Source organism: Streptomyces sp. MJM8645 (genome assembly GCF_001625365.1).
Taxonomy (GTDB): domain Bacteria; phylum Actinomycetota; class Actinomycetes; order Streptomycetales; family Streptomycetaceae; genus Kitasatospora.
The window spans coordinates 2,161,300-2,387,905 of record NZ_LJJF01000001.1; the positions used below are offsets into that span (position 1 = coordinate 2,161,300).

General features: G+C 72.7%; 203 protein-coding genes, 4 tRNA genes, 1 other RNA gene, 5 pseudogenes and 1 riboswitch (2 of these 214 running past the window's edge). Of the genes and pseudogenes, 103 read left to right on the forward strand and 110 right to left on the reverse strand.

The window, feature by feature from the left end:
- Positions 1–115: the final stretch of an acyltransferase gene (locus A6F73_RS09200; protein WP_063347343.1), read on the forward strand. It extends 1,085 nt beyond the left edge of the window; only the last 115 of its 1,200 coding nucleotides appear in the window; the start codon falls outside the window, past its left edge; its stop codon occupies positions 113–115.
- Here the strand turns inward: A6F73_RS09200 and A6F73_RS09205 are convergent.
- Both A6F73_RS09205 and glnA read right to left on the reverse strand, forming a co-directional pair.
- Positions 82–1,299, reverse strand: coding sequence for a hypothetical protein (locus A6F73_RS09205; RefSeq protein ID WP_063347344.1), 1,218 nt, complete (start codon positions 1,297–1,299; stop codon positions 82–84). The two genes, A6F73_RS09200 and A6F73_RS09205, sit on opposite strands and share 34 nt — an antisense overlap.
- A 165-nt stretch (positions 1,300–1,464) precedes the next feature.
- A complete protein-coding gene (glnA, locus tag A6F73_RS09210; RefSeq protein WP_063347345.1) occupies positions 1,465–2,826 on the reverse strand; it encodes a type I glutamate--ammonia ligase in 1,362 nt (453 codons plus the stop codon).
- Between the two features lie 163 nt (positions 2,827–2,989).
- Here glnA and A6F73_RS09215 point away from each other — a divergent pair, with 163 nt between their 5' ends.
- A complete protein-coding gene (locus tag A6F73_RS09215) occupies positions 2,990–4,744 on the forward strand; it encodes an NAD+ synthase (RefSeq protein ID WP_063347346.1) in 1,755 nt (584 codons plus the stop codon).
- Here the strand turns inward: A6F73_RS09215 and A6F73_RS09220 are convergent.
- The 5 genes and pseudogenes from A6F73_RS09220 to A6F73_RS09240 all read right to left on the reverse strand — a co-directional run bounded on the left by A6F73_RS09220 (position 4,719) and on the right by A6F73_RS09240 (position 8,743).
- Positions 4,719–5,473: pseudogene (locus tag A6F73_RS09220) on the reverse strand (IS982 family transposase). The gene A6F73_RS09215 and the pseudogene A6F73_RS09220 overlap by 26 nt on opposite strands.
- A gap of 157 nt (positions 5,474–5,630) precedes the next feature.
- Complete coding sequence (locus tag A6F73_RS09225) at positions 5,631–6,281, reverse strand: hypothetical protein (protein ID WP_063347347.1); 651 nt, start codon at positions 6,279–6,281, stop codon at positions 5,631–5,633.
- A complete protein-coding gene (locus A6F73_RS09230) occupies positions 6,274–7,530 on the reverse strand; it encodes an ABC transporter permease (RefSeq protein WP_063347348.1) in 1,257 nt (418 codons plus the stop codon). The genes A6F73_RS09225 and A6F73_RS09230 overlap by 8 nt, the downstream gene beginning before the upstream one ends.
- The gene (locus A6F73_RS09235) at positions 7,530–8,216 is read right to left on the reverse strand and encodes an ATP-binding cassette domain-containing protein (protein ID WP_063351064.1); all 687 of its coding nucleotides are present in this window, start codon (positions 8,214–8,216) and stop codon (positions 7,530–7,532) included. The genes A6F73_RS09230 and A6F73_RS09235 overlap by 1 nt, the downstream gene beginning before the upstream one ends.
- Before the next feature lie 176 nt (positions 8,217–8,392).
- A complete protein-coding gene (locus tag A6F73_RS09240) occupies positions 8,393–8,743 on the reverse strand; it encodes a hypothetical protein (protein WP_063347349.1) in 351 nt (116 codons plus the stop codon).
- Positions 8,744–9,738: 995 nt separating this feature from the next.
- On the opposite strand from A6F73_RS09240, the pseudogene A6F73_RS09245 reads away from it, so the two are divergent.
- A pseudogene (locus A6F73_RS09245) lies at positions 9,739–10,552 on the forward strand (IS982 family transposase); the annotation flags it as partial.
- 22 nt (positions 10,553–10,574) lie between these two features.
- On the opposite strand, the gene A6F73_RS09250 reads toward A6F73_RS09245, so the two are convergent.
- From A6F73_RS09250 to A6F73_RS09260, 3 genes are all read right to left on the reverse strand, one after another.
- Entirely contained in the window at positions 10,575–11,444 is an 870-nt protein-coding gene (locus A6F73_RS09250; protein ID WP_244293605.1) for an endonuclease/exonuclease/phosphatase family protein, read from the reverse strand.
- Between the two features lie 439 nt (positions 11,445–11,883).
- Entirely contained in the window at positions 11,884–12,534 is a 651-nt protein-coding gene (locus tag A6F73_RS09255; RefSeq protein ID WP_063347350.1) for a TetR/AcrR family transcriptional regulator, read from the reverse strand.
- A gap of 214 nt (positions 12,535–12,748) precedes the next feature.
- Positions 12,749–14,359 (reverse strand): MFS transporter, encoded by a 1,611-nt coding sequence (locus A6F73_RS09260; RefSeq protein ID WP_063347351.1) that lies wholly within the window; start codon positions 14,357–14,359, stop codon positions 12,749–12,751.
- A gap of 275 nt (positions 14,360–14,634) precedes the next feature.
- Between A6F73_RS09260 and panB the strand changes: the two genes are divergently transcribed.
- From panB to A6F73_RS09275, 3 genes are all read left to right on the forward strand, one after another.
- Positions 14,635–15,504: a 3-methyl-2-oxobutanoate hydroxymethyltransferase gene (gene panB / locus A6F73_RS09265; RefSeq protein WP_063347352.1), complete on the forward strand. Its 870-nt coding sequence runs from the start codon at positions 14,635–14,637 to the stop codon at positions 15,502–15,504.
- Positions 15,505–15,649: 145 nt separating this feature from the next.
- Positions 15,650–16,672: an ATP-binding cassette domain-containing protein gene (locus tag A6F73_RS09270; protein ID WP_063347353.1), complete on the forward strand. Its 1,023-nt coding sequence runs from the start codon at positions 15,650–15,652 to the stop codon at positions 16,670–16,672.
- Positions 16,669–17,481: an ABC transporter permease gene (locus A6F73_RS09275; protein ID WP_063347354.1), complete on the forward strand. Its 813-nt coding sequence runs from the start codon at positions 16,669–16,671 to the stop codon at positions 17,479–17,481. Before A6F73_RS09270 ends, A6F73_RS09275 begins: the two co-directional genes overlap by 4 nt.
- Positions 17,482–17,589: 108 nt before the next feature.
- Here the strand turns inward: A6F73_RS09275 and A6F73_RS09280 are convergent, their stop codons facing one another.
- Positions 17,590–20,988: a BTAD domain-containing putative transcriptional regulator gene (locus tag A6F73_RS09280; protein WP_063347355.1), complete on the reverse strand. Its 3,399-nt coding sequence runs from the start codon at positions 20,986–20,988 to the stop codon at positions 17,590–17,592.
- Between the two features lie 181 nt (positions 20,989–21,169).
- Between A6F73_RS09280 and A6F73_RS09285 the strand changes: the two genes are divergently transcribed.
- Positions 21,170–21,985: a site-2 protease family protein gene (locus A6F73_RS09285; RefSeq protein WP_063347356.1), complete on the forward strand. Its 816-nt coding sequence runs from the start codon at positions 21,170–21,172 to the stop codon at positions 21,983–21,985.
- A 166-nt stretch (positions 21,986–22,151) separates the two neighbouring features.
- Here the strand turns inward: A6F73_RS09285 and A6F73_RS09290 are convergent, their stop codons facing one another.
- Positions 22,152–22,349: a hypothetical protein gene (locus A6F73_RS09290; RefSeq protein WP_063347357.1), complete on the reverse strand. Its 198-nt coding sequence runs from the start codon at positions 22,347–22,349 to the stop codon at positions 22,152–22,154.
- 188 nt (positions 22,350–22,537) lie between these two features.
- Positions 22,538–23,230 (reverse strand): NADPH-dependent F420 reductase, encoded by a 693-nt coding sequence (gene npdG, locus A6F73_RS09295; protein ID WP_063347358.1) that lies wholly within the window; start codon positions 23,228–23,230, stop codon positions 22,538–22,540.
- Between the two features lie 47 nt (positions 23,231–23,277).
- Here npdG and A6F73_RS09300 point away from each other — a divergent pair, with 47 nt between their 5' ends.
- Positions 23,278–23,883: a hypothetical protein gene (locus tag A6F73_RS09300; protein WP_063347359.1), complete on the forward strand. Its 606-nt coding sequence runs from the start codon at positions 23,278–23,280 to the stop codon at positions 23,881–23,883.
- Positions 23,884–24,009: 126 nt separating this feature from the next.
- A complete protein-coding gene (locus tag A6F73_RS09305; RefSeq protein WP_244293340.1) occupies positions 24,010–25,395 on the forward strand; it encodes an MFS transporter in 1,386 nt (461 codons plus the stop codon).
- 57 nt (positions 25,396–25,452) lie between these two features.
- On the opposite strand, the gene A6F73_RS09310 is transcribed toward A6F73_RS09305, so the two are convergent.
- On the reverse strand, positions 25,453–25,686 hold the full coding sequence (locus tag A6F73_RS09310) for a hypothetical protein (protein ID WP_063347360.1): 234 nt from the start codon (positions 25,684–25,686) through the stop codon (positions 25,453–25,455).
- A gap of 104 nt (positions 25,687–25,790) precedes the next feature.
- Here A6F73_RS09310 and map point away from each other — a divergent pair, with 104 nt between their 5' ends.
- Entirely contained in the window at positions 25,791–26,636 is an 846-nt protein-coding gene (gene map / locus A6F73_RS09315; RefSeq protein ID WP_063347361.1) for a type I methionyl aminopeptidase, read from the forward strand.
- A gap of 63 nt (positions 26,637–26,699) precedes the next feature.
- Here the strand turns inward: map and A6F73_RS09320 are convergent, their stop codons facing one another.
- Positions 26,700–27,401: a bifunctional DNA primase/polymerase gene (locus A6F73_RS09320; protein WP_063347362.1), complete on the reverse strand. Its 702-nt coding sequence runs from the start codon at positions 27,399–27,401 to the stop codon at positions 26,700–26,702.
- A 424-nt stretch (positions 27,402–27,825) separates the two neighbouring features.
- Here A6F73_RS09320 and A6F73_RS09325 point away from each other — a divergent pair, with 424 nt between their 5' ends.
- Together A6F73_RS09325 and A6F73_RS09330 are read left to right on the forward strand one after the other, a co-directional pair.
- A complete protein-coding gene (locus A6F73_RS09325) occupies positions 27,826–28,056 on the forward strand; it encodes a hypothetical protein (protein WP_063347363.1) in 231 nt (76 codons plus the stop codon).
- A 52-nt stretch (positions 28,057–28,108) separates the two neighbouring features.
- Positions 28,109–28,306: a hypothetical protein gene (locus A6F73_RS09330; RefSeq protein ID WP_063347364.1), complete on the forward strand. Its 198-nt coding sequence runs from the start codon at positions 28,109–28,111 to the stop codon at positions 28,304–28,306.
- Positions 28,307–28,342: 36 nt separating this feature from the next.
- On the opposite strand, the gene A6F73_RS09335 is transcribed toward A6F73_RS09330, so the two are convergent.
- The gene (locus A6F73_RS09335; RefSeq protein ID WP_107452848.1) at positions 28,343–28,999 is read right to left on the reverse strand and encodes a PadR family transcriptional regulator; all 657 of its coding nucleotides are present in this window, start codon (positions 28,997–28,999) and stop codon (positions 28,343–28,345) included.
- A gap of 187 nt (positions 29,000–29,186) precedes the next feature.
- On the opposite strand from A6F73_RS09335, the gene A6F73_RS09340 reads away from it, so the two are divergent.
- Positions 29,187–29,585 carry an ACT domain-containing protein gene (locus tag A6F73_RS09340; protein ID WP_063347366.1) on the forward strand — a complete coding sequence of 133 codons (399 nt, stop codon included), beginning with the start codon at positions 29,187–29,189 and terminating at the stop codon, positions 29,583–29,585.
- A 100-nt stretch (positions 29,586–29,685) separates the two neighbouring features.
- Positions 29,686–29,943: a hypothetical protein gene (locus A6F73_RS09345; RefSeq protein WP_063347367.1), complete on the forward strand. Its 258-nt coding sequence runs from the start codon at positions 29,686–29,688 to the stop codon at positions 29,941–29,943.
- Between the two features lie 137 nt (positions 29,944–30,080).
- Here the strand turns inward: A6F73_RS09345 and rnpB are convergent.
- From rnpB to A6F73_RS09370, 5 genes are all read right to left on the reverse strand, one after another.
- Positions 30,081–30,477, reverse strand: an RNA gene (gene rnpB, locus A6F73_RS09350) — RNase P RNA component class A.
- A 13-nt stretch (positions 30,478–30,490) separates the two neighbouring features.
- Positions 30,491–31,978, reverse strand: coding sequence for an MFS transporter (locus A6F73_RS09355; RefSeq protein ID WP_063347368.1), 1,488 nt, complete (start codon positions 31,976–31,978; stop codon positions 30,491–30,493).
- A 90-nt stretch (positions 31,979–32,068) separates the two neighbouring features.
- On the reverse strand, positions 32,069–33,526 hold the full coding sequence (locus A6F73_RS09360; RefSeq protein WP_063347369.1) for an RNB domain-containing ribonuclease: 1,458 nt from the start codon (positions 33,524–33,526) through the stop codon (positions 32,069–32,071).
- Positions 33,527–33,622: 96 nt separating this feature from the next.
- Positions 33,623–33,994: a Fic family protein gene (locus A6F73_RS09365; RefSeq protein WP_063347370.1), complete on the reverse strand. Its 372-nt coding sequence runs from the start codon at positions 33,992–33,994 to the stop codon at positions 33,623–33,625.
- On the reverse strand, positions 33,991–34,341 hold the full coding sequence (locus tag A6F73_RS09370; protein ID WP_063347371.1) for a hypothetical protein: 351 nt from the start codon (positions 34,339–34,341) through the stop codon (positions 33,991–33,993). The genes A6F73_RS09365 and A6F73_RS09370 overlap by 4 nt, the downstream gene beginning before the upstream one ends.
- A 142-nt stretch (positions 34,342–34,483) precedes the next feature.
- Here A6F73_RS09370 and A6F73_RS09375 point away from each other — a divergent pair, with 142 nt between their 5' ends.
- The gene (locus A6F73_RS09375; RefSeq protein ID WP_079135552.1) at positions 34,484–34,924 is read left to right on the forward strand and encodes a DUF3995 domain-containing protein; all 441 of its coding nucleotides are present in this window, start codon (positions 34,484–34,486) and stop codon (positions 34,922–34,924) included.
- A gap of 123 nt (positions 34,925–35,047) precedes the next feature.
- Positions 35,048–35,833, forward strand: a complete 786-nt coding sequence (yaaA, locus tag A6F73_RS09380) for a peroxide stress protein YaaA (RefSeq protein ID WP_063347372.1) — start codon at positions 35,048–35,050, stop codon at positions 35,831–35,833.
- A gap of 49 nt (positions 35,834–35,882) precedes the next feature.
- Here the strand turns inward: yaaA and A6F73_RS09385 are convergent, their stop codons facing one another.
- The 3 genes from A6F73_RS09385 to A6F73_RS09395 are packed head-to-tail and all read right to left on the reverse strand — an operon-like array spanning position 35,883 to position 38,627.
- The gene (locus A6F73_RS09385) at positions 35,883–37,019 is read right to left on the reverse strand and encodes a bifunctional RNase H/acid phosphatase (protein ID WP_063347373.1); all 1,137 of its coding nucleotides are present in this window, start codon (positions 37,017–37,019) and stop codon (positions 35,883–35,885) included.
- Positions 37,020–37,023: 4 nt separating this feature from the next.
- On the reverse strand, positions 37,024–37,767 hold the full coding sequence (locus A6F73_RS09390; protein ID WP_063347374.1) for a C4-type zinc ribbon domain-containing protein: 744 nt from the start codon (positions 37,765–37,767) through the stop codon (positions 37,024–37,026).
- A gap of 23 nt (positions 37,768–37,790) precedes the next feature.
- A complete protein-coding gene (locus A6F73_RS09395) occupies positions 37,791–38,627 on the reverse strand; it encodes a Nif3-like dinuclear metal center hexameric protein (protein ID WP_063347375.1) in 837 nt (278 codons plus the stop codon).
- Between the two features lie 633 nt (positions 38,628–39,260).
- On the opposite strand from A6F73_RS09395, the gene A6F73_RS09400 reads away from it, so the two are divergent.
- From A6F73_RS09400 to A6F73_RS09410, 4 genes are all read left to right on the forward strand, one after another.
- Positions 39,261–42,488, forward strand: a complete 3,228-nt coding sequence (locus A6F73_RS09400) for a lanthionine synthetase LanC family protein (RefSeq protein ID WP_063347376.1) — start codon at positions 39,261–39,263, stop codon at positions 42,486–42,488.
- Positions 42,485–44,482, forward strand: a complete 1,998-nt coding sequence (locus tag A6F73_RS09405; RefSeq protein WP_063347377.1) for an alpha/beta fold hydrolase — start codon at positions 42,485–42,487, stop codon at positions 44,480–44,482. Before A6F73_RS09400 ends, A6F73_RS09405 begins: the two co-directional genes overlap by 4 nt.
- A gap of 261 nt (positions 44,483–44,743) precedes the next feature.
- Positions 44,744–44,887: a VenA family class IV lanthipeptide gene (locus A6F73_RS41365; protein ID WP_159398410.1), complete on the forward strand. Its 144-nt coding sequence runs from the start codon at positions 44,744–44,746 to the stop codon at positions 44,885–44,887.
- 123 nt (positions 44,888–45,010) lie between these two features.
- On the forward strand, positions 45,011–46,666 hold the full coding sequence (locus A6F73_RS09410) for an ABC transporter ATP-binding protein (RefSeq protein ID WP_244293341.1): 1,656 nt from the start codon (positions 45,011–45,013) through the stop codon (positions 46,664–46,666).
- On the opposite strand, the gene A6F73_RS42965 is transcribed toward A6F73_RS09410, so the two are convergent.
- A complete protein-coding gene (locus tag A6F73_RS42965) occupies positions 46,618–47,700 on the reverse strand; it encodes a hypothetical protein (RefSeq protein WP_244293342.1) in 1,083 nt (360 codons plus the stop codon). The two genes, A6F73_RS09410 and A6F73_RS42965, sit on opposite strands and share 49 nt — an antisense overlap.
- Positions 47,685–48,140 (reverse strand): hypothetical protein, encoded by a 456-nt coding sequence (locus A6F73_RS42970; protein ID WP_244293343.1) that lies wholly within the window; start codon positions 48,138–48,140, stop codon positions 47,685–47,687. Before A6F73_RS42970 ends, A6F73_RS42965 begins: the two co-directional genes overlap by 16 nt.
- 257 nt (positions 48,141–48,397) lie before the next feature.
- On the opposite strand from A6F73_RS42970, the gene A6F73_RS41370 reads away from it, so the two are divergent.
- Positions 48,398–48,571: a hypothetical protein gene (locus A6F73_RS41370; protein ID WP_159398411.1), complete on the forward strand. Its 174-nt coding sequence runs from the start codon at positions 48,398–48,400 to the stop codon at positions 48,569–48,571.
- Positions 48,572–48,810: 239 nt separating this feature from the next.
- On the opposite strand, the gene A6F73_RS09420 is transcribed toward A6F73_RS41370, so the two are convergent.
- Positions 48,811–49,902, reverse strand: a complete 1,092-nt coding sequence (locus A6F73_RS09420) for an alcohol dehydrogenase catalytic domain-containing protein (RefSeq protein ID WP_063347379.1) — start codon at positions 49,900–49,902, stop codon at positions 48,811–48,813.
- 176 nt (positions 49,903–50,078) lie between these two features.
- On the opposite strand from A6F73_RS09420, the gene A6F73_RS09425 reads away from it, so the two are divergent.
- From A6F73_RS09425 to A6F73_RS09440, 4 genes are all read left to right on the forward strand, one after another.
- Positions 50,079–50,735: a class I SAM-dependent methyltransferase gene (locus tag A6F73_RS09425; RefSeq protein ID WP_063347380.1), complete on the forward strand. Its 657-nt coding sequence runs from the start codon at positions 50,079–50,081 to the stop codon at positions 50,733–50,735.
- A 198-nt stretch (positions 50,736–50,933) separates the two neighbouring features.
- Entirely contained in the window at positions 50,934–52,097 is a 1,164-nt protein-coding gene (locus tag A6F73_RS09430) for a hypothetical protein (protein WP_063347381.1), read from the forward strand.
- Positions 52,098–52,104: 7 nt separating this feature from the next.
- A complete protein-coding gene (locus A6F73_RS09435) occupies positions 52,105–53,130 on the forward strand; it encodes an N-acetylmuramoyl-L-alanine amidase (protein ID WP_063347382.1) in 1,026 nt (341 codons plus the stop codon).
- A 195-nt stretch (positions 53,131–53,325) separates the two neighbouring features.
- Positions 53,326–54,246: a hypothetical protein gene (locus A6F73_RS09440; protein ID WP_063347383.1), complete on the forward strand. Its 921-nt coding sequence runs from the start codon at positions 53,326–53,328 to the stop codon at positions 54,244–54,246.
- Positions 54,247–54,376: 130 nt separating this feature from the next.
- Here the strand turns inward: A6F73_RS09440 and A6F73_RS09445 are convergent, their stop codons facing one another.
- The 3 genes from A6F73_RS09445 to A6F73_RS09455 all read right to left on the reverse strand — a co-directional run bounded on the left by A6F73_RS09445 (position 54,377) and on the right by A6F73_RS09455 (position 57,601).
- Entirely contained in the window at positions 54,377–55,438 is a 1,062-nt protein-coding gene (locus tag A6F73_RS09445; RefSeq protein WP_063347384.1) for a hypothetical protein, read from the reverse strand.
- Complete coding sequence (locus A6F73_RS09450; RefSeq protein ID WP_063347385.1) at positions 55,435–56,184, reverse strand: class I SAM-dependent methyltransferase; 750 nt, start codon at positions 56,182–56,184, stop codon at positions 55,435–55,437. The genes A6F73_RS09445 and A6F73_RS09450 overlap by 4 nt, the downstream gene beginning before the upstream one ends.
- A 106-nt stretch (positions 56,185–56,290) precedes the next feature.
- Positions 56,291–57,601: a glycosyltransferase family 4 protein gene (locus tag A6F73_RS09455; RefSeq protein ID WP_079135554.1), complete on the reverse strand. Its 1,311-nt coding sequence runs from the start codon at positions 57,599–57,601 to the stop codon at positions 56,291–56,293.
- Positions 57,602–57,921: 320 nt separating this feature from the next.
- Here A6F73_RS09455 and A6F73_RS09460 point away from each other — a divergent pair, with 320 nt between their 5' ends.
- The 6 genes from A6F73_RS09460 to A6F73_RS09485 all read left to right on the forward strand — a co-directional run bounded on the left by A6F73_RS09460 (position 57,922) and on the right by A6F73_RS09485 (position 64,450).
- Complete coding sequence (locus A6F73_RS09460; RefSeq protein WP_244293606.1) at positions 57,922–58,485, forward strand: TetR family transcriptional regulator; 564 nt, start codon at positions 57,922–57,924, stop codon at positions 58,483–58,485.
- A 103-nt stretch (positions 58,486–58,588) separates the two neighbouring features.
- A riboswitch (cobalamin riboswitch) is annotated at positions 58,589–58,664 on the forward strand.
- 117 nt (positions 58,665–58,781) lie between these two features.
- Positions 58,782–60,029 carry a prenyltransferase/squalene oxidase repeat-containing protein gene (locus tag A6F73_RS09465; RefSeq protein WP_063347387.1) on the forward strand — a complete coding sequence of 416 codons (1,248 nt, stop codon included), beginning with the start codon at positions 58,782–58,784 and terminating at the stop codon, positions 60,027–60,029.
- On the forward strand, positions 60,026–60,781 hold the full coding sequence (locus A6F73_RS41375) for an SCO2322 family protein (protein WP_159398412.1): 756 nt from the start codon (positions 60,026–60,028) through the stop codon (positions 60,779–60,781). The genes A6F73_RS09465 and A6F73_RS41375 overlap by 4 nt, the downstream gene beginning before the upstream one ends.
- A gap of 53 nt (positions 60,782–60,834) precedes the next feature.
- Complete coding sequence (locus tag A6F73_RS09475) at positions 60,835–61,938, forward strand: CbiQ family ECF transporter T component (RefSeq protein WP_063347388.1); 1,104 nt, start codon at positions 60,835–60,837, stop codon at positions 61,936–61,938.
- Positions 61,935–63,575 carry an ABC transporter ATP-binding protein gene (locus A6F73_RS09480; RefSeq protein WP_063347389.1) on the forward strand — a complete coding sequence of 547 codons (1,641 nt, stop codon included), beginning with the start codon at positions 61,935–61,937 and terminating at the stop codon, positions 63,573–63,575. The genes A6F73_RS09475 and A6F73_RS09480 overlap by 4 nt, the downstream gene beginning before the upstream one ends.
- Positions 63,572–64,450 (forward strand): ECF transporter S component, encoded by an 879-nt coding sequence (locus A6F73_RS09485; RefSeq protein ID WP_063347390.1) that lies wholly within the window; start codon positions 63,572–63,574, stop codon positions 64,448–64,450. The genes A6F73_RS09480 and A6F73_RS09485 overlap by 4 nt, the downstream gene beginning before the upstream one ends.
- A 27-nt stretch (positions 64,451–64,477) precedes the next feature.
- Here A6F73_RS09485 and A6F73_RS09490 read toward each other — a convergent pair whose 3' ends face one another.
- Positions 64,478–65,317: a helix-turn-helix domain-containing protein gene (locus A6F73_RS09490; protein WP_063347391.1), complete on the reverse strand. Its 840-nt coding sequence runs from the start codon at positions 65,315–65,317 to the stop codon at positions 64,478–64,480.
- A gap of 520 nt (positions 65,318–65,837) precedes the next feature.
- On the opposite strand from A6F73_RS09490, the pseudogene A6F73_RS42980 reads away from it, so the two are divergent.
- Positions 65,838–66,122: pseudogene (locus A6F73_RS42980) on the forward strand (transcriptional regulator); the annotation flags it as partial.
- Positions 66,119–66,718, forward strand: a complete 600-nt coding sequence (locus A6F73_RS09500; protein WP_063347393.1) for a flavoprotein — start codon at positions 66,119–66,121, stop codon at positions 66,716–66,718. The pseudogene A6F73_RS42980 and the gene A6F73_RS09500, both read left to right, overlap by 4 nt.
- A gap of 214 nt (positions 66,719–66,932) precedes the next feature.
- On the opposite strand, the gene A6F73_RS09505 is transcribed toward A6F73_RS09500, so the two are convergent.
- On the reverse strand, positions 66,933–68,147 hold the full coding sequence (locus tag A6F73_RS09505) for a helix-turn-helix domain-containing protein (protein WP_063347394.1): 1,215 nt from the start codon (positions 68,145–68,147) through the stop codon (positions 66,933–66,935).
- 109 nt (positions 68,148–68,256) lie between these two features.
- Between A6F73_RS09505 and A6F73_RS09510 the strand changes: the two genes are divergently transcribed.
- On the forward strand, positions 68,257–68,727 hold the full coding sequence (locus A6F73_RS09510) for an NUDIX hydrolase (RefSeq protein WP_063351070.1): 471 nt from the start codon (positions 68,257–68,259) through the stop codon (positions 68,725–68,727).
- A gap of 130 nt (positions 68,728–68,857) precedes the next feature.
- Here A6F73_RS09510 and A6F73_RS09515 read toward each other — a convergent pair whose 3' ends face one another.
- The gene (locus A6F73_RS09515) at positions 68,858–69,187 is read right to left on the reverse strand and encodes a hypothetical protein (RefSeq protein ID WP_063347395.1); all 330 of its coding nucleotides are present in this window, start codon (positions 69,185–69,187) and stop codon (positions 68,858–68,860) included.
- Positions 69,188–69,521: 334 nt separating this feature from the next.
- On the opposite strand from A6F73_RS09515, the gene A6F73_RS09520 reads away from it, so the two are divergent.
- Both A6F73_RS09520 and A6F73_RS09525 read left to right on the forward strand, forming a co-directional pair.
- Positions 69,522–70,697, forward strand: a complete 1,176-nt coding sequence (locus tag A6F73_RS09520; RefSeq protein WP_063347396.1) for a macrolide family glycosyltransferase — start codon at positions 69,522–69,524, stop codon at positions 70,695–70,697.
- Positions 70,698–70,800: 103 nt separating this feature from the next.
- Positions 70,801–71,448 (forward strand): M15 family metallopeptidase, encoded by a 648-nt coding sequence (locus A6F73_RS09525; protein WP_063347397.1) that lies wholly within the window; start codon positions 70,801–70,803, stop codon positions 71,446–71,448.
- 124 nt (positions 71,449–71,572) lie between these two features.
- Here A6F73_RS09525 and A6F73_RS42985 read toward each other — a convergent pair.
- Together A6F73_RS42985 and A6F73_RS39190 are read right to left on the reverse strand one after the other, a co-directional pair.
- Positions 71,573–71,725, reverse strand: a pseudogene (locus tag A6F73_RS42985) (antibiotic biosynthesis monooxygenase); the annotation flags it as partial.
- 222 nt (positions 71,726–71,947) lie between these two features.
- On the reverse strand, positions 71,948–74,356 hold the full coding sequence (locus A6F73_RS39190; protein WP_079135555.1) for a restriction endonuclease: 2,409 nt from the start codon (positions 74,354–74,356) through the stop codon (positions 71,948–71,950).
- Between the two features lie 57 nt (positions 74,357–74,413).
- Here A6F73_RS39190 and A6F73_RS09535 point away from each other — a divergent pair, with 57 nt between their 5' ends.
- A complete protein-coding gene (locus tag A6F73_RS09535) occupies positions 74,414–74,803 on the forward strand; it encodes a creatininase family protein (protein WP_063347399.1) in 390 nt (129 codons plus the stop codon).
- 71 nt (positions 74,804–74,874) lie between these two features.
- On the opposite strand, the gene A6F73_RS09540 is transcribed toward A6F73_RS09535, so the two are convergent.
- Positions 74,875–75,204, reverse strand: coding sequence for an antibiotic biosynthesis monooxygenase (locus A6F73_RS09540; protein WP_063347400.1), 330 nt, complete (start codon positions 75,202–75,204; stop codon positions 74,875–74,877).
- Between the two features lie 142 nt (positions 75,205–75,346).
- On the opposite strand from A6F73_RS09540, the gene A6F73_RS09545 reads away from it, so the two are divergent.
- The 3 genes from A6F73_RS09545 to A6F73_RS43945 are packed head-to-tail and all read left to right on the forward strand — an operon-like array spanning position 75,347 to position 76,400.
- The gene (locus tag A6F73_RS09545; protein WP_063347401.1) at positions 75,347–75,583 is read left to right on the forward strand and encodes a hypothetical protein; all 237 of its coding nucleotides are present in this window, start codon (positions 75,347–75,349) and stop codon (positions 75,581–75,583) included.
- 27 nt (positions 75,584–75,610) lie between these two features.
- Positions 75,611–76,279 carry a recombinase family protein gene (locus A6F73_RS43940; protein ID WP_279634889.1) on the forward strand — a complete coding sequence of 223 codons (669 nt, stop codon included), beginning with the start codon at positions 75,611–75,613 and terminating at the stop codon, positions 76,277–76,279.
- Positions 76,176–76,400, forward strand: a complete 225-nt coding sequence (locus tag A6F73_RS43945; protein WP_279634890.1) for a recombinase family protein — start codon at positions 76,176–76,178, stop codon at positions 76,398–76,400. The genes A6F73_RS43940 and A6F73_RS43945 overlap by 104 nt, the downstream gene beginning before the upstream one ends.
- A 135-nt stretch (positions 76,401–76,535) precedes the next feature.
- On the opposite strand, the gene A6F73_RS09555 is transcribed toward A6F73_RS43945, so the two are convergent.
- Positions 76,536–76,829 carry a hypothetical protein gene (locus tag A6F73_RS09555; protein ID WP_063347403.1) on the reverse strand — a complete coding sequence of 98 codons (294 nt, stop codon included), beginning with the start codon at positions 76,827–76,829 and terminating at the stop codon, positions 76,536–76,538.
- Between the two features lie 519 nt (positions 76,830–77,348).
- Here A6F73_RS09555 and A6F73_RS09560 point away from each other — a divergent pair.
- Complete coding sequence (locus A6F73_RS09560) at positions 77,349–77,537, forward strand: hypothetical protein (RefSeq protein ID WP_063347404.1); 189 nt, start codon at positions 77,349–77,351, stop codon at positions 77,535–77,537.
- Positions 77,538–77,613: 76 nt separating this feature from the next.
- Here the strand turns inward: A6F73_RS09560 and A6F73_RS09565 are convergent, their stop codons facing one another.
- Positions 77,614–78,024 carry a cupin domain-containing protein gene (locus tag A6F73_RS09565; protein ID WP_063347405.1) on the reverse strand — a complete coding sequence of 137 codons (411 nt, stop codon included), beginning with the start codon at positions 78,022–78,024 and terminating at the stop codon, positions 77,614–77,616.
- Between the two features lie 63 nt (positions 78,025–78,087).
- On the opposite strand from A6F73_RS09565, the gene A6F73_RS09570 reads away from it, so the two are divergent.
- Both A6F73_RS09570 and A6F73_RS09575 read left to right on the forward strand, forming a co-directional pair.
- Positions 78,088–78,600, forward strand: coding sequence for a MarR family winged helix-turn-helix transcriptional regulator (locus tag A6F73_RS09570; RefSeq protein WP_063347406.1), 513 nt, complete (start codon positions 78,088–78,090; stop codon positions 78,598–78,600).
- A gap of 159 nt (positions 78,601–78,759) precedes the next feature.
- Positions 78,760–79,689 carry a S41 family peptidase gene (locus A6F73_RS09575; protein WP_107452852.1) on the forward strand — a complete coding sequence of 310 codons (930 nt, stop codon included), beginning with the start codon at positions 78,760–78,762 and terminating at the stop codon, positions 79,687–79,689.
- Here A6F73_RS09575 and A6F73_RS09580 read toward each other — a convergent pair.
- Positions 79,686–81,758, reverse strand: coding sequence for an MFS transporter (locus tag A6F73_RS09580; protein WP_079135556.1), 2,073 nt, complete (start codon positions 81,756–81,758; stop codon positions 79,686–79,688). The two genes, A6F73_RS09575 and A6F73_RS09580, sit on opposite strands and share 4 nt — an antisense overlap.
- Before the next feature lie 357 nt (positions 81,759–82,115).
- Between A6F73_RS09580 and A6F73_RS43950 the strand changes: the two genes are divergently transcribed.
- The gene (locus A6F73_RS43950; RefSeq protein WP_063347408.1) at positions 82,116–83,234 is read left to right on the forward strand and encodes a peptidoglycan-binding domain-containing protein; all 1,119 of its coding nucleotides are present in this window, start codon (positions 82,116–82,118) and stop codon (positions 83,232–83,234) included.
- A 17-nt stretch (positions 83,235–83,251) separates the two neighbouring features.
- On the opposite strand, the gene A6F73_RS09590 is transcribed toward A6F73_RS43950, so the two are convergent.
- From A6F73_RS09590 to A6F73_RS09605, 4 genes are all read right to left on the reverse strand, one after another.
- Positions 83,252–83,842: a TMEM165/GDT1 family protein gene (locus tag A6F73_RS09590; protein ID WP_063351072.1), complete on the reverse strand. Its 591-nt coding sequence runs from the start codon at positions 83,840–83,842 to the stop codon at positions 83,252–83,254.
- 286 nt (positions 83,843–84,128) lie between these two features.
- The gene (locus A6F73_RS09595; RefSeq protein ID WP_063351073.1) at positions 84,129–84,845 is read right to left on the reverse strand and encodes an ABC transporter permease; all 717 of its coding nucleotides are present in this window, start codon (positions 84,843–84,845) and stop codon (positions 84,129–84,131) included.
- A 50-nt stretch (positions 84,846–84,895) separates the two neighbouring features.
- Positions 84,896–86,512, reverse strand: a complete 1,617-nt coding sequence (locus A6F73_RS09600) for a phospholipid carrier-dependent glycosyltransferase (protein WP_079135558.1) — start codon at positions 86,510–86,512, stop codon at positions 84,896–84,898.
- Between the two features lie 232 nt (positions 86,513–86,744).
- Entirely contained in the window at positions 86,745–88,049 is a 1,305-nt protein-coding gene (locus tag A6F73_RS09605) for an MFS transporter (RefSeq protein ID WP_244293344.1), read from the reverse strand.
- Between the two features lie 147 nt (positions 88,050–88,196).
- Between A6F73_RS09605 and A6F73_RS09610 the strand changes: the two genes are divergently transcribed.
- A complete protein-coding gene (locus A6F73_RS09610; protein WP_063347409.1) occupies positions 88,197–88,757 on the forward strand; it encodes a MarR family transcriptional regulator in 561 nt (186 codons plus the stop codon).
- Between the two features lie 145 nt (positions 88,758–88,902).
- Here the strand turns inward: A6F73_RS09610 and A6F73_RS09615 are convergent, their stop codons facing one another.
- The 3 genes from A6F73_RS09615 to A6F73_RS09625 form a co-directional block, all read right to left on the reverse strand.
- Entirely contained in the window at positions 88,903–90,732 is a 1,830-nt protein-coding gene (locus tag A6F73_RS09615) for a glycosyl hydrolase family 18 protein (RefSeq protein ID WP_079135560.1), read from the reverse strand.
- Between the two features lie 333 nt (positions 90,733–91,065).
- Positions 91,066–91,701 carry a hypothetical protein gene (locus tag A6F73_RS09620; RefSeq protein ID WP_159398413.1) on the reverse strand — a complete coding sequence of 212 codons (636 nt, stop codon included), beginning with the start codon at positions 91,699–91,701 and terminating at the stop codon, positions 91,066–91,068.
- 163 nt (positions 91,702–91,864) lie between these two features.
- On the reverse strand, positions 91,865–92,425 hold the full coding sequence (locus A6F73_RS09625; protein WP_063347410.1) for a DoxX family membrane protein: 561 nt from the start codon (positions 92,423–92,425) through the stop codon (positions 91,865–91,867).
- A gap of 200 nt (positions 92,426–92,625) precedes the next feature.
- Between A6F73_RS09625 and A6F73_RS09630 the strand changes: the two genes are divergently transcribed.
- A complete protein-coding gene (locus tag A6F73_RS09630; protein ID WP_063347411.1) occupies positions 92,626–93,258 on the forward strand; it encodes a MarC family protein in 633 nt (210 codons plus the stop codon).
- Between the two features lie 31 nt (positions 93,259–93,289).
- On the opposite strand, the gene A6F73_RS09635 is transcribed toward A6F73_RS09630, so the two are convergent.
- A complete protein-coding gene (locus tag A6F73_RS09635; RefSeq protein ID WP_063347412.1) occupies positions 93,290–93,835 on the reverse strand; it encodes an NADPH-dependent FMN reductase in 546 nt (181 codons plus the stop codon).
- Positions 93,836–93,947: 112 nt separating this feature from the next.
- Positions 93,948–94,391, reverse strand: coding sequence for an Lrp/AsnC family transcriptional regulator (locus A6F73_RS09640; RefSeq protein WP_063347413.1), 444 nt, complete (start codon positions 94,389–94,391; stop codon positions 93,948–93,950).
- A gap of 215 nt (positions 94,392–94,606) precedes the next feature.
- Between A6F73_RS09640 and A6F73_RS09645 the strand changes: the two genes are divergently transcribed.
- The 3 genes from A6F73_RS09645 (at position 94,607) to A6F73_RS09655 (ending at position 97,109) form a co-directional block, all read left to right on the forward strand.
- A complete protein-coding gene (locus tag A6F73_RS09645) occupies positions 94,607–95,437 on the forward strand; it encodes a tryptophan 2,3-dioxygenase family protein (RefSeq protein ID WP_079135561.1) in 831 nt (276 codons plus the stop codon).
- Between the two features lie 14 nt (positions 95,438–95,451).
- Positions 95,452–96,678, forward strand: a complete 1,227-nt coding sequence (gene kynU / locus A6F73_RS09650) for a kynureninase (protein WP_208869067.1) — start codon at positions 95,452–95,454, stop codon at positions 96,676–96,678.
- A 161-nt stretch (positions 96,679–96,839) separates the two neighbouring features.
- Positions 96,840–97,109 (forward strand): hypothetical protein, encoded by a 270-nt coding sequence (locus A6F73_RS09655; protein WP_063347415.1) that lies wholly within the window; start codon positions 96,840–96,842, stop codon positions 97,107–97,109.
- Positions 97,110–97,268: 159 nt separating this feature from the next.
- On the opposite strand, the gene A6F73_RS09660 is transcribed toward A6F73_RS09655, so the two are convergent.
- Positions 97,269–98,702 (reverse strand): choice-of-anchor A family protein, encoded by a 1,434-nt coding sequence (locus A6F73_RS09660; RefSeq protein ID WP_159398414.1) that lies wholly within the window; start codon positions 98,700–98,702, stop codon positions 97,269–97,271.
- 284 nt (positions 98,703–98,986) lie between these two features.
- On the opposite strand from A6F73_RS09660, the gene A6F73_RS09665 reads away from it, so the two are divergent.
- From A6F73_RS09665 to A6F73_RS09675, 3 genes are all read left to right on the forward strand, one after another.
- Positions 98,987–99,694: a 4'-phosphopantetheinyl transferase superfamily protein gene (locus A6F73_RS09665; protein WP_063347417.1), complete on the forward strand. Its 708-nt coding sequence runs from the start codon at positions 98,987–98,989 to the stop codon at positions 99,692–99,694.
- A 76-nt stretch (positions 99,695–99,770) separates the two neighbouring features.
- On the forward strand, positions 99,771–100,331 hold the full coding sequence (locus A6F73_RS09670) for a DUF2269 family protein (RefSeq protein WP_347878526.1): 561 nt from the start codon (positions 99,771–99,773) through the stop codon (positions 100,329–100,331).
- 124 nt (positions 100,332–100,455) lie between these two features.
- The gene (locus A6F73_RS09675; protein WP_063347419.1) at positions 100,456–101,292 is read left to right on the forward strand and encodes a helix-turn-helix transcriptional regulator; all 837 of its coding nucleotides are present in this window, start codon (positions 100,456–100,458) and stop codon (positions 101,290–101,292) included.
- A 7-nt stretch (positions 101,293–101,299) separates the two neighbouring features.
- Here the strand turns inward: A6F73_RS09675 and A6F73_RS09680 are convergent, their stop codons facing one another.
- From A6F73_RS09680 to A6F73_RS09705, 6 genes are all read right to left on the reverse strand, one after another.
- A complete protein-coding gene (locus tag A6F73_RS09680; RefSeq protein WP_063347420.1) occupies positions 101,300–101,743 on the reverse strand; it encodes a hypothetical protein in 444 nt (147 codons plus the stop codon).
- Between the two features lie 154 nt (positions 101,744–101,897).
- Positions 101,898–102,782: an amidohydrolase family protein gene (locus tag A6F73_RS09685; protein ID WP_063347421.1), complete on the reverse strand. Its 885-nt coding sequence runs from the start codon at positions 102,780–102,782 to the stop codon at positions 101,898–101,900.
- Entirely contained in the window at positions 102,779–104,413 is a 1,635-nt protein-coding gene (locus A6F73_RS09690; protein WP_063347422.1) for an acyl-CoA dehydrogenase family protein, read from the reverse strand. Before A6F73_RS09690 ends, A6F73_RS09685 begins: the two co-directional genes overlap by 4 nt.
- Complete coding sequence (locus tag A6F73_RS09695; protein WP_079135563.1) at positions 104,397–105,068, reverse strand: TetR/AcrR family transcriptional regulator; 672 nt, start codon at positions 105,066–105,068, stop codon at positions 104,397–104,399. The genes A6F73_RS09690 and A6F73_RS09695 overlap by 17 nt, the downstream gene beginning before the upstream one ends.
- Positions 105,069–105,228: 160 nt before the next feature.
- Complete coding sequence (locus A6F73_RS09700; protein WP_063347423.1) at positions 105,229–106,719, reverse strand: S28 family serine protease; 1,491 nt, start codon at positions 106,717–106,719, stop codon at positions 105,229–105,231.
- Positions 106,720–106,962: 243 nt separating this feature from the next.
- The gene (locus A6F73_RS09705; protein WP_063347424.1) at positions 106,963–107,877 is read right to left on the reverse strand and encodes a serine protease; all 915 of its coding nucleotides are present in this window, start codon (positions 107,875–107,877) and stop codon (positions 106,963–106,965) included.
- A 225-nt stretch (positions 107,878–108,102) separates the two neighbouring features.
- On the opposite strand from A6F73_RS09705, the gene A6F73_RS09710 reads away from it, so the two are divergent.
- Positions 108,103–108,978 carry a metallophosphoesterase gene (locus A6F73_RS09710; RefSeq protein WP_063347425.1) on the forward strand — a complete coding sequence of 292 codons (876 nt, stop codon included), beginning with the start codon at positions 108,103–108,105 and terminating at the stop codon, positions 108,976–108,978.
- Between the two features lie 54 nt (positions 108,979–109,032).
- Here A6F73_RS09710 and A6F73_RS09715 read toward each other — a convergent pair whose 3' ends face one another.
- From A6F73_RS09715 to A6F73_RS09730, 4 genes are all read right to left on the reverse strand, one after another.
- A complete protein-coding gene (locus A6F73_RS09715; RefSeq protein ID WP_063347426.1) occupies positions 109,033–111,573 on the reverse strand; it encodes an ATP-dependent Clp protease ATP-binding subunit in 2,541 nt (846 codons plus the stop codon).
- A 115-nt stretch (positions 111,574–111,688) separates the two neighbouring features.
- Positions 111,689–112,246, reverse strand: a complete 558-nt coding sequence (locus A6F73_RS09720; RefSeq protein ID WP_063347427.1) for a hypothetical protein — start codon at positions 112,244–112,246, stop codon at positions 111,689–111,691.
- Between the two features lie 225 nt (positions 112,247–112,471).
- Complete coding sequence (locus A6F73_RS09725; RefSeq protein ID WP_063347428.1) at positions 112,472–113,857, reverse strand: Dyp-type peroxidase; 1,386 nt, start codon at positions 113,855–113,857, stop codon at positions 112,472–112,474.
- 299 nt (positions 113,858–114,156) lie between these two features.
- Positions 114,157–114,387 carry a hypothetical protein gene (locus A6F73_RS09730; RefSeq protein ID WP_063347429.1) on the reverse strand — a complete coding sequence of 77 codons (231 nt, stop codon included), beginning with the start codon at positions 114,385–114,387 and terminating at the stop codon, positions 114,157–114,159.
- Between the two features lie 349 nt (positions 114,388–114,736).
- Between A6F73_RS09730 and A6F73_RS09735 the strand changes: the two genes are divergently transcribed.
- Together A6F73_RS09735 and A6F73_RS39205 are read left to right on the forward strand one after the other, a co-directional pair.
- The gene (locus A6F73_RS09735; protein ID WP_159398415.1) at positions 114,737–115,114 is read left to right on the forward strand and encodes a hypothetical protein; all 378 of its coding nucleotides are present in this window, start codon (positions 114,737–114,739) and stop codon (positions 115,112–115,114) included.
- A 255-nt stretch (positions 115,115–115,369) separates the two neighbouring features.
- On the forward strand, positions 115,370–116,626 hold the full coding sequence (locus A6F73_RS39205) for an HNH endonuclease signature motif containing protein (RefSeq protein ID WP_159398416.1): 1,257 nt from the start codon (positions 115,370–115,372) through the stop codon (positions 116,624–116,626).
- Positions 116,627–116,830: 204 nt separating this feature from the next.
- On the opposite strand, the gene A6F73_RS43005 is transcribed toward A6F73_RS39205, so the two are convergent.
- A complete protein-coding gene (locus A6F73_RS43005) occupies positions 116,831–116,983 on the reverse strand; it encodes a hypothetical protein (RefSeq protein WP_244293752.1) in 153 nt (50 codons plus the stop codon).
- Between A6F73_RS43005 and A6F73_RS39210 the strand changes: the two are divergent.
- Positions 116,983–117,619, forward strand: a pseudogene (locus A6F73_RS39210) (site-specific integrase); the annotation flags it as partial. The gene A6F73_RS43005 and the pseudogene A6F73_RS39210 sit on opposite strands and share 1 nt — an antisense overlap.
- Positions 117,620–117,707: 88 nt before the next feature.
- On the opposite strand, the gene A6F73_RS09740 reads toward A6F73_RS39210, so the two are convergent.
- Positions 117,708–117,782 (reverse strand) — tRNA-Val (locus A6F73_RS09740).
- A gap of 162 nt (positions 117,783–117,944) precedes the next feature.
- On the opposite strand from A6F73_RS09740, the gene A6F73_RS09745 reads away from it, so the two are divergent.
- Positions 117,945–119,312: a hypothetical protein gene (locus A6F73_RS09745; RefSeq protein ID WP_107452856.1), complete on the forward strand. Its 1,368-nt coding sequence runs from the start codon at positions 117,945–117,947 to the stop codon at positions 119,310–119,312.
- A gap of 122 nt (positions 119,313–119,434) precedes the next feature.
- Complete coding sequence (locus tag A6F73_RS09750) at positions 119,435–119,665, forward strand: zinc ribbon domain-containing protein (protein ID WP_063347431.1); 231 nt, start codon at positions 119,435–119,437, stop codon at positions 119,663–119,665.
- A gap of 16 nt (positions 119,666–119,681) precedes the next feature.
- Here A6F73_RS09750 and A6F73_RS09755 read toward each other — a convergent pair whose 3' ends face one another.
- The 3 genes from A6F73_RS09755 to A6F73_RS09765 all read right to left on the reverse strand — a co-directional run bounded on the left by A6F73_RS09755 (position 119,682) and on the right by A6F73_RS09765 (position 124,341).
- On the reverse strand, positions 119,682–120,539 hold the full coding sequence (locus A6F73_RS09755; protein ID WP_063347432.1) for a hypothetical protein: 858 nt from the start codon (positions 120,537–120,539) through the stop codon (positions 119,682–119,684).
- On the reverse strand, positions 120,539–123,013 hold the full coding sequence (locus A6F73_RS09760; protein WP_063347433.1) for a phosphoribosyltransferase: 2,475 nt from the start codon (positions 123,011–123,013) through the stop codon (positions 120,539–120,541). Before A6F73_RS09760 ends, A6F73_RS09755 begins: the two co-directional genes overlap by 1 nt.
- Positions 123,014–123,144: 131 nt before the next feature.
- Entirely contained in the window at positions 123,145–124,341 is a 1,197-nt protein-coding gene (locus tag A6F73_RS09765; protein ID WP_063347434.1) for an HpcH/HpaI aldolase/citrate lyase family protein, read from the reverse strand.
- 373 nt (positions 124,342–124,714) lie between these two features.
- On the opposite strand from A6F73_RS09765, the gene A6F73_RS09770 reads away from it, so the two are divergent.
- The gene (locus A6F73_RS09770) at positions 124,715–125,902 is read left to right on the forward strand and encodes a TerD family protein (RefSeq protein ID WP_063347435.1); all 1,188 of its coding nucleotides are present in this window, start codon (positions 124,715–124,717) and stop codon (positions 125,900–125,902) included.
- Positions 125,903–126,011: 109 nt separating this feature from the next.
- On the opposite strand, the gene A6F73_RS09775 is transcribed toward A6F73_RS09770, so the two are convergent.
- Positions 126,012–126,758, reverse strand: a complete 747-nt coding sequence (locus tag A6F73_RS09775; protein WP_063347436.1) for a hypothetical protein — start codon at positions 126,756–126,758, stop codon at positions 126,012–126,014.
- Positions 126,759–127,131: 373 nt separating this feature from the next.
- Here A6F73_RS09775 and A6F73_RS09780 point away from each other — a divergent pair, with 373 nt between their 5' ends.
- Positions 127,132–128,301, forward strand: coding sequence for a DUF2637 domain-containing protein (locus A6F73_RS09780; RefSeq protein ID WP_063347437.1), 1,170 nt, complete (start codon positions 127,132–127,134; stop codon positions 128,299–128,301).
- A 70-nt stretch (positions 128,302–128,371) separates the two neighbouring features.
- On the opposite strand, the gene A6F73_RS09785 is transcribed toward A6F73_RS09780, so the two are convergent.
- From A6F73_RS09785 to A6F73_RS09805, 5 genes are all read right to left on the reverse strand, one after another.
- Entirely contained in the window at positions 128,372–129,475 is a 1,104-nt protein-coding gene (locus tag A6F73_RS09785; RefSeq protein WP_063347438.1) for a DUF475 domain-containing protein, read from the reverse strand.
- 157 nt (positions 129,476–129,632) lie between these two features.
- Entirely contained in the window at positions 129,633–130,211 is a 579-nt protein-coding gene (locus tag A6F73_RS09790) for a TerD family protein (RefSeq protein ID WP_063347439.1), read from the reverse strand.
- A gap of 272 nt (positions 130,212–130,483) precedes the next feature.
- A complete protein-coding gene (locus A6F73_RS09795) occupies positions 130,484–131,059 on the reverse strand; it encodes a TerD family protein (protein ID WP_063347440.1) in 576 nt (191 codons plus the stop codon).
- 208 nt (positions 131,060–131,267) lie between these two features.
- Positions 131,268–131,726 (reverse strand): peroxiredoxin, encoded by a 459-nt coding sequence (locus A6F73_RS09800; RefSeq protein ID WP_063351080.1) that lies wholly within the window; start codon positions 131,724–131,726, stop codon positions 131,268–131,270.
- Positions 131,727–132,017: 291 nt separating this feature from the next.
- On the reverse strand, positions 132,018–132,458 hold the full coding sequence (locus A6F73_RS09805) for a DUF3052 domain-containing protein (protein ID WP_063347441.1): 441 nt from the start codon (positions 132,456–132,458) through the stop codon (positions 132,018–132,020).
- Positions 132,459–132,975: 517 nt separating this feature from the next.
- Here A6F73_RS09805 and aceE point away from each other — a divergent pair.
- Positions 132,976–135,726 (forward strand): pyruvate dehydrogenase (acetyl-transferring), homodimeric type, encoded by a 2,751-nt coding sequence (aceE, locus tag A6F73_RS09810; protein WP_063347442.1) that lies wholly within the window; start codon positions 132,976–132,978, stop codon positions 135,724–135,726.
- 211 nt (positions 135,727–135,937) lie between these two features.
- Here the strand turns inward: aceE and A6F73_RS09815 are convergent, their stop codons facing one another.
- Positions 135,938–137,542, reverse strand: a complete 1,605-nt coding sequence (locus tag A6F73_RS09815) for an MFS transporter (RefSeq protein WP_063347443.1) — start codon at positions 137,540–137,542, stop codon at positions 135,938–135,940.
- A 215-nt stretch (positions 137,543–137,757) separates the two neighbouring features.
- Between A6F73_RS09815 and A6F73_RS09820 the strand changes: the two genes are divergently transcribed.
- The 9 genes from A6F73_RS09820 to A6F73_RS09860 all read left to right on the forward strand — a co-directional run bounded on the left by A6F73_RS09820 (position 137,758) and on the right by A6F73_RS09860 (position 149,565).
- Positions 137,758–138,447, forward strand: a complete 690-nt coding sequence (locus tag A6F73_RS09820) for a TetR family transcriptional regulator (protein WP_063347444.1) — start codon at positions 137,758–137,760, stop codon at positions 138,445–138,447.
- A gap of 203 nt (positions 138,448–138,650) precedes the next feature.
- Positions 138,651–139,955 carry a sensor histidine kinase gene (locus A6F73_RS09825; protein ID WP_063347445.1) on the forward strand — a complete coding sequence of 435 codons (1,305 nt, stop codon included), beginning with the start codon at positions 138,651–138,653 and terminating at the stop codon, positions 139,953–139,955.
- A complete protein-coding gene (locus tag A6F73_RS09830; protein WP_063347446.1) occupies positions 139,952–140,626 on the forward strand; it encodes a response regulator transcription factor in 675 nt (224 codons plus the stop codon). The genes A6F73_RS09825 and A6F73_RS09830 overlap by 4 nt, the downstream gene beginning before the upstream one ends.
- 240 nt (positions 140,627–140,866) lie before the next feature.
- On the forward strand, positions 140,867–141,949 hold the full coding sequence (locus A6F73_RS09835; protein ID WP_107453018.1) for an alpha/beta hydrolase: 1,083 nt from the start codon (positions 140,867–140,869) through the stop codon (positions 141,947–141,949).
- Positions 141,950–141,981: 32 nt separating this feature from the next.
- Positions 141,982–143,211, forward strand: a complete 1,230-nt coding sequence (locus A6F73_RS09840) for an acyltransferase (RefSeq protein ID WP_063347448.1) — start codon at positions 141,982–141,984, stop codon at positions 143,209–143,211.
- Between the two features lie 253 nt (positions 143,212–143,464).
- Positions 143,465–145,396 (forward strand): glyoxal oxidase, encoded by a 1,932-nt coding sequence (locus tag A6F73_RS09845; RefSeq protein ID WP_063347449.1) that lies wholly within the window; start codon positions 143,465–143,467, stop codon positions 145,394–145,396.
- A 37-nt stretch (positions 145,397–145,433) separates the two neighbouring features.
- Complete coding sequence (locus A6F73_RS09850; protein WP_063347450.1) at positions 145,434–147,755, forward strand: Dyp-type peroxidase; 2,322 nt, start codon at positions 145,434–145,436, stop codon at positions 147,753–147,755.
- 88 nt (positions 147,756–147,843) lie between these two features.
- Positions 147,844–148,191, forward strand: a complete 348-nt coding sequence (locus tag A6F73_RS09855) for an MmcQ/YjbR family DNA-binding protein (RefSeq protein WP_063347451.1) — start codon at positions 147,844–147,846, stop codon at positions 148,189–148,191.
- Positions 148,192–148,350: 159 nt separating this feature from the next.
- Positions 148,351–149,565, forward strand: coding sequence for an alpha/beta hydrolase (locus A6F73_RS09860; protein WP_244293345.1), 1,215 nt, complete (start codon positions 148,351–148,353; stop codon positions 149,563–149,565).
- Between the two features lie 3 nt (positions 149,566–149,568).
- On the opposite strand, the gene A6F73_RS09865 is transcribed toward A6F73_RS09860, so the two are convergent.
- Complete coding sequence (locus A6F73_RS09865) at positions 149,569–150,552, reverse strand: WYL domain-containing protein (RefSeq protein WP_063347452.1); 984 nt, start codon at positions 150,550–150,552, stop codon at positions 149,569–149,571.
- Between the two features lie 101 nt (positions 150,553–150,653).
- Here A6F73_RS09865 and A6F73_RS09870 point away from each other — a divergent pair, with 101 nt between their 5' ends.
- Positions 150,654–151,232 carry a TIGR03086 family metal-binding protein gene (locus A6F73_RS09870; RefSeq protein ID WP_063347453.1) on the forward strand — a complete coding sequence of 193 codons (579 nt, stop codon included), beginning with the start codon at positions 150,654–150,656 and terminating at the stop codon, positions 151,230–151,232.
- Positions 151,233–151,284: 52 nt separating this feature from the next.
- Here the strand turns inward: A6F73_RS09870 and A6F73_RS09875 are convergent, their stop codons facing one another.
- Positions 151,285–152,298: an aldo/keto reductase gene (locus tag A6F73_RS09875; protein ID WP_063347454.1), complete on the reverse strand. Its 1,014-nt coding sequence runs from the start codon at positions 152,296–152,298 to the stop codon at positions 151,285–151,287.
- A gap of 100 nt (positions 152,299–152,398) precedes the next feature.
- A complete protein-coding gene (locus A6F73_RS09880; protein ID WP_063347455.1) occupies positions 152,399–152,875 on the reverse strand; it encodes a MerR family transcriptional regulator in 477 nt (158 codons plus the stop codon).
- A 122-nt stretch (positions 152,876–152,997) separates the two neighbouring features.
- Between A6F73_RS09880 and A6F73_RS09885 the strand changes: the two genes are divergently transcribed.
- Positions 152,998–153,831: a serine hydrolase domain-containing protein gene (locus A6F73_RS09885; protein ID WP_063347456.1), complete on the forward strand. Its 834-nt coding sequence runs from the start codon at positions 152,998–153,000 to the stop codon at positions 153,829–153,831.
- A 27-nt stretch (positions 153,832–153,858) separates the two neighbouring features.
- On the opposite strand, the gene A6F73_RS09890 is transcribed toward A6F73_RS09885, so the two are convergent.
- The gene (locus A6F73_RS09890) at positions 153,859–154,635 is read right to left on the reverse strand and encodes a pirin family protein (protein ID WP_159398417.1); all 777 of its coding nucleotides are present in this window, start codon (positions 154,633–154,635) and stop codon (positions 153,859–153,861) included.
- Positions 154,636–154,863: 228 nt separating this feature from the next.
- On the opposite strand from A6F73_RS09890, the gene A6F73_RS09895 reads away from it, so the two are divergent.
- The 5 genes from A6F73_RS09895 (at position 154,864) to fabF (ending at position 159,885) form a co-directional block, all read left to right on the forward strand.
- A complete protein-coding gene (locus tag A6F73_RS09895) occupies positions 154,864–156,039 on the forward strand; it encodes a PucR family transcriptional regulator (RefSeq protein ID WP_063347457.1) in 1,176 nt (391 codons plus the stop codon).
- Positions 156,040–156,129: 90 nt separating this feature from the next.
- Positions 156,130–157,080, forward strand: a complete 951-nt coding sequence (locus A6F73_RS09900) for an ACP S-malonyltransferase (protein WP_063347458.1) — start codon at positions 156,130–156,132, stop codon at positions 157,078–157,080.
- Positions 157,077–158,108 carry a beta-ketoacyl-ACP synthase III gene (locus A6F73_RS09905; protein ID WP_063347459.1) on the forward strand — a complete coding sequence of 344 codons (1,032 nt, stop codon included), beginning with the start codon at positions 157,077–157,079 and terminating at the stop codon, positions 158,106–158,108. The genes A6F73_RS09900 and A6F73_RS09905 overlap by 4 nt, the downstream gene beginning before the upstream one ends.
- A gap of 82 nt (positions 158,109–158,190) precedes the next feature.
- Positions 158,191–158,439: an acyl carrier protein gene (locus A6F73_RS09910; RefSeq protein WP_063347460.1), complete on the forward strand. Its 249-nt coding sequence runs from the start codon at positions 158,191–158,193 to the stop codon at positions 158,437–158,439.
- Between the two features lie 180 nt (positions 158,440–158,619).
- The gene (fabF, locus tag A6F73_RS09915; RefSeq protein WP_063347461.1) at positions 158,620–159,885 is read left to right on the forward strand and encodes a beta-ketoacyl-ACP synthase II; all 1,266 of its coding nucleotides are present in this window, start codon (positions 158,620–158,622) and stop codon (positions 159,883–159,885) included.
- A 77-nt stretch (positions 159,886–159,962) separates the two neighbouring features.
- Here the strand turns inward: fabF and A6F73_RS09920 are convergent, their stop codons facing one another.
- Positions 159,963–160,457 carry a DUF3145 domain-containing protein gene (locus A6F73_RS09920; protein ID WP_063347462.1) on the reverse strand — a complete coding sequence of 165 codons (495 nt, stop codon included), beginning with the start codon at positions 160,455–160,457 and terminating at the stop codon, positions 159,963–159,965.
- 351 nt (positions 160,458–160,808) lie between these two features.
- Complete coding sequence (locus tag A6F73_RS09925) at positions 160,809–161,834, reverse strand: NADP-dependent oxidoreductase (RefSeq protein WP_063347463.1); 1,026 nt, start codon at positions 161,832–161,834, stop codon at positions 160,809–160,811.
- A gap of 105 nt (positions 161,835–161,939) precedes the next feature.
- Between A6F73_RS09925 and A6F73_RS09930 the strand changes: the two genes are divergently transcribed.
- Positions 161,940–162,404: a MarR family transcriptional regulator gene (locus A6F73_RS09930; RefSeq protein ID WP_063347464.1), complete on the forward strand. Its 465-nt coding sequence runs from the start codon at positions 161,940–161,942 to the stop codon at positions 162,402–162,404.
- Between the two features lie 138 nt (positions 162,405–162,542).
- Positions 162,543–164,084: an LCP family protein gene (locus A6F73_RS09935; RefSeq protein WP_079135566.1), complete on the forward strand. Its 1,542-nt coding sequence runs from the start codon at positions 162,543–162,545 to the stop codon at positions 164,082–164,084.
- A gap of 42 nt (positions 164,085–164,126) precedes the next feature.
- On the opposite strand, the gene A6F73_RS09940 is transcribed toward A6F73_RS09935, so the two are convergent.
- From A6F73_RS09940 to A6F73_RS09975, 8 genes are all read right to left on the reverse strand, one after another.
- Positions 164,127–165,035, reverse strand: a complete 909-nt coding sequence (locus tag A6F73_RS09940) for a pyridoxal-phosphate dependent enzyme (protein ID WP_063347466.1) — start codon at positions 165,033–165,035, stop codon at positions 164,127–164,129.
- Positions 165,036–165,059: 24 nt separating this feature from the next.
- Positions 165,060–165,710, reverse strand: a complete 651-nt coding sequence (locus A6F73_RS09945; protein WP_208869068.1) for a response regulator transcription factor — start codon at positions 165,708–165,710, stop codon at positions 165,060–165,062.
- A gap of 4 nt (positions 165,711–165,714) precedes the next feature.
- Complete coding sequence (locus tag A6F73_RS43010) at positions 165,715–166,998, reverse strand: sensor histidine kinase (RefSeq protein WP_107452858.1); 1,284 nt, start codon at positions 166,996–166,998, stop codon at positions 165,715–165,717.
- Positions 166,995–167,744: an ABC transporter permease gene (locus tag A6F73_RS09955; protein WP_063347468.1), complete on the reverse strand. Its 750-nt coding sequence runs from the start codon at positions 167,742–167,744 to the stop codon at positions 166,995–166,997. The genes A6F73_RS43010 and A6F73_RS09955 overlap by 4 nt, the downstream gene beginning before the upstream one ends.
- Before the next feature lie 45 nt (positions 167,745–167,789).
- Positions 167,790–168,692: an ABC transporter ATP-binding protein gene (locus A6F73_RS09960; protein ID WP_063347469.1), complete on the reverse strand. Its 903-nt coding sequence runs from the start codon at positions 168,690–168,692 to the stop codon at positions 167,790–167,792.
- 227 nt (positions 168,693–168,919) lie between these two features.
- Complete coding sequence (locus tag A6F73_RS09965; protein WP_159398418.1) at positions 168,920–169,564, reverse strand: GPP34 family phosphoprotein; 645 nt, start codon at positions 169,562–169,564, stop codon at positions 168,920–168,922.
- Between the two features lie 37 nt (positions 169,565–169,601).
- On the reverse strand, positions 169,602–169,829 hold the full coding sequence (locus tag A6F73_RS09970) for a hypothetical protein (RefSeq protein ID WP_063347470.1): 228 nt from the start codon (positions 169,827–169,829) through the stop codon (positions 169,602–169,604).
- Positions 169,830–169,838: 9 nt separating this feature from the next.
- Positions 169,839–170,792 (reverse strand): SPFH domain-containing protein, encoded by a 954-nt coding sequence (locus tag A6F73_RS09975; protein ID WP_063347471.1) that lies wholly within the window; start codon positions 170,790–170,792, stop codon positions 169,839–169,841.
- A gap of 189 nt (positions 170,793–170,981) precedes the next feature.
- Between A6F73_RS09975 and A6F73_RS09980 the strand changes: the two genes are divergently transcribed.
- Complete coding sequence (locus A6F73_RS09980; RefSeq protein WP_159398419.1) at positions 170,982–171,608, forward strand: TetR/AcrR family transcriptional regulator; 627 nt, start codon at positions 170,982–170,984, stop codon at positions 171,606–171,608.
- A gap of 43 nt (positions 171,609–171,651) precedes the next feature.
- Positions 171,652–173,157 carry an MFS transporter gene (locus A6F73_RS09985; RefSeq protein WP_063347473.1) on the forward strand — a complete coding sequence of 502 codons (1,506 nt, stop codon included), beginning with the start codon at positions 171,652–171,654 and terminating at the stop codon, positions 173,155–173,157.
- Positions 173,158–173,237: 80 nt separating this feature from the next.
- Here A6F73_RS09985 and A6F73_RS09990 read toward each other — a convergent pair whose 3' ends face one another.
- The 4 genes from A6F73_RS09990 to A6F73_RS10005 form a co-directional block, all read right to left on the reverse strand.
- Complete coding sequence (locus A6F73_RS09990) at positions 173,238–174,341, reverse strand: zinc-binding dehydrogenase (protein WP_063347474.1); 1,104 nt, start codon at positions 174,339–174,341, stop codon at positions 173,238–173,240.
- The gene (locus tag A6F73_RS09995) at positions 174,341–175,153 is read right to left on the reverse strand and encodes a phytanoyl-CoA dioxygenase family protein (RefSeq protein WP_063347475.1); all 813 of its coding nucleotides are present in this window, start codon (positions 175,151–175,153) and stop codon (positions 174,341–174,343) included. The genes A6F73_RS09990 and A6F73_RS09995 overlap by 1 nt, the downstream gene beginning before the upstream one ends.
- 60 nt (positions 175,154–175,213) lie before the next feature.
- Positions 175,214–176,191, reverse strand: a complete 978-nt coding sequence (locus A6F73_RS10000; protein ID WP_079135569.1) for a TauD/TfdA family dioxygenase — start codon at positions 176,189–176,191, stop codon at positions 175,214–175,216.
- 72 nt (positions 176,192–176,263) lie between these two features.
- Positions 176,264–180,145: a non-ribosomal peptide synthetase gene (locus tag A6F73_RS10005; protein WP_159398420.1), complete on the reverse strand. Its 3,882-nt coding sequence runs from the start codon at positions 180,143–180,145 to the stop codon at positions 176,264–176,266.
- A 334-nt stretch (positions 180,146–180,479) separates the two neighbouring features.
- Between A6F73_RS10005 and A6F73_RS10010 the strand changes: the two genes are divergently transcribed.
- Complete coding sequence (locus A6F73_RS10010) at positions 180,480–182,366, forward strand: phosphatidylglycerol lysyltransferase domain-containing protein (RefSeq protein ID WP_079135571.1); 1,887 nt, start codon at positions 180,480–180,482, stop codon at positions 182,364–182,366.
- Positions 182,367–182,383: 17 nt separating this feature from the next.
- On the opposite strand, the gene A6F73_RS10015 is transcribed toward A6F73_RS10010, so the two are convergent.
- Together A6F73_RS10015 and A6F73_RS10020 are read right to left on the reverse strand one after the other, a co-directional pair.
- Positions 182,384–183,139 (reverse strand): AfsR/SARP family transcriptional regulator, encoded by a 756-nt coding sequence (locus A6F73_RS10015; RefSeq protein WP_063347476.1) that lies wholly within the window; start codon positions 183,137–183,139, stop codon positions 182,384–182,386.
- Positions 183,140–183,992: 853 nt separating this feature from the next.
- A tRNA-Ile gene (locus A6F73_RS10020) sits at positions 183,993–184,066 on the reverse strand.
- 189 nt (positions 184,067–184,255) lie between these two features.
- On the opposite strand from A6F73_RS10020, the gene A6F73_RS10025 reads away from it, so the two are divergent.
- Together A6F73_RS10025 and A6F73_RS10030 are read left to right on the forward strand one after the other, a co-directional pair.
- The gene (locus A6F73_RS10025) at positions 184,256–185,146 is read left to right on the forward strand and encodes a hypothetical protein (protein ID WP_063347477.1); all 891 of its coding nucleotides are present in this window, start codon (positions 184,256–184,258) and stop codon (positions 185,144–185,146) included.
- Positions 185,147–185,253: 107 nt separating this feature from the next.
- Complete coding sequence (locus tag A6F73_RS10030; RefSeq protein WP_063347478.1) at positions 185,254–186,006, forward strand: trypsin-like peptidase domain-containing protein; 753 nt, start codon at positions 185,254–185,256, stop codon at positions 186,004–186,006.
- Between the two features lie 120 nt (positions 186,007–186,126).
- On the opposite strand, the gene A6F73_RS10035 is transcribed toward A6F73_RS10030, so the two are convergent.
- Positions 186,127–186,199: transfer RNA gene (locus A6F73_RS10035), tRNA-Asn, on the reverse strand.
- Positions 186,200–186,260: 61 nt separating this feature from the next.
- A tRNA-Asn gene (locus A6F73_RS10040) sits at positions 186,261–186,333 on the reverse strand.
- A gap of 256 nt (positions 186,334–186,589) precedes the next feature.
- Here A6F73_RS10040 and A6F73_RS10045 point away from each other — a divergent pair.
- From A6F73_RS10045 to A6F73_RS10060, 4 genes are all read left to right on the forward strand, one after another.
- The gene (locus A6F73_RS10045; RefSeq protein ID WP_347878532.1) at positions 186,590–186,883 is read left to right on the forward strand and encodes a hypothetical protein; all 294 of its coding nucleotides are present in this window, start codon (positions 186,590–186,592) and stop codon (positions 186,881–186,883) included.
- Positions 186,884–186,990: 107 nt separating this feature from the next.
- Positions 186,991–188,424 (forward strand): FGGY family carbohydrate kinase, encoded by a 1,434-nt coding sequence (locus A6F73_RS10050; RefSeq protein WP_063347479.1) that lies wholly within the window; start codon positions 186,991–186,993, stop codon positions 188,422–188,424.
- A 163-nt stretch (positions 188,425–188,587) separates the two neighbouring features.
- On the forward strand, positions 188,588–189,991 hold the full coding sequence (locus A6F73_RS10055; protein ID WP_063347480.1) for a glutamate decarboxylase: 1,404 nt from the start codon (positions 188,588–188,590) through the stop codon (positions 189,989–189,991).
- Positions 189,992–190,412: 421 nt separating this feature from the next.
- Positions 190,413–191,531 carry an XRE family transcriptional regulator gene (locus A6F73_RS10060; protein WP_063347481.1) on the forward strand — a complete coding sequence of 373 codons (1,119 nt, stop codon included), beginning with the start codon at positions 190,413–190,415 and terminating at the stop codon, positions 191,529–191,531.
- A gap of 38 nt (positions 191,532–191,569) precedes the next feature.
- Here the strand turns inward: A6F73_RS10060 and A6F73_RS10065 are convergent, their stop codons facing one another.
- The 5 genes from A6F73_RS10065 to A6F73_RS10085 form a co-directional block, all read right to left on the reverse strand.
- A complete protein-coding gene (locus A6F73_RS10065; protein ID WP_244293346.1) occupies positions 191,570–192,769 on the reverse strand; it encodes an RNA polymerase sigma factor in 1,200 nt (399 codons plus the stop codon).
- A 142-nt stretch (positions 192,770–192,911) separates the two neighbouring features.
- Positions 192,912–194,816, reverse strand: coding sequence for a DNA primase (dnaG, locus tag A6F73_RS10070; RefSeq protein WP_063347483.1), 1,905 nt, complete (start codon positions 194,814–194,816; stop codon positions 192,912–192,914).
- A gap of 161 nt (positions 194,817–194,977) precedes the next feature.
- Positions 194,978–196,291 (reverse strand): deoxyguanosinetriphosphate triphosphohydrolase, encoded by a 1,314-nt coding sequence (locus A6F73_RS10075; RefSeq protein WP_063347484.1) that lies wholly within the window; start codon positions 196,289–196,291, stop codon positions 194,978–194,980.
- 144 nt (positions 196,292–196,435) lie between these two features.
- Positions 196,436–197,401 carry an SGNH/GDSL hydrolase family protein gene (locus A6F73_RS10080; protein WP_159398421.1) on the reverse strand — a complete coding sequence of 322 codons (966 nt, stop codon included), beginning with the start codon at positions 197,399–197,401 and terminating at the stop codon, positions 196,436–196,438.
- Positions 197,402–197,608: 207 nt separating this feature from the next.
- Positions 197,609–198,553, reverse strand: coding sequence for a PAC2 family protein (locus A6F73_RS10085; protein ID WP_063347486.1), 945 nt, complete (start codon positions 198,551–198,553; stop codon positions 197,609–197,611).
- A gap of 645 nt (positions 198,554–199,198) precedes the next feature.
- Here A6F73_RS10085 and A6F73_RS10090 point away from each other — a divergent pair.
- Positions 199,199–199,927, forward strand: coding sequence for a GNAT family protein (locus A6F73_RS10090; protein WP_063347487.1), 729 nt, complete (start codon positions 199,199–199,201; stop codon positions 199,925–199,927).
- 30 nt (positions 199,928–199,957) lie between these two features.
- Here the strand turns inward: A6F73_RS10090 and A6F73_RS10095 are convergent, their stop codons facing one another.
- Positions 199,958–201,220: an ADP-ribosylglycohydrolase family protein gene (locus A6F73_RS10095; protein WP_063347488.1), complete on the reverse strand. Its 1,263-nt coding sequence runs from the start codon at positions 201,218–201,220 to the stop codon at positions 199,958–199,960.
- A 111-nt stretch (positions 201,221–201,331) separates the two neighbouring features.
- Between A6F73_RS10095 and A6F73_RS10100 the strand changes: the two genes are divergently transcribed.
- Positions 201,332–202,327 (forward strand): hypothetical protein, encoded by a 996-nt coding sequence (locus A6F73_RS10100; RefSeq protein ID WP_063347489.1) that lies wholly within the window; start codon positions 201,332–201,334, stop codon positions 202,325–202,327.
- Between the two features lie 42 nt (positions 202,328–202,369).
- Here the strand turns inward: A6F73_RS10100 and A6F73_RS10105 are convergent, their stop codons facing one another.
- The 6 genes from A6F73_RS10105 to A6F73_RS10130 form a co-directional block, all read right to left on the reverse strand.
- Complete coding sequence (locus A6F73_RS10105) at positions 202,370–202,885, reverse strand: ribonuclease (RefSeq protein WP_063347490.1); 516 nt, start codon at positions 202,883–202,885, stop codon at positions 202,370–202,372.
- A gap of 266 nt (positions 202,886–203,151) precedes the next feature.
- Positions 203,152–205,860 (reverse strand): pyruvate, phosphate dikinase, encoded by a 2,709-nt coding sequence (ppdK, locus tag A6F73_RS10110; protein ID WP_063347491.1) that lies wholly within the window; start codon positions 205,858–205,860, stop codon positions 203,152–203,154.
- Between the two features lie 564 nt (positions 205,861–206,424).
- Positions 206,425–207,594 carry a tRNA dihydrouridine synthase DusB gene (gene dusB, locus A6F73_RS10115; protein ID WP_063347492.1) on the reverse strand — a complete coding sequence of 390 codons (1,170 nt, stop codon included), beginning with the start codon at positions 207,592–207,594 and terminating at the stop codon, positions 206,425–206,427.
- Between the two features lie 128 nt (positions 207,595–207,722).
- Entirely contained in the window at positions 207,723–208,511 is a 789-nt protein-coding gene (locus A6F73_RS10120; protein ID WP_063347493.1) for a DUF4097 family beta strand repeat-containing protein, read from the reverse strand.
- A 2-nt stretch (positions 208,512–208,513) separates the two neighbouring features.
- The gene (locus A6F73_RS10125; protein ID WP_063347494.1) at positions 208,514–209,158 is read right to left on the reverse strand and encodes a response regulator transcription factor; all 645 of its coding nucleotides are present in this window, start codon (positions 209,156–209,158) and stop codon (positions 208,514–208,516) included.
- Complete coding sequence (locus tag A6F73_RS10130; RefSeq protein ID WP_063347495.1) at positions 209,146–210,372, reverse strand: sensor histidine kinase; 1,227 nt, start codon at positions 210,370–210,372, stop codon at positions 209,146–209,148. The genes A6F73_RS10125 and A6F73_RS10130 overlap by 13 nt, the downstream gene beginning before the upstream one ends.
- A 135-nt stretch (positions 210,373–210,507) precedes the next feature.
- Between A6F73_RS10130 and A6F73_RS10135 the strand changes: the two genes are divergently transcribed.
- Together A6F73_RS10135 and A6F73_RS10140 are read left to right on the forward strand one after the other, a co-directional pair.
- Positions 210,508–211,206: a hypothetical protein gene (locus tag A6F73_RS10135; RefSeq protein WP_159398422.1), complete on the forward strand. Its 699-nt coding sequence runs from the start codon at positions 210,508–210,510 to the stop codon at positions 211,204–211,206.
- Positions 211,203–211,589, forward strand: coding sequence for a hypothetical protein (locus tag A6F73_RS10140; protein ID WP_063347497.1), 387 nt, complete (start codon positions 211,203–211,205; stop codon positions 211,587–211,589). Before A6F73_RS10135 ends, A6F73_RS10140 begins: the two co-directional genes overlap by 4 nt.
- Before the next feature lie 15 nt (positions 211,590–211,604).
- Here the strand turns inward: A6F73_RS10140 and A6F73_RS10145 are convergent, their stop codons facing one another.
- Positions 211,605–212,516, reverse strand: a complete 912-nt coding sequence (locus A6F73_RS10145) for a helix-turn-helix transcriptional regulator (protein WP_063347498.1) — start codon at positions 212,514–212,516, stop codon at positions 211,605–211,607.
- A gap of 213 nt (positions 212,517–212,729) precedes the next feature.
- Here A6F73_RS10145 and A6F73_RS10150 point away from each other — a divergent pair, with 213 nt between their 5' ends.
- On the forward strand, positions 212,730–214,088 hold the full coding sequence (locus A6F73_RS10150; RefSeq protein WP_244293610.1) for an MFS transporter: 1,359 nt from the start codon (positions 212,730–212,732) through the stop codon (positions 214,086–214,088).
- 128 nt (positions 214,089–214,216) lie between these two features.
- On the opposite strand, the gene A6F73_RS10155 is transcribed toward A6F73_RS10150, so the two are convergent.
- A complete protein-coding gene (locus A6F73_RS10155) occupies positions 214,217–215,155 on the reverse strand; it encodes a phosphatidylinositol-specific phospholipase C (RefSeq protein WP_063347500.1) in 939 nt (312 codons plus the stop codon).
- 206 nt (positions 215,156–215,361) lie between these two features.
- Here A6F73_RS10155 and A6F73_RS10160 point away from each other — a divergent pair, with 206 nt between their 5' ends.
- From A6F73_RS10160 to A6F73_RS10185, 6 genes are all read left to right on the forward strand, one after another.
- On the forward strand, positions 215,362–215,595 hold the full coding sequence (locus A6F73_RS10160) for a hypothetical protein (RefSeq protein WP_063347501.1): 234 nt from the start codon (positions 215,362–215,364) through the stop codon (positions 215,593–215,595).
- 121 nt (positions 215,596–215,716) lie between these two features.
- Entirely contained in the window at positions 215,717–216,790 is a 1,074-nt protein-coding gene (locus A6F73_RS10165) for a hypothetical protein (protein ID WP_063347502.1), read from the forward strand.
- 107 nt (positions 216,791–216,897) lie between these two features.
- Positions 216,898–217,599: a hypothetical protein gene (locus A6F73_RS10170; RefSeq protein ID WP_063347503.1), complete on the forward strand. Its 702-nt coding sequence runs from the start codon at positions 216,898–216,900 to the stop codon at positions 217,597–217,599.
- 68 nt (positions 217,600–217,667) lie between these two features.
- On the forward strand, positions 217,668–218,237 hold the full coding sequence (locus tag A6F73_RS10175) for an NADAR family protein (protein ID WP_063351088.1): 570 nt from the start codon (positions 217,668–217,670) through the stop codon (positions 218,235–218,237).
- Entirely contained in the window at positions 218,234–219,343 is a 1,110-nt protein-coding gene (locus A6F73_RS10180) for a hypothetical protein (RefSeq protein ID WP_063347504.1), read from the forward strand. The genes A6F73_RS10175 and A6F73_RS10180 overlap by 4 nt, the downstream gene beginning before the upstream one ends.
- Positions 219,344–219,411: 68 nt before the next feature.
- On the forward strand, positions 219,412–220,491 hold the full coding sequence (locus A6F73_RS10185; protein ID WP_159398423.1) for a hypothetical protein: 1,080 nt from the start codon (positions 219,412–219,414) through the stop codon (positions 220,489–220,491).
- Between the two features lie 82 nt (positions 220,492–220,573).
- Here the strand turns inward: A6F73_RS10185 and A6F73_RS10190 are convergent, their stop codons facing one another.
- Positions 220,574–221,956: a glycine--tRNA ligase gene (locus tag A6F73_RS10190; protein ID WP_063347506.1), complete on the reverse strand. Its 1,383-nt coding sequence runs from the start codon at positions 221,954–221,956 to the stop codon at positions 220,574–220,576.
- Positions 221,957–222,147: 191 nt separating this feature from the next.
- Here A6F73_RS10190 and A6F73_RS10195 point away from each other — a divergent pair, with 191 nt between their 5' ends.
- The 4 genes from A6F73_RS10195 to A6F73_RS10210 are packed head-to-tail and all read left to right on the forward strand — an operon-like array spanning position 222,148 to position 225,358.
- Positions 222,148–223,140: a metal ABC transporter substrate-binding protein gene (locus A6F73_RS10195; protein WP_244293347.1), complete on the forward strand. Its 993-nt coding sequence runs from the start codon at positions 222,148–222,150 to the stop codon at positions 223,138–223,140.
- A gap of 15 nt (positions 223,141–223,155) precedes the next feature.
- Positions 223,156–223,920, forward strand: a complete 765-nt coding sequence (locus tag A6F73_RS10200; RefSeq protein ID WP_063347507.1) for a metal ABC transporter ATP-binding protein — start codon at positions 223,156–223,158, stop codon at positions 223,918–223,920.
- The gene (locus A6F73_RS10205; protein WP_208869069.1) at positions 223,917–224,912 is read left to right on the forward strand and encodes a metal ABC transporter permease; all 996 of its coding nucleotides are present in this window, start codon (positions 223,917–223,919) and stop codon (positions 224,910–224,912) included. The genes A6F73_RS10200 and A6F73_RS10205 overlap by 4 nt, the downstream gene beginning before the upstream one ends.
- A 35-nt stretch (positions 224,913–224,947) precedes the next feature.
- Positions 224,948–225,358, forward strand: a complete 411-nt coding sequence (locus tag A6F73_RS10210; protein WP_063347508.1) for a Fur family transcriptional regulator — start codon at positions 224,948–224,950, stop codon at positions 225,356–225,358.
- A gap of 78 nt (positions 225,359–225,436) precedes the next feature.
- Here A6F73_RS10210 and A6F73_RS10215 read toward each other — a convergent pair whose 3' ends face one another.
- Both A6F73_RS10215 and recO read right to left on the reverse strand, forming a co-directional pair.
- Entirely contained in the window at positions 225,437–226,276 is an 840-nt protein-coding gene (locus tag A6F73_RS10215) for an isoprenyl transferase (protein ID WP_063347509.1), read from the reverse strand.
- Between the two features lie 4 nt (positions 226,277–226,280).
- Positions 226,281–226,606 carry the 3' end of a DNA repair protein RecO gene (gene recO, locus A6F73_RS10220; protein WP_063347510.1) on the reverse strand. 421 nt of this gene lie beyond the right edge of the window, so only the last 326 of its 747 coding nucleotides appear in the window; the start codon falls outside the window, past its right edge — the gene reads right to left on this strand; it ends in the stop codon at positions 226,281–226,283.

Genomic DNA, 226,606 nt, shown 5'->3' on the forward strand with positions numbered 1-226,606 from the left:
CCGGCCCGGCGGGAACGCGGCGGCGCCGCTGCCGGCCCGCGCGGTGCGGGTGGGGCGGCAGCGGCGCCGGGCGGCGGCCGGTCAGGCGTCGGTGGAGCCGTCCAGGTTGACGTAGGCGTAGAAGACGCCGATGTCGTAGCCGTCCTTCTGGGTGTTGAAGGTGGCGGTGAGGTCGGTGTCCCCGTTGCGCAGGTACGGCGAGATGTCCCAGCGGTTGGAGTCGTAGCCGAAGTTGTTGCGGTTGTACGGGTTGCGGACGAACTGGTCCTCCGGGGTCAACTCCTCGATGGTGGAGTTGAAGGCGTCGTTCGGCGCGTGGTTGATGTCGGAGAACAGCGTCTCGGGCCCGTTGGTGGACTTGACCGACAGGGTGTCGCCGGTCCACTTGAGGTCGCCGTCGTAGACCACCCAGCCGAGCTTGCCGTGGAGCTGACCGCTCTGCGGCGTCTGCAGCCCTGCGAGCTTGATCTGGCGCGTCGGGCTGTCCGGCAGCTCGACCTGGAAGCCGTCCCACAGGTGGATGTGCCGCATCGGCTTGCAGTCGTTCTCGTACGCGACGACGATCGTCCAGCCGCCCCAGCTGTGCGGCTTCACCACCGAGTCCATGTTGGCGACGGTGTAGGTGCCGTTGCCGGCGTTCCTGACCAGGTCGGTGATGTCGGCGGAGGCCTGGTAGCTGCTCTCCACGTCGGTGGTGATGTAGCCGATGGACGGCTGGTCGTTGGCGATGTCCCGGTACTGCTTCTCGCCCGGGACCTTGAGGTACACCTCGTCGATCTGGTTCTCCGGCAGCACGGTGTCGCCGATGCCGCGGGTGCCGCCCCAGTACAGCCGGGCGTACTTGACCTTGGAGCCGTCGATCAGGCCGAGGTCGGCGGAGCTGGCGGAGTAGATCGGGTCACCGAGCGGGCCGATGGAGCCCGGGTCGATGTTGATGTACTTCATCTCGTACTTGTTGTTGATCGGCATGCTGCCGAGGCCCTTGCGGGCGTCCTCGCAGGGCGGCTGCTCCGGGTCGAGGGGTGCCTTGGTCTCGTCACAGGTCATCAGCGAGTTGCTGATCCTGGTGACGGAGCCGTGGAAGTCGCCCTGGAAGCGGGTGGTGAACGGCAGCGGGTTCTCGGAGATGGTCTCGGCGCGCGGGTGCGGGTTCGACGAGCCGGAGCCGGAGCCACGGGCGTCGGCGATCGGGGTGGCCAGCAGCTGGCTCGCGACGGCGGCGAGGGCGGCGCCCGCGACGACGGTCCGGCGGGCGAGCAGACGGGCCGCGGCGGCGCGGCTGACAGCGGAGGAGGGCATGGGATCCTCTCGGGACGGAACGGACGAGCACGCCCATCGGACCACAACCGTCCGTCACAGGATCTTCACATACCGCCATTGGGGAAACGATCCACCCGAGCGGACGGCCCGCTGTCATCCGATCGAACGACAGCGGGCCCGAAGGTGTTTGAGCCGCTCAGGCGCTCAGAGCACCTGGAGGTTCTTGCGCAGCTCGAACGGTGTCACCTCGGAGCGGTACTCCTCCCACTCCTGCCGCTTGTTGCGCAGGAAGAAGTCGAAGACGTGCTCACCGAGGGTCTCGGCGACGAGCTCGCTGCGCTGCATCAGGTCGATCGCCTCGCCGAGGTTCTGCGGCATCGGCTGGATCCCGAGGGCGCGGCGCTCGGAGTCGGTCAGCGCCCAGACGTCGTCGTCGGCGCCCGGCGGGAGCTCGTAACCCTCCTCGATGCCCTTGAGGCCGGCCGCGAGGGTGACGGCGTAGGCGAGGTACGGGTTGCAGCCGGTGTCCAGGGAGCGGACCTCGATCCGGGTGGAGCCCTGCTTACCGGGCTTGTACATCGGCACCCGGATCAGCGCCGAGCGGTTGTTGTGGCCCCAGCAGATGTAGGACGGGGCCTCGCCGCCGGCCCCGGCGGTGCGCTGGGAGCCGCCCCAGATCCGCTTGTAGGAGTTCACCCACTGGTTGGTGACGGCGGCGGTCTCGGCGGCGTGCTTGAGCAGGCCGGCGATGAAGGAGCGGCCGACCTTGGAGAGCTGGTACTCGGCGCCGGTCTCGTGGAAGGCGTTGCGGTCGCCCTCGAACAGCGACAGGTGGGTGTGCATGCCCGAGCCGGGGTGGTCGGAGAACGGCTTGGGCATGAAGCTGGCGTGCACGCCCTGCTCCAGCGCGACCTCCTTCATGACCAGACGGAAGGTCATGATGTTGTCGGCGGTGGACAGCGCGTCGGCGTAGCGCAGGTCGATCTCCTGCTGGCCGGGGGCGCCCTCGTGGTGGGAGAACTCCACCGAGATGCCCATCGACTCCAGCATGGTGATGGCCTGTCGACGGAAGTCGTGGCCGACCCCGCGCGGGGTGTGGTCGAAGTAACCGGACTGGTCGGCGGGGATCGGCGGGGTGCCGTCGCCGGGCAGGTTCTTCAGCAGGAAGAACTCGATCTCGGGGTGGGTGTAGAAGGTGAAGCCCTGGGCGGAGGCCTTCTCCAGGGTGCGCTTGAGCACGAACCGGGGGTCGGCGTAGGACGGCGAGCCGTCGGGCATCAGGATGTCGCAGAACATCCGGGCGGTGCCGGGGGTCTCCGAGCGCCACGGCAGGATCTGGAAGGTGGTCGGGTCCGGCTTGGCGATCATGTCGGACTCGTAGACCCGGGCGAAGCCCTCGATCGCCGAGCCGTCGAAGCCGATGCCCTCCTCGAAGGCCTGCTCCAGTTCGGCCGGAGCCACCGCGACCGACTTCAGGAACCCGAGCACGTCGGTGAACCACAGCCGGACGAACCGGATGTCACGCTCCTCAAGCGTCCGAAGCACGAACTGCTGCTGCTTGCCCATGGGGACAGTCTCACCTCTGCTCTTTACGCTCGTGTTACGCCCGGAAGACCCCCGGACGCGGCTGCCCCCATCATGGCCGATCACCGCGCGGGACGGCAGTCCGGACCCTGGTCCGACCCCCCGGACAGCACATTGCGTCAGTTCGACGATTACACTCGGGGGCATGCCCAATCTCCGTCTCGCCCTGAGCCAGATCGACCCCTGGGTCGGTGACATCGCCCGCAACAGCGATGAGGTGGTGCGCTGGACCAGGCAGGCCGTGGAGGCCGGCGCCCAGCTGGTCGCCTTCCCCGAGATGGCCCTGACCGGCTACCCCGTCGAGGACCTCGCCCTGCGCAGTTCCTTCGTCGAGGCGTCCCGGGGCGCGCTGGTCGAGCTGGCCGGGCGGCTGGCCGCCGACGGGCTGGGCGAGGTGCCGGTGGTGGTCGGCTACCTCGGACGCTCCGAGCACGCCTCGCCGAGGTTCGGCCGCCCGGCCGGCTCCCCGCAGAACTGCGCCGCCGTGCTGCACCGGGGCGAGGTGGTGACCCGCTTCGCCAAGCACCACCTGCCCAACTACGGCGTGTTCGACGAGTACCGCTGGTTCGTCCCGGGCGAGCAGCTGCCGGTGCTGCGGCTGCACGGAGTGGACGTCGCGCTGGCCATCTGCGAGGACATCTGGCAGGACGGCGGCCGGGTCACCGCGGCCCGCGAGGCCGGGGCCGGGCTGCTGCTGGTGGTCAACGGCTCGCCGTACGAGCGCAACAAGGACGACCAGCGGCTGGAGCTGGTCCGGCGCCGGGCCGCCGAGGCGGGCTGCCCACTGGCCTACGTCAACATGGTCGGCGGCCAGGACGAGCTGGTCTTCGACGGCGACTCGATCGTGGTCGGCGCGGACGGCGAGGTGCTGGCCCGCTCCCCGCAGTTCGAGGAGCACCTGCTGGTGCTGGACCTCGACCTGCCGGCCGCCGGCGACGACCACACCGACGGCCTGCTGCTGAGCGACGGGCTGCACCTCGTCCGCACCGACCTGGGCGGCGAGCCGCAGGCCGCGCCCGCGGACACCCCGGCCCCCGAGGTGGCGCCGCGGCTGTCCGACGAGGCGGAGATCTGGGCCGCGCTGGTCTCCGGCACCCGGGCGTACGTCACCAAGAACGGCTTCCGTTCGGTGCTGATCGGCCTCTCCGGCGGCATCGACTCGGCGCTGGTGGCCGCCATCGCGGTGGACGCGATCGGCGCCGAGAACGTGTACTGCGTCTCCATGCCCAGCCGCTACTCCTCGCAGCACTCCCGGGACGACGCGGCCGAGCTGGCCCGCCGGACCGGGCTGCACTACCGCACCGTCTCCATCGCCCCGATGTTCGACGCCTACCTGGGCGCGACCGAGCTGACCGGCCTGGCCGAGGAGAACCTGCAGTCCCGGCTGCGCGGCACCCTGCTGATGGCGATCTCCAACCAGGAGGGGCACATCGTGCTCGCGCCCGGCAACAAGAGCGAGTTGGCCGTCGGCTACTCGACCCTGTACGGCGACTCGGTGGGCGCGTTCGGGCCGATCAAGGACGTCTACAAGTCGCTGGTCTTCCGGCTGGCCCACTGGCGCAACGAGGAGGCCGGACGGCGCGGCGAGGTGCCGCCGATCCCGGAGAACACCATCTCCAAGCCGCCGTCCGCCGAGCTGCGGCCGGACCAGAAGGACAGCGACTCGCTGCCCGACTACGACCTGCTGGACAGCGTGCTGGCCCGCTACATCGAGGGCGACGAGGGGCGGGACGCGATCGTCGCGGCCGGCTTCGACCCGGCCGTGGTGGACCGGGTGGTCCGGCTGGTCGACACGGCCGAGTACAAGCGGCGGCAGTACCCGCCGGGCCCCAAGATCTCGGTCAAGAACTTCGGCCGGGACCGCCGCCTGCCGATCACCAACCGCTGGCGGCGGGGCTGAGGGCCCCTAGACGAGAAGTCTTGGTCAGTGGTCGGGTGATCGGGGTGCCGGTTCGGCGGTTGTGCCAGATGGCGGTGGTCAGGGCGAGGATTCGCTGGCCGACTCGGGCCAGGGCGTCGAGGTGCTTGGAGACGTAGCCCTTGTCGCCGACGATCGTCTGCCCGGGATGGGTGGCCGGGAGGTCCTGGTCGCGGGTGAGCATGTCGGCCAGCACCTCGCGTTCGTCGGCCTTGGGGTTGGCCAGTGCCCAGGCGATCGGGAGTCCGCCGGGCGTGCAGACCAGGTGCAGCCGCAGGCCCCAGAAGAACCGTGAGTGGGGGGCAGTAGCCGTAGCCGGCCCAGCCGGCCAGGTCGGAACGTTTGACGGCGGGCCGGGAACGGGCGCATTCGGCGGGTGTGGAGTCGACGACCCACACGTCGTCGTGCCACAGGTCGGTGTCCCGGGCCAGGGCACGGATGAACCGGCTGATCAGTGTGTTCGAGGCCCGCAGTCGTTTGTTGTAGCCGGACTGGCCGGGCAGGTACGGGAACTCGGCCGCCAGGTGGGCGCGGGCGAAGCGGAGCCACCGGGCCTCGGAGACGAAGCCGAGCAGGGCCTGCATCACCGCCAGCGTCAACAACTCGGCATCAGTCAGCCTCGGCGGGCGGCCCGGTCACCGAGTTCCTGCCAGAGAGTCATCGATCTTTCACGTAGAGTGCAGTCGCGAGGGCCTTGAGGTTTGTCGTCACAAACGAACCAACGAGGCCCTCGCTTCATGCACTCGGGCACTTCGGACTTACTCGTCTAGTCGTCCGGCGCGGCTCACCTCGTCGACGTCCTACACCTCTTGAAGCGGAGCCGATCTGACATCGAGGCACCAGCCGGCGCGCCAGTCCCCGGCCCTGTTCAGCCTCGGTACCGGTGTCCTCGGACTCGTCCGGCGAGTGCGGTAGTTCGCCACGAGGTCGCCGCCATCGCGCACACGGCAATCAGCATGCTTACCCCGGCCAGTGCCCAGCACGGCCAGCTTGTCGCCTCCTGCTGGGTCCAGTCCCACCAGCGATCACCGCCGTTCTCGTCCTCGGCCAGGTAGGTCAGTGGAAACAGGGTGATGACCGGCAGCACCCAGGAGAGCAACCATCCGAAGAGCCGCCCCGACAGCACAGCCAGGCCGACCCAGATAACAGCAGCGCGGGAAAGGACCACGGCCACTTCCGGAGTGGAGACGAACAGCTCCGTAACGCCGGTGAGTACGACCGTGAGTGCCGCCACCGAGCCAGTGTGGAGCAGCTCGGAACGCCTCAGCCTGCGCGATCCGGCCGCTTCCATGTCTGCCATGGCACTGTGCCGACTGCTAACAGCGATAACGGCCGATGTCAGCGGGACATAGCTGCGGAGCGGGATCGAGACCGTCCCGCTGGGGCCGCCGGATGGAAGCACCGCTACCAGCGATCCCACTACCACGCTGGTGGTGCAGGTGGCGAGGAGACCGAGGCAGACCACCTCTAGACGGTGCAGTCGCAGATATCGCCAGATCATGTCGAAGCGCTCAGCCACAGTCGGTGTTCCGAACGGTGGAAAGGCGGTCACGAACCCACTCCGTCTGCACGGACTCCGGTTGCGTGGCGACCGCAGTGACTGCGGCCCGATCCACTCCGGGGGGGCCACCGTGGACGCTCGCCGGCTGCCCGCCTCCTGTCATCCGGACGCTGAGCCAGGTCGCGAGCTCAAACGCAGCGGTGAAGTACTTCTGCGCCGCGGCTGGGGTCGCGGGCTGGCAGCCGGGCGGAACAGTCGCCGTGACGATGTTGATCGAAATGCCTTCGGCCGCTTCCCACATCGATCCCTCGTTGATGTAGAAGTCCTGGAGCTGCTGACCCGGACGCAGTCCCCGCTCGTAGAACACCGGAGGCATGACGAACAGGCCGGCGGGCAAGGCGGCAAGATTCCTGGCCATCGCATCCGCCTGGGACGTGTACTTCCGGTCCTCGGGCCACAGGCAGATACGGGGCTGGGTGTCCGAACAGGTGGCAGCCTTCGGTGGTGTCCTGGGTGACGTGAGCGGCCCGGCGGCGGCGACGGCGAAACCGGCGACCATGACGGCCACCAGTGTGCCGAGAACCTGCAGCGTCCGCATCGCCTTCTGCTTCTGTCGGAAGCCCGGGACCGAGGACCTGGATACCATCACCGCCGCGGACGCCACCGCCAGGCTGAAGAGAATCCGAAGCAAGATGGGCACGGCCTGAACGGACATGAAAGGCTCTCCGACCAGTGCGAAGAACCCGCTGTCCGCACCGAGCAGGGTGATCGCGGCCAGGCATCCCACCCCGGTCAGAACCGGCGCGAGGATCTGCGACCGCGCCCACGATCCGACCAGGTGCCCGATCGCACTACAGATGACCAGCAGGCTCAGCCCCAGCAGGAGATAGCCGGGCCACAGAAACCCCGGTCCAGCAGAGGGGGAACTCACTGCCGCCGCTACAACCGCACCGACCAGATAGACCAGGATCCCGTAGCCGAGGGTTACCGCCAACTGCACACACTCCGCTTGCCAGCGCGGACGCGCGGAAGCGCCCAGCTGGTCGATCAGCCCGTGCCTGGCAGTGCGGCCCGCCGTCCAGGCAGATACCGCTGCCAGCGCGGGCCCGAAGTAGAACGCCGGGATCTGAGCCGCGACACTCGCCTGCGGCCAAACGCCGATCCACCAACGGGCTCGGCCGAAGAGAACCGCCAGGTCCACCGCCACCAGGAACGGGAACCACCAGCGAAGCGGCGAACGACGAACTTCCAACCAGAAAACGCCCATCAGACAGCCGCCCCTCGGCCATTGAGGACGTGCATGTAGCCGCGCTCCAGCGGACTGTCCCCGACTGCCCCCGGAGCGGCCTTGCTGATCAACTCGGTGGGTGACCCACGGAAGACGAACCGGCCGTCGGCCAGGACCGCAACCACGTCGCAGATCGCAGCCACATCCTCGACCAAGTGGGTGCTGAGGATCACCGCCATGCCCTCCAGGCCGCGGATCATCTGCCGGAATTCGAGTCGCTGCGCCGGATCCAGGCCGACGGTGGGTTCGTCGAGAAGCAGCAGCTTGGGAGAGCCCACCAGGGCCGACGCGATTCCGGCGCGGCGGAGCATCCCGCCGGAGAGCGACTTCATCTTCGTCCCGGCGCGATCCGCGAGCCCGACGGCCTCGATGGCCTGCAGGGACGCCGAACGAGCCTCACGGGGCGGGACTTCTCGAAGCCAGGCGCAGTAACGTACAAAATCGTAGACCGAGTAGGCCGGGTAGTAGCCGAACTCCTGCGGCAGGTAGCCGATGTTCCGACGTGCTGCCCGCGCGGTCCGCTCGGACGTGATCTGCTGCCCGCAGATCTCCAGGGTTCCCTCAGCAGGGGGAACAATGGTCGCGAGCGTGCGGAGCAGTGTCGTCTTGCCCGCCCCGTTCGGTCCCAGGAGGCCGAGGACCCCGGCGTTGACCTGGAGGTCCATCTCCGATAGCACCCGCTTCCGACTGTATCCCTGACCCAGCCCGGATGCCTTCACTACGGCCTGCACGTGTCGCCTCTCATCGGTCCAAGCCGGGTACCGGCGTCGACGGGACGCCAGCACCCGGCCACAGGTGGCATGCAAGGTATGCCACGATCACTCAGAACCTACGTCGGAACTCAGCCGAGGTAGGAGACCGAGGAGTAGTCGATCTTCCAAGTGCAGTTCAGCTGGCCCCAGTCGGAGGCGGTGGAGCCCTGCTGGAGGCTGATGTACGCATACTTGTCGGCCTCGACGTTGCACGCGGCGAAGTTCTGGAACCTGCCGCCCAGGGTGACGTTGAAGCAGTGCGCACTGGTTCCCGTGTTACCCCACGTGGAGTAGCATCCGAGCACGGTGCTGCTCGTGCCGGACGACGCCTGCGCCGCCGGCATGAACCCAAGAAGCGCGAGCGCTGAAACGCCTACGACGGCAGCCGTCTTGGGCGCGATGGAGCGGACCCGTGCCATGGGGTTGCTGAGCTTCGCCATGTGTTTTCTTCCTTTTCCCTTGGGAGCGTGGCGAGGACGAGGCTCCGACGTTCCAGCGTCGGAGCCTCGATCTGTTTTCGGCCGCGTCAGGCATGGCCCGACTGACCGCGTGGTTGATCCTCCAGGGTTGGTGGTCGAAGCACAAAGGCTAAATGTTTACAAGGGCTTGACCGAGTAATTACAGCAAGTGACCCGTCGAGGGCATCCCTGTCCGCCTTTGCTCGGGCAAACCAAGACGCACTCGGCACCCTTGACATGACGGACCATCGGCCGTCCACACGCAGGGTGAGCGGCTTGCGGTGGAAATGGCGAGAATCTGCCCATGAGGCCGCTGGATCAAGCCATCCCACACGCTTCGCATCGGGTGGGACACCAGGGCAACGTCGTCCAGGAGATCTGTCCGCACTGCTGCCGGGTCAGGTGGTCGACGGGGGCACGAAGTTCGGCCACCGGGGTGGAACGAAGACAGGCGCGGCTTCCGGGTGATCACAAGGCATCGAGTCCTTGATCACCACGATGGAAGACCGTGCCTGCCCGCTCAACGTCGTAGGTCCCTTTCGGCCTGGGCCGGCTCACCGCTGTCCGGCCTCCCGAGCCCGAAGAACACCCGGGTCTGCTGGACTCTCTGGCAGCGGTGTCCGATCCACGCCGGGCCGGGGGCCGACGCCGTCCCCTCCACCTTGTCCTCGCGCTCGCCGCGTGCACGGTGCCGGCCGGGGCGAAGTCGCCGGCCGCGATCGAGGAGTGGCCGCCGGCGCGCCACCCACCAACACCACCGCTCTCGGCGGCCGGTTCCGCGATCCGACCGCCCCCACCCCGGCCGAAGCCACCGTCCGCCGAGTCCTGCATCGCGTCGACGCGGCTCGGCGCGCCAGACCTACGGCATGCGGTAACGGGCTAGACGAGTAAGTCCGAAGTGCCCGAGTGCATGAAGCGAGGGCCTCGTTGGTTCGTTTGTGACGACAAACCTCAAGGCCCTCGCGACTCGGTGACCGGGCCGCCCGCCGAGGCTGACTGATGCCGAGTTGTTGACGCTGGCGGTGATGCAGGCCCTGCTCGGCTTCGTCTCCGAGGCCCGGTGGCTCCGCTTCGCCCGCGCCCACCTGGCGGCCGAGTTCCCGTACCTGCCCGGCCAGTCCGGCTACAACAAACGACTGCGGGCCTCGAACACACTGATCAGCCGGTTCATCCGTGCCCTGGCCCGGGACACCGACCTGTGGCACGACGACGTGTGGGTCGTCGACTCCACACCCGCCGAATGCGCCCGTTCCCGGCCCGCCGTCAAACGCTCCGACCTGGCCGGCTGGGCCGGCTACGGCTACTGCCCCCCACTCACGGTTCTTCTGGGGCCTGCGGCTGCACCTGGTCTGCACGCCCGGCGGACTCCCGATCGCCTGGGCACTGGCCAACCCCAAGGCCGACGAACGCGAGGTGCTGGCCGACATGCTCACCCGCGACCAGGACCTCCCGGCCACCCATCCCGGGCAGACGATCGTCGGCGACAAGGGCTACGTCTCCAAGCACCTCGACGCCCTCCTGGCAGAGCTCGGCCTGACCCTGCTCAGGCCGAGCTACCGCAACCTCAAACCCCGGCCCGGCGAACACCTGCTCAAGCCGATCCGCCAGCTCATCGAGTCGGTCAACGACACCCTCAAGGTCCAGCTCGACCTCGAACGCCACGGGGCCAGGACACCCGCAGGCGTCCTGGCCCGAGTCGGCCAACGAATCCTCGCCCTGACCACCGCCATCTGGCACAACCGCCGAACCGGCACCCCGATCACCCGATCACTGATCGCCTACGACCACTGACCAAGACTTCGGACTTACTCGTCTAGCCGAACCGGTAGGTGGCGGCCACCGCGAGGTGGTCGCTGCCGTCCCGGGGCAGGGTGCGGGAGTCGACCGGCGCGAGGCCGCCCTTGCTCATGATCTGGTCGATCCGGGCCATCGGGAAGGACGCCGGCCAGCTGAAGCCGAAACCGTCCCCGGCGGCGCCCTGGGCCGAGCGCATCTGCGAGGTGACCGGCGCCAGGCTGCGGTCGTTCATGGTGCCGTTGAGATCGCCGAGCAGCAGGACCTTCTTCACCGGCTCGGCCTGGATCGCGTCGCCGAGCGCCTGCGCGCTGACGTCCCGCTGGTCGACGGTGAAGCCGCCCTCGGCCTTCAGCCGCACCGACGGCAGGTGCGCGACGTACACCGCGACCGGGCCCTGCGGGGTGGCGACCTGGGCCCGGAACGCCCTGGTCCAGCCCATCTTGAGGTCCACCGGCGAGACTCCGCTGATCGGGTACTTCGACCAGAGGCCGACCGTCCCCTCCACCTCGTGGTACGGGTACGCCTCGGCGAGCCCGCTCTCGTAGTCGCGCAGCGGCTTGCCGGCCAGTTCCTGGAGGGCGACGATCTGGGCGCCGGAGGCCACCAGGCCGCGGACGGTGCCCGGCACGTCGGGGTTGGCGGCGGCGACGTTGTGGCTGACCACCGTCCAGTCGCCGGTGCCGCCGCTCTTGTCGCTGAGCAGGCCGCCGAACAGGTTGAGCCAGATCGCGACGGGCAGCAGCAGCGCGATCAGCGCGGTGGCGGAGCGGCGCAGCAGCGCGGGGACCAGCAGCACCGGGACGGCCAGGCCGATCCAGGGCAGGAAGGTCTCCAGCAGGCTGCCGAGGTTGCCGGCGCTGTTGGGGACGTCGGCGTGGAGGGCCATCAGCAGGGCGACGAGCACGGCCAGCACCGCGACGACCAGGCCGCGCCGCCAGGTGGTGGCGCCACGGCCGTCCCGGCCCCAGTGCCGCAGGCCCAGGAATCCTCCGGGACGGCCCGCGGGGGCCGGGGCGCCCGCCTCGCCCCAGGGCCCGGCCGTGCTCCGGTCGGTCCTGTCCGCCTGCGTCATCCGTGGCTCCCGTTGTTCGTGCCGTCGCCGGTCCGGTGTCCGGCCCGTGCGGTACGGGCGGGTGCCGGACTGGTGCCGGTTTGATCGGATACCCGGCTCAGCCTATGCCGGGACAGACGCGGGGCCGTCGGAGCGGGTTCCGGCGTGGCCCGGTTTGGTGAGCCATGCCACGCCGGGCGCGGGTCGGTGCAGGTCGGCGCAGGTCGGTACGGGTACGGGACCGGGGCGCGGGGTCCGGGGCGCGGGAGCGCGTTCAGCCGCGGGAGCCGGAGGCCGCGTGCGGCGCCAGGCCTTCGAGCAGCGAGTCGACCATCCGGCGGGCCAGGTCCGGGTCCTCCAGGTCGGAGTCGTCCCAGAGGATGCTGCGGTACAGGATCGGGCCCATCAGCATGTCGCCGAGCAGCTCGACGTCGAGGTCGGTCCGCAGCACGCCCTCGTCCATGGCGCGGCGGATCAGGGCGAGCCCCGCCTCCCTGCGGGGCTTGATCACCCGGTCGCGGTACGCGCTGTACAGGTCGGGCAGGCTCTGCATCTGGCCGAGGGCGGCCTTGAGCACCCAGCGGGAGCGCTTGGCGAGGCCGCGCCGGCGCATGTAGTCGATCATCTCGATCAGGTGGTCCCGGGCGGTGCCGTCGGTCGGCGCGGGCATCGGGACTTCCAGCCGGCTGACCACGTCGACCAGCAGGGCCTCCTTGTTGGGCCAGCGCCGGTAGATGGTGGCCTTGCCGACGCCGGCCGCGGCGGCGATGCCCTCGATGGTGAGCTCGGACAGCGCGGTGCCGCCGGCCATCAGGTCCTCGACGGCGGCGAAGATGGCCTGCTCGGCGGCCTCGCTGCGCGGGCGGCCGCGGCGTACGGCGGCGCAGGGCTGTCCGGCCCCGGCGGCCGGGGTGTCCGTCTTCATCCCCGCTGTACTCCCTCGCTGTCCGCGTGGCGCACGGGCGCCGTTCCGTTTCCGATGGTGGTCCGTGGACCGGGTTCCGATGGTGGTCCGTGGACCGGGTTCCGATGGTGGTCCGTGGACCGGGCCGGGTAGCGGCCGCCGTCCTGGACCTCGGCCCTGCCGCCCGGGGGTTCACCCGGGTGACAGGGCCATTGTCGCTCAGTGCGATCGCGGGTCAGGCGTCCGCGGCCACGGCCTTGCGGCTCTGGTCGGGCTGCTCGGCGGCCTTCCCGGCCGGGCCGCCGGGGGCGGCCGACCGGCGCGGCAGCAGGAACCAGGCGATCAGCGCGCCGACCACCGTGATGCCCGCGGAGAGCGAGGCCACCACGTGCATGGCACTGACGAAGGCGTCGTCGGCCGGGCCGATCAGCGCGGCGCCCTTGGGGCCCATCCGCTCGGCGATGGCCAGGGTGGCCTCCAGCGACTCGCCGGCCTTGCCGCGCAGGTCGTCGGGCAGCTGGTTGAGCGTGTCGGCCATGCCGTCGCGGTAGACGGTGGAGAGCACCGCGCCGAGCACGGCGACGCCGAGCGAGCCGCCGACCTGGCGGAAGGTGTTGTTGACGGCCGAGCCCGCGCCGGCCTTCTCGCGGGGCAGCGAGGCCATGATCGCGACGGTGACCGGCGGCATGACGTGCGCCATTCCGGTGCCCATCAGCAGGCCGAGCACGATCAGCACCCAGATCGGCGTGTCGACGCCCAGCAGGGTGTAGCCGACGAAGCCGACCGCGATCAGCAGCATGCCGACGGCGGCGGTGGCGGCGACGCCGAAGCGGTCGACCACCAACCGGGCCCGCGGCGCGAACAGCAGCTGGGCGACGGCCAGCGGCAGCATCAGCAGGCCGGCCTGGAGCGCGCTGTAGCCGCGCACGCTCTGGATGTAGAAGACGCCGAAGAAGGAGACGCCCATCAGCGCGAAGAAGACCACGCCGACGACCACGACGGAGGCGCTGAACACCTTGTTGCGGAACCAGGTGACGTCCAGCGCGGGGAAGCGGGTGCGGCGCTCGAACCAGACGAAGGCGGCCAGCGCCAGCACGCCGATCAGCGTCGGCACCCAGGCCTCGGCGGCGGTGAAGTCGGCCAGCTCGCCGCCCTTGATGATGCCGTAGATCAGCGCGACCAGGCCGATGATCGACAGCAGCACGCCTATCGGGTCGAGCTTGCCGGGGTTCGGGTCCTTGGACTCGGGCACCAGGACGACCATCGCGATCACCGCGACGATCACGATCGGGACGTTGACCAGGAAGACCGAGCCCCACCAGAAGTGCTCGATCAGCAGGCCGCCGGTGATCGGGCCGATGGCGATGGCCAGGCCGACTGCGCCGGCCCAGATGCCGATCGCCTTGGGCTGCTCGGAGCGCTCGAACACGTTCATGATGATGGCCAGCGTGGCGGGCATCGCGAGCGCGGCGCCGACGCCCATCAGGGCGCGGTAGCCGACGAGTTCACCGGGCGAGGCGGCCAGCGCGGAGAGCAGCGAGGCGATGCCGAAGACCACCATGCCGCCGAGCAGCGCGCGCTTGCGGCCGAAGCGGTCGCCGAGCAGGCCGGAGGTGAAGAGCAGCCCGGCGAACACCAGGGTGTAGGAGTTGATCGACCACTCCAGGTCGCTCTGGCTGGCGCCGAGCCCGACCGGCGCGGGGGTCGCGATGGTCTTCATCGCGACGTTGAGGATCGAGTTGTCGAGGACGACGACGAGCAGGGCGAGCACCAGGGTGCAGAGGATCGCCCAGCGGCGGCGGTGGATGGCTTCCGGCACGCGGGGTGGCGCGGCTGCGGTGGTCATTGGTCTTCCCGTCCGTGGTGGTGTGGCACTGGCGGGCAATTCCGAGCCATGGTCGTCTCGTAACCCCCCGGCACCAGGGTAGCGGCCATTTCGATACGAGACGAATCCGTTTCGTAAAAACGCGGCAAAGCCCGCCGGCCGGCGGCCGGTGTGCCGCAGATCGCACCCGCGCGCCTGCACGCCCCTTTGCGCGCACGCCGGGGCGTGCAAGCATGGAGGTGATCCGGGGACGCCGTACGGCGCCACGAGACGACAACCCTTCAGGAGTCCGTTCGATGAACGCTTCTTCGCCTTCGCCTGCCCAGAACCAGGCGGCGACCGCCACCCTCTACGGCGGGGTCACCAACCGCCGCATCACCGTCCGCGACCTCGCCACCGCCAAACAGCGCGGCGAGAAGTGGTCGATGCTGACCGCCTACGACGCCCTCACCGCCGGGGTGTTCGACGAGGCCGGCATCCCCGTCCTGCTGGTCGGCGACTCCGCCGGCAACTGCCACCTCGGCTACGAGACCACCGTGCCGGTGACCATGGATCAGATGGTGATGCTCTCCGCCGCCGTCGTCCGCGGCACCAAGCGCGCGATGATCGTCGCCGACCTGCCGTTCGGCTCCTACCAGGAGTCCCCCGCGCAGGCCATGCGCAACGCGGCCCGGCTGATGAAGGAGGCCGGGGTCGGCGCGGTCAAGCTGGAGGGCGGGGAGCGCAGCGCCCGCTCGATCGAGCTGCTGGTCGAGGCCGGCGTCCCGGTGATGGCGCACATCGGCCTCACCCCGCAGTCCGTGCACGCCTTCGGCGGCTACCCCGTCCAGGGCCGCGGCGACGAGGCGGCGCACCAGCTGCTGCGCGACGCCAAGGCCGTCCAGCAGTCGGGCGCCTTCGCGGTCGTGCTGGAGGCGGTGCCGGCCGAGCTGGCCGCCCAGGTCACCGAGCAGCTGACCATCCCGACCGTCGGCATCGGCGGCGGGCCCGACACCGACGCCCAGGTCCTGGTCTGGACCGACATGGCCGGCATGACGGCGGGCCGGGTGCCCAAGTTCGTCAAGCAGTACGCCGACCTGCGGACCGTCCTCGGCGACGCCGCCCGCGCGTTCGCCGAGGACGTCCGCGGCGGCGCCTTCCCGGCGGCGGAGCACAGCTTCCACTGACGGCCCCCGACGGCCCCGCTCCCCCGCCCGGGGAGCGGGGCCGCTGTCGTGCCCGCTCCCCCGGTGACAGCGGTCTGACAGCGCAGCGCCGAACCCGCCCCCCTCATGACAGCCCGCTGACAGCCGGGCCGGACAGCCTGGGGGCATGACACGAATCGCCACCGCCCCGAACGACCGGGGGACCGCCGCGGGCAACGCCGTCGAAGTCCGCGGCATCGTCAAGCACTACGGCACCACCAAGGCCCTCGACGGGGTCGACCTCACCGTCCGCGAGGGCACCGTGCTCGGCGTGCTCGGCCCCAACGGCGCCGGCAAGACCACCCTGGTCCGGGTCCTCTCCACCCTGATCAAGCCCGACGCCGGCACCGCGTTCGTCGGCGGCTACGACGTCCTGCGCCAGCCCAAGCAGCTGCGCCGCACCATCGGCCTCACCGGTCAGTACGCCTCCGTCGACGAACTCCTCTCCGGGTACGAGAACCTGTACCTGATCGGCCGGCTGCTCGACCTCCCCCGCCGCGAGGCCAAGGCCCGGGCCACCGAACTGCTGGAGCGCTTCTCGCTCACCGAGGCCGCCAAGCGGACCGCCAAGACCTACTCCGGCGGCATGCGCCGCCGCCTCGACCTGGCCGCCAGCATGATCGGCCGCCCCAAGGTGCTCTACCTGGACGAACCCACCACCGGCCTCGACCCGCGCACCCGCAACGAGGTCTGGGACGAGGTCCAGCGGATGGTCGCCGAGGGCAGCACCGTGCTGCTCACCACCCAGTACATGGAGGAGGCGGAGCAGCTCGCCGACGAGCTGACCGTCATCGACCGCGGCCGGGTGATCGCCAACGGCGGCGTGGCCGAGCTCAAGGCCAAGGTCGGCGGCCAGACCCTCCAGATCCGCGCCGCCCACCCGGCCGAGCTGCCCGAGATGGCCCGCTGCCTGCACGACCGCGGCATCACCAGCGCCACCGTCTCCACCGACACCGGCCTGCTCGCCGTGCCGATCACCGACGACGAGCAGCTGACCACCGTCATCGGGGTGCTCGGCGGCCGCGGCTTCGCGATAGCCGGCATCGACACCAAGGTGCCCAGCCTCGACGAGGTCTTCCTCGCCATCACCGGCAAGCCCGCCGACACCGCGGACGCCGTCCCCAGCCTCGCCAAGGAGCCCGTCGCATGACCACCGCCACCATCACCCCCGCCCGGGTGGAGGACTCCCGGATCGGCCTGTCCGGCACCTTCCGCCACGTCGGCGCGCTGACCCGCCGCAACCTGATGCGGATCAAGGCCGACCCGGAGTCGATGTTCGACGCCGTGCTGATGCCGGTCATCTTCACGGTGCTGTTCGTCTACGTCTTCGGCGGCGCCGTCTCCGGCAACCAGGACTCCTACAAGCAGTACATGATCCCCGGCCTGCTCGGGCAGACCGGCCTCACCCTCGCGATGGCCGTCGGCACCGGCCTGAACAGCGACTTCCAGACCGGCGTGATGGACCGCTTCCGGACCCTGCCGATCGGCCGGGCCTCCGTCCTGCTCTCCAAGATGGCCGCCGAGACCTGCCGGGCGCTGCTCTCCTTCGTGATCCTGATCGGCTTCGCGATGTGCATCGGCTTCGAGGTGAAGACCGGTCCGCTGGAGGTCGTGGCCGCGGTCGGCCTGTCGCTGGTGTTCGGCATGTCGATCGTCTGGGTCTCGATGCTGCTGGGCATGGCGCTGCGCAGCGCCCAGGCCGTCCAGGGCGTGGCCATGCTGGTCCTGATGCCGATGCAGTTCGGCAGCTCGATCTTCGCGCCGACCGACACCATGCCGGGCTGGCTCCAGGCCTTCACCAAGGTCAACCCGCTGTCGGCGCTCGCCGACGCCTCCCGCTCCCTGCTCAACGGCCAGGGGCCGCTGGCCCACCCGGTGATGGTCGTGCTGATCTGGTCGGTGGCCACCACCGCGATCTTCGCGCCGCTCGCCGTCGCCCGCTTCCGCAAGCGGACCTGAGAACGGCCGCCGGCCCTCCGCGGGGGAGGGCCGGGGGGCGACCGGCCGGCACCAGGGGACGGGGCCGGCCGACGGAACGGCTGACCGGTGACCAGGGACGGACGCCGGTCAGCCGATCCACTCGTACATCCGCTCCCGGACCTGTTCCGGGGTCAGGCCCTCGCCGGCGGTGTGGGCGGCCTCGAACGCGGCGTCGCCCAGCAGGGCCCGCAGGGAGGCTGCCGCCCGGCCGCGCTCGACGCGGTCCAGGTAGCCGCCCTTCGGGCCGTTCAGCATGTGGTGCGCCCCGTGCAGCACGGTGGCCTGCCGGGCCCGCTCCAGGTCGCCGTCGCGCTCGGCGAAGGAACGCAGCACCCCCACCACCGCGGGCACCACCATGACCGTCATCTGCTCGCCGAAGCCGCTGGTGCTCGCCGTCTGACGGAGCAGCGTCCGCCCCTCGCGCAGTGCCGCGAGCCCCTCGTCCGGCCGGCCTGCCCGGGCGGTGATCCAGCCCCGGGTGGTGGTCAGCATCCCGGTCACGATCCCCGGGGCGAAGCTGCCGACGCTGGTCGCCTCCATCCGGTCCAGCTCGGCCAGCGCCTGCTCGTGCTCGCCGCGCAGCATGTGGACGCCGCAGAGCGTGAGGCCGCCGAACAGCAGCGCGCCGGTGGAGGAGTGGTCCGCGCTGTGGGAGTCCAGCCCGGCCAGCGCCTCCCGGATGATCCGCTCGCCGTGCTCCATGTCCTGCTCCAGCAGGGCGGAGCCGAGGTTCACCCGCAGCATCGGCACCTCGTGCGGTGTCCCCAGCTCCTCGGCCAGCTCGATCGCCCGCTCGTACGCTGCGGCGGCGGCCGCCGGATCGCCCCGGTTGGCCAGCGACTCGCCCTGGGCCGCCAGCGCCTGGGAGACCCCCCAGAGGTTGCCGGCCCGCTCGTACAGCTCCAGGGAGCGCGCGCCGTCCAGGATTCCCTGGTCGGCCCCGCCCGGCCAGTCGTTCAGCATCTTGGCCCGGAGCTGCAGGATGAACGCGAGGTCGTTCGGCCCGCCGTGCTCCTCGCAGCCGCGGACGGCGTCGTCCAGCAGGCTCTTCATCAGCTCCAGCCGGCCGGCCAGGAACGCCCCGAACACCCGTATCAGGCCCGGGAACCGGTAGGCCTGCGGCAGCTCCGGGGTGTAGACGTCCAGCAGCTGCTCCGCGACGGCGATCGCCACCGGGTTGCCGAGCACGTCCAGGTTCCCCTCGAACATGCCCATCAACCGGTACATCGCGAGCAGTCGGCGGGCCTCCTCGACGACCCCTTCGGGCATCGGCAGGCCGTAGGAGAGCACGTCCCGCTCCAGCGGTACGGGCGGCTGCGGGCCGAACGGATCCGGCCCGAGCGCCGCGACGGCGTCGTACCAGCCGCGGGCCTCCATGCTGTAGCCGCGCAGCGACCAGTACCAGCTCATGCCGAGGGTGAGGACCAGCGACTGCTCCTCGTCCCCGAGGTCGATGGCGCGCCTCAGCGCGGCCCGGACGTTGTCCAGCTCGCGCTCCAGCACCGTCAGCCAGTGCAGCTGCTGGGGGCCGTGCATGTTCAGGAAGGCGGTGGCGACGACGCTCCGGAAGTGCGCCAGGTGGCGGGCCCCGGTCGCGTCGCGCTCCTCCTCGGACTCGGCGAGGCGCTCGGTCGCGTACTCGTGGATGGTCTCCAGCATCCGGTAGCGCGGCAGGCTGCCGTCGTCCAGGTCGGCGACCAGCAGGGACTTGTCGACCAGCGACAGCAGCAGGTCGGCGACCTCCCCGCCGACCACCTCGGTGCCGTCGGCGCAGATCGCCTCGGCGTCCTCCAGCTGCCAGCCGCCGGCGAACACCGAGAGCCGGCGCAGCACCGCCCGTTCGCGCTTGCCCAGCAGGTCCCAGCTCCAGTCGACCACCGCGCGCAGGGTCTGCTGGCGCGGCAGCAGGGTGCGGCTGCCCGCGGTGAGCAGGGCGAACCGGCCGTCCAGGCGGTCGGCGATCTGGCGCGCCGTCATCACCCGCAGCCGGGCGGCGGCGAGTTCGATGGCCAGCGGCAGGCCGTCCAGGCGGCGGCAGATCTCGGCGCAGGCCGCCGGGTCGGTGTCCGGGTCGAAGCCGGGGCGGGCGGCGGTGGCGCGCTCGGTGAGCAGGCGCAGCGCCACCGGGTCGGGCAGCGGCTCGACCGGCAGCACGGTCTCGCCGGGCACGCCGAGCGGCTCCCGGCTGGTGGCGAGCACGGTCAGTTCGGGGCACTCGGCGAGCAGGACGTCGGCGAGGTCGGCGGCGGCCTGGATCAGGTGCTCGCAGTTGTCCAGGACGAGCAGCATCCGGCGGTGGCCGCAGTGCTCGACCAGCCGGCGGACCGGGTCCTCGGCGCGCTTCTCGATCACCTCGGCGACCATGCCGCCGCTGTGCAGCACGATCTCGCGCAGGCCGAGTGCGGAGACGACGGCGGCGGGCACCGCGTCCGGGCTCTCCAGCGGGGCGAGTTCGGCCACCCAGACGCCGTCCGGCCAGTGCCCGGCGGACTGCTCGGCGCGGCCTGCCTCGATCGAGAGCCTGGTCTTGCCGGAGCCGCCGGGGCCGGTCAGGGTGATCAGCCGACTGTTCGTCAACGTTCCGCGCAGCGCGGCGAGATCGCCCTCGCGGCCGACGAAGCTGGTCAGCCGGCCGCGCAGGTTGCCGCCGACGCGCGGGGGCTGGAGCGCCCCGGACCGTTCGGCGGCCGGCGGGGCCGGTATGGGCTCCGGCGCGGGCACGGTCGCGGGCGCGGTCGCGGGCGCGGTCGGCGCGGGGGCCGGTTCGACCTCGGCCGGGGTCAACAACGTGGCGTACAGGGCCTGGAGTTGGCGCCCCGGGTCGACGCCGAGCTCCTCGGCGAGGGCGCGCCTGGTCCGCTCGTAGTGGCGCAGCGCCTCGGCGGTGCGGCCGCTCTCGTGCAGCGCCCGGATCATCAGCTGCTGCAACGGCTCGTCCAGCGGCTGCCGTTCGCAGAGCTCGGTGAGTTCGGCGACCAGTTCGGCGGCCCGGCCGAGCCCGAGCTCGGCGGTGATCCGGTGGCGGCGGGCCTCCTCGCGCTGGGTCTCCAGCCGGGCGGCCGGGCCGCTGCGGTCCGGCAGGTCGGCCAGGGCGGGGCCGCGCCACAGCGCCAGGGCGGCGCGCAGCCGCTCGGCGGCGAGCGCGTGGTCCCCGGTGTCGAGGGCGCGGCGGCCTTCGGCGCCGAGCCGCTGGAACTCGGCGAGGTCGGTGGCCGGGTCGGTCAGCCAGTACCCGGCCGGGCCGGAGCCGATCTCGTCCCGGCCGACGGTCCGGCGCAGCCGGCCGACCAGGGTCTGGAGCGCGGCGGAGGAGTCCTGGGGCGGCTCGGCCTCCCACACCTCGTCCACCAGCAGGTCGGCGGGCACCGGGCGGCCCTGCCGGAGGGCGAGCGCAGTGAGCAGTGCCCGCAGCCGGGCGCCGCCTAGCGGCACCGGGGTGCCGTCGTCGTGGTGAGCCGTCGTGGTCCCGAGGATGCCGTAGTACACCGGTCCATTCTGGTCGATGGGCGGCGCTCGGGGCGCACAATTGTCCAGGGGTCCCTCACCGGCGGCGGAACCCGGACGGGGCCCTCGGACGTTCACCCGGGACGGCTTGTCCGGTCACCGGCCCGCCCGGCATGATCGATCCCCTGCCCGCTTTTCCTCGGACACCCGGAGCACCCACACCATGACCTTCGCCGCCACGCAGCGCTCACGCAGCGAGGACCGCCGGATCAGCCCGGTGTTCTGGGTGCTCCTCGCCGTCCTCGCCACCTCCGGCTGGGCGGTGTACTCGGGCTACGGGAACGCCTCGTTCGGGGTGTTCCTGTTCGTGGTGGCGGGCTGGATGGTCTCGCTGTGCCTGCACGAGTACGCGCACGCCCGCACCGCGCTGCACGGCGGCGACATCAGCGTCGGCGCCAAGGGCTACCTCACGCTCAACCCGCTGAAGTACACCAATGTGCTGCTCAGCTTCGTGCTGCCGATCGTGTTCGTGATCATGGGCGGCATCGGCCTGCCCGGCGGCTCGGTCTGGATCGAGCGGGACCGGATCCAGGGCCGACTCAAGCACAGCCTGATCTCGGCGGCCGGGCCGCTGGTGAACGTGGTGTGCGCGGCCCTGCTGCTGGTCCCGATCGGCGCCGGCTGGCTGGACGACCCGACGGTGCACGCGGTCTGGAACGGCTACGAGCTGAACGTCTCGCCGTTCGCGGCCGCGCTCGGCTTCCTCGGCCTGCTCCAGCTCAGCGCCGCCCTGCTGAACCTGCTGCCGGTGCCCGGCCTGGACGGCTACGGGATCGTCGAGCCCTGGCTGTCCTACAAGACCCGGCGCGCGGTCGAGCCGTTCGCACCGTACGGGCTGCTGGCCGTGTTCGCGCTGCTGTGGCAGCCCGAGGTGAACTCGTTCTTCTTCGGGGTCATCCACGACCTGATGAGCCTGTTCGGCGTGGACCAGGACTACGCGACGCTCGGCCGGTACCTGTTCAGCTTCTGGAAGAACTAGCCGGCTAGGGGCTCTCTTTCGGATCACGTCGGATCAGCGCGCGGCGTCGGAGTGCGTGCATCGCAAGGCGGAGGAGGGAGTCCATGCGGAGTATCGGCGACCGACGACAACGCGGCGAGGTGCGTGCTCCGGCGTCGCGCGCCCGGCGTGATCCGAAAGAGAGCCCCTAGCCCTGCTCGGCTGCCGCGGCGGCCGTGGCCTCGGCGATCTTCGCGCGGCGGCGGTTCATCCAGAGCACGTTGCTCGCCACACCGGCCATCGGGAGCCAGATCAGGCCCAGCCAGAAGCCCTGGGTCAGCGAGACCACGGCGGCCGCCAGCGCGAGGACGACGACGATCAGGGCGAAGAGGGACGTGCGGGGCATGGCGGGAGGCTCCTAGGGCCGGGTGCGGTCGGCCGGGTTGCGGCCGCACCCATTGTCGCCGACCTCACCTCCGGAACTGGTCCAGGGGTGAGGCCGACACGGCTCGACCGGATCTCGGGCGGCCGGTCCCGAACGGTCCGATCCCAGACGGTCCGGTCTCAAACGGTCCGCTCTCAGACGGTCCGGTCTCAGACGTCCGTCACCCGCAGGCCCGCGTGGGCCTTGTAGCGGCGGTTGACCGAGATCAGGTTGGCCACCAGCGACTCCACCTGGTGCGCGTTGCGCAGCCGGCCCGCGAAGATCCCCCGCATGCCGGGGATCCGGCCGGCCAGCGCCTGCACGATGTCGGTGGCGGCCCGCTCCTCGCCGAGCACCATGACGTCGGTGTCGATCTGCTCCACCGACTCGTCCTGGAGCAGCACCGCCGAGAGGTGGTGGAAGGCGGCGGTGACCCGGGAGTCCGGCAGCAGCGCGGCGGCCTGCTGGGCGGCGCTGCCCTCCTCCGGCTTCAGCGCGTACGCGCCCTGCTTGTCGAAGCCGAGCGGGTTGACGCAGTCGACCACGATCTTGCCGGCCAGTTCCTCGCGCAGCGCGGTCAGGGTCGCGGCGTGCCCGTCCCAGGGCACCGCGACGATCACCACGTCGCTCTCCCGGGCGGCGGTGGCGTTGTCGGCGCCACGCACGCCGTGGCCCAGTTCGGCGGCGGAGGCCTCGGCCCGGGCCGCGTCGCGCGAGCCGATGATCACCTGCTGGCCGGACTTGGCCAGTCGCAGGGCCAGGCCGCGCCCCTGGTCGCCGGTGCCGCCGAGGACACCGACCACCAGCTGTGAGACGTCCGGCAGTTCGTGGGCCGGGTTTGTCGCTGAATCGAGGGAAGTCATGGGCCGATCCTGTCAAACCCCCGGCCGGACGCGACATTGTGGGCCGCATGGACGCGGTGAGAGTTTCGGCACTCCGGCAGCACCTGGCGGGCACCGGCTGGCTGGAGGCGGTCGGCGGCTTCGCCGGGTCGCTGCGGCGCTCGGTGTCGCGGCGCGGGGGCGGCGAGCTGCTGCTGGTCGGCACCGAGGCGTACGAGCCCTGGCATCTGGCCGCGCACCTGGCGGACGAGGCCGTCTGGTCGGCCGTCCCCCGACTGGTGCCCACCCTGCTGCGGCACGCTCCGCCGGCCGGCGCCCCGGCGCACCTCGTGCACGGCCTGCGCCGGCTCACCGGGGCCGGGCGCCGCGCCACGGTCCTGGTGGTGGCGCCGGAGGCAGCCGGCCCGACACTGCTGGAACGGGTACAGGACGCCCGCCGGCACGGCGCGACCGTGCTCGCACTGGACGGCGCCGCCCCCGCCGAGCCGGGCGACCTCGGCGGGCTCGCGCACGAGCGGCTCGCCGTCGGCACCGCCGACGAGCAGCCCTTCGACCTCGCCCAGCACCTGGTCAGCGCCGCCGCCGGGCGGTCCCCGGGCCGCCGCACCGCGCTGGACCGGCTCGCCGAACTCGCCGGCCGGCTGACCGTACCGCCCGCGATCAGCCGCTGGTAGCCCGGCCCGGCCCGCCCCGGCCCACCCCGGCCCGACCGTGACGGCCGGACGCCGACCATGACGGCCGTGTGGCGGGCTGAAAAACCCTTTGCGAACCCGGCGGCCCGCGTTCGAGGATGCTGGTTCGTGAACGACGACGAACCCCCGCATCCCCCCGGCACCTCCGGACGGTCTCGCACGCTGCTGCGCTCGCTCGCGCCCGACCTCTCGCCCTGGCGCGCCTCCCGCGACTTCCGCTTCCTCTGGCTCTCCGGCTGCGTCACCAGCTTCGGCAGCTACCTGACCTACGTCGCCGTGCCGATGCAGATCAAGGAGCTGACCGGCTCCTCCTTCGCGGTCGGCCTGATCGGCGCCGTCGAGCTCGTCCCGCTGATCGTCTTCGGCCTGTGGGGCGGCGCCCTCGCCGACGCCCTGGACCGCCGGAAGCTGGTGCTGCGCGCCGAGGCCGGGCTGGGCCTGCTCGCCGGCCTGCTGCTGCTCAACGCGCTGCTGCCGTCCCCGCTGCTCTGGCCGATCTACCTGGTCGCCGCGCTGGTCGCGGCCTGCGACGGGTTGCAGCGCCCGGCCCTGGACTCGCTCACCCCGCGGATCGTCCCGCACCAGCACCTGACCGCCGCGTTCGCCCTCAACTCCCTGTACCGCAACGCCGCTTCGGTGGCCGGGCCGGCGCTGGCCGGCGTCGTGGTGGCGTTCTCCGGGGTGGGGACGGCGTACGCGCTGGACGTGCTCACCTTCGCCGCCTCGTTGCTGCTGCTCGTCCGGATCCGCGCGGTGCCGCCGGCCACCGGCGCCGAGCGGCCGTCGGTGCGGGCGGTGCTCACCGGCGTCCGGTACGCGTGGAGCCGCAAGGACCTGCTCGGCACCTACACGATCGACCTCTGCGCGATGCTGTTCGCCTTCCCGGTGGCCGTCTTCCCCTTCCTGGCCTCCGAGTTGGGCGCGGACTGGGCGCTCGGCCCGATGTACGCGGCCTCCGCGGCCGGCGCCCTGCTGGTCGGGGCGACCAGTGGCTGGACGTCCCGGATCCACCGGCACGGCCGGCTGCTGGTGGTCGCCGCCGTCGGCTGGGGCGCGGCCATGGCCCTGGCCGGCCTGTCCGGGAGCATCTGGCTGGTGCTGCTCGGCCTGGCGCTGGCCGGCGGCGCCGACGAGATCAGCGGGCTGGCCCGCTCGACCATGTGGAACCAGTCCATCCCGGACGAGGTGCGCGGCCGGATGGCCGGCGTCGAACTGCTCAGCTACTCCGTCGGCCCCCAGCTCGGCCAGGTCCGGGCCGGCACCATGGCCGGGCTGGTCGGCGTCCGCGCCGCCGTCTGGAGCGGCGGTCTGATCTGCGTCGTCGCCGTCCTCGCGGTGGCCGCCGCGCTGCCCAAGCTGCTCGCCTACGACGACCGCACCGACCCGCACACCGCCGCCGTCCGCGCCGGGCACGAGCGCGCGGAGCGCGAACGGGAACAGCAGCGCGAGCGGGAGCAGCAAGGCGAACGGGAGGCCGCTGCGGCGACGGACTGACGCCGACTTGCTGACGGCGCCGGCTTGACGGCGAAAAGCCGGACGCCGCCCCGGCCGCTACTCGCCGCCGCCGTCCTTCGGCGTGTCGTTCCAGCGCTCGTCCCCCTGCCGCCACTCCCGGTTGCGCTCGTCGGCGAGTTGCAGGGCGTGCGCGGCCTCCTCCGGGCTGTCGTACGGGCCGAGGCGGTCCTTGGCGGGGCACTCCGGCCCCTCCTCGACCTTGCCGTGCTTGATGCAGTAGAACCACTCGCCGGGCTTTCCGGTCGGCTTGCGGTGGAATCCCAGGGGCATGGTGCCCTCCCGTCGACGCGTTGGGGTCGTACCGATCATTCCCCGGCCAGGGCCTCCGCGCACACCGCCCGGGCGCGCCGGGGGCGGCCGTTAGACTCGCGGCCATGGCTCTCGTACCCGGCATCCAGTCCCCCACCCGCAAGGTCCCGGCGCACATCGCGCGCCCCGAGTACGTCGGGCGGCCCGCCCCGACGCCGTACACCGGGCCCGAGGTGCAGACCGCCGAGACGATCGAGAAGATGCGGATCGCGAGCCGGATCGCCGCCCAGGCGATGGCGGAGGCAGCCAAGCTGATCGCCCCCGGCGTCACCACCGACGCGCTGGACGCCGTCGCCCACACCTACATGTGCGACCACGACGCGTACCCGTCCGACCTCGGCTACCGCGGCTTCCCCAAGTCGGTCTGCACCTCGATCAACGAGGTGATCTGCCACGGCATCCCGGACTCGACCGTGCTCCAGGACGGCGACATCGTCAACATCGACGCCACCGCGTACATCCACGGGGTGCACGGCGACCTCAACGCCACCTACCTGGTCGGCGATGTCGACGAGGAGTCCCGGCTGCTGGTCGAGCGGACCCGCGAATCCCTCAACCGGGCGATCAAGGCCGTCAAGCCCGGCCGTCAGATCAACGTGATCGGGCGGGTCATCGAGTCCTACGCCAAGCGCTTCGACTACGGCGTGGTGCGGGACTTCACCGGGCACGGCATCAACACGTCGTTCCACTCCGGCCTGATCATCCCGCACTACGACAGCGAGCGGGCCACCGAGGTGATCAAGCCGGGGATGACCTTCACCATCGAGCCGATGCTCACCCTGGGCACCTACGACTACGAGATCTGGCCGGACGGCTGGACGGTCGTCACCAAGGACCGCAAGCGCACCGCCCAGTTCGAGCACACCCTGGTGGTCACGGCGGACGGCGCGGAGGTCCTCACCCTGCCGTGACCCCGGCCGGGCGCCGGGCGGCCCCTGGAAACCGCCGAACCGCCGAGCCGCGGGGGCGCCGGTTCAGCCGATGAGCCACTGCTCCTCGGCGACGGCGCCCACCTCGGTGCAGGCGTCGGTGAGCACGTCCAGGACGCGCAGCGGGTCCGGCAGCGGCTGCTCGGGCCCGCGCAGCCACCGCACCTGCGAGCCGTCCGGCAGCGCGGCCGGCGGCAGCAGGGTGTACGAGCCGCGGCAGTGCCAGCGCAGGCCGGGGTGCTCGGACATGGTGTCCGGGGTGGAGTCGAGGACGCTCGGCCACCACTCGTCCTCGTCCTGCGGGGTGCCCCGGGTGGCGGTGAAGAACAGGTAGCGGTCCTCGCCGACGGCGGCGACCGGGCCCTCGACGCCCCGCTCGGTCAGCCGTTCCAGGGCCAGCCGGCCGGCCTCGACCGGGACGTCCAGCACGTCGTGGGCGCGCCCGGTGGCGGTGATGAAGTTGGTCTGCGGATCGCGGGCGAGCCAGCGGGCGAGCTGCTCGGGATCGGTCGTGGCCTGGGTCTGCCAGGCGAAGGAGACCGGGTGCTGGGCGGGGGCCGGACATGCCACCCGGTCGCAGGAACAGCGGTAGCCGGCCGGATGCGCGGCTGGCGCGAGCGGGAATCCGGCGCGCACCGCGCCGAGCAGCTGATCGAGTCGGGCGGCGGGGCCGTCCACGTCACCCGACCGGGCCCGCTGACGCTCACGCTTCTGCCACCAGGTCGTCCACCTGCCGCCGGCTTCCATCGGGCCCCTTCCGCGCACTGCCGTACCTGGTGCGGCACAGCGTTCGACGTACCACTCCGACGCAACGCACAGCGCCCCCCGCTGCTTCCCGGGGCGGTGCTCGGCCCTGCTGTCCACACCCTGCCGACCGGGAACCGGGGTCACCGGAGGGCCGACGCCCGGGTCACGGTACGCAGTCGCGGCAGCACGCTGTCCGCGCCAGGTCGGCCGGAGGGCGCGCGGATCCGCGCCCTGCCCGGCCCGTACGGGGCCCGCTGACCCGGGTGAACCCCGGGGGCGTAACAGGAAGGATAAGGGTGCGCGGGGCCTCCGGATGACCGGGGGCGGTGCCTCTCCGGTCACACTCCCCGCACCCGGCAGGATCCGCCGGACGGGCCCCGGGCGTGTGCGCCGGTCACCCGTGCGGAGGTGAGACCCTGGTGGGGTGAAGAGCGCGGACACCGAATTCGTCGGCGGCCCCCTGGACGGCCGCATCCTCCCCATCCCGCTGGGGCCGATGTTCGGCGTGCCGAAGACCTACAAGGTGCCGGTCCCCGCGCACGGCGACTCCCCCGCGCGCACACTGGTGTACGTCCGGTCCAAGCAGGTGCGGGGCATCAGCTGGCACTGGCGCTACGAGTTCGACGAGGCGGCCACCGCCCGCGCGTCCGGCTGACGGCCGCGCCGCCCGCACCGGCCGCCGCCCCCAGCCTCCCCGGGAGGACGGCATGGCGAGAACGGCACGGCACCCCCGCAGCCGCCCCCAGGCGGTCGCGCACCACAACCGGCAGGTCGCCGGCGTCACCGGGGCGCTGCTGGTGGCGGTGTGCGTCTACACCGTGGTGATCGGCCCGAACGGCTGGCTCTGGTTCGGCTGGGCGGTGCTGCTGCTCGCCTGCGTGGCCCTGTTCACGGTCCACCCCTGAGCAGCCGCACCGCCTGTGCCCAGCCCCCCACGCCGGTCAGTCCTCCTCGGCGAGGATCAGGTAGAGCTTCTTGCGCGCCTCGGTGAGCACCGCCAGGCCCTTGGCGCGCTGCGCCTCGGTGCCCGTCGCCATCACCTGGCGGATCGCCTGGTCGACCGCGGCCAGCGCCTGGCCGACCTCCTGGACGGCCTCCCAGTCGACCTCCCGGCCGGCCTCCGCCCACGGCTCGGCGGGCCCCGCCTCGGCCTCGGCCCGGCCCGCCTCGGTGAGCGAGACCAGGCGCTTGCCGCCGACCTCCTCCGCGGTGATCAGGCCCTCCTCCTCCAGCAGTTGGAGGTTGGGGTAGATCGAGCCCGGGCTGGGCCGCCAGGCCCCACCCGTCCGCTCGGAGATCTCGGCGATCATCTCGTAGCCGTGCATCGGCCGCTCCTTGAGCAGCGCCAGCAGCGAGGCCCTGACGTCCCCGCGCCGCGCCCGGCCGCCACGCCGCCCGTGCGGACCGCCGCGGCGCCCGCCGTGCCCGCCGAAGCCGTGCCCGAACGGACCGCCCATCGGCCGCCCGGGGCCACCGCCGCCGAACGGCGGCGGGCCGAAGCCGCCGAAGGCCTCCCGGCCCTCGAACTCCCGCCCTTCGAAGTCCGGCCCCGGCCCGCGGCGCCAGCCACCGCGCGGACCCTCGCCGCTGAACCGCATTCCCGGATTTCCTCGGTTTCCTGAGCGCATGGCGCTCACCTCCTCGTTCACCGAGCCAGTCGAGTTACTGTCTCGATAGCTCGACGATATATCGGCGACTGTCGCTCGTCAACGGATTCCGACACGAACGGCGCACCGGCGCCCCACCCCACCGCCCAGGCCCCGTCCGGCCGCTACGGTGACGGGCATGGCCGGTGAACGAGACCTCGCGAAGCTGCTGCACGGGATGCGCCCGCTGCTCAACCCGGGGCGGTACGTGTACTGCACGCTGCCCGCCAAGGTGCCCGCGGGCATGCGGCCGGTGGTGACCGTCGCCGAACCCGAAGGGGTCACGGTCGTCGTCGCCCAGGAGGAGGCCGACGCGCTCGGGCTGCGCTACGAGTACGTGGCCGCCTGGATCACCCTGCAGATCCACTCCGCCCTGGAGGCCGTCGGCCTCACCGCGGCCGTCGCCGGGCGCCTCGCCGAGGAGGGGATCAGCTGCAACGTGGTGGCCGGCTTCCACCACGACCACCTGTTCGTCACCGCCGACGACGCCGACCGCGCCGTCCGGGCCCTGGAGGAACTGGCCGGCCGCTCCGCCTGACGACGCCGTCGAGTGGCCGCCCCCGCACGGCCCTCCGACACTGGGAACGGCTGCCCGGCCACCCCGGCCGGCCGGCCCCCACCGGAAGGAGACGGCCGCCATGGCCACCTGCGTCACCTGCGGCAACGACTACTGGCTCGCCTTCGAGATCAAGACCATCACCGGCGACACCTACACCTTCGACAGCTTCGAGTGCGCGATGGAGAAGCTCGCGCCGCGCTGCGAGCAGTGCCAGGTCCGCATCGTCGGCCACGGCGTCGAAGTGGCCGGCCGCTTCTTCTGCTGCGCCAACTGCGCCCGCGTCAACGGCGGCCTCGGCGACCAGATCCGCGACGCCGTCGGCGCCCGCCCCGCGTAACGGCAGGCAAGCGGAACAGTCGGCCTGTACCCCCGGTTCTGTCTCCCGAGCCGCTCGCGCGACCGGGTCGGCCCCACGACAAAGGCCCCCTGACCTGCGGCTTCGCAGATCAGGGGGCCTCAGTCAAGCTAGGGCGGCGGAAGAGTCGGCCTGTACGCCGGGTTCTGTCTCCCGGGGTGCTCGCGCGGCCCGGGGAGGCGGCCATCCATCTAGGACTGCCGTTGCCGACAGCCTCGTGCGGTCTACCCGCGGACTCGGGCGAGCAGCCCTCAGTCATCCGCGCACGGCGCCCGAGGGCACCGATCTTGACCTTGCTCCAGGTGGGGTTTACCGAGCCGGCCGAGTCACCCCGGTCGCTGGTGGTCTCTTACACCACCGTTTCACCCTTACCCGCCGCCGAAGCGGTGGGCGGTCTGTTTTCTGTGGCACTGTCCCGCGGGTCACCCCGGGTGGGCGTTACCCACCACCCTGCTCTGTGGAGCCCGGACGTTCCTCGGCGGGTCAAGGACCCGTCGCGGCCGCCCGGCCGGCTCTTCCGCCGTAGTGGTCATCGTAGCCGCTCGGGTGGGGCCTCCCGTACACCGGAGCGGACCACGGGCGGCTCGCCGCCGAGGCGGGCGGCCACCCGGACGGCGGTCGCGGTCGCCCACGGGGTGGTGGTCGCCAGGCCGAGGAGGAGGATCGCGCCGCCCAGGCCCACCAGGATCCACCAGCCCGCGTGGCTGGCCGGGGCGAAGCCCGTCGCCACCGGGCCGACCACGGCCGAGGTGACGACCGTGCCGATCACCGCCACCCCCAGCGACTGGCCGATCTGGCGGCTCGTCGAGGCGACCGCCGCGGCCACCCCCGCCTGGGCGCGCGGCATGCCGGAGACGGCCGCGTTGGTGATCGGCGCGTTGACCATGCCGAAGCCGAAGCCGAACAGCGCGTACGCCGCCAGCAGCAGCGCCGGCGGGGAGTCGGCGGCCAGCCTGGTCAGCAGCAGCCCGCTCGCGGCCAGGCCCAGCCCGGCCGCGACCAGCGGGCCGCGCGGCCCCCGGCTGCCGACGATCCGGCCGGACAGCGGCGCGCAGACCAGCATCATCGCGGCCATCGGCAGCGTCCACAGGCCCGCCTCGAACGGGTCGTAGTGCCGGACGTTCTGCAGGTAGAGCGTGTTGAGGAAGAGGAAGCCGCCCAGGGCCGAGAAGGCGCAGACCGCGGTGACGGTGGCGCCGGTGAACGGCGCGCTGGCGAAGAACCGCGGGTCCACCAGCGGCTCGGCCACCCTCCGCTCCCACAGCGGGAAGGCGACCAGCGCGGCCACGGCGGCGGCCGCCAGGGCGAGGATCAGCGGGGACGTCCAGCCGCTGCCCGGGCCCTCGATGATGGCCGCGGTGCCGCAGCCCAGCAGGACGATCATCAGCAGCTGCCCGACCGGGTCCAGCCGGCGCGGCCGGGGCGAGCGCGACTCCGGGACGTAACGGGCGGTCAGGAGCATCGCGACCACCGCGACCGGAACGTTGATCAGGAAGATCGACGGCCAGCCCGCGCCCTCCACCAGGAAGCCGCCCAGCAACGGGCCGAGCGCCATCGAGATGCCGACCACGCCGCCCCAGACGCCGATCGCCCGGGCCCGCTCCTTCGGGTCGGTGAAGGTGTTGGTGATGATCGACATCGCCACCGGGTTCAGCATCGAACCGCCGACCGCCTGCAACGCCCGGAACGCCACCAGCCACTCCAGGCTCGGCGCCAGACTGCACAGCAGCGAGCCGAGCGCGAAGCACAGCAGCCCGGTCTGGAACACCCGGCGGCGGCCGAAGCGGTCGGCCACCGAGCCGAACAGCATCAGCAGCGAGGCCAGGACCAGGGTGTAGGCGTCGATGATCCACTGCAGCCCGGACGCCGGGGCGTCCAGGTCCCGCTGGATCGCCGGCAGGGCGATGTTCACCACGGTGTTGTCCAGGCCGACGATGAACAGGCTCAGGCAGCAGATCGCCAGGACGAGCAGTCGGCGGCGGCGCCCCGGGGCGACGGAGGGCTGGGCTTCGGGCACGGGACCGATCCTCCCACCTGGGCGGTGCTCGGGGGCCGTGTGACGGACCGTCCGGGTGGCGGCGCCGGGGGCGTGTGGAAGCGGTAGGGGTCAGACGGCGGCGAAGCGGACGGTGCGGGTGAGCGGGTCGGCCTGCGTCAGCCGGACCCGGATCAGCCCGCCGAGCGGCAGCACCGCCCCGGGATCGGCGCCGTCGCAGCGGGCCCGGACGGCGGGCCGGCGCAGCTGCACCGTGCCGGCCGCGGGCCGCCGCTCGTCCACGTCGATCACCACGGCGGTGAAGTCCTCGCCCTCCCGGCCGGCCAGCAGCTCCGCCTCCACCAGGTCCACGCAGGCCCGTTCGACCTCGGCCGCGCGGCGGTCCCCGCTCGCCATCAGGCCCGGCACGGCGGGCAGCGCCTCCCGCACCCAGTCCGGCACCTCCTCCCCCGCCGCCACCGCCGCGCACACCTCCTGCGCGAAGCGGTCGCCGAGCCTGCGCAGCGGCGCGGTGCAGTGCGCGTACGGCGCGGCGAGCGCGGCGTGGCCCGGGTCGGCCGGGGCGGGCAGGCCCCGGGACTCGTCGAAGGCGTGGTAGCCGGCGCCGCGCAGCAAGCCGGTGCACGCGTTGAGGAAGGCGGCGTCCATCGGCGCGTCCGGGTCCAGCGAGCGGATCAGCTCCGGGTACGGGAGCGCCTGCGGCCAGTCCACGTCCAGCGCGGCGGCGATCCGGCGCAGCCGCTCGTACGCGGCGGCGGGCGCGGCGGGCAGGGTGCGCAGCAGACCGACGCCCGCGTCGAGCATCAGGTCGGCCGCGGCCAGACCGGTGAGCAGCGAGATCTGCGCGTTCCAGCCGTCGGCGGGGCCGGGCGCGCGGTAGCCGAGGACGTAGCCGTGCAGGGTCTCCTCGACCTCCTGCTCGGGCACCGGGAGGCTGATCCCGCCCCGCGCGCGCTCCTGCTCCTCGCGCAGCCGGCCGACGGTGGCGAGCAGGGCGAGCTGTTCGTCGGCGCCGCCGAGGTCCACCGCGCGCTGGACGGCCGCGTAGTCGAGGCGGCGGTGCGAGCGGACCAGGGCGCGGCGCAGGTCGGCGAGCACCACGGCGCCGTCGGCGTCCAGGTCCAGCTGCCAGAGCAGGGCGGGCCGGGGCTCGCCGGGCAGCAGGCTGGCGGCGTCCTCGGAGATCCGGGCAGGGTGCAGCGGGACGCGGTGGTCCGGGAAGTACAGGGTCTCGACCCGGCGGCGGGCCTCGGCGTCGATGGCGCCGCCCGGGCGGACGAAGGCGGCGACGTCCGCGATGGCGTAGTACACCCGGTAGCCTCCGCCGGGGCGGTGGAGCAGGTGCATGGCCTGGTCGAGGTCGCGCGAGCCGGGCGGGTCGACGGTGAACAGCGGCAGGTCGGTGGCATCGTGCTCGGGCAGCCGGGGGCGCTCGGCCGCCTCCTCCGCCTCGGCCAGCACCGGCTCCGGCCACTCGGTGTGGATCTCCAGGCGGGCGCGGAGTTCGGTCAGTTCGGTGTTGATCCGGGCGGAGTCGGCGGCCTTGACGCGCAGTTTTCGGCGAGGCATGCAGGCAGCGTAGGGCGAATCGGGTGATTCCGGACGGATCACCCCGCCGGACGCGCCGGGCGGCCGGTGCCCACTGGGCGGCCGGTGCTGGTGGGCTCAGCGCCCCAGCAGCGACTTCAGGTCCTTGCCCGCGAGCACGACGGCGTCGTCGTAGCCGCCGGTGGCCAGCCGGAGCATGAAGGCCACCGCGTCGTCCGGGTGCGGGTCGGTGTACGGCTCGCCGTTGTAGTCCAGGAACAGCAGCATCGCCTCGAAGGCGGTGCGCTTGTTCCGGTCGATCAGCGGGTGGTTGCGGGACAGGCTCTGGCCGAGGGCGGCGGCCTTGGTCCACGGGTCCGGGTAGGCGTCCCCACCGAACAGGCTCGCCTGCGGGCGGGCGATCGCCGAGAGCAGGCCGCCGAGATCCCGGATGTTCTCCGGGCCGCCGGCCAGGTAGGTGACGTCCTCCAGGTCCAGGTACTCGGTCACAGGTCCTTGAGCCTCTCCAGCGTCTCCGCGTTGGCGGCACGGATCCGGGCGACCATGGCGGCCCGACGCTCGGACCGGCTCTGCTGGCCGGGCTCCTGCGACTGCTCGGTGAGCGCGTCCGGCACCTCGGACTGGCGGACCTCGAAGGCCAGCTCGGCGGTGTCCGACCCGGCCGGGGCCTCGGTCACCCGCACCCGCCCGGCCATCACGGCCTCGGCGGCGGCCCGCACCGCGAACTCCAGGGCCTGCCGGGTCTCCGCCGGCAGGCCGGCGGGCAGGCGCACGGACAGGGACTCCTCCACAGCGTCGTCGTCGCCGGGCACCAGGTCCAGGGGTCGCAGGGTCATCTCGCTCACACTCCTCGCTGCTCACCGTAGTGGCGAACGCCGGGCGGCCCCACCGGATTTCCAACCCCCGGGCGGGGTGGGGCCCGGGTGTGAGCACTCGTAGGCTGGGGTCGAGTGGTCGTTCACGAAGGGGGTTCGGGCAATGGGTGCGGTGAAGGTGACCGGGGCGGCGGTGTCGGGGGTGTTGGCGGCGACGGGGGCGCTGCACGCGGTGTGGGCGGTGACGCCGTGGCCGCTGCGGACGCCGGAGGAGTTCGCGGACACCGTGGTCGGCGCGGGCGACGGACCACCGTCCCCGGCGGCCTGCGTCGCGGTGGCGGGGCTGCTCGGGACGGCCGCGTACCTGGTGGGGGCGGAGGCCGGGGTTCTGCCGGCGGTGGGGCCGCGGCGGCTGCGGCGGGCCGGGGTGCGGGCAGTGGCCGGGGTGATGCTGGCGCGCGGCGCCGGCGGCCTGGTGCTGTTCGGGAGGGCCGTCGAGCGCTCGGAGCGGTTCAAGCGGCTGGACACCCGGTACTACTCGCCGCTCTGCCTGGCGCTGGCGGCCGGAACGGCCGTGGTCGCGGGGGCCGGCGGCGCCGAGTAGCCGCGGCCGGGGCAACCGTCTCAGGGCCGGACAGGCAGGACGGGCAGGACGGGCCGCCCGGGGCAGGACGGTTTTGCGTAGGGTGGCGGGGTTCATCCGCTACAGAGTGTTGAGGAGTCCGCTGTGCTGGTGCTGTTGCCGCCTTCGGAGGGCAAGGCCGCATCCGGGGACGGGGTGCCGGTGGCGCTCGACCGGCTGTCGCTGCCCGGGCTGACGGCGGCGCGCGGCGAGGTGCTGGACGCGCTGGTCGGTCTCTGCCGGGGTGACGAGGACACCGCCGCGGAGGTGCTGGGGCTCAGCCCCGGGCTGCGCGGCGAGATCGCCCGCAACGCCGGGCTGCCTGAGGCGGGTGCCCGTCCGGCGGGCGAGGTGTACACCGGGGTGCTGTTCGACAACCTGGGTCTGGCCACGCTGGACGCGGCCGCGTACGGCCGGGCCGAGCGGTCGCTGCTGGTCTTCTCGGGCCTGTGGGGCGCCGTGCGGATCTCCGACCGGATCCCGCCCTACCGCTGCTCGATGGGCGTGAAACTGCCCGGCCCGGGGGCGCTCGGCGCGTACTGGCGGGGCGCGATGGCGTCCGTGCTGCCGGAGGTGGCGGACGGGCTGGTGCTGGACCTGCGCAGTTCGGCGTACGCGGCGGCGTGGAAGCCGGCCGGCGAGGTGGCCTCCCGGACGGCGACCGTCCGGGTGCTCCAGGAGCGCAACGGCAAGCGCACGGTCGTCAGCCACTTCAACAAGGCGACCAAGGGGCGCCTGGTGCGGGACCTGCTGGTCGCGGGGATCGAGCCGAAGACGCCGGGCGAGCTGCTGGACGCGCTGCGGGGCCTGGGGCACCGGGTGGAGCTCGCCGCCGAAGGCACGGCGCGCAAGCCGTGGCAGCTGGACGTGGTGGTCACCGAGGTGCACTGAGCCCGCTCCGGGGGGCGGTCCCCCGCACCGCTCCCCCGAAGCCAGGCGTTCAGCGCAGGTGCGAGGTGTCGTTGAGCAGCCGCAGCGAGGCGTTGCCGTCCGCGTAGTACTGGACGGCGCAGAACGAGGCGGCGGACAGCTCCATCCGGTACAGCGCGTCCGGCGGGGCGCCGAGCGCCAGCCGGACCAGCGTCTTGATCGGGCTGACGTGGGAGACCACCAGCACGGTCCTGCCGGGGTGCCGGGCGATGATCTTGTCCCGGGCGACGCCGGCCCGGTGGGTGAGCGTGGTGAAGCTCTCCGTGCTGCCGGTGGGCTTGGCCTTCGCCGAACCGAGCCAGGCCGCCAGGTCCTCCGGGTGGCGCTCCTGCACCTCGGCGAAGGTCAGGCCCTCCCAGTCGCCGAAGTCGACCTCGCGCAGCCCGTCCTCGTACCGGACCTCCAGGCCGAGCCGGGCGGCGACGATCTCGGCGGTCTCCCGGGTGCGGCGCATCGGCGAGGCCACCACGGCCTGGATGCTGCCGCGGGCGGCCAGTTCCTCGGCAGCCCGCGCGGCCTGCCAGCGGCCCTTGTCGGACAGTTCCGGGTCGCTGCCGCCACTGCCGGAGAAGCGCTTCTGCGGGGTCAGCGCGGTCTCGCCGTGGCGGAGCAGGACGAAGGTGGTCGGGGTGCCGAGGTCGGCGGGGGCGGCCCAGCCGGCCTTGGGGGCGGCGGTCTCCAGCGGCGGCTCGTCCACCACCGCGGCGGCCCGCGGCCTGGGCTCCCACTGGCGGCCGGCCTTGCCCGCGTCCATCGCCTCGTTGGCGAGCCGGTCGGCGTCCTTGTTCCGCTCGCGCGGGATCCAGGTGTACGTCACCCGGGCGCGCGGGAGGATCGTGCGGGCCTCGGCGGCGAGCGGCTGCATGTCGGGGTGCTTGATCTTCCAGCGCCCGGACATCTGCTCGACGACCAGCTTGGAGTCCATCCGGACGTCCACCGAGGCGTCCGGGTCGAGCTCCCGGGCCGCCTTGAGGCCGGCGATCAGGCCCTTGTACTCGGCCACGTTGTTGGTGGCGTGGCCGATGAACTCGGCGGCCTCGGCGATGATCTGCCCGGTGTCGCCGTCCCGGACCACCGCGCCGTAGCCGGCCGGCCCCGGGTTGCCCCGGGACCCGCCGTCCGCCTCGACGATGAAGCGAGCCGCCACCGGGTCAGGCGCCCGAATCGGCGGTGCGGACCAGGATCCGCGAGCAGTTCTCGCAGCGGACCACCTTGTCGGCCGGCTCGGCCTTGATGGCGTTGAACTCGGTGATGGAGAACTCGGTGCGGCAGCCCTCGCAGCGGCGCTGGTAGAGGCGGGCCGCGCCGACGCCGCCCTGCGTCTGGCGCAGCTTGGTGTAGACCTTCAGCAGGTCGGCGGGGACGACGGCGGCGACGGTCTCGCGGTCCCGCTTGACCTTGTCGGCCTCGGTGTCGATCTCGGCGAAGGCGGCGTCCCGGCGGGTCTCGGCCTCGGTGAGGACGACGGTGGAGTGCTGCAGGCGCGCGGTCAGCTCGGTGACCCGGGTCTGGGCGCTCTCCAGCCGCTCCATGACCTCCAGCACGATCTCCTCCAGGTCGCCCTGGCGCTTGGCCAGCGAGCCGATCTCGTGCTGGAGGTTCTCCAGGTCCCTCGGCGAGGTGATCGCGCCGGAGTCCAGGCGCTGCTGGTTGCGGGCGGACCGGGCGCGGACCTGCTCCACGTCCTGCTCGGCCTTGGTCAGCTCACGCGTGGTGTCGCCCTGCTGGGCCTCGGCGGCGACCACCAGGTCCTTGAGCGCGGTGTGGTCGGCGGAGGCCTTCTCGATCTCGGCGTGCTCGGGCAGGCTCCGGCGCCGGTGGGCCAGCTGGTCGAGCTTCGAGTCGAAGGCCTGGAGGTCGAGCAGGCGGATCTGGTCGGCGGGCGCGGCGTTCAAGGGGAAGGCTCCTGTGAATCGGGTCAGGCGGTGAAGGACATGGGGGCGTGCGCGGTCCACGGGTCGGTGACCCGGTGGGAGACCTTGGTCTCCACGGCCCAGCCGCGCTGCTCGGCGGCGGCGTGCAGGGCCCGCTCGGCCAGGGCGAGCCAGGGCCACTCGGTGGCCCAGTGCGCGGCGTCGACCAGGGCGACCGGCGCCGCCTCGGCGGCCTCGGACGCGGGGTGGTGGCGCAGGTCGGCGGTGAGGTAGGCGTCCACCCCGGCCACCCGCACCTCGGCGAGGAAGCTGTCGCCCGAGCCGCCGCACACTGCGACCCGGCTCACCAGCCGGTCCGGGTCGCCGGAGACCCGGACGCCCGTGGCGGTGGCCGGCAGGCCCTCGGCCACCTGCGCGGCGAAGGCCGACAGGGGCAGCGGGGGCTCCAGCAAGCCGATGCGGCCGGTGCCGCGGCGGCCCAGCGGGTCGGTCGGGTCCGGCACCAGCGGGCCGGTCACCCGCAGGCCCACCGCCTCGGCGAGCGCGTCCGAGACGCCGGGGTCGGCGTGGTCGGCGTTGGTGTGCGCGACGTGCAGGGCGATGCCGTTGCTGATCAGCGTGTGCACGACCCGGCCCTTGAAGGTGGTCGCGGCGACGCTGGTGGTGCCGCGCAGATAGAGGGGGTGGTGGGTGACCACCAGGTCGGCGCCCCACTCGACGGCCTCGTCGACGACCGTCTGCACGGGGTCGACGGCGAACAGCACGCGGCCGACCTCGGCCTGGGGGTCTCCGCAGACCAGGCCGACGGCGTCCCAGGCCTCCGCCCACTGCGGCGGGTAGACCTCTTCGAGCGCGGTGATGACGTCGGACAGTTTCGGCACCTGTCGAGACTACCGTGCGCGCGGGGGCGGTCGGGCCTCGGCCGTTCGGCGACCTGGGCGGCGGGGCGGCGGCAGCGGGGCGGCCGGTGCGGCGGGGATGCGGCGGCGGCGCGGTTCGGACACGGGTGCCGATGGCGTACGGACGCGCGTCAATCTGCGGTGGGGGCGCCCGGGAGGGGCCGGCGCCGGTCGCACGCGCCCGCGCGCCCGGCGCCCACTGCTCACACGGGAGCCCTCGCACGAATTCGAAACCGCTTCCCGATCACCCTTACGAGTGAAGTGACCGGCTCTACGTTGAGCCACTCCCGCCTCGAAAGTAACTTCAGTCCTGCGAACGGGAGTTGCCCCGACAGTTGCCCCGACCGGGGGTCGGGAAGGCGCTCCGCCGGACACGGGCCCTGGCGAGACCGGGCCCGGGGCGGGCACGGCCGGGGCTCCTGCCCCAGGCGCGGCACCGCCGTACCAGGGCGGTGCGCCGCACCGGGGCGGCACGCCACACCGAGGCGGCACTCCCGTTCAGGGGCGGCACTCCCGCTCCTTCCGAGGAAACCGATCAGGCCGGGCCGCACGCCCGGGTGCCGGAGCAGGTGGGCACCCGCGGGCGGCGGACGAGACGAAGGGATGTGGTGGCGAATGGCGGCGGGCACATCGCTGCGTACGGCCGGGGGCGGGGAATCGGCGGGCCACGGGCCGGATGCGGCCGGACCGTGGCCGGAGAAGACGCGGGCGGCGCTGGCAGAGGCCGGCGGCCGGGGAGGCGGCGGCGACTGGGAGGTCACCGCCGGGGGCTTCTGGTGCACGGCCAGGCCGCCCGCGTCGGTTCCACTCCCGGAGCAGGGCTGGAAGCTCCACGTCAGCGCGGCCTCGGCGGCGGGCGAAGCAGTGCTCGCGGCCGTCGTACGGGCTCTCGCCGACGACCCGTGCCCGTTCAAGTTCGCCGCCGGGGAGCAGCGGCTGCGCGAGCTCAACTCCCGTAACAGCGATCGGGGTTCGGCCGGCAAGTTCATCACCGTCTACCCGGCCGACGACGCCCAGTTCCGGCGGCTGGCCGCCGGACTCGACCGGGCCACCGCCGGACTGCCCGGGCCCGTCGTGCTCTCCGACCGCCCCTACCGGCCCGGCAGCCTGGTCCACTACCGGTACGGCGCCTTCGCGGCCCGCGCCGAGCTCGGCCACGACGGGGAGTACCGGTCCGTCCTGCACGGGCCGGACGGCGAACGGGCCGAGGACGTGCGCGGCGCCTCCTACCGGGCGCCGTCCTGGGCCAGCGACCCGCTGGAGACCGGTGCGGCCCGGCCGGGGCCGAAACGCGGCGCGGGCGTGCTGCTCGCCGAGCGGTACGCGATCACCGCCGCCGTACGGCACAGCACCAAGGGCGGGGTCTTCCTCGGCCGGGAGGCCGCGAGCGGCGCCGAGGTCGTGGTCAAGCAGGCCCGCGCACACATCGAGATCGACCGGGCCGGCACCGACGCCCGCGACGCCCTGCGGCACGAGGCCGCCCTGCTGACCCGGCTGGACGGGCAGGGCCTGGCACCCCGCCCGATCGAACTGATCGAACGGGACGACTCCGTCTTCCTCGTGCAGGAACGAATCGCCGGACAGCCGCTCGGCGCGTGGGTCGCCGCCCGGCTGCGGCGCGACGGCAGCCCCGACGTCGACTGGGCCGACGCCGGACCGGTCGCGCACGCCCTCCTCGACCTCGTCGACCGGGTGCACACCCAAGGACTCGTCCTGCGCGACCTCTCCCCCGGCAACGTGATGGTCCGCCCCGACGGCCGCCTCCGGCTCGTCGACCTCGAACTCGCCGCCGAAACCGGCCGCCCCGCCGGCTCCGCCGGCACCCCCGGCTACCGCGCCCCCGAACAGGGGCCCGGCCGACTCGGCCTCGTCCACGACGGCACCTGCGTCGCCGACCCGGCCGTCGACCTGTACGCCCTCGGCGGCCTGCTCTTCCTCCTCGCCACCGGCCACGACCCGCTGCTCCCGGACGACCTGCCCCGGGCCCGCCCGGTCACCGAGCGCCTCGGCCGCTGGCTCACCCTCGCCGCCCGCACCGGCACCACCGCCCGCCGCCTCGCCCCCGCCGTCCTCGGCCTCCGGGCCGAACAGCCGGGGCAGCGCTGGAGCCTCGCCCAGGCCAGGGCGGAACTCACGGGCGGAGCCACTGCGGAAGCCCGGCGCAGCGGTGACACACGCCCGGGCGGGGCTCCCGGTGCCGCGCACGGGCATGAGACCACCACCGCCGTCACCCCCCTGTGGCAGGCCCCGAACCGGCGGACCGCGCACACCCGGCACCCCGACGGCCCCCATGCCGCCTGCCCGACCGGCGACGCCGCCACCGCACCCCCGCAGCGAGCCGCCGACGGCAGTGCCGCGCCCGCCAGGGCCGGTGCCATGCGGGCCGCCGCCGCTCCGCCGTGGCGCGCTGCGGCCCACCGGGCCGCGCCCGCCGAGCACTCCGCCGACGCCCACGACGACCGTTCCGCGACCGACCCGACCGACCCGGCCGCCGCGACCGCCGCGACCGGCGGCCCCCGGGCTGCCGTCCGACCCGACGGCGCCGCTGCGGACGCAACCTGCCGCGCGTCGGCCGGCCTCCTCGACCGGGTGCTGTGCGACGGCCTGCGGCAGCTGGCCGTCACGGCCACGCCGCTGCGGCGGGACCGGTTGTGGCCGGTCGTACCCGCCGGGGAGCGGACGGATCCGTGCAATGTGCAGCACGGCGCCGCCGGGGTGCTGGCGGTGCTGGCGCGGGCGGTGGCGGCGGAGGACCTGCCGGGCGAGGTGCGCGCGGAGGCCGCGCGGACGGCACGGACGGCCGCCGGGTGGATCGAACAGCGCCTGGCCGCCGAGCCGGTGGTGCTGCCCGGGCTGCACTTCGGGCGGTCGGGGACGGCCTGGGCGCTGCTGGACGCCGCCCGGGCGTTGGGCGACGACGCGCTGGCCGTTCGGGCCGCCGCGCTCGCCCGGCGGATCCCCGTCGAGTGGCCCAACCCCGACGTCTGCCACGGCGCAGCCGGCTCCGGGTTCACCCAACTCCGCTTTGCGGCGGCAGACATCACCTCCCTCGATCCGGACTTCCTCGACCGCGCCGCCCACTGCGGCCACGCCCTGCTCGCCGCCGCCCGGCACGAGCCGTACGGGCGGGTGTGGCCGGTGCCGGCGGACTTCGACTCGGCGCTCGCCGGGATCACCCACCTGGGCTTCGCGCACGGCGTGGCCGGTGTGGGCGCCTTCCTGCTGGCCGCCGCCGAGGCGACCGGCGACCGCGACCTGCTCGCCGGCGCCGTCGAGGCCGGGCGCACACTCGCCGCGACCGTCCGCTGGGACGCGCCGCGCGAGAGCGCCTGGTGGCCGCAGAGCGCGGACGATCCGGACCGCGTCAGGCTGGCGCACTGGTGCAGCGGCTCGTCCGGCGTGGGCACCTTCCTGCTGCGGCTCTGGCGGGCCACCGGCGACGCCACCGCGCACGGGCTGGCGCTGGCCGCCGGGCGCGCCGTACTGGCCGGGCGCTGGCACGGCGGGGTGAGCGCCTGCCACGGCCTGGCCGGCGACGGCGAGTACCTGCTCGACCTTGCCGAGGCCGCCGATGCCGCCGATGTCGCCGACGAGCGGGAATTCCGTTCCGGCGCCGAGGAGTTGGCGCAGCTGATCGCTGCTCGGTCGGCGCTGCGGGGCGGCCTGCTGGTGCTGCCGGACGAGACCGGGACGGGCTGCGCGGCAGGCTACGGCACCGGCGCGGCGGGCGCGTTGGCCTTCCTGCTGCGGCTGCGGCACGGCGGCCCCCGGCTCTGGGTGGATCCGGTGCCGCCCGCCGTACGCCGGTCCCAGGGCGCGGCAAGCGGGGTGAGCGGGGCATGAACGTGGCCACCCGGACCGTCGCGCAGGCGCTGCGCCGACTGAGTTTCACCTTCGCCGCCGACGGCGGTCACGCCGCCTGCCTCGCCTCGGCCGCCGACGGCGGCTGGTACGTGGAGAGTTGGCGGCTGCCGTCGGACGGCGGGCCGGCCACGCCGCTCGCGTTGCCGCTGCCCGGCAACCGGTCGGAGAGCCTGCGTTCGCAACTGGTCGCGCTGCCGGACGGCTCGGTGCTGGTCTGCCGGCACGACGGCGAGCGGCACGACCTGGTCCGCCTCTCGTACGGCGAGAACGGCGCCGTGGAACAACAGGTGGCCACGATCCGGATGCCCGGGCTGCGGCTGCTGCCGATCCCGACGCCCCCCGGGGCCGGTCCTCGGACGCCGGTGGCGCTCGCCCTCGGGACGGACACCCGCCCGGCGACCACCGCCTGGCTGGTGCGGACGGACGGCAGCGAGCCCGAACGGGTCGCCGAGATCCCGGGGTTGCACGGCGGCGGCGCCTGGCTGGACCACGCCGGGGCGCTGCTGGCGCTGGACCGGGTGAACGCGGGGCTCGTCCGCACCGTGGTGCTGGACCTGCGCAGCGGCACGACCACCCCGCTGCTGGAGATCGGCGAGCGCAGCAACGACCGGCTGGTGCTGTTCGACCCGGACAGCCGGTTCGCGATGGTGCGCAGCGACGCGCCGGGCACCGACCGGCTCGGCTGGGGCGTGCTGGGCGGCGGCGAACCGCTGCGGTTCCCGGAGTGCCTGCACGTCGCGGGCATGTTCCTGCGGCCGGTCGCGCTGCGGCGGACGGCGGACGGCCCGCAGGTGGCGGTGCAGGTCGACCACGGCGCCGGCTCCGCGCTCGCCCTGTGGCGGGCCGCCGCCGGCCGGCTGGACCAGCTGCCGGTACCGCCCGGCCGGCTCGGCGCGGTCGGCCACTGGGGCGGGGCGGCGCTGCGGCTCCCGTACTCCTCGCCCGACCACCCGGCGGCGCTGGCCGCCCTGGACGTGGAAGCGCTGCTGGCGCACGGCCCGGCGAAGCCCGGGTCCGGCCCGATGCCGATGCCGCTGCCACTGCAACTGGCGCCGCTGGGCTCCGGCCTGCCCGGCCCGTGGCGGGACACCGTGCTGCCCTGGCAGCCCGGCGGTCCGCGCACCCCCCGCACCCGGCCGCCGGGTTGGCGGGTGGACGGCAGCACCGCACCCGGGGACGGCGGCCGCTGGCAGCCCGCGCAGAGCCTCGAACTCGCCGGTCCGGCCGGGCCGTTGGAGGCCGTGGTGTACGGCGGGGACACCTGGCTGAGCAGCCCGCACCTGGTGCTGGCGCTGCACGGGGGCCCGGCGGACGCCTGGCGGCTGGAGTTCGACCCGGCCCTTCAGCGGATGGCCGCCGAGGGCCTGGCCGTGATCGCACCGAACCAGCGCGGCTCCACCGGCTACGGGGTGGCGCACGCGATGGCCATCCGGGGCGCCTGGGGCGGGCCCGACCTGGACGACGTGCTGTACCTGCTGGACGGCATCGCCGGCCAGCGCGCGGCACTCGGGCTGGAGCCGCCGGCCCTGTTCGGGGTCAGCTACGGCGCGTTCCTGGCGCTGCTGGCGGCCGCGCACGCGCCGGCCGAGCAGGTGTCCCGCTGCGCGGTGGTCGCACCGTTCCTGTCCGGCGCCCGGCTGCTGGCCGAAGCGGCGGCCCCCGTACGGGCGTTGACCACCCGGCTGGCCGGCGACGAGCCGATCACCGACGCCCGTGGCCCGCGCGACGTCCTCCAGCTGGCGCACCGGCTGAGCGCCCCACTGCTGGTGGTGCACGGCAACCGGGACGAGGTCGTGCCGGTGAGCCAGTCCCGTTCGCTGCGGCACGAGTTGCTGCGGATCGGCCGGGTCGAGGGCGCGGACTTCCGGTACGTCGAGGCGGCCGGATCGGGCCACGAGGTGCTCGCCGAGGAGGGCGCGGCCGTGCTGCACGAGCTGCTGGCCGCCTTCCTGCGGACCGGCCGACCGGGCTGACCGGAGCCCCGGCACCTCGGTACGTCGACACCTCGGCACCTCGACTCCTCAGGACGTCGACACGTCGGTACCTCGACATCTCAGGACGTCGGCACCTCGACACCTCGACATCTCAGGACGTCGACACCTCACCACACAGACTCCCGGGCCCGACGCGGCCCGGGGCACCACCCCGGCGCGGCGGACCGAGCCGCCCGGGGGCGACACCCGATGCCCGCAGGCAGATCGCGGCGGGCGTAGTTCCAGGGGAGGAACCCGATCATGGAGAACATGGTGGACTTCGAGACCGACCTCGCGGCGCTGCAGGACCTGCCGGAGACCGAGTCCGTCGAGCTGACCGGCCACGGCGCCGGCTGCCAGTACACCTGTCTCATCCTCACCTGCCTGATCTTCACCAACAGCTGATCCAGGCGGTGAGCCGTGGGTGCCGTCCCCGCCTGTCCGGACAGGCGGGGACGGCACCGTCCGTTTCCCTGCACGTGCCCGACCCTCCCCCCCCCGACCCGACGTTCCGACGGGAGCTCCGACTTGCCCCGCCGCCCCACCGGCTGGACCCTCGCACTCGGCATCGCCCTGCCGGTCGAGGCCGCCACCACGCTCGCCCTGCCCGCCGCGCTCGCCGCGGCCGTCGACGCCGCCCTCGGCCACCGGCCCGGGCCCGGCGCCTTCGTGCGGCTCGCCCTCGTCCTGGGCGTGGCCGCCGCGGCCAATGCCACCGCCGCCGCGGCCGGCCCGGCCTGCTCCGCCGAGGCCACCGCCGCCCTGCGCGGGCGTCTCGTCCGCCACCTGCTCGCCCTCGGACCCGGCGGCCGGCTCCGCCACGGACCACCGCCCGGCGACCTCGCCGCCCGCCTGCTGGGCTCGGCCGGCGACGCGGGCGGCCGACTGCCCGCCGTCCTCGGCGCGGCCACGGCGCTGCTCACCTCGGCGGGCGCGATCGTCGGGCTCGGGCTGCTGTCGCCGTGGCTGGCGCTCGCCTTCTTCGCGGGCGTCGTCCCCGGCGTGGTGCTGATCCGGCTCTTCCTGCGCGAGGCCGGGCCGGTGTTCGCCCGCTACCAGGAGGTCCAGGCCGACCTTGCCGCCCGGCTCAGCGGCGCCCTCACCGGACTGCGCAGCATCCACGCCGCCGGTGCCGAACAGCGCGAGGCGACACGGGTGTTGGCGCCGCTGCCGGGCCTGTCCGCCGCCGGGCACGCGCTCTGGGCGGCGCAGCGGCGCACCGCCTGGCAGGCCACCCTGCTGATCGCGGTGGTCGAGGTCGCGGTGCTCGCCACCGCCGGGACCCTCCTCGCCGACAGCGCCCTGGCCCCCGGGGCGCTCGCCGCCGCGGCCGGCTGGGCTGCCCTCGGCGCCGGGCTCTTCGAGCAGGTCGAGGCGCTGGTCGCGGTGGCGCACGCCCGCGCCGGGCAGACCCGGGCCGACGAACTGCTGGCCGTCCGCCCGGCCGAACCCGGCCGGGCGGCCCTCCCCGTCGGCGGCTACGGGGAGGTCGTCCTGCGCGGCGTGGTGGTGCGCGACGGCGACCGGGTGCTGCTCGGCCCGCTCGACCTGACGATCCCCGGCGGCCGCACGGTCGCACTGGTGGGGCGCTCCGGCTCCGGCAAGTCCCTGCTGGCCGCGCTGCCCGGGCGGCTGCGCGACCCCGACGAGGGCGCCGTACTGATCGACGGTGTCCCGGTGGACGCGCTGGCCCCGTCCGAACTGCGGCACGCGGTCGGCTACGCCTTCGCCCGGCCCGCCCTGGTCGGCCGCACCGTCCGCGACGCGCTGGCCGGCGCCGGCCCCGCCGAGGCGGCGGCCGCCCGCGCGGACGGCTTCCTCCAGCGGCTGCCCCGGGGCTGGGACACCCCGCTCGACGAACTCCGGCTCTCCGGCGGCGAACTGCAACGCCTCGGCCTGGCCCGGCTCCTGGCCCAGCCCGCCCGGGTCGTCGTCCTCGACGACGCCACCTCGGGCCTGGACCTCGCCACCGAGTACCAGGTCAGCGAGGCCCTCGACCGCGCCACCCTCGGCCGCACCCGGCTGGTGGTCGCCCACCGCGCCGGGGTCGCCGCCCGCGCCGACCTCGTCGCCTGGCTCGACGCCGGCCGCCTGCGCGCCCTCGCCCCGCACACCGCCCTCCTCGCCGACCCCGACTACCGCGCCGCCCTGTCGGACACCGCCCTCCAGACGGCCTCCGCCTGATGGCCCGCCACCGCGCCCCGTCCGACGGCGGCGCAGGAAGTCGGCCCGATCGACTTCCTGTGCACCCAGCCACCCCGGCGCCCGGCCCGAGAAGTCGGCATCGCCGACGGCCCGCAACGGCCGGGGCCCCGCGCCGGCCCGGCGCGGGCCGACTGCCCGGCACCGGAAGTCGGCGTCGTCGACTTCCCGCGTCCGCCTCCCCCGGATGGGCGCTGCTGTTCCGGCAACTGGCCGTCACGCGCGGGCCGCTGCTCCGGCTGCTCGGCTGGTCCGGGGTGGAGGCGCTGCCGCCGCTGCTGTCCGGGCTGTTCGTCTCGGCCGCCGTCGACCAGGGGTTCCTGGCCGGGCGGCCGGGGGCCGGGGTGGCCTGGCTGGCCGGGTTCGGCGCCGCGATGGCCGTCCGGGCGTACGCGGCGCGGGCCGGGTTCCCGCACCTGGCGGGGGTGGTGGAGCCGTTGCGGGACGCCCTGGTCGAGCGGGTGGTCCACAGCGCGCTCGCCCGACCGTCGGCGGATCCGGCCGAGCTCGCCCGGCTCACCGAACAGGTGGAGTCCGCACGGCAGTTGACCGCCACCCTGCTGCGCACCCTGCGCGGCGTCGGGGTCACCCTGGTCGCCGCCCTGGCCGGCCTGGCGCTGCTGGCGCCCGCCGTCCTGCCGCTGGTCCTGCTGCCGCTGCTCGCCGCCGGGTTCCTCTTCTTCCGTCTGCTGCGCCCGCTGGTGGCGCGGCGGAGGGTGGTCGTGCTCGCCGAGGAGCGGCTGGCCGCCGAGGCGGGGCGGGCGCTGCACGGGTTGCGCGACGTGCAGGCCACGGGCACCCGGGAGCAGGTCGCCGAGGCGCTGACCGGGGCCGCCCGGGCGAGCGCCGCCGCCGCCCGCGCCCTGGGCCGGGCTTCGGCCTTGCGCGCGCTGGTCGTGGCCCTCGGCGGCCGGCTGCCCGTCCTGGCCGTCCTCGCCGCCGCGCCGTGGCTGCTCGCCCGCGAGGCCCTGACCCCCGGCGAACTGCTCGGCGTCGCGACCTATCTGCTGCAGCAACTCGACCCGGCGGTCAGGACGTTGGCGGGTACGGTCGGCGGCTGGCTGCTCAACCTCGCCGTCGTCCTGGACCGCCTGGCCGCCACCACGAGCGACCCCCCGGCGGACGCCGCCCCCGGCGCGCTGCCCGGGACAGCCCCGGGGCAGGAGCCGGAGGTGCGGGTCAGCGGGTTGGGGTACGGGCACGGCGGGGCCGGGACGCCGGTGCTGGAGGGCCTGGAGTTCGGGTTCGGGCCCGGGGAGCACGTGGCCGTGGTGGGGGTGAGCGGGGCGGGGAAGTCGACGCTGGCGGCCCTGCTGGCCGGGGTGCTGGCGCCGACGGGCGGGGCCGTGTCGGTGGGCGGGGTGCGGCCGGACGGGCTGGCGGGGGCGGCGCGGGCGCGGCTGGTGGCGCTGGTGCCGCAGGAGGCGTACGTGTTTCCGGGGCCGGTGCGGTCCAACCTGACCTGGCTCTCCCCGGAGGCCACGGAGGAACAACTCGCCCGTGCCGTCCGCTTGCTGGGGGCTGATCGGCAGGTCGCGCGTCATGATCTCGATAGGATCTCGTCCGTTCCGGCCGTTATGGTGGCCGGGGCACGGGCCGCGATCACCGGCTGTGGCGCGTACCGAGCGCCCGATCGGGGACCCGACCGCGCGCCGCCAAGCGCCGGCCGGGCGCCGATGACCTGCACCCTCCGCACGGAAAAGACGATTTCTGATGTCCGACACCCTCACCGACACCACCGGACCCACGGCCAACGGGACCGACGCCGACGAGAGCACCGCCTGGGACGCCTCGTCGCACGGCCGGCACCGGGGCCGGTCCGCCGCCGACGACACGCCCGAGGCCGACCCGCACGGCCGGCACCGCGCCGCGGCGGACCGGGGCTGAGCACACCCGCACCGGGAGGGCCCGTCGGGGGGAGCACCCCCCGGCGGGCCCTCGTCGCGTCCTGGGTCCTGGGTTCGGGGTCCCGGGTCCTGGGTTCGGGGTCCCGGGTCCTGGGTTCGGGGTCCCGGGTCCTGGGTTCGGGGTCCCGGGTCCTGGGTTCGGGGTCCCGGGTCCTGGGTTCGGGGTCCCGGGTCCTGGGTTCGGGGTCCCGGGTCCTGGGTTCGGGGAGGGCGCGCGGCTCAGCGCCCCAGCGTCACGACCGTCCGCAGCGCCTCGCCGCTGCGCATCTGGGCGATCGCCTCGTTGACGTCCGACAGGTCGACGCGGTGGCTGATCATGCCGTCGAGGTCGATCCGCCCGGCCCGCCACAGGTCGACGACCAGGGCGATGGTGCGGGCCACCGGCGCCCCGCCGTAGAGCGAGGGCAGCAGGCGCTTCTCGTTGAAGAACAGCTCGCCCATGGTGAACTGCGCGAGGTCGTCCTGCGCGCCGGCGCCGATCACCACGACCGCGCCGCCGCGCCGGGCCGCGTCGTAGCCGGCCCGGACGGTGGCGGACCGGCCGACGGCCTCGAAGACGTAGTCGAAGCCGCCGCCGGGCAGGCCCTTCGCCGCCGCCTTGAGGTCCTCGGGGGCGATCGCCTCGGTCGCGCCGAAGGCCAGTGCCCGCTCGCGGCGCGAGACGACCGGGTCGACGACGGTGATCCGGGCGGCGCCGCAGACCCGGGCGCCCTGCACGGCGGCGACCCCGACCCCGCCCGCGCCGATCACCGCGACGGAGGCGCCGGGTTCGACCCGGGCGGTGTTGACGGCGGCGCCGACGCCCGTGGTCACCCCGCAGCCGATCAGCGCGGCGGCCTCGTACGGCAGGTCGGCGGGCACCTTGATGACGGCGTCCGCGGCGACCACGACCTCCTCGGCGAACGCCCCGGTGCCGTAGAACCCGGAGGCCTCGACCGCCGCGCCGCCGTTCTCGAAGCGGAAGCCGGGCGCGCCGAGCCGCCGCAGGCTGGCGATGCACAGGTGGCCGCGGCCCCGCTCGCAGTGCGCGCAGCGGCCGCAGGGCGCCATCCAGCAGAGCACCACGCGGTCGCCGGGGGCGAGGCCGGTCACGCCCTCACCGACCTCCACGACCTCCCCGGCCCCCTCGTGCCCGGGGACGAACGGCGCGGGCTGCGGCAGGACGCCGCTCATCGCCGAGAGGTCGGAGTGGCAGAGGCTGGCGGCGCGCATCCGGACCCGTACGGCGCCCGGCCCGAAGCCGACGGCCGTCACGTCCTCCCGGACGTCGAGGGTCTCCTGGCCGGTCTTGTGCAGGACGGCTGCGCGCATGGGGCTGCTCCCGGTGTGCCTCGTGTGCTCGGTTTCCACGGTCGGGCCCGATTCTGACACGGGCGACCCGACCCGACTAGAACACGTTCCAGGGCCGCTGTGGTCCACCCCTCTACCGTCGAGTAGGGTCCGGGTCGAACGCGTTCGCGCACGTCCCGAGCCCGAGGAGCACCGTCATGTCCGACCTGCTGGAGAGTGTCCGCCCGGCGGCCGAGGTGCTGGCGGCGTTCGAGGCGGCCACCGGGTTCATGCCGGTGGACGAGGGGCTGGCGCTGTACGCGGCGGCGGTGACGGCGGCGCAGCGCACCGGGCTGCCGCTGCTGGAGATCGGCACCTACTGCGGCCGCTCGGCGGTCCTGCTGGCGGCGGCCGCCCGGGAGGCCGGGACGACCGCGCTGACGGTGGACCACCACCGCGGCTCGGAGGAGCAGCAGCCCGGCTGGGAGTACCACGACCCGACGCTGGTGGACCCGGAGGTGGGGCTGATGGACACCCTGCCGCGGTTCCGCCGGACGCTGCACGCCGCCGGGCTGGAGGAGCACGTGGTGGCCCTGGTGGGCCGCTCGCCGCGGATCGCGGCGCTGTGGGGGCGGCCGCTGGCCCTGGTGTTCATCGACGGCGGGCACACCGACGAGCACGCGACCGGCGACTACGAGGGCTGGGCCCCGCACCTGGCGCCGGACGGGCTGCTGGTGGTGCACGACGTGTTCCCGGACCCGGCGGACGGCGGCCAGGCCCCGTACCGGGTGTTCCTGCGGGCGCTGGCCGAGGGCTTCGAGGAGGTCTCGGTGACGGGCTCGCTGCGCGTCCTGCGCCGGACCGCCGCGAGCTAGCCGCCCGCCCTAGCCGCCCGCCCTAGCCGCCCACCGCCCGATCCGCCGGCCGATCCGCCGAGCGGCCCCACAGCCCTGCACGGATGCTCTAACGTCGTGCCGGAGCTGTCGGGCGGAGGTTCGAACGGTACGGTGTCCGCGCAGCACCAGGCAGAGCATCGGCGGACGGTGGGGGCTAACGGTGGGGGCTAGCGGCACATGACGGACCAGCACAACACCGCTCCGGCAGTCTGGGACCCCACCGCGCGCGGCGGCGCGGGCGGCTGGGTGCGCGGCCCGCAGCGACCCGCCGAGCCCACCCCGGCACAGCCGAACCCGGCGCAGCCCGCCCCCGCTCAGCCCACCGCCGGCGCCGTCGGGGACCAGGGCCCGCCGCTGGGCGCCCGCCCGTACCTGGCCGCCCCGCAGCCGCCGTCCGTACCGCCGCCGGCGCCGTTCCCCTCCCGCGCGTCCGCGCAGACCCCGGGCCCCGGCTACGTGTCCGGCGAGGCCCCCGGCCCCGGCTACGTGTACCCGCCGCAGCCGCCCGCCGGCCCGCAGCAGCCCCCGTACGTCCCGTACCAGGGACAGCCCGACTACCCCGCCGCTTACCCCGCCGACCACCCCGTCGGCTACGAGGACCTGGACGACGAGGACCGCCCGAGCAACCGGAAGGCGCCGCTGCTGATCGGCTTCGCACTGCTCCTGGTGGTGGCGGTCGGCGGCGGCCTGCTGGTGGCCGCCCGGAACAGCGGCGACAAGAAGGACCAGGCCTCGCCCGCCCCGCCGTCCGCCTCCGCGACGTCCACCGGGAACCCGCCGACGGGCCCGGCGCCCACCGGAACGGACGCCGCGCCGAACGGCGCCACCGACCCGGCCTCGTCCGCCGCGGCGCCGTCCCCGACCGCGAGCGGTGCCGGCGCCAACGCCAAGACGCAGGCGCAGGCCCTGGACGGCCTGCTCACCGAGGGCGAGAGCGCGAAGGCCCCGATCGGCAGCGCGGTCGCCAAGGTGAGCAGCTGCCCGGCGAAGGCCGACATCGAGAGCGCGGCGCAGGTGTTCGACAACGGCGCCAAGCAGCGCGACGGACTGCTGCGCAAGCTCGCCGGGCTGAGCGCCTCCGACGTGCCGGGCGGCGCGGACGCGATGGCGTCGCTGAAGTCCGCCTGGCAGCTGTCGGCCGACATCGACCGGGCGTACGCGAACTGGGCGCGGGCGGTCGCCGGCCAGGGCTGCTCGGGCTCGGCCCCGAACACCGCCGACAAGAAGCGGGCCGACGAGCTCAACCCGCAGGCCACCCAGGCGAAGAAGGACTTCGCGGGGAAGTGGAAGCCGATCGCCGACACGTACGGCCTCACCCCGCGCACCCAGGACAGGATCTGATCCACCCGTGACCGGCCCGAACTCCCGCCCGCCCCGCCGCTCCACCCTGCTGCGCGCCACCACGGCGGTGGGCGCGGCCGTTCCGCTCTGCCTGGCGGGCTGGTTGGGCTGGCAGTCCCTCGGCCACTCCGCCGCGGTGGGCGGCACCGCCGCACCGGCCACCTCCCCGACCGGAACCACCGCACCGGCCACCTCCCCGACCGGAACCACCACGCCGGAAGCCACCACCCCGACCGGAACCACCACGCCGGAAGCCACCACCCCGGAGGCCACCGCACCGGGAACCACCACGCCGGGAACCCCCGCCCCAGCCCAGACGCCGAACACGCCCGCCCCGTCGGACACCCCGGTCTCCCCCACCGCGCTCACCGGCCGCACCATCGTGCTCGACCCCGGCCACAACCCCGGCAACTCCGCGCACACCGCCGAGATCAACCGCCTGGTCGACATCGGCAACTCCCGCAAGCAGTGCGACACCACCGGCACCGAGACCAACTCCGGCTACACCGAGGCCGAGTACGCCCTGGACGTCTCCCACCGGGCCCGCGCCATCCTGGCCGCCCGCGGCGCGACGGTGGTGCTGGCGCAGGACGGCGACCGCCCGTGGGGCCCCTGCATCGACGAACGCGCCCGGGCCGGCGCCGACGCGCACGCCGACGTGGCGCTGTCGGTGCACGGGGACGGCGGTCCGGCGGGCGGCAGCGGGTTCCACGTGATCCTCCCGGCGAAGGTGGCGGCCGGGAAGGCGGACAACGCGGCGATCGTCGAGCCCTCGCGCCGGCTCGGCCTGCTGCTGCGCGAGCACTTCCGCGCCGCGACGGGCGAGCCGTACGCGGACTACACCGCGAGCGACGGCCTGGACACCCGCTCCGACCTGGGCGGCCTGAACCTGTCCACGGTGCCGAAGGTGTTCATCGAGTGCGGTAACATGCGCAACCCGGTGGACGCCAAACGGATGACGGATCCTCAGTGGCGGCAGCGGGCGGCCCAGGGGATCGCCGACGCGCTGACGGCGTATCTGACCACCCGGTAAGGGAGTTGGGCCGGGGCGGCGGACGGCGTGCGTGCCGCCCGGGTCGCGCCTTTGGCAACGACTTCGCCCCATTCCCGGTCCCGCCGTGCACCGGCGGTGCGGTTGGGCCTAGGCTTCTGGTCCGTTCGGGAGTTTCGGCCGGTCAGCCCGACCGCACGAACCGCCGTCCACGACACGTCAACGAGGGGAACGTTAGTGAATCTGCGCGCTCTCACCAGGGGAGACGCCGCCGTCGCCGGCGCGGCCGTCCTGCTCTTCATCGCCTCCTTCCTGCCCTACTGGACGGTGGACTGCACCGGCCGGTACTGCGGCGACACGTCGCAGAACGCGTGGAGCACCCAGTTGTTCCCCATCCTGCCGTCGATCTACCTGCTCGGCATCGCCGCCGCGGTGCTGATCCTGCTGCACCGCTTCCAGGGCGAGGCCGCGGCCGGGCGCCAGGTGCTCGGCCTGCGGCTGGACCAGTGGGGCATCGCCTTCGCCGTCGTCGCGCTGTGGACGGCGCTGTGGTCGCTGGGCGGCGGCCCGGCCGGCGGCAGCTTCGGGCACGGCTTCGGCGCCTGGCTCGGCCTCATCGCGCTGATCGTGCTGGCCGGTGCGGCCGCGGCCGCACCGCTGGTGCCCGCGCTGAAGGCCCCGCTGGTCGCCGACCGTCCGGCGGCCGTCCCCTACCAGGGCGGCTACCCGGCCCCGGGCCAGCCCGGCCAGCCGGCGCAGCCCGGCCAGTACGGCTACCCGGCCCCGGGCCAGGACCCGAACCAGGCCCCGGCGTACGGCGCCCAGCCCGGTGGCTACGGCTACCCGGCGGCCGGCCAGCCGCAGCCGGTGCAGGCCGGTCAGCCGCAGGACACGGCCGCCGCACCGCAGCCCGTCCCGGCCGCGCAGCCGCAGCCGACCCCGGCCGCCCCGGCGGCCGACTTCGCACCGTTCTGGTTCGCCGTCCCGGCCCCGCGCTCGCTGGCGTCGAAGGACAACCCGGCGGGCGCCCCCGTCGGCGAGCTGGTGCCCGGCACCTGGTACCTGGCGGTCGAGCAGCGCGGCAGCGCGCTGGTCGCCCAGCTGCAGGACGGCACCGTCGGCCTGCTGGCCGACACCTCGGGCATCCAGCGCGGCTGACGCCCCCGCCAGTACGACGAAGGGGTGGGACCGGATCTCTCCGGTCCCACCCCTTCGCGTTGCCCGTACGGGCCTCAACCGTCGTACGGGCCTCAGCCGTCCGTACCGGCATCGGCCACGGCGACGGGCCTCAGCAGCAGTCCTGGACCACCAGCCCGGCGGGCAGCTGCTCCCCGCCGAAGACCGCGACCGTCGCCGGGTCGCCGCCGAGCGCGGCGACCGCGAGCAGCAGTGCGCCGGCCGTCCAGGTGGTGCGCTCCTCCGGCCAGACGGCGTCGTCCTCGAAGACGTACCCGGTCCAGTAGGAGCCGTCCTCGTGCCGCAGGTGCTTCTGGATCCAGCGCAGGATCTCCACGGCGCGGTCGGAGCGGCCGATCGCCCAGAGCGCGAGGGCGAGTTCGGCGCTCTCGCCGCCGGTCACCCACGGGCGGTCGCTGACGCAGCGCACGCCGAGCCCGGGGACGACGAAGCGGTCCCAGTCCCGGTCGATTCGCTCCAGCGCCGCGTCGCCGCGCAGTCCGGTGCCGAGCACCGGGTAGTACCAGTCCATCGAGTAGCGGCCCTTGTCGAGGAACCGCTCGGGGTGGTGGGTGATGGCGTGCCCCAGCCGGCCGGCGGCGAGCTCCCAGTCGGGCTGCGGCTCCTCCAGGTACTCGGCGATGGCCAGCCCGCAGCGCAGCGCGTGCAGCATGCTGGACGAGCCGGTGAGCAGCGCCTCGTCGGTGGCGGTGCCGTCCTCGTCGAGGCGCCAGGCGATCGGGCCGCCGGGCAGCCGCTGGCCGACGATGAAGTCCAGGGCGCGCCGGACGACGGGCCAGATCCAGTCCAGGAAGGCGTCGTCGCCGGCGCTGAGGTGGTGGTGCCAGACGCCGACGGCCACGTAGGCGCAGAAGTTGGTCTCCTTGGCCCGGTCGGTGACGGCGCCGTCGGTGTAGGCGGCGTACCAGGAGCCGTCCGGGTTCTGGGTGGCGGCGAGCCAGCGGTAGGCGGCCTCGGCGGCGGCGTGCTCGCCGGCGGTGTCGAGGGCCATGGCGGCCTCGGTGTGGTCCCACGGGTCGAGGTGGTGGCCGGCGAACCAGGGTATGGCGCCGTCGGGGAGCTGTTCGGCCAGGATGCTGCGGACGGTGCCGGCGGCCTGCTCGGCGTCGAGCACCCCGTCGAGCAGCAGTGCCTCGGGGACGGCGGCGGTCATGCGTCCACGCGCCCGGACTCGGTCCGCCGCGGCTTGGACGCGTAGGCGACGAAGCTCTTGCCGATGACCGGGTTGAGCGCCCGTTCGGCGGCCTTGGTGAGGGTGCTGATCACCGGGGTGCCGACGATGTCCCAGACCAGCAGCTGGTGGTAGGCCTTGACCGGCAGTGCCTTGTCGTTGTTCACGCCGACCGCGCACTTGATCCACCAGTACGGCGAGTGCAGCGCGTGCGCGTGGTGGGTGCCGTAGGGCTCCAGGCCGGCGTCCTTGAGCTTGCCGAGCAGTTCGTCACCCCGGTAGATCCGGATGTGGCCGCCCTCGACCTCGTGGTACTCGTCGGACAGCGTCCAGCAGATCTTCTCGGGCAGCCAGCGCGGCACGGTGACGGCGAGCAGCCCGCCCGGCTTGAGCACCCGGAACATCTCGTTGAGCACGCCCTTGTCGTCCGGTATGTGCTCCATCACCTCGGAGATGATGATCTTGTCGAAGTAGTCGTCCTCGAACGGCAGCGCCAGCGCGTTGCCCTCCATCGCGACCGCCGACGCGCCCTCCGGGGCCTCACCGGCCTGCTCCATCGCGGCGAACCACTTCTGGACCTCGGCGATCTCCTCGGCGTTCTGGTCGAGGGCGATCACGTTGGCGCCGCGGCGGTAGCACTCGAACGCGTGCCGGCCCCCGCCGCAGCCCAGGTCGAGCACCCGGTCGCCGGGGGCGAGCGGGAAGCGCGAGAAATCGACGGTCAGCACTGCAGGGCTCCCATTCCTTTTGCTACCAAGCGGACTTGACGCCGCGTCAGTTCGATCCGCTACCGCTCCGCGCCGGGCGGGCGCCGCGCAGGGCGGCCGGAGCGACTCAGGGCACGTACCGCCAGCCCGGCCCGGAGCGGGCCCGGGCGCCGGCCCCGGTGGCGATCGCCGCCCGGTAGGCGTCGGCGGTCAGCTCGGCGGCCCGCGCCCAGGTGAACCGGGCCAGCACCCGCTCCCGGCCGGCCGCGCCGAGCCGGGCGCGCAGCCGCGGGTCGTCCAGCAGCCGGCCGAGCGCCGCCGCCAGCCGGTCCGGCTCCCCCGGCGGCACGGCCAGGCAGGTCTCCCCGTCCGGCCCGGCCACCTCGGGGATCGCGCCGCCGGTGGTGGCGACCAGCGGGGTGCCGGTGGCCATCGCCTCGGCGGCGGGCAGCGAGAAGCCCTCGTACAGCGACGGCACGCAGGCCACCTCGGCCGAGCGGTAGAGGTCGACCAGCTCCTGGTCGGTCAGGCCGCTGCGGAACTCGATGTGGTCCGCCAGCCCGAAGCGGCGCACCGCCTCCGCCACCGGGCCGTCCTCCTTCTGCGGCTTGCCGACCACCACCAGGTGCGCGGGGCGCTCGGTGCGCACCTTCGCCAGCGCCTCGACCAGGAACACCAGGCCCTTGAGCGGGACGTCCGCGCTGGAGGTGGTGACGATCCGTCCGGGGACGCGGGCGATCTCCTCGGAGGGCGACCAGAGCCGGGTGTCGGCGCCGATCGGCACCACCGAGATCGCGCCCGGCGCGGCGCCCAGGTGCTCGGCGATCTCGCGCTGCGAGGTGCCGGAGACGGTGATCACGTGGTCCAGCCGGGCGGCGACCCGGCGCTGCATCCGGGTGAAGGCGTACCAGCGGCGCAGCGACAGCCGCTTGACCCGGGTGGTGGCCGCGTCCAGCTCCAACTGCCGGTCCACGGTGATCGGGTGATGGATCGTGGTGACCAGCGGGAAGCCGTGCCGGGCCAGGCCGAGCAGGCCGTAGCCGAGCGTCTGGTTGTCGTGCACCACGTCGTAGCGGCCCTTGTGCCGGGCCAGGTACTGGCGGGCGCGCAGCGAGAAGGTCAGCGGCTCGGGGAAGCCGCCGGTGCGCATGGTGGCGAACTCCAGCACGTCCACCGGACTGCGGAACTCGCCGCGGGCGGGCGTGCGGAACGGGTCCTCGGCGCGGTAGAGGTCCAGGCTGGGCAGCTCGACCAGGCGCACCGAGCCGGGGCCGTCGACCTCGTCCAGCACCGGGTACGGCTGGGCACCGATCACGTCCACGTGGTGGCCGAGCCTGGCCAGCTCACGGGAGAGGTGGCGCACGTACACGCCCTGACCGCCGCAGAAGGGGTCCCCGCGGTACGACAGCAGGGCAATCCGCAGCGGCTGCGCGGTCATCCTCGGGCCCTCATCTCTAGCTGCTATTCCTGTGCTGCTGCTGTCTCTGCGTTGGCGACGGCGCTGCCGCCGGTCGCTAAAGTAGATCAGGTTTCAGTGGCTGTGGAACTCGTCATCGACCATGTGAACAATGAGAGACCTCGAAGATACCGGCCCGTAGCTTTCCCTCAGGAGCCAGGGCTGGTGATTCCCGCCACGCCGACCCTGCCGACCTTGTGGAGCACGCCGCCACCCACGCGCCCCGGGAGCACTCCTTGCCGCCGCCGACCACCTCCACGAGCCCCACCACCCCGCCCCCCGCGCAGCCGGGCGAGCCGCCGCTGACCGCCCGCCAGGCCGAACGCCGGCGCCGGATCCTGCGGGCCGCCACCGCCCTGGCCGCCCGCGGCGGGTACGAGGCGGTGCAGATGCGGGAGGTCGCGGAGACCGCGCAGGTCGCCCTCGGCACGCTCTACCGGTACTTCCCGTCCAAGGTGCACCTGCTGGTCGCGGTCATGCTGGAGCAGTTGCAGGGCCTCCAGGAGCACATCCGGCGCCACCCGCCGACCGACCCCGAACCGGCCCCGCGCGTCGCCGACACGCTCACCCGCGCCTTCCACGCGCTCCAGCGCGAACCGCTGCTCGCCGAGGCGATGGTCCGGGCGCTGTCCTTCGCGGACCGCTCCGTCGGCGCCGAGGTGGACCAGGTCAGCACCGCCACCGGCCAGCTCATCCTGGACGCCATCGGCCAGTCCGGGCCACCCAGTGAGAGCCAGCGCGCGGCCGTCCGGGTGATCGAGCACACCTGGCACTCCGCCCTGGTCGCCTGGCTCTCCGGCCGCGCCTCGATCGCCGAGGTCCGGGCCGACCTGCACACCGCGGCCCGGCTGCTCACCCTGCCCTGACCCCGCCCTGACTGGAACCTGTTCCTGCCCGGACAGGAGGGGCCGACCGCCCCCGGCGGTTAAAGTCGACGGACAGCACAACTTCATCCCGTCCCTCCCCCGGGGGAAGCCGGTGCGAATCCGGCGCTGACCCCGCAACCGTGAGCCCGGCCCCCGCGACGGCCCCGGCGAGTCGGACCGCCCGTGGAGGGGCGAGCGGCCAGCCCGGGCCCGCCACGCGCACCGCCCGGCACCGTCGAGGACTACGGAACGGCCCCGCCGGGCCACCACCGCTCACCGAAAGGCACACCTCCACCATGCTCACCGCCGCCCGCCTGGGCGCCGCCGCCCTGTCCGCCGCACTCCTCGCCGGCGCCACCGCCGGACCGGCCCTCGCCGACAGCCCCGCGCCCACCCCCGCCGCCGTCCCCGACGGCCTCTACGGCAAGGGCGACCCGACGTACGACGGCGTCTGGCGGCAGTCCCTCGCGCTCACCGCGCTCGCGGCGGCCAAAACCACCCCGGCCGACTCCGCCGTCGGCTGGCTCACCGGACAGCAGTGCGAGGACGGCGGCTGGCCCTCCTTCCGGGCCGCCGGCGCCGCCTGCGACCCCAAGACCGAGGACAGCAACGCCACCGCCGTCGCCGTCCAGGCCCTCGTCGCCCTCGGCGGGCACCAGGAAGCCGTCGACAAGGGCGTCCAGTGGCTCAAGGCCACCCAGAACGCCGACGGCAGCTGGCCCTACAACCCCGTCAGCCCCGGCGACGCCAACTCCACCGGCCTCGCCGTGAACGCCCTCTTCGCCGCCAAGACCGACCCGGCCGGCGTCGCCAAGGCGGGCAGGAACGCCTTCGACGGGCTCGCCCACTTCCAGCTCGGCTGCGCCGCCCCCGCCGACCAGCGCGGCGCCTTCGCCTACCAGCCCGACCCGTCCTCCGGCACGCTCGCCCCCAACACCCTCGCCAGCGCCCAGGCCTCGCTCGCCGCCGCCGGCGGCCACCTCCCGGTCGCCACCACCGCCCGCACCGACGCCGCCCCCAAGGCCCTCGGCTGCGACTCCGCCGCCACCTCCGCCACGGCTGCTCCGGTCGCGCACGCCGACTCCGGCGAGGCCGCCGGGGCGTACCTCACCGCCCAGCTCGCCGCGGGCGGCAACCACCTCACCCTCACCACCCCCGGCGCCGCCCCCACCCCCGACTACAACGCCACCGCCTGGGCCGCCCTCGGCCTCATCCAGAGCGGCCACCCCCAGCAGGCTGCCGGCGCCGTCGACTGGCTCGCCAAGGAAGGCGCCGGCTGGACCAAGGACGGCACCGACGCCGCCGCCACCGCCAGCCTCCTGCTCGTCGCCCAGGCCGCCCAGCGCGACACCGCCCCGCTGACCGCCCAGCTCACCGCCCTCGGCCCGGCACCCAAGGCCACCGCCAGCCCCGCACCGACGACGGCGGCGTCCAAGAAGGACGGCGGCATCGGCCAGTACTGGCCGATCATCGTCGGCCTCCTCATCGGCCTCGGCGGCGGCCTCCTCCTCAGCCTCCAGCGCAAGCGCGGCCAGAGGCTGTGACACCCCGCCCGGTCCGCCTGGGCCGCAGCTGTGGCCGCCGCGTCCTCGTCCCGCTGCTCGGTGCGGTGCTCCTGCTGGTCGCGGGGGCGCCGGCGGAGGCGGCGACGGGGTACCGGTACTGGTCGTTCTGGCGTGGCACCGGCGACGGGTGGCTGTACCAGCAGCAGGGGCCGGCCGTCGCCGTGCCACCGGACGGGGCCGTCGACGGGTGGCGGTTCGCGGTGAGTCCGGACGGCGGGCAGCAGGCCGCGCAGCCCCGGGCGGCGGGCGACTTCGCCGCCCTCTGCGCGGACACGCCCACGCAGGCGGGCCGTAAGCGGGTCGCCGTCGTGCTGGACTTCGGCACCGCCGCCGACTCCGGCTCGGGCTCGGGTTCCGACTCGGACTCGGGTTCCGGTTCCAGTTCCGCTTCCGGTTCCAGTTCCGGTTCCGGTTCCGGTTCCGGTTCCGCCGAGGCTCCGCCCGAGCAGCGGAGCGCGTGCGCCAGCGTCGTCTCGAACGCCACCTCGGCCGAGGTGCTGGCCGCCGTCGCCCCGCCGCTGCGCTACGACGCCAACGGCCTGCTCTGCGCCATCGCGGGCTTCCCGAAGGCCGGGTGCGCCGACCAGCTCGGGTCGGCGGCCAAGCCGGCCGGCCCGTCCGGCGGCGGCTCGGACTCCGGCCCGGACGTCGGCCTGATCGCCGGTGGCGCGCTGATCGCCGTGCTGGCCGGCGGTGCCGTCTGGCAGGCGCGCCGCCGCCGCACCTCCTGACGCCGCCTTCCCCCTTCCCATACCCCTCCGGACCCCTCCACCTGGACTGACCCATGAGCACCGCCCGCGCCACCCGCCCGCCCACCGGACCCCGGCAACTGCACCCCGGGGCCTGGTGGTTGTGGGCGCTCGGGCTGGGCGCGGCGGCGACCCGCACCACCAATCCGGTGCTCCTGCTGCTGCTCGCCGCCGTCGCCGGGTACGTGGTCGCGGCCCGCCGTGGCGACGCGCCCTGGTCGCGTTCGTACGGCGCGTTCCTGCGGCTGGGCCTGCTGGTGCTGGGCATCCGGCTGGTGTTCGCGGTGCTGCTCGGCTCGCCCGTCCCGGGCACGCACGTGCTGTTCACGCTGCCCGAAGTGCCGCTTCCCACCTGGGCGCAGGGAGTGCGGATCGGCGGCCGGGTGACCGTGGAGGGCCTGCTCGCGGCGCTGTACGACGGGCTGCGCCTGGCCACCCTGCTGGTCTGCGTGGGCGCCGCGAACGCGCTGGCCAGCCCGGCCCGCCTGCTGCGCGCCCTGCCCGGCGCGCTGTACGAGGCGGGCGTGGCGGTGGTGGTGGCGATGACCTTCGCGCCGAACCTGGTCGCGGACGTCCGCCGGCTGCGGGCGGCCCGCCGCCTGCGCGGCCGCACCGACCGGGGGATCGCCGCCGTGCTGAGCGTCGGACTGCCCGTCCTGGAGGGCGCGTTGGAGCGTTCGGTGGCGCTGGCCGCGGCGATGGACACCCGCGGCTTCGGCCGCACCGCGGACGTCCCGCGCCGGCTCGCCCGGGCGACGGCCGCGCTCACCCTGGCCGGCCTGCTCGGAATCTGCCTGGCCGCGTACGGGCTGCTGACCGCCGGCGGCGCGGGCTGGGCGCCACCGGTGCTGCTACTGGGCCTGGCCGCCGCCTTCGCCGGGCTGCTACTGGGCAGCCGACGATCCGTCAGAACCCGCTACCGGCCCGACCCTTGGGCACTGCCCGAGTGGCTGACCGCCGGTTCGGGAGCCGCCGTCGCCGGGTTGACCATCTACCTGTCCACGCGCGACCCGGCCGCCTTCGCGCCCACCGTCGTCCCGCCGACCGTCCCCGCGCTGCCGCTGGCCGCCGTACTGGCCGTACTGCTCGGCCTGGTACCGGCGTACGCCGCCCCGACCCCGCCCCGGAGGGCTTCGTGATCACCTTCGAGCAGGTCTCCGTCCGGTACGCGGACGCCGCCGCCCCCGCCGTCGCGGACGTCGACCTGACCGTCCCCGAAGGCGAACTCTGCCTGCTGGTGGGCCCGTCGGGCTCCGGCAAGTCCACCCTGCTGGGCGCGGTGAGCGGGCTCGTCCCGCACTTCACCGGCGGCACCCTGCACGGCCGGGTCACGGTCGGCGGCCGGGACACCCGCGAACACCGGCCGCGCGAACTCGCCGACCTGGTGGGCACGGTGGGCCAGGACCCGCTGGCGCACTTCGTCACCGACACCGTCGAGGACGAACTCGCCTACGGCATGGAGTCCCTGGGCCTGCCCGCCGACGTGATGCGACGCCGGGTCGAGGAGACCCTCGACCTGCTCGGCCTCGCCGACCTGCGCGACCGCGCCCTCACCTCCCTCTCCGGCGGCCAGCAGCAGCGCGTCGCGATCGGCTCGGTGCTCACCGTGCACCCGCGCGTCCTGGTCCTCGACGAGCCCACCTCGGCGCTGGACCCGGGCGCCGCCGAGGAGGTGCTGGCCGTCCTCCAGCGGCTCGTGCACGACCTCGGCACCACCGTGCTGATGGCCGAGCACCGGCTGGAGCGCGTCGTCCAGTACGCCGACCAGGTGCTGCTGCTCACCCCGGGCGCCCCACCCGTCCTCGGCGAGCCCGCCGAGGTGATGGCGCACTCGCCGGTGCACCCGCCGGTGGTCGGCCTCGGACGGCTCGCCGGCTGGCGGCCGCTGCCGCTGTCCGTCCGCGACGCCCGCCGCAAGGCCGCCGGGCTGCGCTCCCGGCTGGACGGCCTGCACCCGAGCACGGCCCCTGCGGCTCCGACCTCCGCCCCTGCTCCGACCGCCGCCCCTGCTTCGACCGCCGCCCCGACCGCCGCCGCGGAGCGCCTCGCCGTCCGGCGCGGCCCCGTCCAGGCCCTGCGCGGCGTCGACCTGGCGCTGCACCCCGGCGAGATCACCGCCCTGATGGGCCGCAACGGCGCCGGCAAGTCCACCCTGCTGGGCAGCCTGGTCGGCCTGCACGCCCCCGCCTCCGGCCGGGTGACGGTCGGCGGCCGCACCCCGCACCGCACCCGCCCGGCCGAACTGATCCGCCAGGTCGGCCTCGTCCCGCAGGACCCGCGCGACCTCCTCTACGGCGAGAGCGTCACCGCCGAATGCGCCGCCGCCGACACCGACGCGGACGCCACCCCCGGCACCTGCCGCGCCCTGGTCGAACGACTGCTGCCCGGCATCGCCGACACCGCCCACCCGCGCGACCTCTCCGAAGGCCAGCGGCTCACCCTCGCGCTCGCCGTCGTACTCACCGCCCGGCCCCCGCTGCTGCTGCTCGACGAGCCGACCCGCGGCCTCGACTACGCCGCCAAGGCCCGGCTGGTGGAGATCCTGCGCGACCTCGCGACGGAAGGCCACGCCGTCCTGCTGGCCACCCACGACGTCGAACTCGCCGCCGAACTCGCCCACCGCACCGTGATCCTGGCCGAGGGCGAGATCGTCGCCGACGGCCCGACGGCCGACGTCGTCGTCTCCTCCCCCGCGTTCGCCCCGCAGGTCGCCAAGGTGCTGGCCCCCGGCCCGTGGCTCACCGTCCGCCAGGTAGCGGAGGCGCTGAGCGCATGAGCCGCCCTGTTCCTTCCGGCGTTCCTGCTGGTCGCCCCGTCCCGCTCGGCCGCCGATCCGTAACGGCCCTGCTCCTGACCTCCCTCGTCGGCGTGACGGCCTTCGGCTGGCCGCTGCTCGCCTCCACCAAGTCCGCCCTGGTCGGCCACGCCACCGACGCCCCCTGGCTGTTCGCCCTGCTACTGCCGATGCTCCTCGCCGTCGTCATCGCCCAGATCTCCGAGGGCCGCACGGCGGGCGGCGGCGCGCCCGGCCTGGACGCCAAGTCCGTGGCCCTGCTCGGGGTGCTGGCCGCGGCGGGCGCGGCACTGCGGCCGCTCGGCGCGGGCACGGCGGGGCTGGAGCCCATGTTCTTCCTCATGGTGCTGTCCGGCCGGGTGCTCGGGCCGGGCTTCGGCTTCGTCCTCGGTTCGCTGTCGATGTTCGCGTCCGCGCTGCTCACCGGCGGCGTCGGGCCCTGGCTGCCGTTCCAGATGCTCGCCATGGGCTGGGTCTGCCTCGGCGCCGGCCTGCTCCCGGGCTCCGCCCGCCTGCGCGGCCGGCGCGAACTCTGGCTGCTCGCGGGCTACGGCGCGCTGGCCTCCGTCCTCTACGGCACGATCATGAACCTCCAGGGCTGGCCGTACATCGCCGGGCTCTCCGGCTCCATCTCCTTCGTCCCCGGCGACCCGCTGCCCGCCAACCTGGTCCGCTTCGCCGCCTACTGCCTCACCACGTCGCTGGGCTGGGACCTCCCCCGCGCCGCCCTCACCGTCGTCCTCTGCCTCACCCTCGGCACCGCCGTCCTGCGCGCCCTGCGCCGCGCCACCCGCCGGGCCGCCTTCGACGCACCGGTGGCGTTCCAACCGCCGGACTCCCAGCCGCCGAGCGGGTGAACTCCGCTTCCCCACCCCGGGGGCCGACTACGGCAAGGCCCGCGACACCCTCGGAGCCCGGCACTCCCCGCACACCTGCCCGACCCCGGCGACGGGCCGCCCGCACAAGCCGTCCCGCCCAGGGCACTCATGCCGGCGCGGCCCGCCGCTTGCCCTCGGAGTCAACGGGGCCAACGGGGTCAACGGAACGGGCGGCACCTTCGCCAACCTCCCCGCCAACACCGCCCCCACGCTGTGCGTGACCCTCTCCGGCAAGGGCGCGGCCAGAATCCCCGCCAGCGCCTCCCCGCTCCACCCGCCCGCGAGCAACCCCTCCACCCGCGCGGCCTGATCGCACAGCGGCTTGCCCGCCAGCGCCATCCTGGGGTCCCTGCGCCCGAGTTCGAGCAGCAGCACCATGCCCGCCGTCAACTTCTCGGACGGAGGGACGGAAGGAACTTCCGCTTCCTTCACCCTCACCTTTCCGGAAGGGTTTCCCGCCTTCCCGGCGCACGCCACCCCAGCTCCGGGCCCACCGGCGGCCGGGGACGCGGGAAGCGGCGGCAGGGCGTGAACCGCCTTGCCCGTCACCGGCACTTCGTGCACCGAGACGATCGTCCGCACCTGCCCCGTCACCGGATCCCGCTGCGTCCGCCGCACGTAGTGCCCGGCCGCCTCCAGCTCACGGAGCGCCCGCGCCACCGTCGCCCGGCCCTCGACGCTCTTCGCCGCCAGCGTCCGGATGTCTTCCCGCGCACCGTCCGGCAGGCTGAGCAGGTAGCTGAGCAGCCCACGCGCCGCCCAACTCAGTGAGTGCTTCCGGACGACGTGGCCGTTGTCGAGGATCGTGTACCCGGGCGAGTGCTTCGGGATACGATGAATGTGCATTCGGGAGCCTTTCACTCCTAGTGCCATTCCCCGGGGTGTTCCTGCACCGCCGGGGCTCACTTTTGCCGCGCATAGGCCGTCCCTCCGAACGCCCGCGCCGACACAATGATCACCGTAATGTGCTAACCAAGCGTCAAACTCCCCACCACATCACCCAAACGGGCGGCGCAAACGCGCACCCCCCAGCGCACCCCAGCCTCACAAGCCCGGGGCGCACTTCCCAGCCACTGCCATCAGCCGATCACACAGCCCGGGCCATCCAGCCACACCCGGTGCTCACCCGCGACGGTGTCGGCGCATTGCCCACAGTCGCCGACCGGGCCCGAAGCGGTGCCGCGATCCGCCTCCATCAGTTCCACCGGGACGCCCAATTCGCCCCACGCACACGGGCTTCCAGGTGCTCACGCCGCGCCGCCGGGTCCCAGCGGATGCCGTACCCGTGTGTCGCGGCCGGATCCAACTCCCGCACCGCCTGCCGCGACAGCCTGGCCGCCCTCGACTCAGCAATCGTCTCCGGCATGATGCCGGAGCGGCACTGCATGCTGCCCGGCCCCTGCTGCACCGACCCATCCCCGTTCCCGAGCGACGGGCCGCGCTCTGGGTGGATTCCGCGCGGGCGTACAGCCAACAAGGCAGACTGGCCGAGGGATACAAAGCGCTCAGAATCGCGGAGAGCTGTGCGCCGGAAGACATCCGTCGGCGCCCCAGCGTGCTGGGGTTGGTTGGCGACATGGCCGCCCGTGACCGTCACGGCGCTGTCCCGGAACTTCGCCACTTCTGCCAGGAATTGGGAGTCCAGGGTTGACCGACCAACGCGAGCCGTTCCTCTACGTCGTCGTCTGCGCCTCGGGCATCGCGGACGACGTCGGCACCTTGATCAGCGCCGCCCACGCCGAAGGCTGGAAGGTCGGCGTCATCGCCACCCCCCATGGGCTCGGGTTCATCGACCCGGAAACCGTCGAGCGCCAGACCGGCTACCCGATCCGCTCGGCTTGGCGCACCCCCGCAATCCCCCAGCCGCTTCCCCCGGCGGACGCCATCGCCGTGGCGCCCGCCACGTTCAACACCGTCAACAAGTGGGCCGCCGGGATATCCGACACCCTCGCGCTCGGCATCCTCTGCGAGGCGTACGGGCTCGGCATCCCCACTGCCGTTCAGCCCTACGTCAACTCGGCCCAAGCAGCCCATCCCGCGTACGGCGAGAGCCTGGAACGACTCCGCTCGATGGGCGTCCTGATCGGCGACTACATCCCCCACAAGCCGAAGTCCGGCGGAGGCCGCGACAAGTACAACTGGACCCACGTCCTCGACCTGCTTCGCCCCGTCCTGACCTCGATCACAGACCAGAACTCACAGCGTGCACCCCGGGACCAAGGCCCGGGGCGCACAGGCCAGAGCTGAGACACCTGAAACGCGCGGCGCCCGCCCCGGCCGGGCCCGAGCTCCCCGGAGTGCGCCCGGCCTCCCTTCGAGAGCGAGCCCCGTCCTCGCGGGCCCGCGCAGCAGAGCGCCCGCAGCAGGACAACTCCGGTGGACGCCATCGCTCATGCAGGGAAGCGAAGTTGACGACGGCCGCGCGGCGACTCGTGCGTCATCGGTCAATTCCGGCAGCCCTCTATGCGGCCATCCCGATCGACTCGGCGAGTCGACGCCCGGCCTCCTGGACCGGCGAACGGCCATCAATCAACCCTCGGACCATGGCCCGTGTCTCCTCGTTCCACCGGGCCGTCTCAGGCGCGACCGCAACGGCGTCCGTGAGCAGTTCCACCACGGACACCGATTCCCCGCGAAGGGCGTGTGCCCGCGCGACCTCGATCAGATGGCGGCCACGGCGCGGAATCGCCGTGACCTCGGCCACCGGCAACCGCCGGGCCCACCGAAGCGCGGTGCCGGTCTGGCGAAGCTCGACCGCCACAGTGACCGAGTGCAGCCCAACCGCCTGACGGGAGACCGAAGTCGGGGCGCTCCAGAAGCCTGCGGGAAGGCGCTCGGCAACGGCTGCCGCACGGTCGATCCAGCCCCAAGCCTCACCGGCCTCACCGGCGACCGCATGCGTGATGGCCGCATGGAATGCCATGTCCGCCCACGCCGAGGCCAGTTCCGGCGAATCCCCGCGGACGGGGCCGAGCAGGCGAAGAGCTTCCTCGGTCAGTGACTGGGCGCTGTCCCACTGCCCGGACTTCCGGAACGCCTCCACCAGGAACCAGCACGCCTGCGCGATCGCCCTCCGGTCGTCCGATGCCCGCGCGGTCGCCAGCGCCCGTTCGGCGACCCGCCAGACCAGATTGCCGTCCCCTTGGAAGGCCGCATACATCTGCGTCAGGTTCAGTGCGCCGGCGTACATCACCTCCGCCCGACGCCGATCGGCGCAGTCCTGATGCGCAACTGCCCGGGAAGCTGCCGACACGAGCGCCGGCAGCAACTCCGCCAAGGCGGTCCGGTGGTCGCCTCTGGTCATCCTGGTCCGCCAGGCGTTCGCCAGCTGAACCTCGATGTGGTCGAGGTTGGGTACCGGCCCACCGGCCGACCCGAGCTGCGCACCGTCAACCGCCCGCCGGACGGAGTCCAGTGCCGCGTGTTCCACACCCGAGTACAGCGCACTGGGCATGCTGACGTCGCCCGTCAGCAACGAGAGATCATCGACCCCCAAGTGCTGAGCGATGCGCATGAGCATCGGCAGGCGCGGCGGCAGCAACGCCCCGTTCTCCACCTGCTTCAGCCAACTCGGCGACCGCCCCAGCAGCGCGGCCAACACCGGACGGGACTTCCCGGCGCGCTCCCGGTAGTACTGGATGCGCCGGCCTACGGGCAGAGCGGGATCCACAGCCATGCCATCAGCGTAGGGCCGCCGGGTCGACCAAGGCAGCCGGAGAACGGAATTGGGCACGCCCCGGATCCAGCTGCCCAGGGGAGTCGGTCACGGCGACTACAGTCTCGCCGTGACCGACTCCCCGCACGAAGCCCTGGCCCGGCCGCGCACCGCCGCCGGTGTGCTGTTCTTCGACGAGGAGAACCGCATCCTCCTCGTGAAGCCGACCTACAAGCCCGGTTGGGAGATCCCTGGCGGCTACCTGCATGAGGGCGAGACCCCGAGCGAGGGCGCGGCCCGGGAAGTCAGGGAAGAACTCGGCATCACACCGCCGATCGGCCGCCTGCTCGTCGCCGACTGGGCACCCCACCCCGCCGAGGGCGACAAGCTCCTCTTCGTCTTCGACGGAGGGGTTCTCCCGACCGCCGAACTCGACCGCATCACCGTCGACCAGGTCGAGATCGGCGAACACTCCTTTCACCACGTCGACCGGCTCGACGGGCTCCTCATCCCCCGGCTCGCCCGCCGAGTCCGCGCCGCATACGCCGCCCGGACACAGGGCGAGACCGCGTACCTTGAGCACGGCACGCCGCACGCATAAACCAAGGGCCTCTGCGGCAACACCTTTCAAGAGGCACCGAGCCGTCGCGACTCGATACGGCAAGCTTGCTGTCCGCCACGAAGTGACCGCACCGATCGCAACCATCGACGAGTGGCCACGACCGGCTCGGTCATCGTTCGACGCCCGGCTCGTACAAAGGCAGGAAGTGGATGACCGGTTCCTCATACGGATGAGCCGCGCGCACTGCTCGCAGCACCGCCTCGGCCTGCTCGGCATCGCAGACGGATTCGACCCTGCTCTCCTCGCCCTGCTGCACTTCGCCCACTTCACCGTCGTAGGGCCGAGAACCAGGCAAGGGCCTCCATGTTCCCGTGACCCGCCAGGTGCTGGCGCACCGGGCGTAGTCGCCGACCCGCCCCGCGCCGGCCGCTTGGAGAGCATCGATCACCTTCTCGACATGACTCTCCGGGACAGATATCTCGATCTTCAAACGCGCCATCCCCGGACCCTAACAACCAGCGCCGGCCCACACTTTCGCGACAAGCTCTGGATCCCGGAACCCAGCCGGCCCGCGAGGCGGCAGCTCCGCGCCGCCCCCGAGATCGCGCAGTGTCTACTCGGCCGTGGACGTGCGCCATGAGGGCGGCCTCACCCCGACCGACCCGTCTCGCGACCCTCCATGTGATCCTCCGCACCGGCCGATCTTCGGCCGAACCCCACCCCCCGTCACCGCAACGATCGCCAACGTTACGTACTGTTCTGAAAGGCGAGTTGACGATGAGTCAGCTCGTCGAACGCAGGACGCCTAGCGACATACGAGGAGAGGGCCCGACATGTCCCGACCAGCACACATCGCCATGGTGAACATCCCGGCGCACGGCCACGTCAACCCCAGCCTGGAGGTGGTGCGGGAGCTCGTCGCCCGCGGCCATCGGGTCAGCTATGTCAACGACCCGTCGTTCGCCGAGCAGATCGAGTCCACCGGCGCCCGACTCGTGCCCCACGACACGACCCTGTCGATCGTCAAGGGCGGGGTCGACCCCAACATCGGGGCCGGCGTGCACACCATGATCTTCGAGGAGGCGCAGGCGATGCTGCCGCGCCTGCGCGAGGCCTTCCACGACGACCGGCCCGACCTCGTCCTGTACGACTTCATGGCGTACGCGGGCCGGGCGCTGGCCGACGGCTGGGGCGTGCCGTCCATGCTGATCTCGCCGTCAATGATCATCCGGGAGGACTCCCACCTGGCGCGCTTCGAGATGGCGCGGGAGGCCTTGGAGGCGGACAAGATCCCGGAGCGGTTCGCGCAGTGGCTCGCCGACAACGGCGTGCCGGCGGGCGACCCGTTCGGGTACATGCTGCGCCCGGATCGCGGGCTGGCGCTCATCCCGCAGGTGCTCCAGCCCGAGATCGAGCTGGTCGATCCCCAGATCTTCTCCTTCGCCGGGCCCTGCCTCGGCGCCCGCGAGCACCAGGGCGGCTGGACCCGTCCGGAGGGCGCGCAGAAGGTGCTGCTGGTCTCGCTCGGCTCCACCTTCACCCACCAGCCCGACTTCTACCGCGCGTGCCTGGAGGCCTTCGGCGACCTGCCCGGCTGGCACGTCGTGCTCCAGGTCGGCCAGGCAACCGACCCGGCCGAACTGGGTACGATCCCGGCCAACATCGAAGTGCACCAGTGGGTGCCGCAGTTCGCCGTACTCCAGCAGGCCGACGCATTCGTGACCCACGCCGGAATGGGCGGGTGCAGCGAGGGCCTGTACTGCGGGCTGCCGATGGTCGCGGTGCCGCAGGCCGCCGACCAGTTCGACAACGCGGACCGGCTGGTCGAACTCGGCGTCGCCCGCCGACTGGACACCGCGCAGGCCACCCCGGAGGCGCTGCGCTCCGCCGTACTGGAGCTGACCGGCGACCCGGCCGTGGCGTCCCGGCTGGACGAGCTCAGCCGCGAGGTCCGCGCCGGCGGCAGCGCGGCCAGGGCCGCCGACCTGGTCGAGGCCGCCCTCGTCTGAACCACCCGTCCGTCCGCCACCGCCCCAACACCCGGGGCGGTGGCGGACACCCCACCGGCCGTCGCGGCGCGCACCGTCATTCCCTCCTCCCCAGGAGACCCTGTTGACCGAGATCATCCTCATGTCCGACCCACAGGTGGCTGCCCTCCCCATCCAGGACTGCGGCGACCGCCTCCTGGACGTCCGCGAGCACGAGCTCCTCCTGGACGACCGCAAGCGCGACGACGCCGGGGCGTTCGCCCACCTGCGGTCCGGCGTGCTCGACCGGCTCCTCGACGCCCAATCGCACCTCCCGGACGGCCTGCGGCTGCTCTTCGTCGAGGGCTATCGCCCGCCGGCCCTTCAGCGCCGCTACTTCGACGAGTACGCCGCCGAGTTGCGCACCGCACACCCGGACTGGCCGGCCGCACAGCTCCGATCGGCCGCGAGCCGCTACGTCTCCCCGCCCGAGATCGCACCACACAGCGCCGGCGCCGCCGTCGACCTCACCCTGGCCGACGCCGACGGCCACGAACTCGACCTCGGCACCCGGATCAACGCCAGCCCGGAAGAAAGCGCCGGCGCCTGCTACACCGACGCCGCCCACCTCTCCCCCGAAGCCCGCACCAACCGGCAACTCCTCAGCCACACCCTCACCCGCGCCGGCCTCGTCAACTACCCCACCGAGTGGTGGCACTGGTCCTACGGAGACCGCTACTGGGCCCTCACAACCGGCGCACCCGCCGCCCTCTACGGCCCCGAACACCTGTAACCCTCACGCAGCCGCCCTCCTACGCCCGCCGCAAGCTCCGCCCGACCCGCCGACGACATGACGGGCCACCCAGAGCGCCCCGGGGCTCGGAAGCCCCGGGGCGCATCGGTCACTCGGTGAGGCGTCAGGCCTTGGGGCCGGCGGACTGGACGACCTCGAAGGACCAGAGGGTGGAGCCGGAGGCGGCGGGGCGCTTGGGGGCCTGCATCCACGCTTTGAAATCCTCCTCGCTGTGCTGGCGGGTGTAGACGAGGTACTGGTCGGCGCCCTCGACGGGGCAGCACCTCTTCGGATGTATCTTGCGCCGATGGCCGAACACCTGGTTACTCGCGCCCGTTGGGGTGATCTGACAAGGCAGAACTGGGCCGGGCCGTTTCTCGTTTAAGGTGCCCGCCGACTTAGCTTTCGCAGTAGTCAAGGAATCTAACTCGGGCAGCTAACCGTAAGGGCGACGGCTCCCTCCCCACCTCCCAAATCGGCGAGATCTCCCGGAGCGAATTTAGTTCCCTTTCTCATTTGAGAGAGTTGCAAAAAGGTCGTCAATGGGGTCAAGCCGGGCGAAATGATCCTCTCGAAGAGCACTTACACTCCCTCTGCCTGGCCAGTCCAACGATTCCCAACCCTCGCCCTCTTGAGAATAATCATCAGGTTCCATATCCCCCCGAAGGAGCAGAATCCGTTCTGCCAGAAATTCGACAGCCAGGCCGGGCGGATGCCCAAATACGGCAATTGCATATTCAAGATTCGACGCCACCTCCACGCATTCCTCAAGGTTGTTTATACGCGCAGCCTCGGCACGATCCCAGCCTGCTGCGAAAGTTGCAAAACTTTGACGAATCTTGGCCTCAACGATGGCAGAATCGCGAACCTCAGGTAAATCAATCTCGGTAAGCAATTCCAGGGCATCGCAGTAATCCTCCGGCGACTGAGCACAGGAAAGTACTTTTACAGCAAAAGAATTCCGTGCCACAGTCACGGCAGGCCAGGCAGAGGCGTAGTTCGCCAGCAGGCGCAATAGGCTGACAAATAGGCCGCAATCCATCTCCGAATCAGCGAGATCTTCTTTTGCGAGGAGGGCAATATTCTGGCAGGCGCTTTTGATGAAAATAGGTCGCGTAATATATTTCCCAGACTGAGCGGCAGCCCTCAACGTAAACTCGTATCGTTTCAGGGAGTCGCTTGGCTTTCTTCTATGCCCGCTCCCGTCTTGCTCCCAGACCGACGACGGGGCTTCCACCAACCTCTCCATCGATTCAACGATATTGCGCCTGACATTCGGACCCAACCCTGGTAGCAGCGCCTTTCGCGCAGTTCCGGTCGCGAAGCCATGAGACCAGTGGTAAATGTTTGCTGCCTGTTCGAAGAAAGCGCATCCCCGAATGACTTGCGCGAGCTCCTCGGGGTGGGCCACCAGGTAAGAGGTAACGTAGTCAACGAACGACGGATTGGCAAAACGCACCATGACTAATTGATGGTTTAGTGCAGGGCCACCTTCTTGGATACTCGGGCCAGAGCTCCTAGAAATCTCTACGAACGTTCCCTCCAGCCTCTTAAGGGAGATCCTCAACTGGCGCGTATCCGTCTTCGCTCCACCGTAAGTGGAGGCCTCATAAGCCTGCAGAGAATCGACGAAGTCGCCGAGTTCTATCTCATCGCGAAACGTTGACAAAATCAGTAGAGCATCTCTCTCCAAACGTGAAAGCTGATGATCGAATATCTGCTCCCACAGGTCCCGAGGATTCTCAAGAGCCACCATAAAGCATTCATACAACTCCTGCTCCGGCGCCTCAGAAGCGCCAAAGTTTGAGCATATAAGCTCAATCAGGCGTGGATTAAAGTTCGCGTGATCGATGATCCTTCTATATCCTCGGTGAGTAATAATCGATGCCGTGGCGTTTGCCGGAAGGTTGGAAAAGTGAAGATGATTGTAGAGGATCTGCGCCTTTTGGTGGCGCGTATATTTGGCCAGGTCGAGGATGATTTTCCCATGCTTAAATGCAGAAACTCGCTGCAGAGGCTCATGCACTAGGCGAGCTTGCGCGAGAATATACTCTCGGGTCGTCATAATGAGTCGCTTCGTGGCATCTTGCCGAATGCGCTCAATTATCATCGATAGACGACTGTCCTCGTTTTTGTTGAGCGATCCAGATAGCGTATTCTGGCCGAGAAAATCGTCATACAGAAATACCTGTTTTCTTTCAGGCTTCCATGCCCGATCCACATCTGAGACATCTTCTGATGCCAGATTGATCTCCCACCCCTCGCCCGAGAGGCGGAGGAGCAACGTCTCCGCGAGGGTGGTCTTACCGATTCCCGGAGATCCTGATATTATGCACACATGGCATGAGTTGAGAATTTCTCTTGCCCTCCCGAACGCTTCACTATGGACATATATCTTCCGCCGTCGAACAATACTGTCGACAATGCTTGAGTTTCGGGCGTACAGGTCCGATTTCACCAGGTGCTCAAGCACGGCTGCCGAGGTAATCCAAAGCTTGAAGTTGTCTAGCTCGACCCTCGGGTGTCTCCGTAGTAGATTTTCCAGGTCGTCGACAGCAAAAATGTCACTCTGGTCAAGATCTACTCCATCAAAGATCCTGACAATCTCATCCTTGTTTGATCGCGTGAGAGAGGCGGATGTTGCAAGGATATATCTGCACGAGAATTTGCCGCTTACTTTCTCCGCCTCCCTTTCCAGCTGGGCCTTAATTTGAGCATAAGTCCTATTGGGGGAATGCTTGCACTGGACGATTATTGATTCTTTTCCATTTCGGTGAAGGCGAATATCTACGCCACCGTCCCGCCCTTGAGGGAAGGTCTCCATTCGGACGCCAAATTCGGCCTGGAGAAGGTCTCGAACTAAGACCTCAAAATCATAAGGGGAAAGATCTGAATAGTTGCGCGCCATGTCGCCACTATGCCATCAATTAGGCGCCTGCATGAGGGAATGGAAAAATAGCCGGATATGCAGCTTTTCAGTCTCCGGCGTCGCCTCCAGATTCACAAGGCCAACACCTCCGGCCCGCGCGTCGCCCTCTTCCCGGTCCGCGAGGACTGGCACCAGGCCCGCGAGGCGGCGGGCCTGGTGAGCAGCGGCGCCGAGGACATGCACGGTGGCGAGTTGGAGGTGTCGCTCCTCCTCCACGGCGCCCCGGAGCTCATCCGCGACGGCATCGAGCAGGACGACCATTCCGCCCCCGAGCGCCCGCACCTGCTCACGCTCGGCATGACCGGGTACACGAAGAACGGCATCATCGGGCAGCCCTCCCTCGGAACGGCGGCGAAGGGCCGCGCCCTCCTCGACAGCCTGTCCCGGTCTGCTGCCGCGCATCTCTCGATCCTCGCGGGCGGCTGAGAGGCACTTCGGGCCCTTCCCCTGCTGGGGAAGGGCCCGAAGGGAAAAGCGAACAACCGCGAAGTGAGGCGTCAGGCCTTGGGGCCGGCGGACTGGACGACCTCGAAGGACCAGAGGGTGGAACCGGAGGCGGCGGGGCGCTTGGGGGCCTCGCCCTCCGGGGCGGCGGGGCGGTGGGCGGCCTGCATGGGGCCCTCCATCCACACCTTGAAATCCTCCTCGCTGCGCCAGCGGGTGTAGACGAGGTACTGGTCGGTGCCCTCGACGGGACGGAGGAGCTCGAACCACTCGAAGCCGTCCGAGTTCTCCACCGCGCCGGCGCGGGAGGCGAAGCGCTGCTCCAGGACCTCCCGCTGCTCGGCGGGAACCGTCAGTACGTTGATCTTGACGACGCTACTCACATGACACCTCTCATCACTAGGCCCTCTACCTGGGCACCTAACCTTGACCACGTGCGAGCAGTCTCCTACATACGACAGTCAAAGAAGCGTGAGGACGACTCTCAAGCTTCGCCCGGCTGCCCAGCGAACGAAGACCGAAGCCTTGATTCTCGCGAAGGGCTGGGAGAGCAACGGCCACTTCGAAGACGTCGGCAAGTCGGGCTGGGACCTCTGGGAGAAGCAGCGCAACGGCCGTAACGGGTCGCTGGTGGCCAAGCTCCAAGGAGCCCGGCTCGTGCTGTCCAGCGAGAGGACGGCCGCCCGCCTGGACGAAGCGTTCGTGAAGCTCTTCACCGCCGCCGACCTGCTCACCTCGCACCAGAAGTACAAGCCCGCGTAAGACTTCACACCGACCGCTCTGCTCATCATGTCCGGCAACGACAAGCCCACGATCCGAGGCACCGACGAAGACATCTGGCGGCGCTTCCGCTGCGTCCCGTGGGACGAGTCGTTCATCGGAAGGGAGGACAAGGGATTCAAGGGCCGCCTACTGGCCGAAGCGGAAGGCATAGCGGCTTGGGCCGTCCGGGGCGCCGCCGAGTGGTTCGAGCACGGCCTGAACGAGCAGGAACGAGTCACCAGGGCTACCGGCGAATACCGGGAGGAGTCCGACCCGTTCGCCGACTGGGTGGCGGCCAACTTCGAAGCAGCGCCGGACGGCTTCGTGCCGAACAGCGAGATCAAGCAGCGGGCAGAGCGGATGCACCCGAAGCTCCCCGGACAGGCGCAAGCGTGGTCCAAGGACTACGTCCGCCCCGGCGACACCCTGTGCGTGTGGAAGCTGGACCGGTTCGCCCGGCCGCTGATTGACCTCGTGACCATGGTGGACGCCCTCACGGCGCGCGGGGTCGGATTCAATGTCCTCACGGGCGCTGGCCAGCATCGACCCGAACACCCCGGACGGCCGTCTCATGCTTCAGGTCGTCGGCGCGATGGCGGAGTTCGAGCGCTCGTTGGTCAAGGACCGCACGAAGGCCGGTCTCGCTGCCGCCAAAGCTCAGGGTCGGACTGGTGGTCGGCCGTCCGTGATCAGTGAGGACAGGTTGACCATTGCCCGCGCCCGCCCCGCCAAGGGGGAGAGCGTGAGCAGCATCGCGAAGGCGCTCGGGATCAGTCGGGCGACGCTGTACCGGCACTTGGAGGACTCCGAGTCGTAGCCGCCGCGCCTGCCGTGGGAGCCGTCTGCCCCCGCTGTGGGTGGACGGCTCTTTCGCCCTCTCTGGCGTCTGCCATCTTGACAGCACGATGCCCCGGTACGGGCTCTGAGAGGTCCGTACCGGGGCGGCGCCAGTTCACCAGCGCGAGCAGAGGTAGTCCACCACAGGCGCCAACCGGGTGGTGGCGGACGTGGGCCCAGCCGTGTACGCCGCGAGAGCAATCCCGGCGCCATCCACGACCGTGAGCCCCGCTGGAATGGCCGTCCCGCCGCTGACGACAACGACGGGCTGACCGTCCCGGTACTCGATCGACAGTGTGCCGATATCCTCGGGCTTGACCTGATCGGCCGGGACCAGCACGGGTTCGGCCGTCCCGGGCGTGAGCTTGATCGGGGCCGGGCCCTTTGAGTTGGGCGTGGTCTCGGGCATGACTGTCTCCTCACTGGCCGGCTCGCTGCCGACGCGCCTGGACCTTCCCATGACTGTCCGTCACCAAACCATCGCCGTTCTGATCGCTCGTCCGGCCGGCTGGGCGGGGCGCTCCGGAAGTTTCCGGCCGTGGCCGCCAACGGTCCCGACCCCAGCTCGAAGCACGCGCCCTGAGTGTGATGCCGTTTCCAGACCCAAGATTCGCCAACTGGGATGCGGCCCGACGAGGTGGTCGCCATGACCCGCGAGGCGTGGGCGGAGTTCACCAGCGCCATCAAGTGCGGGGAGGTCGACCTGAGCGCGCAGGAGACCTGTGGACTGTCCGCTGTGTGATCAGCCCATCGCGTTCGACCCGGAGACAGGACAAGGCTGCTGCTTCCGGTGCGACCAGTGGGCGGGTCGGGCGATCCGGGGCCTGTCGATCGTGACGCTCCGCGGCAACTTGCCCGAAGTGCAGGCGGAGAGGGGGCGTGCAAGCCTGGTTGGAGAACCCGAAATCCAACCGAATGGGGCACAGCCATGGGTATCGGCGACAAGTTCCGGGACAAGGCCGAGCAGTTGGAGGAGGAGGCGAAGTCGCGCCTCGGCAACAAGCCCCCGAAGGCGGACGACGCCCAACAGAAGGCCGCCCAGACCCAGCAGCAGGGCCAACAGCAGGGCCAGCAGAACCTGGACGACCTACCGGACGACATCGACGACCGGAAGTAGCGGCCAAGACCGGGCGGGGACGGTCAGGGGTGGGCCCTCGACCGTCCCCGTACTCATGCCCGGACCGCTTCGTGGGTCAGGCGATCCACGGCGGGAGGAGGCGCTCGGCGTCGCGGGGGGCGAGGCCGCAGGCGCCTTCGGGGGTGACGGCGTCGGGGTTGTAGGCGTGGGCGGGGGACGGGCCGGCGACGATGGCGGTGAAGCCGTCGGCGGTGGTGATCCGGCGGGCGAGGTCGGCGGGGAGGACGAGGGTGTCGCCGGCGGTGAGGGGCACCGGGCCGTCGGGGAGGGTGACGGTGGCGGTGCCGGTGAGCAGCGTCCAGATCTGTTCGACGTCCATGGCGTGGAGCGGGCCGCTCTTGCCGGCCGTCATGTCGACCTGCCACAGGGCGAGGGTGGTTGAGCCCTGGGTGGGTGAGGCGTAGGTGGTCATGACGGCGTTCGGCGTCTCGATGCGACGGGCGTCGGCGTGGCGGATCACGGGCATGGCGAGGGAACCCCCTAAGATGGTCAATGGCATTGTCTATATGGTCAATGAGGTTGTCTACCCATGTCAAGCGAGCCCGCGAGCACACCCACCGGCACACCCCCGAGCGAACCCGCCCCGCCCGGCTTCGAGTTGCCGCTGCGCCTGCTGCTCACCTTCCGGACGATCATCGACGAGCTGCACGAGCGCATCGCCCGCGAGGGCCACCCCGACCTGCGGCCCATGCACGGCTTCGTCTTCCAGGCGATCGGACCGCACGGCACCACCGCCGTCGACCTCGGCCGCCGGCTCGGCGTCTCCAAGCAGGCCGCCGGCAAGACCATCGAGAACTTGGAGCAGCTCGGCTACGTCGAACGCGGCGGCGACCCGGCCGACGCCCGCCGCAAGGTCGTCCGACTGACCGCCCGCGGGGTGGACTGCCTGGTCCGGTCGGCCCGGATCTTCGACGAGCTGCGCGCCGAGTGGTCCGCCACCCTGGGCGAGGAGCGCCTGCGCGAGGTGGAGACGGCCCTGCGCCTGCTCGCCCCCGGCGACCCGTTCCGCCTCGACACCCCTCGCTGGTTCGGCGGTCCGTGAGGGAGGATCAGGAGTGGTGCGAGTCATGAGGGGCCAGCGGAGGGGAAGCGGATGAGACGGCTGGGGCGGACGGTCACGGCGGCGGCCGTACTGGTGCTCGCGGCGTGCTCCTCACCGGCCCCCGAATCACCGGCTCCAGGGCCACCAGCCCCCGAGCGCATGTCCCCGGAGGCCCGCGGCTACCTCTCGGAGGCCCTGGACCTCATCCAGCAGAAGTCCCTCAACACCGCGAAGGTGGACTGGCCGAAGCTCCGCACCCAGGCCTTCGCCCAGGCGGCCACGGCCCGCACCCCGGCCGACACCCACACCGCGATCAGGGCCGCCGTCACCGCCCTCGACGACCACCACAGCCGTTTCTACCCGCCCGACCAGGCGGCGAAGGTCGACGCCGACCCGGAGGCCGTGAACGCCCCGACCGCCCGGCAACTCCCCGGCCGCATCGTCCAGTTGAATCTCCCGGCGGTGAACGGATCGGAGCGCACCTACGCCGAGTACGTCGCCCGCGGCCGCGCCGCCGTCGCCGAAGTGAGCGCCTGCGGCTGGGTGGTGGACCTGCGGGGCGAGACCGGGGGCGGGATGTGGGCCCCGCTGGCCGTCGCGGCGCCGATCCTCGGCGACGGCCCGCTGGGCGCCTTCGTCACCGCGGACGGCACCCGCAGCACCTGGTCGGTCCGCGACGGCGTGCCGTACCTGGACGACGCCCCGCAGGCCTCCCCCGCCACCCACCACGACAAGGCGCCCACCCACCACGACCAGACGCCCGAAACGCCCGTCGCCGTCCTCACCGGCCGCGCGACCGGCAGCGCGGGCGAGGCGGTCGCCATCGCCTTCATCGGCCGCCCGGCCACCCGCAGCTTCGGCCAGCCCACCTACGGGGTGCCCACCGGCAACGCCGCCCACCGGCTGTCGGACGGCGCCGTCCTGCTGCTCACCGGCGCCGCCGAGGCCGACCGCACCGGCCGGGTCCACGAGGGCCCGATCGAGCCGGACGAGGCGGTCGAAACGGCCGACCCCCGCAAGGACGACGACCCCGCGCTCGCCGCCGCCGTCGCCTGGCTCTCCAACCAGACCCCCTGCAAGGCAAGCTAGAACGACCGCCCCTCGCCCCGGTACGGCGGCTCGTGGGCGGGCCGGTCCGGGCGGTCGCGCCGGTCGGCGCAGAGGGTGGAGCTGAGGCGGGTGAGCAGGTCGGCGAGGTCGGCGTACTGCTGCTCGTCCCAGTCGCCGAGCAGGTCGGCGAGTTGCGAGCGCCGGGCGGCGACCAGCTTGACGGCCGCCTCCGCCCCCGGTTCGGTGAGCCGTAGCGGCAGCCCGCCGCTGCGGGCGGCGAGGCCGCGGCCCTCGACTTCCCGGACGGCGCTTTCGATGACGGCGATCGGGATGATCCGCCGCTCGGCGAGTTCGGCCGGCTCGACCGAGCCGTGGTGGTGCATCTGCAACAGCAGCCAGCTGGAGGCGGGTTGGAGGTCCAGACCGGCCCCCTCGGTGATCCGCCGGAAGAGGTCGCGCCGGGCCTCGCGGGTGCTCAGCACCGAGAGCGCGCGGGCGATCTCGTCCAGCGACGAGCGTTGGACGGGGTTGAGGCCGATGGATTCGCTCAGGTCGGGTGCGGTGACGGTGGAGCGCAGCTTCTGTTCGCGCAGGAACAGCGACAGCACGAAGGCGACCAGCGCGACGGGCACCGCGTACAGGAACACCCGGGTGATCGACTCGGCGTACGCGTGGTGGACGGCTTCCTGGACGACGGCGGGCAGCCGGGTGATCACCCGCGGGTCGGAGGTGATGGCCTCGGGGTGGAAGCCGGGTGGCAGCGGCAGGCCGGTGAGGGCGTCGGCGAGCCGGTCGCGCAGCCCGCTGGCGAACAGGCTGCCGAAGATGGAGACGCCGAAGGAGGCGCCGATGGAGCGGAAGAAGGTGGCGCCGGCGGTGGCGACGCCGAGGTCCTGGTAACCGACGGAGTTCTGCACGATCAGCACCAGCACCTGCATGACCAGGCCCAGCCCGAGGCCGAAGACCAGGAAGTAGAGGCTCATCTCGGTGGTGCTGCTGTGCTCGTCGAGCCGGGAGAGCAGCAGCAGGCCGACGGTGGTGACGGCCGTCCCGGCGATCGGGAAGATCCGGTAGTGGCCGGTGCGGGCGACGATCTGGCCGGAGCCGATCGAGGTGAGCAGCATGCCGAGCACCATCGGCAGCATGTGGATGCCGGACAGGGTGGGCGAGACCTGCTTGACGACCTGGAGGAAGGTCGGCAGGTAGGTGAGGGCGCCGAACATCGCGAAGCCGACCACGAAGGAGATCACCGCGACCAGGCTGAACGTCCGGGAGCGGAACAGCCGCAGCGGCAGCACCGGTTCGCCGGCCGTCCGCTCGACCAGGACGAAGGCGAGCAGCAGCACCAGGCCGAGCACGCCGAGCCCGACGATCTGCCAGGAGGTCCAGCCCCAGGTGGTGCCGCCGAGGGAGGTCATCAGCACCAGGCAGGTGGCGACGGCGGCGATCAGCACGGTGCCGAGGTAGTCGATCCGGTGCTGGCGCCTGGTCTCCTGCCCGGGCAGGACGGCGGCGATCACCACCAGGGCGACGATGCCGATCGGCAGGTTGATGTAGAAGACCCAGCGCCAGCTGAGGTTGTCGACGAACAGGCCGCCGAGCAGCGGGCCGAGGACGCTGGTCACGCCGAAGACGGCGCCGAAGAGGCCCTGGTACTTGCCGCGGTCCCGGGGGGAGACGAGGTCGCCGACGATGGCCTGGGTGAGCACGATCAGCCCGCCGCCGCCCAGGCCCTGCAGCGCGCGGAAGGCGATGAGTTCGCCCATGTTCTGGGCGATGCCGCAGAGTACGGAGCCGAGCAGGAAGATCACGATGGAGGCCTGGAAGAAGCGCTTCCGGCCGTACATGTCGCCGAGCTTGCCCCAGAGCGGGGTGGCGGCCGTGGAGGCCAGCAGGTAGGCGGTGACCACCCAGGAGATGTGGTCCAGGCCGCCGAGGTCGCTGACGATGGTGGGCAGCGCGGTGGAGACGATGGTCTGGTCGAGGGCGGCGAGCAGCATCGCCAGCAGCAGGGCGCCGATCGGCACCCAGAGGTTGGGGACGGTGACCTCCGGCGGGCCGGGCTCGTACGCCGGGCTGCGGTCGGACGCGGCGCGCGAGTCCGTCATGGCGGCTCCGTAGGGTCGCGGGCCCCGGCCGAGGCGGCGGGCCCGTGCGGATGATCACTCCCAGCTCACCATGCTGTCAGAAATGCCCCGGTTTGCTCCCTCGGATTGAGCCGAACGTAGCCGCCGGGCCCACCGACCCAGGACACACCGCACCGACCCGACCGCCGGCACCGGGGACATCCGCCGCTCCCCGGCCGTTCCTCGGGAAACAACCGCCACCAACCGGCACAACACCCCCGCCCGGGTCCGGACGCCCCTGTCCCCCCTCCGGGACGTCCTGCATAATCAGGCGCGATCGTGAGCCCGGGAACCGCCCCGGGGCACGCAGACCGCCCGAGAACCGAGGAGGACCGGCCGATGCCGGACCAGCACTGCCCGACGTGCGGCACCGCACGCTCCACCGGGTGCGGCTGCGTCCCGGACCCGAGCCTCACCGAGACGGCCGTCCTCCCGCACCTCGAAGGCCCGCCACTGGTCCGCCCGTACGTGCCGCAGGCCGTCGGCCAGGTCGCCGAGGAGCCCGTGGCGGACGTCCCCGCCGTCGACCCGTTCGCGACCACCGTCCTGCCGCCGGTCGCCCCGGGACAACCGGCCCCCGTCCACCCCGCCCCGCCCGTGGTTCCCCCGCTGGGGCCGGACGCCGACGCCTACGCCACCACCGTGCTGCCGCCGGTGCCCGCCTCCGGGCCGGGCGCCTACGCGGCGGCGACAGCCCCGCAGGCCGCGTCCGGCGGCGACCTCGGAGTCTTCCCCTTCGACCACGCGACGCCCGGGCCCGAGCCGGAGCCCGTCGGCGGCCGGGCCGCGCGCAGAGCCGCCGAGCAGGCCGCGCAGAACCCGCTGGCCCGGCACAAGCTGCTGCTGGCCGGGGTGGGCGCCGGCCTGGTCGCGCTCACCATCGGCATCGCGTACGCGGTGACGCCCTCGCCCGCGCCGACGACCCGGCAGGCGCAGCCGCTGCCCACCACCCTGGCGCCCGCGCCGGTGGAGCCGACCGCCCCGGCACCGACGGACCCGGCCACGCCGCCGCCGCCGACCAGCGAGGCACCGAGCCCGACGTCGCCCCCCACCCGCAAGCCGAGCCCGACGAAGACGGCCACCCCGGCGCCGACGCCGACCACCCAGGCCCCGGTCGCCGCTCCCCCGGCCCCCGCTTCCGCCCCGACCGCGCCCGCGACGCCCACGCCCACCCCCACCACCGCGACGCCCACGCCGACCCCGACCCCCACTCCGACGCCGACCCCGACCACCCGGGTGCTCCAGATGGGGATGACCGGCGCCGACGTCAAGGACATGCAGCAGCGGCTGTGGGCGGCCGAGTGCGGATACGTCGACAAGTCGATGATCACCGGGACCTTCGACTTCTGGACCCGGTCGGTGCTCGGCGACTACCAGACCAGCAACCGGATCAAGGGCGAGACCTTCGTCTACGGCCCGAAGACCCGGGCCGCCCTGGAGGCCGACCCGGGCTGCTGAGCCCCGCGGACAAGGGGTCAGCCGGTGATCGCCCCGAAGATGCTGATGCCCGCCAGCACCACCATGATCGCCGCCGCGACCCGGATGATCAGCTTCATCGGCACGTACTTGAGCAGCTTCTGCCCGCCCACGATGGCGAGCCCGCCGACCGCGCACAGCGCCAGCCACGCGCCGAGGCCGACGGCCAGCGGATCGGCGTACTTGGCGGCCAGGTTGGCGGTCATGATCTGGGTCAGGTCGCCGAACTCGGCGACCGCGACGACCAAGAAGCTGGCCCCGGCCACCTTCCAGAAGCTGTTCGAGGACGGCTCCTTGGCGGCGTGCCCCTCCTCGTCGTCGCCCCCGCCGTGGAAGAGCAGCATGGCCGCACCGGCCAGGAACAGCACGCCGGTGACGCCCTCGACCCAGCGGTGCGGCAGCAGCGAGAGCAGGTGCCCGGCGGCGAGGGCGAGGACGACCTGAACGCCCATCGCCGCGGCGACACCCGCGAAGACGTAGCTGGCACGGTACTTGGTGCCGAGTACGAGGCTGGCCAGCGCGGTCTTGTCCGGCAGTTCGGCCAGGAAGATGATGCCGAACGTCAGCGCGGCCACGGTCAAACTCATCAGAAAGGGTCCCTCGGTCGGGCTGCCCGGCCTCCGCAGGTCCGTCAGGGGACGCTTCGGCCCGACAGCACTGGTCATGGTCACAGCACTGCGGCCGAAGGTCTCGCCGGCACCGACCCCGGAGGATCGGGTGCCCCGGGCGCCGGGCCCGTGAGGGCCAGTATGTCGACGGTCCGGTGGAGGGCTACTCCCCTTCAACGTGCTCAAGGGTACCCGACCGCGTCCAGTACCCAAGGCGGCCCGGTACCCGCCCCCGCCCCGGCCCCCCAGCGCTCACCAGCCCGCGCGCTCACCAGCCCGCGCTCACCAGCCCCCGGCCGACCAGCTCCAGCACCACCACGATCGCCACCGACTCCACCGCCAGCAGCCCGACCAGCACGAACAGCTGCACCGCCCCCGCCTGGACGGGCGAGGCGCCGCCGAGCAGCATGCCGACGAAGGCGCCGGGGAGGGTGACCAGGCCGACCGTCCGGGTCTGGTCGAGAGCGGGCACCAGCGAGGTCGCGGCGGCGGTGCGGCAGATCTCCAGCCGGGCGTCGCGGTCCTCGAAGCCGAGCGCCAGGGCCGCCTCCACCTCGCCGCGGCGCTGCCGCAGTTCGTCGAGGGCGCGCCGCCCGGCCAGCGAGGTGGCGGTGAGCGCGCCGCCGATCAGGATGCCGGCGACGGGGATGACGGACAGGCCCTTGGCCGGCAGCAGTCCGACGGCCAGCAGCAGGGCGAGCGCCGGCAGCACGCCGGCGCCGATCGGCGCGGCCGCCCAGACCCAGTCGGGGCCGGGGGTCATCCGCCGCCCGGCGGTGCGCACCGCGACGGTGAACATCAGCAGCACGAACAGCGCCGACCACCAGAGCGAGCCGACCACCCAGCTGATCACCGCGGCGACGGCGGCCAGTTGCACCACCGCGCGCAGTCCGGCCCGCAGCACCGCGTGCCCGTGGCCGAGCAGGCCCCGGCCGGCCACCGCGACGGCGGCCAGCAGCAGGACGGCGGTGACCACCCCGAGCATCGGGGTGACGGGCAGCAGCTGACCGCCCGCGGCGGACAGGGGCACCGGTGTCAGATCCAGCTGGTGAACCACATCCGGTCCTGCCAGGACGTCATCGGGATCACCTCCGCCGTGTACAGCGGGTAGAAGAAGGCGAAGCAGGCGACGATGGCGAGCACGATCAGCCCGGCGCCGGCCGCGCCGATCCGGCGGCGTTCGGGGCTGCACCCGGCCGGGCCGAGGATCGCCCCGAGCATCTGCGCGACGGCCAGGCACAGGAACGGCACCAGGACGACCATGTAGAAGGAGAAGACGGTCCGCTCCTGGTACTGGAACCAGGGCAGGTAGATCCCGGCGACGGCGCACAGCACGGCGCCCGAGCGCCAGTCCCGGCGGAAGAACCAGCGCCACAGCAGGTAGACCAGGGCGAAGCAGGCCGTCCACCAGAGCAGCGGGGTGCCGAGGCCGAGGATCTGGGACGCGCAGCCGCCGGTGGCGGTGCAGCCGTGCTGCCCGTTCGGGACCTGCTCCCAGTACATGGAGACGGGGCGGCCGACGACCAGCCAGCTGAAGGGGTTGGACTGGTAGGTGTGCGGGGTGCTCAGCCCGGTATTGAAGTCGTACATCTGCGAGTGGTAGTGCCACAGGCTGCGCAGCGACGCGGGCACCCAGCTCATCGACACCTGCGGCAGCGGGACGCCGAGGAAGGTGTCCGGGGACAGGCCGGGGCGGCCGTCGGCCCAGTGCCGGTCGTACCCGCCCTCGCCGTTGCCGCCGCTGGCGAGCCAGCCGGCCCAGGCGCCGACGTACACCACCAGGGCGGAGCCGACCATGGCGAGGAAGGCGGGGACGGCGTCGCGGCGCAGCATCGAGCGCCAGGGGCGGCGGGCGCCGGCCCCGCGACGGCCGGACTGGTCCCACAGGACGGTCAGCAGGCCGAAGGCGGCGAGGATCATCGCGCCGTTCCACTTGACGGCGCAGGCGGCGCCGAGGAGCACCCCGGCGGCGATCCGCCAGGGGCGCAGGCCGAGCCGGGCGCGGTCACCGTCGGTGACGCCGACCAGCCGGGCGCGGACGTGGTCGCGGTCGATCAGGAGGCTGCCGAAGGCGGCGAGCACGAAGAACATCTGGATGCCGTCGAGCAGCCCGACCCGGCTCATCACCAGTTGGAGGCCGTCGACGGCCATCAACAGGGCCGCGGTGCAGCCGATCAGGGTGGAGCCGAAGAGCCGGCGGCCGATCCGGGCGAGCATCAGCACGGTGACGGTGCCGAGCAGGGCGGTCATGAACCGCCAGCCGAAGGGGTGCATGCCGAACAGCTGTTCGCCGATCGCCATCACCCATTTGCCGAGCGGCGGGTGGGCGATGAACTCGGGCGCGGAGGTGAGCGGGATGTGCTGCGGGACGGCCAGGACGTCGGTGTTGGCGTGGTCCGGCCAGCTGCCCTCGTAGCCCTGCCGCAGCAGCGACCAGGCGTCCTTGGGGTAGTACGTCTCGTCGAAGACGAAGGCGTTGGGGTAGCCGAGGTTCCAGAACCGCAGCAGGCCGGCGAAGAGCGCGACGCCGATCGGCCCGAGCCAGCCGGACCAGTCGGCCGACAGGCGGAGCAGCCGGCCCCGGACCGGTGCCGGGGCGGCGGGGGCCGGGGCCTGGACCGCCGGGGGGTGCGTGAGCGCCGCTTGCGTCATTGCCTCGCCGATTCGCCTGTCTCCTGTGCCGGCCGGGTCTCCTGTACCGACCGGGCCGGGCGGCCAACAGCCACTGACACTATGTGGCGGTGGTCGCGAAGCCAAGCGCGACGGGCGCCGACCAGGTGACCCGGTCGGCGCCCGTCGGCACGCCTGTTCGATCGGCGGTCACGCCGCCGTCCGCAACTCCCCGTCGGCGGTCACGCCGCCGTCCGCAGCCCCCCGTCGGCGGTCACGCCGCCGTCTGCAGCTCCCGGACGACCGTGGTGCGGACCACGGCCGGGGCCGCGTTGTCCTGCTCCGGCGTGAGGTACGGGCGCAGCCGCAGCGCCAGGACGACGACCAGCAGCGTGGAGCCCGCCATGGCCGCGAGGTAGAGCGGCCAGGTGCCGGAGCCGACCAGCAGCACGCCGACGGCCGGGCCGACCGCGATGGCGATCTGCTTCACCAGGGCGTACCCGGAGTTGTAGGTGCCGAGCAGCCGGGCCGGGGCGAGGTCGGCGACGATCGGGCCCATGGTGGGCGCGAGCAGCGACTCGCCGACGCCGAACAGGGCGTAGATCGAGACGATCGCGACCGTGGCGGCCATGGTCTCGGTCCGGATCAGGCCGGCCACCAGGGCCATCGCCCAGGCGCCGAGCCAGACCACGCCGGCCGCGGCCATCGCGGTGGTGCGGCGGCGGCGCGCGGTGATCCGCACCATGAACATCTGCAGGACGACGATGGTCAGCGCGTTGGCGCCGATCGCGAAGCCCAGGGTGGAGGGCGGCGTGCCGACGGTGTCGGTGGCGAAGGCCGCGACGCCGGACTCGAACTGGCCGTAGCAGGTGAAGAAGATCAGCCCGGCGAGCGCGCAGAGCCGCAGCATCGCCTTGTCGGCGACCAGCGCGCGCAGGCCGGTCGGGCCGTCGCTCTTCTCCTGGAGCGGGATCAGCGGGTTGGCCGGCATCCGGGCGGTGCCGGTGACCAGGGCCAGGCCGAGGAAGGTCGCCGCCTCGATGGTGAACAGCCGGGTGAGGCTGGCCGGGTCGGCGACGTTCACGATCTGGCCGCCGACCAGGGCGCCGATGCCCATGCCCAGGTTGACCAGGGTGAACTGGAGCGCGAAGGCGTGCGAGCGGGTCGCGGCTGTCGAGCAGCGGACGATCATCGTGGCGAGCGCCGGCTGGCAGGTGGTGACACCCGCGCCGAACAGGAAGGAGGAGACCAGCAGGGCCGGGGTGCCGGTGGCGTGGCCGAAGGCGAACGCGCCGGTGGCGGCGAGCGCCGTACCGGCCAGCAGGACCGGACGGGGGCCGTACCTGTCGATGCCGCGACCGGTGAACGGGAGGACGGCGAGCGCCGCCAGCGCGAAGACGGTGAACACCATCCCGGCCGCCAGCGAACCCAGCCCGCGCACCTGGTCCACGTACACGAACATGTACGGCATCGTGAAGCCGCTGCCGAACGCGCTGAGCGCGTTGCCGATCTGGACGCGGCGCAGCGGGCCGCCCGCCCCGCGTCGCTGCTGCCTCTGCTGCTTCACCGTGCCGGTCACCGTGCACATCCCTTCCTGGATTCAACTGGATACTCTTAAGGTCCAGAAGATTTCAGAGCTAAAGTTTGACGAGATAAAGTCTTAGCACCGGAAGAGTGTTGAGTCAAAGGCTTAAGGGATTCACGCCTCCGTGCGACACTGGTCCGCATGACTACGGACAAGCCCGCGCCGGCCACCGCCAGGGAGCTCGGCATCGCCGAGCAGGTGGCCGTCTACCAGCGGGAATTCCCCACCGTGGACCCCCAGGTGGAGACCATCGTGCAGACCCTGTCCCGGGTCGCCCGACGGATGGGCGTGGCCTACGACCGGCAGCTGACTGTGCTGGGAATCACGGCCGCCGAGTGGGAGGTGCTCAAGGCACTGGTGGTCTCCGGCAGCCCGTACCAGCTCGGACCGGGCGAGCTGGCCAAGCGGCTCGGGCTCACCCCGGCCGCGATGACGCACCGGATCGACCGGATGGTGGCCGAGGACCTGGTCACCCGGGAGCGCGACGAGACCAACCGGGTCCGGGTGATCATCGAGCTCACCGACAACGGCCGCGACAAGTGGCTGGAGTCGATGCGGATGGCGGCGGTGTTCGAGGAGGAGCTGCTCCAGGACGTCACGGGCGAGGAGCGGGCCGTGCTGTCCGCGATGCTGGCGCGGATGCTGCGGCGGATCGAGGAGAGCCGGCCGGACGCGCCCGGGCGCACCGCCGACCCGGCCTGAGTCGCGCGCCCGGGTTGCACTCCCGGGTCGCGCCCCCGAAACGCAACGAGTCCGGCCCGCCGGGGGTGCTCCCCCGGCGGGCCGGACTGCTTGGTTCAGGTGCCGCGAGGGTCCGTCAGGCCCTCAGCTCATGCCGCCCGAGGGGTCAGCAGGCGCCGTTGTCGGTCCAGACGCCCCACTGGCCGCCCTGGCTCGGGTCGTCGCCCTTGGTCCACCACTTGTTGGTGTAGTAGTGGCCCTTCCACGAGACCTTGGTGCCGCCGGCCGCGTAGGTGGTGTTGGCGTCCCAGCTCGGGGCGGCCGGGCAGCCGGCCGGCGAGGTCGGGGTGCCGGTGGGGGTACCGGTCGGGGTACCCGTGGGGGTGCCGGTCGGCGTGCCCGTGGGCGTGCCGGTCGGGGTCTGGGTCGGGGTCGCCGTGCTGCTCGGGGTGCCGGTCGGCGGGGCCGGGCAACCGGCGGCGGAGCCGTTGGTGGCGTTCACCATCGTGTCGAACAGGCCGGTCTTGGTGCCCAGGTCGTACAGCGAGAAGGCGAAGGAACCGCCGAGGCCGTTGCAGTGCGCGTAGTCGAGCTTGGCCTGGATCGACCGGGTGTCCTCACCGCTCCAGAAGGTGTTGCCGTCGTAGAAGTACGTGGCCTTGGCGTCGTCGTCCCAGAAGGTCTTGGACGGGTTGTCGACGAAGCCCGCGAGCTCCTTGTACATCTGGATGCCGGGGACGTTGCCGGACATCGCCGCGCCGGTCGCCGGGCTGGCGGCGGGCTGGAACAGGCCGTTCTTGCCGTTGTTCTGGACGCCGGTCCAGCCGCGGTAGTAGAACGGCACACCCATGTTGATCTTGTTCGCGGGGAAGCCGCCGGGGATCCCGTAGTCCGCGTCGCCGACCGTCCACGCCTTGATGGCGTTGTCGATCGAGTACTTGCCGTGGCCCGGCTTGACCGGGGTCGACGGGTCGTTCGGGCCCGCGTAGAGCGCGGCCTGGTGGTTGGTCGGCCCCTGGGCGTCCCAGCCGCCGTGCATGTCGTAGGTCATGACGTCGAGGAAGGTGAGGTACTGACCGATCTTGTCGGTCTCGACGTTCATGATCTTGTCCTGGCCGGCGCCGACCGCCGCCGACAGGGCGTAGGTCTTGTTGTCGGCCTTGCCCTGGGCGTCCAGCTGGGTGCGGAACTCCTTCAGCAGCGCCGTGAAGTTCTGCTTGTCGGCCGGGCTGGAGATGTTGCCGGTGTGGCCGCCGCCGCCCGGGTACTCCCAGTCGATGTCGATGCCGTCGAAGACACCGGCGCCGGTGCCCGGGCCGCCGTAGCCGGCGTCGCTCGGGAGGTTGCCCTTGATGAACATGTCGAGGCAGGACGAGACCAGGTGCTTGCGCGAGGCGTCCGTGGCGGCCGCCGGCGAGAAGTACTTGGAGTAGGTCCAACCACCCAGCGAGAGCAGGATCTTGAGGTTGGGGTTCTTCGCCTTCAGCTTCTTCAGCTGGTTGAAGTTGCCCGCGATCGGCTGGTTCCAGACGTCGCCGACGCCGTCGACCGAGATGTCCGCGCCGAAGCTCTTCTGGTAGTCGGCGAACGCGTCGGCCGCGCCGTCACCCGCGTTGGGGTTGTTGTCGTTCGTGTCGGCGGCCTTGGTCGCCTCGAAACAGCCCAGGTCGGTCGGGTGGATGTTCCCGAAGTCGTAGATCAGGTAGTCGAGCTTCCCGGCCACGCCGGTGTCCTGGATCGTCTTCGGGTAGTACGCGTTGGCGTAGACCGACCACTGGTCGTAGTAGGCGACCTTGATGCCGCCGCTGGTGGCGGCCGCGCCGGTGGTGTTGGTGGTCGCGGCGTTGGCCGCGGCGCCGCCGGTCAGCGCGAGGCCCGCGCCGAGCAGCACGGAGGCGGCGGTGCCGGCCGCGACGGCGGCCAGGCTCTTCGGGCGGCGTCGACGGCCGCCCGTCGGAGCCGGGGTCCCGGCCCTTTCAATGCGTGAACGCAGCATGGGTGCGTGACTCCTGGTTGTGGGGGTTTGCGTCGTCCCGTGGGGATGCGCCCGAGGTGGGGTCGGGCGACCGGGACATGACAGCTCAGTGCGGGGAATCGTGCGGGGAATCGAGCGGGATCAGCGGGATCGGGCCTGGACGGACACCGGGATGTGCCGAACCGGCGCCCGCGGCACGAGGCCGTTGACGCCGGTTCAGGGGCTCCCTGCACCTGGGCAATAAAAATGGACTAGACCAACTCCCCCGTCAAGGGGTCCCGTTGGGCCTTGAGCCGCGCTTAAGGTTCGGCCCCCGCCGGACACCCGCGCTGACCTGCGCGCCAGTAGCGGGAGTCAGTAGCGCAGCGCGTTCGCCACCACGGCCTTCAGGCTGCCCGAGAGGTCCCGGTTGCTGCGCGCGGTGGCCTGGGCGCTCCGGCCGGCCGCCACGTCCTGGACCGTCACCGCGGTCGCGTCCTGCACCGAGCCGGAGTCGTCGGTGAAGTCGACCTGGATCACGTACCGGTACGACTGCTGCCCGTGGTTGGTGACGGTCAGCTCCACCTGCGCCCTGCCGTCCGAGCCGGTGCTCACCGCCCCGACGGCCACGTCCCCCTTGGCGTCCAGCCCACCCTTGATCCCGGCGACCGCCGAGGAGGCCGCCGACACCGCCGCCGAGGCCCGCGCCTCCGCCGAGGCGATCACCGCCCCCGCCCCGCCCGCCACCGAGGCCAGCGCCGAGGCGGCGGACGCGGCGGCCGAGGCGCCCCGCTCGATCGCGGCGGAGGCCGAGGTGGCCACGCTGCTCGCGCTCTTTCCGGAGGAGCAGCCCGCCAGCGCCACCCCGGCGACCATGGTGGCGGCCAACACCCCGGCCACCGCCCGGCGTTGGCGGCGCACCGGCGGCGCGTCCAGGTGCTGCGCGGTGACCCGCGGCCTCGAACCGATCCGGGTGAGCGGCTGGCGGTCCATGCGGTCCAGGCGGTCCATGCGGTCCCTCGTTTCTGCCTCGGCGCCGGGCTGCCCGGCACGCCTCCCCGCCCACCCTCCGAGGGCCGCCCGGGGGCCGCCAGCAGGACTGGTGCCTCCGGGTGACCCGGGCTAGCAGGCCGGCGCGGGCCGCCCCCGGACAGGACCTGGGGCCGCCGGCGCGTCAGGACAGCCCCGAGCCCTCCTGCGCGTCCGCCTCCATCGCGGCCCGCTCCTCGCGCAGCCGCACCACGTGCCGGCGCCGCGCCACCACGCCGTACGCCCCGGCGACGGACCCCGCGAAGGCCGCCAGGCCCATCCACGGCCGGTCGAGGACGTGGCAGGTCAGGTGGTCCAGCGAGTACCGCCCCGGACCGGCCAGGCCGAGCGCCAACCCGGCCGCGCCGAGGAAGGCCGGGTACTCGTAGCCGCCGGAGGTCGCGAAGAAGCCCCCGGGGGCGTGCACCGCCACCGCGCCGGCCATCGTCCCGGCCACCACCGCGCCGGCCGCCCCGGTGGCCAGCCCGGCGACCAGCAACACGCCGCCGCCCGCCTCACCGGCGCCCGCCGCGATGGCGCTCTGCCGGCCGGGGTGGAAGCCCATGTGCTCCATCGCCTGGGCGGTGCCCTCCAGGCCGCCGCCGCCGAACCAGCCGAACAGCTTCTGGGTGCCGTGCGCGATCAGCACCCCGCCGACCGCGCCGCGCAGGGCCAGCAGGCCCAGGTCCTTACGGTTCAGACACATGTCGCATCCTCGCTCCCGGGCAGGTGATCCGACTTCCATGGGAGCCGAGAGCGCGCACCCGTTCGAGCCGGGACGGCCATCCGGGCGAATTCGCCGGCGACCGGGAATGAACCGCCCCCCGACGAGATTCACGCCACGCCCGACCGCGGGGCGTGGCGTGGCGGAGCGGCCGCACCAGCCGCCGCGGTCATGCTTGGCGCATGTTCGTCTTCAATCTGAGCAGCGCCTTCATCACCTTCTTCGCCGTGGTCGGCCCGCCCAAGGTCCTGCTGGCCTTCGCCCGGCTGGCCTCCACCCGGAGCACCCGGGAACTGCGGCGGCTGGCGGCGTGGAGCACGGTCATCTCGGCGGTGATCGGCCTGGTGCTCGGCTTCACCGCGGACGAGGTCACCACGCTCTTCCACATCAGCGACCAGTCGCTGCAGCTCGCCGGTGGGGCGATCTTCTTCATCTACGCGGTCGCGCTGGTCTTCGGCGTCCACCTCGGCGGCGAGAGCGAGGACGGCGACCACCTGCCGAACCCGATGGTGGACGGCATCCGCGAACTGCTGCTGCCGTACATCGCCAGCCCGCTCGCGGTCACCGCCGTGCTGGTCGCCTCGCTCGCCCGCAACGACTGGGGCTGGAAGGCCACCATCGGCGGGGCCTACCTCGCGGTCGTGGTGATCAACTACGTCTGCGTGGCCCTGCTCGCGCCGCTGATGCAGCGCACCCACCGCACCTCGCTGGAGGTACTCTCCCGGCTGCTCGGGCTGCTGCTCGCGGCGGTCGGCGTGGAGCTGTTCCTGACCGGCCTGGCCGGGCTCGGGGTGCACATGCCCGAAGGGCACTGAGCCAGGCCGCCGCCCGCCAGGCCGCCACCCGTCAGACCGCGGCGGCCGCCAGCCGGGCCAGCACCTCGCCGATCCGCTCCCGCACCAGCGGATCGGCGACCAGCCCGTCCGGGCCGACCGCCCCGCGGTCCAGCGGGATGCGGACGCAGGCCCCGTCCACCACGGCCGCGCCGGTGTAGCCGAGGACGGTGCGCAGGGTGGCCTCCGCACCCTGACCCCGGCCCGGGCCGGCCGCGTTGATCCAGCCGGCGGGCTTGTCCGCGACCTCCGTCCCACCGACCGTCCAGTCCAGCAGGTTCTTGAAGGAGCCGGGCAGCGTCCCGGCGTACTCGGGGGTGCAGACCAGCAGCGCGTCGGCGGCCTCGACGGCGGCGCGCAGGGCGGCCACCGGCCCGGGCAGCGGGTCGGTGTCGTGGTCCGGGTTGAAGTGCGGCAGGCCGGCCAGCCCCGCGTAGTAGGTGGCCCGCAGGCCCGGGGTGGCGGCGGCCACGGCGGCGGCGGTGCGCAGCACGGTCTCGTTGGTGGAACCGGCCCGCAGGCTCCCGGGCAGCAGCAGGATGTGACGCTCGTTCGGCATGCCGAGGAACCTACCGTTCCGGCCCCGGGCCGCTCGGCGGCCGTGACGGCGCCATGGCGCCACGCCGCGCCGCGCCGGGGCGACGGCACTACGGCTTCACGGCTCCACGGCGCTACGCCCCGGCGGGCGCGACCACCGGCCGCCAGGGCACCGGGCTGGAGAGGATCATCGAGCTGGACGGCTGGCCGTAGCCGCCGAGCCGGTCGCACAGGGCCTCGAAATCGGCCATCGTGGGCACCGCGACCAGCAGCGCGCAGCAGGCCCCGCCGGTGACCCGGTGCAGCTGGAGCACCTCCGGCCAGGCGGCCACCTGGGGGTCGCGCAGCACGCAGCGCGGGCCGTAGCACTGGATCTGGACCAGCGCGGTGATCGGCAGTCCGGCCCGGCTGAGGTCCACATGGGCGTGGTACCCGGTGATCACGCCGTCGGACTCCAGTCGGCGGACCCGTTCGGCCACCGCGGGTGCGGACAGGCTCACCCGGCGGGAGAGTTCGTTGTAGGAGAGCCTGGCGTCGGTCTGCAACTCGGCCAGCAGGCGGCGGTCGACGGCGTCCATGGCGGCTCCCGGAGTGACTGGAATGGGTGGTTTCGCGATCGTAAAGCGAATCGGCCGAACGCCTCGCGAACGACAGCCCGGATCGCGGTTGCGGTGTCCGTCGACCATTCAACCGGGGGGTCGCACCGCCGCACAATGGGCACCCCGGTGGAACCAGGCCGTCCGTCTGGTCGCCGGTCCGGGCGACGGGCCCGGGTGGATCAGGAGGAATCGGGATGGGGCACGACACGGTGGAGACACCCAGCCTGTCGTTCGGTCGGCGCGGGGAGCCGGATCGGGGCACCCCGTACGCCCGCTACGTGTGCCTGGACGAGCTGCACAGCCTGCAGCACCCGCGCAGCAAGGTGCCGGCCGAGCTGTCGTTCATCGTCACCACGCAGGTGATGGAGCTGCTGTTCGACCTGCTGCGGCACGAGTGGACGCTCGCCCAGCGCGCGCTGCGCGAGGACGACCTGCCCGCCGCGCTGGCCGCGCTGCGGCGCGGCACCCACGCGCAGGACGTGCTGGTGGAGTCCTGGGACCTGCTGGCCACCATGACGCCGCAGGAGTTCAACGGCTTCCGCGCGGAGTTCGGCCAGGCCTCTGGCTTCCAGTCCGCGGCCTTCCTGCACCTGGAGTTCCTGCTCGGCAACAAGAACGCCGCACTGCTCGCGATGTACGACGGGATGCCGCGGACGCAGGCCGAGCTGACCGAGGCGCTGCGCTCCCCCGGCCTGTACGACGACGCGCTGGCCCTGCTGGCCCGGCGCGGCCTGCCGCTGCGCCCGGAGCCCTCCGAGCAGCGCTACCGCGCCAGCGACGAGGTCGCCGCGGCCTGGCGCCTGGTCTACACCGACCCGGAGCACGCCGACCTGCAGCCACTCGCCGAGGCGCTGCTGGACGTCGCCGAGCGGGTCACCCGCTGGCGCCAGCGCCACCTGTCCGCGGTCAAGCGGACCATGGGCGGCAAGCCCGGCTCGGGCGGCTCCAGCGGGCTGAGCTGGCTGCGCAGGTCCGCCGAGCAGGACGTCTTCCCGGAGCTGTGGACGATCCGGGACGAGCTGTGAACGAGGGGATGGGCATGGTCACGCGCGAGGAGTGCGCGGCGCTGGACGCCGTCGACCCGCTGGCGGCGTTCCGCAAGGAGTTCGCCCTGCCGGACGGGGTGGTCTACCTGGACGGGAACTCGCTCGGCGCGCTGCCGGTGCGCACCGCGGAGCGGGTGCGGCAGGTGGTCGAGGAGGAGTGGGGCCGGGAGCTGATCCGCAGCTGGAACGACGCCGGCTGGTTCGAGCAGCCCTACCGGCTGGGGCGGCGGATCGCCCCGCTGGTCGGGGCCGGCCCGGAGGAGGTGGTGGTCTGCGACACCACCTCGGTGAACCTGTTCAAGGTGCTCGTCGCCGCGCTGCGGCTGCGCCCCGGGCGGCGCACGGTGCTGGGCGACGGCGAGGCGTTCCCGACCGACCTGTACATCGCCGAGGGCGCCACCGGCCTGGTCGAGGGCGCGCGCAGCGTGCTGGTCCGGCCGGAGGAGCTGGACCGGCACCTGGACGGCGACGTCGCCGCGGTCGTCCTCTCGCACGTGGACTACCGCACCGGCGAGCTGCTGGACCTGCCCGGGATCACCGCCCGGGTGCAGGCCGCGGGCGCGCTGATGATCTGGGACGTCTGCCACTCGGTGGGCGCGCTGCCGGTCGAACTCGGCGCTGCGGGCGCGGACTTCGCGGTCGGCTGCACCTACAAGTACCTGAACGGCGGCCCCGGTTCGCCGGCCTTCCTGTACGCCGCCGAGCGGCACCTGGCGGCCGGCCCGCGGCAGCCGCTGAGCGGCTGGTTCGGGCACGCCCGCCCGTTCGCCTTCGAGCCCGGGTACGACCCCAAGCCGGGCATCGGACGCTTCCTGACCAGTTCGCCGTCACTGCTCGGACAGGCCGCACTGGGCGCGAGCCTGGACGTCTGGGAGCGCGCCGACCCGGCCGCCGTCCGGGCGAAGAGCCTGGCCCTGACCGACCTGTTCATCGGACTGGTCGAGGGTCTGGACGGGATCGAGGTGGTGACCCCGCGCGAGCACGCCCGGCGGGGCAGCCAGGTCGCGCTGCGGCACGCCGACGGCTACCCGGTGGTGCAGGCGCTGATCGCGCGCGGCGTGATCGGTGACTTCCGTGCGCCCGACCTCATGCGGTTCGGCTTCACCCCGCTGTACCTCTCGTACACCGACGTCTGGGACGCGGCCCGGGAGCTGGCCGAGGTGCTGGCCGGCGGGGAGTGGCGGGCGGAGCGGTTCTCCCGCCGGGGCGAGGTGACCTGAGGCCCGGCGCCACGGTCCGGGCCCGGCACGGTCCGGGCCCGGCGTCGGCGGACAGTCCGTCACGGGACAGTGACGCAGGTCATGTCCAGGTAAAGTTCGACCCCCATCACCCTTGGGAAGCCTCTCGGTTGACTTACCGTCAGCCGTAAAGGGAGGTTTGCATGAACATCGAACTCGGACCGCTTGAGCCCGAACCCTTCATGCTGGCCCTGGGGTTGACCCTGCTCTTCCTGATCACATGGACGCTGGGCCACCGCCTCCTCCCCCGCGTCGAGCGGGCCCAGGCCGAGCGGTGGGACGCGACCGAGGGCCGCACCGAACGCGCCGACGCCATCCGCGCCGAAGCCGAGGCCGGCCGGGTGGTCGGCGAACCGGTGCACGCCGTCGCCGCCGGCCGCCGCACGGTGGACCGCTTCTTCCGCTCCCGCTGAGCCGCCGTCGGCCCCTCGCCCGTGCTGGGCGAGGGGCCGACGCGTGCCTGCGGCGGGCCGCCGACACGGCCCAGGCCGCCCGGTCGGGGTCGACGCGGGCGGCCTGGGCCGTTGTTGCTGCTCGGGCGTTCCTTGCGCTGGGCAAGCCCCAAGCCGGACCTAGCTGTGGCGACCGCGACGGCGGGCGGCCAGGACAGCGAGACCGCCGAGGCCGAGCAGGCCGACGCCGGCCAGGCCGAAGACCACCGGGGCGTTGCCCGCGCCGGTGGAGGGCAACTCACCGCCGCCACCGGGGTGGTGGCTGGTCGGGTGCTCGGACGGGTGGTGGCTGGTCGGGGCCGGGCCCGAGCTGGACGGACTGGCCGAGGGCGACGAGGACGGGGACGACGGCGAGGAAGAGGGCGAGGAGGACGGGGACGACGACGGCGAAGAGGACGGCGAGGAAGACGGGGAGGAAGAGGGCGACGAGGACGGGGACGACGACGGCGAAGAGGACGGCGAGGTGGACGGCGACGGGCTCGGCGTCGTCTGGCAGTCCGGCAGGTCCCCGTCGAACGGGTAGCTGTGGATCTCGTAGCCGCCGGTGCCGGTGTGGATCAGGTTGCCCGCGAGGTACACCCGGCCGTTCATCCCGGGCTGGGCGATGGTCGTGGTGCCGCCCGGGTTGCCGGCCAGGACCGAGCCCTGGAACTGGGCGCTGCCGAGGATCTGCGCCGAGGTCGCGGTCGGGAAGTTGTACATCAGCTTCGACCGCATGTCGGTGGTCTGGTCCCCGGCCAGGCCGGTGCCCGTGTAGGTGTTGATGATCGGGCTGTCCCCGAGCATGTTCACCACGACGGTGGCCCCGGCCGGGATGTTGTTGAAGACCAGTCCGATCTGCCCGCCGCTCGGCGAGGCGAGGTTCTGGGTGACGTTGAAGACCTGCTTCAGGCTGGTCCCGTCGCCGGTGAAGGTCGCCTGGCTGGAGGAGATGTCGACGGTGCCGGTCGCGGTGGCCTTTCCGACGCAGTCGGAGATCTCCTCGATCTGGGTGAGCACCGTCTGGTACGGGGCGGCGGCGTTCGGGTCCTGGATCGCCTGGCCGGTGGGGTCGATGCTGACGGTGCCGGTGACGCTGCCCGCGTGGCGCAGGTTGCCGAAGGCCGGGCCGCGGGAGTCGCTCCCGCCGATCAGGATCGAGTTGCCGGTCACGACGTCGACGTTGCCGCCGGTGGTGACGAAGTCGCTGCCGTTGGGCGGCACGACGCGCGAGCCGACGCCGACGACGCCCATGTTGTAGATGCCGCCGCCGTTCTTCTCGACGGTCAGGTTCCCCAGCGTGACGATCTTGCCCTCGGCCTCGGCGGCGCGGCCGGTCACGGTGTAGTTGCCGCCGGTGAAGACGTTGATGCTGGCGTCCCGGCCGGGGAAGTCGCCGTTGTTCGGCGGCGGCCAGGTGGCGGGGCAGTCGGGGCCCGTGCAGGCGCCCAGCGGCGGGGCGAGCGGAGCAGCCGAACCGACCGTCAGCACGGCCGCCAGCGGCAGCGCCGCGACGACGGTCGCCACGGCGACCCGGACGGTCCGACGCCTGCGGGTGGCGGGTTCTCTTCTCACGGCGGTCGTTCTGTGATCCGGCGTACCGGTGCCCTGACCCATCGACACATTCCTCCGCGCATAGGAAAAAGAGCAGGCGCGCATAACCTGCCCCGTTCGTACTATCTGCTGGCGATCCCACAGATCCGGGACATCCAACCTCAAATCGGGCGATTCCTACCCTACAGATCCTCAGATCCGATCCGAAAATCCACCGCGCGGCGCAGCAGTCGCCTCCCACCGGCCCTGCCCGGGCGACCTCCGCGCCGCCCCCGCCCGACGTCCGCGCCCGTTAGGTTGGAGCAATGACCTCCGAGGCCCAGGACCAGAGCACGCCGCTCGTCGCCGTCGCGTCCGCCGACGCCGTACTGCGGCACCCCGAAGCGGGCGAGCACCTGCTCACCCCCCTCGAACGCGAGCGCGCCGCGCGCTTCCGGCACGAGTCCGGGCGGATCGACTTCACCGCCGGCCACGTGCTGGTCCGGCTCTGCGCCGCCCGGCTGCTCGACGTCCCGGCGGCCTCGCTCACGCTCGCCCAGCAGTGCCCGGACTGCGGCCTGGCCGACCACGGCAAGCCGTACCTGCCGGACCACCCCGAGGTGCACGTGAGCCTGTCGCACACCCGGGGCGTGGTCGCGGCCGGAGCCGGCCACCAGCCGGTCGGGGTGGACGTCGAGCTGGCCGCGCGCGGCGGATCGCTGGGCGCGGTCGCCCGCCGGGTGCTCTCCCCCGCCGAACTGCGCCTGGTCGAGGCGGCACCGGAACCGGACCAGGCGTTCCTGCGGCTGTGGGTGCGCAAGGAGTCGCTGATCAAGATCGGGCGGGCCACCCTGGACACCCTGGCCTCCGTCGACCTGTCCGACCTGCCCCTGGACGTCCCGCCCGGCGCCCCGCTGCGCAGCCGCCACCAGGACCTGCACCTGCTCGACTGGGCCGACCCGGAGCACGGCGCCGCCGTCGCGGCGGTCAGCACCGCCGCGCCGAGGATCGTCCAGCTGACGACGGCGGGCTGAACAGGGCGGAGCACTGCAGTCCTGCGGAACGAGCACGCCCACCCGCGCGGCGGGCCCCCGGATAAGCGGTGTTAGCGTGCCTGATCGCGGGCGCGCCGCCACCGGACGCCCGTCGCACCAGCTGCCCACCGCCGGATTTAAGGGTGTCCCCGCCATGGCCAAGTTCCTGCTGAGCCTGCACGTCCTCGCGTCGGTCCTGTTCATAGGCCCGGTCGCGGTGGCCGTCAGCATGTTCCCGCGCCGGGCCAAGGCCGCGCTGGCCGGCGGGCCGGACCAGGCCTCGGACGCGGGCGTGCTGCGGATCCTGCACCGGATCACCCAGGTCTACGCCCTGCTGGGGGTCGCGGTGCCGGTGATGGGCATCGGCCTGGCCCAGGTGATGGACGTGCTCGGGCAGTCCTGGATCATCGTCTCGATGGTGCTCACCGCGATCGCCGCGCTCTCGCTGCTGCTCTTCGTCCTGCCCGGGCAGCAGGCCGCGGTGGACGCGCTCGGCGCCGACACCGCGCCGGAGCAGCACGCCAAGGCCGTCCAGGGCCTGCGGCTGCTGCCGATGACGGCCGGGGTGTTCAACCTGCTGTGGGCGGTGGTCGTGGTGCTGATGGTCATCCGGCCGGGGTCGAGCACCGGCGTCTGAGCCGGACCCCCGAAGCCGTACCGAACGAAAAGCTCCACCGCCCAGCCGTGCCACCCGAATCCACACCGACCGGGCCGGAAGGCCCTCTCCCCCGGGGCGGGCCCGGTCCAGTACCGTCCTGGCCATGACGATCATGGCGGGCATGGGCAGCCCGACGGGTACCGGAGTCGGACCGCTGCTGCGCGGCTGGCGCGAACGGCGGCAGCTCAGCCAGCTGCAACTGGCACTGCGGGCGGACTCCTCGACCCGGCACCTCAGCTTCGTCGAGAACGGCCGGTCCCGCCCGAGCCGGGAGCTGGTGCTGCGGCTCGCCGAACACCTGGACGTCCCGGTCCGCGAGCGCAACACCCTGCTGCTCGCGGCCGGCTACGCCCCGCACTTCCCCGAGACGCCGCTGGACGACCCGTCGATGGACGCGCTGCGCGGCGGCCTGGAGCGGCTGCTCGCCGCCCACGACCCGTACCCGGCGCTGGTCGTCGACGGGACCTTCCAGGTGCTGGCGGCCAACCGCTCGCTCGGGCTGCTCCTCGACGGCGTCGCCCCGCACCTGCTGGAACCGCCGCTCAACGCGATGCGGATCGCCCTGCACCCCGAGGGGCTGGCGCCGCGCATCGTGAACCTGCCGCAGTGGCGGCGGCACCTGCTGGAACGGGTGGAGCACCGGATCGAGCTGCTGTGCGGCGAGGCGCTGCGGCGGCTGTACGAGGAGGTCGCCGGCTACCCGACGGCGGCGGACGACCCGGGCCCGGGCGGGGAGCAGGCGGACGGCGCCGGGCTGTTCCCGTTCGCGCTGCCGATGCGGATCCGGCACGAGGGGCGGGTGCTGTCCTTCCTGTCCACCATCACGACCTTCAACACGCCGCTGGACGTGACGGTCTCCGAGCTGGCCATGGAGACCCTCCTGCCGGCCGACGCGGAGACGGTGCGGTTCCTCCAGGACGCGGTCGGCCCGGAGCGCTGACCCCGGTTCAGGTACGACGCCCCCCGGTGCCGCCCCCGTCGCGGCGGCGCAGCGCGGTGAACTGGAGGACGGCGAACAGGGCCACCACCGCCGCCTGCACCGGGATCCAGACGGCACCGGCCGTGGTCGGCTCCAACCAGGCCGCCATCGCCACCAGGCTGAGCACCACCCAGACGGCGTTGAGGTCGATCACCGCCTGCACCGCGAGCCGCGGCGGCCGCCGGCGGGCGGCCAGGGCGCCGACCCCGAGGGCGTAGCCGGTGAGGAAGAGCCCGAGGGCGAACAGGACGCTGCGGCCGACCCCGAGCAGTTCGCCGACCGGGCCGGCGAAGGCCAGGTAGACGAGGCCGTTGCCGCCGGTGACCAGGGCGTCCAGGGCGAGCACGCCGCGCACCGTCCACAGGGGGGAGGCGGAGCCGGGGCGGGCGGGCGTGAGGGCGTTCGCGGACATGGCGGATCAGCCTCCTGACGGGGATGGGGCCCGGCGGCGGTGACGCCGGCCGGGTCCCCCCACCCTGCCCGCCCGGCCGCCGGGCGTCGATTACCCCGCAGGTAAGGGCCCGGGCCGGGGGCGCTCAGGGCCGCACCCCCGGCAACCGGCCTCCTCAGCCCGCCGGGGCGAGCCCGAAGAGCGCGGCGGCGTTGTCGTGGCAGACGGCCCGCAGCCACTCCTCCCCCAGGCCCATCCCGGCCAGCGCCTCCAGCTGGTGCACGTACCGGTACGGGATGTTGGGGAAGTCGCTGCCGAGCAGGACGCGGTCCTGGAGGCCGCGCAGGCGCGGCAGTTCGGCGCGCGGGAACGGGACGTCGGCCTCGGCGAAGTCCGTGAAGGCGATCGTGGTGTCCAGCCGGACGGCCGGGTGGCGCTCGGCCAGGTCGAGGAAGTCGCGGTACTCGGGCATGCCGAGGTGGGCGACCACCAGGACCAGTCCGGGGTGGCGCTTCAGCACCTCGCCGATCGGACCGGGGCCGGTGAAGTTGCCCGGCACCGGTCCGGACCCGCAGTGGGTGACCACCGGCGTGCCGGTCTCGGCGAGCAGCCCCCACACCTCGTCCAGCTGCCGGTCCGCCGGGTCGTAGCCGCCGACCTGCACGTGCGCCTTGAACACCCGGGCGCCGTCCTCGATCGCGCAGGCCACGTAGCCGGGCGCCTCGGGCTCGGGGAAGAACGTCGCGGTGTGCAGGCACTCCGGGGTGCGGGCGGCGAAGTCGGCCGACCACGCGTTCAGCCAGCCGGCCATGCCGGGCCTGTGCGGGTAGAGCATCGAGGTGAACGCCCGGACGCCGAAGTCCCGCAGCCGCTGGACGCGCTGCTCCTCGGCCTCGCGGTAGGTGATCGGCCAGGGCCGGTTCACCAGCGGGCCGGCCGCGTCGAAGTACGCCCACACCTTGTCGAGGACCTTCTTCGGCATGAAGTGGGTGTGCACGTCGATGAGGCCGGGCAGGCCCAGGGCCTGCCAGAACGCGCGGACCTCCTGGGATTCGCTCACGCCGGCACCGGGCGGGCCCGGTCGATGATCCCGGCGGTGTCGACGCCGGACGGCAGGGTGCCGAAGGCGGAGCCGCGGTCCCCGGCGAGGCGGGTGGCGCAGAACGCGTCCGCCACCGCCGGGCTGCCGTGGCGGACCAGCAGCGCGCCCTGGAAGGCCAGCGCCATCGACTCGACCAGTCGGCGCGTCCGGTACTCCAGGTCGGCCTGGTCGGTGAGCTGCTTGCGCAGGTCGGCGACGGCCGCGTCCAGCCGGCGGTCCGCCCCGGCGGCGGCGTCGAGCTCGCCGAGGAAGGCCTCGACCGTCTCCGGGCGCTTGGCCATGGCGCGCAGCGCGTCCAGGGCGGCGACGTTGCCGGAGCCCTCCCAGATCGACACCAGCGGCGCCTCCCGGTAGAGCCGGGGCATCCCGGACTCCTCGACGTAGCCGTTGCCGCCCAGGCACTCCAGCGCCTCGGCGGCGTGCGCCGGGCCGCGCTTGCAGACCCAGTACTTGGCCACCGCCAGGCCCAACCGCCGTACCAGCGCCTCGGGTTCGTCCCCGGCCAGGGCCAGGTCGGTGCTCTGGGCGAGCCGCATCGCGACGGCGGTGGCCGCCTCGGACTCCACCACCAGGTCGGCGAGCACGTTGCGCATCAGCGGCTGGTCCACCAGCGGCCGGCCGAACGCCCGCCGGTGCAGGGCGTGATGGACGGCCCGGGTCGCGCCGTAGCGCATGCCGGAGGCGGCGCCGACGGTGCAGTCCAGGCGGGTCATGTTGACCATCTCGATGATGGTCGCCACCCCGCGCCCCTCCTCGCCGACCAGCCAGCCGACCGCGCCGTCGTACTCCAGCTCGGCGGAGGCGTTGGACTTGTTGCCGAGCTTGTCCTTGAGCCGCATCAGCTGGAGGCGGTTGCGGGTGCCGTCCGGGAGGACGCGCGGCAGCATGAAGCAACTGAGCCCGCACGGCGCCTGGGCGAGCGTCAGGAAGAGGTCGGACATCGGCGCCGAGGTGAACCACTTGTGGCCGGTCAGCCGGTAGGTGCCGTCCGGGTGCGGGGTCGCGGTGGTGGTGTTGGTGCGGACGTCCGAGCCGCCCTGCTTCTCGGTCATCGACATGCCGGCGATCAGCCCGCGCTTGGTGCGCGGCTCGCGCAGCCCGAAGTCGTACGTGGTGGCGGCCAGCAGCGGCTCCAACTCGCCCGCCAGGGAGGGGTTCGCGCGCAGGGCCGGGACGGCGGCGTAGGTCATCGAGATCGGGCAGGTGTGGCCGGCCTCGACCTGCCCCCAGACGAAGAACTTGGCGGCCCGGGCGGAGTGGGCGCCGGGCCGCTCGTCCCGCCAGGGCGCGGCGTGCAGGCCGTGGGAGACGGCGGTGCGCATCAGCTCGTGCCAGGCCGGGTGGAACTCGACCTCGTCGACGCGGTGGCCGAAGCGGTCGTGGGTGCGCAGGACGGGCGGGTTCTCGTTGGCCAGCCGGCCCCACTCGGCGGCCTGCTCGGAGCCGGCCAGGCGGCCGAGCTCGTGCAGTTCGGACTCGGCCCAGCCGGCGCCGGCCCGGTGCAGGGCGGCGAGCAGGGTCGGATCGGCGGCGGTGTCGTGTCCGTACGGCAGGGGCACCTGGTTGGTGACCTCATGCGTCGCTGTCATCGCGTCCTCCCAGGGCACGCAGGGTGAAGGAGACCAGGGCGGGGACCACGTCGGTGGTGCCCGCCGACTTCGTGGGCGCGGCCGTCCGTGTGGGCGCGGCCGTTGCCACAGGCGCAGGCGCAGGCGCGGCCGCGAGCGGGCCGGCCAGTGCCTCGCCGACCGCGCCGACCAGCGCGGCGGCGGTCAGCACCGGGTCCTGCTCGGGGAGTTCGCCGCTCGCCACGGCGGCGGCGATCTCGGTGGCGATCACGTCCCGGAACGCCCGGCGGAACACCAGGCGCTCGCTGTCCACGACCGCGTCGGCCGGCTCGACCAGCAGCGCGTACGCCAGCCGGGGCGCGCGCAGAGCGCGGGCGGCGAAGGTCTCGACGACCGCGGCGATCCGCTGCCGCGGGCCCTCCCGGAGGGCGACGGCCGCGTCGACGGCGGCCATCTCGCGGGTGACCACCCGGCGGAACAGCTGCACGGACAGCTCGGCCTTGTTGGCGAAGTGCTGGTAGAGGCTTCCGGTGGCGATCCCGGCACGGTCCGCCACGGCGGCCATCGTGCAGCCGCCGTAGCCGCGCTCGGCGAGCAGCAGGACGGCTGCCTGCAGCACGGCCTCGCGCTGGGCGTCCAGCCGGGCTTGGACGGCGGGCGTGCGTCGGTAGGCCATAAAAGCATTGAAGCACTGATTCAGTACTTCAGATAGGGCCCGGCCCGTCCCGAGCGGGCCGGCCCCGCCAGATACGCGAGGAGGCCGCCCCCGGGCTGGGGGCGGCCTCCTCCAAGGCGTCACACAGCGCTACGACCTGCCGGTCACAGCGGGTGGCGCTTTACAGCGGGTGGCGCTGCGACTCCAGCTTCAGGCCCTCCTCGTCGAGCGGGCCGAACGGCGGGATCTGCTGCTTCTTGCCGAGCGAGCGGGCGGCGTCCTGGTCGCCCAGGCCGGCCCACTCCAGCACCTTGGCGGTCGCCTCCGCCGACTGCGCGGCCGGCAACTGGCCGATGTTGGAGCCGTGGTTGCCGCCCGGCACGGTGTAGACGTAGCTGTCGTCACTGCCCCGGCCGAGCTTGAACGGCTTGGCGCCCCACGGGTCGTTGCCGCCGTAGACGTAGATGATCCGCTCGGCGTCGTGCTTCACCCAGCGGTCGATGTCCCGCATCGCGTTCGGGTTGAAGGAGATCGGGATGTCCTTCGGCACGTACGACCGGGCCGAGTACAGCTCCTTGTAGTCGTAGTGCAGCACGCCCTTGAGGTGCGAGACGTCGAAGAACGGCGCACCCAGCTCGGTCGCGGCCTGGTAGTAGTACGCGGTGTACTTCGCCAGCGACTGGTCGCTGTTGCCGGTGATGCCGGACTGCGAGTCGAACCACGCGTACAGCGCGTCGTCGGTCGCGGTGGCCGCGGCCGGGACCTTGGCGCAGTCCGCCTCGGTGCTGTACTGCCAGAACGCCCAGACCACGTCGAGCACGCCCGCCTCGTACGCCCGGTCCGGCGTGCCGAGGGTGTTGAAGGTCGAGCCGGCGGCCTTGTTGTCGGCCACGTAGCGGGTCTCCAGGCGGTCGCGGCGCACCAGCAGCTCGCGCTGGGCGGCGTTCAGCGCGGCCCGGCACTCGGGGGTGCCGACGGTGCGGAAGAAGTTGGTGTAGGCCGCGTAGTCGTTGACGTCGGTGTTGTTCGGCGCCACGTACGCGATCGTGCCCGCGACGTCGTCCGGGTAGAAGCGGCGGAAGTAGGTGGAGGACATGCCGCCCTTGCTGGCGCCGGTGGAGAGCCACTCCTGCTGGTAGATCCGCTTGAGCGCGGTCACCAGCCGGTGCGAGTCGGCGGCCTGCTGGCGGATGCCGGCCTTGGACCAGTCCGCCGGCTCGGGGCGCGACGGGGTGAAGTACCGGTACTCGATGGACACCTGGTTGCCGTCCACCAGCCGGGTCGGCTCGGTGCGCGACGGGTTGGTGCCCAGCGTGTAGCCGTTGGTGTAGAAGACGGTCGGGCGGTCGTAGCCCCGGTGCAGCACGCTGAAGCGCTGCTGGAAGGTGCCCAGCCAGGGGCGGAAGTGGTCGATCGGCTGGGTGTAGGTGAGCAGGAAGTAGCGGTGACCGGTGGTGGTCGGCTTCTCCTCGGTGATCGTCACCCCGGGGATCGCCGCCAGGCGGTCCTTGATGTCGGCATTCGGGTCGTCGGCGGGGCTCCGGCCGTGGGCGGCCTCGGCGGCGCCGGCGCCCTGGGCACCGGCGGCCAGCGCCGGGGTCGCCAGGCCGCCGAGCGCGAGCAGCGGTATCAGCAGGACGGAAACCAGCAGCCTTCGCAGCGTGGTGGTCATCAACTCTCCATTGGTCACACGGATATGACTGCCGCTCTGCCGGGACGACAGTGCGGCGGGGGTGGTGCGCCGGCCGCCTGGTGGACGGCCGAATGGGCCACCCGCCGTTCGCGGGTGGCCCATCGGGGATCGGTGCTGGTCAGCGGGGTCGCCCCGGTTCCGTCACGACGTGGCGGTCGGGCGCGGGGCGGCGGTCAGGCCAGGTCGGATCAGCTCAGGTCAGGGCCGTCGTGACGGTTCAGGTCAGGGCCGGACCAGGGTGCAGCCGGGCAGGGTGAGGTCGAACCGGTTGCCGGCGGCGAAGCAGGCCGGGATGCCGTAGGTCTCCTGGGCGTAGCCGATGCCCTGGTGCACCGTCACCGAGCCGTTCTCGTCGACCTCACACGGGTTGTCGAGGGTGCAGGACTCGCCGCTCTCGTTGATCGTGTTGTTGACCGCGACCACCTGCCCGGTGTTCGCGTCCACCACCGGCGAGCCGGAGGTACCGCCGATCACGTTGCAGCCGGAGGTGTAGCGGACCGAGTCCTTGAAGGTCCAGTCCGCCTCGTTCAACTGGTAGGCGAAGCCGTCGATCGAGCAGGAGTAGATCTTCTTCCAGTAGCCCGAGACGACCTTGATCGAGGTGCCCTGCGTGGGGTGGGCGGCGGAGATGGTCAACGGGGCGATCCCGTACCGGGACTGGATCGAGGCGTAGCTGGTGTTCAGCTGGTAGATCGACACGTCGGTGTCGGTCATGGCGCCGTAGACCACCTTGGTCGCGCGCAGGGTGCCGAGCCCGCTGCCGCTGGAGCTGAGGAGGGTGAAGGTCCGGCTGGAGGGCTGGTTGAGGATCACCTCGCCGGGGCCGGGCATGCCGGACTCCAGGCAGTGGCCGTTGGACAGGACGAGGGCCGGGTCGCTCGCGGCCGAGCCTGGCATCCGGACCAGCGAACCGGAACAGTTGTTGAGGGCCACCGTCCCGGCGAAGTTGACGGCGCGGGGGGCCGCCTTGGTGTCGGTGACCTGGGCCTGGGCGCTCAGGGACTGGCCGTCCTGGGCCGCGACGGACACGGCGGCGGGGGCCTCCGCGGTGGCGGCCTGGGCCGGGAGGGCGCCGGCGAGGGCGGTTGCTCCGGCGACCAGGACGGTGGCGAGCATGCCTATGAGCGGCTTCTTCATGAGAGACCTCTCGGTGTGGGGGTGCACCAAAGCTGTCGCGGACATGACTCACTGTCAAGAGTCAAGACGACACCAAGAAAGCACTTCGGCCGCAATGGCTCGTTCGCGCGGTGGCGGCGGTCCGCCGGCCCCTCCCTTCGCACGGCCGATCGCGTCAACCCGCCCCACGGCCCCCGTCCGCCACGTACTGTGGCGACATCGGACGGGTGACCACAGGGGGCAGGAGTGACTACCGAGTACCGCAGCGACGCGCCGTCGGAGCCCACGGGGGCGGGCGGGCGGTTGCTCGCCGTGAGCGACCTGCACATCTCCTACCAGGAGAACCGCGACCTGGTGGAGAAGATCCGGCCCACCACCCCCGACGACTGGCTGCTCGTCGCCGGAGACGTCGCCGAACTCACCACCAGCGTCGAGTGGGCGCTCGGACTGCTCGCCGAACGCTTCGCCCGCGTGGTGTGGGCCCCCGGCAACCACGAGCTGTGGACCCACCCCGAGGACCCGGTGCAGCTGCGCGGCGTGGCCCGCTACGACCACCTGGTCGACCTCTGCCGGAACCTCGGCGTGCTCACCCCCGAGGACCCGTACCCGCTCTGGCAGGGCGCCGGCGGACCGGTCCGCATCGCCCCGCTCTTCCTCCTGTACGACTACTCCTTCCGCGCGCCGGGCACGACCACCAAGGAGGAGTCCCTGGCGGCCGCCTACGAGAGCGGCATCGTCTGCGCGGACGAGCGGATGCTCCACCCGGACCCGTTCCCGGACCGCGACTCCTGGTGCCGCGAGCGCGTCCGGCTGACCGAGCAGCGGCTGGCGGCCTGCGACCCGGACGTACCGCTCGTCCTGGTCAACCACTACCCGCTGGTCCGCCACCCCACCGAGATCCTCTGGTACCCCGAGTTCGCCCAGTGGTGCGGCACCGAACTGACCGCGGACTGGCACCGCCGCTTCAACACCGCGGCGATGATCTACGGCCATCTGCACATCCCCCGCAAGACCAGCTACGACGGCGTCCCGTTCGAGGAGGTCTCGCTCGGCTACCCGCGCGAGTGGCGCAAGCGCGGGCTGCCGGAGCCGCTGCTGCGCGAGGTCTTCCCGCAGGCGTAGGTACGCGCTGCCCCGCCGCCGGACCGTCCGGCGGCGGGGCAGATCTCCGACGGATCAGGCCTCCCCCGCTTCCTCCTCCGCCTTCTCCTGCGCCTCCTCGAAGGTCGCCGACGCCTCCGGCCGGGCGAGCGTGACCACCAGGTCGCCGTCGCTCACCTCCGCGATCAGCGTGTCGCCCTCCCGCACCGTGCCGTCCAGCAGCAGGTTGGACACCCGGTTGTCCAGCTCCGACTGGATCGTCCGGCGCAGCGGCCGGGCCCCGAACTCCGGCTGGTACCCGCGGTTGACCAGCCACTCCTTGGCCGCCTCGGTGACCTCCAACTGCACGTCCTGCGCCTTGAGCCGACGCCGGCTGCGCTCCAGCAGCAGACCGACCACCGACAGCAGGTCCTTCCGGGTGAGCGCGTGGAAGACGATCACCTCGTCGATCCGGTTCAGGAACTCCGGCCGGAACTGCTGGTGCAGGTCGCGCATCAGGTCGCCACGGATCTCGTCCACGTTCCCGGCGTGGTCGAGGATGCGCTGCGAGCCGATGTTGCTGGTCATGATCACCACGGTGTTGCGGAAGTCGACCGTCCGCCCCTGGGAGTCGGTCAGCCGCCCGTCGTCCAGCACCTGGAGCAGCAGGTTGAAGACGTCCGGGTGCGCCTTCTCCACCTCGTCGAAGAGCAGCACGCTGTACGGCTTGCGGCGGACGGCCTCGGTCAGCTGCCCGGCCTCGTCGTAGCCGACGTACCCGGGCGGGGAGCCGACCAGCCGGGAGACGGTGTGCTTCTCCTGGAACTCGCTCATGTCGAAGCGGATCATCCGGTCCGGGTCGCCGAACAGCAGCGCCGCCAGCGCCTTCGCCAGCTCGGTCTTGCCCACGCCGGTCGGCCCGAGGAAGAGGAAGGAGCCGGTCGGCCGGTCCGGGTCGCCCATCCCGGCCCGGCCGCGGCGCACCGCCTGCGCGACCGCGGTGACCGCCTCGTCCTGGCCGATCACCTTCTCGTGCAGGTGCTCCTCCAGCTTGAGCAGCCGCTCCCGCTCAGTCGCGTTCAACTCCGCGACCGGGATGCCGGTCCGGGACGACAGCACCTGCGCGATGTCGTCGGCGGTCACATCGACGACCTCCTCGCGGGACTCGGCGACGGCCGCCAGCTCGTCCTCGGTCTGCCGCAGCTCGGCCTTCAGGTTGGCCGCCCGCACGAACTCCTCGTCCGCGACGGCCTCGTCCAACTCCCGCTTCAGCTTGGTGATCCGGTCCTGCACCCCGGTCGCCTCGGTCGAGCCGCTCAGGCTGCGCAACCGCACCCGGGCACCGGCCTGGTCCAGCAGGTCGATCGCCTTGTCCGGCAGGAAGCGGTCGCTGACGTACCGGTCGGACAGCGTCGCCGCCGCGTCCAGCGCCTCGTCGGTGAACCGCACCTGGTGGTGCGCCTCGTACGCGTCCCGCAGCCCCCGCAGGATCTCGATCGTCTCCTCGACGCTCGGCTCGGGCACCAGCACCGGCTGGAAGCGGCGCTCCAGCGCGGCGTCCTTCTCCACGTGCTTGCGGTACTCGTCCAGCGTCGTCGCGCCGACCACGCTCAGTTCACCGCGCGCCAGCGCCGGCTTGAGGATGTTGCCGGCGTCCATCGAACCCTCGCCGCCGGAACCCGCGCCGACCACGGTGTGCAGCTCGTCCAGGAACAGGATCACGCTCTTCTCGGCCGCCGTGACCTCGTCGATCACCTTCTTCAGCCGCTCCTCGAACTCGCCCCGGTACTTGGAGCCGGCCACCAGGGCGGTCAGGTCGAGGGTGACGACCCGCTTGTCCCGCAGGCTCTGCGGCACGTCCCCGGAGACGATCCGCTGCGCCAGCCCCTCCACGATCGCGGTCTTGCCGACGCCCGGCTCGCCGATCAGCACCGGGTTGTTCTTGGTCCGGCGGGACAGGATCTCGACGGTCTGCTCGATCTCCTCGGCCCGCCCGACCACCGGGTCCAGCCGGCCCGAGCGCGCCGCCTCGGTGAGGTCCAGCCCGTACTCGTCCAGCGTCGGCGTCTCGCTCGGGTGCGCGCCCGTGCTGCTGCGCTCCCCGCCGACACCGCGCCCCTCCAGCACCGTCTTCAACGCCTCCTGCGAGGGCGCCGCGTTGCGCAGCGCCGTCCCCGCCCCGGACCGCTCCTGGTCCAGCAGCGCGCCGAGGATGTGCTCCGGCCCGATGTACGAGGCCCCGGCCGCCTGCGAACGGGCGTGCGCCGCCAGCAGCGCACGCTTGGCCGACGGCGTCAGCGCGGGCTGCCCGTCCACCGCCGCCGGATCCCCGGACGGCAGCGACCGCTCCAGGTCACCGGCCAGCTGGTCCGGGTCGATCCCCGCCCGCTCCAGCATCCGGCGCGACGGCTCCACCCGGGTGGCCGCCCAGGCCAGGTGCCCGGTGTCGAGATCACTGATCCCGTCCTCGCCGGCCCGGTGCGCGGCCAACCCCAGCAACTCCTGCGAGGACTCGCTCAGCAACCGCCCGATCGGCACCCGCTGCACGGCGGGCGGGGAGGCCATCGGACTCATCCCGAAGAAGCGGCTGAGCAGATCGGAGAACGGATCACTCGATCCGAACGGGGGCATGGTCACGGAGGATCACCTCTCCCAAGCGGTGTGCAGCCACCCAAACACAGCCCACCCCACCCCGCCTCCCGAACCCCGGCCCCTCCCGCACGGGCGCCGGCACGCCCGTCGACGCACGCGGTCAGCTCTGGGCGGCGTCCAGCAGGTCGTCGAACGCGGCGGCCACCGCGATGGCCTTGCCGATGTCCCTGGGGGTGGCCTCCGGGTTCGGCCCGCCGTACCAGACGTTGGCCTGCACCTGGTACTTCGCGATGTAGTCGACCGCCTGGTCGGAGGCCAGGCCCGGGTAGCCGGCCGCCACGTCGTTGAACATGTGGTCGATCCACGGGGCGGCGAAGCGGATGACGTCGATGACGTAGGGCTTGAACTCGTCGCTGTAGGTCGCGCAGAACAGCACCTGATGACCGTCGTTGACGAGCGCGACCCGCAGGTCGTGGACCGTCCCGAGGCGGTTCTCCCAGTAGGGCGCCTCGATGCAGGCCTTCTCGGCGCGCTCCAGGAAGACGGCGGGCCCGGTCGGCTGGATGACCGGTGCGATCAGGGTGAACTCCGACCGGTTCACCGCCCGCAGGCCGACGCCCTCGGTCTGCTGACGGGGGCTCTGGAAGGCCTTGGCGATCTCCTCGACCGACACGTCCGGTGAGATCGGCTGGTAGGTCGACGGGTCGAAGTCGTACATCTGGATTCCTTTCGGGCGAAGCGTCAGGACGGGTCGGGAAGCACGTCGGCGGCCGAGGCCGGCTCGGCGCGGCGCTGGCCGTTCAGCTCGTGGCGCAGCACCGACGAGCGCCGGCACACCTCCTTACGGATGGTCTGGACTGCTGGAGGTGCCGGTCGAAGTCCGGCTCCGGCGGCACGAGATCGGGTGAGTACCGCACGGGGGTGAAGTCCTTCTCGGGCAGGGTCACCCGTCGTCCTCCGATGTCGATGAGTGCGGCGCGGCGGACGGGCCGCCGGCCGGGTCCGGCAGTGCGGTGAGCCAGGCGATCGCGGCGAGGCCGGGCAGGAAGCAGTACTCGCCGCCGCGCACGGTCACGAACCGGGGCAACCCGGTGAGCCGGCGCCGGACCGGGCGGGCCGGGATGGTGTGCACACCGGCGCCGCCGCTGTTGCCGACCAGCGGGTCCTGCTCGGGGCCGAGGCCGGCGAAGTCGCCGTCGTTGAGCCACACCTGCTGCACGAACTCGAACTGCCTGGACAGGCTGGCGCCCATGAAGATGAAGATGATCCCGCGCTCCACGCCGTCGTCCTCCAAGGCCCCGGCCGGCAGCAGCGGACCGTACGCCGCGCCGCGCCGCAACACCCGGTGGATGCCGGTCTCGACCACGGTGTCCGCCAGGCCGTCCCTCGGATTGGCCCGCCGGATGTGCGCGCCGCGCGGGACGAGCAGGCCCCGCGGGTCGTCGTGGTAGCGGAAGTCGTTGTTGCGCGTCGGATCGGCGCCCAGGTCCGGATCGTCGTGCTCCGGCGCCAACGCCAGCGGCGCACCGCTGCGCCAGCGGCCGACGATCTTGGCTGCGAGCAGTTCCTCGTCCTCGGGCGAGCGGGCCTGGTCCCGCAGGTACCTGCGGAACGCGGCCACGTCCGCATGCATCTGACGGAAGGCCAGGTAGCAGCCGTTGCGGCCGAGCACGTCCGGCGCGGGCCCCGCCGGCGCCGCCCCGGACTCATCCGGGTAGCCGAAGAGGAACTCGCCGGGCTGGACGGCGTCCTGGCCGGGCAGCGGCCGCTCGGCGCTGCCGAGCAGGTACGGGCTGGAGATGCCGTCCCGGAACCCGAAGTGCTCGCGCCCGGTGACTGGGGAACCGACATCGAGCCGGTAGACCAGGCTCACCCCGGCCAGCCGGCCAGCCGCCGCCACCGGCTCGTGGAGCCCCTCGGAGGCCGTCGCGATGATCACCACCCCGATGTGCACGTCGGGGCCGCCCAGCGGCGGGGGCCAGTTACCGGGGTCGCTGGCACCGAGATCTCCCAGCACCTCCTTCCGGGCGGCCATGCCGGCCCGGAACTCCGGGGAGAACGAGGCCAGCGAATCCGGCGGCACACCCAACCGGGCCAGCCCCCGGTACGTGAAGGCGACATTGAGGGTGAACGGGCGGGGCCGCTCCCAGTCCGCCGCGCTGGTGACCTCCGGCAGGACCTCGCGCAGCGACCGCTTCGCCGCGGCCGGGTCGTCGATCCGGTAGAGCAGGTAGACACCGTGGTAGACGTCCGGACGACGCCGCAGCACGGTGCCCTGGATGTCCTCCAGCTCCAACGTCGGCACCGCACCGGCGGTGGGCCCACTCACCCGCGCGGGGCGAACGGTCGGAGGGTCAGGGGCATGGCGGCCTCCTCAGCACAGTCACAAACCTGCGCACACTGTGCAATGCGGACATCGCCCACAGTGGGAGTTCACACAGCGTGTCGAGCCGGCGATCTCACGCCGGAACCACCAGGCAGATCACAGCCGCGGGAAGGATTCCGGCCGCCGACACTCGAAGGCCGTGGAGTCGGCCGCCCTGGAGGCTCCAGCCGCAGGAGCTGCGGCGTGACGTGTTCTCGATGTTCTTCGATCTCGGCGCGGACCCGCGGCGCACTGAGGCCCCACTAGACGATGTGGACCCGCTCAAGGACTCCATCCTTGTCCCGAAGGAGCAACTCCTTGCCCTCAGCCATCTGCTGGGCGAGGAAGCCGTAGACCTGGACCGACCGGTTGATCGCATCGGTCTTGGAAAGTCCAGTAGCCAAGGTGAGGTCAGCCAGCGCTCGAACGGCTGCACCAATCAACGTGATGCTGAACCGCTCACTCGGCGCCCCTGCACTCTTTGAGTCGGTCACTGTTACAGCCTCTCTGTTACTGAGCGTGCACACCTGACGTGCCTAACGTGCTCCAGCATCTCATGAAGCATCGATGGTGAACCAGATCAACACCAGATTGGTGCACTGTCGGTGTCTTTGGTTACAGTGTGAGCGCTGCCTCCCCGCCGACTACGGCCGGCGGGGAGGCGCGTTAGATCACTGACACGAAAGGAATCCGATGGCCACGACGGTCCATCCAGTTCTAGGCGTCAACCACTCCGGGGCTCCCTAGCCCGGACTGCTACCGCCTGGGACTTGCGATTGAGGATGCGGCAGCCTGTCAGGAGATCGCCGATCTCTAGCTGAGGCATCCCAAGAAGGACTCCCAGTGACAAACACCGATCCCGCGATGTACGGCGACTCCACCCTCATCGCTCCGTCAGCGAGCGCTGAGGTCAAGATCTGGACGAGCCAGGAGCGTCCCGTTTCGGCCGAGATGCCCAGCGATGGAGCATCAGTCGAGATCAAGCTCTCGCCGGACATCCACGGACGGATGCAGGTGCCTGCCCTCAGCGCCAGTCAGCTGATCGAGATGATCGGTTACACGGTCATCCCGACCGGAGGGGCGCTGCTCATGGTTCGGGAGAGTCACGACGTGATGCCCTGGTGGGCAACCCTCGTGCTGACCCTGACCATCGTCGTCGTGCCCGGTGTTAACCGGATCATGTCGCGTAGCAGGACCGCCACGCGGCGCAGGAAGGTCTGAGCCCTCCGCCCGCGCCTATGTAGCCAAGGAACGGTGCCACCCAGCGGGTTTCTCTCAGAAGAGACCCGCTTCACCGCTTCAAGATCTGGGTGAGAGGTGTCAATGAGAACCAGCAGGTTGGACTTGATCAAGCGGATCGGGAAGGTGAAGCCTGCCCGTAGGCGGACTGGTCAAGCTCTGCATCGGCCCATTCTCTTGCTGTGGGCTATTTCCCAAGCTGTGCACGGGCAGCCCCGTGAGCAACCATGGTCCGCAGTGAAGTCCGCCGTTGCACCGCTCCTAACCGCGTTCGCAGATGCGCCAGACGGAGAACGGGCCGTGGTGTACCCCTTCTGGGCACTGCAAAGAAATGGTCTTTGGCAGGTGGCGGAAGCTGCCGAACTCCCACTAACGAGTGACCGGCGCCGCCCCAAGACTTCCGCCCTTGACGCGGCAAACCCCCTTGCCGGACTGTCTGAGGAGGACTACGACCAACTGGTCGAGGATCCGGAGCTGGCTGCATGGGCCATCGCCACGTTGCTACTTCGCTTCTTTACGCCGGCACCAGCCGGCCTGTTGGAAGCTCTCTCACTCACGGAGTTGATGGAAGGGCGCATCGACTCGTCTCTCCACCCGACCGCGGGTGAGCCGCATTCGAACCGAGACGTCATCGCAGACGCCTACGGCGGCAACCGCGTCCTCGGTATCACCCCGCTCGCTGATGGCGTCCTCACCGTTTACTCGGACGACAAGGGGCCCTACGCGGACCAGCGAATCCCTGGGATGGACTGGATCGCCTACACCGGCGACGGCTTGTCGGGCGATCAAATGCTTGCTGGCGGAAATAGATCCATGGCTGAATATCAGGATCAGCAAACGGCGTTGCGTTATTGGCACAAGCCGCACCGCGGACACTGGACCTTTGAAACCTGGGCGGTGATCGTCCAGCGGCGGCTGCGGTGGGGTCGCGGACAGGATGGCGAACCTCGCCGGGAGTTCGTGTGGGTTCTTGCCCCCGTCCCGTCGCCTCTGCGTGAAACGTGGACTGCGGAGGTCGTCGACGCTCTCAACGAGGATGACGGGTGGCTTCATGACGATTCCCTTGACGTACCCGCTGTGTCCGCGGCCCCGGATCGAGAAGAAAGCCCGACCGAGAGCCGTAACAGGTACCGAAAGCTGAATGAGGCGGCCCATCGAACCACCGCTAGCCGATCCCGCCGGTCGAAGCTCACACAGGTCGAGCGCTACCTTCGCTCACCGGCCGCCCGGCAGGCCGTAATCCTTCGCAGCGACGGTCAGTGCGAAAACCCCGCATGTCTCGGGCACCCGTCAGAACTCACAGACGCTGGCTTGCCCATACTGGAGGTCGACCACGTCAATGACCTCGGGCGTGGCGGCCAAGACACTCCAGAGACGATGATCGCGCTGTGTCCGAACTGCCATGCACTCAAGACACGCGGGTCCAACCGGCACAGCCTCCGAAAAGAGCTCCTTGTGGTGGCAGGCTCCCGGCACCAGGCGTTTCTTGAGTGACCTAAGAACTTCACCGGCGTAGCGAACATGCCGCGTTTGAACGTCTGTAGGTGACGAGGGTGGCGTCGATGTCCAGGACCAGTCCGGGCAGTTCACGTCCGCCCGCCTTCGGGGCCGGGATGCCATGGCCGGTCTCGTCGGCCTGCAGCCGGGCGACCTCCCGGGCAGCGCACCGAGTGCCGGCGGGTCGATGTCGGCCAGCAATCACCGGGTGGTCGGAGCAGAGGGGACCGGGCCGAAGACGTCGGGCTGGTCGAGTAGGAGGGCCAGGTCGGCGATCGCCTCGCCGCCGTCGGCGAGCGCGGGGTGGTCAGCCGATTGCTGGCCGATCTCGCCGAGGCCACCGGCCCCGCACACGCCTTCGTCGACGCAGCGCCGCCACCGCGAAGGAGTCGCGCCGGGTGCTCCGCTCGGCGCTGAGCGCCGCGTGGCAGGACGAGCTGATCGTGCGGAACGTCTCGACGCTCGTCCCGCCGCCCCGGGGGACGAGCCGTGAGATCAAGCCGTGGACGCTCGACCAGACGCTCACCTTCCTCTCGGCCGCCCGCACCGATCCGCTCTGCGCCGCCTTCGTGTTGGCCATCGCGCTCGGCATGCGGCGCGGGGAGATCGTCGCTCTACGTTGGTCGTGGGTGAATCTGGAGAACCGCGTTCTGTGGGTGGGCCGCCAGCTCCAGCGGGTCGGCGGCAAGCTGTACGAGGACACCACCAAGAGCAGTAAGCGCCGACCCGTCCCGCTCCCCCGAATCTGCGCGTCGGCCTTGCGCTGGCACCGGATGCGGCAGGACGAGGCCCGGCGCGCGGCCGACCGGGTACGTCTTCACCACCCGCACCAGCCGGCCGATCGAGCCGACCAACCTATACCGCTCATTCGTCCGGGTGTCCAAGGCCGCCGAGGTCCCGGCCATCCGGCTGCACAACACCCGGCACGGGTGCGCGACGCTGCTCGTCGCCTGCGGGGTACCGCCGCGGGTGGTGATGGAGATCCTCGGCAACATGGACCGGCTGCTCAAGCGGCGCCACTGATGTCAGTCTGAGATGTCAAATGCCCCGGATCATGATCGGTCCGGGGCATTTGGGCTGGTGGGCGCGGACGGTTTCGAACCGCCGACATCTGCTTTGTAAGAGCAGCGCTCTACCACTGAGCTACGCGCCCCCTGTCGTGGCCCGGTGGGGGCACGACGACTGCCTAGGGTACCTGGTCCCGGGGGGTGCTGTGGTGCGGGTGGTCGGGGAGTGGGACGGGTGGGGGTGCCGGTGGGGTGGGGTGATCGGGAAGAATGGGGGTGGATCAGCGGGTCGGAGCAGGGAGCGCGCAGTGACGGTGGCCGGCGGGAGCGGGCGGGGGTGGCGTCGGGCGGGGAGTGCGCTGGCCGACGCACTGGTGGTGCCGGTGGTGCTGGCGGGTGCGCTGGGTGCGCTGGGGCTGGCCTCGGCCGGGACGGGCGGCTGGTGGGGTCGGCGCGGCGGGGAGGGTGTGCGGGCGGACGCCAAGGCGGCCCGGGACGCCGCGCAGGAGGCGTTCTACGAGCTGGACTCGACGCAGCGCGAGGTGCAGTTGGCGGTGGAGACCGTCCGGGCGGCCGAGGACGAGGCGACGGCCCGCCGGGCGCTGGCGGACCTGGCGGGGATCACCGGCCGGGTGGACCAGGTCACCGTGAACTACCTGGGCGCGCTGGACGCGTACAACCTGGACGACGAGGCGTTGGACGCCGGCGCCGCGGCGCGGGCCCGGCGCCAGCTGGAGGACGTGAAGGGGCAGCTCGGCTCGGCCCGGGCGGAGCTGAACGACTTCCTCCAGCGGCTGCAGCCGGCCCTCCAGCGCGCCGAGCAGCAGCTGATGCGGGTCACCCCGGCGGTGGAGCAGGCGAAGCGCGCGCTGCTCCAGGCGAGCAACGCGCTGGACGCGGTGCGCGGCGCCGGGCTGCGGGCGGACGACCTGGCGGCCCGGCTGGCCGAACTGGCGCCGGAGCTCGGGCTGCTGAACGAGGGGCCGGCCCGGCACGGGGTGGCGCCGACGCTGCGGCGCGCGGACGACGTGCGGCAGCGCGCCGAGGCGATCGCGACCGACGCCGGTCAACTGCCGGAGCGGGCACGGGAGATCGACCGGCGGGTGGCGAGCCTGCGGACCCGGATCCAGGCGCTGGAGACCAAGGCGGAGACGGTCGAGCCGGCGCTGAGCGAACTGCGCCGCCGGTTCAGCTCGGCCTGCTGGCAGGACCTCCAGCGGGTGTCGGAGCAGGTCGCGGAGACCGGGCGGGCGGCGGAGCGCAAGCTCGCCGAGGCCGCCCGGGCCCGGGACGAGCAGCGCTGGGCGGACGCGACGGGCGCGATCGGTACGGTGCGCGCGCTGCTGGACACCGCGGACGGGTCGGTGGTCGCGGTGAACGAGCGGCTGCGGCAGCTGAACGAGGTGCAGCACGACCCACACCGGGAGGTGGAGCGGGCCCGGTTCGCCCTGCGCGACGCGCAGCGGCTGGCGATGACGGGCCGCAGCGCGCCGGACCCGCGGCACGCCGCCCCGCTGGACGAGGCGGTGGCGCGGCTGGACCGGGCCGTGGCCACCCTGGAGGCGGCCGGCCGGCACCCCGACTACTGGCACTTCCTGACCGAGCTGGCGGGCGTGCGGGAGACGGCGGCGCAGGTGATCGGGCTGATCCGCGGCGATCTGGGCGGGCACCGGTAGCACCGGCCGAGCAGGAAACGGGCAGCGCCCACCGGTAGGGCCCGCCGGTAGGACCCACCAGCAGGACGCCAACAGGGCACCGACAGGACGTCGGCAGGGCTCCGCCTGGGTACCCTGCCGGTATGCCACGCTACGACTTCCGCTGCCGCTCCTGCGGCGCCACCTTCGAACTCCGCCGCCCGATGGCGCAGGCCGGCGCCCCCGCCGTCTGCCCGCAGGGCCACGAGGACACCGTGAAGCTGCTGTCCGCCGTCGCCGTCACCGGCTCCGCTTCGGGCGGCGCCCCGCGCCAGGCCCCCTCCGGCAACGGTGGTGGCGGAGGGGGCTGTTGCGGCGGCGGCTGCTGCGGCTGACCGCTGCCGCTTCCGCTCAGGAGGCGACGGGCGCGCCGGGCACGCCGGACGCGGCGGCCACCCGGGCGAGGAAGCGCCGGACGATCTCCTCCCCCGCCGCCACCCCCACCTCGTCGAGGGCGGTGACGCCGGGGGCGGTCCAGCCGCCGTCGGCGAGTTCGCCGTGCCCGGGCCGCCAGGCGGCGTCGGCGGCGAGCAGCAGGTCGGCGTCGAGCAGTGAGTCGCCGGCCGCGAGCACGGTGGTCGCGCCGGTGCGCCGGACGGCTTCGGCGAGGGCGGCGCTCTTGCTGAGCGGCGCGGGGACGGCGTAGACCTTGCGGCCCTGGAGCGAGACCGTCCAGCCGCGTTCGGCGCACCAGCCGGTCAGCTCGTCGAGCCAGCCGCCGGGCAGTGCGGCGCGCTCGACGACGAGGTAGGCGAACAGCCCGTCGGCGACGCGGCGCTTGTGCGTCCACTCCGGGTCGGCGCTCAGGGCGAGCTGCCGGACGACCTCCTCCAGCGGGGCAGCGCCGGAGGCGAGCCGCGCGGTGATCTCGGTGTGCCAGTCCTGGTCGGGCACGCCGTCGACGAGCAGGTGCCCGCCGTTGCCGCAGATCGCGTACGCGGGGACCCAACCGGGCGTCGGGCCGGGCAGGTTGATCCGCTCGTACTGGGCGAGGGTGCGGGTGGTGGCGGGGACGAACCAGGCCTGCCGGACGAGTTCGACGAGCAGCGCGGCGGCCTGTTCGGTCATGAACGAGAGCGCCTTGCCGTCGTGCACCTCGACGGAGAGCAGCCGGGGCGCGAGCCGGTCGGGGACGTCCAGGGCGAGGGCCCGGTTGGAGTAGACGAGCGTCCGGTCGAGGTCGCTGGCGACGAGGACATCGGCGTTCATCAGGACTCCTTCACCACAACGGTCCTACCGGAGGCCCCGGTCGCTCCCCGACTGTAGCGGGGGTGGATGAGGCCGACGCAGGAGTACGGCAGGCCGTCCACCTCCTCGACCTCGACGCCGCGCTGGGCGGCGAGCAGCCGGACGTGGTCGAGGTCGGCACCGGCGCCGCGCCGGGCGAGGACCCGCCAGGGGACGCGGCGCAGCAGCACCCGGGTGGTCTCGCCGACGCCGGGCTTGACCAGGTTGACGCTGTCGATGCCGTACTCGGTGCTGATCCGTTCGACGGCGGCCCAGCCGGCCCAGTCGGGCGTGCGGTCCGGGGCGGTGGACAGCCGGTCGGCGGCGGCGACGGCCTCCGGGCGGACGGCGTCGAAGTGGTCGGCCACGGTGTCGAGGAAGGCGGCGGAGACGTCCGCGCCGGCCAGTTCGGCGTAGTGCTTGGCGCCGTGGAAGTCGTCCGGGCCGATCAGACCGGGCCGCAGCACGGTGCGCGAGACCAGGCCGGAGACGGTGGAGTTGAGGCAGGCGGAGGGGATCAGGAAGTCGTCCCGGGTGCCGTAGGTGCGCGCGCAGCGGCCGGGGTCGGCGAGGACGGCGAGGTCCGGGTCGAAGCCGGTGCCGGCCAGGGCCTCGGCGAGTTCGCGGGTGATCGCGCCCTTGCCGGTCCAGCCGTCGACGAACACGACGTCGCCGGCGCGGTGGTGGGCGGCCAGGTAGCGCAGGGCGACCGGGTCGATGCCGCGGCCGCGGACGATGGAGACGGCGTAGTGCGGGGTGTCGAGGCCGTGGGCGTGGGCGAGCCAGCGGCGGATCAGGATGCCGACGGGCGTGCCGGCCCGGGCCAGCGAGGCGAGCACCAGGCCGGGGCCGCGCTCGCGCAGCAGGGTCTCGGCGACGGTGCCGGCGGCGAGCGCGATGCGGCGGGCGGAGGCGCGCAGTGCCTGGTGGAACAGCTCCTGGTACTCGGGGCTGGGCTGGTACTCGACCGGCAGCGACTCGGCGTAGTGCGCGCCGCCGTTCTGGACGGCCTCCTCGCGCTCCTCGGTGGGGGCTTCGAGCGGGACGCCGGAGAGGTCCTTGAGCAGCCAGGCCACCTCGTCGGGCCGGTAGGAGGAGAACGCCGGGCCGTACAACGGGGACGGCAGTCGGGAAGGCCCGTGGGGCGGCCGATGGGACGGCTGGTGGGACGGCAGCCGGACCGGCCGGTGGGAGGGCAGCACCGCGAGCACCACCTGGTCGGTGACCTGCCGCAGCTGGCCGAGCAGGGCGCGCTCGCCCTCGCGCAGGGCGGGGGTGTCGGCGACGTCGTCGACCACCAGAACGACCGCGTCGAAGCGGCGGGCCGGGTCGCTGCCGGGGGCGACGTTGTAGGCGTAGCGCTCGCGCGACGCGTCGTCCTGCGGGTCGTCGTGGGCGGGGAAGGCGAGGCGGGTGCGGATGGCGTAGCCGGGGTCGTCCACGGCGAGGACGGGCGAGCGGGTGGTGGTGGAGTAGCGGACGCGGTCGCCGCCCAGCCGGTCGGCGAGTGTGCCGGCCAGCCGCAGCGGGGCGTACATCAGCTCCTCGAAGCCGAGGACCAGCACGCGCCGCGCCGTGGCGGGCAGTGCGTCGGCCAGCTGTCCGGCCAGGCGGGGCAGGGCGGCGTCCAGTCGGGCGCGGTCGCGGGCGGTGAACCCGTGCCGACCGCCGTCGGGGAGCCCGGCGGGCCAGTCCAGGTCGACCCGGGCGAGCGGTGCGGGCGTTCCGGGGGGTGCGGCGGGGGCGGGGGCGGCCTCGGCTATCAGCCGCTCGGCGCGGTCCAGGACGTCGGCGGGCAGCTGGACGGCGCCGCTGGCGGTGGCCACCAGGTCGAGCCGGACGCCGAGTTCGGCGGCGGTGTCGGCGAGCCGGCGGCGGTCGGCGGTGGAGCGCAGGTCGACCAGGGCGACGACGACGTAGTGGTCGCGGGGGTGGCGGGCGTGCAGTTCACGGATGGTGTTGAGGACCGTGCGGCCGGTCGAGAACTCGTCGTCGACCAGCACCAACGGGCCGTCACCGGTGAGGAGTTCGGGATCGGCGGGGAGCAGCAGGTGCGAGGTGGCGTGCGAGTGCTCCTCCTCGAAGCCGCCGAGCGGGGGCACGCCGGGCACCGGGCGGCGGGTGGAGTGCAGGTACGGGGCGTCGAGGCCGTCGGCGACGCTGTGGCCGAGGCCGGTGGCCGTCTCCGCGTAGCCGAGGACGACGGCCCGCGCGGCGGCCTCGTCGCCGAGCAACTCGCGGACCTGCCGGCCGAGTTCGAGCCCGACGCCGTGGACGACCGCGGGCCGCTGCGGGACGTGCTTGCCGAGCACGGTGGAGACCAGCAGGTGGGCGCGCTTCGGGTTCTGGGAACGCAGGGCCAGGCCCACGAGTTCGGGGAGGCGGTCCGATCCGGTCAGGGCGATGCCGGCCCGGTCGGCGACCCAACGGCCGGTCCACGTCTGCTGTGCTGTCACTGCTGGTCCTGCCTTCGCATGGTGCGGTGGTGCGGTCTTCGCATGGTGCGGTGGTGCGGTCTTCGGATCAGTCGGATAGGTCGGATCGGTCGGGCCGTTCAGGCCGGCTGCGGACAGCCCCCTCAGCCCCCTCACTCCCCGCACAGGCAGGCCGCGAGCAGTTCCGCGAAGCTCACGTCCTCCCGGGCCACCCCGAACACCTCCGCCCGCAGCAGCACCCGCTCCGCCCAGGCCCGGTGCGGCCGGGCCTCGTTCATCTTGTTGGTGTACGCCGAGCGCAGGACCCCGCCGCCGTCCTGCTCCTGCCGGAGGATGTCCCGGGCGTCGCAGTACTCCTCGTGCGTGACCACGGAGAGGGCGTGCACGGCGGGGACGTGGCTGGGGTGGATGCAGGTCTTGCCGAGCAGGCCGTTGGCCCGGTCGAGCTCGACCTCCCGGATCAGCCCGTCCAGGTCGTGCTCGATGATCCGCCGGCGGACCTCCTCGCCGGAGGCCCGGGCCGTCCCGGGGGCCTCGGCGAACGGCGTGCGGCGCAGCTGCGGCTTGAACATCCGCTCCTGGACCGGGAAGTACTCCCAGACCGGACCGGTGACGGTGTACCCGGTGCCGTCCGCCCGGCCGAGCACGTTGACCACGTCGCCGATCACCGCCGAGACCAGGGCGACGTCGTACGCGGTGAGGTCGGGCGAGCGGCGCAGGCCGTACGCGGAGCAGAGGTCGGTCACGCCGAGGCGGACGGCGAGCACTCGCTCCCGGTGCCCGGCGAGCAGGTCGGCGATGCCGAAGAGCTGCTGGCGCCTGGTCTCCAGGTGGGCGAGTTCGGGTGACTCCAGGACGGGCATGGCGAACAGCCGGCGCCCGGTGGCGGCCTCGGCGGCGGCCAGGGCGGCCAGGTATGCGCCGCCGGTCTGCGTGGTGAACTTCGGCAGGACGAACCCGCTCAGCAGCTCGACGGCCGGCCCGAGCCGCTCGGCCAGGTCGAGGATCTGGGAGGCGGCTCGAACTCTGATGAAGAGCAGGGGGTGGCTTTGTGTGCAGCCGGTGAAATCCCTGACCAGGTCATTCAACTGCTCGATCAGGTTCCGCTCCCCCGCGTCCACCTCGTGGTCGGCGATCGCGTCCTCCAGGCAGAGCACCATCGACACCACGCCCCGAGCAGCCTGTTTGCGGATGTCGGCGGCCAGCGCGGGCCGGGTGGCGGGGCTGTAGAGGGTGCCGCCGAGGGCGGTGGCCAGCACCGCGGCCTCGCTCCGCGCGGTGAACGGCCGGGGCGGTTCGAGGAAGAGGCGACCGCGTACGTCGTCGGCGAGGTGGCCGAAATGGCGCAAGGTGCTCTCCTCAGAGGTTTGACGGCCGCCGGTCCGTTGCCGGGGCGTGCGGCGGCGCGGGACGACACCGCGATCCAGCGGTGCGACACCATGGTTAACCGGTCCACGGGGCTCCGTGGTTCCCGGCCGGACGCCGGCGGGCCCCCCTCCGCCCGACCCCGGCGGGCCCTTGGACCGCCCATCGTACGGACGGATTCCGGCCGTCCCCGGTTCCTCGGCACTGAACTCCCGGAACATCGCCGTCCAGATCACCGATCACCGGTCGAGCACCGGCAAACCCCCGGCAAGCGCAAGTCTTGGCAAAGTCCGACCCGGTTCCGACGGTCCCGGTCACGTTGTCCGAAGGGGTGGCGAACGGGCAGGATGGTCGGCTATGACGCACGTGATGGCCAAGGGCGCCAACATCGCACTGCCGGCTGCGGCGGTCCGCGCCGTGCTGCGCTGGAGCGCCACGCCCGGTGCGCCGGACGTGGACGCGTCCGCGCTGCTGCTCGGCGCCACCGGCAAGGTCCGTTCGGATGCCGACTTCGTCTTCTACAACCAGCCGCGGCACCCCTCCGGCCTGGTGCGCCACCTGCCCAAGCAGCAGACCTCCGGCGGCGCCGAGATCATCGACACGATCGAGGTCGAACTCGCCAAGCTGCCCGCCGACGTCGACCGAGTGGTGCTGGCCGGCTCCTCCGAGGGCGGCTCCTTCCGCACGGTGCCCGGGCTGCGCCTGCTGCTCTTCGACGCCACGGCCGGGGACGGCGCGCCCGCACTCGCCGAGTTCGCGATCTCCGACGGCGAGAACGTCACCGCCCTGGTCGCGGGCGAGCTGTACCGGCGCTCCGGCGCCTGGAAGTTCCGGGCGATCGGCCAGGGCTACACCTCCGGCCTGATCGGCCTGGCCACCGACTTCGGCATCACCGTCGACGACGAGGCGGAGGCCGACGCGGCCCCGGCGGCGGCCTCGACGGCCACCCCCACCGTCACCCCCACCGCCGCCGTCGACCCCCGCAGCACCCCGCTGCCCGCCCCGCGCCCGACCGCCCCGCCCGAGCCCGGCACCTTCACCCTGGCCCCGGCCGTCCCACAGCCGTCGGCCACCCCCCAGGGCCGGCCCCAGCAGCAGCCCGCCGCGGCCGCCACCGGCGCGGTGCCGCCCCCGCCGACCGCGCCGCCCGCCGTTCCCCCGGCCACTGCGCCGGCCCCGCCCGCACCCCCGACCCACCAGCCCGGCACCGGGTACGGCTACCCGCACCAGCCGCAGCCCCAGCAGCCGCCCGGCACCGGCTACGGCTATCCGCAGCAGCAGCCCGGTACCGGCTACGGGTACCCGCAGCCGACCCCCCAGCCGTACCCGCAGCAGCAGGGCACCGGCTACGGCTACCCGCACCAGCAGCAGCCCGCCCCGCAGCAGCACCCCGGCAGCTACGGCTACCCGCACGCCGGCACCGGCCAGCAGCCGCCGGCCCAGGCCCCCGCGCAACCACCGGCCCAGGCCCAGGCACCGGCCCAGCCGCCCACCGGCGAGGAGTTCGCCCTGCCGCCGCAGGGCCCGCAGTTCCAGCCCCGCTGATCGGCCTGCGCAGGGCATGACCGCCGCCCGGCTCCGACCGGACCGAACAGGGCCGAGGCCGGACAGGGCCGGACAGGGCCGGGCCGGGCCGGGCCGGGCCGGACAGGGTCTAGTCGGAGCCGCCCTGGCTCTTGTACCCGCGCTGCCACTGCAGCCCGAACCCGTACAGCCGGTCGATGTCCGCCTGGAACCCGTTGACGTACCGCACCTCACGGCGCACCGTCAGCTGGTTGTCCCCCGCGTTCTCGATCAGCACCACCGCGCACGAGCGCGCCGCCCGGGCCCGTTCGTCCAGCTTGATCTCGATCCGTGGCCCGGTCTGCGGCACGATCGTCACCACCGCGTGGGACTGCTCGAAGGCCGGCGTGCCGTCGTAGATGTAGACGAAGATCAGCAGCCGTTTGAACTTGTCCTTCTTCTCCAGGTTGACGTACATCGTCTCGCCGGACGGCGCCCCGTACTGGTCGTCGCCGCTGAGCTTGATGTACGGCGGTTGCCGGAGGTCGCCGAAGTAGCCGCCGAGCGGCTGCACCACGCCGCTGCTCCCGTCGGACAGTTCGTACATGCACGCCAGGTCGAGGTCGACGTTGACCTGCTCGTTCTGCACCGAGTCCGGCTCCAGCGGGCGCAGGATGCGGGGACTGAAGAGGCGCTTGGCGCGTTCCCGGGCACTGGGCCGGACGGCCCCGGAGCGGGTGGTCCAGTGCAGGTTGACGTAGAGGTAGCCGGTGGTGGCCGCGGCCCCGGTGATCGCGTGCTGCGGGGTCGACTTGGTGAGTATGACCTTGTGCTGACCGCCCGGGTTGTCGAAGGTGTAGTTCCGCTCCCCGCGCAGGTACTCCCAGATCGAGACCATCCCGCCCTCTCCCCCTGCTCCCGTCAGGCGATCTGACGGTCCGCCGCTCCATGATCGGGCATCAGCCCGGCCCTCGGATACCCAAACCTCCCCCTCCCCTACCCCGTCGGGCCCCCCGGCGCTCACCGCCGGGTCGACGAGTGGAGCGGTCGGCGGGTCGATTGGCGGGAGGAAGCCCCCCTCCCGTAACATGCCGCCCCTTCGGACGCGATATCGTCTAGCCGCACAGGTGTCCCGTCCGCCCCTGCGCGGGTGCGGCGGGTACGCCGTGCGGCGACGAACGAATCGTCAGGCGCTCCCCGAGTACCGGGAGCTGACCGCCTGTGTCGCTCTGTGAACCCGTCCCCTGCGGAAACCCGAGGCCCGACCCGCAATGAACCTGACCTCCATACAGCTGGTCTGGACCGTCGTCGGCGGCGCAGCCCTGCTGTTCGTCGCCGTCCTGCTGGCGACGCTGCGTTTCAAGAACACGAAGAAGGAAGAGGCCGGCGACTCCTGGGAGCGCAGCGAGGAGCGTCGGCGGCGCAAGGAGATGATCTACGGCATCTCCTCCTACACGCTGCTGTTCTGCTGCGCCGGTGTCGCGGCCGCGCTGTCCTTCCACGGCCTGGTGGGCTTCGGCAAGGAGAACCTGGGGCTGTCCGGCGGCTGGGAGTACCTCGTCCCGTTCGGCCTCGACGGCGCCGCGATGTTCTGCTCGGTGCTCGCCGTGCGCGAGGCCAGCCACGGTGACGCCGCGCTCGGCTCCCGCCTGCTGGTCTGGGTGTTCGCGATCGCCTCGGCCTGGTTCAACTGGGTGCACGCGCCGCGCGGCGTGACGCACGACGGCGCCCCGCAGTTCTTCTCCGGCATGTCGATCTCGGCGGCGATCCTGTTCGACCGCGCGCTGAAGCAGACCCGCAAGGCCGCGCTGCGCGAGCAGGGGCTCGTGCCGCGCCCGCTGCCGCAGATCCGGATCGTCCGCTGGCTGCGCGCCCCGCGCGAGACCTACGCGGCCTGGTCGCTGATGCTGCTGGAGAACGTCCGCAGCCTGGACGAGGCGGTCGAGGAGGTGCGCGAGGAGCGCCAGGCCAAGCTGGACGCCAAGGTGCGGGCCCGCACGGCCGACCGCCGCGAGCGGGCCGAGCTGAAGGCCATCTCCCGCCAGGGCGGCATGCTCGCCCGGGCCCGCGGCGGCCGCCAGGTGCCCGCGCTCACGGCTGCCGGCGACGGCCAGACCGCTACGGAGCCTGCCCTAGCCGCCGAGTCGGACACCGCCTCCTCGTACCAGGCCGCCTCGGGCCCGCTGGAGCCGGCCGCGCTGGACGCCGGCCGCCGCCCGCGTGCCGCCGTCGGCTCGTCGTACGCGCCGTCCTCCTCGGCGTCCTCCTCGTCCTCGTCCTACTCCTCGTCCTACTCCTCGTCCTCGTCCGTCGGATCGGCCTCGGGCTCGTCCTACCGCAGCTCGGCCATCGACCTGACGGCCGACGACGACACCCTGTCGATGCCCAAGCTGGACTCGCTGGAGCGCAAGCTGCGCGCAATCGAGCAGCAGCTCGGCTGAGCGGGCGCACCGCGACGCGAAACGGCCGCCCCCGGATTCCCGGAGGCGGCCGTTTCGCGTACCCGGCGGACTACTCGCCGGTACTCGTACCCACCAGTTCCGGTTCGTCCTGCGCGCCCTCGCGCCGGTTGCGCAGGATCGACGAGCCGAGCGCCAGCCCGATGAAGGCGACGCCGATCAGGCCGGTGACGATCTCCGGGATGTGGTACTTGATCCCGACCAGCAGGATCACCGAGAGCGCGCCGATCGCGTAGTGCGCGCCGTGCTCCAGGTAGACGTAGTCGTCCAGGGTGCCCTTGCGGACCAGGAAGACGGTCAGCGAGCGGATGTACATCGCGCCGATGCCCAGGCCCAGGGTGATCTGGAAGATGTCGCTGGAGATGGCGAACGCGCCGACCACGCCGTCGAAGGAGAACGAGGCGTCCAGGACCTCCAGGTAGAGGAAGAGGAAGAACGCGGCCTTGCCGCCGACCTGGAGGATCGACTTGCCGGACCTCTCTGCCGCCTCCTCGCGCTCGGCGTCCTCCTCCAGACCCGATTCGAAGATCGAGGAGAGGCCGCCGACCACGAGGTAGGTGATCAGGCCGAGGACACCGGCGAGCAGAACGGTTTCAGCGTGCTCCCCGGCGAAGAAGTTGGAGGCCAGCACCAGCACGACCAGTGCGACGACGCTGGAGAAGGCGTCCAGCTTGCCGACCTTCTCCAGCGGGCGCTCGATCCAGCCCAGCCAGTTGTGCTCCTTCTCGTCGTCGAACACGAAGTCGAGGAAGATCATGAGCAGGAAGACGCCGCCGAAGGCCGCGATGGCGGGGTTGGCCGCCTCCAGGTACTGGCCGTAGGTCAGGCCGTCGTGCGTCGCGTTGGAGTGCAGCGCGAGGTCGATGACCGTCGCGGGGTTGAGCTTCGCGGTGAGGCCGACCACCAGCAGCGGGAAGACCAGCCGCATGCCGAAGACGGCGATGAGCACGCCGACGGTCAGGAAGATCTTCTGCCAGTACGGGTTCATCCGCTTCAACACCGTGGCGTTGACCACCGCGTTGTCGAACGACAGGGAGATCTCCAGGATGGAGAGGATCAGCACGATGCCGAATCCTTGGGCCCCCCAGAGCAGTCCGGCCGCGATCAGGCCTAGGACGGTGATCGCGAACGACCAGCCGAAAGTGCGGAGGAACACGGGACTTGGTTACCTTTCGGGTTTCGGGCCGTGCCGGGGGCGGCCTCGTCCCGAGACGCCCTGACCGGGCCGGGCCCGGTCAGGTCACCCCCGCACTGCCTTCTGTTCTCATGATCGTAGGTTGGGTGCGATTGTTCTGATTTTCGCCTTTTCGCCCTTACTGTACGTTTACGCCGAAGTCGAGGGCGATGCCGCGCAGGCCGGAGGCATAGCCCTGGCCCACCGCGCGGAACTTCCACTCGCCCGCGTAGCGGTACAGCTCGCCGAAGATCATCGCGGTCTCGCTGGACGCGTCCTCGGACAGGTCGTAACGGGCGATCTCCTGGCCGTCGAGGGAGTTGGCGACCCGGATGTAGGCGTTGCGGACCTGCCCGAAGTTCTGCAGCCGCGCCTCGGCGTCGTAGATCGACACCGCGAAGACCACCTTGTCCGCCTGCGCCGGCACCAGGTCCAGGTTGACCAGGACCACCTCGTCGTCGCCGTCGTCCTCGCCGCCGGTGAGGTTGTCACCGGTGTGCTCGACCGAGCCCTCGGGGCTCTTGAGGTTGTTGTAGAAGACGAAGTACTCGTCACCGAGCACCCGGCCGCCACCACAGATCAGGGCGCTCGCATCGAGGTCGAACGGTGCGCCCGTGGTCGAACGGGCGGACCAGCCGAGGCCGATCTGGACCTGCGTCAGGTTCGGCGCGGCCTTGGTGAGCGAGACGTTCCCGCCCTTGGCGAGCGTGACCACCATGACTGTTCTTCCTCCCTTGCCTTCTCCCGGGGCGCGCCTACAAGGTGTAGTCCCCCACGGCCCGGGCCGGCCCCGTTTGGCCGGCTGAACTTCCTGAACTCACATCCTCGCAGCGCACGGAGCCGGCACGAAGCCGGGGCGGCCCCGGACCTCTGAAGGTCCGGGGCCGCCCCGTACAAGGCTCCCGCGCCGGGCGACCGGCCGCCGTCCGGCGCCGTGTCGTGTCGTGTCGTGTCGTGTCGTGTCGTGTCGTGTCGCCCGGTGTCGTCCGGTCAGACGTTGACGCCGAAGTCCTGGGCGATGCCGCGCAGGCCGGAGGCGTAGCCCTGGCCGATGGCCCGGAACTTCCACTCGGCGCCGTTGCGGTACAGCTCGCCGAAGACCATCGCGGTCTCGGTGGAGGCGTCCTCGGAGAGGTCGTAGCGGGCCAGCTCCGCGTTGTCGGCCTGGTTCACCACGCGGATGAACGCGTTGCGCACCTGGCCGAAGTTCTGCCCGCGGCTCTCGGCGTCGTAGATCGAGACCGGGAAGACGATCTTCTGCACGTCCGCCGGGACGCCGGCCAGGTTGACCTTGATCGCCTCGTCGTCGCCCTCGCCCTCGCCGGTGCGGTTGTCACCGGTGTGCTCGACGGAGCCGTCCGCGCTCTTCAGGTTGTTGAAGAAGACGAAGTTCCCGTCCGAGGCGACCTTGCCCTGCTCGTTGCAGAGCAGCGCGCTGGCGTCCAGGTCGAAGTCCGTCCCGGTGGTGGTCCGGACGTCCCAGCCCAGGCCGACGACCACGGCCGAAAGCCCCGGGGCCTCCTTGGTGAGCGAGACATTGCCGCCCTTGCTCAGGCTGACACCCACTTGTCCTCCAAGAATCGGGAGGCACGCCCTGGTGCCCCCGTGGTGCGGTTCGAGGCGCCGGCCGGCGAGCGGCTCACGTGCCCCACCCGACCAACGGACCGAGCGTAGTGCGCGGTTCCCGTCCGGACGTGCGAACGGGCCCGGCGCGGCTGTTCGAAGTTCGCGGGACGGGGCCCGCGGCCACCGCCACGGGCCTCCACGCGGGGCCTCAGAGGGCGCCGAGGGCCTTCAGGTACTCCTGCTCGTCCCGGGCGTCCGGGAGGTCGTTGACGACGCTCCAGCGCACCGTGCCCGCCGTGTCGATCACGAAGGTGCCGCGCACGGGGCAGCCCTTCCGCTCGTCGAGGACGCCGTAGGCGCGGGCGACCTCGCCGTGCGGCCAGAAGTCGGCCAGCAGCGGGAACTCCAGGCCCTCGCGGTCGGCGAAGACGCGCTGGGTGAACTGCGAGTCGCAGGAGACGCCGAGCACCTGGACCCGGTCGTTCTGCAGCTGCGCCAGCTCCCGCTGGATGGCGCCGAGCTCGCCGGTGCAGACGCCGGTGAAGGAGAACGGGTAGAAGACCAGGACGACGTTCCGCTCGCCCCGGAAGTCGGAGAGGCGGACCGCTTCGCCGTGCTGGTTGTTGAGCTCGAAGTCCGGAGCCTCGGTGCCGACCTCGATGGCCATGGACGTGACCTTTCTGACGCGACCGTGCCGCGCGGGCGGCGCGGCCAGCGCCATCCTCGCATCCGTTCGGGCACGTTCCGCCGAATGGATGAGGGCGGCACCCGCACGCTTCACCGCTTTCGCCCTGGGCGAACGCGTTTCCGGGCCGGCTCCGAGGCCGACGCGACCCCGGGTGAACACGCTCCGTGATGACACGGGCGGGCGCCGCCCCCGGTTCCGGACCCCGGAAAACGATCGGGCCCCGCTGGAGGGATCCTCCAGCGGGGCCCGGTGCGGGGCCTCAGAGCCCGCTCAGCGCTTGCCGCCCGGCTTGGCCGTGGACTTGGTGGCGAGCCGGGTGGCCGCCCAGTCCTTGGCGACCGCGATCGAGCTGGTCTGGGAGAGACCGGCGGTGCGGGCCGCGTCCGCGATGTCGGACGCCTCGACGTGGCCGTCACGCCCGGTCTTGGGCGTCAGCAGCCAGATCAGACCGCCCTCGGCCAGGTACTCCAAGGCATCGACGAGGGAGTCGGTGAGGTCCCCGTCGTCGTCGCGGTGCCACAGCAGAACGGCGTCGGCGACGTCGTCGTAGTCCTCGTCGACGAGATCCGTCCCGGTGAGCTCCTCGATGCCTTCGCGGAGATCCTGGTCAGTGTCGTCGTCGTACCCCAGCTCCTGGATGATCTGGCCTTCTTCGAAGCCGAGACGGGTCGCCGGGTTGGACTTGTCCGCGGGGTCCGCGGTCGCGCTCACGGGAATAACCTCCAGTATTCGGCCCGGCATCCATGCCGAGGCTGTGGCCGTAGTCCACACGGGCGCGGCGGTTCGCGCAAGTACCCGACCCCCGATCCCCCCCAAAGGTTGACGTGCCACAGCGGGGACACGCCGTTCGATGTGTCGGGAATCACACCGATTTGCCCTTCTCTGCATGAGACAAGGATGCTTCGGGTGGTCCCGGCCCACAGGGCGTACGGATGCCCGAGATACGAACGGCATTCGGGTCCGCGCGTGCGCGGGCGTAGAGTCTCCTGTTGGCCCTCACCCCGGCCGCCCGCCATCGGGCGGACGGGACACCAGGTCGGACCACCTCTGTACGTAGCACCCGGGGGTGTGCGGGGCGGGCGAAGTCGCCCGGACCGCGCACCGCCAGACCGTCCCGCCCACCAGGCGGAACGGTTACCGATCGGTAGAGATGACGGATCTCCGAGCGCGGTAGCACGATGGAGGCGGCGCGACACACCTCAGTTTCGACCGACAGTGAAGGAACAGCGTGGCTTCCGGATCCGATCGCAACCCGATCATCATTGGCGGCCTTCCGAGTCAGGTCCCGGACTTCGATCCCGAGGAGACCGCGGAATGGCTGGAGTCGCTTGACGCGGCCATCGACGAGCGGGGGCGCGAGCGCGCCCGCTACCTGATGCTCCGCCTGATCGAGCGCGCCCGCGAGAAGCGTGTCGCCGTGCCCGAGATGCGCAGCACGGACTACGTCAACACCATCGCGACCAAGGACGAGCCGTTCTTCCCCGGCAACGAGGAGATCGAGCGCAAGATCCTCAACGCGACCCGCTGGAACGCGGCCGTGATGGTCTCCCGGGCGCAGCGCCCGGGCATCGGCGTGGGCGGGCACATCGCCACCTTCGCCTCCTCCGCGTCGCTGTACGACGTCGGCTTCAACTACTTCTTCCGCGGCAAGGACGCCGAGGGCGAGTCCGGCGACCAGATCTTCTTCCAGGGCCACGCCTCCCCCGGCATCTACGCCCGCGCGTTCCTGCTGGACCGACTGTCCGAGCAGCAGCTCGACGCGTTCCGCCAGGAGAAGTCGAAGGCCCCGTACGGCCTCTCCAGCTACCCGCACCCGCGGCTGATGCCGGACTTCTGGGAGTTCCCGACCGTGTCCATGGGCCTCGGCCCGCTCGGCGCGATCTACCAGGCCCGGATGAACCGCTACCTGGAGCACCGCGGGATCAAGGACACCTCCGACTCGCAGGTCTACGCCTTCCTCGGCGACGGCGAGATGGACGAGCCGGAGTCGCTGGGCCAGCTGTCGCTGGCCGCGCGCGAGGGCCTCGACAACCTGACCTTCGTGGTCAACTGCAACCTGCAGCGCCTGGACGGCCCGGTCCGCGGCAACGGCAAGATCATCCAGGAGCTGGAGTCCCAGTTCCGGGGCGCCGGCTGGAACGTGATCAAGCTGGTCTGGGACCGCAGCTGGGACCCGCTGCTCGCGCAGGACCGCGACGGCGTCCTGGTCAACAAGCTGAACACCACGGTGGACGGCCAGTTCCAGACCTACGCCACCGAGACCGGCCAGTACATCCGCGAGCACTTCTTCGGCAGCGACCTGCGCCTGCGCAAGATGGTCGAGAGCATGACCGACCAGCAGGTCCAGCACCTGGGTCGCGGCGGCCACGACCACAAGAAGATCTACGCGGCGTTCAAGGCGGCCCGCGAGCACCAGGGCCAGCCGACGGTCATCCTCGCCCAGACGGTCAAGGGCTGGACGCTCGGCCCCAACTTCGAGGGCCGCAACGCCACCCACCAGATGAAGAAGCTGACGGTCGAGGACCTGAAGCGCTTCCGCGACCGGCTGCACCTGCCGATCACCGACAAGCAGCTCGACGAGGGCTACCCGCCCTACTACCACCCGGGCCGCGACTCGGAAGAGATCCAGTACATGCACGACCGCCGCAGCGAGCTGGGCGGCTACGTGCCGACCCGCAAGGTGCGCCCGCGTCAGCTGGAACTGCCCGGCGACGACGCGTACAAGGCGGTCAAGAAGGGCTCCGGCAACCAGACCATCGCCACCACCATGGCGTTCGTCCGGGTGCTCAAGGACCTCATGCGGGACAAGGGCATCGGCAACCGCTTCGTGCCGATCGCGCCCGACGAGTACCGCACCTTCGGCATGGACTCGCTCTTCCCGTCGGCGAAGATCTACAACCCGCTCGGCCAGACCTACGAGTCGGTCGACCGCGACCTGCTGCTGGCCTACAAGGAGTCGCCGACCGGCCAGATGCTGCACGACGGCATCTCCGAGGCCGGCTGCACCGCCTCGCTGATCGCCGCCGGCTCCTCCTACGCCACCCACGGCGAGCCGCTGATCCCGGTGTACGTCTTCTACTCGATGTTCGGGTTCCAGCGCACCGGCGACCAGTTCTGGCAGATGGCCGACCAGCTGGCCCGCGGCTTCGTGATCGGCGCCACCGCCGGCCGCACCACGCTGACCGGCGAGGGCCTCCAGCACGCCGACGGCCACTCGCAGCTGCTGGCCTCGACCAACCCCGGCGTCGTCGCGTACGACCCGGCGTACGGCTTCGAGATCGCGCACATCGTCCAGGACGGTCTGCGGCGGATGTACGGCACCAGTGCCGAGCACCCGCACGGCGAGGACGTGTTCTACTACATGACCGTCTACAACGAGCCGATCAAGATGCCGGCCGAGCCCGAGAACGTGGACGTCGAGGGCATCCTCAAGGGTCTGCACAGGTACGCGCCGGGCACCGCCGGCCAGATCCCGGCCCAGATCCTCGCCTCCGGCGTGGCCGTGCCATGGGCCCTGGAGGCCCAGCGCATCCTCGCCGAGGAGTGGAACGTCAAGGCCGACGTCTGGTCCGCGACCTCCTGGAACGAGCTGCGCCGCGACGCGGTGGAGGCCGAGGAGTTCAACCTGCTGCACCCCGAGGAGCAGCAGCGCGTGCCGTACGTCACCCAGAAGCTCCAGGGTGCCGAGGGCCCGGTCGTCGCCGTGTCCGACTGGATGCGCGCGGTGCCGGACCAGATCTCCCGCTGGGTGCCCGGCCAGTACCAGTCGCTGGGTGCCGACGGGTTCGGCTTCGCCGACACCCGCGGTGCGGCCCGTCGCTTCTTCCACATCGACCCGCAGTCGGTCGTCCTGGCGGTGCTCACCGAGCTCGCCAAGCAGGGCAAGATCGACCGCAGCGCGCTGAAGGACGCGATCGACCGCTACCAGCTGCTCGACGTGGCCGCGGCCGACCCGGGCGCCGCCGGCGGCGACGCCTGATCACCCGCTAGACACTGAAGGGCCGGGCCTCCGAGCACGGAGGTCCGGCCCTTCGGCGTCCCCGGGTGCACCCGGGCAGTCCCACCCGCCCGCGGCGCGGATGACGGCACGCAGCGGCCCCGGACTCGGTCGAGTCCGGGGCCGCTGGTCGTTGGTCGTTGCCCGCTGGCCGCTGGCCGCTGGCCGCGCGGGGATCAGACGTGGCGCGGGATCAGATGTGGACGGCCGGGCCCGCGTCGACGGTGCCGCGGCGGGTGAGCAGGCCGAGCACCGCGGCGCCGAAGGCCACCACGGCGGCGACCGCGAAGGCGAGCGACATGCCGCTGACGAAGGAGTCGTGCACGGCCCCGGCCATCGCGTCCACCGCCTGCTGCGGGGTGCCGGCCGGGGCCGGCGGGGCGATGCCGAGCTGCGCGGCCTGCTTGAGGCCCTCGGCCTCGGCGCCCTGGACCGGCGGCAGGCCGGCCTTGGCCCAGTTGCCGGGCAGCACGTCCCCGACCTTGGCCGCCATCAGCGCACCGAGCACCGCGGTGCCGAGGCTGCCGCCGACCTGCATCGCGGCCTGCTGGAGGCCGCCGGCCACACCGGACAGCTCCAGCGGGGCGTTGCCGACGATCACCTCGGTGGCGCCGACCATGACCGGGCTGATGCCGAGGCCCATCAGGACGAACCAGAGCGACATCACGCCGGTGCCGGAGCCCGCGTCCAGGGTGGACATGCCGAACATCGCGGTGGTGGTGATCAGCATGCCGGCCACGATCGGGATCCGCGGGCCGAGCTTGCCGATCGCGATGCCCGCCACCGGCGAACCGATGATCATCATGCCGGTCATCGGCAGCAGGTGGACGCCGGCCGACACCGGCGACATCCCGTGCACGTTCTGCAAGTAGAAGGTCACGAAGAAGATCGCGCCGAAGAACGCGAAGGCCATCAGCACCATCAGCAGGGTGCCCGCCGACAGCGGCACCGAACGGAACAGGCTGAGCGGGATCAGCGGCTCCTTCGCCCGGGCCTGCCAGAACGCGAAGAGCACCATCAGGACCACCGCGCCGCCCAGGAACAGCAGCGTGCGGGCGTCGCCCCAACCCCACTCGGGGGCCTTGATGATGCCGAAGACCAGCGCGAACATCGCCACCGAGAGCAGCGCGATCCCGGGCAGGTCGAAGGACTTGGCGGCCTTCTCGGCCCGTACGTCCTTGAGGATCCACAGGCCGAGGCCGAGCGCGATCAGGCCGACCGGGATGTTGATGAAGAAGACCGACTCCCAGTTGACGTGCTCGACCAGCAGGCCGCCGACGATCGGGCCGGCCGCGGTGGAGGCGCCGATCACGCCGCCCCAGATGCCGATCGCCATGTTGAGCTTCTCGGCCGGGAAGGCGCCGCGCAGCAGACCGAGCGCGGCCGGCTGGAGCAGCGCGCCGAACAGGCCCTGGAGCACCCGGAAGGCGATCACGGTCTGGATGTTGCCGGCGAAGCCGATCGCGGCCGAGGTGGCGGCGAAGCCGACGGCGCCGACCAGGAAGGTGTTCTTGTGGCCGAACCGGTCGCCGATCTTGCCGGCCGTGATCAGGAAGACCGCCAGGGCCAGCAGGTAGCCGCTGGTCACCCACTGGATCTCGGAGGGCGCGGCCTTCAGGTCCGCCTGGATGACGGGGTTGGCGATGGCGACGATCGTGCCGTCCAGGGCGACCATCATCACGCCGACCGCGACGGTCAGCAGGGTCAGCCAGGGGTGCCCCTTGAGCCCTCCCCCGCCCGGTGGCGTGCGCTGCGGCGGGACGTCCGCCTTGGCGTTCTTGACGACGGACTGGCTCATCTGGGGCCCTCCGGGGGCGTGGCAGAGAACGGAACGTGGGCGTGGCGCCGCGACCCACCCGTCCCCACGAGTGCCCGGTCGGCGAGCGCCACTTCCGGCAGATTATGTCAGCCACTGACATTCGGCAAACACTGACTTCTGGCTCTAGCTGACATTTGTCAGAGCGCTAAGGTTGTGCTCCTCACCCCACCCGCACGCGCTCGGAAGGCCCCGCCATGGCCGCTCGCACCCCCACCCCCACCGCCGCCCCGGGCACCCCCGAACGGCTGCCAGGGCTGCGCGAGCGCAAGAAGCAGCAGACCAGGGACGCCCTCGTCCAAGCCGCCCACGTGCTCTTCCTCGGCCAGGGCTTCGCCCGCACCACCGTCGACGAGATCGCCTCCGCCGTCGAGGTCTCCCAGCGCACCTTCTTCCGCTACTTCGCCAACAAGGACGAGGTCGCGCTCGCCGTGATGGCCGACGCCGAGGACTACTTCATCGAGTGCCTGTGCCGCCGCCCGGCCCACGAGTCCCCGCTCCAGGCCCTGCGCGCCGCGATCGTCCAGTCCTGGCGCGAACTCGGCGCCGAACACCGCAGCGGCCCCCGCTCGATCACCACCGCCCTCGAACTGATGCGGATGATCGAGGAGACCCCCACCCTGCTCGCCACCCACCTGCGCCGGGTCACCGAGCAGGAACGGGTGGTCGTCCGGGTAATCGCCGAACGCGAGGGCCTCGACCCGGCCGAGGACCTGCGCCCCACCGTGCTCGCCGCCGTCTTCGGCAGCGTGCTGCGCGCCGCCCACCTGTCCTGGACCCCCGACCAGGAGCCCGCCGGGCCCGAGGGCATGGTCGCCGTCATCGAGCGCCACTTCGACCAGCTCGGCCCGGCCCTGGCCGGCCACTGGCGCACCGGCCCGCAGTAGCACCGGCCGCGCGGTAGTGCCGGCCCGCAGCAATACGGGCCCGCAGTAGTACCGGCCCGCAGTAGTACAGCGGGCACCGCTCCCGGCCCCGGAACCGTGCCGGGAGCAGTAGTACCCGGGTAGCACCCCCTACCCCGGTAGCACTCCGATGTTCGACCCCAGTGCGACGACGGGCGGTCGGCACCCTCTTAGGCTGGCCCGCGATGAAGACGATCACCACGACCGAAGTCCGCGCGCAGGCCCTCCGGCTGCTCCGCTCGCTCCGGCACCACCTCACCACCCCGACCGGCGGGTCCACCCCGCTGCTCGGGGACTCGCCCCGGGCCTGGCTGCGCCGACTGCCGTACGTCGTCGCGCTGATCATGCAGGCCTCGCTGATCCCCACCGGGATCGTCGCCCTGGTCGACTTCTACGGCGTCGCCGTGCCCATCGCCGGCGCGCTCACCATCGCCCAGACCTCGCCGCTGCTGCTCGCCATCACCCGGCCGCTGGCCGCCTGGTGGATCAGCGCGGCCACCCTCGTCACCACGGCCTCCATCACCGCCCGGCACCACCAGCTCGGCGGCACCTGGCCGTGGACGGCGCCGATGATCCTGGCGTACGTCTTCCTGCTGATCGCGCTCGCGCTGCGGGAGAGCCGGGCCACCCTGATCGCGGTCTGGATCGCCACGATCCTGCTCACCCTCCTCACCACCACGCTCGGCTTCCCGCACGCCGACGACGGCACCACCATGCTGCTGGTCGCCCTCGGCGGCGCCGCCCTGCTGCTCGGCTGGGCCGTCCAGGACCGCGCCGAGGCCCGCCGGCTGCTCGCCGAACAGGAGCACATCAGCGAGGCCGAACGCGAGCGGCGCACCCTGCTGGAGGAGCGCGCCCGGATCGCGAGGGAACTGCACGACGTGGTCGCCCACCACATGTCGGTGATCGCCGTGCAGGCGGCCAGCGCGCCGTACCGGATCACCGGCGTACCGGACGCGGCCACCGAGGAGTTCACCGCCATCGCCGGCACCGCCCGCGAGTCGCTGACCGAGATGCGCCGACTGCTGGGCGTGCTGCGCAGCGAGGAGTCCGCCGCCGAGAAGGTGCCGCAGCCCGGGATCGAGCAACTGCCGCAGCTGATCGAGACGGTGGGACGGGCCGGGGTCCCGGCCGAACTGACGGTGGATCCGGGGCTGGCCGAGGCGGTGCCGAAGGCGGTCGCCCTGTCCGCGTACCGGATCGTGCAGGAGGCGCTGGCCAACGTGGTGCGCCACGCGCCCGGCTCGCGGGCCCGGATATCCCTGGTCGACGAGGGCGCCACCCTGCTGCTGACCGTGGTGAACACGCCCCCGCCCCAGCACACCGAGTCGTTGGAGGCCTCCATGGAGGGCACCGGACAGGGGCTGATCGGAATGCGGGAACGCGCCCGGCTGGTCGGTGGCAGGCTGGAGACCGGCCCGATGCCGGACGGCGGCTACAAGGTCGCCGCCGTCCTGCCCCTCGAAACCCCCCGGGAGAAGCCCGCATGACCATCCGCGTGATCATCGTCGACGACCAGGCCATGGTGCGGGCCGGCTTCGCCGCCCTGCTCAACGCCCAGAGCGACATCGACGTGGTGGGGGACGCGGCCGACGGCGCGCAGGCCCTGGAGGTGAGCGGCCGCACCCACCCGGACCTGGTGCTGATGGACGTCCGCATGCCCGTCATGGACGGCCTGGAGGCCGCCCGCCGACTGCTCGACCCCGCCGTCCCCGGCGCGCACCGGCCCAAGGTGATGATGCTGACCACCTTCGACGTGGACGACTACGTGTACGAGGCGCTGCGCGCCGGGGCCAGCGGCTTCCTGCTCAAGGACGCCCCGCCGGCCGACCTGATCTCCGCGGTCCGGGTGGTCTCGGCCGGCGAGGCGCTGCTCGCCCCCTCGGTGACCCGCCGGCTGATCGAGGACTTCGCCCGCAACCGGCCGGCCCGGCGGCGCGACCCCAAACTGCGGCTCAACGGCCTCACCCCGCGTGAGACCGAGGTGCTGGAGCTGATCGCCCGCGGCCTGTCCAACCAGGAGATAGCCGGCCGGCTGGTCCTGGCCGAGCAGACCGTCAAGACCCACATCGGGCGCATCCTCGCCAAGCTCGACCTGCGCGACCGCGCCCAGGCCGTCGTCCTCGCCTACGAGTCCGGCCTCGTGACGCCCGGCCAGTGACGCCGGTCCGGTGACCCTCGGCGGCTCCAGCCCGACGGCTCCGGTCCGGAGACACCCCCCGTGGTACCCCGAGCGATACCCCGAGTAGTACCCCGGTAGCACCCGGGAGTTGGCCCCGCGGTGTGACGTCCGCGGGGCCGTCGCATTTCTACCTTCCTTTCCGTCGAAGTCGAACGGATCAGGGAGGGGCCGGACATGGGGAAGTTTCGGGTCAAGAGAGCCATCGCGGCCAGTACGGTGATGCTGGCCGCGGTGCTCGGTCTCGGCGGCTTCTCCACGGACGCCCAACAGGCCGTCACCGGCCCGCCCCCGGGCAGCGCCGCCTGGGTGGCCGACACCGCGTTCGGCCTCCACCCGCCCGACCCGGCCACCGCCACCCCGGCCGAAGTCTCCGCGTTCTTCGCCGAGTTGACGCCCGCGCAGCAGGACGCGCTGGCCGTCCGGCACCCGCTGGTGGTCGGCAACCTGGACGGCGCCCCGGTCCAACTCCGGTACCGGGCCAACACGCTGGCCCTCACCGCGGAGCTCGGCCGCGAACTCGCCCGGGCCACCGACCCGGCGCTCACCCCGCAGGACCACGAGCAGGCCCGCACCCGCGCCGAGCGCTACCGCGCCCTGCTGGACGGCGACCGCCGGATCCTCGTCTTCGACCCGCGCGATCGCGGCGAGGTCGCCGAGGTCTTCGGCGACCTCGCCACCGCCCGCCACACCGCCGTCGTCGTCCCCGGCTCGGACAACGACCTGGAGAACTTCGACCGCTCCCCCGGCTCGTACGGCACCCCCGCCGGCATGGCCCGCTCGCTCCACCGGGCCACCGACCGGCAGAGCGCCGTGATCGCCTGGACCGGCTACACCACCCCGGTCGGGATCGGCCTGGGCGCCGCCACCGAGGACCTGGCCCGGGCCGGGGCCACGCGGCTCACCCGGCTGCTCGACGGACTCGCCGTCACCACCCGCCCGCAGGCCCCGGCCACGGTGTTCTGCCACAGCTACGGCTCGGTGGTCTGCGGGCTGGCCCGCCCCGGGCCCGACCAGGCCTCCGGCGTGGTCGTCCTCGGCTCGCCCGGGATGGGCGTCGGCTCGGCCGCCGCCCTCGACCCGCGCGTCCCGCTCTGGGCCACCGCCCGCAACGACTCCGACTGGATCGGCCGGGTCCCCTACGTCTCGGTGCTCGGCCTCGGCCACGGCGCCGACCCGACCGCCCCCGGCTTCGGCGCCCACCCGCTGCCCGCCACCGGATCCGAGGGCCACGCCGGCTACTTCGCCCCCGGCACCGCCTCGCTCACCGCCTTCGCCGCCATCGCCCTCGGCCTCGACCGCTAACCGCTGACCGCCTCACCGAAAGGAGCACCGCCATGGCCCACCCGCTGACCGCCCTGCGCCGCGCCGCCCACCAGGTCGACGCCCGCACCCCCGAGACCCGCGACCGCGCCCTGGACGGGCTGCGCGCCCTCGCCCTGCTCGCCGTGCCGGTCGGGCACTGGCTGCTCGGCGGCTTCACGCTCTCCGCCGACGGCGCCCTGCACAACGCGAGCCCGCTCTCCTCGCTCGGCGGCCTCGCCCCGATCAGCTGGGTGCTCCAGATGCTCGGGGTGTTCTTCCTGGTCGGCGGCCACTCCTCGGTCCAGTCGCTGGAGCGGGCCCGGGCCAAGGGCGTGACGTACCTGGGCTGGCTGCGCGGCCGGTCGGTGCGGCTGCTGCGCCCGGTACTGGGGGTGACGGCCGTCTGGGCGCTGCTGATCGCGCTGCTGCCCGCGCTCGGCGTCCCCGGGGACACCGTGCGGACCGGCGCGACGCTGGTGGTGCAGCCGCTCTGGTACATCGCGGTCTACCTGGGGCTGACCGCGCTCACCCCGCTGTGCGTGGCGGCCGGGCGCCGGCTGGGCGGCTGGTCGGCGGGCGTCCTGGTGGCCGCCGTCGCCGCCGTCGACCTGCTGCGGTACGGGCCGTGGGCGGAGGCGGTGCCGTCCTGGGTCGGGCTGTTGAACATCCTGCCGGGCTGGCTGTTCGGCTACCAGCTGGGCGTGCTGTGGGCGCAGGGCCGGCTCGGCCGCCCGGTGGCCCGGGTGCTGCTGGTCGGCGGCGGCGCGCTGTTCGCCACGCTGCTGCTGGCGTTCCACTACCCGGCCAGCATGGTCGGGGTGCCCGGGATGGAGCGGACCAACTCGCACCCGCCGTCCCTGCTGGTGCTGGCCCTGGCGGCGACGCAGTGCGGCGCCGCGGTCCTGCTGCGGGATCGGCTGGGCCGGCTGCTGACCCGCCGTCCGCTGCTGTGGCTGCCGGTGGTGGCGGTCAACCTCTCGGCGATGACGATCTTCTGCTGGCACCAGAGCGCGATGCTCGCGGTGGCGGTGCCCGGCGCGGCCGGACTGGGCGCCGTGCCGGGGCTGACCACCGCGCCGGACTCGATCGGCTGGGTGGCCGCCCGGGTGGCGCTGCTTCCGCTGTTCGGGGCCGTGCTGGTGGCGATCGGGTGGTTCACCCGGCGGTTCGACGGGCCGTGGACGGCCTTCTCCCGGGCCGGGAAGGCGCTGGCCGCGGCGGGTGCGGCGCTGTTCGCCGCGTACGCGCTGGGCATGGTGTGACCTGCGCCGGAGAGTGAGGCACAGGAGGGGCGCGGACCGATCGGTCCGCGCCCCTTCGGCCGTTCCGGGGCCGGTCCACGGCCACTCCGGGGCCGCCCGTCACAGGGGTCCGCAGCGGGATGCATCCGCATGCGAACCACCACGCACTGTGATCTCCTGTGACGGTCGGCGACCATCGCTGGACCGCGCCCGCCCACGGCCCGTCCGTCCGCATTCGCCACCCTCCCCGCCCACCCCCTCCCCGAGGAGATCCATGTCCCCGTCCGCACCGCAGCCACGGCGCCGGGCCCGCCGCCGACTGTCGGCCACCGCCGTGGTCTGCGCGGTGACCACCGGCACCCTGCTCGCCGCCGTCGGCCCGGCCGCCGCCCACGGCGGGCCGGCCACCCCCGGCCAGAACGACCTCACCCCGCACATCGCCTCCCCCCGGGTGATGGCCGAGATGCGGGCCGACGAGGTCGCCGCGCTCGGCCCCGAGCACGCCGAGGAGCACGCCCGGGCCCGCGCCGCCATCCGCGGCATCGGCGACTACCCGCAGACCACCCGCACCAACCGGTACAACGCGCTGACGGCCTCCCAGGCCAGCACCAACGCCGGCTTCGACCCGGCGGTGTTCGGCACGTTCAAGGAGTACTTCTCCTCCCCCGACTTCGGCGACCACGTCGCGCTGCTGCCGACCGGCAAGGTGCTGCTGTTCTCCTTCGAGCGGATCGAGTCCAACCCGGAGAAGGAACCCGCCCCCACCCAGACCACCGGCAAGGAGAACGCCGGCCGGGCCTTCCTCTGGGACCCGGCCAAGGGCACCGGCAAGGACGCCTTCAAACAGGTCACCCCGCCGGTCTCCGACATGCCGGACGGCCTCAACGAGCCCCGTCCGGTGCCGTTCTTCTGCTCCGGCCACTCCTTCCTGCCCAACGGCATGCTCGGCGTCTTCGGCGGGAACCTCGGCGGCAACGGCGGCACCGGCGCCAAGCTGTCGCTGATCTTCGACCCGTGGACCGAGACCTGGACCCGCAACCCCGACATGTCGGTCGGCCGCTGGTACCCCTCGGTGGTGACCGGCGCCGACGGCCGGCAGCTGATCATGTCCGGCCAGTCCGAACTCGGCCACGGCACACCGACGCCGGTGGTCGAGCGCTTCCCCGCCAAGGGCTTCCCCGTCCCCCAGGGCAAGAACGACACCCCGAAGAACACCCCGGTGGAGCGCTTCAAGGCCGACGCCCCGTTCACCACGGACTACCCGCACCTGTTCTCGCTCAACGACGGCAACGTCTACGGCTTCGGCCGCCAGCCCACCGAGCAGTGGAGGTTCGACCCGGTCGCCGAGTCCCGCAGCGACCTCACCGCCCGCCCGGACGGCCGCCCGCGCAACTACGGCTCCGCCGTCATGCTGCCCGGCGGCGTCAACGGCCCGGACTCCGCCCTGATCCTCGGCGGCGACCGCGACAACCCGAGCACCCTGCGCTTCTCCAACGGCAGTTGGACCGCCGAGAAGTCCCGCGCCTTCGGCCGCACCCAGGACGACACCCTCCTGCTGCCCAACGGCCGGCTGATGACCGTCAACGGCGCGTACGACATCCGCGACTACGGCAACGGCCCGTACAACCCCAACGCCGACCTCAAGTACCGCCAGGTCGAACTGCGCGACGACCAGGGCAACTGGAAGCTCGGCCCGGTCCAGCGGCTCCCGCGCGGCTACCACTCCAACGCCGTGGTCCTGCCCGACGGGCGCGTGATGGTGACCGGCGACGAGCTCCAGCAGCTCGCCAACAACCCGGACGTCAACGGCACGGTGAGCGGCATCCCCGGCACGACGGGGCCCGTCACCATGAACGGCACCATCGAGATCTACGAGCCCGCCTACCTGAACCAGGGCAACCGGCCCCAGCTGGACCGGGCGCCGACCACCCCGGTCGGCTACGACAAGAAGTTCACCGTCACCAGCACCACCCCGGGGCTCGCCGCCAAGGCCGTCCTGCTGGCGCCGACCACCTCGACCCACTCGGTCAACACCAGCCAGCGCCACATCGAGCTGCGGCTCACCAGCCGGGCCGGCAACCGGCTGGAGTTCCAGGCCCCGCCGGACGCCAAGGCCGCGCCGCCCGGCTGGTACATGCTCTTCCTGCTCAACGACCAGGGCGTGCCCAGCGTCGCGCAGTGGGTCCAGCTCAGCTCCTCGGCCTGATCCCCGAACCGCCCCCCAGCGAAGGAAAGACCCACCCATGAGCACCCCCACGGCCACCGACCTGCGGCTGCGCCAGAGCGACGAGATCCAGGGCGACATCCTGGCCGGCTTCCGGAAGGACAACGTCAGCGTCCTGTTCCTCAAGTTCGAGGACGCGGCGCGCGCCCGCGACTGGCTGCGCCGGCTGGTCCCGCAGATCGCCACCACCCGCCAGGTCGCCACGTTCAACGAGGCGTTCAGCGAGGCCAGGAGCGCCTCCGGCGGCGACGACCCCAAGTCACTGACCGCCACCTGGCTGGGCGTCAGCTTCACCTACGAGGGCATGCGGATGCTCTCCGCCACCGACCCGTTCGCGCAGGCCCCGCCGATCGGCAGCGGCCTGGAGGCGTTCAAGGAGGGCTCGGCGCAGCGGGCCGGCGCACTCGGCGACAGCGGCGACAACTCCCCGGAGAACTGGCTGTTCGGCAACGGCAGGAACCAGCCGGTCCACGCGCTGCTGAAGATCTCCGCGGACAGCGAGAAGGACCTCCAGGCGGCCATCGAGGCCCAGCGCATCGCGGCCGCCGAGGCCCGGGTCCTGATCGCCTACCAGCAGAACGCCCAGACCCTGCTGGGCAGCCGCCGCGGCAAGGAGCACTTCGGCTTCAAGGACGGCATCAGCGAGCCCGGCGTGCGCTTCTTCGACCGGCCGGACCCGAACAACCCGGACGAGGTCGAGGGCCACCGGGGCACCCGGATCATCCCGGCCGGCGAGTTCATCTGCGGCGAGGACAACGACCCGTTCAGCTTCCCCAAGGACCAGTACCCGGACTGGACGCGCAACGGCTCCTTCCAGGTGGTCCGCCGGCTCGCCCAGGACGTCCCCGGCTGGTGGTCGCAGGTCTCGGTCAAGCTCCAGGAGCTGCGACTCGCCAAGGCCGTCCCGGACAACGCCACCACCGAGTGGCTGGCCGCCCGGATGGTCGGCCGCTGGCGCTCCGGCGCCCCGGTCTGCAAGCACCAGGACCGGGACACCCCGAACGACCCGACCTCCTCCAACGACAACGACTTCGACTTCCGGGACGACCTGGAGGGTCTGGTCACGCCGCTCTGGTCGCACCTGCGCAAGACCAGCCCGCGCGCCGCCCTCCAGGAGGACCCGAGCCACCCGCCGTTCGACCCGAACGCCCTCGACGGCCGTCGGATCATGCGCCGCGGCACCCCGTACGGCTCGCCGTTCGACCCGGCCTCGGAGGGCCCGGGCGGCCCCGACGACCCGCGCGGCCTGCTGTTCATCTGCTACCAGGCGGACATCGCCCGGCAGTTCGAGTTCATCCAGGCCGACTGGATGGACCAGCCGGACTTCCCGCCCAAGCGCAACCCGGTGCCCGGCAAGGACCCGGTCACCCAGGAGGCCCCGGACGTCGACTTCGAGAGCCGGGATCCGGGCGGCACGGTCAAGCACACCCTGCTGAGCTTCCAGCAGTTCGTCCGGACCACCGGCTCGGTGTACGCCTTCATGCCGTCCGTCAGCACCCTGAAGGCGCTCTGCGACGGGCGGCTCACCGGCGGGTCCGGCCAGACCACCGGGCAGACCCAGCAGGGTGGCGGCGGCCAGGCCGCCTCCGGCAAGGCGTACCCCTGCGACGAGTTCCTCGCCGTCCCGGACCAGCAGCGCAGGGGCGGCCAGAGCCAGTACTGGGTGTTCCACGCCGACCGGTGCCGCCGGATCTCGGTGGCCGACGGCTCCTCCCACACCGACCGTATGGTCGACGGCGACACCGGGCTGACGGCCTGGACGTGTCTGCAGGGCGTCGGGCGGGTCGACTGCGTCCTGCCGATGCCCGACCTCCAGAACCCGGACGGCAAGAGCTGGTACTGGGTGTTCCACAGCACCGCCGGCCGCCAGCAGTACCGGGCCGTCTCGATCACCTGCGGCGGCGGCTCCACGACCAGCGCCGTGGAGCGCCAGGACCGCGACCTCGGCGCCTGGAACTCGCTCAACGGCGTCGACCGGATGGACTGCTTCCTGCCCGTCCCCGACCAGCAGCGGGTCGGCGGCAAGAGCTGGTACTGGGCGTTCCACACCACCGGCGGCCGCCAGCGCTACCGGCTGGTCTCGGTGGCCGACGGCGCCGCGCACACCGACGTGTGCGAGCGCACCGACCGCGAACTCTCCCAGTGGGGCTCGCTGAACGGCCTGAGCCGGGTGGACTGCTTCCTGCCCGTCCCGGACTGCCAGCGGGTCGGCGGCCGGAGCGAGTTCTGGTGCTTCTCCGGCCAGAGCTACCGCCGGATCTCGATCGCCGACGGCAGCGGCCACCCGGACCGGCTGGTCTCCGGCGACCGCTCCTGCGACGCCTGGTCCTCGCTGCTCTGAATCGCCCGGCCCTGGCCACACCCGCCCCCCGGTGCGCCCCGCGTGCACCGGGGGGCGCGCTGTCGGTCCCCTGCCCTACGCTGCGGGCATGGTGACGTTCGAGGAGTTCCGCGCGATGGCGCTCGCCCTGCCGGAGGCCGCACAGGAGCCGACCTGGGACATCGAGACCCTGCGGATCCGCGGCCGGATCTTCGCGATGGGCGCGCCCGGGGGCCGTTCCGTCACCGTCAAGGCCTCCCCCGAGGACCAGGCCGAACTGCTCGCCGCCGAGCCCGAGGTGTTCTCCAGCGCGCCGTACGTCGGGCGGCACGGCTGGGTGAGCGTCCAGCTGGACCTGGTCGATCCGGAGGAGCTGCGCGACCTCGTCGTCGAGGCCTGGCGGCGCACGGCGCCCAAGCGGATGGTGCGCGAATTCGACGTGCGGGCCACTCTGTGACGCTGAAACGACACCGCCGGTTCATGTGAGCCATCCCACAGTTTGGGCGGGCGCGTCACCTCTCCGGGCACCCTACGCTTGCGCAGGGAAGCAGGCAGTCTCATCGCACCTCCGGGCACCGCCCGAGAAACGGTGACGGGCCCTAAGGGAGTTGGTGCGGTGCGCAACCGTCGGCGCTGGAAGCGGGTACTGATCGGGGCGTTCGCGGGCTGTGCCGTGCTCGCCGACGCCGGCGCCGCGGCGGCCCAGGCGGCCGCCTCCACCGAGCAGCTGGCGATCTCCACACCCCCGGCCGGCAGCGCCGCCTGGGTCCAGGACCACAGCTTCGACCGCACCCTGCCCGACCCGGCCACCACCACCCCGGCCGCCGCCGCCGCGTTCTTCGCCTCGCTCGCCCCCACCGAACTGGACCGACTGATCCGGGACTACCCGCTGGTCGTCGGCAACTTCGACGGCGCCCCGCTGGACCTGCGCTACCGCGCCAACAAGATCGCGCTGGCCGCCGAACGCGACAGCGCCCGGGCCCGCGCCGCCGACCACAAGCTCGACGCCGACACCCGCGAGCTGGCCGTCTCCCGCGCCAACGACGTCGAGCACCTGCTCGGCCCCGACCGGCAGATCCTCGCCTTCGACCCGCGCGGCCGCGGCCTGATCACCGAGGTGTGGGGCGACCTCGCCGACGCCGAGCGGATCTCCGTCGTCGTCCCCGGCTCGGACGCCGACCTCGGCCACTTCGACCAGGCCCCCGAACCGCTGCGCTCCCCGGCCGGCATGGCCCGCGCCCTGCACACCGAGGAGCAGCGGCAGGCGCCGAACACCCGCACCGCGGTGATCGCCTGGACCGGCTACGTCACCCCGTCCGGCCTCGGCCCGGACGCCGTCACCTCCCGACTCGCCGACGTCGGCGCGCCCCGGCTGCAGCGGCTGCTCGCCGGGCTCAAGGAGACCACCCGGCCGGACGCGCCCCCGGCCCTGCTCTGCCACTCGTACGGCTCCGTGGTCTGCGGCAACGCCGCCCCCGAGATCCCGCGCGCGGCCGCCTCGCCCTCCGACACCTCCGGGATCACCGACCTGATGGTGTTCGGCAGCCCCGGCATGGGCGTGCAGAGCACCAGCGAGCTGGGCACCGGCGTGCACGTCTGGGCCACCCGCAACCCCACCGACTGGATCGGCAACGTCCCGTACCTGGAGGTCGGCGGCCTCGGCCACGGCGCCGACCCGACCGCCGGCGGCTTCGGCGCCGAGCAGATCTCCTCGGCCCGCGCGGCCGGCCACAACGGCTACTTCACCGAGGGCACCGACAGCCTGCACAACTTCGCGGCGATCTCGCTCGGCCACTACCAGGACGTCGTCCGCCCCGCCCCGAACTCCTAATTCCTACTCCTGGTACAGCCGCAGGGCGTCCGCCGCCGCCCGGGCCAGCTCGCGGCGGGCCGCGAGCGGGGCCAGCACCTCGACGTCCGCGCCGAAGGCGAGCAGCGCGCGGACGGCCGCCGGCGCCGGGAAGACCATCGCCACCTCGACCCACTCCTCGGCCGGCCCGGCACCCGCCTCCGGCGGCGGCGCGGTGACCCGGCCGCCGTGGATGCGGACGAACATGTCCAGCCGCCCGCGCCGCACCCGCACCCGGACCGGCAGCTCCTTCGGCAGCCGCTCCACCTGCTCGCGCAGCACCACCCAGGCGTCCCCGAGCCCCACCCCGGCGCGGCGGCGCACCGCCTCGTCGGTGGTCTCGGCGGCCAGCACCCGGTCGGCCCGGAACAGCCGGGGCTCGCCGTGCAGATCGGCCACCAGGTACCAGACCGCGGCCTTGCTCACCAGCCCGTACGGGTCCACGGTGTACTCCACCGGCGCCGGCGTGCCGCTGTGCCGGTAGCTCAGCCGCAGCCGCCGGTCGGCGAACACCGCGTACTGCAGCTCGCCCAATTCGGGGCCGGCCGCGGCGCCGGCCGCCGGGCCGCTCTGCAGCCAGCGGGCCGGGTCAACCAGGATCCGCTCGGTGATCCGCTCGGCGGCCGGGCGGTGCGGGGCCGGCAGCGCGGCCATCACCTTGCGCAGCGCCGAGCCGAGCGCGCCGTCCAGCCCGAGGTCGCTGTGCGCGCCCTGGGCGGAGAGCACGAACAGCGCCCGGGCCTCGTCCGCGGTCAGTCCGGTGACGTCGGTGCGGTAGCCGGGCAGCAGGCTGATGCCGCCGTGGCGGCCGCGTTCGGTGAACACCGGCACGCCGGCGGCGGAGAGCGACTCCACGTCGCGGTAGATGGTGCGGACGGACACCTCCAGGCGCCCGGCCAGTTCGGTGGCGGGCACCCGGCCGCGGGTCTGGAGCAGGAGCAGGATGGAGAGCAGGCGGTCGGCCTTCATGGCAGCAGAATCCCAGCAATCCTGACGGCGGTTGTCAGGTTTTACTGGGAGATTGCCGTTCGAGCCCGAAAGCCCGCACCACCCCAGGGAGCTGATTCCACGTGAACTCCGTCCAGGACGCCCGCCCGCAGTACCTGCTCGCCCTCGGCCAATTGGAGAAGCTGTTCGCCGAGATCACCCCGGACGCCCTCGACCGGCCCACCCCGTGCAGCGCGTTCACGCTGCGGGAGCTGCTGAGCCACGTGGTCGGCGGCATCCACCGGTTCGCCTACCTGGGCGAGGGCGGCCGGGCCGAGGACGTCGTCGCCGCCACCGGGGACCTGGCGGACGACGCCTGGCCGGGCGCGCTGGACCGGGCCCGCGCCCGGGCCGTCGCGGCCTGGGCGGACGACGCCGCGCTGGACCGCCCGGCCCACGCGCCCTGGGGCGTGGTGCCCGGCCGGGTCGCGGTCGGCGGCTACCTGATGGAGACGGTCGCGCACACCTGGGACATCTCCCGGGCGCTCGGCTCCCGGCAGCCGCTGGACGACGCCCTGGCGCACGCCGCGCTGGCCGTCGCCCAGGCCGTCCTGTCGGCCGAGCACCGCGGCGGGGCGGTCCCGTTCGGCGAGGTGCGGCCGGTCGCCCCGGACGCCGACGTGCACACCCGGCTGGCCGCCTGGCTCGGCCGGGAGGTCTGAGCAGGCGCCCGGGACGGGGGGAGCGGCCCGGGCGGCCGCTCCCCCACCGCCGCTACTCCCGGCCGACCTGGGTGAAGCGCATGTCCGGGTAGCGGTCCCCGGCCACCTCGCCCGCCACCGGCTCCAGCCGGGCCAGTTCCTCGGCGGTGAGCCGCAGCGTGGCGGCCGCGGTGTTCTCGGCGAGCCGGCTGCGCTTGCGGGTGCCGGGGATCGGCACGACGGTCAGCCCGTGCACCTCGGCCCGCTGGTGCACCCAGGCCAGCGCGACCTGCGCGAGGGTCACCCCGCGGGCCGTCGCGATCTCCCGCAGCGGCGCCAAGAGTTCGACGTTGGCCGCCGCGTTGGCGCCGGTGAAGCGCGGCTGGGTGCGCCGGACGTCGTCCGCCGCGAGCTGCTCGGCGGCCTGGAACGCCCCGGTCAGGAAGCCCCGGCCGAGCGGCGAGTACGGCACGAAGGCGACGCCCAGTTCGGCCGCGGCCGGCACCGCCGTGCGCTCGACGTCCCGGGCGAACACCGACCACTCGGACTGCAGCGCGGCGATCGGGTGGATCGCGTACGCCTCGCGCAGTTCGGCGCCCGTCACCTCGGACAGTCCCAGTCGGCGCACCTTGCCGGCCCGGACCAGCTCGGCCATGGTGCCGACCGAGTCGGCCAGCGGCACGGCCGGGTCGCGGCGGTGCATGTAGTAGAGGTCGATCTCGTCCACGCCGAGGCGGCGCAGCGAGGCGTCGACGGCGGCCCGGATGTACGCCGGGTCGTTGCGGATGCCGCGGTGACTCGGGTCGTCCTCCTTGCGCTCCACGGCGAACTTGGTGGCGAGCACCACCCGGTCGCGGTTGGCGCGGACGAAGGGGCCGATCAGCTCCTCGTTGCGGCCGAAGCCGTAGGCGTCGGCGGTGTCGAACAGGGTGACGCCGGCCTCCAGGGCGGCGTCCAGGGTGGCGAGCGCCTCGGGCCGGTCGGTCGGGCCGTAGAAGTCGCTCATGCCCATGCAGCCGAGGCCCTGGACGCCCACGAACGGGCCGTCGGTGCCGAGTCGGGCGGTGGGGAGGACGGGAACGGTCATCGCTCTGCTTCTTCCTCTGCGTGCGGCGCATGCGTGCGGCGTACTCCGCTGCGGCGTACTCCACGTGCGGCGTGCTCCGCGTGCGGCGTGCTGATGGCGGCTACTCGTGGCGGCGGACGGCCGGTTCGTCGGACGCGGCGATCCGGCCGGAGTACAGGTCGATCTTGTAGTCGAGGACGGCGAGGGTGGCCTGGAGGTCGGCGACCCGTTGGCGGACCTCCTCGCGCTGGTCGACCAGCAGTTGGCGCCGCGCCTCGTAGGTCCGCTCACCCTCGCGGGCCAGCTCCACGTAGCGGAGCATGTCGGCGATCGGCATGCCGGTCAGCCGCAGCCGGCCCAGGAAGGCCAGCCGGTGCAGGTCGGCGTCGCAGTAGCGGCGCTGGCCGCTGGCGGAGCGGTCGACCGGGTCGAGCAGGCCGATCCGCTCGTACCAGCGCAGGGTGTGCGCGGTGAGCCCGCTGGCCACGGCGACCTCGCTGATGGTGTGCCGCGGGGTCCGGTCCGGATCGCCGACCGGGAGCTGGTACACGTCGGCGCAGGTCCGCAGGTCGAGCTGGACGGGTGCGAGCGTGGCCATGATCGGTTACCCCCTGTGGTGAGCAGTGACGACGACGCTATCGAGTTGGAGTGCACTCCAAGCAAGCCTCACACCCGGGTGCTCCCGCCACCCGTTTTCGGGCCTTCGTTAGAGTCGGGCGCATGGAGAGCTTGCGGATGATCGAGAACTGGCCGGTGCCCCACGCCGCGGCGGCGGTGGTCCGGGGGGCGGACGGCGCGGTGCTGGGCACGTACGGGCCGCAGCAGCACCTGTTCCCGCTGGCGTCGGTGACCAAGCTGCTCACCTCGTACGCGGCGCTGGTCGCGGTCGAGGAGGGCGTCTTCGAGCTGGACGACCCGGCCGGGCCGGCCGGCTCGACCGTCCGCCACCTGCTCGCGCACACCTCCGGCCTGGGCTTCGACGAGAACCGGGTGTTCGCCGAGCCCGGCAACCGCCGGCTGTACTCCAACGCGGGCTTCGACGCGCTGGCGCGGGCGCTGTCCGACGCCGCCGGGATCGAGTTCTCCCGGTACGCCGCCGAGGCGGTGTTCGAGCCGCTGGGCATGCACGACACCCTGCTGAACACCGCGCACAAGTCCCCGGCCGGCGCCGGCGGCCTGTCCACCGTCGCGGACCTGGTCCGGTTCGCCGCCGAGCTCCAGTCCCCGAAGCTGCTGGACCCGTCCACCGTCCGGCAGGCCACCCGCGAGGTCGCCTTCCCGGGCACCAGCGGCGTGCTGCCCGGCTACGGCCACCGCCGGCCGAACGACTGGGGTCTCGGCTTCGAGATCCGCGACGGCAAGGCCCCGCACTGGACGGGCACCGCCAACTCGCCCGCCACCTTCGGCCACTTCGGCCAGTCCGGCACCTTCCTGTGGGTCGACCCGGAGGCCGGCGTGGCCTGCGTCGCGCTCACCGACCGGGACTTCGGCCCGTGGGCCGCCGAGGTCTGGCCGGCCTGCTCGGACGCGGTCCTGGCCGAACTGAACAGCTGAACGATTGGAAGGCTGAAAGGACAGCCCCTAGCCGTACGAGACCGGCGAGTGCATCTCCCAGAGCAGGAGTTCGGCGCCGGTCTCGCCGGCCGTCGGGTCGGCGAAGGCGTCGCCGGTGATCCGCACGCTGTCGCCCGGGGCCATCGAGCGGCCGCCGCCCTTGGGCCCCGGGATCGTCCGGTAGCCGAGCGAGCCGGCGGTCAGGTGCGCGTACCGCCAGGCGGCCTCGGGCAGTGCGGGCAGCGGCTGCCACGGCCCCGCCGTCGCCAGCCAGAGCGCGGCGTCGCCGCGGCGCAGCCGCAGGGCGTCCGTCCCGGCGTCGCGCTCCAGCCCGGAGGCGAGCAGCGTCAACCCGCCGTCGGCCGGTTCCACCTTGCGCAGCCCGTACGCCGGGGGCGCGTCGAACACGTCCGGCTGGAGCCACATCTGGACGAAGCGGACCGGGCCGGCGGCCCCGCCGACGTTGCGCTCGGTGTGGGTGACGCCGGAGCCCGCGCCGAGGTGCTGGACCATCCCCGGGCGGACCACCCCGCCGTGCCCCTGGGAGTCCCGGTGCGCCAGCGCGCCCTCCAGCACCCAGGTGAGGATCTCGGTGTCCCGGTGCTTGTGCTCCTCGTACCCGGCGCCGGGGGCGAGGAGTTCCTCGTTGCACGCGAGCAGCGCGCCGAAGTGCGTGTTCTTCGGGTCGTAGTGGCCGGAGAAGGAGAACGCGTGTCGGGTCTCGACGCCCTCGGCCGGGGTGGAGAGGTAGCGCTCGGCGGTGCGGCGCAGGTCGGCGCGGGGGCGGGCGGCGTCGTCTGTCACGGGCCCCACGGTAGTGGGTGTGACCGGCACCACCGTGCCGCTGCACCGGGGGGTGTGCACGAGCAGTCACTCACGTGAGGCAGTCTTGTCCTTGTGCCAGCCGCTTCCGCGAACTCCAAGAGCGAACCCAGTCCCACGGCCGAGCCGACCGGGAAGAGCCCGGCCCCCAGGGCCGGCCGCGACCGCCCCGGCCGGGCGGCGCCCCGCCTGACCGCGCAGGAGCGCAGAATGGCCGCCGAGCGGGCCGAGCGCCGGGCCGCGACGCTCAAGCGGCTGGAGAAGTCCTCGGGCAAGCTGGCCACCGCCGCGATCTCCCGGATGGACGACCAGCTCGGCTGGTACCGGCGGATGCCGCCGGAGCACCGTTCCTGGATCGGCCTGGTCGCCCAGGCCGGCATCGCCGCCTTCACCGAGTGGTACCGCCACCCGGACGCCGCCCAGGCGATCTCCACGGACGTCTTCGGCACCGCCCCGCGCGAGCTGACCAGGGCGATCACCCTGCGCCAGACCGTCGAGCTGATCCGCACCACGATCGAGGTGATGGAGGAGGCCATCGAGGAGGTGGCCGCCCCCGGCGACGAGGCGGACATGCGCGAGTCGGTGCTGGTCTACGCCCGGGAGATCGCCTTCGCGACCGCCCAGGTGTACGCCCAGGCGGCCGAGGCGCGCGGCGCCTGGGACGCCCGGCTGGAGGCGCTGGTGGTCAACTCGCTGCTGTCCGGCGACGCGGACGAGGGCGTGCTGTCGCGGGCCGCGGCGCTCGGCTGGGGCCAGCCCAGCCAGGTCCGGGTGGTGATGGGCAGCGCCCCGGACGGCGACAGCGAGCTGGTGGTCGAGGCGATCCGCCGGGCCGCCCGGTACGCCAAGCTGCACGTGCTGACCGGGGTGCTGGGCAAGCGCCTGGTGGTCGTGGTCGGCGGCGACAAGGAGCCGGTGCACGCGGCCCGGGCGCTGATCGGCCAGTTCGCGCCGGGCCCGGTGGTAGTCGGCCCGACCGTGCCGGACCTGCTCTCGGCGACCCGCTCGGCGCACGCCGCCGCGGCCGGCCTGCGGGCCTGCGCCGCCTGGCCGGACGCGCCCCGCCCGGTGCTGGCCGACGACCTGCTGCCCGAGCGCGCGCTGGCCGGCGACCAGGCCGCCCGCCGCCAGCTGGTGGAGGAGATCTACACACCGCTGGACGAAGCCGGCTCGGCGCTGCTGGAAACGCTGAGCGTCTACCTGGAGCAGGCCTCTTCGCTGGAGGGCGCCGCCCGGATGCTCTTCGTCCACCCCAATACGGTGCGCTACCGGCTACGACGTGTGACCGACGTCACGGGGTACGCCCCGTCCGACGTGCGTTCGGCGTTCACGCTGCGGATCGCACTCGCCCTCGGCCGACTCACCGCGGCCGGGGAGCCGAGCTGAACCGCCTGTAGGGACCTTACAATCCCGGATGGTTTTCTTCGTTACCGTCGCCTACCCGCCCCTGGGCGCCTGGCGAGAGAGGGTTGAACCGTGCTCGTAATCGTCGCCCCTGGACAGGGTGCCCAGTCCCCCGGTTTCCTCAGCCCCTGGCTGGAGCTGGACGGTGTCGCCGACCGCCTCCGCGGCTGGTCGGAGGTCGCCGGGCTCGACCTGGTGCACGCCGGGACCGAGGCCTCCGCAGAGGAGATCAAGGACACCGCCGTCGCCCAGCCGCTGCTGGTCGCGGCCGGTCTGATGACCGCCCGTGAGCTGTTCCCGGACGAGGACGTCGCCCGCAAGCTGGTCGGCGCCGTGGCCGGCCACAGCGTCGGCGAGATCACCGCCGCCGCCGGCGCCGGGGTGCTGAGCGCGCACGACGCGCTGACCTTCGTCCGTGAGCGCGGCCGGGCGATGGCCGCGGCCGCCGCCGTCACCGAGACCGGCATGATCGCCGTGCTCGGCGGCGACCCGGAGGTCGTCGCGGCGAAGCTGGCCGAGCACGGCCTGACCGCGGCCAACAACAACGGCGGCGGCCAGATCGTGGCCGCCGGCACGCTGGCCCAGCTGGAGACGCTGAAGGCGGACCCGCCGGCCGGTGCCAAGCTGGTCGCCCTGAAGGTGGCCGGCGCCTTCCACACCGAGCACATGGCCCCGGGTGTCGAGCGGCTGGCCGCGCTGGCCCCGACGCTGACCGTGGCCGACCCGCAGGTCCGCTACGTCTCCAACAAGGACGGCGAGGTCGTGGCCTCCGGCGCCGAGGTGCTCACCCGCCTGGTGTCGCAGGTCTCCAACCCGGTCCGCTGGGACCTCTGCATGGAGACCCTCGGGCAGCTGGGTGCGACCGCCGTCATCGAGCTGTCCCCCGCGGGCACTCTCACCGGACTGGTCAAGCGCAACCTCAAGGGTGTGGCGACGCTTGCCCTCAAGACCCCCGCCGACCTGGACAAGGCCCGCGCACTCGTCGCGGAGCACGGCGGTCAGGATCAGGAGACCCAGGCATGACGAAGCCGCAGATCCGCCCGTCCGAGGGCGCGCAGTACGCGCGCATCCTCGGCGTGGGCGGCTACCGCCCGGTCCGGGTGATCCCCAACGCCGAGGTGCTGGAGTGGATCGACTCCTCGGACGAGTGGATCCGCACCCGCAGCGGGATCGCCGAGCGCCGCTGGGCCGGCCCGGAGGAGAGCGTCGCCGAGATGTCGGTGCAGGCCTCCGGCAAGGCCATCGCCCAGGCCGGGATCACCCCGGACCAGATCGGCGGCGTGATCGTCGCGACCGTCTCGCACCTCAAGCAGACCCCGGCGATCGCCACCGAGATCGCCGAGCGGCTCGGCTGCGGCACCGCCCCGGCCTTCGACATCTCGGCCGCCTGCGCGGGCTTCGGCTACGGCCTGGGCCTGGCCGACGGCATGATCCGCGGCGGCAACGCCGAGTACGTGCTGGTGATCGGCGTCGAGCGGCTGAGCGACCTGACCGACCAGTCGGACCGCTCGACCGCGTTCATCTTCGGCGACGGCGCCGGCGCCGCGATCGTCGGCCCGTCCGACACGCCCGGTATCGGCAAGCTGATCTGGGGCTCGGACGGCTCGCAGTCCGACGTCATCTCGCAGACCCAAGCCTGGGACACCGCCTTCGCCAAGCCCGACGCCGTCAACGGCGTGGGCGAGGAGGCCAAGTGGCCGGCCCTGCGGATGGACGGCCAGCCGGTCTTCCGCTGGGCGGTGTGGGAGATGGCCAAGGTGGCCCAGCAGGCGCTGGACGCCGCCGGGGTCACCGCCGACCAGCTCGGCGCGTTCATCCCGCACCAGGCCAACATGCGCATCACCGACGCCATGATCAAGGCGCTCAAGCTGCCCGACTCGGTGCCGGTCGCCCGCGACATCGCCGAGACCGGCAACACCTCGGCGGCCTCCATCCCGCTGGCGATGGAGCGCATGCTGGAGAGCGGCGAGGCCCGCAGCGGCGACCTCGCACTGATCATCGGGTTCGGGGCGGGTCTCGTGTACGCCGCGGCAGTCGTTACGCTCCCCTAGGCGCGTTTCGCCCCACTCATTCCGCAAAGCCTGCATCCGGCCGCCGGTCGGACGCGTTCAACACCGAAGAGGAGCAGCCAGTATGGCTACCAAGGACGAGGTTCTGGAAGGTCTCGCCGAGATCGTCAACGAGATCGCCGGTATCCCGACCGAGGACGTCGAGCTCGAGAAGTCCTTCACGGACGACCTGGACGTCGACTCGCTGTCCATGGTCGAGGTCGTCGTGGCCGCCGAGGAGCGCTTCGACGTCAAGATCCCGGACGACGAGGTCAAGAACCTGAAGACCGTCGGCGACGCGGTGAACTACATCCTCACCAACGCCGCCGCCTGAGCGATCGACCCGTTCGATCCCTCCAGCACGTCCGGCGTTCTCGACGCCTCGGACGGCTGACTCGTCGGCCCGGCTCCCCCGAGCCTGGCCGACCCGCCGGCCGGGACGCCCCACCGGGCGCCCGGCCGGGCCCTTCCTCGGCTCGCCGCCGACCCCACGATCGTGAGAGAAGAAGAACCAGTGACCGCTGAAAACCGTACCGTGGTCGTCACGGGTATCGGCGCCTTCACGCCGCTGGGCGGCGACGCCGCCACCACCTGGGAGAACCTGGTCGCAGGACGCTCCGGAGTGGCGGCCCTGACCGAGGAGTGGGCCGCCGAGCTGCCCGTCAAGATCGCCGCCCGCACGGCCGTCGAGCCGGGCGAGATCCTCCCCCGGCCGCTGGCCCGCAAGCTGGACCGCTCGGCCCAGTTCGCGCTGATCGCCGCCCGTGAGGCCTGGGCCGACGCCGGCTACGAGACGCCGGCCACCGACGACTCCTCCAAGCTCGCCCCCGAGCGCCTCGGCACCGTCATCGCCTCCGGCATCGGCGGCGTGACCACCCTGCTCGACCAGTACGACGTGCTGAAGGAGAAGGGCGCCCGCAAGGTCTCCCCGCACACCGTCCCGATGCTGATGCCCAACTCCCCGGCGGCCAACGTCGGTCTGGAGGTCGGCGCCCGCGCGGGTGTGCACACCCCCGTCTCCGCCTGCGCCTCCGGCGCCGAGGCGATCGGCTACGCGATCGAGATGATCCGCACCGGCCGCGCCGACGTCGTGGTGGCCGGCGGCACCGAGGCGGCGATCCACCCGCTGCCGATCGCCGCGTTCGCCAACATGATGGCGATGTCCAAGAACAACGACGACCCCGAGGGCGCCTCCCGCCCGTACGACAAGGGCCGGGACGGCTTCGTGCTGGGCGAGGGCGCCGGCGTGGTCGTGCTGGAGTCGGTCGAGCACGCCGAGGCGCGCGGCGCCCGGATCTACTGCGAGGCCGTGGGCCAGGGCCTGTCCTCGGACGCCCACCACATCGCCCAGCCCGAGCCGACCGGCGCCGGCGTGGCCCGCGCGCTGGCCGACCTGTTCGACCGCAACACCCTGGACAAGGCCGAGATCGTGCACGTCAACGCGCACGCCACCTCGACCCCGCAGGGTGACACCGCCGAGCTGAAGGCGCTGCGCAAGGAGCTCGGCGACGACCTCGACCACATCGCCATCTCGGCCACCAAGTCGATGACCGGCCACCTGCTGGGCGGCGCCGGCGGCATCGAGACCGTCGCCACCGTGCTGGCCCTGTACCACCGGATCGCCCCGCCGACCATCAACGTCGACGAACTGGACGACGACGTGGACGCGGACATCGTGCGCGGCGAGGCCCGCCCGCTGCCCGAGGGCCGGATCGCGGCGCTGAACAACTCGTTCGGCTTCGGCGGCCACAACGTGGTGCTGGCCTTCCGCTCCCGCTAGTCCGCACGCACCGAGAGGGGCCGGCGCTCGCCGTGAGCGCCGGCCCCTCTCATGCGCCGCGTGGTGCGCCCGCCGGCTCAGACCACCTGGTGCAGCCAGCGCACCGGTGCCCCCTCGCCCGCGTAGCGGAACGGCTCCAGCTCGTCGTCCCAGGGCTTGCCCAGCAGCCGGGAGATCTCGGCCTCCAGGTCGGCCCCCTCGCTGCGGGCCCGCAGCAGGACGGCGCGCAGCCGGTCCTCGGGGATCAGGATGTCGCCGTGGATGCCCGTGACGGCGTGGAAGATGCCGAGCGAGGGCGTGCTGCTGTACCGCTCCCCCTCCGCCGTGGCGCAGGGCTCACTGGTGACCTCGTACCGCATCAGCTGCCAACCGCGCAGCGCGGAGGCGACCTTCGAGGCCGTACCGGGCTCCCCTTGCCAGGAAAGCTCGGCACGCCAGTGTCCGGGCGAGGCCGGCTGGCGGATCCAGTCCAGGCTCACCCGTACACCCAGCACCCCCGCGACGGCCCACTCGACGTGCGGGCACAGCGCGCGGGGCGCGGAGTGGATGTAGAGAACTCCACGTGTCGTCACCGGGACCTCCAGGCTGTGGACGAGGGTCGCCTTCCCCAGCTGCCTCGTGCCTGCAGTTGATCCACAGTTACCCACGTTAGCCGACATTAAGCTACTAAATTGAGCAAAACGGACAGGCTTTCGCTCAATGCTAGTCGAATCCTCAACGAGGTCTACCCCTCGGCTGGATCTCTCCCCCGAACGGCCCCATCGCCAGGCGGGACCCACCGTACCGCGCCGCCCCGCACCGTGGATGACGCACTTTCGGATCCGGCCGGAATGCGGTAGTGCGACCGATTCCCCTGCGCCCGTACGCAAACCGCCCCGCGCGCCCGGTGGGGGCGGCGGGGCGGTCAGCGAGCTGACGGAGGGTCAGCCATCCAGGCGGACCACCATCTTGCCGGTGTTGACGCCGCGCAGCAGGTCGAGGAAGGCGTCCGCGGTGCGCTCGAAGCCGTCCACCACGGTCTCCTCGTGGCGCAGTTCGCCGGACGTCAGCCAGCCGGCCACGTCGGCGACGAACTGCGACTGCAGCGCCGCGTGGTCGCTGACCAGCATGCCCTCCAGGCGCAGCCGCTTGCCGATCGCGAGCGCCAGATTGCGCGGGGCGGCGGGGGCGGTGGTGTCGTTGTACTGGGCGATCGCGCCGCAGAGCACGGCGCGGCCGTGCACGGTGAGCGCGCCGATCGCGGCCTCCAGGTGGTCCCCGCCGACGTTGTCGAAGTAGAGGTCGATGCCGTCGGGGGCGGCCTGCGCCAGCTGCTCGTGGACCGGGGCGTCCTTGTAGTTGAAGGCGGCGTCGTAGCCGTAGACGTCCACCAGCTTGGCGACCTTCTCCGCCGAGCCGGCCGAACCGACCACCAGCGAGGCGCCCTTGAGCTTGGCGATCTGGCCGACCATGCTGCCGACCGCGCCGGCCGCGCCGGAGACGAAGACCTTGTCGCCCTTCTTGAGGCCGCCGACGGCGAGCAGCCCGGCGTAGGCGGTCAGGCCGGGCATGCCGAGCACGCCGAGGTAGGCGGAGAGCGGGGCGGCGGCCGGGTCGACCTTGACCGCGTGGCGGGCGTCCAGGGTGGCGTACTCGCGCCAGCCGAGGCCGTGCAGCACGGCGTCGCCCGGGGCGAAGCCCTCGGCCCCGGAGGCGACCACGTAGCCGACCGCGCCGCCCTCCATGGCCTCGCCGAGCCGGAACGGCGGGGCGTAGGACTTCACGTCGTTCATCCGGCCCCGCATGTACGGGTCCACCGAGAGGAAGGCGTTGCGGACCAGGATCTCGCCCGGGCCCGGGGTCCGGACCGGGGCCTCGACCAGGGCGAAGTCGGTCGGCACCGGCCAGCCCTGGGGTCGGGCGGCGAGGTGCCATTCACGGGCGGTCGCGGGTGCGGCCTGCTCTGCCATGGGAGGCGCTCCTTAGGTGGTTCCGATGCATGAAAGGTTGAGCTACTGAAGTAACGATGGGCATGAAAGGTTCATGTTGTCAACTTTTCAGGTAGACTCTCGGACATGGACACCCAGTCGACCCGGACCGCCACGCCGCAGTCCGACGAGATCACCCGCGAGGTCGTCGATCTGATGGCCAACCTGGTCGCGCTGTTCCATCGCGAGTACGAGGAGGCGGCCGCCGCCCGCTCGCTCACCGGCGCCCAGGCCAAGGTGCTCGCCCTGCTGCGCCGCGGCCCCATGCCGATGCGCCAGATCGCCCAGACGCTCAGCTGCGAGCCGTCCAACATCACCGGCATCGTCGACCGGCTCGAAGCCCGCGGCTTCGTCACCCGGGAGGCCGACCGGCAGGACCGCCGGGTCAAGCTGGTCGCCGCCACCGGCACCGGCGCCACCGCCTCCGAGGAACTGCGCGAATCGCTGAACTTCGCCCGCGAGCCGCTGGCCGCCCTCGGCCACGACGAGCGGGCCGTCCTGCGCGACCTGCTCCGCCGGATGCTCACCGGCGCCGCCGGCCCCGGAGCGTGACCAGCATCCGGGGCGTGATCAGCATCACAGCCCCGGAGCGAAATCCGGGCCGCCGGCAGAGGTAACCGAACAGCCCGTCGAAACGTCTAATGTTCGAACATCGAACACGAGAGACGGAAAGACGGGGGGACACGGAGGATGGGCAGCAGCACGCGCAGGCGCCGCTACCTGCGGACAGCCATCGGCCTGGCCGCCGTCCTGGTGCTGTCCGTCGTGGGCGCCGGGGCCTGGTTCTACCACCGGCTGGACAACAACATCACCACCTTCGACCCGGGCGGCGTCGCCACCGAGCGCCCGCCCGCGCCCGCCCCGGTCACCCCCGGCGCCCAACTGCCGGTGAACATCCTGGTGCTCGGCTCGGACACCCGCGACGACGGCAACAGCGCGATCGGCGGCGGCGACGAGGGCGTCGGCCACTCCGACACCGCGATGCTGGTGCACGTCTACGCCGACCACAAGCACGCCGTCGGCGTCTCCATACCCCGGGACACCCTGGTCACCATCCCGTCCTGCAAGCTGCCGAGCGGCACCTGGACCACGCCCCGGAACAACCAGATGTTCAACTCGGCCTTCACCATCGGCGAGTTCCCCAAGGGCAACCCGGCCTGCACGCAGAACACCGTCGAGACGCTCACCGGCCTGCGGATCGACCACACCATCGTGGTCGACTTCAAGGGCGCCGCCGCGATGGCCGACGCCATCAACGGCGTGGACGTCTGCGTCCCCAACAACGTCGACTCGCACGGCATACACCTCCGCAAGGGCATGCAGAAGCTCTCCGGCCAGCCCGCCGTGGACTACCTGCGGGCCCGCTACGGCTTCGGCGACAACTCCGACATCGGGCGGATGAAGCGCCAGCAGGCCTTCGTCTCCTCGATGATCAAGAAGGTGCAGGGCCAGGGCTTCTCCCTGCCCACGCTGCTCCCGCTCGCCGACGCGGCCACCCGCTCGCTCACCGTGGACGAGGGGCTGGGCACCGCGATGAAGCTGGTGGACTTCGCCCGCTCGCTCCAGGACATCAAGCTGTCCGACATCACCTTCGTGACCGCGCCCTGGCGCTTCGCCGGCGAGCGCGTCCAGCTCGTCCAGCCGGACGCCAACACGCTGTGGCGGCTGCTGCGCGAGGACCGCACCCTGGACGGCCAGAGCACCTCCGGCACCGACACCCCGGCGCCCTCCCCCACCGCCCCCGGCCCCGACGGCGCGACCCCGGGAGCCTCGGCCGGCCCGTCCGCACCGCTCACGCCCGAACAGGCCGCGGCCCCCGTGCTGGTGGTCAACGGCGTCGGCACCCCCGGCCTGTCCACCTCCGGCGGGGAGGCGCTGCGGGCCCGGGGCTTCCAGAACGTCACGCTCGGCAAGCCCGCCGGCGGACGGATGCAGACCGAGATCAGCTACGACCCGGCCCTGAAGGCCGCCGCCGACCAGGTGGCCACGCTCTTCCCGGGGGCGCGCGCGGTCGAGGAGCCGGGCTCCGAGGGCATCACCGTCACCCTGGGCCGCGACTACCGGCCCAGCCCCGCCACCAAGCTGGACGCGGTCGCCAGCGGCCCCGGCGCCAAGTCCTCCGCCCCCGCCACCGCCGACCCGAGCGGCGTGCCCAGCGGGGTGCCCACCGGCATAGCGGAGAACACCCGCGGCGCCGACACCGACCCGTGCGCCGACCTGACCTTCGGATGAGCCGTTCCGGCCTGCCCGCTCCGGGTCCACTAGGGTCCGGGTCTACTCCGGGTCGGGCAGGCCGGTGACGACGGCGGTGAGCCGGGTGCCGCGGGGGAAGGCTCCGGCGGCGGCCAGGCCGGTCAGCGCGGCCAGCAGCTTGGCCACGTAGCGGCGTTCCAGCGGGATGCCGTGGCGGGCTTCGAACCGCTCGGCGAAGGCGGCCAGTTCGGCCGGGACCTTGCCGTAGCCGCCGCCGTGGTGCGCGTGGTCGATCCGCCAGTTGTCGAACTCCCGGCCGTAGGCGGCCCGGTGGAGCCGGGTGACCTCGCCCTCCAGGTAGCCCTCGCCGCCGCGCAGCACGGCCACGCCGAGCGCCCGCGCGCCCGGCGGCAGGCCGGCCGCGATGCCCGCCAGGGTGCCGCCGGTACCGACCGGGCAGCAGACCACGTCGTGCCCGCCCAGGTCGGGCAGTTCGGCCGGGATCGCCGCCGCGCCGGTCACGGCCAGCGCGTTGGAGCCGCCCTCCGGGAGCACCAGGCAGTGGCCCCAGCGCCCCTGCGGACCGGCCGTGGTGCCGGCGTCGGCGCGGCCGGTGGCCTCCCGGTACTCGGCGCGGGTCAGGAACTCCAGCCGCATCCCGGCCCGTTCGGCCGCCCGCAGCGACCAGTTGCGCGGCCGGTCGGCCAGTTCCTCGCCGCGGACCAGCCCGACGCTCTCCAGGCCGAGCGCCCCGGCGGCCGCCGCGACCGCCCGCAGGTGGGTGGAGTACGCCCCGCCGAAGGTCAGCAGCCGGGTATGGCCCTGGGCGACGGCGGCCGCCAGGTTGGGCGCGAGCTTGCGCCACTTGTTGCCCGGGACGCTCGGGTGCAGCAGGTCGTCCCGTTTGAGCCGCAGCTCCACCCCGGCCCGCGCGAACACCTCGTCGGTGCAGTCCACCAGCGGGGTCGGCAGCAGGGCGGGTTCGAGCATCCGGCCAGCTTAGACCGGTCGGTCTTACGGCCGGCCGGTCGGGGTGAGCAGCCCCAGGTTGTAGGCGGCGGCGACGGCGGAGGCGCGGTCCTTGACGTCGAGCTTGGCGTAGACGTGGATCAGATGGGTCTTCACGGTGGCCTCGCTGATGAACAGCCGGGCGGCGGCCTCCCGGTTGGTGGCCCCGGACGCGACCAGTTCCAGCACCTCCAACTCACGCGGGCTGAGCGGCTCCCGGACGGGCGCGCGGACCTGGCCGAGCAGCTTGGCGGCGACGGTCGGCGCGATCACCGAGGCGCCGCGGGCGGCCTCCCGGACGGCGTGGAACAGCTCCTCCCGGGCGGCGTCCTTGAGCAGGTAGCCGGTGGCGCCGGCCCGGACGGCGGGCAGCACGTCGGCGTCGGTGTCGTAGGTGGTGAGCACCAGGACCCGCCCGGGCAGGCCGCGTTCGGCCATCTCGCGGATCGCGGTGACACCGTCCATCCGCGGCATCCGCAGGTCCATCAGCACCACGTCCGGGCGCAGCGCGGCGACCAGCACCAGCGCCTCGGCGCCGTCCCCGGCCTCGCCGACCACCTCGAACCCGGGGGCGGCGGTGAACATCCCGCGCAGCCCGTCCCGCACCACCGGGTGGTCGTCCACCAACAGCAGTCTGATCGTCGTCGCGTCGCTCACGGTGCTACTCCTCCATGCTGATCGCCGGCAGGGTCGCGGACACGGTCGTGCCGGCGCCCGGTTCGGTCTCCAGGTCGAGCCGCCCGGCCAGGCGCTGCACGCGGCGGCGCATCACGTCCAGGCCGTAGCCGCCGCCAGCGGCCCGGGAGGCGGGCTCGGCGGCCGGGTCGAAGCCGACGCCGTCGTCCCGGACGTCCAGGGTGACCAGGCCGGGCATGTACGAGAGGGTGACGCCGACCCGGGAGGCCCGCGCGTACTTGACGGCGTTGGCCAGCGACTCCTGGGCGATCCGCAGCAGGGTCACCTCGACCTCGGGGTGCAGCGGGCGGGCCTCGCCGGTGACGGTCAGCCCGGCGGCGGCGTCGTTGCGCTCCCGCCACTGCTCGACCAGCTCCGCCAGCGCCTCCGGCAGCGCGGCGCGCTCCAGTTCGATCGGGCGCAGCGCGTGGACGGCCCGGCGGGCCTGGGTCAGGCTCTCCCGGGCGAGGGCCGCCGCGTTCGCCTGGTGCCGCTCGGCGGCCGCGGCGTCCTGGGCGCGGGTCTGGTCGGCCGCCTGGAGCTGGGTGACGATCCCGGCCAGGCCCTGGGCGACGGTGTCGTGGATCTCCCGGGCGAGCCGGCGGCGCTCGTCCGCGGCCCCGGCCTCCCGGGCCTGGACGAGGAGTTGGGCGTGCAGTCCGGCGTTCTCGGCGAGCGTCTCGGTGAGCAGCCGGTTGGCCTCGGCGAGTTCGGCGTTGGCGGCCTTGCGGCGGGCGCTCAGCCGGTCGGCCGCCTCGCTGAGCGCGAACATCAGCCCGACCACCATCAGGTTGAAGGCGACGACGGCCAGCAGTCCGCCGACCTTCGCCAGGCTGTCGGGCAGGACCCCGCCGACCTGGGAGAGCGAGGTGGGGACGGTGCCCACGGCCGCACCCGCCATCCGGGCCCGGCCCCGCAGGTACTGGGCGGCGTGCAGGTAGCCGGTGAAGGCGAAGAAGCCGAAGATCGGGTTGTCCAGCACCAGGACGGTGATCAGCGCCAGCAGGACGGCGAAGTGGGCGCCGGCGTACCGGGCGCGGCCGTCCGGGCCCGGCCTGCGGTCGAGCACCGAGCGCAGGACCAGCCACAGGAACGCGGCGGCCGCCGCCGGGAGGACGACGGCGGCGGAACGCGCGTTCGGGACGGGGATCAGCAGGGCCAGGGCGGTGGCGATCAGCAGGGCGACGTAGCAGAGCGGGCCGATCAACCGGTCCAGCCGGTCCTGCCAGTCGCCGAGCGCGTTCTCGTCGGCCGACGGCCGCATGATCATTCCCACCGGAACAGCCTGGCAGCCGCGGCCCCCGCGAGCACCGCGTACGCCGCGAGTGTGAGCAGGCCCACGGCGTGCGGGAAGTGCCCGGACCAGGCGTCCTGCAAGGTCTGGACGGCGGCGCCGCTGGGGGTGAAGTCCCCGATCCGGTTGAGCAGGGCCGGCGAGAACTCGCGCGGCAGCCAGATCCCGGAGAAGAACATCATCGGGAAGAAGGCCAGCGCACCGACCGCGTTGCCGGCCTTGGCGGACGGGACGACCGCGGCGAGCAGCAGGCCGATCGACAGCAGCGCGGCGGCAGCCAGCAGGAAAGCCAGCAGGAACCCCAGCGGCCGGCGCGGCAGCGACACCCCGAGCAGGGGCCCGGCCGCCACCACCAGCAGCACCGAGACGACGGCGACGCCCAGGTACAGCGGCAGCAGCGCGCCGAACAGCAGCGCCGGGCGGACGGGGCTGGCGGACATCCGGCGCAGCACGCCGCGTTCGCGGTAGGCGGCGAGCAGCGAGGGCAGGCCGTTGAGGCCGAGCAGCAGCAGGGTGAAGACGGCCAGGATCGGCGCGTACAGCTGGATGGTGCTCATGCCGTGCATGTCGGGCGAGGTCTTGCGCAGGGCCGGGACGGAGCCGAGGACGAGGAACAGCACGACGGGGAAGGCGAGGCCGAAGAAGGCGGTCAGCGGGTCGCGGAGGAACAGGCGGGCCTCGGCGACGGCCAGGCGGCGGACGGCGTGGGCGGTGTGGTTCACGGTGGTGGTCCCCTCGGGCGTGGTGATGGGCGCGGTGATGGCGGATCAGGCGTCGTGGCGGGTCAGGGCGAGGTAGGCGTCGTCCAGGCTGTGCTCGCGGATCCGCAGCCCGGTGACGACGATCCCCTCGCGGGCGAGCAGGCCGGTGACCTCGTCGGCGAAGTCCCCGACACCGGAGACCTCGACCCGGCCGTCCCGCTCCTCGACCCCGGTGACCCCCGGCAGGGCCGCCAGCCGGGCGGTGTCCAGCGGCCCGGTGGGGCGGAAGCCGAGCGTGCCGCCGGTGCCGGAGCGGGCGATCAGCTCCGCGGGGGTGCCGGTGGCGACGATCCGTCCGCCGTCGAGGACGGCGGCCCGGTCGCAGAGCGCCTCGACCTCGTCCATGAAGTGCGAGACCAGGACCACCGTCACGCCCTCGTCGCGGATCCGCCGGATCAGCTCCCAGGTGTCGCGGCGGCCCTGCGGGTCGAGCGCGGTGGTCAGCTCGTCCAGGAAGGCCACCTCGGGGTTGCCGATCAGGGCGAGGGCGATGAACAGCCGCTGGCGCTGGCCGCCGGAGAGCTTGTCGAACGGGGTCCGGCGCTGGTCGGCGAGCCCCCACTCGTCCAGCAGCTCGCGCCAGTCCCGGGGGTTCGGGTAGAGCGCGGCGTACAGTTCCAGCGCCTCGCCGACCCGCAGCGCGCCCTGCAACTGGGCCTGCTGGAGCTGGATGCCGATCCTCGGCCGCAGCCGGTGGGCGTCCTTCACCGGGTCCAGGCCGAGGACCCGGACCGTCCCCGCGTCGGCCCGGCGCAGGCCCTCGCAGCACTCCACGGCGGTCGTCTTGCCCGCGCCGTTCGGCCCCAGCAGGCCGAACACCTCGCCGCGCTCCACGCCGAAGGAGACCTCCTCCAGCACCTGGCGCCGCCCGTAGGCCTTGCGCAGCCCCGCCACCTCGATCACGGCCATCGCGCCGCTCCCTCCCGCTCGTCCCCGCTGGTCCGGCCGGTTCCTCCGGCCTGCAACGAGCCTCCCGCGCGGGGCCCCGGCCGCGGATCGACCGGACGGTCAGAGCTGCGGGCGGGCGCGGTGGACGGTGGATCAACCGATCGGTGGATGGGGCGCGGGCCCGGAACACGGGAGGCCCGGCCGCCGTGTCGGCGACCGGGCCTGTCTTGCGGATCACACCGGGTGGGTCAGACCAATGCGACGTCGGAGTTGCGGGTGCTGATGGCCCGGCGCAGGGCGCGCGGGACGGGGCCCGCGGCGGGGGCCAGCTTGTCGATCCGGGTGCGGAACTCGCGGCTCTGGCGCCACGTCAGGACGGCTCCGAGCCGGGCGGCGTCGACCAGCGCGACCAGCGCGGCGTCCGCCGGGTCGACCCGGCTGAGCGGCGCCTTCAGCGCCGAACCCACCGATGCCACGAGCGACTTGCGCAGCCGCTGCTCCGGCAGGACGACCCGGGTGGACGGGAACAGTCCGAGCGTGCGGCGCTGTTCGAGCCGGATCCGCCCGGACGCCGCCAGCCCGTCCCGGACCACCCGCGCGGCGCGGGCCGCCGGGCCCTGGCGGCGGCCGACCCAGCTCTGCCAGCTGCGCCGCCGGCCCTGCCGGATCTGCTCCAGCATCGCGGCGGAGAGCGGGTCGAGGCCGTCGGCCGACGCGCCGTCGACGGCGGCCGGGTGCCGGCCGTCGTCGCGGATCAGCGCGCGCCGTAGGAGTTCGGCGAGCGCGGCGGCCCGCAGCACCAGGTCGAGCCTGGCGGTGGCGGTGAGTCGCTCGCGCTCGGGGTGGTAGGCGAGCAGGTAGAGCTTCTCCGGCAGGGTGATGGGCAGGTCCACGATGGACTCCAAGCAGATGGACGGTGGATGGGCCCGTTCATCCGGCGTCGGAACCGCCGGTCTCCGGGTTCTCCTTGGGCGGTCGGCCGCGCCGGGGAAGACGGGCCGCGTCGCCGGGCATCCGGCCCGCGTCGCTGAGGGCACGGCGAAGGAGGAACTCGATCTGCGCGTTGGCACTGCGCAGCTCGTCCGCGGCCCACCGGGCCAGTGCGTCGTGGACCGCCGGGTCCAGTCGCAGCAGGATCTTCTTCCGCTCCGTCGCCAACGCCGCGCCTTACTGGTAGAGGGAGCCCGTGTTCACGACGGGCTGGGCGCCCCGGTCGCCGCAGAGCACCACCAGGAGGTTGCTCACCATGGCGGCCTTGCGCTCCTCGTCCAGTTCGACGACGTCACGCTCGGCGAGCCGGTCCAGCGCCTCCTCGACCATACCGACGGCGCCCTCGACGATCAGCCGCCGTGCCGCGACCACGGCCCCGGCCTGCTGACGCTGGAGCATCACCTGGGCGACCTCGGGCGCGTAGGCGAGCCGGGTGATCCGGGACTCGACGACCCGCACCCCGGCCGAGACGACCCGGGCCGCGATCTCGGCGGAGAGCATCCGGCTGATCTCCTCCGCGCCGTCGCGCAGCGACAACTGGCCCTCGCGGTGGGCGTCGTACGGGTAGCTGCTGGCGATGTGCCGGACGGCGGTCTCGGTCTGGATGGCGACGAAGTCGCTGTAGTCGTCCACCTCGAACACGGCCTTGGCGGTGTCCTCGACCTGCCAGACCACCACGGCGGCCATCTCGATCGGGTTGCCGTCCGCGTCGTTGACCTTGTTGGTCTCGGTCTCGTGGTTGCGGATCCGGGTGGATATCCGGCGGCGGCTGGTGAACGGGTTCAGCCAGGTCAGGCCCTCGGCACGGATGGTGCCGCGGTAGCGGCCGAGCAGCTGGACCACCCGCGCCTGGCCGGGCGAGACCACGGTCAGCCCGCACAGCAGCAGCAGTGCGCCCAGGACGGCCAGCGGCCCGGCGGTCAGCAGGGTGATCCCCAACGCCTTGGACCCGCCGGCCAGTTGGATGCCGCCGACGATGGTCGCCCCGATCCCCGCGAGCAGGCCGAGCAGCGTCCCTCCGAGCACCGGCAGCCCCGCGGCACCGGTGATGACCCGCTCGGTGATCTTGGGTGCCGGAAGGTCGAGGACGGGGCCGTCTTCGACGTCGACGGCAGAACGCGGTGTGGCCATGAGACCAGCTCCTCCAGCGAGTTTTTCCGATCCAGCTGTCAAAGTGATATCACTTTTTCCATTCACCACGCCAGGGGCTTGGCCGCATCCGCCAGGGAGACGACCCGGAGACGACCCCACCGCCAACTCCGGCCGACGATATGGCAGTTCGATACACGGCGTATTAAATACATGATGTATCGTTCCCGCGTGGCTCCATCGAAGACTGCTTCCACCGATTCCGGCCGGCCGCCTCGCCGACGTGCTCACACCCGCGCCCGGCTGCTCGACGCCGCCGGGCAGGTGCTGGTCGCGCGGGGGTACGCGAAGACCACCATCGAGGACGTGTGCGCGGCGGCCGGGTACACCCGGGGGGCCTTCTACTCCAATTTCGAGAGCAAGCAGGGCCTCGTCCTCGCGCTGTTCGACCGCCACTCCGCGCACCGGCTCGACCAGTTGGAGGGCCTGCTGAACCAACCGGCTCCGGGGGCGGCCCGACGGATCGGGGAACTGCTCCTGGCGGTCGACCCCGACGAACGGGGCTGGATTCTGCTCTTCCTGGAGTTCCGGCTCGACGCGGCCCGCAGCCCGGAGCTCAGCGCACAGCTCCACGAACACGACAAGGCCGTCACCGGGGCCCTCGCCCGCCTACTGGAGCGCAACGGCACGAGCGTCGACGCGCAGAACCTCGCCATGTTCCTGCTCGCCTCCCGCGAGGGCATCCTCGCCCGGACCGCCGCGGGCGGACCCGGCAGCGATGAAGCGTGGCGCGCCGCAGTCGACGTAGTCGCCGAACTGCTACCCACCCTGCTGCCCTCGCTGGAACAGGCACCCTGAGCAGCTCCGCCCACCCCTGCCGCCCGGTCAACTGAGAGGCGTCATGCCCGCAACCGCCCAGCCGGACCCACAGCGCTGGAAAGCGCTGTTATTCATCGGCATCGCCCAGTTGATGGTCGTGCTCGACACGACCATCGTGAACATCGCCCTGCCCTCGGCCCAGCACGACCTCGGCATCTCCGACGGCAACCGGCAATGGGTGATCACCGCCTACTCGCTGGCGTTCGGCAGCCTGCTGCTCTTCGGCGGCCGCATCGCCGACCTCACCGGCCGCAGACGCGCGTTCATCGTCGGCCTGCTCGGCTTCGCGGGCGCATCCGCGTTGGGCGGCCTCGCGGTCAACCCCGGGATGCTGCTCGCCTCCCGCGCCCTGCAGGGCGTGTTCGGCGCACTGCTCGCCCCGGCCGCGCTCTCGCTGCTCGCGGTCACCTTCACCGAACCCAAGGAGCGGGCAAAGGCATTCGGGATCTACGGCGCGATCTCCGGTGCCGGCGGGGCCGTCGGCCTGATCATGGGCGGTGCGCTGACCGAGTACCTGAACTGGCGCTGGGCGCTGTTCGTCAACATCCCGTTCGCCATCGTGGCCGTGTTCGGCGCCATCACCGTGGTGCGCGAGCCGGCGGGCGCCCGCAACGGCGCCCGGCTGGACCTCCCCGGTGTCGTTCTCGCCACCACCGGCCTGCTGTCGCTGGTGTACGGGTTCACCCGCGCCGAGTCCGACGGCTGGACCGCCCCCGTCACCGTCGCGCTCTTCATCACCTCGGTGGTCCTGCTCGGCGCGTTCGTCCTGGTCGAGAGCAAGGCCCCGGCCCCCCTGCTGCCGCTGCGGGTGGTGACCGAACGCAACCGGGGCGGCATCTACCTCTCCCTGGGGCTGGCCGTCATCGGCATGTTCGGGCTCTTCCTGTTCCTGACCTACTATCTGCAGGTCGTGAAGGGCTACACGCCGGTCCGCACCGGATTCGCCTTCCTGCCCATGATCGTCGGCATGGTGACCGGGTCGACACAGATCGGCACCCGGCTGATGACCCGTCTGCCGCCTCGGCTCCTGATGGGTCCGGGCTTCCTGACCTCGGCCCTCGGCATCGCGCTGCTCACCCAGATCAAGGTCGACAGTTCGTACGTCGGTCTGATTCTGCCCGCGCAGGTGCTCCTCGGCCTCGGAATGGGCACGGCGTTCATGCCCGCCATGAGCCTGGCCACCCGCAGCGTGCAGCCGCAGGACGCCGGCGTGGCCTCCGCCATGGTCAGCACCTCCCAGCAGGTCGGCGGCTCCATCGGTACCGCCCTGCTGAACACCATCGCGGCCGGTGCCACCACCAACTGGCTCGCCGAGAAGGCCCGTTCCGGCGCCGACCCGGCCAAGCTGGCCAACGCGGCGGCCGTACACGGCTACGCCACCGCGATCTGGTGGGCTGTCGGCATCCTCGCCGTGGCCGCGACCGTCGCCTTCCTCCTCATCAACGCCAGGCAGCAGAACGGCGGTGCGGGATCCGACGGCACCGGGGCCGGGAAGGCCGACGCCGTCCCGGCGGCGACCTCCCACTAGGACGTGTCCGGTCGCCGGAATGCGTGCGGAGCCGCCGGACCCCGTCCGGCGGCTCCGCACGCGTACCACCTCGCACACGCCTACCGGTTCGTGAGGACCGCCTTCATCACCGAACCGTCCGCCACGGCCGCGAGCGCGGCCCCGTGGTCGTGCAGCGGGTAGGACGACACCAGGCTGCCCAGGTCGAAGCGGGCCGTGAGGGCGGGCAGCAGGCGTACGTACTCGACGAGGTGCGCGCCGGTGAACGCCCAGGATCCGACGACATCGAGCTGCCGGTACACGATCTGGTGCGGGTTGAGCAGGGTGTCACCTGCGTCCGTGTACTGGCCGATGACCAGGTAGGAGCCGCCCCGGCGGGCGAGGGTGAGGCCCTGCGCGACCGCCGCGGGCACGCCCGCACACTCGATCACGAGGTCGGCCCCGGTTCCTCCGGTTTCCGCGCGGACCCGGTCCAGGACGGCCTCGGCGTCGCCGGGCGCGGTGATGTCGAGGTGCACGTCGCCGATGCCTGCGGCGGCCGCGAGGGCCAGTCGGCTGTCCGGACCGCCCACCAGGATGACCTTGGCAGCCCCGGCAAGCCGGGCGAACGCGGCGGCCGCGAGGCCCACCGGGCCGCTGCCCTGGACCACGACCGTCTCGCCGAGGCGCACCGGCCTGCGCTCGTGGAGGGCGTGCACGACGGTCGGCCCCGCGCAGGCCAGGGACATGGCGGCGAGCGGGTCGATGCCGTCGTCCAGCTTCACGACGGTGGTGCCGGCCTGCAGCACGATGAACTCGGCCCAGGCGCCCGAGAGCTCGGGGCCGTCGGTGGTGGAGCGGTTGACCCCGTAGGTGCGGCGGTTCTCGCACAGGGTCGGCTCACGGTGCAGCCGACACGGGACGCAGGAGCCGCAGGCGATCGAGGAGGCCCACATCACGGTGTCGCCGGTTTGCAGTGCGGTTCCCGTGGCATCGTGTTCGGGGGCGCCTGGACCGAGCTCGTGGACGGTGCCGAGGCCTTCGTGGCCGAGGACCAACGGGGTGGGGATCGGCAGATGGCCCTGCTGGAGGTGGAGGTCGGTGCCGCAGATACCGCCGTGGCGGCAGGCCACGAGCATCCCCCCGGCCGGGGCCGACGGGACCTCGTACTCCCGCAGCGCGAGCGGCCGGCCGAACTCCTCCAGGACGACGGCTTTCCCGCGCATCACGCCGACACCCTTTCGAGGACGTCGAGGAAAGGGGCGTCGAGGATGCGCAGGGGCCCGGTGTCCCGGCACACGACGTAGTCGGGGCGCGGCTCACCGGTCCAACTCGGCAGGTTGGCGGTGTCGTTGTAGGTGGCGATGAGCAGTCGGCGTGGGAAGGGTGACATGTTGGGTGCGGAGCCGTGCACGATCTCGGGCGAGAAGAAGACGATGGAGCCGGCCGGGCCCTTGGGGCTGACCATGCCACGCTCGGCGACCAGGGTGGAGAGCTGGTCAGGAGTCAGCGCGATGTCCTCCGGGTCCAGGTGCTGGGCGGACTTGGCCTCGGCCGTCCGGCTGCCGCGCATCGGGCCGTGGCGGTGCGACCCGGACACGAAGATCATGGGGCCGTTGAACTCGTCGACGGCGTCGAGGAAGACACCGACGTTGACCTGAAGCGGGGCGGGCAACCGGTCGGCGAGGCGCCAGGCGACGTAGTCCTGGTGCCAGGACCACTTCTCGCCGCCGAACGCCGGCTTGGCGTTGATCTTGAGCTGGTACACGTACACGTCGTCCGTGAGCAGTTGCCGCACCGGCGCGAGCATCCGGGGGTCCCGGATCAGCCCGGCGTACTCGGGCTGCCGGTGGTGCGACGCGTACACCGCGCGCACCTCGTCCCGGGACTCCTCCCTGATCACCTGCGGACCGTGGACACGGCAGTCGCGCTGGAACGCGGCCCGAAGCCGTTCCACCTCCCGGTCGTCCAGCACGGACTCGACGAGGAGGAATCCGTCCTCGTGGTACCGGGTGATCTGTTCTTCGCTGAGATGCATGGATGTTCCTCCGTATGACGTGAGTGGCGGGTGCGGGGCGTGCCAGGCCGAGTGCTCAGGTCAGAACGGCCGGTCGCCGGCGATCGCGGTCCGGTCCACAACCCGGCGGTTCGGGTGGTAGTCCGAGGTGGCGTAGTGCTGCACGGCCCGGTTGTCCCAGAAGGCGATGGACTTCGCCTCCCAGCGGAAGCGCACCTGGTATTCGGGGTACTCCAGCTGGCGGAAGAGGTAGGCCAGCAGCTCCTCGCTCTCGTCGGCCGGCAGGCCCGCGATGTGGGTGGTGAAGATCGACGTCAGGAACAGTGTCTTGCGCCCGGTCTTCGGGTGGGTGCGCACCAGCGGGTGTTCCACCGGCGGGTAGACCCCCTGGAAGTGCGCCCGCTGCTCGTCGGTCATCAACTCGCGGTAGTTGGCCGACGGGGTGAAGTCGTTGACCGTCTTCAGCCCGTCGATGCGCGCCTTCACCTCGTCCGGGAGGTTGTCGTACGCGGCGGCCGCATCCGTGAACAGGGTGTCGCCGCCGCCGCCTTCAGGCAGTTCCACCATGCGCAGGACGGCGCCGAGCGGGGGGCGCTCGATCCACGGGAAGTCGTAGTGCCAGACGTTCTCGAAGCCGGGGTTCTGCTTGCCCTTCTCCAGTCGCACGACGTCCTCGCCGGTACCCGCCGGCAGGAACGGGTGCCCCTCGATCGCGCCCCATCGGGACGCGAAGGCTCGCTGCTGCTCAGCGGTGAGGTCCTGATCGCGGAAGAACAGCACCTTCCATTCGAGCAGGGCCCGGTCCAGCTCGCCGAACGCCTCGTCGCTCACCGGGGTGCGCAGGTCGATGCCGTGGATCTCGGCGCCGATCAGCGGTCCCGACTGACGTACCTCGAAGTGCTCGTACGGGCCGCCCTGCCTGCCCTCCACGAGCCTGCGCAGGAGCCGGGGGCCGTGATAGTCCGTCCGGCCCTTGATGCCGCGGCGGGCCAGCGACCGTACGTCTGCCAGCGCAGCGTCGACGCCAGGGTGCTCGGGGTGGGTCGGGGTGGTTGTCATGCGGTGGACCTCCTGGTCCTCGGGGCGCGGGTGCGCCGGGGTTGGTGGGGCCGTCGCCTCGGGGCGGGGCCGTTACGCGTCCGCGGGCCGCAGCCGCGCGGCGAGGACCGGCCCGATCTCCGCCAGGGCCGACGGCCTCATCATGCGGTGGTGGGTGGCTGGCACGTCGTGGGATTCGACCGAGCCGCCGATGTGGCCCGCCCAGGCCGCCGCGGTGCTGCGGCCCGGTTCGTACGGGTCGCCGGGGTCGGACTCCGCAGCTCGGAAGAACAGCAATCCGCCGTCGAATCTGCCGGGCCTGAACCCGGCCATCAGGTCGAGGTCGTTGCGGTAGACGTCGCGGAGCGCGGCCCGGGCCCGGTCGTCCCCGAGGAGGGAATCGTCGTCGCCGACCGACTGGAGCAGGGTGCGGTCGAACTCGTCCTCGCTGAAACTGGGCATGTCGGCCCGGAGCCGGTCGTCCACGGGATAGGAGTCCACCATCACGAGCAGGTCGACCACCTCGCCCTCGCGCTCCAGGAGGGTGGCCATGGCGTGGGCCACCAGCCCGCCGAAGGACCAGCCGAGTATCCGGTAGGGGCCCTCGGGGCGCACCGCACGGATCTGTGCCACGTAGTCGGCGGCCATGTCCTCGACGGTGGTCGGGAAGCCCGGCGTTTCCCCGGACCGGCGCCGTGCCTGGAGTGCGTACACCGGCTGGTCGGGGCCGAGGTGCGGCAGGAGCCCCGCGTACGGCCAGCCCATTCCGGCAGCCGGGTGGACGCAGAACAGCGGAGGCCGGGAGCCCTCCGCGCGCAACGGCAACAGGGACTGCGGCGCGGCGCCGGACGACGGGTCCGCGATCCGCCGTGCGAGCCCGGCCGGGCTCGGGGACTCGAACAGGGCGTGCACTTCCAGCGGCGTGCCGAGCGCGGCCCTGATCCGCGCGACGAGGCGGGCGGCGAGGAGGGAGTGCCCGCCGAGGTCGAAGAAGTTCTCGTCGACACCGACCGCGGGCAACTCCAGTACCTGGGCGAAGAGGCCGCACAGGACCCGCTCCTGCTCGGTGGCCGGTTCGCGGGCCGGTGCGCCGCCGGTGAGCCGGGGCTCGGGCAGCGCCCGGCGGTCCAGCTTTCCGTTCGGCGTGAGCGGAAGCTCCGCCAGCTCGACGACGGCCGAGGGCACCAGGTGGGCCGGCAACCTCGCCCGGACGAACTCGCGCACCGCGGCCGTGTCGCACCCCTGCGTCTGCGGTACGACGTATCCGACGAGCCGCCGGTCCCCGGGCCTGACCTCGTGGGCCACCACCTCGGCGTGGACGATACCGGGGCAGGCGGCGAGGGCCGACCTGATCTCTCCGGGCTCGATCCGGAATCCACGGATCTTGATCTGGTCGTCGGACCGACCGTGGTACTCCAGCTGCCCGTCGGGCAGCCAGCGGGCCACGTCCCCGGTCCGGTACATCCGGCTTCCCGGCGGCCCGTACGGGTCGGCGACGAACCGTACGGCGGTGAGTCCGGGGCGGTTCAGGTAGCCCCGGGCCACCCCGGCCCCGGCGAGGTACAGCTCTCCGCGCACCCCCTCCGGAGTCAGGCGCAGGCCGGCGTCCAGGACGTACGCCCTGATGTTGGGGATCGGCCGACCGATCGGGGCGGCGGGCGGCCACGCGTCGACGTCCGCCGCCAGGGTGTGGGCCGTCACCAGGTGGGTCTCGCTCGGGCCGTAGTGATTGTGCAGCCGACGCCCGGCGCGGCTCCGCACGAACTCGCGTACCTGGCGGCTCGGGGTGAGCGCCTCACCGCCCTGCGCCAGGACCCGCAGCGACGGGATGGTCCACCCCTGGTCGAGGGCCGCCTCGCACAGCGCCTCCAAGACGAGGTTGGGGGCGAAGAGCTCGTTCACGCGCTCCGCGTCAAGCCAGGCGGCGAGCAGCTTGGGGTCGCGCCGGACCTCGTCGGCCGGCACCACCAGGGTCTTGCCGAACAGCACCGCGGACAGGATCTCCTGCACGGACACGTCGAAACTGAGCGCGGTGAACTGGGCGATCCTGGCCCCGGCGGCCGAGGGGAAGGCCTCGTCGTGCCACGACAGGAGGTTGACCATCGCCCGCCCGGGCATCACCACACCTTTGGGCTGGCCGGTGGTGCCAGAGGTGTAGATGACGTACACGGGATGCGCCGGGTCGAGCCGGCCCAGCCGCTGCTCGTCGTCGATCTCCGTGCCGGCCAACTGATCCAGCTCGCCCAGGGTGCCGGAGTCGTCGAGGATCAGCCGGGGGGCGTCCGTGTGCGGCAGCCGCCGGGCCGTGTCCACAGTGGTCAGCACGACGGCGGGCACGGTGTCGCTCAGCATGAACGACAGCCTCTCGGCAGGATATTCGGGATCAACGGGGAGATAGCAGCCGCCCGCTTTGAGGACGGCGAGGACGGCAACGGCGAGAAGGGCCGAACGGGGCAACGCGACGGCGACGATCCGCTCGGGCCCGACACCCCGCGAGATGAGGAGCCGGGCGAGCCGGTTCGAGGCGGTATCCAGCTCCCGGTAGGTCAGCGTGGTCTCCGCCGAGACCACGGCCGGCAGGTACGGGGTGTCCTCGGCCTGCCGGGCGAACAGCTCCGTGAGGCCGGCTTCCGGGTACTCGTGCTCGGGGCCGCCGAGCTCGGTGAGCAACCGGATCCGCTCACCCTCGGTGAGCAGATCGACGGAGCCGACCCGCATGTCCCGGTCCGTGCTGAAGGCACGTAGGAAACGCAGGAAGCGCGCGTGCTGTGCGGCCAGCTCGTCGGCTTCGTAGCGGGCCGAGTTGGCGACCAGATCGATGCGCAGCCCCAGGCCGTCCGAGCGGTCGAAGGCCGTGAACGACAGGTCCTCGACGATCCCCTGGGTCAGGTGGTGGGCAATGGCGGGCCGACCGGCGAAGTGCAGGTCGTAGTCGAAGGCCATGATGTTGACCATGGGACCGGTCCGGTAGCGCCCCGTGTCCGGCAGGCCGAGGTCGCGCCCCAGGCGCTCACCCCGGTGACGCTGATGTCGGATCATCTCCCGGAATCCACCGGCGACTTCACGGATGAGCTCGTGCAGCGTGAGGTCCGGGCGGACCGTGACGCGCAGGGGCAGGGCGTTGGAGTACATCCCCGGAGTGGTGCGCGCCGCGGCATCGGTGCGGGCGGCCATCGGCAGGCTCAGGATGACGTCCTGTGCGCCGGCGAGCCGGTGGACCTGGGCGGCCGCGGCGGCGATCACCAGCACGGACCAGTGGGTGCGGGCCGAGCGGGCGGCGGCCTTGAGCTGCTCGGTCTCGGCTACGGAGAGGCTGCCGGTGTGACTGGTCTGCCCCTGCGCGGCGGGCCCGCCCGGCGGTTGGGAGGCGAGGGTGGCGACTTCCGGTCCGTCCGCGAACCGGGTCGTCCAGTACGCCCGGTCCACCGCGCCCCGGTCGGAGGCCTGGTAGTCCGCGTCGTCCGCCAGCATCTCCCGGATGGCCCCGAACCGGCTGGCCGGCAGGGGGAGTCCCGCGGTCATGGCGGCGTAGAGCTCGGACACCCGTTGGGCGATCAGGGCTCCCGTGTGCCCGTCCGCGACCGCGTGGTGGGCGCTGAGGTACCAGAAGCTGCGATCCGGCCCCAGGCTGAGCAGCGCGTAGGAGAAGAGCGGCCCTCGGGAAAGGTCCATCCGGCGGGACAGGTCGGCCCGCATCCAGGCCAGCGCGGCGGCCTCGGGGTCCGGTTCGCCACAGACGTCGAGGACCGGAAACTCCCAGTCGGAGAAGGGGGTCACGCTCTGCCGGGGCTCACCGTCCTCCTCGACGAACAGGGCGTGCATCGGGACGGCCTCCGCGACGGCCTGCCGCATCGCCGTTTCGAAGACCCGCCGGTCGATGGCCCCGTGGAGTTCCAGGTACTCACCGACGCGTTGTTGTGGAGCGGTCGGATCGACCTGTTCGGCCAGCCACATCTCACGCTGGGCCGTTGACACGGGAAGGCGCATATCGCCGGATCCGGACCCTGACACTTCTCTCACACTCCTCATGGTGCGCACCGGCCGGCGGATTCCCGCCGAACACAAGGACGGAATGTGGAGGACACACGGAAAAGCCGGGAAGCAACGGGAAGCAAATCGCATCATCGCGATCCCGACCGGACAAACCTGCTCCGCCTGACTCCACTGCGAGAAGAATGCTAGACGCGGGCGCTAAACCTCCACATGCACGCCACTTGCATTTCACTCCACTAAAGCGCCCCTTAATCCCGCCGGATCTCATTCTTCAGGATGACTGAAATCCTCTGATCCGGCTTTAGATTCGCGCTCTATGAACAATCCAGCGCCTCCCCGCCCGGGTCCGGCCACGAGTCGTCGCCCGGCAGCGCACACCCTTCGCAACCTGGCCACCCCAGCGTCCCGGCCGCGTGTCCCCGCCCTCGCCGCGTACGCCTGCCTGTTGATCGGGCTGATCGACCTCGCGGCCGCCGTCTTCCCCGGCTTCCGCCACAGTCGGGTGCGCCTGCTGGCCGGTCAACTGCCCGGTGGCACCACCACGGTGACCGCGGTCGGCTCGCTGATGGTCGGCGTGCTGCTCGTACTGCTGGCGCACGCGCTGCGCCGCCGCAAGCGGCGGGCCTGGCGGGCGGTGGTCGTGCTGCTCCCGGTGGGTGGGCTGCTGCACCTCCTGCGGTGGCACACCACCGCCACCGGTGTGGTGTCGTTCGCGCTGCTCCTGGTGATGCTGCTGTACCGGCGGGAGTTCTACGCGCTGTCCGACCCGCGCACCCGTTGGCGAGCACTGCTGAGCTTCATCACGGTGGGCGGCGTCTCCCTCGCACTGGGGCTGCTGATCACCAATGTGCACCCGGATTACGAGGCCGGCTCGCCCTCACTGGAGGAGCGGCTGCAGCACACCGCGTACGGGCTCGTCGGAGTCGAGGGGCCGGTGCGTTACACCTCGGACCGGGTCGCGGACCTGGTCGGCTACTCACTCGGCGCGCTCGGTCTGATCACCCTGCTGACCACTTCCTACCTGTTCCTGCGGCCCGAGAAACCGCTGGCGGAGCTCTCCGCGGACGACGAGGCCCGGGTACGTGAGCTGCTCGAACGGCACGGGGCGCGCGACTCGCTGGGGTACTTCGCGCTGCGACGTGACAAGAGCGTCCTGCTCTCGCCGACCGGCAAGGCCGCCATCGCCTACCGCGTCGAGTCCGGTGTGATGCTCGCCTCCGGCGACCCCATCGGCGACGTCGAGGCCTGGCCCGGAGCGATCAAAGCGTTCATGGACGAGGCCAGGCGGCACGCCTGGGTGCCCGCCGTGATCGGGTGCGGCGAAACCGGCGGCGAGGTGTGGACGCGCGAAGCGGGACTGGACGCTCTGGAGTTGGGTGATGAAGCGGTTGTGCACACGGCCGACTTCTCACTGAGCGGGCGGGTCATGCGCAATGTGCGCCAGATGGTCAAACGCGTCGAGCGCAACGGCTACTCCTGCAAGGTCCGCCGGGTCTGCGATCTCGACGACGCGGAGCGGGCGCGGATCGCGGCCGCAGCGGCCCGCTGGCGCGGCACCGACATCGAGCGAGGTTTCTCCACCGCCCTCGGCCGCTTCGGCGACGCGGAGGACACCGGCTGCGTGGTGGTCACCGCACACCAGTCCCCGGACGCCGAATCGGGCGAGGCGGGCGGGAAGCCGGATGCCGACGACCTCGCAGCCGTACTGCACTTCGTGCCCTGGGGCCCCGACGGAATCTCGCTGGAATTGATGCGCCGGGACCGCGCCGCCGACCCCGGCCTCAACGAGCTGCTGATCGTCGCCGTTCTGCAGGCGGCGCCTGCACTCGGGATACGCCGGGTCTCGCTCAACTTCGCGATGTTCCGCTCAGCCCTGGCCCGGGGAGAACGGCTCGGCGCGGGACCGGTGTTGCGGGCCTGGCGAGGGCTGCTCGTACTGCTCTCGCGCTGGTTCCAGATCGAGTCGCTGTACAAGTTCAACGCGAAGTTCCAGCCGGAGTGGGTGCCGCGCTTCCTGGTCTTCCCGCACACCCGCGATCTGCCGCGGATCGGTCTCGCGGCGATGCAGGCGGAGGCCTTCATCACCCTCGGCCGGCCCCGGTGGGGCCGCAAGCCGCTGCGGCAGGGGATCGCGGGGGCGGAAGCCGGCACGACTCGTCCGGCCCCCCGAGCGGAGCGCGTCGCGGGGCCGGACGAGTCATAGGGATGCGGCTAGCCCGTTCAGCAGGCGAGATGGGCGAGTGTGTGCTCTTCGAGGCCGGCGTCCCGCGCCAAGACCGACTGCTGCAACTGCCTCAGCCTGGGCCCCGGTTCGATGCCGATCTCGTCGATGAGGACGCGCCGGATGCGGTTGTAGATCATGAGGGCTTCGGCCGGTCGGCCACTGCGGTACAGCGCAAGCATGAGAAGACCGTGGAAGGTCTCCCGCATCGGCTGTTCGTCGATCAACCCGTAGAGCTCGCCGACCAGCGGCTTGTGCCGTCCCAGGAGCAGTTCCGTCTCGGCCCGCTCCTCCAGCGCGGCCGACCGCTTCTCGTCCAGCTGGTGACCCAGGCTCTGCAATGCCGGAACCGTGGACAGGTCCGCCAGCGCCGGGCCGGTCCACAGCCCGAGCGCCTGGGAGAGCAGCAGCGAGGCCTCCTCCAGCCGGCCCGCCGCCCGCAGCTCCCCGGCACGCAGGCACAGCGATTCGAAGCTGTGCAGGTCCAGGGTGAGCGGGGCGAGTTCCATCATGTAGCCGGGCGGCCTGGTCAGCAGCCCGGACACGTCGAAGCCCGCACCCACCAGATGCTTGCGGAGCCGGGAGACGTACACCTGCAGGGCGGTGGACGCGGTGCGCGGCGGCGTCCCCGACCATAGGGCGTCGATGAGCTGCGGCGCGGACAGTGGGCGGCCGTCGTTCAGGCACAACAGCGCCAGCAAGGCCCGGAGCTTCAACGCCCGCGGGGTGCGCGGCGTCCCACCGTCCGTCTCCACTGCAAGTGCTCCGAGAACGCGAAAGTACACGGTTCTTCTCATCCCCCCGGTCAGAAGACCCGGAATCCTCAGAACCGATGGTCCGGTGAGTCCGGGCATGGTGTGTGAAGAAAGCACAAGTCGCGCCGACAGCCCCTGGCACGGGTTGGCGACTGCACACCTTCACGCATGCGTCCCTCGCCGGCGCGCCCGAATTGCGATGGCGACCCGACGACACCGGGCCACCTGGATTCCCCCCAAGCCGGCCCGGCCTGGTATGCGCCGGGTCACGAATTCAGGACCCTATCACGCGCCGGATGGGCAACCCCCGCCGCTGCGGGAGGAACTCCGGACCGCCGGTTCGGATGCAAAGATTCCGCCTGAATCTATGACCGACGGGCGATTTTCGGGCAATAGTCGAACCACCCTCGCCCGGCTAAGACCCACTGGTCGGAAGCCCTCTCGGATCGAAGAATCAGACATACTGCCAGATTTCAGGATGGCGCTCATAAATAAAGGAATTCCATGGATTCGAGGTTCACCTGAGAGTCCACGCCCGGGCCTGGAGCCGGCCGGCTCCCCCGACGGAAACTCAAGACGGTCCTGATCGCGCCCATCCATCACAGCCCCCTCCACAGGCGGGCAACGGCGCGGCTTGGCTGCGCTCGGTGGACGGGCGGCACCACTCGGCCGGGACGCTGCCGACAGCCCGGGGCGAACCCCTAGCCGTGTCCACTGGCGGGTGAATCCCGGCGCGCCGAGCCCTGAGCGGCTGGCCGATGCTCTACAGTTCCGACCGGAACTGGAGCCGTTCTGCCAGATCAAGCCACTGTTTTGTCTGATGATCGATCCAACGATCGATCAGTGGCTGAGGTGGGGCGGGTGGGACTCGAACCCACGACCAAGGGATTATGAGTCCCCTGCTCTAACCGGCTGAGCTACCGCCCCGGTTCGCCGCGTGCGCCGGTCGTCGACCACGGCAGCAGCAGACGGCCCCGAAAGGACGTCCCGGGCAGCATAGCCGGTCGATCACCCGTGGTGCGCGCCGGGGGCGCGCACGGGTGCGCACAGGCGTGCGCCTGTCCTGGTTGCGCAGTTCGGGTGGCGCCCGGACGGCCCCACGGGCAGCCTGGACGGATGACGACACGTGGGACGGGAGCCGCCGCCGGGGCGCTCACGGTGCTGCTGGCCGCGGCGGGCTGCACCACCTCGGCCGGGCCCGGCGGGGGCGCGCCGACGGTCAGCTCGGCTCCGGCCACCCCCTCCAGCCACCCCTCCGCCCGTCCCTCCGGATCCGCCTCGGCCTCCGGCGGCGGCCACGGCTGGAGCCGGCAGCGGCTCAGGGGCGCCGTCGCCAGGCACACCGGGGTCACCCGCACCGCCAGGCCCACCGTGCTCAACGGCCTGGTCGGCGCCGTCTTCACCCGCAACGCGGACGGCGACCACTTCTGCACCGCCAGCGTCGTCGACAGCGCCGGGCTCAACCTCATCGTCACCGCCGCGCACTGCGTCTGGGACCCCCAACTCGGCCAGCGCAGCGACCTCGTCTTCGTCCCCGGCTACCGCAACGGCGACACCCCCAGCGGCGTCTGGCCGCTGATCGCCGTCACCGTCGACGACGGCTGGAAGGACCACGCCGACCCGGACGTGGACGTCGCCTTCGCGGTCGTCCAGGCCCAGAACGGGCAGCAGGTGCAGCAGGTGCTCGGCGCCAACAAGCTGGGCGTCGGCCTCGGCTACCAGCTGCCCGTGCGGATCACCGGCTACCCCGGCACCAGCGACGTCCCGATCACCTGCGCCAACAACACCACCGAGCAGAGCTCCACCCAGCTGCGGATCGACTGCCCCGACTACACCGGCGGCACCAGCGGCAGCCCCTGGGTGACCGACTTCGACCCGAGCACCAGGACCGGCACCGTGGTCGGCGTGATCGGCGGCTACCAGCAGGGCGGCGACAGCCCGGACACCTCGTACAGCAGCTACTTCGGCGACCGCGTCCAGGCGCTCTACGACCGGGCCACCGGCTGACCGGAGGGGCGGCAGTGGCGCCGCCGGGCACGGCCTGATAGATCTTCCTCTCGAACGGCGGAACGCACGAACCCGGTGCCCGCCCCGAGGAACGAGACGGAGCCCCGATGGCCCCCCGCCCGGCACGGCCCCCGCGCGCCGCACGGACGGTCGCGCTGGCGGCCCTGCTGCTCGCCGCCGGAACCGCGTGCGACGGCGGCGAGCAGGACCAGGCGCCCGCCGCCGAGGTCGCGCAGCAGAGCAGCACCCGCGACCGGATCGGCACCCTCTCGGTCCGGACGGCGCAGGGCCCCCGGGCCTGCACGGCGAGCGTCGTCCGCAGCCCCAGGCACAACCTGCTGGTCACCGCGGCGCACTGCGTGCAGAACCGCCGGATCGGCCTGCTGGACGGCCTGGTGTTCACCCCCGGCTACCGCAACGGCTTCATCCCGTACGGCAGTTGGCCGGTGAAGTCGATCACCGTCGACCCGCGCTGGGCGGACGACGACGACCCCGAGTACGACGTGGCCTTCGTCACCGTGGGCACGGTCGGCGGCAAGCAGGTCGAGGACTCCGTCGGCGGCAACCCGATCGCCACCGGCCAGGGCTTCGGGCTGGCCGTCTCGGTGACCGGCTACCCGAACGAGCGCGACGAGCCGATCACCTGCGCGGCCAGGACCCGCTCGCAGAGCCCGACCCAGGAGCGCTTCGACTGCGACGGCTACACCGACGGCACCAGCGGCAGCCCGTGGGTGACGGACAGCGGCACGGTCGTCGGCGTGATCGGCGGCTACCAGGAGGGCGGCGAGACGGCCGGCACCTCCTACAGCGTCACCTTCGACCAGCGGGTCTCCGCGCTCTACCGGGAAGCGACCGCCTGAGCCCGGGAGGCGCCCGTCCGAGCCGCCCGACCCGTCGCGAGGTGACGAAGGCAACACGAAGGCCCCCCGGTCATCCGAGGGGCCTTCGCTCTGAGCAGTCACCGGGCGGACCCGATGAAGCTCCCGCATTTGGACTCGAACCAAAAACCTGCCGGTTAACAGCCGGCTGCTCTGCCAATTGAGCTATGCGGGATCGCGGTACCGAACTTCCGTACCACGGACGGGAGGAGGCCTCTTGCAAGACCTCTCCCGAGCTCCCCCAATTGGACTCGAACCAATAACCTGCCGATTAACAGTCGGCTGCTCTGCCAATTGAGCTATGGGGGATCGGCTTCCGCCTCGGCCCCCGGTTCCCCGGGCTCCTCGGCGCTCGCTGCGGGACATACATTAGCGCACTCGGGGGGTGGTCCGCCAATCGCTTTCGCCGGACCGCTCCCCGGACCGCCCCCGGGCTCCCGCCCGGCGTGCCCGGCGCGCGCCCGGCACGGCCCCCGGGGATGCTGGGGGGCACGGACGGTTCGCCGTCCCGACGGACGGGTAGGGCAATGCGGCAGAAGGCCGCCAGGAGAGGGTGGATCCGATCATGTGGAAGCTGTCGTTGGCCGCGGGGTTCGCGGCCGGCTACGTCCTGGGCTCCCGGGCCGGGCGCCGGCGCTACGACCAGATCACGAAGGTCACCCGGAAGATCGCCCAGAACCCCACGGTGCAGGGCGCGGCCGACCGAGCCCGGCAGCAGGCCGGCGCGGTCGCCGGGAAGGCCGCCGGCGCCGTCGCGGACAAGGTCGGCGACCGGCTGCCGAACGCCGTCACCGACCGGGTGCCGTACTTCAACCGTTCCCGGGCCGAGGACGACGGCTGGGGTACCTTCCGCCCGTGACGGGACGGTGACGCCAGGGTGTACCAGGGCCCTGCGTCCGGTCCCGAACGGGCAACACCTCACCCGGCCCGGACGCGTCCCGGGCCGGGCTGAGGCATGATCTCGACATGGCCATCGTCGCGGGGATAGACAGCTCGACCAACCGCACCCGGATCGTCGCGTGCGACGCCGACACCGGCGCCGTCCTGCGCTCCGGCAAGGCACCGCACCCCGTCCCCGAGGACCCGGACACCCGCCCCGGCGAGGCCGACCCGCAGCTCTGGCTGCACTCGCTCGGCGACGCCGCCGCCGGCGGCCTGCTGGAGGGCGTCCGGGCCATCGGCGTCAGCGCACAGCAGCACGGCATGATCGGCCTGGACGCGGGCGGCGTGCTGGTCCGGCCGGCGATCCTCTGGAACGACCCGCGCTCCAGCGGCGCCGCCGCCAAGCTGCTGGACGCGCTCGGCGGCCCGGCCGCCTGGACCGCCGCGATCGGCGCCGTCCCCAGCCCGACCTACACCATCGCCAAGCTGCGCTGGCTGGCCGAGTTCGAGCCGGCCAACGCCCGCCGGGTGGCCGAGGTCCTGCTGCCGCACGACTGGCTGGTCTGGCAGCTCCTCGGCCACCCCAGGCGCCGCACCACCGACCGGGGCGACGCCTCCGGCACCGGCTACTGGTCCCCGATCACCGGCGAGTACCGGCAGGACCTGGTCGAGCTGGCACTCGGCCACGAGCTGCGGCTGCCCGAGGTGCTCGGCCCCGCCGAACCCGCCGGGCACACCCCCGAAGGCCTGCTGATCTCGGCCGGCACCGGCGACAACATGGCCGCCGCGCTCGGCCTCGGGCTGCGCCCCGGCGACGCGGTGGTCTCGCTCGGCAGCGCCGGAACGATCTTCGCCGTGCACGACCAGGCCGTGGTGGACGCCACCGGGCTGATCTCCTCCTTCGCCGACGCCGCCGGCCGCCACCTCCCGATGGTCGCCACCCTCAACGCCGCCCAGGTGCTCCGCGCCACCGCCGCCATGCTCGGCCGGGACCTGGACGGCCTGAGCGACCTCGCCCTGCACTCCTCCCCCGGCGCGTACGGGCTGGTGCTCCTCCCCTACCTGGACGGCGAGCGGACGCCGGCCCTCCCGCACGCGGCCGGCACCCTGACCGGCCTGCGGGCCGAGTCGATGACGCCGCAGCACCTGGCCCGGGCCGCCGTCGAGGGCATGCTGTGCAACATCGCGGACGCCCTCGACGTGCTGCGCGCCCAGGGCGTCGCGGTGCGGCGGGTGTTCCTGCTCGGCGCGGCCGGGCGGCTGCCCGCCGTCCGGCACATCGCCCCGCCGCTGTTCGGCGTCCCGGTCGTGGTGCCGCCGCCGGGCGCCCACGCCGCCCGCGGGGCCGCCCGGCAGGCCGCCTGGGCGCTGGCCGGCACCCCGGAGCCGCCGGAGTGGGAGCTGCCGGACGCCGAGACCGTCGAGCCGGACGGGGAGCAGGACCTGGCGATCGGTTCGGCAGTGCGCCAGCAGTACCGCGCCGCCCGCGAACAGATCCACCCGGAGACGGCGGCCTGAACCCGGCTGCGGCGGCCTGGAGGCGGCCCGCGGCGGCCTCACCGGCCGGGGACGGCAGCGCCCGACCCCGACCCCGACCCCGGCCGGTGAAGATGCGTCACCCGGCGGCCGGTGGCAGCGTGGGACGGGACACGGCCACCGACATGAAGGGCGGCAGGACTCCATGGCGCTGCACAAGGGGGCCCGCAACGACCGCCGGCTGAGCATCGGGCCGCTCGTGGGCGCCGCCGACCCGCTGGGCTCGATGAAGCTGGCACCGCCGCTGCACCGGCTCGGCGAGGGGCCCGTCACGGCCGACACCGCGTACCAGCTGATCCACGACGAGCTGATGCTGGACGGCAACGCCCGGCTCAACCTGGCGACCTTCGTCACCACCTCGATGGAGGCGCAGGCCGCCCGGCTGATGACCGAGTGCCTGGACAAGAACATGATCGACAAGGACGAGTACCCGCAGACCGCCGAACTGGAGCGGCGCTGCGTGGCGATCCTCGCCGACCTCTGGCACGCCCCCGACCCGGACGCCACGGTCGGCTGCTCCACCACCGGCTCCAGCGAGGCCTGCATGCTGGCCGGCATGGCGCTCAAGCGCCGCTGGATGCACCGCAACGCCGAGCGCTACGCGGCCGGGGCCCGGCCCAACCTGGTGATGGGCGTCAACGTGCAGGTGTGCTGGGACAAGTTCTGCACCTTCTGGGAGGTCGAGGCCCGCACCGCGCCCATGGAGGGCGGGCGCTTCCACCTCGACGCCGAGCACGCGGTCGCGCTGTGCGACGAGGACACCATCGGCGTGGTCGGCATCCTCGGTTCCACCTTCGACGGCTCCTACGAGCCGATCGCGGAGATCTGCGCGGCCCTGGACGACCTCCAGCAGCGCACCGGCCTCGACGTCCCGGTGCACGTGGACGGCGCCTCCGGCGGGATGGTGGCGCCCTTCCTCGACCCCGAGGTGGTCTGGGACTTCCGGCTCCCCCGGGTCGCCTCGATCAACAGCTCCGGGCACAAGTACGGCCTGGTCTACCCCGGCGTCGGCTGGGCCCTGTGGCGCGACCAGGAGGCGCTGCCGGAGGAACTGGTCTTCCGGGTCAACTACCTCGGCGGCGAGATGCCGACCTTCGCGCTCAACTTCTCCCGCCCCGGCGCCGAGGTCGTCGCGCAGTACTACATCTTCCTGCGGCTCGGCCGGGACGGCCTCCGGGCCGTCCAGGGCGCCTGCCGCGAGGTCGCCACCCACCTGTCCGGGGCGATCGAGCACATGGGCGGCTTCCGGCTGTTGACCCGCGGCGACCAGTTGCCGGTCTTCGCCTTCACCACCGCCGACGACGAGCCGTTCGACGTGTTCGACGTCTCGCGGCGGCTGCGCGAGCGCGGCTGGCAGGTGCCCGCGTACACGTTCCCCGAGAACCGGACGGACCTGTCGGTGCTCCGGGTGGTCTGCCGCAACGGCTTCTCGCTGGACCTCGCCGACCTGCTGCTGGCCGACCTCTCCCGGCTGCTGCCGGAGCTGCGGCGCCAGCCCGGCCCGCTCAAGGAACTCGGGGTGCCGACCCGGTCGGGCTTCCACCACTAGGGCCTGGGTCCGCCGGGGCGTGAACACGGCGGGGCGTGATCACGGTGGGGAGAGCGCTGCGAAGCGCCCTCCCCACCGTGCGTCCCGGACGAACCGGGGCAGCCTCCCCCCGCGAGGCTGCCCCGGCCGGTGGGGGAATCGGGACGTGCTGCCGGAGCGGGGACCGGTGACCGGTCCGCGTCCGAACGACGCCGTCGGGCGGCGAACCGCGCCGACCAGAGAACTGTGCACGACGGACACGTGCACATGCGAGCGTTCCCGGGGGTTGTGAGACACTTCCGTCCGTCTCAGCGCCATGACCTGGGGTTTGGGACGCCGGACCGGTGAGTTTGGAGAAGCGGAGACACCCGAACGGCCCGGGCCGGAGCCCGTTCCGCTCTCCCCGTCCCCCCGTTCCCGTCTCGCATCGTTGGAAGGCCCCATGGGTTCCGCCTGGAAGAACCTGCCCGAAGAGCTGTCCGGACCCGCCCGGCTCCTGGCCGAGGAGCTCCGGGCCATCAAGGACGCCGCCGGACTCTCGCTGTCCGAGCTCGCCGCCCGGACGCACTACAGCCGGGCCTCCTGGGAGCGCTGGCTGAACGGCAAGCGGGTCATCACCGGGCAGGCACTGGAGGCGCTGACCAGGGCGGTGGACTGCGACGGGCCGGCCCTGCGGGCGCTGCGGGAGCAGGCCGTGGCGGGGCCCGAGGAGGACGGCGAGCCCGGCGCCCCGGAGGAGCCCGCCGCGCAGGCGGCCCCCGAGCGGCCCCGGGCGGCGCAGCCCCCGACGGACCGGACCGGCGCGCCCGCCACACCCGCTGCCTCCGACGTACCCGATGTGACCGACGTACCCGATGTGACCGATGTGACCGTCGCACCCGGCGAGCCCGGCGGCGCCGTGACGGCACCCGTGACGTGGTGGCGGCGCCCGGCGACGCTGCTGACCGGCGCCGCCCTGCTGGTGTCCCTGCTGGTGCTGGTCGGCCTGCGGGCCACCCGGCACCAGGAGCAGCCCCAGACCGTCGCCGAGCCCGTCCCTACCGCCACCGCGGCCAAGCCCGTCCCGGGCGCTCCCGTCTGCCAGGCCGTCGGCTGCGCGCACAAGGACCCCAAGGCCACCGGCTGCGGCAAGGACGCCCGGACCCTGCAGACCGACGTCATCGGCAAGGTCGTCGTCTACCTCCGGTACAGCCAGACCTGCCAGGCGGCCTGGGCGGCGATCACCGAGGGCGAGCCGAACGACTACGCGACCATCACCGACGACTCCGGCCAGAGCGAGACGGCGCTCATCCACTGGGGCTACGACAACTACTCGTCGATGCTGGACGCGGCCGACCCGGCCGTCACCTTCCAGGTCTGCGGGTACCAGCCGGCCGGGCACGTCTGCACCTCGCCCGTCTCCGGCCTGGCCGCCGTGGTGGCCTCCACCCCGATCCCGATCGGCCCCGCCTCGCCGCCCCCGGGCACCGGCCCGGACGCGGCGGCCACCGACCCGCCCTCCCCGGCACAGCCGACCGACACACAGCCCGCCACCGCGCAGCCCTCCCCAGGCCGGTCCTAGGGTCCCCAGCTGGTCCCGGCCGGGGACCGGCGGGCCGCTCAGTCGAGATACCCGCGCAGCTGCGCCGCGAAGGCGTGGTCGCGGAGCTTGATCAGCGTCTTCGACTCGATCTGGCGGATCCGCTCCCGGGTCACGCCGAACACCGTGCCGATCTCCTCCAACGTGCGCGGGCGGCCGTCGTCCAGCCCGTAGCGGAGCTGGACGACCTGGCGCTCCCGCTCGCCCAGGGTGGCCAGGACGGCGTCCAGGTGCTGGCGCAGCAGCAGGAAGGTGGCGGACTCCGCGGGTGAGGCGGCGTCGGCGTCCTCAATCAGGTCGCCGAGCGCGACGTCGTCCTCCTCGCCGACCGGGGTGTGCAGCGAGATCGGCTCCTGGGCCAGCCGGAGCAGTTCGCGCACCCGCTCCTCGGTCAGCTCCAGGGCGGCGGCGATCCCGGCCGGGGTCGGTTCCAGCCCGCGCTCCTGCAGCAGGGCGCGCTGCACCCGGATCACCCGGTTGATCAGCTCGACCACGTGCACCGGCACCCGGATCGTCCGGGCCTGGTCGGCCAGCGCCCGGCTCATCGCCTGCCGGATCCACCAGGTCGCGTACGTGGAGAACTTGTAGCCGCGGGCGTAGTCGAACTTCTCCACCGCCCGGATCAGGCCCAGGTTGCCCTCCTGGATCAGGTCCAGCAGGGTCAGTCCGCGGCCGACGTAGCGTTTGGCGACGGACACCACGAGCCGCAGGTTCGCCTCGATCAGCCGGCGTTTGGCGATCCGGCCGCGCACCACCAGGGTGTCCAGTTCGCGGGCCGGCGGGTCGGACGGCGGGGGGTCGCCGTTCAGCCGCTCCTCGGCGAACAGGCCGGCCTCGACCCGGCGGGCCAGCTCCACCTCCTCGGCGGCGGTGAGCAGGCGGACCCGGCCGATCTCGCGCAGGTACTGGCGGAGCAGGTCCGGCGCCGGGCCGGCGTCGCCCTCGGCCTGCGGGCGGGGCTCCTCCTCGTCCCCGTCGCCGGGCGCCGGGTCCTCGGCGTCGGGGTCCGTCTCCGGGGCCTCGGGGTGGCCCTGCGGCACGCCGCGGGCGCCATCCGGGGGCGCGGCCCCGGCCCGGCCGTGGTCCGTCTCCCGGTCCCCGGCCGGGCCGGCGGGGTGCGGTCCGGTGCCGGCGCCGGGCGGTGCGGCGGTCAGCGCGCCGGTCGGTGCGGCGGTCGGGCTGGAAGTCGGGCTGGAGGTCGCGGCAAAGCCTCGGTCCACGGGCATCCCTCGGGGCGGGCGCGACTCTGGCGGACCCGCGCTGAACGGAGGTGGGACGCCCTCCAGTGTGCGGTACGCCACACTCCGTGGCCGAGACTCGTGCGTCGACTTTCTGGGCCGCTCCCACGGCCCCGCCGCGCTCCTACAGCGCCGCCGCGCCCTGGCTGCGGAGCTGCTGGCCGTACTGCTGGAGCTGCCACAGCTCGGTCTGCACCGCGTGCTGCTGCTCGGCGTCGGCCCGGTGGCCGAGCCGCTGCAGGTAGCCGCGGACCTCGGCGATCCGCCGGTCCACCGCCAGCAGGCGCAGCTTCACCAGGAACTCCCCGGCGTAGACCGCGTCCACCTTCCGGCGGGAGCGCACCGGCTCGACGGTCAGCTCGGTGACGAGCGAGCGCACCTGGTCGTCCGGGGCCGCCTCGCGCACCACGCTGGTGAAGTCGGGCAGCGTCGCCCCGTACGCGGCGCCGCCGGCCTTGGCGATGGCCTGCCGGACGGCCGTGTACGGCAGGGTGGGGAACTCGTCCTCGCCGTAGTGGTCGAAGGCCGGGCTGACCAGGTCCGGGTGCTGGAGCGCCAGCTTGAGCAGCTCCCGCTCGACGAACTGGGCCGGGTCGCGCGGGTTGAGCCGGAAGGCGGGCTGCGCCGGGCGCACCGGCGCGGGCTCGGCGCGGCGGCCGCGGTCGGCGCCCCGGGGGTTCTGCTGGCGCTCGCGGTCCCAGCGGGCCAGCTGGGAGACCCGGCGGACGACGAAGGGCTCGTCCAGGATGCCGAGCATGCCGGCCAGGCGGACGGCGTACTCGTGCTGGATCGAGCGGTCCTTGATCTTGGCGACGATCGGGGCCGCCTCCTCCAGGGCCGCCGACCGCCCCTCCGGCGTCTCCACCCGGTGCTTGGACACCGCCGAGACCAGCGCGAACTCGAACAGCGGGACGGGGTTGTCGATCAGCTGCTTGACCGCCTCGTCGCCCTGGGCCAGGCGCAGTTCGCACGGGTCCATGCCGCCCGGGCTGACCGCGATGGAGGTCTTGGCGGCGAACTTCTGGTCGTCCTCGAAGGCCCGCAGGGCGGCCTTCTGGCCGGCCGCGTCGCCGTCGAAGGTGAAGACCGTCTCGCCGCGGTACTGCGAGGTGTCCATCAGCAGCCGACGGATGATCTTGATGTGGTCCTCGGCGAAGGCCGTACCGCAGGTGGCCACCGCCGAGGTGACCCCCGCCAGGTGGCAGGCCATCACATCGGTGTAGCCCTCGACCACGACCGCGCGGCCCGACTTGGCGATCTCCTTCTTCGCCAGGTCGATGCCATACAGCACGTGCGACTTCTTGTAGATCGGCGTCTCGGGGGTGTTCAGGTACTTCGGGCCGTTGTCGTCCTCGCGCAGGCGGCGGGCGCCGAAGCCGACCACCTCGCCCGCGATGTCCCGGATCGGCCAGACCAGCCGGCCCCGGAAGCGGTCGATCAGGCCGCCGCGCTGGCCCTGCGAGGCCAGGCCGCCGAGCAGGATCTCCTTGTCGGTGAAGCCCTTGCCGCGCAGGTAGCGGACCAGGTGCTCCCAGCCCACCGGGGCGTAGCCGACGCCGAAGGTCTTCGCGGCCTCCTCGTCGAAGCCGCGCTCGGCCAGGAAGCGGCGGCCGATCTCCGCCTCCGCCGAGGCCAGCTGCTCCCGGTAGTAGGCGGCGGCCACCTTGTGCGCCTCGACCAGGCGGGTCCGCTCGCCCTGCTGGTGGCGGGGGCTGTAGCCGCCCTCCTCGTAACGCAGGGTGATGCCGGCCTGGGCGGCCATCCGCTCGACGGCCTCGGCGAAGGTGAAGTGCTCGATCTTCATCAGGAAGGCGATGGTGTCGCCGTTCTCCTGGCAGCCGAAGCAGTGGAAGACGCCCTTGGCGGGGTTCACGTAGAACGAGGCGGACTTCTCGTCGTGGAAGGGGCAGACGCCCTTGTACTCGCCGCCGCCACCGTTGGTGAGCTGAACGTAGTCGCCGACCACGGCGTCGATCGGCAGTGCGCTGCGCACCGCTTGTACGTCTTCGTCCCTGATCCGCCCGGCCACCCCGGAAGTCTACTGGGGTGGCCGGGGTTTCCCGGCGGGCCGGTCGTGCCGGGCCGGTTGCACTGCGCGCGGTCGGGCGCCGGGCGGTTGCGCCTGAGCGGTCGGACGCCGGGCGCCGGGCGGTTGCGCCTGAGCGGTCGCGCGCCGGGGCCCGCGGGCGGTCAGGCCCAGGCGGCGCCGACGAGCCTGGCGTGCAGGGCGAGGGCGGAGGCGTCGGTGAGGGTGGCGATCTGGTCGATGACCGCGCGCAGGGCGGCCCGGTCGTCCTCGGCCTCGCGGTAGAGCGCGCCGAACACCGGGTCCAGGCCCTCGGGGGCGCGCTGGGTGAGCACGTACGCCAGCTCGGCGATCACGATCCGCTGGCGGGCCCGCAGCTGGGCCTGCTCGTCGCGCTGCATCACGAAGCGGACGGCGACCGCCTTGAGCACCGCGACCTCCAGCCGGACGCCCCTCGGCACCACCAGCTCGGCCGTGTACCGGGTGAGCCGGCCGGGGCCGTAGCGGGCCCGGGTGGCCTGCTCGGCGGCCAGGCAGAAGCGGCCGATCAGCTGGCTGGTGAGGTCCTTCAGCCCGGCCCGGGCGCGGGCCGTGCCGTCGTACTCCTGGGGCCACCGGTCCTGGCCGAGCAACCGGTCGAGGGCGGCGGCCAGCTCCTCCGGCTCGGCGTCCGGGGCGTAGCGCTCGGCGACCTTGAAGAGTTCGGCCCGCTCGCTCGGCGCGCGCAGCGCGGCCGGGTCGATGTGTCCGGCCTGGAGGCCGTCCTCGACGTCGTGGGTCGAGTACGCGACGTCGTCGGACCAGTCCATGACGGTGGCCTCGAAGCACTTGCGCCCGGCCGGGGAGCCGGCCCGCAGCCAGCGGAACACCGGCAGGTCGTCGGCGTAGACGCCGTACTTGGGCGAGGCCGGGTCGGTGGGGTGGGCGCCGCGCGTCCACGGGTACTTGGTGGCGGCGTCGAGGGCGGCGCGGGTCAGGTTGAGGCCGACGCTGCGGCCGGGCCAGGGGGCGAGCCGGGCGGCGGGGTGCTCGCCATCCGGGGCGAAGCGCTTGGGTTCGAGCCGGGTGAGGATGCGCAGCGACTGCGCGTTGCCCTCGAAGCCGCCGCAGGCCTCGGCGGCCTGGTCGAGCGCCTCCTCGCCGGTGTGGCCGAACGGCGGGTGGCCGATGTCGTGGGCCAGGCAGCCGGCCTCCACGAGGTCCGGGTCGCAGCCCAGGGCGGCGCCCAACTCCCGCCCCACCTGGGCGCATTCGAGGGAGTGGGTGAGCCGGGTGCGGGGGAAGTCGCTGCGCATCGGGGCGACCACCTGGGTGGTGCCGGCCAGCCGCCGCAGCGCCGCCGAGTGCAGCACCCGGGCCCGGTCGCGCTGGAACGCCGTGCGGCCGGGGCGCTTGTCCGGTTCGGGGACCCAGCGGGCCTCGGCGGCGTGGTCGTACGGGAGCGGGGCGGCAGCGAGGCGGTGCGCGGTGTCATCCATATGCCCCTCACGGTACGCCGCGCCCCCGACAGCCAGGGTGTGCCGCGCACGAAGGAGTGTGGGCCGGAGCGTGAATCCTGCGGTACGCGCTGGTGTCCGCCCCGGCCCGGCTCGCTGCCTGCGGTCCGGCCCCGGCCTCCGGTCTCAGCCGCGGACGGCCTTGAGGACGGCGGCGGCCACCGCCTCCTGCCCCTTGGCGTTGGGGTGGATCGCCGCCAGGCCCGGGGCCGGGAACGGCGGTTCGACCCAGCGGGTGGCCTCGCCCGCGCACATGTCGTGCCCGGCCGAGGGGGCGGCCGCGTCCACGAACACCGCGCCGGCGCCCTCCGCCCGCCGCTTGAGCATGCCGTTGAGCTGCTGCTCCTTCTCCGAGAGGAAGCCCAGGTCCCCGGCCGCGACCGCCTTGCCCAACACCTGTCGGCAGCCGGCCGGGTCGGACGGGAGCAGCGTCGGGTACCCGATCACGTACACCCGGGCCTGCGGGGAGCGGTGCTTGATGTCCTGCAGGATCCGGCCGAGTTGCTCACCGGCCGCGTCGACCTTGCGCTGCACCTCGTCGGTCCCGCCGGAGGCGTAGTGCTCGCGGCAGGGCGAGGGCGCGCGGGTGGCGCCGACGATGCCCTTCACCGCGTCCACCAGGTTCTCCTTGGCGCACTCCTTGACGACCTCCATGAAGCCCGCGTCGTTGCCGCCGATGCCGACCGTCACCACGCGGGTGGCCGGGGTCAGCGCGTCCAGTTGGGGCGGGTTGGTGCCGTGGTCGGTCTCCTGGGCGCCGGTCAGGTCCCCGGTGCGGGCGCCGCTGCAACTGACGTCCTGGAACTGGCCGGCCGGCAGCCCGAGCCCCTTCGCCACCAGGGACGGGTAGTTGACCCCCGAGCGGGAGCAGCCCTTCGGCTCGCCCACCTGCGGGGCGATCTTCAGGCCGGCGGTGTACGAGTCGCCGAGGGCCACGTACGGGCCGTTCGGCGGCGGCGTGGACTTGGCGTTCTTGCCGGGCAGCGCGCCCGCGAAACCGTCCGTCCCGCCGTCCGCGGGGGTGCACCCGGCGAGCAGCAGCGCGGCGAGCCCGGCCGTCAGGGCGACGGCCGGGCGGATGGTCCTGGACATGGTCGTGGGCATGGCATCCCCCCGGGGGATAGGCGTCACAGGCAGCTCCGTACGGCGGCGCGTCCCCCGACGCCGCCAGCACCAACGAACGGGGCCCGCGAATGACTCCCGTGACTCCCGGCCGCCGCCGACCCGGCCGGTTCCCGCCCCTGCGGGGCCGATTCCGTGCCGGTCCTACTCCCCGCCCGGGCCCACTCCGCGCCGTACCTACTCCGCGCCGCGCTCGTGCTCGGCCAGGAACTGCTCGAAGCGCCGCCCCAACTCGTCCGCCGACGGCAGGTCCACCGGCTCGGCCAGCAGGCTCTCCCGGCTCTCCGCCCCCGCCACCGCGTCGTACTGGCCCTCCATGCCGCGGATCGCCGAGCGCAACTCGCCGTCCCCGTGCGCCAGCTGCTCCTCGATGTCGGCGTACACCTCGCCGACCCGCTCGCGCAGCCGGGTGCCGGGCAGCACCAGGCCGGTGGCGGACTGCACCGCCTCCAGGATCAGCACGGCGGCCGCCGGGTACTCCGAGCGCGCCACGTAGTGCGGGACGTGCACGGCGAAGCCCAGCACGTCGTGCCCGGCCTCGGCCAGGCGGTACTCCAGCAGCGCCTGGGCGCTGCCCGGGACCTGCGCCTGCTCGAACCACTGCGGGTAGCCGGCCGCCAGGTCGAGCCGGTTGCCGTGCGGGGTCAGGCCGACCGGGCGGGTGTGCGGCACGCCCATCGGGATGCCATGGAAGTCCACCGCCAGCCGGACCTCGAAGCGCTCCACCAGCTCGCGGACGGCACCGGCGAAACGCTCCCACTCGACGTCCGGCTCGGGGCCGGTGAGCAGCAGGAACGGCGCACCCGCGCCGTCGCGGACGAGCTGGAGCAGGATCTCCGGCGGCTCGTAGGACGCCCACTGGTCCCGGTCGAAGACCATCGCGGGGCGGCGCGCCCGGTAGTCGACCAGGCGGTCGTGGTCGAAGCGGGCCACCACCTGCGGCGAGCCCGTCTCCAGGAGGTGGGCCACCACCTGGCCGCCGGCCTCGCCGGCGTCCATGAAGCCCTCGAAGTGCTGGAGCAGCACGAGGCCCGCACCGGTGTCGCGCAGCTCCGCGGTGGCCGCGGCCACCGCGGCCACGCCCTGCTGATCCAGCTCGTACAACGCCTGGAAGTCACGCACCGCGCACCCAACCCCGTTCTCTACTCGTCACGACGTACCGGCTTCTCGTCCTCTCCAGCGTGCCGGGCGCCGCCGGAATTCCCGACCCGCCCGTCGGCGGGGTCGGCGGCCTCCCCGGACCGCTCCGGACCATGATCGCACCCGGGTGGAAAGCCCCTGGTCACGGGTGTTCAACGGCCCGTCCGGGGGCGGGTCGCAGCGGCCCGCACCGCCATTCGCGTGCCGCGAAGTGACGCACCGCCTTCTGACGGGTATCGTCCTCTCGCTGCCTCGCATCGTCGCGTCGTCGTCACGTCGTCCCGTAACGCCGTCGGCCACGTCCCGGACCGGTGTTCGGCCAGCCCACACGACGCATCTTGCCTTCATCTGGCCGCCTGTTTCCTTCGCGCTCCCGTTTCCTCATCGGCCATCTCGCGGACGCACACTGTCCCCTCGCTCATCCCCGCCGGACCGGTCCGTGGACCCGAGTCCGTTCCGGCACCGCGCTGCCCGCCTCCGGGCCGCCGCCCCCGCCCCGCCCGACCGGCTCTCCGGCGTGCGCGGGTACCGGCGGGCGTGCTCCGGGGCCGGGGCGACTGTCCCTGCCTCCCGAGCCGTACCCCGGCACGGTAGGCACCCTCCGACCGATGAAGGACCGAAGGTTCCGTGCCCGTACCTGTCATCCTCACCGGCCGCACCGTGCGGCTGGAGCCCCTCGCCGCGCACCACGCCTCGGCCATCGCCGAGGCCGGCGCCGAAGACCGTACGACCTACGCCTTCACGCCCGTCCCGCACGGCCTCGAAGCGGCCCGCGACTACATCGCGCGCGCCCTCGCCGACCAGGCCGCGGGCCGGTCGCTGCCGTTCGCGACGGTGAACGTGGCAACCGGCCGGGTCGTCGGCTCCACCCGATTCCTGGAACTCGACTACTGGCAGGGGCCGATGGTCTGGCCGCCGGTGCCCGGGGTCCCGTTCGGCGACCCGGCCACGGCCGTCCCGGACGCCGCCGAGATCGGCAACACCTGGCTCTCGCCGCGTGCTCAGGGCACCGGCATCAACACCGAGGCCAAGCTGCTGATGCTGCGCCACGCCTTCGAGACCTGGGGGGTGCAGCGGATCTCGCTGCGCGCCGACGCCCGCAACCAGCGCTCGCGCACCGCCATCGAGCGGCTCGGCGCCACCTCCGAGGGCGTCCGCCGGGCCCACTCGCGCGGGCTCGACGGGGTGGTGCGCTCGACCGCGTTCTACTCGATCCTCGACGACGAGTGGCCCGCGGTGCGGGACATCATCGAGCTGCGGATCGCCGCCGCCACCTCGCCCAGCGCCCCGGATCCGGCGATCAACCAGGAGTGCCTTAGACACGGCGGCGGCCCCGGGCATCTGATCACCGCCTGACCCGGACGCCTGCTCACGGCCCGAAGGGGGCTACGGCCGCCACCCGTAGCCCCTGACGGCCAGGCCGAGGACCCGGGCGAGGAGCTCCGGATCGGCAGCTCCCCGGAAGCGGTCGGGATGCGCCTCGACCAGTGCCGACCCGGGCCGCCAGCCACCACCGCGCACCGGGGCGACCCGGACGCTCCAGATCTCGAAGCCGGTCCAGCTGCGGTGCAGGTGCAGCACGCCCTCGGCGGTGTGGGACACCCACTTGTCCTCCATCTCCCGGGGGCGCAGCCCGGCCCGGATCCGCTGCCACTCCTCGTCCGTCCAGACCACGTCCGGCACCGGGCAGGCGCGGGGCAGCAGCATGGGCTTCAGACGGCCCTCGCTCTCCGGGGCGGGCCGGACGCCGCCCGGCTCGGGGAACGCCCAGCCGGGCAGCGGTTCGCGGGCGGCCAGCCAGGCGGCCGGAATGCCCTCGGTCCCGGTGTGTGCGGCGACCACTCCCCCGGCGATCGCGGCCACCGTGTCCATGTCGCCGCCGGCCGCGACCGCCTCCCGGACGGCGGCCGGATAGTCGGTCAGGTGCCGGGCGGCGCACCACAGGGCGTACGGGACGGTGTCGACGGCGGAGGTCCGGCTGCCGTTGCCCAGGATCTCGGCGGCGGCCCTCGGGTCCGGTTCGGCGAGCAGCTGGACCGCCTCGGTGAGACCGTCACGGACGGCGCCGTACGGGGTGAGGCCGATCACCGCTTCCAGGAAGGACTCCGGCGTCATCGCCTCGGTGCGCGCCCGCGCCGCGTACGCGGCGGCCACCGCGACCGCGACGGCGCCGTCCACCGCCTGCGGGTGGGTGTGGGTGATCACGGCGGTGTCGGCGGCGGGCCGGACCACGGAGGCCGGGTCCTCGGCGTACGCCGCCCCCAGCGGGGCGACCCGCATCGCGGCGCCGTTGCCGTACGAGCCCTGGCCGTCGAAGAGTTCGGCTGCCAGGGCCTTCGCGTCACCGCCCTCCCGGACCAGCCGCAGCATCCGGTTGGCGGCCAGCCCGTACCCGCGGTCGAAGTCGTGGCGCCGGGCGAAGGCGTGGGTGAGGTCGAAGGTGTCGATCGTGCCGCGTTCGGTGTGCGCGGCGTACACCGAACAGGCCATCTCGGTGTCGTCGGTCCACGGCCAGGGGCCGGGCGGGTCGGTGCGGCCGGCGAAATGGGCGGCGGCGATGGCCGGGACGAAGAGCTGTGCACCGTAGGCATCGCCTACCGAAAGGCCGTTGAGCGCATCGAGCGCGGGGCCGGTGGGTGGAGTCGTCATATGGTCCCCAGCTCAGCGGTTCGACCGGTGCTCCGTCAACCTCATTCTCACAGGCTCCCCCGACGAGCGATGTTTCGCATACATCCGACCCTGGTGGGCAGCACCCGGGGTATGACCCGCGTGAACCCGCTCGACCCCGTCGTGCTGCTCGGCGCCGACCAGCAGCACATCGTCACCCGGGCGCAACTGCGCCGGCTCGGCGTGCCGTCCGGCACCATCGCCCACCGGCTGCGCCCCGACGGGCCGTGGCAGCAGGTGCTGCCCAGGGTGATCTGCCTGCAGTCCGGCCGATTGACAGCGCACCAGCGGCTGCGCGCCGCGCTGGCGTACGCGAGCCCCAAGGGGCGGGCGCCGCAGGCCGGGGAGGTACTGCTGACCGGGGACGCGGTGCTGGCCGACGCGGGGCTGCCGAGCGCCGGGCACCCGGCGGACCTGGCCCGGATCGACGTCCTGATCCCCGCCCAACGCCGGGTCGTCGACCGCGAGTTCGTCCGGATCCACCGGTCGGCCGGGCCGCTGCCGGGCGGCTTCGAGCGGGACGACGGGCTGTGGAGCACCACCGTCGCCCGGGCGCTGGCCGACCTCGCGCCGGGCGAGACCGGGCAGCGCCGGTTCCGGGCGCTGTGCGCGGAGGCCGTCCAGCGGCGGCACTGCGAACTCGGCGAGCTGCTGGACCACTTGCTGGCCCGGCCGGGCGCGCTCGGACTGCCGCAGGTGGCCCGGGTGGTGGAGGACCTCACTGTCGGAGTGCGGTCGGTGGTGGAGGGCGAGGCCCGCGAACTCCTGGCGCACGCGGGCCTGCCCGAGCCGTTGTGGAACCCGGTGCTCTTCCTGGACGGCCGCTTCCTCGCCGTCCCGGACGCCTACTGGCCGCACGCCTGCGTGGCGTTGGAGATCGACTCCCGCGCCTGGCACCTGCGCCCCGCCGACCACGAACGCGGCCTGGCCCGTGCCAACCGGCTGACCGCCATCGGGCTCCCCGTGGTCCGCACCACCCCGGTCCAGCTCCGGCGCGACCCCGTCCCGGTGTTCCACGAGCTGACCGCCCTCCTCACCACCGGCCCGCACGGCCCCCACCGCCGGGTCAGCTGGCGCCGGGCCCGGTGAGGGCCGCGGGCGCGGTGCGGGCCACGAGCGCGGTGCGGGGTGTCAGCAGCGCGGGTCGATCTCCTGGAAGGTCGCGTAGTGGTCCGGCGACCAGTACTGCTCGCCGGAGCCGCCGGTGACCACGCGGCGGGTGCCGCGGTCGTTGGAGCCCGGGGTGACCACGGTGAACTCGTGGTAGTAGCCGCCGGACTTCTTCGGCAGGCGGCTCTCGCGGTTCTCGAAGACGATGCCGTCGCGGTTGTACGGGTACGGGCCGTTCTTGGCGATCAGGCCGAGGGTGTCCTGGGCCTGGCTGGGGAGCTTGGTGCGGCAGACGTCGGCGAGCGCCGGGTCGGCGGGCACCCAGGTGCCGCTCGGGGCGGGGGTGCCGCCGGCGGGCGGGGACGGCTTGGGGGCCGAGGACTTGGGGGCCGAGGCGCCCGCCGAGGTGGCGGTGGAGCTCGCGGCGGCCTTGGGGTGGCTGCTGCCGCCCTTGCCGGCGAGCAGGTACCCGATCCCGGCGACGAGGGCCAGGATCAGGACGGCCACGACGACGAGCGGGCTTTTACGTCTGGTCATGCGCCCCAGCTTGGCAGGCGCGCGGGCGCCGCCCGGCCAGCTACACACGTGGCCGCCGCCACATCCGGCCGGACGGGGAAGGCCGGCTGGGAAGCGCGGCCGGGCACAGACGGACGGCCGGGCGGGGACGGACGCCATTGTCCGTCCCCGCCCGGCCGTTGTTACGTACGCCGGTTCTCCTGCGCCGAGCTCCGGTGTACGCCCTCCCGACGGGGAGGGAAGCGGTCAGTCCGGCCCGCGGCCGAGGAGGGGATGCCTACCCTCTCTCAGCGCGGGTCGCTGCCCGCCGTCTCGATGGCGGCGCGGCCTGCCTCCAGGCGCGCCACCGGGATCCGGAAGGGGGAGCAGGAGACGTAGTCCAGCCCCACCTCGTGGAAGAAGTGGACCGAGTCCGGGTCGCCGCCGTGCTCGCCGCAGACGCCGAGCTTGAGGTCGGGGCGGGTGGCCCGGCCGGCCTCGACGGCGTGCTTGACGAGCGCGCCGACGCCGTCGCGGTCGATGGTCTCGAACGGGGAGACCCCGAAGATGCCCTTCTCCAGGTAGGCGGTGAAGAACGAGGCCTCCACGTCGTCCCGGGAGAAGCCCCACACGGTCTGGGTGAGGTCGTTGGTGCCGAAGGAGAAGAACTCGGCGGCTTCGGCGATCTGACCGGCGGTGACGGCGGCGCGCGGCAGCTCGATCATGGTGCCGAGCTTGATGTCCAGCTGCACGCCGGTGGACTGGGCGACCTCGGCGAGCACGCGCTCGCACTCGTCGCGGACCAGTTCCAGCTCCTGGACGGTGCCGACCAGCGGGATCATCACCTCGGGGCGCGGGTCCGCGCCGGCCAGCCGGCGCTCGGCGGCGGCCTCGGCGATGGCGCGGACCTGCATGCCGAACAGGCCGGGGATGACCAGGCCGAGGCGGACGCCGCGCAGGCCCAGCATCGGGTTCTGCTCGTGCAGCTTGTGCACCGCCTGGAGCAGGCGCAGGTCGTTCTCGTTCGGGTCCTTGCGGGCCTCGGCGAGGGCGACGCGCACCGACAGCTCGGTGATGTCCGGCAGGAACTCGTGCAGCGGCGGGTCGAGCAGGCGGACGGTGACCGGCAGGCCGTCCATGGCCTGGAAGAGCTCCAGGAAGTCGCCCTTCTGCAGCGGCAGCAGGGTGGAGAGGGCGAGCTCGCGGTCCTTGTCGTTGTCCGCCAGGATCAGGTGCTCGACCTCCTTGCGGCGCTCCTCGCCGAGGAACATGTGCTCGGTGCGGCACAGGCCGATGCCCTGGGCGCCGTAGCGGCGGGCGCGCCCGCCGTCCTCGGCGTTGTCGGCGTTGGCGCGCACGGCGAGCCGGCGGCGGACGTCGGCGTGCGCCATCAGCCGGTGGACGGCCTGGACGAGTCCGCCCTGGACGTCGGCGCCGGCGTGCAGGGTGCCCTCGAAGTACTCGACGACGGGGGACGGCAGGACGGGGACCTCGCCGAGGTAGACCTTGCCGGTGGCGCCGTCGATGGAGACGACGTCGCCCTCCTCCAGCACCAGGCCGGCGGCGGTGGTCATCCGGCGGCGCTTGGTGTCGACCTCCAGCTCCTCGGCGCCGCAGACACAGGTCTTGCCCATGCCGCGGGCGACGACGGCGGCGTGCGAGGTCTTGCCGCCGCGCGAGGTGAGGATGCCCTCGGCGGCGATCATGCCGTCCAGGTCGTCCGGGTTGGTCTCGCGGCGGACCAGGATGACCTTCTCGCCGGAACGGGACCACTTGACGGCGGTGTAGGAGTCGAACACGATCTTGCCGATGGCGGCGCCGGGCGAGGCGGCGAGGCCCCAGGCGATCTGCTGGGACTCGGCGTTCGGGGCGAAGCGCGGGAACATCAGCTGCGAGAGCTGGCCGCCGGTGACCCGCATGAGGGCCTCGTCCAGGTCGATCAGGCCCTGGTCGACCAGCTGGACGGCGATCCGGAAGGCCGCGGCGGCGGTGCGCTTGCCGACGCGGGTCTGCAGCATCCAGAGCTTGCCGCGCTCGATGGTGAACTCGATGTCGCAGAGGTCGCGGTAGTGGTTCTCGAGCGTCTGCATGATCGTCATCAGCTCGTCGTACGACTTCTTGTCGAGCTTCTCCAGCTCGGCCAGCGGCAGGGTGTTGCGGATGCCGGCGACGACGTCCTCGCCCTGGGCGTTGGACAGGTAGTCGCCGTAGACGCCCTGGGCACCGGTGGAGGGGTCGCGGGTGAAGGCGACACCGGTGCCGGAGTCCTCGCCGAGGTTGCCGAAGACCATGCTGCAGACGTTGACCGCGGTGCCGAGGTCGTTCGGGATGCGCTCCTGCCGGCGGTACAGGCGGGCGCGGTCGCCGTTCCAGGAGTGGAAGACGGCGTGGATGGCGAGGTCCATCTGCTCGCGCGGGTCCTGCGGGAAGGCCCGGCCGGTCTCGCGCTCGACGATGCCCTTGAACACCTCGACGAGTTCCCGGAGGTCGGCAGCGTCCAGGTCCAGGTCGTTGACGGTGCCCTTGGCGTGCTTGGCCTCGTCGAGGGCCTCCTCGAACAGCTCGCCGTCGACGCCCAGCACGGTCTTGCCGAACATCTGGACCAGGCGGCGGTAGGAGTCCCAGGCGAAGCGCTCGTTGCCGGACTGGGCGACGAGACCGACCACCGAGGCGTCCGAGAGGCCGATGTTCAGGACGGTGTCCATCATGCCGGGCATGGAGAACTTCGCGCCCGAGCGCACCGACACCAGCAGCGGGTTGTCGGGCTGGCCGAGCTTCTTGCCCATCTCCTGCTCGAGCGCGTCCAGGTGGGCGCTGATCTCCTGGTGGAGCGAGGAGGGCTCGCTGCCGGTCTCCAGGAAGACCTTGCAGGCCTCGGTGGTGATGGTGAACCCCGGAGGGACGGGGAGGCCAAGGTTGGTCATCTCGGCCAGGTTCGCGCCCTTGCCGCCGAGAAGGTCCTTGAGGTCCTTGTTTCCTTCAGTGAAGGAGTAAACAAACTTCTGCTGGGACGGCACGGGTCGGTCTCCTCGTACGCGGTTGCCCTGACGCCGGAGAACATACCCATTTCGAAGGTTCTTCTCTGCCCCGAATAGGCCGTACGAGGCCGGTACCCGGGGGTAACCCGATAGATCGAATGCACATAAAGGCGTTCACCTCTGTTGGTGAAATCGTCCGGATGACGCTAGCCAGCCTTCAAGTCTTGAACGAAGAGAAACACGAAGATCGCACGATTCGGACGCTGGGTAGCGGTCGCGGGTCGCCCGCGTTGCCCCGGCTTGATTTCCTGCACTCGGATCGGCCGATCACCGGCCCACCGGCTTCGGGAAGCGATTCACAGTCGACCTGTCCATTTCGTCCACTGACCCGCCGTCAGGCGCCACCGCATGTGGCAAGCGTCACCAGCGCATCTCACCGGTCGAACGTAGTCCGCCTCCGCCGATCGTCGCACTCCGTCCAGAAACGTGCCCGTTCCGTGACATCGGACCGCCAAAAAGGAGCCCTCCTGTCCAGATTGGACAAGAGGGCTGGGACCGAGTGGCAGTGGGCCCTGGAGGGCTGATTTCGCCACTACGGACAGATCATCCGCCAGAGGTGTCCGATTCGGCGTCCTCGCCCGGTCGGGCGCAGTCGTACGGATCGTCCAACCAGCCCTCGGGCAGCACCACCCGGTTGTTGCCGGCGGTACGCCCACGCGGGCCGTCCGCACCGGCCGGCCAGGCCTGGGACTGCTCCACCAGGGCGAGGGTTTCGGCCAGTTCGGCCAGGGAGGAGGAGTTGGCGAGCTTCACCCGCAGCTCCGAGCCGACCGAGAAGCCCTTGGTGTACCAGGCGACGTGCTTGCGGAAGTCGATCACGCCGCGCGCCTCGTCCCCGATCCACTCGCCAAGCAGCTGCGCGTGCCGCACCATCGCCCGCGCCACGTAGCCGAAGTCCGGACGGGCGTAGTCGACCTCGCCCTCGAAGATCGAGACCAGGTCCCGGAACAGCCACGGCCGGCCCAGGCAGCCGCGGCCCACCACGACACCGTCGCAACCCGTCTCCCGCATCATCCGCAGCGCGTCGTCCGCCGACCAGATGTCCCCGTTGCCCAGCACCGGGACGTGCGCCGGAACGGACTCGCGCAGCCGGGCGATCGCCGACCAGTCGGCCGTCCCGCCGTAGTGCTGGGCGGCGGTGCGCCCGTGCAGGGCGATCGCGGCCACGCCCTCCTCGGCGCCGATCCGGCCGGCGTCCAGGTAGGTGAGGTGGTCGTCGTCGATGCCCTTGCGCATCTTCATGGTGACCGGCAGGTCGCCCGCGTTGGCCACGGCCTCGCGCAGGATCTCGCGCAGCAGGTTGCGCTTGTACGGCAGCGCCGAGCCGCCGCCCTTGCGGGTCACCTTGGGGACGGGGCAGCCGAAGTTGAGGTCGATGTGGTCGGCCAGGCCCTCGTCCGCGATCATCCGGGCGGCCTTGCCGACCGTCACCGGGTCCACGCCGTACAGCTGGATCGAGCGCGGCTTCTCGCTGGCGTCGAACTTGATCAGCTGCATGGTCTTGGCGTTGCGCTCGACCAGGGCCCGGGTGGTGATCATCTCGGAGACGTACAGACCTTTTCCGCCGCTCTGCTCGCGGCAGAGGGTGCGGAACGGCGCGTTGGTGATGCCGGCCATCGGCGCCAGCACGACGGGCGGCCACACCCGGATCGGGCCGATGTCCAGCGGCGCGAACTCGGCGTCGGGCGCGGTGGGTGCGGGCGTGGCTGTCATGCGCGGCTGACCTCGGGGCAGGGGAACGGGACTCTCCATTGTCCCCCACCCGGGTCAGCCCCTGTTTCCGGGCCGCTCCGGGCCTCCCCGGACCGCTCCAGGCCGCCCCAGGCCCCTCCAGGCCTTCTCTAGGCCGGATCGATCGTGATCGAGCCCGAGGCGACCGAGCCGTGGATCCGGTTCGGGCTGGCCGGGTCCGCCAGGCTCGGGTCGATGTGGCGGCTGCCGCTGCCGACCTCGCCGCTGAAGGCGTAGTGGGAGTCCTGCGGCAGGGTCAGCTTCACCGAGCCGGACGTGCTCTTGGTGTCCACCGACCGCGGCGCCTTGGAGAAGGCCAGGTCGACCGCCCCCGAGGTGGTCTCCGCGTACACCTGCTCCGAGCTCAGGTCGGTGCCCTGCACCATCCCGGAGGTGGCGTGCGCGTACACCTGCCCGGACGTGCCGATCAGTTTCAGCTCGCCCGAGGTGAGGTCCATCCGGACGCCGCCGCTCAGGCCGTCCACCTCGACGCTGCCCGAGCTCACCTGCCCCGACACGTCGGTACCGGCCGGCACCTCCAGCTCGATCTGGGCACCGCAGCCGAAGTCGGCGAACGGCAGGACCTTCCGGCACTCCATGCCGACCGTGAGCACGTCACCGTCGAAGGTGGTCGATACCGACGGCTTGCGCACCGTCCAGTCCAGGTTCTGCCGGACCACCACCCGGCCGTCCCGGCCCGCCCTGATCCGCACCGAGGCGCTGCCGGTGTCCAGCCGGAGCTTGTGGATGACGACGTTGTACGGCTGCATCGAAGTCGTCTGCTGCTGCACCACCATCGCCCAGGTCTGCATCCCGGCGCCGATCATGACGACCGCGATCGCGAGCGTCCCGGTGGTGCGCCAGGCCTTCCGCCCCCACGCCTTCGTCGGTCCGCCCACGGCTACCCGACCTCCAGGAACCGCAGCACCGCCAGCACCCGGCGGTGGCTGTCGTCGGCCGGCGGCAGGTCGAGCTTGGTGAAGATCGAGTTGATGTGCTTGGCCACCGCGCTGTCGCTGACCACCAGGGCGGCCGCGATCGCGGCGTTGGAGCGGCCCTCCGCCATCAGGCCGAGCACGTCCCGCTCGCGCGGGGTCAGCTTCTCCAGCGGGTCCCGGTGGCGGCGCAGCAGCAGCTGGGCCACCACCTCCGGGTCCAGCGCGGTGCCGCCCGCGGCGACCCGCTGCAGCGCCTCCACGAAGTCGTCCACGTTGGCCACCCGCTGCTTGAGCAGGTACCCGACGCCGCTGGTGTTGGTGGCCAGCAGGTCGGCGGCGTAGCGCTCCTCCACGAACTGGGAGAGCAGCAGCACGGCGACGTCCGGCCACTGCTGGCGGATCACCATGGCGGCCTTCACGCCCTCGTCGTGGAAGCCCGGAGGCATCCGGACGTCCGCCACCACCACCTTCGGGCGGTGCTCCTCGACGGCCGCCAGCAACTCGGTGGCGTCCCCGACGGCAGCGGCGACCTCGAAGCCCACCGCCTCCAGGACCTTGACCAGGCCGACCCTCAGCAGGACCGAGTCCTCGGCGATCACAGCGCGCACGGCAACTCCACGGTGATGGTGGTGGGGCCCCCGAGGGGGCTGAGAACGGACAGTGTGCCGTCGACGGAGGCGGCGCGCTTGCGCAGGCCGGTCAGCCCGGTGCCGCGCGAGGCGTCCGCGCCGCCCACGCCGTCGTCGCTGATGACCAGGCGCAGCCGGCCGCCGACCGTCCGCACCGAGAGGTCGACCCGCTGGGCGCGGGCGTGCTTGGCCACGTTGGTCAGGGCCTCGGAGACGGTGAAGTAGGCGACCGCCTCGACGGTCGGGGCGACCGGCTCGGCGAGGTGCACGTCCAGGCGCACCGGCAGCGGGGCGCGGGCCGCGATGCCGGACAACGCCGCGTCCAGGCCGCGGTCCTCCAGGACCGCCGGGTGCAGGCCGCGGACCAGGTCGCGCAGCTCGTCGATGGCCGCCTGTGCCTCCTCGTGCGCGTCCACGATCACCTGCATGACCTCGGGCGGGACGTCCTTGAGGGTGCGCCGGGCCAGGCCCAGGTTCATCGCGAGGGAGGTCAGGCGCTGCTGGGCGCCGTCGTGCAGGTCCCGCTCGATCCGGCGGCGCTCGGCGTCCACCACGTCGACCAGCCCGGCCCGGCTCTCGGCGATCTCCTCGACCCGCCGCTCCAGCGCCTCCGCCCGGTTGGGGCCGAGCAGCAGCTGGGCCGTGCGCACCTCCAGCCAGGCCGCCAGCGCCGCCAGCCAGGGCATCACGGCCAGCAGCAGCACCCCGGCGACCGTGATCACCACGTCCAGCCCGGCCAGCTCCGAGCGCAGCAGGCTGCCGACGGGCATCAGCCAGACCCAGCCGTACACGCTGGCCATCACCACGCCGGCGCCCCAGGCGTACAGCACCACCAGCGCGCCCGCCGCCAGCAGCGGACCGGCCAGCAGGTGGTGGACGGCCTGGCGCCAGGTCAGCCCCAGCAGCAGCCGGCCCGGCAGCCAGGCCCACGGCTCGCCCGGGCGCGGCGGCGACACCTCCACCCCGCGCAGGGCGCGCAGCCGGCCGCGCTGGGCGGCGGTGAGCGGGCGGGTGCAGATGAGGACCAGGGCCGTCATCGGGAAGAGCAGCTTGGACTCGGTGACGGCCAGCCAGACCGGCAGGGCCAGCGGGAGGCCGGCGGCTATGAAACGGGTGTCCCGCCAGGCCTCGGGCGACCACGGGGGGCGCCGAAGGCTCCTGACGAGCGCTCGGCGCAACGTGGTGGAGGGCATGACCGACAGCGTAGGGCGCGATGATCAACGGCCGCCATGAAGGGGGGCTCACGGTCGGGGTGTATCTAGGTACACCCCGGATTCGGAGCACGGCACCACCGACAGCGGCCCATGATCGACGGGAAGCTGGACGGCATGACGAGCACCGCATCGCACTCCGCCACCCCGCCGCACCGGCGGCCCGTCCCCGGGAGCCACGGGGGTGTTCCCGGGGACGCGCTCCGCCGGACGGCGGGGCCGGAGGGGACGCTGCCGGTCGGGGCCGGGCCCTGGTCGGTCCGCAGCCTGGTCGGCCGCCGCGGCCGGGCCGCGCTGGAGGTGTACCAGGACGGCGAGTTGGCCGATGTCCTGGTCGCCGCCCGGCTCACCCCGCAGCTGCTGCGCGGTGCTCGTCGCAGCCCGGCCGGCGGGCGGGCGCACCACGTGCTCGCCTGGGGGCGGCTGGCGGCCGACGGCAGCGTGCCCGCGGTGGCGTTCACCGCCGGGCGGCTGGCCGGGCCGTTCCGGTCCGGGCGGTCGTTCGGGTTCGCGTGGCCGCTCGGGTCCGTGCGGTCGTTCCGGTCCGTGCGGTCGCTCTGGTCCGTGCGGTCGCTCTGGTCCGTGCGGTCGCTCTGGTCGGCCGGGCCGTTCCGGTTCGAGCGGCCGGCCGTCGGCGCCGAGGTGGTCACGGTCGCCGGGCGGTTCTGGCTCGCCTGGGCCGAGGGCCCGTACACCGGGGTGCTGGTCCGGCACCCCGGCGGGGACACCACCGAGCGGCAGCCGCTGGAGCGGGTGCGACGCCGGGGCGAGGCCGCGATCGCCGGAGGGGCCGCGGTCGCCGGAGGGGCCGCATGAGCACCGCCGTCCTCGTCGGCCGCCCGGCCGCCGCCCTCGTCCTGCCCGCCCGCTTCGAGCGGGTGCCCGTCATGGCCGCCGTCGCTCTGCTGCCCTGGCTCGCGGTGCTCGCTGCCTGCCACGAGACCCCGTGGGTCGTGCTCGACCTGCTGGAGTTCTCCGCGCTGCTCTCGCTCGACGCCCTGCTGCGCCGGCGCAACGCCGCCGCCGGCTGGGCCGGCGGAGCGGTGGCCCTGCTGCTCGCGGGGGACGCGCTGGCCGACATCGCCTGCGCCGGCCCGGGCCACGCGGTGCTCGCCGCCCTGGTGATGGCACTCGGCGTCGAACTGCCGCTCGCGGTGGTGTGCGTGCTGCTCGGGCGTACCGTCCTCGCCGCCCGCTAGAAGCCGTCGGGCGGGCTAGAAGCTGCCGGGCAGCTGGTCCATCAGCGCGCGGGTGTCCTCGTCCAGCGGGGTGTACGTGATCATCCGCGTCCCGAGTCGGGGGCCGAGCCAGAAGCTGGTGTACTCGCAGCGCAGCAGCCCGACGCCCGGCACCTGGAACCGCTTGATCCCGTTGCTCGGCCCCATCACCTCGTGCCGCTGCCAGACCTCCGCGAAGTCCGGCGAGGTCTTGAGCAGCCGGGCCAGCAGTGCCTTCCAGGCGGGCTCCGCGCTGTGGTCGGCCATCGCGGCGCGGAAGCGGGCCACCATGCCGAGGCGTTCGGTCCGGTAGTCGATCAGCACCTCGCGGAACCGCGAGGGGGCGAACGCCAGCCAAATCAAGTTGCGGTCCTCGGGCGGAAGTTCGCTGAGATCGCCGACGATCGCGGTGTACTGGGCGTTGTACGCGAGCACGTCGTAGCGGGTGTTGACCGCCACGGCCGGGTACGGCGCCATCTGCTCCAGCACCAGCCGCACGCTCGGGGTGACCGAGGGGCACTCCTTCACCGGCGCCGGATCCTCCGCGCCGGCCAGCGTGAACAGGTGCGCGCGCTCGCTCGGGTCCAGCAGCAGGGCGCGGGAGACCGCGTCCAGCACCTGGGTGGACACCTGGATGTCACGCCCCTGCTCCAACCACGTGTACCAGGTCACCCCGACGGCGGCGAGCTGCGCGACCTCCTCGCGGCGCAGCCCCGGCGTGCGGCGGCGGCCGGTCGGGGGCAGGCCCACCTGGTCGGGTGCGATCCGCTCGCGGCGGCTGCGCAGGAAGGCCGCCAGGTCGTGCCGGCGGGCGTCGTCGGGGGCGGTCCGGGCTTGCGTCGCCGGCGTGGTCCGGGCTTGCGCGACCGAGGCGGACCGGGCTTGCGCGGCCGGAGTGGTGAGGCTCATGGTTCCTAGCATGCGCCAGCCCGGAGCCTGTTGCCAGGTACTTCTTATACCTGGATAACCACACTCTGGTACCAGGGTACGGCCAGGCGGATCGTAGGACCCGTGACCCAACAACTCGCCGTCGCCCCCGACCCGGTCCGCGCCGCCACCACCCCCGGCACCGCGACCGCGGCCGCCGCCCGCACCGCCGTCCCCTCCCTCGGCACCGCCGGGCTGGTCACCGTCCTGCTCGGGGCCTTCCTGCCGATGCTCGACTTCTTCATCGTGAACGTCGCCCTGCCCACCATCGACCACGACCTGGCCGCCGGGCCCGCCGTCCTCGAACTCGTCGCCGCCGGCTACGGCATCGCCTTCGCCGTCCTGCTCGTCCTCGGCGGGCGCCTCGGCGACATCTTCGGCCGCCGCCGGCTCTTCGTCGTCGGCGCCGCCACCTTCGCCCTCACCTCGCTCGCCTGCGGCCTCGCCCCCGGCGCCTGGACCCTGGTCGCCGCCCGCGCCGCCCAGGGCGCCTCGGCCGCGCTGCTGATCCCGCAGGTCCTCGGCACCATCACCGCCGCCACCGACGGCGCCCGGCGCGGCCGCGCCCTCAGCATCTACGGCGCCGTCGGCGGCATCTCCGTGGTCATCGGGCAGGTGCTCGGCGGCATGCTCGTCGCCGCCGACCTGTTCGGCACCGGCTGGCGCTCCGTCTTCCTGCTCAACGTGCCGTTCGCGCTGCTCGCCCTGGTCCTCGCCGTCCGCTACGTCCCGGAGAGCCGGGCCACCCAGGCCGCCCGCGTCGACGTGCCCGGCACCGTCCTGCTCACCGCCTCGCTGCTCGCCCTGCTCGTCCCGCTGATGGAGGGCCGCGCCGCCGGCTGGCCGCTCTGGTCCTGGGTGCTGCTCGCACTGTTCCCCGTCCTCGCCGCCGCCTTCGTCCTGGTCGAACGCCGGGCGGAGCAGCGCGGCGCCACCCCGCTGGTGCCGCCGTCCCTGCTGCGCATCCCCGAGATGCGGCGCGGCCTCGGCATCGCCCTGCCCTACTTCGCCGGCTTCGGCGGCTTCATGTTCGTCATCGCCGTCGCCCTCCAGCAGGGCCTGCACCTCGGCCCGGTCGCGGCCGGCTGGGCGCTCGTCCCGATGGCCGTCGGCTACTTCACCGCCTCGCTCTCCGGCCCCCGCCTGATCGGCCGCTACGGCAGCCGGGTGCTGAGTGCGGGCGCCGTCATCCAGGCCGCCGGCCTGGCCACCCTCGCCGTCACCGTCCTCGCCGACTGGTCGCACTTCTCCCCGCTGCGGATGGCGCCCGGCGTCGCCCTCGCCGGCATCGGACAAGGCCTGATCGGCACCCCGCTGTTCCGCGTCGTCCTCGCCAAGGTGCCCGCCGCCCGGGCCGGCGTCGGCAGCGGCGTCCTGGCCACCGGCCAGCAGTCCAGCCTCGCCCTCGGCGTCGCCACCCTCGGCACCCTCTACCTGTCGCTCTCCCCCAGCCTCGGCATGGACCGCGCCCTCGCCCTCTGCCTGGGCCTTCAGCTCATCGGCTCCTTCGTCATCCTGTACCTGACCACCCGCCTCCCCCGCTCCATCGGCTGAGCCCCCCGGCCCCCGGGCCACGGGCCACAGCGACGGCGACGGCCCCGCGATCGACACCCGATCGCGGGGCCGCCGGCACGTCGCGGAGCGTGAGCAACGGCGAGTCGGCGGGCCGGTCAGCGGGCCGGTCAGCGGCCGATGAAGTTCTTGTCGATGAGCAGTTGCAGGACGTCGGTGTGGAAGTCGGGGAAGTCCATCGGGACGATGCCGAAGTGGGCGGGCTGCTGGCGGCGGGCGTTCAGGTAGTCGCGGACGGGAGGCACGATGGCGGCCGCGTTGACCTTGGGCCAGCCGCCGTTGGCGTAGCTGGTGAAGTTCACGTACATCCGCGGGGAGCCCTGGTCGAGGAAGGCGCGGTCGAACCAGTCGGTGACGGCCTTGGACTTGGCGGCGAGGCTGATGCCCTGGAAGGTGTCCTGGGTGGCGAACCAGGTGTTGGTGGCGCTCGACCACTGGATGACGGACCAGGGGTTGGCGAAGTCGGCGGCGAGGACGACGCGGCCGCGGGCCTGGCCGAGGGTGGGCCACCAGGGGTTCGTCCAGAACAGGCCCCGGTAGCCGAGGCCGTCCAGGTAGTGGTTGATCCGGCGCTGGAACTCGGTGTCGTCGAGCCGGTTCCCGCCCGCGTACTCGTTCCTGACGCGCATGACGAGGCCCTCGCCCGGGTTGGCGGCGAGGAAGGCGCGGCACTGGTCGAGGACGTCCTGGAGGCGGACGTACTGGTAGTTGTCGCTGTGGTAGATGCCGAGTTCGTCGGCCGTCCCCGCGAGCCCGTTGCAGCGGATGTCGAGGAAGCGGATGCCGCGCTGGAGCTGCTCGGGCAGGCCCCAGTTCTGGGTGTGGGACCACTCGGTGCCGTGCAGCGGGTCGGTGCAGCAGGAGTCGTGGGTGCCGGGGATCGTCAGGGCGGTCAGCGGCGTGGCGTCGTCCAGGGCGCTCATCCAGGCGGACGGGCTGACGGCTGCGGCTGCGGCTGCCGCCGCGTCCGGGCTGAACGCGGCGGCGGCCAGGAGGGCGCCACCGGCACCGGCTCCCCAGCGCAGGACGTCACGACGGGTGGGGCTCATGCGGGCTCCTCACATCGACCTCTGGGAGGGGGAATTGTCATGCCCCCTCCCGGATCTGCTCGATGGGACGGGCCCCGAAACCCGTGACACGCGGCACAGGAAGTCGGCCTGGTCGACTTTTCGTGCGGCGGGTCGGGTGGAATTGACCCTTCCGTGGAGATGGTTCGTCATGGGACGATCCAGGCCCGGGGGAAAGGTGAGACCTCATGACCTTCGTCATCGCGTTCCTGGTCGCACTCGTGGCCACCATCATCGGCACGACCGTCTTCCTGAGTCGCCGAGAGCGCGCCCGCAGCGGCCACTCGGACGACACCGAAGGGCTGCTGATCGAACACCAGCGAACCGCGCACGCCGCCCAACTGCGCGGGACCTACTCCAGCCTGGCCGTCCACCACGGCACCGGGCTGATCACCGACGACCTGCACAAGCACTACTCCTAGGGGCTCCCTTGGCGAACCCCTCCTTCCTCCTCGTACTCTGCGTTGTCACCGTGCTGGTCAACTCCGCACTCAGCAGGGCGATCCAGCACAGACGCACACGCCCGCCCCAGGAAGGAGAACCATGACCCCGGACACTGCAGCCGCCCGCCGTACGCTCGCCGACCGGCTTGAGGCGGGCGGCGCCCTGAGCAGCCCGGCGCTGCGGGCGGCCGTGGAGGCCGTTCCCCGGGAGCCGTTCCTGCGCCCCGGGGTGTTCGTGTCCACCGGCAGGCGCCGCTGGCGGCCGGTGACCGAGCGCGGCGCCGATCCGACGGAGTGGGTCGAACTCGCTTACAGCAACCGGTCGTTGGTCACCCAGCTGAACGGCCATCTGACCGCCGACCAGGTCTCCGTGCCCGTCCGGGGCTTCCCCACCGCCTCCACCACCGCCCCGGCCGCCACCGTCCGCATGATCGACGCCCTGGGCGCCGAAGACGGGCACACCGTGTTGGAGATCGGCACCGGCACGGGCTACTCGACGGCCCTGCTCCGCCACCTCCTCGGCGAGCGCAACGTCGGCACCGTCGAGGCCGACCCGAAAGTCACGTACGACCGGGTGATCGCCACCCACGCGGTGCGCCGCATCCCCTACGCCTGGGTGCAGCGGACCAAGCCCGGCGGCACGATCCTGGCCACGGTCGGCACCTGGCCCGAGGGCGCCGGCCTGGCCAGGGTCACCGTCGCCGCCGACGGCACCGCCGACGGCCGGTTCATCGACCGTTCCACCCTCCCTCCCGTCCGCCCCGAGCCCCCGACGGCCCGGGTCGGGGGCCTCGCAGCCCGGGCCGAGGCGGTCGCACCGAAGCGGCTGGCGCACGTCTCCCCCACCCTCCTCAACGAACCGACGCCGGCCATCCTCGCCCAACTCGCCTTTCCCAGCGCCAAGTTCACCGTATCGATCGGGGAGGACCTGGAGTCGATCCACTACCTGGCCACCCCCGGATCCGCCGCCGAGGTCGCCGACGACACCTACGGCTGGACCGTCCACCAGAGCGGCCCGGTCGCCCTGTGGGACGAGGTCGAGCGCATCCTCACCGCCTGGCAGGAGGCCGGACGCCCCGACCTCACCGCCGTCCGCCTGCGGATCACCGACCGGGCGACCCACTACTGGATCGACGGCCACCCCGCCCTCCGCTGGGAGCACGCCGCCATCTGACAGATCGACAGAACACCTCCGGGAATGGGGTGATCTCGGGACGGCGAGGCCGACCGATGGAATGCTGTGGCCCAGTCCGACCATCGCAACCACCCGGGGAGTCACCCATGCCGCTGTTCGGCAGCCGCAAGAACCTTCCGAGGCCGCTGTGCGACGAGCACGGCCCGTGCCAGGCGCTGGCGAAGATCTCGGTCTTCGAGGTCCGGGACCGACTGCGGCTCCTGATCACCAGGAGCCGCGGCCTGGGGCCCGATCCGATGGCGCGGCAGATCGACGACGAGCTGTCGGTCGTCCTCTGCGTGGACGCCGGCAAGCGGGCCGGCAAGACCGAGGCCCTGTCGATAGCCGAACACGCCGCCGACCAGTGGAGCATCAGCCGGGCCGAGCTGTGGGAGCGGGCCTTCGCGAACCTGGCCACCGAGCAGCTCAACCGGCAGGTCTTCGACGCGTCCAACGGCGACACCATCCACACCGTCAACGGCATGGGAGCCTGGCCCGGAGCCGCCCACGCGCTGCGCCTGGAGAACGCCCTGGGAGGCGGCATCGAGCTGCCCAACGGCGCCCTGGTCGCCCTGCCGACGAACAACACACTCTGCGCGGTGCCGATCCGCACCAGCCTGTCGCTGAACGCCATCCGCTTCCTGATCGACCTGTCGAAGGAGCTCGCGGCCGGCGACCCGGCCCCGCTGACCCCGTCGCTCTTCTGGTACCGGGACGGCTGGATCGAGAACCTCAACGTCGGCTCGGACGGCATGATGCGGGTGTCGCCCCGCTTCCGGGACATGGCGAACGCACTGCCCGCCGACTGACCCGACCTGCCACCGAAAACCCGCTGGCCCGACGGCCCCCTTTGCGTCAGAATGACGATATGAGCGAGATGCGCGTGGGGAGCCCTGCCGACGTCCGTAGCCGGGTGGAGCTGGCGGCGCTGACGGCCGCCGGGGTGCGGCCGAAATGGCTGATGTTCTGGGGGCACACCGAGCGGAAGGGCGGGGGGACGCGGCGGGAGTGCCTGAGCCAGTGGTGGCCCGGGCAGTTCACCGTCGACGGGGTGGCGTACGCGTCCGCCGAGCACTGGATGATGGCGGGCAAGGCCCGGATGTTCGGGGACGAGGCCATCGAGCAGCGGGTGCTGGCGGCCCACACGCCGGCCGAGGCGAAGAAGCTGGGGCGGCTGGTCAGGGGGTTCGACGACGCGACCTGGACGGCCGGCCGGTTCGAGCTGGTCGTCGAGGGGAATGTCGCGAAGTTCGGGCAGGACGAGGCGCTGCGCGCCTACCTGCTGGGCACCGGCGACCGCGTCCTGGTCGAGGCCAGCCCGGTGGACCGGATCTGGGGCATCGGGCTCGCTGCCGACGACATCCGCGCGGAACGGCCCGACGAGTGGCGGGGGTTGAACCTGCTCGGCTTCGCCCTGATGGAGGCGCGGGCACGGCTCGCCGCATGAGGGCGGTCGGCCCGGTGCTGGACGGCACGGTGGTGGTGTCGGCCGCCGCCGCGCTGGCCCTGGCGCCCAGGGCGTGGCGGCGGCGCGAGGTCCGGCCGGGGCGCGGGGGGCGCTTCGGCCCGGAGGTGGCGCTGGCGCTGGTCGTGGCACTCGTCTATCTGAACCAGGTGCTGTTCGCCGTGTACGTGCAGCGGGTGCGGGGCGGGAGTACGGCGTTCGTCGCCCGCTACCTGCCGCCCGGGTGGTTCGACGTGCCGCGCGGCAACCCGGCGATCGACTGGCTGGCGGCGCACTTCCCCGCGCCCGAGCTGCTCGCGCCCACCGTGCTCCGCGTCCAGGCGTTCCTCGAACTCCCGCTGGTGCTCCTGGCGTTCGCCGCCGTGCTGCGACGCCTGGACCACGGCCTCTACGTCCGGGCGATGCGCTCGCCGCTGACCGGGCTCGCCGCCGCCTCCTATACGGTGGCGTTCTGCGCGGTGGAGTGGGACCTGCGGAATCCGTACACGGTGGACGACATCGTGCTGCGGACGGTGTCCGCGCTCGTCACACCACCGCTGCTCGTCTGGCTGGCCTCCCGCGAACGGGCCCGGCCACCCCGCGGCCCGGTGCTGTTCACGCTCGACCTGTGGGCGTTCGGCACGCTGATGCTGACGCTGTACGACACCGCGCTGCTGTACAACCTGGCCCGACTCGGCGACCATCTCGCCGGCGCGCTGGCCGCGTTGGCGGTCCTGGCCGCCACCCGGTTCGTGCCGTGGAGCGGCGGTCCGGCCGGCCCGCACACCACCGCGTTGACCGGCACGCTCGGGCGGGCCCTCGTCCTGTTCTTCGTCCCCGCACTGGCCGTCCGCTACGGCGTCTCCTTCGGAACCCCCGAACTGGCGGCCGTCGCGGGGCTCGTGGTGCTCCTGCCGGCGGTGCGGACGGTCCGTCTGATCCCCGCCGCCCTGGTCGGGGCGGCCGTCGGCTGCGCCGTCGCCGTGGTCGCACCCGGCTCGTACTACGAGGCGACCCTGCTGCGGAGCGCGACCGGCGCACTTCTTGCAACGACCGCCGTCTGCGCGCTCCTTGACACCAGTCGCGCACGACTGGACGTGCTCCCTTAACTCCCCCGCCATATAGCGACGCCAGGATGTCCCGCAGTCAGGGGAGAGATGGACGGGGTGGGGCGATCATGCGCATGCGGCCGACGGCACAATCCGCGGGCCAGGACCCGGAGGGCGAGCAGCAGGCGTACGAACTCCGGGCGGAACTGGACGAGTTACTCCGCGCGAGCCGCTACGCGAGCCAGCGGGAGCGGCGGTTGAACGAGGCGATCCGGGCCGCGCCGGGCCGCCAGCGGCCGGACGGGGACCTGCTGCGGCAACTGGCGCAGGCGCGCACGCTGCGCGAGGGCCTGGGCGCCCGCTGCCTCCAACTGAGCGATCGGCTGGAGGCGTTGGAGAACCGGCTGAGGAGCCGACCGCCGGAGCCGCAACCGGCCCAGGCCCCGCCGCCCCAGGCCCGGCCCGCCCGCCCCGACATCGGCGCCCTCGCCGAGCGGGTGGCGGCCCTGCACCGTGCCGGCGCCTTCGCCGAGGCGACGGAGCTGCTGTCCCGGGCGGCCACCGGCCTCGATCCGGCGGACGCCGCGCTGCTGGTCGGCATGCTCTCCCGGCGCGGCCCGACGGGCGCGTCCCTGCACCTGGCCAGGAGCGCCGCGCAGTGCGCGCCGGAGCAGGCGGTGGCGATGCTGGCGGAGTTGCGCGAGCTGGGGCTGGCGGAGGAGGCGGCGGAGCTGTTCCACGCGTTCTGGGGCTATCCGGCGTCGGCACTGCCCGCCCTGCTGGCCGCGCTGGAGCGGGCCGGGCAGGGCGCGGACGGCGCGACGCTGCTGTGGGAGTGGGGTTCGGCGCCGACGCCGGAGCTGACGGCGCTGGCGACCGGCCTCCGTCGCACGGGCCGGCACGCCGACGTGCGGACGCTGCTGCGCCAGGCGGCCGGGCGGCCGACGGCGGAGCTGGCCGCGCTGGCGACGGAGCTGCCGGCCGAGCTCGCGACCGTCCTGCTGTACGAGCTGGCGGCGCTGCGCCCGCCGGTGGAGCTGGTCAAGCTGGCGGCCGCGCTGGACACCAGCCCGGAGCTGTACGGGCGGCTGCTCGCCGCGCTGCTCGCCGACGGCGCCCGGCACCGGACGACGCTGGCCGCCCTGCGCAGCGCCGGCCTGCCGACCGAACCGGCTGCGGCCCCCCGTTCCCGCTGGGGCAGACGGTAAGCAGAGGGCGGGAACACGCAGGAGCCCCCGCCCGCCCCGGACGGACCGGGGCGAACGAGGGCTCCAGAAGGGCTGAGCGGGCTCAGCAGCCGATCAGTCGCGCACCCAGGTACGCCTTGACCTGGTCGAGCGAGACGCGCTCCTGCGACATGGTGTCGCGGTCGCGGACGGTCACCGCGTTGTCCTCAAGGGTGTCGAAGTCGACGGTGACGCAGAACGGCGTGCCGATCTCGTCCTGGCGGCGGTAGCGCTTGCCGATGGCGCCGGCGTCGTCGAACTCGACGTTCCACGCGGTGCGCAGGTCGGCGGCGAGGCCGCGGGCCTTCGGGGAGAGGTCGGCGTTGCGCGACAGCGGCAGGACGGCGACCTTGACCGGGGCCAGGCGCGGGTCGAGCCGCATGCCGACGCGCTTCTCCATGACGCCCTTGGCGTTGGGCGCCTCGTCCTCGAAGTAGGCGTCGATCAGGAAGGCCAGCATGGCGCGGTTGAGGCCGGCCGCCGGCTCGATGACGTACGGGAAGTACCGCTCGCCGCTCTCCTGGTCGAAGTACTTGAGGTCCTGGCCGGACGCCTCGCTGTGCACCCGCAGGTCGTAGTCGGTGCGGTTGGCGACGCCCTCCAGCTCGGAGTACTCGCTGCCGCCGAAGTTGAAGCGGTACTCGATGTCCACCGTGCGCTTGGCGTAGTGGGAGAGCTTCTCCTTCGGGTGCTCGAAGAAGCGCATGTTCTCGGTGCGCAGGCCGAGGTCGACGTACCAGTCCCAGCGCTGCTGGAGCCAGTACTCGTGCCACTGCTCGTCCTCGCCCGGCTTGACGAAGAACTCCATCTCCATCTGCTCGAACTCGCGGGTGCGGAAGATGAAGTTGCCGGGGGTGATCTCGTTGCGGAAGCTCTTGCCGGTCTGGGCGATGCCGAACGGCGGCTTCTTGCGCGACGTGGTCTGGACGGCCTTGAAGTTGGTGAAGATGCCCTGGGCGGTCTCAGGCCGCAGGAAGGCCAGGCCGCTGGCCTCCTCGGTGACGCCGAGGTGGGTCTTCAGCATGCCCGAGAAGTCCTTGGGCTCGGTGAACTGGCCCTTGGTGCCGCAGTCGGGGCAGTTGACGTCCTTGAGGCCGTTCGGCGGCGGGAAGCCGTGCTTGGCCTCGTACTTCTCCTCCAGGTGGTCGGCCCGGTGGCGCTTGTGGCAGGAGAGGCACTCGGTCAGCGGGTCGTTGAAGGTGGCGACGTGGCCGGAGGCCTCCCACACCTCGCGCGCGAGGATCACCGACGAGTCGAGTCCCACGACGTCCTCACGGGCCTGGACCATCGCGCGCCACCACTGGCGCTTGATGTTCTCCTTGAGTTCGACGCCCAGCGGCCCGTAGTCCCAGGCGGCACGCGTGCCGCCGTAGATCTCGCTGCAGGGGTAGACGAAGCCACGGCGCTTGCTCAGGCTGACGATCGTGTCGATCTTGTCGGCGGCCACAGTGCTCTCTTCAGTACGTACGGCACGGTCAGGGCACGGCTGGTTGCGCGTACCCGAATACCTCAGGTTACCGGCCATACGGGTACGGGGTTCAAATCGGTATCGTCCGGCCCCTCCCAGCCACGGCCACCTGCCGTTCACCCGTCCGAGTGAGTTGACAATCATTTCCAGATAAGATGAGAATGATTGTCATGATGATCGGACGACGTACCCGCAGCTCGATAGCCATCGCCGCCACCGCCCTCACCGCCTCCCTCGTCCTGACCGCCTGCGGTGGCAGCAGCAGCGCCCAGAGCGCCGACGGCAAGCTGAAGGTCGTCGCCTCCTTCTACCCGATGGAGTACCTGGCCCAGCAGATCGGCAAGGACCACGTCGCGGTCACCGACCTCACCGCGGCCGGCGTCGAGCCGCACGACCTGGAGCTCACCGCCAAGCAGGTCGCCACCGTCCAGAAGTCCGACGCGATCATCTACCTCAAGGGCCTGCAGCCCACCGTCGACCAGGCCGTCGGCCAGTCCTCGGCCAAGTACAAGATCGACGCCACCGCCGCCAGCCCGCTGGTCGACCACCACCTCGACGAGGGCGCCGAGGCCGACGGCCACCAGCACGACGGCCCGGCCGGCGACCCGCACATCTGGCTCGACCCGACCCGCTACGCGGCGATCGCCAAGAGCGTCGGCGACGGGTTCGCCAAGGCCGACCCGGCCCACGCCGACGACTACCGCAAGAACACCGACGACCTGGTCGGCCGGCTGACCACGCTGGACCAGGAGTTCCGGGACGGCCTGAAGGACGCCAAGTCCAGGACCTTCGTCACCAGCCACGCCGCCTTCGGCTACCTCGCCGACCACTACGGCCTCACCCAGGTCGCCATCAACGGCGTCGACCCCGAGTCCGAGCCCACCCCGGCCCGCCTCGCCGACGTGCAGAAGGCCGCCAAGGACAACGGCGTCACCACGATCTTCTTCGAGACCCTGGTCAGCCCCAAGCTCGCCGACACCGTCGCCAAGGACCTCGGCCTCAAGACCGCCGTGCTGGACCCGCTGGAGGGCGTCAAGGACCCGGGCAAGGATGACTACCTCTCGGTCATGAAGCAGAACCTGGCCAACCTCCAGACCGCCCTCGGCGCCACCCCCGCCGCGACCGGCACCACTCCCACCGCGACCGGCACCCCCACCAGCTGACGGGACGACAGCACCATGACCCACCCGATACCCCCGGCCGTCCGCCTCCGCGACGCCGTCGCCTCCCGCGGCGGTCGGCCGGTGCTGCGCGGCGTCGACCTCACCGTCCAGCCCGGCGAGGTGGTCGCCCTGCTCGGCGCCAACGGCTCCGGCAAGTCCACCACCGTCAAGGCCGTCATCGGCTCCGTCCCGCTGGGGCAGGGCACGCTGGAGCTGTTCGGCATCCCGTACGCCGGCTTCCGCGCCTGGCACCGGATCGGGTACGTCCCGCAGCGCACCACCGCCGCCTCCGGCGTGCCGGCCACCGTGCGCGAAGTGGTCTCCACCGGGCGGCTGCCGCAGCACCGGCTGCTGCCGTTCCGCCGCCGGGACCGCGCGGCGGTGGACCGCGCGCTCGCCGCCGTCGGCATGCTGGAACGCGCCGGGGACGGCGTCGCCGACCTGTCCGGCGGCCAGCAGCAGCGGGTGCTGATCGCCCGCGCCCTGGTCGGCACCCCCGACCTGCTGATCATGGACGAGCCGATGGCCGGCGTGGACGCCGCCAGCCAGCAGGTGCTCGCCGACACCCTGCGCGCCGAGGTCTCCCGCGGCGCCGCCGTCCTCCTCGTGCTGCACGAACTCGGGCCGCTGGAGCCGCTGATCGACCGCGCCGTGGTGCTGCGGGACGGCTGCGTCGCACACGACGGCCCGCCCGTGCCCAACACCGGACTGCACGCGCTGCCCGGCCACGACCACGTCCACCCGCACGCCGACCACACCCCGCCGAGGCTACTGGCATGACCGAGATGCTCTCCTACGACTTCATGCAGCGCGCCCTGCTCGCCGCCGTCCTGGTCGGGATCACCGCCCCGGCCGTCGGCATCTACCTGGTGCAGCGCCGGCAGGCCCTGATGGGCGACGGCATGGGGCACGTCGCGATGACCGGCGTCGGCCTCGGCTTCATCTTCCAGACCAGCCCGGTCTGGATGGCCGTGCTGGTCTGCGTGCTCGGCGCCGTCACGATGGAACTGGTCCGCTCGCGCGGCAACCAGCGCGGCGACATCGCCCTGGCGATGCTCTTCTACGGCGGCATGGCCTGCGGCAAGCTGCTCGTCTCGCTCTCCGCCCAGGCCGGCGCCGGCTCGCTGGAGAGCTACCTGTGGGGCTCCATCCTCACCGTCGCCCCGGCCGACCTGATCACCATCGCGGTGCTCGGCGCGGTGGTCGTCGCGGTCACCGTCGGCCTGCGCCGGCAGCTCTTCGCGATCTGCCAGGACGAGGACTTCGCCCGGGTCACCGGCCTGCCGGTGCGCACGCTCAACCTGCTGCTCGCGGTGATGGCCGCCGTCACCGTCACCGTCGCGATGCGGGTGGTCGGGCTGCTGCTGGTCAGCGCCCTGATGGTGGTCCCGGTGGTCGCCGCCCAGCAGCTCACCCGGTCGTTCGCCGCCACCCAGGCGGCCTCGATCGCGCTCGGCGTGGTGGTCTCGCTGGCCGGCGTCACCGGCTCCTACCACCTCAACGTGCCCTCCGGCCCGGCCATCGTGCTGCTCGCCATCGCGGTGTTCGCGGTGTTCAGCCTGCTCGCCGCGCCGCTCGCCCGGCGGCGCCACCGCAGGGGCGTCGCGGACCCCGGACCGAAGGTCTGCGACGTCGCCCTGCCGGAACCCGTCCCGGGGCAATCCCCGGGACAATCCCCGGATCAGATCCCGGGACAGATCCCGGGGCAACTCCCGGGCCGCGGTTCCTCCGACGCGATCACTCCGGAGCGGGGTGCGGGGCTGGCACAATGAGGTGCGAGACGCCCACCACCCCAGGAGGACCCACGGTGACCACCGCAGGCCCGTCGCCGCGCGCCCGCTCGACCCGGCAACGTGCCGCCGTCTCGGCGGCCCTGGACGAGATCGAGGACTTCCGCAGCGCGCAGGAGCTCCACGACATGCTCAAGCACCGCGGGGACTCCGTCGGTCTGACCACGGTCTACCGCACCCTCCAGTCGCTCGCCGACGCCGGCGAGGTGGACGTGCTGCGCACCGCCGACGGCGAGGCCGTCTACCGCCGGTGCAGCAGCGGACACCACCACCACCTGGTGTGCCGGCACTGCGGCGCCACCGTCGAGGTGGAGGGCCCGGCGGTGGAGCGCTGGGCCAACGCGGTCGCCGCGGAGCACGGGTTCAGCGACATCGCGCACACCCTGGAGATCTTCGGCACCTGCGCGGAGTGCGCCAAGAAGGTCTGACCAGCGGAGCACCGGTACGGCGAAGGGCCCGTGGGAGCGATCCCCACGGGCCCTTCGCCGTACCGCCGCCGTACCGCGTCAGCGCTGGGTGGGCAGGTCCAGCGCCTCGGGCACCTCGTTCGGGATCGCCCCGCCGAAGCGGCGGTCGCGCCTCGCGTACTGCTCGCAGGCGCGCCACAGGTCACGGCGGTCGAAGTCCGGCCAGAGCACGTCCTGGAACACGAACTCGGCGTACGCGGACTGCCAGAGCAGGAAGTTGGAGGTGCGCTGCTCGCCGCTGGGGCGCAGGAACAGGTCCACGTCCGGCATGTCCGGGTGGTACATGTACTTGGCGAGGGTCTTCTCGTTGACCTTCTTCGGGTCCAGCTTCCCGGCGGCGACATCGGCCGCGAGGGCCGCCGCGGCGTCCGCGAGCTCGGCCCGGCCACCGTAGTTGACGCACATGTAGAGCGTGACGGCGTCGTTGTCCTTGGTCTGCTCCTCGGCGACCTGGAGCTCCTGGACGACGCTCTTCCACAGCTTGGGCATCCGGCCCGCCCAGCGGACCCGCACGCCCATCGCGTCCATCTCGTCGCGGCGGCGGTGGATGACGTCCCGGTTGAAGTTCATCAGGAACTTCACCTCGTCGGGCGAGCGCTTCCAGTTCTCGGTGGAGAACGCGTACAGCGAGATGTTCTTCACGCCGAGCTCGATCGCGCCCTTGAGGACGTCCAGCACGACGGACTCGCCGACCTTGTGGCCCTCGGTGCGGGGCAGTCCGCGCTCCTTGGCCCAGCGGCCGTTGCCGTCCATCACGATGGCGACGTGTTCGGGGACCAGCTCGCCGGGAATCTTCGGGGGCTGTGCGCCACTGGGGTGCGGGGTCGGGGGGAGGTACTCCCTCTGCTTGCCGCCGCCGAAGAGCCGTCGCGCTGCCATGTGCTCACTTCTCCACGTATCTCATCGAGCGGATGCCCCGCTCCAAATGCCACTGCAGATAGGCCGCGACCAGGCCGCTGCCCTCCCGCCAGTACCTCGGCTCGCAGGAATCGGCCGTCTGCCAGTCCCCTGACAGCAGCGCCCCGAGCAGTACCAGTGTCTCAGGGGAGGGTACGGCACATCCGGGCACTCGGCAGTCCGGGCAGAGGACCCCGCCTGCGGGAAGGGAGAAGAAACGGTTCGGCCCCTCCAGCCCGCATTTGGCGCAGTCCGTGAAGCTCGCGCCGTACCCGTTCACCGCGAGCGAGCGCAGCAGGAAGGCGTCCATCA

What these genes read in the sequence shown, in the direction of transcription:
- A6F73_RS09205 (WP_063347344.1), bottom strand. Translation starts at nt 1,299, where the DNA reads ATGCCCTCCTCCGCTGTCAGCCGCGCCGCCGCGGCCCGTCTGCTCGCC.
- glnA (WP_063347345.1), bottom strand. Translation starts at nt 2,826, where the DNA reads ATGGGCAAGCAGCAGCAGTTCGTGCTTCGGACGCTTGAGGAGCGTGAC.
- A6F73_RS09215 (WP_063347346.1), top strand. Translation starts at nt 2,990, where the DNA reads ATGCCCAATCTCCGTCTCGCCCTGAGCCAGATCGACCCCTGGGTCGGT.
- A6F73_RS09230 (WP_063347348.1), bottom strand. Translation starts at nt 7,530, where the DNA reads ATGGGCGTTTTCTGGTTGGAAGTTCGTCGTTCGCCGCTTCGCTGGTGG.
- A6F73_RS09235 (WP_063351064.1), bottom strand. Translation starts at nt 8,216, where the DNA reads ATGGACCTCCAGGTCAACGCCGGGGTCCTCGGCCTCCTGGGACCGAAC.
- A6F73_RS09240 (WP_063347349.1), bottom strand. Translation starts at nt 8,743, where the DNA reads ATGGCGAAGCTCAGCAACCCCATGGCACGGGTCCGCTCCATCGCGCCC.
- A6F73_RS09250 (WP_244293605.1), bottom strand. Translation starts at nt 11,444, where the DNA reads ATGGCCCTCCACGCCGACGTCCCCAACAGCGCCGGCAACCTCGGCAGC.
- A6F73_RS09255 (WP_063347350.1), bottom strand. Translation starts at nt 12,534, where the DNA reads ATGAAGACGGACACCCCGGCCGCCGGGGCCGGACAGCCCTGCGCCGCC.
- A6F73_RS09260 (WP_063347351.1), bottom strand. Translation starts at nt 14,359, where the DNA reads ATGACCACCGCAGCCGCGCCACCCCGCGTGCCGGAAGCCATCCACCGC.
- panB (WP_063347352.1), top strand. Translation starts at nt 14,635, where the DNA reads ATGAACGCTTCTTCGCCTTCGCCTGCCCAGAACCAGGCGGCGACCGCC.
- A6F73_RS09270 (WP_063347353.1), top strand. Translation starts at nt 15,650, where the DNA reads ATGACACGAATCGCCACCGCCCCGAACGACCGGGGGACCGCCGCGGGC.
- A6F73_RS09275 (WP_063347354.1), top strand. Translation starts at nt 16,669, where the DNA reads ATGACCACCGCCACCATCACCCCCGCCCGGGTGGAGGACTCCCGGATC.
- A6F73_RS09285 (WP_063347356.1), top strand. Translation starts at nt 21,170, where the DNA reads ATGACCTTCGCCGCCACGCAGCGCTCACGCAGCGAGGACCGCCGGATC.
- A6F73_RS09290 (WP_063347357.1), bottom strand. Translation starts at nt 22,349, where the DNA reads ATGCCCCGCACGTCCCTCTTCGCCCTGATCGTCGTCGTCCTCGCGCTG.
- npdG (WP_063347358.1), bottom strand. Translation starts at nt 23,230, where the DNA reads ATGACTTCCCTCGATTCAGCGACAAACCCGGCCCACGAACTGCCGGAC.
- A6F73_RS09300 (WP_063347359.1), top strand. Translation starts at nt 23,278, where the DNA reads ATGGACGCGGTGAGAGTTTCGGCACTCCGGCAGCACCTGGCGGGCACC.
- A6F73_RS09310 (WP_063347360.1), bottom strand. Translation starts at nt 25,686, where the DNA reads ATGCCCCTGGGATTCCACCGCAAGCCGACCGGAAAGCCCGGCGAGTGG.
- map (WP_063347361.1), top strand. Translation starts at nt 25,791, where the DNA reads ATGGCTCTCGTACCCGGCATCCAGTCCCCCACCCGCAAGGTCCCGGCG.
- A6F73_RS09320 (WP_063347362.1), bottom strand. Translation starts at nt 27,401, where the DNA reads ATGGAAGCCGGCGGCAGGTGGACGACCTGGTGGCAGAAGCGTGAGCGT.
- A6F73_RS09330 (WP_063347364.1), top strand. Translation starts at nt 28,109, where the DNA reads ATGGCGAGAACGGCACGGCACCCCCGCAGCCGCCCCCAGGCGGTCGCG.
- A6F73_RS09335 (WP_107452848.1), bottom strand. Translation starts at nt 28,999, where the DNA reads ATGCGGTTCAGCGGCGAGGGTCCGCGCGGTGGCTGGCGCCGCGGGCCG.
- A6F73_RS09340 (WP_063347366.1), top strand. Translation starts at nt 29,187, where the DNA reads ATGGCCGGTGAACGAGACCTCGCGAAGCTGCTGCACGGGATGCGCCCG.
- A6F73_RS09345 (WP_063347367.1), top strand. Translation starts at nt 29,686, where the DNA reads ATGGCCACCTGCGTCACCTGCGGCAACGACTACTGGCTCGCCTTCGAG.
- A6F73_RS09360 (WP_063347369.1), bottom strand. Translation starts at nt 33,526, where the DNA reads ATGCCTCGCCGAAAACTGCGCGTCAAGGCCGCCGACTCCGCCCGGATC.
- A6F73_RS09370 (WP_063347371.1), bottom strand. Translation starts at nt 34,341, where the DNA reads ATGACCCTGCGACCCCTGGACCTGGTGCCCGGCGACGACGACGCTGTG.
- A6F73_RS09375 (WP_079135552.1), top strand. Translation starts at nt 34,484, where the DNA reads ATGGGTGCGGTGAAGGTGACCGGGGCGGCGGTGTCGGGGGTGTTGGCG.
- A6F73_RS09400 (WP_063347376.1), top strand. Translation starts at nt 39,261, where the DNA reads ATGGCGGCGGGCACATCGCTGCGTACGGCCGGGGGCGGGGAATCGGCG.
- A6F73_RS09405 (WP_063347377.1), top strand. Translation starts at nt 42,485, where the DNA reads ATGAACGTGGCCACCCGGACCGTCGCGCAGGCGCTGCGCCGACTGAGT.
- A6F73_RS41365 (WP_159398410.1), top strand. Translation starts at nt 44,744, where the DNA reads ATGGAGAACATGGTGGACTTCGAGACCGACCTCGCGGCGCTGCAGGAC.
- A6F73_RS41370 (WP_159398411.1), top strand. Translation starts at nt 48,398, where the DNA reads ATGTCCGACACCCTCACCGACACCACCGGACCCACGGCCAACGGGACC.
- A6F73_RS09420 (WP_063347379.1), bottom strand. Translation starts at nt 49,902, where the DNA reads ATGCGCGCAGCCGTCCTGCACAAGACCGGCCAGGAGACCCTCGACGTC.
- A6F73_RS09425 (WP_063347380.1), top strand. Translation starts at nt 50,079, where the DNA reads ATGTCCGACCTGCTGGAGAGTGTCCGCCCGGCGGCCGAGGTGCTGGCG.
- A6F73_RS09430 (WP_063347381.1), top strand. Translation starts at nt 50,934, where the DNA reads ATGACGGACCAGCACAACACCGCTCCGGCAGTCTGGGACCCCACCGCG.
- A6F73_RS09445 (WP_063347384.1), bottom strand. Translation starts at nt 55,438, where the DNA reads ATGACCGCCGCCGTCCCCGAGGCACTGCTGCTCGACGGGGTGCTCGAC.
- A6F73_RS09455 (WP_079135554.1), bottom strand. Translation starts at nt 57,601, where the DNA reads ATGACCGCGCAGCCGCTGCGGATTGCCCTGCTGTCGTACCGCGGGGAC.
- A6F73_RS09465 (WP_063347387.1), top strand. Translation starts at nt 58,782, where the DNA reads ATGCTCACCGCCGCCCGCCTGGGCGCCGCCGCCCTGTCCGCCGCACTC.
- A6F73_RS09475 (WP_063347388.1), top strand. Translation starts at nt 60,835, where the DNA reads ATGAGCACCGCCCGCGCCACCCGCCCGCCCACCGGACCCCGGCAACTG.
- A6F73_RS09485 (WP_063347390.1), top strand. Translation starts at nt 63,572, where the DNA reads ATGAGCCGCCCTGTTCCTTCCGGCGTTCCTGCTGGTCGCCCCGTCCCG.
- A6F73_RS09490 (WP_063347391.1), bottom strand. Translation starts at nt 65,317, where the DNA reads ATGCACATTCATCGTATCCCGAAGCACTCGCCCGGGTACACGATCCTC.
- A6F73_RS09505 (WP_063347394.1), bottom strand. Translation starts at nt 68,147, where the DNA reads ATGGCTGTGGATCCCGCTCTGCCCGTAGGCCGGCGCATCCAGTACTAC.
- A6F73_RS09515 (WP_063347395.1), bottom strand. Translation starts at nt 69,187, where the DNA reads ATGGCGCGTTTGAAGATCGAGATATCTGTCCCGGAGAGTCATGTCGAG.
- A6F73_RS09520 (WP_063347396.1), top strand. Translation starts at nt 69,522, where the DNA reads ATGTCCCGACCAGCACACATCGCCATGGTGAACATCCCGGCGCACGGC.
- A6F73_RS39190 (WP_079135555.1), bottom strand. Translation starts at nt 74,356, where the DNA reads ATGGCGCGCAACTATTCAGATCTTTCCCCTTATGATTTTGAGGTCTTA.
- A6F73_RS09535 (WP_063347399.1), top strand. Translation starts at nt 74,414, where the DNA reads ATGCAGCTTTTCAGTCTCCGGCGTCGCCTCCAGATTCACAAGGCCAAC.
- A6F73_RS43940 (WP_279634889.1), top strand. Translation starts at nt 75,611, where the DNA reads ATGTCCGGCAACGACAAGCCCACGATCCGAGGCACCGACGAAGACATC.
- A6F73_RS43945 (WP_279634890.1), top strand. Translation starts at nt 76,176, where the DNA reads ATGGCGGAGTTCGAGCGCTCGTTGGTCAAGGACCGCACGAAGGCCGGT.
- A6F73_RS09555 (WP_063347403.1), bottom strand. Translation starts at nt 76,829, where the DNA reads ATGCCCGAGACCACGCCCAACTCAAAGGGCCCGGCCCCGATCAAGCTC.
- A6F73_RS09560 (WP_063347404.1), top strand. Translation starts at nt 77,349, where the DNA reads ATGGGTATCGGCGACAAGTTCCGGGACAAGGCCGAGCAGTTGGAGGAG.
- A6F73_RS09565 (WP_063347405.1), bottom strand. Translation starts at nt 78,024, where the DNA reads ATGCCCGTGATCCGCCACGCCGACGCCCGTCGCATCGAGACGCCGAAC.
- A6F73_RS09570 (WP_063347406.1), top strand. Translation starts at nt 78,088, where the DNA reads ATGTCAAGCGAGCCCGCGAGCACACCCACCGGCACACCCCCGAGCGAA.
- A6F73_RS09575 (WP_107452852.1), top strand. Translation starts at nt 78,760, where the DNA reads ATGTCCCCGGAGGCCCGCGGCTACCTCTCGGAGGCCCTGGACCTCATC.
- A6F73_RS09580 (WP_079135556.1), bottom strand. Translation starts at nt 81,758, where the DNA reads ATGACGGACTCGCGCGCCGCGTCCGACCGCAGCCCGGCGTACGAGCCC.
- A6F73_RS43950 (WP_063347408.1), top strand. Translation starts at nt 82,116, where the DNA reads ATGCCGGACCAGCACTGCCCGACGTGCGGCACCGCACGCTCCACCGGG.
- A6F73_RS09595 (WP_063351073.1), bottom strand. Translation starts at nt 84,845, where the DNA reads ATGCTCGGGGTGGTCACCGCCGTCCTGCTGCTGGCCGCCGTCGCGGTG.
- A6F73_RS09600 (WP_079135558.1), bottom strand. Translation starts at nt 86,512, where the DNA reads ATGACGCAAGCGGCGCTCACGCACCCCCCGGCGGTCCAGGCCCCGGCC.
- A6F73_RS09610 (WP_063347409.1), top strand. Translation starts at nt 88,197, where the DNA reads ATGACTACGGACAAGCCCGCGCCGGCCACCGCCAGGGAGCTCGGCATC.
- A6F73_RS09615 (WP_079135560.1), bottom strand. Translation starts at nt 90,732, where the DNA reads ATGCTGCGTTCACGCATTGAAAGGGCCGGGACCCCGGCTCCGACGGGC.
- A6F73_RS09620 (WP_159398413.1), bottom strand. Translation starts at nt 91,701, where the DNA reads ATGGACCGCCTGGACCGCATGGACCGCCAGCCGCTCACCCGGATCGGT.
- A6F73_RS09625 (WP_063347410.1), bottom strand. Translation starts at nt 92,425, where the DNA reads ATGTGTCTGAACCGTAAGGACCTGGGCCTGCTGGCCCTGCGCGGCGCG.
- A6F73_RS09630 (WP_063347411.1), top strand. Translation starts at nt 92,626, where the DNA reads ATGTTCGTCTTCAATCTGAGCAGCGCCTTCATCACCTTCTTCGCCGTG.
- A6F73_RS09635 (WP_063347412.1), bottom strand. Translation starts at nt 93,835, where the DNA reads ATGCCGAACGAGCGTCACATCCTGCTGCTGCCCGGGAGCCTGCGGGCC.
- A6F73_RS09640 (WP_063347413.1), bottom strand. Translation starts at nt 94,391, where the DNA reads ATGGACGCCGTCGACCGCCGCCTGCTGGCCGAGTTGCAGACCGACGCC.
- A6F73_RS09645 (WP_079135561.1), top strand. Translation starts at nt 94,607, where the DNA reads ATGGGGCACGACACGGTGGAGACACCCAGCCTGTCGTTCGGTCGGCGC.
- kynU (WP_208869067.1), top strand. Translation starts at nt 95,452, where the DNA reads ATGGTCACGCGCGAGGAGTGCGCGGCGCTGGACGCCGTCGACCCGCTG.
- A6F73_RS09655 (WP_063347415.1), top strand. Translation starts at nt 96,840, where the DNA reads ATGAACATCGAACTCGGACCGCTTGAGCCCGAACCCTTCATGCTGGCC.
- A6F73_RS09665 (WP_063347417.1), top strand. Translation starts at nt 98,987, where the DNA reads ATGACCTCCGAGGCCCAGGACCAGAGCACGCCGCTCGTCGCCGTCGCG.
- A6F73_RS09675 (WP_063347419.1), top strand. Translation starts at nt 100,456, where the DNA reads ATGACGATCATGGCGGGCATGGGCAGCCCGACGGGTACCGGAGTCGGA.
- A6F73_RS09680 (WP_063347420.1), bottom strand. Translation starts at nt 101,743, where the DNA reads ATGTCCGCGAACGCCCTCACGCCCGCCCGCCCCGGCTCCGCCTCCCCC.
- A6F73_RS09690 (WP_063347422.1), bottom strand. Translation starts at nt 104,413, where the DNA reads ATGACAGCGACGCATGAGGTCACCAACCAGGTGCCCCTGCCGTACGGA.
- A6F73_RS09695 (WP_079135563.1), bottom strand. Translation starts at nt 105,068, where the DNA reads ATGGCCTACCGACGCACGCCCGCCGTCCAAGCCCGGCTGGACGCCCAG.
- A6F73_RS09700 (WP_063347423.1), bottom strand. Translation starts at nt 106,719, where the DNA reads ATGACCACCACGCTGCGAAGGCTGCTGGTTTCCGTCCTGCTGATACCG.
- A6F73_RS09705 (WP_063347424.1), bottom strand. Translation starts at nt 107,877, where the DNA reads ATGAAGAAGCCGCTCATAGGCATGCTCGCCACCGTCCTGGTCGCCGGA.
- A6F73_RS09720 (WP_063347427.1), bottom strand. Translation starts at nt 112,246, where the DNA reads ATGTACGACTTCGACCCGTCGACCTACCAGCCGATCTCACCGGACGTG.
- A6F73_RS09750 (WP_063347431.1), top strand. Translation starts at nt 119,435, where the DNA reads ATGCCACGCTACGACTTCCGCTGCCGCTCCTGCGGCGCCACCTTCGAA.
- A6F73_RS09755 (WP_063347432.1), bottom strand. Translation starts at nt 120,539, where the DNA reads ATGAACGCCGATGTCCTCGTCGCCAGCGACCTCGACCGGACGCTCGTC.
- A6F73_RS09770 (WP_063347435.1), top strand. Translation starts at nt 124,715, where the DNA reads ATGACGCACGTGATGGCCAAGGGCGCCAACATCGCACTGCCGGCTGCG.
- A6F73_RS09775 (WP_063347436.1), bottom strand. Translation starts at nt 126,758, where the DNA reads ATGGTCTCGATCTGGGAGTACCTGCGCGGGGAGCGGAACTACACCTTC.
- A6F73_RS09780 (WP_063347437.1), top strand. Translation starts at nt 127,132, where the DNA reads ATGAACCTGACCTCCATACAGCTGGTCTGGACCGTCGTCGGCGGCGCA.
- A6F73_RS09790 (WP_063347439.1), bottom strand. Translation starts at nt 130,211, where the DNA reads ATGGTGGTCACGCTCGCCAAGGGCGGGAACGTCTCGCTCACCAAGGCC.
- A6F73_RS09800 (WP_063351080.1), bottom strand. Translation starts at nt 131,726, where the DNA reads ATGGCCATCGAGGTCGGCACCGAGGCTCCGGACTTCGAGCTCAACAAC.
- A6F73_RS09815 (WP_063347443.1), bottom strand. Translation starts at nt 137,542, where the DNA reads ATGAGCCAGTCCGTCGTCAAGAACGCCAAGGCGGACGTCCCGCCGCAG.
- A6F73_RS09820 (WP_063347444.1), top strand. Translation starts at nt 137,758, where the DNA reads ATGGCCGCTCGCACCCCCACCCCCACCGCCGCCCCGGGCACCCCCGAA.
- A6F73_RS09825 (WP_063347445.1), top strand. Translation starts at nt 138,651, where the DNA reads ATGAAGACGATCACCACGACCGAAGTCCGCGCGCAGGCCCTCCGGCTG.
- A6F73_RS09830 (WP_063347446.1), top strand. Translation starts at nt 139,952, where the DNA reads ATGACCATCCGCGTGATCATCGTCGACGACCAGGCCATGGTGCGGGCC.
- A6F73_RS09835 (WP_107453018.1), top strand. Translation starts at nt 140,867, where the DNA reads ATGCTGGCCGCGGTGCTCGGTCTCGGCGGCTTCTCCACGGACGCCCAA.
- A6F73_RS09840 (WP_063347448.1), top strand. Translation starts at nt 141,982, where the DNA reads ATGGCCCACCCGCTGACCGCCCTGCGCCGCGCCGCCCACCAGGTCGAC.
- A6F73_RS09845 (WP_063347449.1), top strand. Translation starts at nt 143,465, where the DNA reads ATGTCCCCGTCCGCACCGCAGCCACGGCGCCGGGCCCGCCGCCGACTG.
- A6F73_RS09850 (WP_063347450.1), top strand. Translation starts at nt 145,434, where the DNA reads ATGAGCACCCCCACGGCCACCGACCTGCGGCTGCGCCAGAGCGACGAG.
- A6F73_RS09855 (WP_063347451.1), top strand. Translation starts at nt 147,844, where the DNA reads ATGGTGACGTTCGAGGAGTTCCGCGCGATGGCGCTCGCCCTGCCGGAG.
- A6F73_RS09865 (WP_063347452.1), bottom strand. Translation starts at nt 150,552, where the DNA reads ATGAAGGCCGACCGCCTGCTCTCCATCCTGCTCCTGCTCCAGACCCGC.
- A6F73_RS09875 (WP_063347454.1), bottom strand. Translation starts at nt 152,298, where the DNA reads ATGACCGTTCCCGTCCTCCCCACCGCCCGACTCGGCACCGACGGCCCG.
- A6F73_RS09880 (WP_063347455.1), bottom strand. Translation starts at nt 152,875, where the DNA reads ATGGCCACGCTCGCACCCGTCCAGCTCGACCTGCGGACCTGCGCCGAC.
- A6F73_RS09885 (WP_063347456.1), top strand. Translation starts at nt 152,998, where the DNA reads ATGGAGAGCTTGCGGATGATCGAGAACTGGCCGGTGCCCCACGCCGCG.
- A6F73_RS09895 (WP_063347457.1), top strand. Translation starts at nt 154,864, where the DNA reads ATGGCCGCCGAGCGGGCCGAGCGCCGGGCCGCGACGCTCAAGCGGCTG.
- A6F73_RS09905 (WP_063347459.1), top strand. Translation starts at nt 157,077, where the DNA reads ATGACGAAGCCGCAGATCCGCCCGTCCGAGGGCGCGCAGTACGCGCGC.
- A6F73_RS09910 (WP_063347460.1), top strand. Translation starts at nt 158,191, where the DNA reads ATGGCTACCAAGGACGAGGTTCTGGAAGGTCTCGCCGAGATCGTCAAC.
- A6F73_RS09925 (WP_063347463.1), bottom strand. Translation starts at nt 161,834, where the DNA reads ATGGCAGAGCAGGCCGCACCCGCGACCGCCCGTGAATGGCACCTCGCC.
- A6F73_RS09930 (WP_063347464.1), top strand. Translation starts at nt 161,940, where the DNA reads ATGGACACCCAGTCGACCCGGACCGCCACGCCGCAGTCCGACGAGATC.
- A6F73_RS09935 (WP_079135566.1), top strand. Translation starts at nt 162,543, where the DNA reads ATGGGCAGCAGCACGCGCAGGCGCCGCTACCTGCGGACAGCCATCGGC.
- A6F73_RS09940 (WP_063347466.1), bottom strand. Translation starts at nt 165,035, where the DNA reads ATGCTCGAACCCGCCCTGCTGCCGACCCCGCTGGTGGACTGCACCGAC.
- A6F73_RS43010 (WP_107452858.1), bottom strand. Translation starts at nt 166,998, where the DNA reads ATGATCATGCGGCCGTCGGCCGACGAGAACGCGCTCGGCGACTGGCAG.
- A6F73_RS09960 (WP_063347469.1), bottom strand. Translation starts at nt 168,692, where the DNA reads ATGGCCGTGATCGAGGTGGCGGGGCTGCGCAAGGCCTACGGGCGGCGC.
- A6F73_RS09975 (WP_063347471.1), bottom strand. Translation starts at nt 170,792, where the DNA reads ATGGCCACACCGCGTTCTGCCGTCGACGTCGAAGACGGCCCCGTCCTC.
- A6F73_RS09985 (WP_063347473.1), top strand. Translation starts at nt 171,652, where the DNA reads ATGCCCGCAACCGCCCAGCCGGACCCACAGCGCTGGAAAGCGCTGTTA.
- A6F73_RS09990 (WP_063347474.1), bottom strand. Translation starts at nt 174,341, where the DNA reads ATGCGCGGGAAAGCCGTCGTCCTGGAGGAGTTCGGCCGGCCGCTCGCG.
- A6F73_RS09995 (WP_063347475.1), bottom strand. Translation starts at nt 175,153, where the DNA reads ATGCATCTCAGCGAAGAACAGATCACCCGGTACCACGAGGACGGATTC.
- A6F73_RS10000 (WP_079135569.1), bottom strand. Translation starts at nt 176,191, where the DNA reads ATGACAACCACCCCGACCCACCCCGAGCACCCTGGCGTCGACGCTGCG.
- A6F73_RS10010 (WP_079135571.1), top strand. Translation starts at nt 180,480, where the DNA reads ATGAACAATCCAGCGCCTCCCCGCCCGGGTCCGGCCACGAGTCGTCGC.
- A6F73_RS10025 (WP_063347477.1), top strand. Translation starts at nt 184,256, where the DNA reads ATGACGACACGTGGGACGGGAGCCGCCGCCGGGGCGCTCACGGTGCTG.
- A6F73_RS10030 (WP_063347478.1), top strand. Translation starts at nt 185,254, where the DNA reads ATGGCCCCCCGCCCGGCACGGCCCCCGCGCGCCGCACGGACGGTCGCG.
- A6F73_RS10045 (WP_347878532.1), top strand. Translation starts at nt 186,590, where the DNA reads ATGTGGAAGCTGTCGTTGGCCGCGGGGTTCGCGGCCGGCTACGTCCTG.
- A6F73_RS10050 (WP_063347479.1), top strand. Translation starts at nt 186,991, where the DNA reads ATGGCCATCGTCGCGGGGATAGACAGCTCGACCAACCGCACCCGGATC.
- A6F73_RS10055 (WP_063347480.1), top strand. Translation starts at nt 188,588, where the DNA reads ATGGCGCTGCACAAGGGGGCCCGCAACGACCGCCGGCTGAGCATCGGG.
- A6F73_RS10060 (WP_063347481.1), top strand. Translation starts at nt 190,413, where the DNA reads ATGGGTTCCGCCTGGAAGAACCTGCCCGAAGAGCTGTCCGGACCCGCC.
- A6F73_RS10075 (WP_063347484.1), bottom strand. Translation starts at nt 196,291, where the DNA reads ATGGATGACACCGCGCACCGCCTCGCTGCCGCCCCGCTCCCGTACGAC.
- A6F73_RS10080 (WP_159398421.1), bottom strand. Translation starts at nt 197,401, where the DNA reads ATGTCCAGGACCATCCGCCCGGCCGTCGCCCTGACGGCCGGGCTCGCC.
- A6F73_RS10095 (WP_063347488.1), bottom strand. Translation starts at nt 201,220, where the DNA reads ATGACGACTCCACCCACCGGCCCCGCGCTCGATGCGCTCAACGGCCTT.
- A6F73_RS10100 (WP_063347489.1), top strand. Translation starts at nt 201,332, where the DNA reads ATGACCCGCGTGAACCCGCTCGACCCCGTCGTGCTGCTCGGCGCCGAC.
- A6F73_RS10105 (WP_063347490.1), bottom strand. Translation starts at nt 202,885, where the DNA reads ATGACCAGACGTAAAAGCCCGCTCGTCGTCGTGGCCGTCCTGATCCTG.
- dusB (WP_063347492.1), bottom strand. Translation starts at nt 207,594, where the DNA reads ATGACAGCCACGCCCGCACCCACCGCGCCCGACGCCGAGTTCGCGCCG.
- A6F73_RS10130 (WP_063347495.1), bottom strand. Translation starts at nt 210,372, where the DNA reads ATGCCCTCCACCACGTTGCGCCGAGCGCTCGTCAGGAGCCTTCGGCGC.
- A6F73_RS10135 (WP_159398422.1), top strand. Translation starts at nt 210,508, where the DNA reads ATGACGAGCACCGCATCGCACTCCGCCACCCCGCCGCACCGGCGGCCC.
- A6F73_RS10140 (WP_063347497.1), top strand. Translation starts at nt 211,203, where the DNA reads ATGAGCACCGCCGTCCTCGTCGGCCGCCCGGCCGCCGCCCTCGTCCTG.
- A6F73_RS10145 (WP_063347498.1), bottom strand. Translation starts at nt 212,516, where the DNA reads ATGAGCCTCACCACTCCGGCCGCGCAAGCCCGGTCCGCCTCGGTCGCG.
- A6F73_RS10155 (WP_063347500.1), bottom strand. Translation starts at nt 215,155, where the DNA reads ATGAGCCCCACCCGTCGTGACGTCCTGCGCTGGGGAGCCGGTGCCGGT.
- A6F73_RS10160 (WP_063347501.1), top strand. Translation starts at nt 215,362, where the DNA reads ATGACCTTCGTCATCGCGTTCCTGGTCGCACTCGTGGCCACCATCATC.
- A6F73_RS10165 (WP_063347502.1), top strand. Translation starts at nt 215,717, where the DNA reads ATGACCCCGGACACTGCAGCCGCCCGCCGTACGCTCGCCGACCGGCTT.
- A6F73_RS10170 (WP_063347503.1), top strand. Translation starts at nt 216,898, where the DNA reads ATGCCGCTGTTCGGCAGCCGCAAGAACCTTCCGAGGCCGCTGTGCGAC.
- A6F73_RS10175 (WP_063351088.1), top strand. Translation starts at nt 217,668, where the DNA reads ATGCGCGTGGGGAGCCCTGCCGACGTCCGTAGCCGGGTGGAGCTGGCG.
- A6F73_RS10180 (WP_063347504.1), top strand. Translation starts at nt 218,234, where the DNA reads ATGAGGGCGGTCGGCCCGGTGCTGGACGGCACGGTGGTGGTGTCGGCC.
- A6F73_RS10185 (WP_159398423.1), top strand. Translation starts at nt 219,412, where the DNA reads ATGCGCATGCGGCCGACGGCACAATCCGCGGGCCAGGACCCGGAGGGC.
- A6F73_RS10195 (WP_244293347.1), top strand. Translation starts at nt 222,148, where the DNA reads ATGATGATCGGACGACGTACCCGCAGCTCGATAGCCATCGCCGCCACC.
- A6F73_RS10200 (WP_063347507.1), top strand. Translation starts at nt 223,156, where the DNA reads ATGACCCACCCGATACCCCCGGCCGTCCGCCTCCGCGACGCCGTCGCC.
- A6F73_RS10205 (WP_208869069.1), top strand. Translation starts at nt 223,917, where the DNA reads ATGACCGAGATGCTCTCCTACGACTTCATGCAGCGCGCCCTGCTCGCC.
- A6F73_RS10215 (WP_063347509.1), bottom strand. Translation starts at nt 226,276, where the DNA reads ATGGCAGCGCGACGGCTCTTCGGCGGCGGCAAGCAGAGGGAGTACCTC.